This is a genomic window from Salinarimonas rosea DSM 21201 (genome assembly GCF_000429045.1).
GTDB classification, from domain to species: Bacteria; Pseudomonadota; Alphaproteobacteria; order Rhizobiales; family Beijerinckiaceae; genus Salinarimonas; species Salinarimonas rosea.
The window spans coordinates 55,654-279,434 of sequence record NZ_AUBC01000004.1 but is presented as its reverse complement, the minus strand read 5'-3'; the positions used below and the strand labels follow the sequence as shown (position 1 = coordinate 279,434).

The following is a 223,781-nucleotide window of genomic DNA, read 5'->3' as shown; positions in this document are numbered from 1 at the left end:
GTGTCGTGGTAGGGGTGCTCCTCGTCGAGCATGCGCTCGAAGTTGAACACCACCGCTTCCGCATCGAGCGCCGTGCCGTCGTGGAAGGTCACGCCCTCGCGCAGGGTGAAGGCGTAGACCGTGCCGTCCTCGGACACGTCCCAGCTCTCGGCCAGCGCCGGCTCGATCTCGAACGAGCCGTCGGCGTAGCGCACGAGGCCGTCGTACAGGTTCACGACGATGCGGAAGTCGTTGGCGGCGGTGACGGCGGCGGGGTCGAGCGACTTGGGCTCGGCGATCTGGCCGACGGCGAGGACGCCGGGCGGCGTCTGCGCCAGAGCCGGCGGCGCGGCGGGCGCCAGGATGAGGGTCGCGGCGATGGCCGCGCTCGCGAGAAGGCCCGTGCGGCGAAGATGCATGGTCGTCGTTCCCTTTCGAATGCGGCCTCGCTCCGGCCGTGTGACGTCCCCCGACGGCGCGCCGCGTCCCGGGATTGCCGGGCGCGCGCATTGATCGATGAATTTATGCTGATAAATTCCCCCCGATCAAGCATGCATCATGATCGTCTCGCGGGCACCGCCGGGGAGGCGATCGAAGGGAGGCCGGCCGCATGACCTACGCGATCCTCGTCCGCGATCCGCAGACCGGCGACCTGGGCGGCGCGGTCGCCACCGGCACGCCCGTCGTCGGCGGGTTCGTGCTCCATGCGGAGCCCGCGGTCGGGATCGTGGCGACGCAGGGCCTGAGCACTTCCACGCTCTGGGGCGCATCCGCGCTCCGGCGCCTCGTGCTCGGCGAGACGCCGCGGGAGGTCGTCGCCGGGCTCGTCGCGGACGACGAAGGCCGCGAGGCGCGCCAGCTCGCGGTCCTCGACATCCGGGGGGCGTGTGCCGCCTTCACCGGCGCGGACAACCTCCCGGCCCGCGGCACGCACGAGGAGCCGGGCCTCGTCGTGGCGGCGAACTGGGTCGCGGGCGCGGATCTGCCGGAGCGGGTCGCCGCCGCCTTCCGCGCGGCGCGCGGCGATTTCGCCGATCGGCTGCTCGCGGCGCTCGCCGCCGGGGCCGCGGCCGGGGGCGACGTGCGCGGGGACCGCTCGGCGGCGCTGCGCATCGTCTCCGCCGAGCGCCCGCCGGTCGACCTGCGCGCGGACGACGATGCGGACCCGATCGGGCGCCTGCGCACGATCCTCGCCGCGACCCGCGAGCCGGCGTTCCAGCGCTTCCTGTCCAACATCCCGACGCTGCTCGAGCCCGAGAAGCGCGCGCCGTCACCACCGCGCGAGGAGTGACCCGCGTCCTATCCCGCTGCTGTCTCGGACGAGACCGAGAGCCACCACGCCTCCAGCGCGGCATCCTCGCAGGAAAGCGGCGTGTCGAGCCCGCCCGCGAACGCGTCCCAGGCCGCACGGAACCGCTGCGGGACGCCGACGACGAGGGGGATCCCGGCGGCGACACAGGCGCCGATCTCGGCGGCGAGCCCGGCGCCTTCCGCTTCGAGCTTGCCGAACTTGTTGACGATCACGCAATCGGGCGCATCGGCGAGCGCCGCCGCGAGCCGCGCGCCGGCGGCCGCGAGCCCGCGCGGGTCGACGCGGCAGCCCCTGGCGCCGGGCCCGAGATCCTGGCAGATCGAGACGACGTCGCCGCTCGAGAGGTCGCGCAGCGCCATGTCGCCGCGCATGCAGGCATCGGCCTCGAGCTCCGCTTCGACCAGGCCCGCGACCCGGTGCCCGCGGGCGCGAAGCCGCGCAGCGAAATCCGAGACGAGTGCCGAGACCGGCTCCTCGGGCGTGTAGACGATAGCGGCGATGCGAGGCGCGTCGGTGCTCATGGGGCGCCGGCCTTGCGGATGCGGAAGACGAGCACCTCGGCCCCGCCCTCGACCGGCCGGGTCTCGCGGTCGACGAGCGCGTCACCGGTCTCGTTCACGAGATGCGGGATGTCGATCACCGCCATCGGGTCCGTGCAGGTCACGACGAGGAGCGCGCCCGGCGCCGCCTTCGAGAGCGCCTTGCGCGTCTTGAGAGCGGGGAGGGGGCACTTGAGGCCGCGCAGGTCGAGGTCGATCTCGCTCATCGTGCCGATGGCGTAGTCCCCCGCGCGGGCGCACGCAAGGGCGTCGACGTCGCGGGGGAGACCCGGGAGGCGGGAAGCCTCAGGCCACGGCCGCCATCAGCTGCGCCTTCGACATCTTCGAGCGACCCGGCACGTCCTGCGTCTTCGCCTTCTCGTAGAGCTCGGCCTTGCTCGGCTCGCGGCCCGAGCGGCCGCTGGCCGATGCGCGGGAGGAGCCGCCGGTGTCGCGGTGGCGGGCGGTCTTCCTCGCCACGTCCTTCGGCTGGCTGGAATGCTGCTTGCCGCGCCGGGTGTCGGCGCGCTTCTTGCGCGTCGTCCGCTCGTATTCCTCCTCGGAGAGGGTCTCCCGCGCCGTCTTCGGCAGGTAGCGCTCGCCCGTGTCCTCGCTCTTCCTGCCGGACTCCGTGCCCCACTCCTCGTCCGTCCACTGCTTCAGGTGATTGTCGGAGGACTTCTTCCCCGCGTAGCCGCCGCCGCGGGACTTGTATTCCTGCGTGGCCATCTGCGCCTTGCGCGCCGACCATTGGCCCGGGCGCCCGCCCTTGTCCGACCGGGTCACGTCAGTCTTCACCTTTTCCCAGAGCTTCGGGTCGGTCTTTTTCGCGGTCCCGGACATGCGGGGCCTCCTTTCGCCGTTCTTTCTCGGCGAACGGAACGGAGGCTCTCGGGCCGGGTTCCGCCACGGTTGACAGGCGCGACGTCGCGGCGCATGAAAACGGTATGATCACGAGCCGCGCCCGCGCCCGACGTCCGCTCACCGCCTCGCTGCGGCGATAGGCGCGCGCATCCGCCGTGCCGACGCCCGCGAGGCCGCGCCCGATGCGCGGCCTTTTTCGTGTCTCCATCCCTCACCGACGATCATCACGGGACCTCCTGCCATGCCCGCTTCCTCGCCCGCACCCACGCTCTTCATCGACGGCGAAGCCGGAACGACCGGGCTCGAGATCCGCGAGAAGCTCGCGCGTGTGCCCGGCATCGAGGTCCGCTCCATCGACCCCGCGCTGCGCAAGGATCCCGCCGCGCGGCGCGACATGATGGCGTCGGTCGATCTCGTCGTGCTGTGCCTGCCCGACGCGGCGGCGAAGGAGTCCGTCGCGCTCGCGGCCGAGCTCGGGGCGGATGCGCCGAAGATCCTCGATGCCTCGACGGCGTTTCGCGTCGATCCCGCCTGGACCTACGGCTTCGCGGAGATGGCGCCCGGGCAGGCGGAGGCGATCGCGTCCGCGCGCCGGGTCTCCAACCCGGGCTGCTACCCCACCGGCGCGATCGCGCTGCTGCGCCCCCTCGTCGAGGCCGGGCTCGTGCCGCGGGACTTCCCCGTGACGATCAACGCCGTCTCCGGCTATTCCGGTGGCGGCCGCCAGATGATCGAGGCCTACGAGGCCGGCACGGCCCCCGCCTTCGAGCTGTACGGGCTGACGCTCGAGCACAAGCACGTGCCGGAGGTGCAGGGCTACTCGGGCCTCGCGCGCCGGCCGATCTTCGTGCCGTCCGTCGGCAATTTCCGCCAAGGCATGCTGGTCTCGATCCCGCTCCATCTCGACGCGCTCCCCGGCGCGCCGAAGGCGGCCGACCTCGAGGCGGCGCTCGCCGGCTACTACCCGCAGGGCGGCCTCGTCGGCGTCGTCCCGACCGCCGGAGAGACGCGTCTCGAGCCGGAGGCGCTCAACGGCAGCGATGCGCTGGAGCTGCGCGTCTTCGCCAACGAGGCGATGCGCCATGCGCTGCTCGTCGCGCGCCTCGACAACCTCGGCAAGGGCGCGTCCGGCGCCGCGGTGCAGAACATCGCGCTGATGCTCGGGCTCGGCTGAGGGCGACGGCTCGCCTGCTCTACCGCTTCTCGTGGGCCGCGCGCAGACGCCGGCCTTTTCCTTCCCCTACAGGGAAGGAAAAGGATGGGCGCATCCCGCCGAGTAAGAACCGTCGCCGGCCTGCATCGAGGGTGCGCCCGCCGCCTCACCCCGGCTCCCGCAGGGCGGCGAGCAGGCGCTCGCATTCCATCAGCTCGTCGAGGGCGCCGCGCAAGGTGCGGGCCGCCTCGTCGGAGAGGAAGGTGTCGCGCTCGCGGGTGGCGAAGGCGGCCTCCTCGGCGGTGTCGGCGCCGCGCTCCGCCTCGGCGCCCTCGCCGGTGAGGGAGGGCTCGACCTTGGCCTCGCCCCGGCCGACGGCGGCCACGAAGCGCACGCCCTCGCTCTTGAGGATCCGCTGCACGCCCTTGATCGTGTAGCCTTCCCCGTAGAGCAGGTGGCGGATGCCGCGCAGGAGGTCGACGTCCTCGGGCCGGTAGAAGCGCCGGCCGCCGCCGCGCTTGAGCGGCTTGATCTGGGCGAACTTGGTCTCCCAGAAACGCAGGACGTGCTGGGGAACGTCGAGGTCCTCGGCGACCTCGCTGATCGTCCGGAAGGCCTCGGGTCCCTTGTCCATGCCGCCCTCCGCTCGGTGTCCTCGTGGCCGGCTCAGTCCTCGCCGTCCGCCGCGCTCTCGCCGTTGATACGGGCCTTGAGCACGTTGGACGGCTTGAAGACCATGACGCGCCTGGGCTCGATCGGTACCTCGACCCCGGTCTTCGGGTTGCGGCCGATCCGCTCGCCCTTCTCGCGCACGACGAAGGAACCGAAGGAGGAGAGCTTCACCGTCTCCCCGCGCTCCAGGCAATCGCAGATCTCCGACAGGACCGATTCCACCAGCGCCGCCGACTCGGTGCGCGACAGTCCCACGCGCTGGTAGACCGCCTCGCACAGATCAGCGCGTGTCACCGTCCGTCCCGCCATCAGATGAGCCCCCTCGTCCGCCGCTCACGCCCGGAAACGCTAGGCCGTGGCGCGGTGTGAATCAACAGCCCGCGCGACGGCGATCGACATTCACTACCACCGGATGAGAGCGCTGCCCCAGGTGAAGCCGCCGCCGATCGCCTCCAGCATCACGAGGTCCCCCTGCTTCAGCCGTCCGTCCTTCGCCGCCACGTCGAGGGCCAGCGGGATCGAGGCCGCCGAGGTGTTGCCGTGGCGATCGACCGTGATCACCACCTTCTCGCGGGCGATGCCGAGCTTGTCGGCGGAGGCGTCGATGATGCGCTTGTTCGCCTGGTGCGGCACGAACCAGTCGAGCTCCTCGGCGCTCGTGCCGGTCGCCTCGAAGGCCGCCTCGACCACGTCGGTGACCATGCCCACCGCGAATCGGAAGACCTCGCGGCCCTCCATGCGCAGGTGACCGGTGGTGCCCGTGGAGCCCGGGCCGCCGTCGACATAGAGCTTGTCGCGGTAGCGCCCGTCCGAGCGCAGCTGCGTCGTCAGCACGCCGCGGTCGGCGCTCGTGCCCGCGCTCTCCTGCGCCTCGAGCACGATCGCGCCCGCGCCGTCGCCGAAGAGCACGCAGGTGGTGCGGTCGGTCCAGTCGAGCAGGCGCGAGAAGGTCTCGGCCCCGATCACGAGCGCGCGCCGCGCCGAGCCGGAGGCGAGGAACTTGTCCGCCACCGCCACCGCGTAGACGAAGCCGGTGCACACGGCCTGGACGTCGAAGGCCGCGCCGTGATGCATGCCGAGCCCGGCCTGGATCATCGTCGCGGTGGAGGGGAAGGTGTGGTCTGGCGTCGAGGTGGCGACGACGATCAGGTCGATGTCGTCGGGCGTCATCCCGGCGTCCGCCAGCGCCGCCTTCGCCGCGGCGAGGCCGAGCGTCGAGGTGGTCTCGCCCTCGGCGGCGATGTGGCGGTTGCGGATCCCCGTGCGCTGGACGATCCACTCGTCCGAGGTCGCGACGATACCCTCGAGATCCGCGTTCGGGACCACCTTCGGGGGCAGGTAGGAGCCGCAGCCCCTGACGACGGAACGCACCTTCATCTGGGTCTCTTCCTCACGCCGGCGGGACGGCCGGCGTCTCCTCGAGCATGTCCCTGATGGTCCGCATCAGGTCGAAATGCGCCATGTCGTAGGCGATGTCGATCGCCGCCGCGACACCCTTGGCGTCCGCCCCGCCGTGGCTCTTGATGACCACGCCCTCCAGCCCGAGGAAGACGCCGCCGTTCGAGCGGCTCGGGTCCATCTTGGCCTTGAGCGCGTCGAAGGCGCGCTTGGCGAACAGGTAGCCGATCTTGGACATCAGCGAGCGGCTCATGGCGCCGCGCAGGTACTCGCCGAGCTGCTTGGCCGTGCCCTCGGCGGTCTTGAGCGCGATGTTGCCGGTGAAGCCCTCGGTCACGACGACGTCGACCGTGCCCTTGCCGATGTCGTCGCCCTCGACGAAGCCGCGATAGGCGAGGTGCGGGAACGCCCCCTCGCGCAGCATGCGCGAGGCCTCCTTCACCGCCTCGATCCCCTTGATCTCCTCGCGCCCGACGTTGAGCAGGCCCACAAGCGGGCGCTCGAGGTCGAAGACGATGCGCGCCATCGCCGCGCCGAGCACCGCGAGGTTGACGTAGTGGCTGGCGTCCGCGCCGATTGAGGCGCCGACGTCGAGCACGATCGACTCGCCCTTGACCGTCGGCCAGATCGCGGCGATGGCCGGGCGGTCCACCTGCGGCATGGTCTTGAGGCAGAACATCGCCATCGCCATCAGGGCGCCGGTGTTGCCGGCCGAGACGCAGACCTGCGCGTCCCCGTCGCGCACCGCCTGGAGGGCGAGCCACATGGAGGATTTGTAGCGCCCGACCCGCAGCGCCTGGCTCGGCTTGTCGTCCATCTTCACCGAGACGGCGGCGTGGCGCAGCTCCGTCGCTTCCTTGAGCTTGGGATGGGCATCGAGGATCGGTGCGACGACGGCCTCGTCGCCGTACATGACGAAGCGCATGCCCGGATGGCGCTCCAGCGCGAGCGCGGCGCCCGGCACCACCACGGACGGGCCGTGGTCGCCGCCCATGGCGTCGAGCGAGATCCGGATCGTCTTCGTCATCGTCAGCGCGCGCGTGCCTTCGCAGGGTGGATCGGGGCCGATGGACCGTGGGCGAAAGAGCCCGGAACATAGCGACCCGTTCCGGCGCCGCAACCGAAATCTCCCGCCGCGCTCGGGAAGGGCGGACGTTCACCCGACGAAGATCAGCTGTACTGCCGCACGGCCACGCGGTCCTGCCAATCGGCTCCGCCGTAGGAGACGAGGTGGATGAAGACCTCGCGTCGGTCGTCGATCACGGAGAACGCGATCACCCCCTTCTTGGAAGCCGGTATCGCCCGCAGCCCGGGCATGACCTCGGACCGAAGGGAGCCGCGGTGCGGCGCATGTCGAAGTGCCCGCGCCGCAGCGCGCAACTCCGTGACGATGCGATATGCCGAGGCTGGACCCGCATATGCGATCAGCCTCATCGAAATGCCGGTGAGATCGTCCGCTACGTCCGCGTGGTAGCGCACACGGAACGGCGTCACTCGTCGGCAGCCTCGATCGCGGCGAAAGCCGGTCCGAAAACGTCGTCTTCGTCGACGTACTCCTCCAGAGGCGTCGCCATCCGCTCGCGGATGACGTCCGCGAGCGCGCCGAGCATGAGCCGGCGTTCCTCCTCGGCCCGCATCATGTCCTCGATCGCTGCCGCCACGCCGGCGCTCGCGGTCGCGAAGACGCCGTTCTCCACCTGCTCCATGAGGAACCGGTGGTGGCGGTCGGTGAAGCTCAACGTCGTTTTGATCGTCATGTCGCGCTCCAGCAGTATGACTATATCATACCCCGAGCGGTCGGCAGTGGCAAGGTGGTGCGCGTCTCACATCACCGCTCCGCCGGCCCGGGCGGCTCCCCCCTGGTCCTTCGTGCCCTCGTCCATCGCCCCGTCGTCCATCGCGCCCTTGGCCCAGCCCTCCTTCGTCTCGGCGACGAAGTCCTCCAGCCGCTTCTCGCGGATGGCCTTGCGCAGGCCCGCCATCAGGTCCTGGTAGTAGGCGAGGTTGTTCCAGGTCAGCAGCATCATGCCCAGGATCTCGCTGGAGCGCACGAGATGGTGCAGGTAGGCTCGCGAGTAGGCGGTCGCCGCCTCGCACTTGGAGCCGGCGTCGAGGGGACGGGTGTCCTCGGCGTACTTGGCGTTCTTCAGGTTGAGCCGGCCCGAGCGGGTGAAGGCCATGCCGTGGCGGCCGGCGCGGGTCGGCATCACGCAGTCGAACATGTCGACGCCCCGGCGGACGGCCTCGACGATGTCGTCCGGCGTCCCGACCCCCATCAGGTAGCGCGGCCTCGCGGGCGGCAGATGCGGCTCCACCGTCTCGATCATGGCGAGCATCACGTCCTGCGGCTCGCCGACCGCGAGCCCGCCGATCGCGTAGCCTTTCAGGTCGAGCCCGACGAGCTCGCGGGCGCTCTCGACGCGAAGACGCGCGTTCGCCCCGCCCTGGACGATGCCGAACATCGCCCGCCCGGGCTGCTCGCCGAAGGCGATGCGGCAGCGCTCGGCCCAGCGCAGGGAGAGGCGCATCGCCTTCTCCACCGCCTCGTCGGTGTTCGGCAGCTTCACGCACTCGTCGAGCTGCATCTGGATGTCGGAGCCGAGCAGTCCCTGGATCTCGATCGAGCGCTCCGGCGTGAGCCGGTGCATCGAGCCGTCGACGTGGGACTGGAAGGTGACGCCGTCCTCGTCGAGCTTGCGCAGCCCTGCGAGCGACATGACCTGGAAGCCCCCGGAATCGGTGAGGATCGGGTAGGGCCAGTTCATGAAGGCGTGCAGCCCGCCGAGCCGGGCGATGCGCTCCGCCCCCGGGCGCAGCATCAGGTGGTAGACGTTGCCGAGCACGACGTCGGCGCCGAGCGCCTTGACCTGGTCGGGATACATCGCCTTGACGGTCGCGGCCGTGCCCACCGGCATGAAGGCCGGCGTGCGGATGACGCCGCGAGGCATGCGCACCTCGCCGGTGCGGGCCGCGCCGTCCTGCGCCGCGACGTTGAAGAGGAATTCCTCGCTCATGCGCTTCCTTTCGCCACCCGCATCAGATGAGCGGGCAAACGCGTCATCACGAAGATCGCCGCCGACGCGGCCTCGCGTGCGTCGAGCGCGAGCCGGTCCTCCCAGCCGATCGGCGTACCGTCCTCGGCGAGCGCCGCGGGTCGCGGCTGCGCCTCGACGCCCAGCGCGCGGGCCGCGCCGACGAGGGCGCGCAGCTTCGGGCGCAGGAAGCTCACCGGCGTGTCGAGATCGCGCAGCCGCTCGACCTTCTCGTCGAGCGACCCCCGCCAGCGCTGCCCGAGCACGCGGTACATCCAGCTCAGATGCCGGTCGAGCACGCGAGCCGAGAGGGCGATACAGCTCATGTGCCGCCCGGAGACGTAGGCCGAGACGAGCTCGCGATAGGCGGCGCGATCGAAGCTCCCCATCTCCGGCGGCGGCGGGCCGATGAAGCGCTCGACCCATTCCGCGCGCCGCAGCACGGCGTCCTCGTCCTCGGGAGCGGTGACGATGGCGTAGTGCAGGTCGACGTCGCGGGCCCGCACGGGTGCGACGCAATGGCCGAACAGGTCGGGACCGACGTCGACGATCATCGCCCGGCTCCGGCATCCGCCCGGTGCAGGAGGCTCGAATCGCCGAAGGAGTAGAAGCGGTAGCCGCTCGCGATCGCATGCGCGTAGGCCGCGCGCATCGTCTCGAGGCCGCAGAAGGCCGAGACGAGCATCATCAGGGTCGAGCGCGGCAGGTGGAAGTTCGTCATCAGCATGTCGACGGCGCGGAAGCGGAAGCCCGGCGTGATGAAGATGGACGTGTCGCCCGAGAAGGGCGGGATCGTGCCGTCGTCGCGCACCGCGCTCTCGAGCAGCCGCAGCGACGTGGTGCCCACCGCCACGAGACGCCCGCCCCGCGCGCGCGCCGCGTTCAGCGCGGTCGCGGTCTCCTCGGTGATCGTGCCCCATTCCGCGTGCATGCGGTGGTCGGCGGTGTCCTCCGCCTTCACCGGCAGGAACGTGCCGGCGCCCACGTGGAGCGTGACGAAGTGCCGGGCGATTCCCCGCGCGTCGAGCCTCGCGAAGAGCTCGTCGGTAAAGTGGAGACCCGCCGTCGGCGCGGCGACGGCACCGGCCTCGCAGGCATAGATCGTCTGGTAGTCCCGCGCGTCGCGCGCGTCGGCCGCGCGCTTGCCGGCGATGTACGGCGGCAGCGGCATCTCGCCGATGCGCGCGATGGCGAGGTCGAGATCGGGGCCGGACGCCGCGAAGTCGAGCACGACCTCGCCGGCCTCGCCCTTCTCGGCGACGATCGCCGCGAGCGCACCGAACGCCGAGCCCGCGTCTCCGAAGACGAGCGGGTCGCCGGCCGCGAGCTTCTTCGCGGGCCGGGCGAAGGCGCGCCAGCGGCTGCCGCCCTCGCGCTTGTGCAGCAGGATCTCGATGCCGGCGACGGCCTCGCCGCGGGTGCGCCGCGCGTGCAGGCGGGCGGGGATGACCCGGGTATCGTTGAGGACGAGGACGTCGCCGGGCGCCAGCAGATCCGGCAGGTCGCGCACGATCCGGTCCTCGAGACGGAGATCGGAGCTGGCGTCGGGCCGTACGACGAGGAGCCGCGCGGCGTCGCGCGGCTCGGCGGGGCGCAGGGCGATGCGCTCGTCCGGCAGGTCGAAGTCGAAGTCGTCGACGCGCATGGTCCTCCCCGCGACAGGCGGCGTCTTGTGACGCCGCCCGCCCGCGCGGTCAAGCCGCGCTGCCGGGGCGCGGCCCGGTCAGGGCTTGTAGACGCCGGCCGGGACCGCGGGCGCCGCCTGCGGGCGGTCCCAGCGATAGGTCAGCGACACCGAGACGATGTCGATGGAGGGTTCGGCCACGGCGCGATAGGTCACCGGCGCGACGTAGGACGGGTTGCCCGAGGTCGGCGACAGGTCGATCGGCGCCTCCTTCACGAAGAGATGGGAGTAGGAGGCGTCGATCCGAAGCTGCGGCGTGGCCTGGTAGCCGATGCCCGCGGAAAGCCAGAGACGATCGTTGTCCGAGATGATGACGTTGCGCACGCGGTCGGACACGGCCGACCACTCGTAGGCGACACCTCCCCGCAGCGTCAGCCTGTCGTTCCAGGCGTACTCGGCGCCGGCAGAAACGTAGACGCTGTCGTCGTACTCGAAGTTCAGCGTCGTCGCCGTGATCGGCGTTCCCGTGACGTTGACCGGGATGTTGTCGAACACGCTCCAGTTCGTCCACTCGCCCCCGAGATGGACCGTCCAGCGATCGTTCAGGACCTGCGAATAGCCGACCGTGATCGAGTCGGGCAGGTGCAGGCGCGCATTGATGGGCAGGGTCGGCAGCCCGGGCCGGGCGAGCGAGCCCTCGAGGTCGTGCTCGACGACCGAGCGGTAGCCGACGCCGATGGTGGCTCCCTGCCAAGGGGTCAGCACGGCGCCCACGCGGAAGCCGAAGGCGAGATCGTCGCCCTCGAGGATGACCGGCGGCGCGCCCACCGCCAGGCTGGAGGCGCGCTTGAGCGTGATGTCGAGGTACTGGACCTGCATGGCGGCGCCGAGCGCCAGCCAATCGTTCACGCGCCAGCCGATCGTCGGCGCGAAGTTGAGCGTGCGCACGGTGGCCGAGCGGTTGTAGACCTGCCCGAGAAAGTTCTGGTTCTCGGGCTTGGAGGACAGCCCGTAGGGCGCGCCGGTGGTCCAGCCGATGTGCAGGTCGCCGACCTGGAAGTTGGTGTACGACGCCGGCACGAAGGCGCCGTTGCCGCCGATCTCGCCGCTGCCCGCCTGCAGGCCGAGCGCCCGGGCCGTGCCCAGCGTCACCGGATCCGTCACCTCGTACGCGGCGCGCGGCAGGATGTAGGTGGCGTTCAGCTGCGAGTTGCGGCCGGGGAAGAGGACGATCGTGGCCGGGTTCCAGGCCATGGCGCCGAGCCCGATGCCGCCGGACGCGGCGCCGGCGAAGGAGAGGCCCAGCCCCTCGGCGCTCTGCCCGGAGCGCAGCGAGAAGGAGCTCGCGCCCGCGCTCCCGGCAGCGGTGATGGCGGTCGCCGAGACGGCGGCGAGGACGAGTGCCTTGCGGATGGATGCCATGGTCGTTTCCTGCGGTTCTTGTGGGGACACGCCCGATTCGTTCATAGGTGAACTATCATCACCGGCCGCCGCGCCGCGCGCAACCTCTGGGCAGAGGCCTTGTTGGGGTCATGTTCCCATCGCCCGCTCGCCCGCGCAACCGAGCAAGACAGAATAGTATCGGCTGGACAAAGATTTGCTGAGTGTTCTTATGAAGTCGTCCGAGCCGTCGTGGATGGGACGATGGTCCTTCCCGCGTTCTCGAGCCGCCGAAATTCCGCCGCTCGTTGCGCCGGAGCCACACCGGCGGGCCCCGGCGCGTTCCTGCCGAGCCCGTCCGCGCGCCGCGCGTGGTTGCCAGGGACCGCCCGCCCGGCCATTCTCCGCGCCGACCAGGAGGACGACATGAAGCTCGTACGCTACGGCGCCCCCGGAGAGGAGCGCCCCGGCCTGATCGATGCGGAGGGCGCGATCCGCGACCTCTCCGGCGAGATCCCCGACATTTCCGGCCCGGTGCTCGCGCCGCAGGCGCTCACGCGCATCGCCGCGCTCGACCAGGCCGCGCTGCCGAAGGTTCCCGAGGGCACGCGGCTCGGCGCCTGCATCGGCGACGTGGGCCATTTCATCGCCGTCGGCCTCAACTACGCCGACCACGCCGCCGAGACCGGCTCCCCCATCCCCGCCGAGCCGATCCTGTTCTCGAAGGCGCCGTCGTGCATCGTCGGGCCGAACGACGGGATCGCGCTGCCCAAGGGCTCCCAGAAGACGGACTGGGAGGTCGAGCTCGCGATCGTGATCGGGAGGCGCGCGAGCTACGTCGCCGCCAACGAGGCGCTCGAATACGTCGCGGGCTATTGCGTGTGCAACGACGTCTCCGAGCGCGAATTCCAGATGGAGCGCGGCGGGCAGTGGATGAAGGGCAAGTCCGCCCCGACCTTCGGCCCGCTCGGCCCCTGGCTCGTCACCGCCGACGAGGTCGGCGACCCGCAGGATCTCGCCCTGTTCCTGGACGTGAACGGCGAGCGCATGCAGACGGGCACGACGCGCACGATGATCTTCTCCTGCGCGCAGCTCGTCTCGTACATCTCGCATTTCATGGTGCTCGAGCCCGGCGACGTGATCACCACGGGCACGCCGCCCGGCGTGGGGCTCGGCATGAAGCCGCCGCGCTTCCTGAAGGACGGCGACGTGGTGCGGCTCGGAATCGAGAAGCTCGGCGAGCAGGAGCAGCGGGTGCGCGCCTATCCGGGCTGAGCCGTCCGACGGGGAGGGCGCCGGCATCCGGGCTCGCGCATCCGGGCTTGCGCGCGCCGCCCGAACCGGCTATCCCCCCCTCACGTCGGAGCGTAGCGCAGCCCGGTTAGCGCACTTGTCTGGGGGACAAGGGGTCGTGGGTTCAAATCCCGCCGCTCCGACCATTTCTCGCGAAGCTGAGCCTGCCGAGGCAAGCCGTTACGGCGGCGGCGTCCCAGTCGGGTTCGCTGCCGCAGGCGGGATCGCTGGATCGGCGCCGCCCAGCCGGCCCCTCCCCGCGTGATCCACCCTTGCCGCCAACCTTGCCGCCACGCTTCCCGCCGCGCTAGAACCCGGCTGCATGCAGGCCGTCGGCCTGCCGCCGTGACCGTGCCGGGGACCGCATGCCGTCGATCGACATCACCGCGCTCGTGCAGGAATTCGCGGTCCTGTTCGCCGTCATCGATCCCGTGGGCACGATTCCCGTCTTCCTCGCCGCGACGGCCGGGATCGCCGCCGAGCGGCGGGCGGGAGTGGCCGTGCGGGCGGTCCTGATCGCGGCGCTCGTGCTCGTCGGCTTCATCGCGGTCGGTCAGATCTTCCTCGAGGCGGTGGGCGTGAGCCTCGTCTCGTTCCAGATCGCCGGCGGCATCGTGCTCTTCCTGTTCGCGCTCGGCATGATCTTCGGCGAGGCGAAGCCCGATCAGGAGCGCGCCCTCGTCGAGAAGTCCGACGCCGAGCTCGCGGTCTACCCGCTCGCCATTCCCTCGATCGCCGGCCCCGGCGCCATGCTGAGCGTCGTCCTCCTCACGGACAATCGCGCGCATCCGGTGATCGAGCAGGTGCTGACCGCGGCGATGATGCTGGTCGTCCTCGCAATCGTGCTCGCGCTGATGCTCGCCGCCTCGTGGCTGCACAGGTATCTCGGCAATGCCGGCGCGGCGATCATCAGTCGCGTCATGGGCCTCGTCCTCGCCGCGCTCGCGGTCGAGACGATCCTCAACGCCGTCCTGGGCCTGCTGGCGACCCGCTGACGGCGCTCAGGCCGCGGCGCGGGCGCGCGAGGCGGGCTTGACGGCGTCGGGGTAGCGCCGGCCGATCTCCAGGAAGCGCTCCAGGTTGTCGAGGAACAGGCGGGTCAGGTCGGGGTCGAACTGCGCGCCGGCCTCGCGCTCGAAATGCGCGACGATGCGCTCGAGCGGCCAGGGGTCCTTGTAGCAGCGCTTGGCGCCCAGCGCGTCGAAGACGTCGACGATGGCGGTGATGCGCCCGTAGAGATGGATCGCCTCGCCCGAGAGGCCGCGGGGATAGCCGCCGCCGTCGAAGCGCTCGTGGTGCTGGCCCGCGACGATGGCGCCGGCGCGGATCACGGGCCGGCTCGAATCGGCGAGCAGCGCCTCGCCCACCAGCGTGTGGCGCTTCATCACCTCCCATTCGTCGGGATCGAGCTTGCCGGGCTTGTTGAGCACCGCGTCGGGCACGCCGACCTTGCCGACGTCGTGGAGCGCGGAGGCGAGGCGCAGCGTCTCGAGGTCGGCGGGCGCGAGCCCGGCGAGCCGGCCGAGCTCCTCGGCCATGGCGGAGACGCGCGTGACGTGGTGCGCCGTCTCCTGGGAGCGGGTCTCGACCGCGCCGCCGAGGATCGCGGTGATCTCGGCCTGGGTCGCCTCGAGCTCGCCGCGCAGCGAGAGGTTCTCGAAGGCGATCGTGATGTTGCGCGCGAACAGCCGCACGAGCTCCTCGTCGCAGATCGGGCGCCGGTCGGGGTTGGCGAGGTAGAGGAGCGTGCGCGAATCGACGCTGCGGCGCGTGCACACGGCGATGTGGTCGGCGGCGACGACGACGCGCCCGTCGAGCGCGCCCGAGATCCAGCGCTCGAGGAGGTCCGCCGGGACGATCTCCTCCAACACGATCGGCGGCTCGCGCTCCAGCCCGCCGATCGCCGCCAGCACGTGCGGGGACCCGGATTCGACCGCGGCCGCGACGCTGCGCGTGCTCATCAGGGCCGCATCCGGCTCGAGGTCGAGCAGCGAGGTGAGCTGCTCCAGCGCGCCGCGCGCGAACTGCTCGAGATAGCGCGCCTCGTAGAGCCGTGCGGAGGCTTCGATCACCGTCCGCAGCCCCTGCCGGTTGCGCTCCAGCGCGAGGATGTCGCGGTGCCCGCGGATGGCCGACACGACGGCGGAGAAGAGCTTCTGCGCGGTCAGCTCCGCCTTCTCCTTGTAGTCGTTGATGTCGTAGTCGAGGATCACGCTGCGCTCGGGCGCCTGGCCCGGCTCGCCGGTGCGCAGGATGATGCGCACGGCCCCGTCGCCGCGCTCGCGGCGGATCCAGCGCACCAGGTCGAGCCCCGCCCGGTCGGTCTCCATCACCACGTCGAGGAGCACGACGGCGAGCGCCGGCAGCGTCGGGATCAGCGCACGGGCTTCCCTAGCGGAATGCGCGGAGTGGAAGACCACGCCGCGCCCGGCCAGCGCGAGATCGGCGAGCGCGAGCCGCGTGACGTCGTGCACGCCCGGCTCGTCGTCGACGATGAGCACGTGCCAAGCGTCCTCCCGTGCGCCCTCCCGTGCGCCCTCGCGGGCGTCCGCAGCGGGGGAGGCGGTCGCGGCCGTGTCGGTGTCGTCGACGAGGAAGTCCATCATGCCTCGGCTCCTCGGAAGGGCAGGGTGAGAACGAATGTGGTGCCGGCTCCGGGCACGCTCTCGACGGAGACGTCTCCGCCGAGCCGGGCCGTGACGAGGTTGTGGAGGATGTGCAGGCCGAGCCCCGTGCCGCCGCGCGCACGCGCCGTGGTGAAGAACGGATCGAAGATGCGTGCGGCGACCGCCGGCTCCATCCCGACGCCGTTGTCGCGGAAGCGGATCTCCAGGGTCCGCGCGCCGATCGCGGCCTCGAGGGCGACACGGCGGTCGTCGCGGCCCTCGAAGGCGTGGATCGCGGCGTTCGAGACGAGGTTCGTGATAACCTGCGCGAGCGCTCCGGGATCGGTGACCACCTCGCCGTCGGGCTCGACCGAGAGGGAGACGGACAATCGCGCGCGCTTCGTCGTCGGCTCCAGGCTGACGAGGAGGCTGCGCAGCCAGTCTCCGAGCGCGATCGCGCGAACCGCCTGGCTCGTCTGATCGACGGAAATCTGCTTGAAGCTGCGCACGAGGTCGGCGGCGCGCGCGAGGTTGGCATGCGTGATCTCCAGCGAGCGGGTCGCCTCGGCGAGCCCCTGCTCGAGCTGCCGGCGGCCCAGCGTTCCCTCCGCCAACGCCCGGGCGAGCGTCGCGATCTGCGCCTGGAGGTGGGTGACGGCCGTGACGCCGATGCCGACGGGCGTGTTGATCTCGTGCGCGACGCCGGCGACGAGGTCGCCGAGCGAGGCGAGCTTCTCGCGGCGGATGAGCGTCTCCTGGGTGGCCTCGAGGTCGGCGAGCGCATGCCGAAGCTCGGCGGTGCGCAGGGAGACCTGCCGCTCGAGCTCGGCGGTGGCCTGCGAGCGCAGCCGCTCGGCCTCGCGGCGCTCGGAAATGTCGCGCACGGACAGCTGGAAGGAATCCTCCTCCTCGTCGATGAGCGTGATCGTTCCCTCTCCGGGGAAGATGGTCCCGTCGAAACGCCTGAACACGCGCTCGGTCTCGAACCAGCCCTGCGCCCGAGCGATGCCGAGCGCCTCCTCGACCTGGACCCGCGTGACGTCGAACGCGCCCGGCGAGAGCGCGCCGATGGGCAGGTCGACGATCGCCGCGGATCCGGCCCGGAACAGCTCGTGGGCGCGCTTGTTGGCGGCCACGTAGCGGCCGCGGCGCGCGATCAGGATCGCATCGCCGGAATGCTCGAACAGGCGGCGCCATTGCTGCTCGCTCTGCGCCACGCGCTGTTCGGCGCGCCGGCGGTTCGTGACGTCGCGCACGAACACGGCCGCCTCGCCGGGCGCGGAGGAGAAGGCGGTGATCTCGACGACGCCGCCGTCCGGCGTGCCGTCGTAGGCGAGCTCCATCGTCGCCAGCGGCTCGCCGAGGCGCGCCGTGCGCCGCAGCCGTGCGGGCACGTCGGTCCCGGCGATGCGGGGGAACGCCTCCTCCAGCGCACGGCCGATCAGCGGCGCCGGATCGACGCCGAGCGTGCGCGCCGCCGCGGCGTTGATGCGGCGGATGCGCAGCGCGCCGTCCGAGGCGGTCGCGAGCGTGACGACGCCGAAGGGGATCCCATCGAGGATGGCGTGCAGGCGCGCCACGGCGGGGCGGTTCGTCTCCGGATCGTCGGGGAGGAGCGTGGCGGCGTCGGTCATGCATCACGTAACGTCAGGCAGTGCCGCACCCTGACATGTAGGAGATTAATTTTCCCTGTCGCGGACCTTGCTCGGAATGGCCGATGAGAACTCCAGCTTGTCGTTGAGTTCTGTTTCTTTCAACTCCAAGTAAAGTGCCGTCCTGGCGGCGCTCGCCCCATGGGTGCCCGGTGGTACACTTATTACGATTATCAGTCGTGTACTCAAACAGGAGTAGATACTATTGCGTTTTCATAGCGCGAATGCACGTTTTCGTTTGACACGTGAAGATTGCCGCGCCAGAAATGCCGGAACAAAGAGTGTTCGTGAGGCGTATGGGGCGCGGTTCCGCCCGTCCGGGGCGGGACTGATCCTCCGAAACTCGGCGTTGTCAGTTCGACGCATGCGGGGTCCTCCCGCGGTGTCATTCATGCGCGTGCAGTCGTCGTGCCGGCCGGCACGAGGGCACAACGTGGAGGCAAACGTATGTCGGGTGATGAGCCGAAGATGGACATGAAGAAGCATCCGAACGAGATCGACCGCGAGATCGGGCGTCGAATCAAGCAGCGCCGCACCGACCTGGGGCTCAACCAGCAGAGCCTCGCGCAGCAGATCGGCGTCTCGTACCAGCAGGTGCAGAAGTACGAGAACGGGACCGATCGCGTCGGAGCCAGCCGTCTCTTCGCCGTCGCGAATGCGCTGCATTGCCCGGTGGCGGACTTCTACGAGCGGGGCGGGGAGTTCCGGGAGACGGGTCCCGTCTACGAATCCTCGATGGACGCGCAGCGCGTGCTCTCCACCGAGGACGGGCGACTCCTGATCCACGCCTTTCTCACGATCGAGGACACGGCCGTGCGCCAGAAGCTCGTCGAGTTCGCCACCACTCTCTCCACCGCCCTGCGGCGACCGCCGAACGGGCGCCGGGTGCGGCGCAGGCCGCGGCTGTGAACGCACGGCCGCGGCGGTCGCGCCGTCGGCCCGTCGGGTGTGGATGGAAACTAACAAAAGAGAAGATTCCCGTTGCCGCACATCGCGCGTTACCCTAGTGTGCCACGTGCGCCTGTGGGGGCGTACATCGAGAGCACCTCGAAGGCCCGTCGACCCCGTGTCGGCGGGTCTCTTTTCGTGCGCCGGAGCCGTCCCCGCGCGCGGCGTGCCGGCGTCGCAACGCTTTCTCAAGCGGGGAGGGGGTAATCGGGAGGACCGGCGCGCCGCGCCACGACCGATCGAGCCGCCCCGTGTTCGTGCGCACCTTCATCCCCGTCTACGGTGCCCAGCTCGCGCGGCTGGTGATTCCGGTGCTCGTCCTGCCGATCGTGGCGCGCCGCCTCGAGGTCGATGCCTTCGCCGCGCTGATGAGCGCGCAGGCGCTCGCCTACCTCGTCATGCTCGCGCCCGAGTACGGCTTCGCCACCTACGGCGCGCGGGCGATGGCGCAGGCGCGGGGGGACGACGCCCGGCTCGGGCGGGCGGCGCGGGAGATCGTCGCGGCGAAGCTCGTCCTGTGCCTGCCGGCCGCCGCCGCGGGGGCGCTCGCGGCCCTGCTCCTGCCGACGCTCGGGGGCGACCTCCCCCTCGTCGCGCTGACCGTGGCGCTGGGCCTGGCGCTGGGCCTCGCGCCCGGCTGGTTCTTCCAGGGCGTCGGCCGCGCGCAGGTCTACGCCTTCCTGGAGATCGGCGCGCTCGCGGCCTTCCTTCTCCTCGTCTTCCTGGTGCCCTACGGCCCCCGCGATGCGGCACTCGTGCTCGCGCTCCAGGCCGGCCCGCTCGCCCTCGCCGTCGCCATCGGCCACGGGATGATGGCGCGGCGCGTGGGCGTCGCGCGCCCGCCCGTCGCGGCGGTCGCGGTGCATCTGCGGGGGGGCGCCTCGCTCTTTGTCGCCAAGGCGGCGAGCGCGGCGCCGGGCCTCGGGCTGGTCTATCTCGCCGGCTTCCTGATGTCGCCCCAGCTCGTCGCGGTGTACGCTGCGGCGGAGCGCGTGGCGATGGGCTCGGCGAACGTGCTCTGGCCGGTCATGCAGGTCGTCATGCCCGAGATCGCGAGCCGGCGCGCGCACGATCCGGACGGTGCGGCGCGGGTCTTCCGGCGCGGCGCCGGCGCGCTCGTCGCTCTCGGGGTCGCGCTCGGCGCATTCCTCTTCCTCGCCGCCGATCCGATCGTGCGCATCCTGTTCGGCGCGGGATACGGCGAGGCGGCGGAGGTGCTGCGCGTCGCCGCCTTCATCCTCCCGCTCGTCGCGGTCAATGCCGCCTGCAACAACGGCGTCCTCGTCGTGCACGGGCGCGATCGGCAGATCATGGCCATCCAGGTGACGACGGCGGTGCTCGTCTTCGCGGGTGCGGCGCTGTTCGCCGGAGGCGAGGACCCGGCGCGGCTCGCCTGGGTGCGGCTCGCGGCCGAGACCTTCGCCGCCGCGGCGATGGTGGTCGCGAGCCTCGCGGCGGTGCGCGCGGCGTCGCCCGCCTATCCGCGCAGCGCCTCGTAGAGCGCGAGGTGGCCGCGCGCCGCCTCGTCCCACAACGACGCGAGGTCCACCGCGACCGCGTCCCCGCGCCGCTCGTGCGCCGCGACGAGCGCGTCGGCGAACGCGTCCGCCGGGGCGTCGACGGGCACGAGCCGGGTCGCCTGGCTCGCGATCTTGTCGGCGAGCGCGGGGAAGAGGGCGAATTCGTCCGCCCGCGCGGGCTCCGTGGTGACGAGGGGGCGAGCGACCTGCGCGAGCGCGTGGAACGTGCCGCGCCGGGCGCTCACCCCGTCGGTGTAGGGCAGGAGGAACGCGTCACAGGCGGCGAGCACCGTCATCAGCTCGGTCTCGTCTTCGATGCGCCCGCGAAAGTCGAGCGCGTCCGACACGCCGAGCGCCTTCGCCCGGGCGAGGAAGGCGGGGCGGTCGTCGGGCTTGTCGTGCAGGAAGTCGCCGCACACGACGAGCCGCGCGTCGAGCCCCTTCGTGCGCAGGGCGGCGAGGGTCTCGAGCAGCAGCTCGGGTCGCTTGGAGGCGTAGAGCACGCCGAAGAAGCCGACGACGAGCTGCGGGCGCCCGTCGCCGCTCGCGCGGATGCGGGCGCCCTCGGCGGCGACCGCGGTGTCGTCGCCCGGGCGCGCCATGATGTTGGGGCCGATCGGGATCATCGCCGCCGCATCGCGCTTCGCCCGGGCGACGACCGGCGAGCGCCGGAACGCGGCGCGCTGCTGCTCGGAGACGAAGACGAAGGCGTCGGTCGCCCACACGTCCGGCAGGAGCGAGAGGTAGCGCAGGCGGTTGAGCGACATCCACTCGTGCAGCGTCACGACGATACGCCCGCGCCGCGTCGCGAGCCGCGCCAGGAACAGCGCGACGCCCGGCAGGAGCGAGTTGCCCCAGCCCTCGATGGGGAGCTGCAGGTGCACGGTCTCGCCGCGGCGCAGCCGCGAGACGATGGCGCGCAGGAACGCGAGCGGGCGGCGGGTCTCGACCGCCTCGATCCGCACGAGGCTCGGCGCGAGGACGTCGATCGCCTCGACCAGGCGGTGCGCGTAGTCCATCACCCCGCAGGTCACCGGCGCGTCCGAGCCGATGATCGTCACCGGTGCGATCCCGTCGAGAGAGCGCGTGTCGCGGGAGTGCGTGTCGAGGGGGAGCGTACCGAGGGGGCGCATCTCGTTCATGACGGGTGTCCTCCGTAGGGTCCGCCGGCCGGGACCCGGGCGCGAGCGGCCGCCTCGATCCGCGCGAGCGCGAACAGGCCCCAGATCAGGCCGAGCAGCAGGTAGTAGTGCCGCCAGTGGTCGGTATCGATCAGGAAGCCCTGGAGCATCTGCACGAACAGCGTCGACCAGACCGCGATCGCCAGCGGCTGCAGCGAGGAGCGCATCGCCACCGTCGCGAATCCGACGGCGATCGTCGCGAGCGTCAGCGCGAGGTAGGCGACCCCGCCGAGCCAGCCGTAGGAGGCGAAGGCGTTGATGTAGACGTTGTGCGGGTCCTCGGGCCAATGGTAGCGGAATTGGCGCGGACCGTAGCCGTTGGGCATCGCGAACAGGGTCGGCAGCGCGCGGGCGTGGTTGCCGAACCGGCCCGTGGGGCCGACGTCGTAGTACTGGTTCAGGCTCGCGCGCACCTCGAACATCTCCCGCACCGGCTCGATCGAGAGCGCGGCGCCGAGCGCGCCGACGCCGACGACCGGCGCCAGCGCCACGAGGCCGAGGATGCGCATGCGGATCCTCGGCGTCGCGGCGAACAGGAAGGTGAGCCCGGTCACCACGAGGAGCGAGGCGCCCGCGTGTCCCCAGGCGCCGCGGGAGAAGGAGAGGAACACGCCGCCCACGAGGATCAGCGAGAAGAGCGCGGCGTCGCGCCAGAAGCGCCCGCGGCCGGTCAGCATGTCCTGCGCGAGCAGCACGAGCGGGAAGATCACGAAGGTGCCGAGGACGTTGGGGTCCTTGAACGTGCCCGACGCGCGGTCGTTGACTGTGAAGATCGCCCCGAGCCCCGCCACGTCGAAATAGCCGAGGATGCCCGCGGTGCTCGCCGTCGCCGCGCCCCAGGTCAGCCCGGAGCGCAGCGCCGCGAAGCGCTCGGCACCGCGGTCGAGCATCATCGCGGCGAAGAGCACGCTCGTCGCCATCAGGTAGATCGACACGGCGATGAACATCACGGAGTCGCCGTCGTGCAGGAAGGGCGCGAGGCTGAAGACGCCGCCGATGTTGAACAGCGCGAGCAGCGCGACCATCGGCAGCGTCGAGCGGTGGAGCCGAAGCCCGCCGACGCCGAGCACGAACAGGACGAGGAAGAACGCGATCTCCCAAGGCGAGGGCTCGATGAAGGCGAAGCCGCCGCCGTAGCCCAGCAGCCACAGCGCGCCCCGCTCGACGCGGGGCGAGAACCCGCGGCGGGCCAGAGGCGCGGCGCCCGCGCCGCCGAGGGCGAGCCCCGCGCTCAATACGCGTTCTCGTTCTTGGAGACGAGGGAGATCGGCGTCATCGCCAGGATCTGCAGGTCGAAGAACACCGACCAGTGCTCGATGTAGTAGAGGTCGTGCTCGACGCGCCGCTGGATCTTCTCCTGCGTGTCGGTCTCGCCGCGCCAGCCGTTGATCTGCGCCCAGCCGGTGATGCCCGGCTTGACCTTGTGGCGGGCGAAGTAGCCGTCGACGACCTGGTCGTAGAGCCGGTCGGCGGCCTTGGCGTGCAGCGCGTGCGGGCGCGGGCCGACGAGGGAGAGATTGCCGAAGAAGACGACGTTGATGAGCTGCGGCAGCTCGTCGATCGAGCTCTTGCGGATGAAGCGGCCGACGGGGGTGACGCGCGGGTCGTCCTTGGTGACGAGCTTCGTCGCGGTCGCGTCCGACATGTCGGTGTACATCGAGCGGAACTTGAACACCTCGATCAGCTCGTTGTTGAAGCCGTAGCGCTTCTGCTTGAAGAACACCGGCCCCTTCGAATCGAGCTTGACGGCGATCGCGGTCGCGAGCAGCACCGGCGAGAGCAGGACGAGGAGGAGGCTGCCGACGACCTTGTCGAACAGCCACTTCAGCACGAGGTCCCAGTCCGCGATCGGGCGGTCGAAGACGTCGAGCACCGGCACCGAGCCGATGTACGAGTACGAGCGCGGGCGAAGCCGCAGCTTCGACGTATGCGCCGCGAGGCGGATGTCGATCGGCAGGATCCAGAGCTTGGAGAGCATCTGCAGGATGCGCTCCTCGGCCGAGATCGGCACCGTGAAGATGACGAGGTCGAGCTGCGTGTGCCGCGCGAAGTCGACGAGGTCGTCCACGCGCCCGAGCTTCGGGTAGCCGGCGACGACGTCGGCGGAGCGCTCGTCCGAGCGGTCGTCGAAGACGCCGACGATCTTCACCCCGGTGTCGGGCTGCGCGTCGAGCGCCTTGATCATGCTCTCCGCCGCCGGTCCGCCGCCGACGATCGCCGTGCGGCGATCGAAGCGGCCGGCGCGCGTCATCGAGGTGAAGACCAGCGCCGTGACGAGACGCGCGATCGTGAGCACGGCGAGCCCGGCCACGAACCAGCTCACCAGCCACACGCGCGAGAAGGTCGCGCCGGCCTTGAGCAGGAACACGGCGGCGAGCGCCACGAGGAACACCAGCGACCAGCCGACCGCGATCTTGAAGCCGAAGCGGAAGAACGCGCGGAAGGCGCCGATCGAGTAGACGCCGAGCGCCTGGAAGGCGAGGATGGCGAGCGCGCCGATGGAGAGCAGCGCGACCCAGTACTCGAACGAGACGACGCCACCGAGATAGGCCGCGTGCGCGACGAGGCCGCTGCCGACGACGAGGACCGCCTCGAGCGCGCGCACCGACCCGACCAGAACGACCGGGGACCAGCTGCGCGCGACGGGCAGGCCGCTCGCGCTCTCGGCGAGCGGGGCGCCGGCGAGGCGCGGGGCCGGACGTGCCGGCGCGGGGCCCTCCACCGCCGCCGCGCCGGCCGCTGCCGCCATCAGGTCGCGAATGTTCAAGCCACTCATCGTCTGGTCCCTCGCAGGGCCCGTCGTGGTTCGGCCCTGTTCTCCTCGGCCTTGTAGGGAACGGGCGTGAGAGAAGGCTTAAGCCGCCCGGATTTCTGCTGCGGATGCCGGGCCCGGCGCGTCGGCGTCGAGCGCAGCGGCATAGGCGGCGAGCACGCCCTCGGCCATCGTGTCGAGCGCGAAGCGGGCGCGGACGTGCGCGGCGAGCGCCTCGGCCTCGGCACGGCGCGAGGCCTCGCCCTCGTCCAGCTTCGCCGCGATCGCGGCGGCGAGCCGCTCCGGATCGTCGGGCGGGATCAGGCGCGCGTGCTGCGGCCCGAAGATCTCGGGAATGCCGCCGACGTCGGTCGAGACCATCGGCTGGGAGGCGGCTGCGGCTTCCAGCACGACGTAGGGCAGGGACTCCGCGCGCGACGGCACGACCATGATCCGCGCACGCCCGAGCGCCTGGCGAATGGGGCAGGGGCCCTCGAAGGCGATCGCGTCGGTGAGCCCGAGCTCGGCGGCGCGGGCGACCAGCGCGTCGCGGTCTGGCCCCGATCCCACCGCGAGGAGCGTGAACGGCCGGCCGGCGGCGTGCAGCCGCGCGAGGGCGTCGAGCAGCGTGTCGATGCCCTTCGCCGCGCGCAGCTCGCCGATGTAGAGGAGGTCGAAGGTGGCGGCTGATGTGTCGACCGGCTCGAACTCGGCGTCCGAGATGCCGTTGTAGATCACCCGCACCCGGTCCTCGAAGCCGCCGACGTTCGCCGCGAAGCGGCCCGCGATGAAGGCGCTCTCGAAGGTGAAGACCTCGGTGCGGCGGGCGAGCAGCGCCTCGACCGCCATGTACACGCGATGCGCCGCGCTACCCGGACGATAGTTGAAGCTGCCGCCGTGGGGCGTGTAGAGGCGCGCCGCGCGCGTGCCCGGGGGCAGCGGCAGGAGGCGGGCGTAGGCGCCGCCCTTGGCGCCGTGGGCGTGGAGGATGTTCGCGCCCGTCTCGCGCCGCACGCGCCCGAGCGCGCGAATCGCCGCGATGTCGCCGAGCCCCGGGTTGCGCGCGATCGGCACGCGGTGGAGGCCGAGCGACAGGCGCGGGGCGAGCTCCGCCAGCGCGCTCTCGGTGACGGCGTTACCCGTCGTCGAATCGCAGAAGATCCCGACGTCGTAGCCGCGGGCGAGCTGGGCGCGCGTGAGGTCGAGCACGTGCCGGAACAAGCCGCCGAGCGGCGCACGGAATACGTGCAGGATGCGCAGGTGCTGGGTCTTCGTCGACATGTCGCCTCCGGTGCCGTCGCCGGCGCGGGGGCGGCGGTGCGCGCTCAGAGCCAGCGCTCCGCGACGACGATCGTGTCTCCCGGCCGTACCGGAAACGTCATTGGCACGGCTTCCGTTACGATTGCGTCACCGACCTCGCGGGTGATCTCCGCGTTCGTTCGGGCCGCACGCGGCGTGAAGCCGCCGGCGATCGCGACGGCGGTCTGCACGGTGAGCCCGTCGACATAGGGGAACTGCCCCGGGCTCGCGACCTCGCCCAGGATGAAGAACGGCCGGTAGGTATCGACCTCGACCGCGACCTGCGGGTCGCGCAGGAAGCCTCCGCGCAGCCGCTCGGCGACCCGCGCCTCCACCGTGCGCGTCGTCGCGCCCGCCACGGGCACCGCTCCGATCAAGGGCATGGCGATCGTGCCGCCGGGCTCGACCGTATAGAGGTTGGAGAGATCGTCCTGGCCGAAGACGATGATGCGCAGGCGATCGCCGGCGGCGAGGCGGTACTCGCCCCCGGGGCCGGGCTCGAGCCAGCGCGGCTGCGCGGTGACGCATCCCGCGAGCAGCGGCGCGCCGAGGAGGAGGGCGAGGGCGTTTCGACGGTGAATCATGCGCTGGAACCATCCCGTGTCCGGCACGAGGTTTACGCGCGCATGGTTAACCGACCGTCACTCCCATCGAGGGCACGCCGGCAGTCCCGACGTGCCCTCAGTCCGGCGCGCCCGCGTCGCCGCGCAGGAGGGCGGCGACGGTGCGGAAGGAGGCGACGAGACCCTCCCGCTCCCGCGGGGCGAGGCGGGCGAGCGCGTCGAGGGCGGTGGGCGGGAGCAGCGTCGGCGCCGCCGCCAGCGCGGCGTCCCCGGCCGCGGTGAGCCGCGTGTGCACGATGCGCCGGTCGGCGGCATTGCGGTAGCGCTCGACGAAGCCGCGCTCCTCGAGCTTGTCGAGGATCGAGACCACGGTGCCGGCGGACAGGTGGCAATGGCGCGAGAGCAGGCTCGTCGTCACCTCGCCGCGCACGCGCACCGCCTGCAGGACCACGATCTGCGGGATCGTCAGCCCCGAGGCCCGCGAGATCGCCTTCGAGCGCGTGTCGATCGCCTGCGCGATGACGCGAATCGCCTTGGTGAGCGCCTCGATGTCCGCCTCGACCGGCTCCGGGCCGGGCGGAGGCGCGACCCCGCTCGCGATGCCGCCCACGAGCGGTGCCGCCGGGCACGGATTCTCGGCGTAGGCACCCTCGGGAACGAAGCGCAGCCGTTCGTCGTTCGACATTCATGAACCTCCGGAGATCATTTGACATCAAAACATTCGACCTGTAAACATCTGATCTCAAACGAACAGACGAAACGCCTCGCGGCATGGGCGGGGCCCAGGAGAAGGCGAAATCACGACATGTGCGGAATCTGCGGCGAGCTCACCTTCGACGGCTCTCCGGCCTCGGCCGACGCCATCATCCGGATGACGGGCGCGATGGCGCGCCGCGGGCCGGACTCGGAGGGGGTGGTCGCCCGCGGCCGCGTCGCCTTCGGGCATAGGCGCCTGCAGATCATCGACCTGTCGTCGAAGGGCGAGCAGCCGATGGTGGACGCCGAGCTCGGCCTGACGCTCGCCTTCAACGGCTGCATCTACAACTATCCGGAGCTGCGCGCCGAGCTGGAGGGGAAGGGCTACCGCTTCTTCTCGACGAGCGACACCGAGGTGATCGTCAAGGCCTACCACGCCTGGGGGCCGGACTGCGTGACGCGCTTCAACGGCATGTTCGCCTTCGCCATCCACGAGCGCGAGAGCGGGCGCGTGGTGATGGCGCGCGACCGCTTCGGCATCAAGCCGCTCTACCTGGCGCAGACGCCGCACGGCCTGCGCTTCGCCTCGTCGCTGCCGGCGCTCGTGGCGGCGGGCGACGTCGATCGCACGATCGATCCGGTCGCGCTGCAGTTCTACATGAGCTTCCACGCCGTCGTGCCGGCGCCGTGGACGATCCTCAAGGGCGTGCGCAAGCTGCCGCCGGCGACGATCCGGATCATCGAGGCGGACGGCGCCACCACCGAGAAGCACTTCTGGACGCTCGACTTCTCGCGCTCGTCCGAGGACGAGGAGCGCTCCTTCGACGAGTGGCGCGACCTCACGCTGGAGGAGCTGCGCAAGGCGGTCGCCCGGCGCATGGTGGCGGACGTGCCGGTGGGCGTGCTGCTCTCGGGCGGCGTCGATTCGAGCCTGATCGTCGGGCTCCTCGCGGAGGCCGGGCAGTCGGGCCTGCGCACCTACTCGATCGGCTTCGAGGAGGCGAACGGGGAGAAGGGCGACGAGTTCGTCTACTCCGACCTCATCGCGAAGCACTACGGCACGGATCACACCAAGATCTTCATCCCTTCGACCGACATGCTCGCGGCGCTGCCGGACACGATCCGCGCCATGTCCGAGCCGATGGTCTCCTACGACAATGTCGGCTTCTACCTGCTCTCCCGCGAGGTCGCGAAGCACGTCAAGGTCGTGCAGTCCGGCCAGGGGGCCGACGAGGTCTTCGCCGGCTACCACTGGTACCCGAAGGTGGCGGGCTCGAACGATCCCGTGGGGGACTACGCCGAGGCCTTCTTCGACCGCTCGCATGCGCGGCTGAACGAGCATCTCGGACCGCAATGGCGGCTCGACCGCGACGAGGCCCGCGCCTTCGTGGAGGCGCATTTCGCGCAGGCCGGGGCCACCGATCCCGTCGACAAGGCGCTGCGCCTCGACTCGACGATCATGCTCGTCGACGACCCGGTGAAGCGCGTCGACAACATGACCATGGCCTGGGGCCTCGAGGCGCGCGTGCCCTTCCTCGACTACGAGCTCGCGGAGCTCGCCGCGCGCATCCCCTCGCGCCACAAGCTCGCCCACGGCGGCAAGGGCGTCCTCAAGGAGGCCGCGCGCAAGGTGATCCCCGCGGAGGTGATCGACCGGCCGAAGGGCTACTTCCCCGTCCCCGCGCTCAAGTATATCGAGGGCCCCACCCTCGACATGGTGCGCGACACGCTCGGCTCCCGGAAGGCGCGCGAGCGCGGGCTGTTCTCGGAGGCCTACCTCCAGCGCCTCTACGACGATCCGCGCTCGGCGATCACGCCGCTCAGGGGCTCGGAGCTCTGGCAGGTGGCGCTGCTCGAGACCTGGCTGCAGAGCCAGGGCGTGTGAGCCGCACGCCGCCAGAGACCGACCCGACCACCCGAGACGGAAGAACCCGGGGGCAGACCATGACCGATCTCCATCGCACCGACGCCGAGGGGCCGCGCGTCGACGCGGCGCCCGTCGAGCCCGCCGCCGTGCTCGCCCGGCCCAACGCCGCGATCGATTGCGGCTGGGGCCGGCTGCTGTTCGGCCAGACCTTCGAGGACATGCGCGAGCTCGCCGAGGCGATGCGCGGCGAGCGGCCGGACCGGCGCGACATCGCCGTCTACATCCGCGACCCGCACGTGGCGCTCGCGGCCGCGCCGCAGGAGATGTTCCTCGATCCTTCCCATACTTATCGGCTCGACCTCGCACGCTACGCGAAGAGCGAGCGGGCCTATCACGGCTTCGACGTGCGCCGGCTCGACTCGCGGTCGGATGCGGATGCGGTGAACCGGATCTACGCCGCCCGGGGGATGGTGCCGGTGCCGCCGGAATTCTTCTGGGCGCGGCGGGATTCGCGCGCGATCATCCACCTCGTCGCCGAGGACGACGTGTCGGGCGCCATCGTCGGCACGGTGACGGGCGTCGACCACGCCCGTGCCTTCAACGATCCCGAGAAGGGCTCCTCGCTCTGGTGCCTCGCCGTCGACCCGCAGGCCACCCAGCCCGGCGTGGGGGAGGCGCTGGTGCGCGCGCTCGCCGAGCTGTTCAAGGCGCGGGGCGCGGCGTTCATGGACCTCTCGGTTATGCACGACAACGAGCACGCGATCTCGCTCTACGAGAAGCTCGGCTTCGAGCGGCTGCACGTCTTCACCCTGAAGCGCAAGAACCCCATCAACGAGAAGCTCTTCGCGGGCCCCGGCCCGGAGGAGGAGCTCAACCCATACGCGCGCATCATCACCAACGAGGCGCGCCGGCGCGGCATCGACGTGGAGGTCACCGACGCCGAAGGCGGCTTCTTCCGGCTGACCTACGGCGGGCGCTCGGTGCATTGCCGGGAGGCCTTGTGCGAGCTCACCAGCGGCGTCGCGGTGTCGATCTGCGACGACAAGGCGGTGACCCGCCGCATCGTCGCGCGCGCCGGCGTCGTCGTGCCCGAGCAGGTCGAGACGGGCGCGCCCGGGGAGGACGAGGCGGCGCTCGCCGCGTTCCTGGAGAAGCACGGCTCCGTCGTCGTCAAGCCCGCGCGAGGCGAGCAGGGCAGGGGCGTCGCCGTCGGCGTCGAGACGATGGAGGACCTGCGCGCGGCGATCGAGGTCGCCCGCGAGCAGTGCGAGCGGGTGCTCGTCGAGCAGAAGGTGGCGGGCGAGGACCTGCGCCTCGTCGTCATCGACTACCGCCTCGTCGCCGCCGCCGTGCGCCGGCCGGCGCGGGTCGTCGGCGACGGCGAGCGCACGATCCGCGAGCTGATCGAGCGCCAGAGCCGCCGGCGCATGGCGGCGACGGGCGGCGAGAGTCGCATCCCGCTCGACGGCGAGACCGAGCGCTGCGTGACGAAGGCGGGCTTCTCGCTCGACGACGTCGTCCCCGACGGCAGCGAGATCGTGGTGCGCCGCACGGCGAACCTGCACACGGGCGGCACGATCCACGACGTCACCGCCCACGTGCATCCGCGCCTCGTCGAGGCGGCGGTGAGGGCGGCGCGCGCCATCGACATCCCGGTCGTGGGGATCGACTTCATGGTCCCCTCGCCCTATGAGCCGACCTACGCCTTCATCGAGGCGAACGAGCGGCCCGGCCTCGCCAACCACGAGCCGCAGCCGACGGCGGAGCGGTTCGTGGACCTGCTCTTCCCCCTCTCCATCCCGGCCGCCGTGCGGCAGGCCCACAGCTTCGAGCGACGCGACTGATGCAGCGGCTGACGATCGACACGGCGTATCTCCGGGACAGGCTCGCCGAGCTCCTCGGCATTCCCTCGCCCACGGGCTACACCGACTCGGTCGTGCGCCACACCTCCCGCGAGCTCGAGCGGCTCGGCCTCGCCTACGAGATCACGCGCCGCGGCGTCGTGCGTACGAAGCTCATCGGCCGGCGGGGCAAGCCGGCGCGCGCGCTCGTCGGCCATCTCGACACGCTGGGTGCGCAGGTGAAGCAGCTCAAGGAGAACGGCCGCCTCGAGCTCGTGCCGATCGGCAACTGGTCGGCGCGCTTCGCGGAGGGCGCGCGCGCGACGATCTTCTCCGAGAAGGGCACCTATCGCGGCACGATCCTGCCGCCCAAGGCGTCGGGCCACGCCTTCAACGACGAGGTCGACACCGCGCCCGTCGGCTGGCAGCACGTGGAGCTGCGCGTCGACGCCATGGGCCGCTCCCGCGGCGACCTGGTCAAGCTCGGCATCGACGTCGGCGACATCGTCGCCATCGACCCGCAGCCGGAATTCCTGGAGAACGGCTTCATCGTCTCGCGCCACCTCGACAACAAGGCGGGCACGGCGGCGATGCTGGCGGCGCTGAAGGCCCTCGTCGACGCGCAGCTCGAGCCCGAGGTCGACACCTACTGGCTGTTCACCATCGCCGAGGAGGTGGGGGTCGGCGCCTCCTCCGCCTTCGGCGAGGACGTGGCGGCGGTGGTCTCCGTCGACAACGGCGTGACGGCGCCCGGCCAGAACTCCGACGAGTTCGGCGTCACCATCGCCATGGCCGACCAGACCGGCCCCTTCGATTTCCATCTGACCCGCAAGCTGGTTCGCCTCGCGCGCGAGAACGACATCCGCTTCCAGAAGGACGTGTTCCGCTACTACCGCTCGGATTCCGCGGCGGCGCTGGTGGCCGGCCACGACGTGCGCACGGCGCTGATCACCTTCGGCATCGACGCCTCCCACGGCTACGAGCGCATCCACATGCACGCCCTGCGCTCGCTGGCCGAGCTGATGACCGCCTACGTCGCCTCGCCGGTGGAGATCACCCGCGACGTGAACGAGATCACGACGGGGCTGCGCGGCTTCACGCACCAGCCGATGAGCCGGGCGGAGCAGCGGGCCGCGGTGCCGCCGGCGGAGGACGAGGGGGTTTGAGGAGGGATGTCCCTCGTTCGGGTCCGTCGTGGGAGGGCGGCGGCGCGGCCCGCCGGGACGTCGTGACGGCCCCACCGCCCGCGCGTGCCGCGGCGCGGACTCCTCCCCTTCGGTGATGACGCAGGGCGGCCGGGCATGGCCGCCCGATCACCGCCCGATCACCGCCCCGTCACCGCCCCTGGAACCGCGGCGCGCGCTTCTCGCGGAAGGCGGCGATGCCCTCGGCGAAGTCCGCCGAGAACCCCGCCTCGCGCTGCAGGGCGGCCTCGAGCGCGAGCTGGGCGTCGAGGTCGTTCTCCAGGCTCCGCGCCAGCGCCTGCTTGGTGAGGCGCTGGGCGAGCGCCGGCCCGGCGGCGAGGCGCGCCGCGAAGGCGCGGGTCTCCTCGGCGAAGACGGCGTCGTCCCAGACCGCGTGGACGAGGCCGAGCGTCCTCGCGTCCTCCGCCCCCACCGGCTCGGCGGTCAGCATCAGCGCGAGCGCCCGCTTGGGGCCGACGATCCGCGGCAGCAGCCAGGTGCCGCCGGCGTCCGGGACGAGCGCGATTCGCGCGAAGGCCTCCTGCAGATAGGCGGAGCGCGCGGCCACCACGATGTCGCAGGCGAGCGCGATGTTCATCGAGGCGCCCACCGCCGGGCCGTTCAGCGCGGCGATCGTTACCTTGGGATAGTCGACGAGCGTGCGGATCAGCGGGTTGTAGTCGCGCGCCAGCGGCGGGCCGAGATCGATGCGGCCCTCCGCGTCCCGGGGCAGCTCCTCGGTCAGGTCCTGGCCCGAGGAGAAGGCGCGGCCCTCGCCGGTGAGCACGACGACCGACACGCTCTCGTCCTGCGCGCAAGCCGCGAGCGCGTCCCGCAGCGCGGCGTGGAGCTGGGCGGTGAGCGCGTTGAGCTTGTCGGGGCGTGCGATGGTCAGGGTGGCGACCCCGCCTTCGCGGGTGGATTTCAGGACCTCGGTCATGCGGCGTCTTCCTCCGGGCGACGATCTGCGACGAGAGCCTGCACCCGCGCCCGCAGGACGGGCAAGAGGTCCGTCTCGAACCAGCCGTGCTTCTTCAGCCAGGCGTTGTTGCGCCAGGACGGATGCGGCAGCGGCAGGACGGTCGGCGTGCGCGGCGCGTCCAGGATCGCGCGCCAGTTCCGGACGGTCTCGGTGAGCCCCGCCTTGGCGTGGTCCGGCAGGTGCCAGCGCTGCGCATAGCCGCCGATGACGAGGATCAGGTCCAGGTTCGGCAGCCCGGCGAACACCCGCGTGCGCCAGGCCGGCGCGCATTCGCGCCGCGGCGGCAGGTCGCCGCCCTTGGCGTCCCAGCCGGGAAAGCAATGGCCCATCGGCACGATGGCGACGCGATGCGGATCGTAGAACGTCGCCTCGTCGAGCCCGAGCCAGGCCCGCAGCCGCACGCCCGACGGATCGAGGAAGGGCACGCCCGCGACATGCGCGCGGTTCCCCGGCGCCTGGCTCGCGATGCACAGCCGCGCGGCCGGATGCGCCTGGACGATCGGCCGCGGCTCGTGGGGGAGGGCGGCGCCGCGGGACGGGGCGTCGCGGCACAGGCGGCAGGCGCGCAGGGCAGTGAGGGTATCGGCGAGTGTGCCGGGGGAGGGCTTTTCGGAGGAGGGCGGTTCGGGCAGGCTCATGCCGGGTCATGTAGCGATCCGGTGCGGCGAAGGCGAGGCGGCGAAAAAAAGCCCGGCGCTGAGGCCGGGCTGGAGGAGGGTCTTCCTGGAGGTCACCCTGAAGAGTCGTACTCGGGACGATCGGCAACGCCGGCGGAGGGTCCGGGTTCCGGCCTCCATGCCGAATCTCAGGCGCCCTCGCCGGCGAGGTCGAGCGGCAGCGAGCGCAGCCGCCGGCCGGTGGCGGCGAAGACGGCGTTCGCCACCGCCGGCGCCAGCGTCGGCACGCCCGGCTCGCCGATGCCCGAGGGCGGGTTCTCGGAGGGCAGGATGTGCACCTCGACCCGCGGCATCTCGGAGAATCGGGTGGGCCGGTAGGCGTGGAAGTTCGTCTCCTGCACGGCGCCGTCCAGGAGCGTCACCCGCTCGCGCAGGACGCTGGCGAGCGCGAAGCCCACCGCGCCCTCGATCTGGGCGCGGATCACGTCCGGGTTGATGGCGACGCCGCATTCCACCGCGGCGACGACGCGCTCGACGCGGATCTCCGCGCCGGAGACCGCGACGTCCGCCACCATCGCCACGGCCGTCCCGAACGAGGTGTGGACCGACACGCCGCGCCCCGTGCCGTCCCCGCCGTCGGGCCCGGCCCAGCCGGCCTCGGCGGCGGCGCGGCGCAGCACGGCGGCCTCCCGCGAGCCCTCGGCGAGCAGCGAGAGCCGGTAGTCGACCGGGTCGCGCCCGGCGGCGTGCGCGAGCTCGTCGATCATGGTCTCGATCGCGTGCGCGGTGTGGGTGTGGCCCACCGCGCGCCACCAGAGCACGGGCACGAGCTCGCGGGTCTCGTGCACCGTGAGCCGGCGGGCGCCGACCGCGTAGGGCAGGGCGCGCGCGCCCTCGACGCTGGTAGCGTCGACGCCGTCGGCCACGATCAGCGCCTCGAAGGGCGTGCCCTTGAGGATGGACTTGCCGGCGATGCGGTGCTCCCAGCCGACGATGCGGCCGTCCGCGTCGAGCCCGGCGCGCAGGCGATGGACGACGAGCGGGCGGTAGTGCCCCGCCCCCATGTCGTCCTCGCGAGTCCAGACGAGGTGGATCGGCGCGCGCTCGCCGGTCGCCTTCAGGACGTGGGCGGCTTCCGACACCCAGTCCGCGCCGGGCACCGCGCGCCGCCCGAAGGAGCCGCCGGCGAAGAGCGTGTTCAGCCGCACCCGATCGGGCGTCACGCCGAAGATGGCGGCGATGCTCGCCTGGTCGATCGTCTGGATCTGGAAGCCGCCCCAGGCCTCGTAGGTGCCGTCCTCCCGGCGCGCGATGGTGCCGTTCATCGGCTCCATGGCGGCGTGCGCCAGGTAGGGGAAGACGTGCTCGGCCTCGATCACGGTCGCGGCGCCGGCGAGCGCACCGGCGGCGTCGCCCTCGCCGGCCGCGCGGATGCCGGGGCAGTCGAGGACGGCGCGGGCGTCGGCGATCAGCTCTGCGGTGGAGCGCGCCTCGGCGCGGCGCTCGTCCCATTCCACCGTGAGCGCATCGCGCCCGCGCAGGGCCGACCAGGTGTCGCGGGCGACGACGGCGACGCCCGTGGGGATCTCCACGACGTCCACGACACCCGGGACCGCCCGCGCCGCCTCGGCGTCGAAGCCCGCGACCCGTGCCCCGAAGAGCGGCGGATGGGCGACGACGGCGGTGAGCATGCCGGGCAGGCGCACGTCGAGCGAATAGGTGGCGCTGCCGTCGGTCTTCGCCGCGCTGTCGAGCCGCGGCAGGTCCTCGCGGCCGACGAGCGTCCAGGCATCGGGGCGCTTCAGCGGCGGCTCGGCGGGGACCGGCAGCGCCGCCGCGGCCGCCGCGAGGGCGCCGAAGCCGGCCTCTCGCCCGGAGGCCTCGTGCCGGATTCGCCCGCGCGCCACAGCGATCTCGCCCTCCGGCACGCCCCAGTCGGCGGCCGCCGCGGAGACGAGCATCGCGCGCATGGCCGCCCCGGCCTTGCGCAGCTGCATCCAGGAATTGGCGGTCGCCGTCGAGCCGCCGGTGCCCTGGACCGGGCCCCAGGCGAGGTTCGCGTAGGTGCGGGCGTCCGCGGGCGCGAAGGCGAAGCGCATCTGCGCCCAGTCGGCGTCGAGCTCCTCGGCGACGATCGTCGGCAGGCCGGTCGACACGCCCTGGCCCATGTCGAGATGCTTGACGGTGACGGTGACCGTGTCGTCGGGCGCAATGGTCACGAAGGCGTTCGGCGCGGCCGGCGCGTCGACCCCGACGCCGGGCGCGGCGGCGCGCACGCGCCGCCCGCCGAGCGCAAGCGCGAGGCCGAGCGTCAAGCCGCCCGCCACGAAGCCGCGGCGGGTGACCGGGGGGAGCGTCGGCGTGAACAGCATCGGGCGCTCCCTCAGAGACCGCGAAGGGAGGGGCGGATCCGGCGCGGGATCCCGGGTGCCGCGGCGAGGCCGGCCGCCGGGCCCCTTCCGCCGCGCATTCGCTTCGCGCAGGGGCGCATACGGCCCCGTAGCTCGCCACTCATCGTCCGACCCCATATCCAGGTCAGCACAATCTAGTGGGGTCCGGGACGATTGACAGGCCCTCAGCTGAAGCGGGCGAGCTTCTCGCGCGTGCCGAGGCCGTCGATCTCGGCGAAAGCGTCGGCGGAGAAGGCTTCCCCGGACAAGGCTCGGGCGGAAAGATCCGGACGCACCGGCGTGTCGCCCGGCTCGTCGGCGCCCCGGTCGTCGGTCGCGCCTTCCGCCGCCCCGTCGAGGGCGAACCCCGCCGGCGCGGGATCGAGCGCGAGCGGGTCGGTCACCTCGATCGCGTCCTCGATCTCGAACGCGTCCGCCGCTTCCATCGAGGTCTCGGCGCTCTCGGCCCCGGCGAACTCCGCCTCGGCCTCGTCCCAGGCGACGTCGTCGGCGACGGCCTCCACGCCGGCCCGAACCGCCTCGACGGCGGGCTCGAGTGCGGTGACGACCTCGCCCTCGACGATCACGTCGTCGATCTCGGTCTGGCCGAGCCCGTGGAAGACATCGAGCTTCGAGCCCAGGTCCTGGTGGCGCGCCTGCTCGTGCCCATCCTGCGCGGCGGCCGGCTCCTCGTCGTCGAGGCTCGCGCCCCAGATGTCCATCATCGCGTTGATGCGCCCCTCGAGGAAGCGCAGCGTCTCGATGATGCGCTTCGTGCGCTGGGCGGTCAGGTCCTGGAAGGAGCAGTGGGTGTAGATGTCGGTGGCGCGCCGATCGAGCTCGTCGCACAGGTCCTCGCGCGCGCCGTCCTCGCGCAGCGTCCAGGCGGCCTCCTGCACGTGCTCGGCGGCATCGAGGATGTCGGAGGTCGCGCGCTCGGTGGTGCGCACGATGCCGTCGAGCGCCTCCGAGGCGACCTCGAGGTCGGAGGGCGTGCCCTCGCCGGGGCGGATCGCCGCAATCTCGCGCTTGGTGGACGTGATCGCGCGGGCCATCTCGACGAGATCGAAGCGCAGGCGGTCCATCCGCTGCGTCTCGCGTTCGGCGGCGACGACGCTCTCGAGCCGGTTGATGGCCTCGAGCAGCACGTTGGTGTCCGCGTTGCGGTTGCGCCGGGCGTACTCCGCCAGGAACCAGCGCCCGCGCTGGGTCTCCATGACTGCCGATTCGATCGCCTCGTAGTCGGTCTCGGCGATCGGCGCGAGGGCGTTCGAGGAGCCCGCGCGCGCGGTGACGATATCGGAGCGGTTCATGCCGGAGGGGCTCGTGCGGGAGGAGCTCATGCAGGAGTGACCTCGAGGGCTCGAATCGTCTGGACCAGCATGCCCGCGGGATCGTCCCGTCGGCAAGCGCGCGTATGGATGATCGATCCTGGCGCGCGAGGGGTTAGGACGGGGTTACCGCCGGGCCGAGAACCCCGCTCCCGCCGCCGCTCGGTGAACGAACCCTCATCCGCACCTGTCGAATGGGAGCGAATGCGCACGAGCGGGTCGTGCTAAGAGGCTTTCGACTCCCCCCGACGCCTCTCGACGCCCGACACGCCGTTCCCCCATGCCGCGATCCCTCTCCGTCCGCCTGGGTGCGCTGAGCGCCGTCGCCTTCGTCGGCGTCGGCGTGCAGGCGCCGTTCCTGCCGGTCTGGCTGGAAGGGCGTGGGCTCGACGCGACGACGATCGGCCTCGTCGTGGCGCTGCCGGTGTGCGTGCGCATGCTCGCGAGCACGCCGCTGGTGGCGACGACGGATCGCGGCGTCTCGCCGAGGACGCTGCTCACGCTCGCCCACCTCGCGCTCGGCCTCGCCTTCGTCTTCCTGCTGCCGGCGCCGGGCGCCTGGGCGATTGCCCTCGTCGTCGCGCTCGCCGCCCTCGCGCAGGCGCCGATCGTCCCGGCGACCGATCTCGTGCTGACCGACGCCGTGCGCGAGAACCCCCGCCTCGACTACGGGCGCCTGCGCGTCTTCGGCTCGCTCGCCTTCCTCGCCAGCTCGGTCGCGATGGGCTACGTGCTGGAGATCGCCCCGCTCGACGCGGTCGTCTGGGCCCTCGTCGCGGCGGGCGTCCTCGGCGGGCTCGTCGCGATGTCGACCCCGCCGCTCGCCGCCGAGCGGGAGCCGCCGCCCGTCGGCGGGCGGCGGCCGAAGCTGCCGGCGGCGCTCTTCCTCGCCATCGCCGGCGCGGCCTGCGTCCAGGCGAGCCACGCCGGCGTCTACGCTTTCGGCTCGATCCACTGGCGCGCGCTCGGCTTTCCCGGCTCGATCGTGGGCTGGCTGTGGGCGATCGGCGTCGTCACCGAGGTCGCGCTCTTCGTCGTCGCCGGCCGCCTCGTCGGGCGTGGCAGCGGCCTGCCGCTGATCGCGCTCGGCGCCGGTGCGGCGGTGGTGCGCTTCACGGGGCTCGCGCTCGAGCCCGGGCCGCTCGCGACCTTCGCGCTCCAGAGCCTGCACGGTCTCTCCTTCGGGGCGACGCACCTCGGCGCCATGGCGGTCCTCACCGCGCTGGCGCCGCCCGGCGCGCGGGGGCGGGCGCAGGGGCTCTTCGCGGCGGCGCAGGCGGTGGGCATGGCCTCGGCGACGGTGCTCGGCGGCGTCGTCTACCAGCACGCGGGCGGGCTCGTCTTCCTGGCGATGGTGCCGCTGCCGCTCGCCGGTCTCGCCTGCCTCGTCCTCGCGCGCAGGGCGCGCATTCGGCACGGCTTAGGGGAATCGTAAGCGCGCCGCGCTAGCCTCGTCGGCAATGACAGGAGTGCCCCCATGCCCGGATCCCTGCCCGGTTCACTGCCCGGCTCCGCGGACGGCGTCGCCACCCTCGACCACCTTCCGCTCACCCCCGAGGGCGTGCGCACCCTGCGCCGGCGCGTATACGGCGACGACGACGCGATCTCGCTCGTCGAGGGCGAGATGCTGTTCACCCTGGCGCGGACGGTCGGCGAGCGCGGCTGCCGCGAGTGGCGCGACTTCTTCTGCGAGTCGATCGCCGACCTCCTGGTCCACCAGGTCCAGCCCCGCGGCTACCTGGGCGAAGCCGAGGCCGCCTGGCTGATGGCGCGGCTCGACGGCCACGCCGTGCTATCGACCGAGTTCGCCGCGCTCCTGAAGGTGATGGAGCTGTCGCGCAGCGTGCCGGACCGGCTCGCCGCCTTCGCGCTCGGGCTCGTCGAGCAGGTCGTGCTCACGGGCGAGGGCGAGGCGATCACCGGCCACCGCCACGAGCCGGGGCGCGTCACCCACGCCGACGTCGACGCGATGCGCCGCGTGCTCTTCGTCGCCTCCAGCGAGGGCTTCGGCCACGTGACGCGCGCGGAGGCGAACGTCCTGTTCGACATCGCCGACGCCACCGCGGACGCCGAGAACGACCCGAGCTTCGCCGACCTCTTCGCCCGCGCGGTCGGCAACCATGTCCTCGCCGGCCCCGGCCGCCACGCGCCGACGCGGCTCCAGGTGATGCGCCGCGAGGAATGGCTCGACCAGCGCCGCACGCTGGGCTCGGGCATCGCCGCCACCTTCAAGACCATGGCGGCCAGCGCCTTCGGCGTGCGCACGCGCGACGTCGAGCCGGACGCGGACGCGCTCGCCGGCGACCCGGTTCCCGCGCGGGTCGAGGACGAGGAACTCGCCTGGCTCGTCGCCCGCATCGGGGCCCGCCCGGGCCTCTCCGCGGCCGAGCGCGCGCTCCTGCGCTTCCTCGGGCGCGAATGCGACGACCTCGCGCCGTCCCTGCGGGAGCTCGTCCGGCGCGCCGCGTGATCCGCCGCCGCTTGCCCCGCGGCTCGCACGGCTTTATCTCCGGGGCATGACCCCCGAAACCATCCGCTTCAGCGTCGCGCCGATGATGGACTGGACGACCCGCGATTGCCGGGCGTTCCATCGCGTGATGTCCCGACGTGCGCGGCTCTATACCGAGATGGTGACCACCGGCGCGGTGATCCACGGCGACCGTGCGCGGCTCCTCGGCTTCTCGCGCGAGGAGCATCCCGTCGCCGTGCAGCTCGGCGGATCGGACCCCGTGGATCTGGCGGAGGCGGCGCGGATCTGCGCCGATCTCGGCTACGACGAGGTGAACCTCAACGTCGGCTGCCCCTCCGACCGCGTGCAGGACGGGCGTTTCGGCGCCTGCCTGATGCGCGAGCCGGCGCTCGTGGGGGCGTGCGTCGCGGCGATGAAGGCCGCCGTCCGCATTCCGGTGACGGTGAAGTGCCGCATCGGCGTCGACGACCAGGACCCGGAAGCGGCGCTGGACGCCCTCGCGGACGCGGCCGTCGCCGCCGGCGCCGACGCGCTCGTCGTCCACGCGCGAAAAGCCTGGCTGCAGGGGCTCTCGCCCAAGGAGAACCGCGACGTGCCGCCGCTCGACTACGGCCGCGTGCATCGCCTCAAGGCGCGGCTCCCCGCGCTGCCGATCGCGCTCAACGGCGGGCTCGTCTCGCTGGAGGCCTGCCGGGCGCAGCTCGCGCAGGTCGACGGCGTCATGCTCGGGCGCGCCGCCTACCACGATCCCGAGCTCCTGCTGCGCGTCGATCCGGAGCTGTTCGGCGAGGCGCCGCCCGTCGCCGACCCGTTCGAGGCGGTGGAGGCGTTCGAGCCCTACGTCGCCCGCCGGCTCGCGGAGGGAGCGCGGCTCTCGACCGTCACCCGCCACATGCTGGGCCTCTTCGCCGGGCGCCCCGGCGCGCGCGCCTGGCGGCGCCACCTCGCGATGGAGGCGGTGAAGCCGGGCGCGGGGCTCGAGACCCTACGTGCCGCGCTGGAGCACGTGCGCGCCGGCCGGGCGAGCGCCGACGAGACCCGGGAGTGCGCGGCGTGAGCGACGCGGCCGCCGATCTCGCCGCGATCGTGCGGCGCATCGAGGCGAGCTTCGCCAAGCAGGCGATCATGGACACGATCGGGGCCGAGCTCCTGCGCGTGGAGCCGGGCCGGGTGGAGATCGCGCTCGCGGTGACGCCGCGCGTCGCGCAGCAGCACGGCTTCGTGCATGCCGGCGCCGTGGCCACGATCGCCGACTCGGCCGCCGGCTACGCGGCGCTGACCCGCATGCCCGAGGGGCGGGGCGTGCTCACGGCGGAGTTCAAGATCGACCTGATGGCGCCCGCCACGGGCGCGCGGCTCGTCGCCGTCGGCAGCGTGGTCAAGGCCGGGCGACTGCTCACGGTGGCGCAGGCGCAGGTCTTCGCGGAGCGGGTCGGAGGCGATGCGGACACGCGCAAGCTGTGCGCGCAGCTCTCCGCCACCCTCGTCGCGGTGGAGAATCGCCAAGGCGTTGTGGACTGAAGCGCGGGCGCTCCCGGCTTGCCGGCAACGGGGGGAGCTTCTAACCCGAAAGCCGGCTCATCTCGAGCGAACCACGGGCGATCCACTCCATGATCATGGGCATTCCCACAGGCGATCTCGCCATGCTCGCCGCGGGCCTCCTGGCGGCGGGCGCGCTCGCCGGCGTTCTGGCCGGGCTGTTCGGCGTCGGCGGCGGCGCGATCATCGTGCCGATCCTGTTCGAGGCCTTCCGGCTGCTGGGGGTCGACGAGGAGGTGCGCATGCCGCTGGCGGTGGGCACCTCGCTCGCGATCATCATCCCGACGTCGATCCGCTCCTTCCGCGGCCACTACAAGAAGGGCGCCGTGGACATGGCGCTGCTGAAGTCCTGGGCCGTGCCGGTGATCGTCGGCGTGCTCGTCGGCTCGGCGGTGGCGCGCTTCGCCGACCCGTGGGTGTTCAAGCTCGTCTTCATCCTGGTCGCCGGATTCAACGCCATCAAGCTGCTCTTCGGGAACGACACCTGGCGTCTCGCGACCGACCTGCCGAAGGGCTGGCTGCTGCGCGCCTACGGCTCCTTCATCGGGCTCGCCTCGGCGCTGATGGGCATCGGCGGCGGGCAGATCTCGAACATGCTGATGACGCTGCACGGGCGCGGCATCCACCAGGCGGTGGCGACCTCGGCGGGGCTCGGCCTCATCATCTCGATCCCAGGCGCCATCGGCTACGTGCTCGCCGGCTGGGGCAAGGAGGGCCTGCCGCCGGACGCGATCGGCTTCGTCTCGGTGCTGGGCTTCCTGCTCGTCGTGCCCACGACGCTGATCACGGCCCAGATCGGCGTGAACCTCGCCCACGCCTGGCCCAAGCGCAAGCTCGAGGTCGCCTTCGGCATCTTCCTCGCCCTCGTCTGCCTCAGGTTCGTCGTGTCGATCTTCGAGTGACGCGCTCGGGTCCCTCCCGGTGGCGGAGGGCGACGGCGGAGCGGACGAGCGGGCGAGTTCGCGGGCGGCATCGCCCGATCGACGGTCTCTCTCTCGGAGCGAAAGCCGCGTATTTTCAGGTTGCGATATTGGTCCGTAAATATCGGAGATAGGCGGGAACTACGATCCTCGGGTCCGGTTGCGATGTCCAGACACTACATCTGGAGGAGGCGACCCGATGGAAGCAACCAGGTTCACGGCGCTCGCGCGCGAGGCGTGGGACGAGGCGGCCCCGATCCACTGGCGGCACACGCAACGGCTGGTCACGGCATTCGAGGACCCGCAGACGAGCTTCGTCACGGCGACCCACGCGGCCGAGCTCGCCCGGGCGGGGCTCGAGGGCGCCGAGGTGGCGCAGCTCAACTGCAACAACGGCCGCGAGCTGATCTCGATGACGCGGCTCGGGGCGCGGCGCGGCGTCGGCTTCGACATATCGGCCGCGTTCGTCGACCAGGCGAGGCGCCTCGCCGAGGCTGCGGACGCCCCCTGCACGTTCGAGGCCACCGACGTCTACGAGATCCCCGCACGGCACGACGGGCGCTTCGACCTCGTGGTCGTCACCTCCGGCGCGCTGTGCTTCATGCCGGACCTCGACGCCTACGTCCGTGTGGCCACCCGCCTGCTGAAGCCGGAAGGTCGGCTGAATATCTACGATTGCCACCCGATCGTCGACATGCTCGAGCTCGATCGCGATCGCGATCGCGGCGACCGGCCCGTCGCCTTCGTCCGGTCCTACTTCGACAAGAGCCCGCTGCCTCATCGCTCCGGCCTCGACTACGTCGGCGGATCGACCTACGACGCCAAGGAGATCTACTACTTTCACTACACGCTCGAGGACATAATGACGGCCGTGCTCGGCGCGGGCCTCCGGCTCGAGACCTTCAAGGAGACGGGAGAGGATCCCTCCCACGCCTATCCGTCCATCGAGGCGAGCGAGATCAAGCCGCCGCTGAGCTTCATGCTCACCGCGCGGGCGGCCTGATGGGAACGCGCCGATCCGGCGCGGCGCTGATCGCGTGCGTCGCGTTGTACTCGATCGTCCTGGGCGGCGCGTACGCCGCCCTGGCGGTCGACCTCGCCGCGCGCGGCTTCGGTGCGCGGGACGTCGCGATCAACGCCGCAATGACGCCGCTCGGCCTCTTCGTGGCCGCGCTGGTGCTTCCGCGCCTGATCCGGGGGGCGGTGTTCCCCTGGCTCGTCGCGGCCGTCGCCGCGACGGTGCTCGTCATGCTCGGCCTCGCGTTCACGCGCTCCTACGCGGCGTGGCTCGTCCTGCGCTTCGTGCTCGGGCTGTCGGCCAACGCCTTGTTCGTGGTGGCGGAGAGCGCGCTCATGATCGCGATCCCGGAACGCAGCAGCGGGAGCTTCCTGAGCATGTACAACGGCGTCGTGACGGGCGGCTACGCCCTCGGCCCGCTGATCCTCGCGCTCGCCCCGATGAGCACGCCCGCCGCGCTCGCGGCCGGCGGCGCGGTCGTCGCGCTCTCCGCGGTCCCCCTGGCCATGGGGGTCCCGCGGCGCGCGCTCGCCCTGCCGCCGCTCGAGGTCGGCTCGGGACTCGTCGCTTTCGCGCTCGCGGCGCCGGCGCTCGTCGTCGGCTCCGCGGCGGTGGCGATCTTCGACAACGCGGCGCTCGCCTTGTTCCCCGTCTCGGTCATGGAGACCGGGCACGGCCGCGACGTCGCCCTCGTGCTGCTCGCAGCGCTCCTCGCCGGGGCGACGCTGCTGCAATGGCCGATCGGTGCGATCGCCGATCGGTGGAGCAGCCTGGGCATGCTGCGCGCCTGCGCCGCCGCCACGGTGGCCTGCTGCACGGCGCTGCCGGTGGTCGCCCACGCACCCGCGGCGCTGGGCGTCCTCGGGTTCGTCGCCGGCGGGACCGCCTTCGGCACCTACTCGATGGTCCTGGCGCTCGTGAAGGAGCGCTTCGCGTCGAGCGCCCTCGTGACGGCGAACGCCGCGCTCGGCGTCACCTGGGGCCTCGGCGCGCTGGTCGGCGTGCCCGCGGTCGGCACGGGCATGGACGCAGCCGGCCCGCTGCTCTTCGGCCCCCTGGCGGCGCTTCCCTTCCTCGTCCTGCTCGCCGCGAGCCTCGCCCCGATCGCAGGTCGGGCCGCCGAGGCCCGCGGAGGGCGATCGCACTGAACAGAGGTGACCCATGCGCAACACACCCGCCGTCCGGAGCCTCGTCTCGATCGAGCAGCTCGGCCGCAGTGACTTCGAGGCGATCTTCTCCGCCGCGCGCTCCTATCGGGCGAAGCTCGCCCAAGGCGGGCGGCTCCGCGAGATCTCCGGCAAGATCGTGGCCACGGTGTTCCTACAGCCCAGCACGCGCACGCGCCTGAGCTTCGAGGCCGCCGCGCTGCGGCTCGGAGGCGAGGTCCTGAGCCTGTCCGATCCGTCGGCGTCCCGCGCCGGCTCGGAGTGGCGCGAGAGCCTCGCCGACACGGCGCGCGTCCTCGACGGCTATGCCGACGTGGTCGTCGTGCGCCATCCCGCGGTCGGTGCCGCCACGTACTTCGCCGAGGCGAGCGGAATACCCGTCGTCAACGCCGGGGACGGCGCGGGACCCGGCTCGGAGCACCCGACCCAGACCCTGATCGACCTGTTCACCATCGACGACCTGTGCGGCAGCCCCGACGGAGCGACCATCTGCCTCGTCGGCGACCTGAGCCAGCGTTGCGTGCACTCGCTGCTGACGGGCCTTTGCGCGTTCTCCGACGTCTCGGTCCTCGCCAGGACCGAGGACGAGACCCGCCTGACCGGCGAAGAGCACGACCGCCTGGCGGCGCGCGGGCTGCGCTTGCGGTATATCGACGACGTCCGCGAGGCTCTGCGGGAGAGCGACATCGTCTACGCCTGCGGCCACGAGGACCCGGCGCACGAGGTCCCCGAGGGCATGCGAATCGGCCCGGAGGTGCTGCGCAGCGCCAATCCCGGCATCCGCGTCCTGCACCCGCTCCCGCGCGGGCCGGAGCTACCGCCGAGCGTCGACGCCTCGCCCGCGGCCGCCTACTTCGAGCAGGCGGGCAACGGCGTTCCGGTCCGCATGGCGGTTCTGGAGCGCATTCTGGCGCCGGGCGCACGCGACGCACCGGTGCCGTGCGGGCCGGCGGCGGCCGTCCCTCCCGCGTGAGGGACGCGCGCGCGGCTCAGCCGGGGCCCGGCACGCTCCAGTCAACCCCGCCGACCCCGTGCTCCTCGAGCCAGGCGTTCGCCGTCGCGAAATGCCCGCAGCCGGGAAAGTCGCGGCGGCGGTTGAGGGGCGAGGGGTGGCCGGTCTCGAGGACGAGGTGCTTCGTGCGGTCCACGAGGGCGGCGCGGGCGCGGGCCTTGTCGCCCCACAGGAGGAACGCGACCCGCGGCCGCTGCGCCGAGACCGCGGCGACCGCGTCGTCGGCGAGGCGCGCCCAGCCTAGGCGCAGGTGCGCCCCCGCCTGTCCCGCTTCCGCCGTCAGCGCGGTGTTGAGCAGGAGCACGCCCTGACGCGCCCAGCCGGTGAGATCGCCGCAGCCCGGCGTGACGGATGCGCCGCCGGCGACGCATTCGGCGAGGATCGTCTTGAGCGAGGGAGGGAGCCGCCGGCCTCCGACGTAGGAGAAGGCGAGACCGTGGGCGTCCCCCGCGGTGGGGTAGGGGTCCTGGCCCAGCACGACGACGCGCACGCGCGCGAGCGGCGTCAGCGTCAGCGCCGCGAACACGTCGTCGGGCGGCGGCACCAGCGCCGCGCCCCCGGCGAGGCGGGCGTCGATCGCATCGCACACGCCCTCGGCGGCGCCGTCGCGGAAGAGGGGCGGGGCGGCCCAGCCGGCACCCCTCGCCCCCTGCCGCGGGCGCTCGCGAAAGGCCGCGAGCGCCCGTCGCATCGGTCCCGTCATGCGGACGCGGTCACTCCTGGACCACGATCCGCTCGCCGACGGTCGCCTCGCCGATGCCGTCGTTGGCCGCGATGTAGTCGATCACCTGGCTCGCCATCAGCTGGCCCGCCGCGGCATCGACCAGCGTCTCGCCGTTGGCGAGCATGCCGTAGCCGTCGCCGCCCCGCAGGAGGAAGTCGTTGGTGGCGAGCCGGTAGGTCGCGTTCGGGTCGAGCGGCTCGCCGCCGATCGTCACCTCCTGGACCCGCGACCCCGGCGCCTCGGACGGATCGACCACGACCGACATGCCGGAGATCTGCGCGAAGGAGCCGGCGGGCTCGGGAAGGCGGGCGTAGCCGTGCTCGAGCGCGAGCTTCAGGTCCTCGCCGGAGATCGTGACGAGCACCGTCGTGTTGCCGAAGGGCAGCTCCGAGAAGACGTCGCGGCGGGTCAGCGTCGTGCCCGGATCGTAGGTCCGGTCGGCGCGGATGCCGCCGCCGTTCGTCAGCGCGACGTCGGCGTCGGTCGCCGCCCGCATGGCGTCGGTGATGACGTTGCCGATGGCGGTCTCCATCGAGCGCACGCTGGCGCGGCGGGAATCGAGCGCGATCGCCGTGTCGCCGATGGCGACGTCGAGCGCCTCCGACAGCTCGGCCTCGTAGCCCTCGACGATCGCCGCGATCTCGGCGTTCGGCTCGACGGTGGCGCTGTCGACGATCTCGAAGCGCGGGCGCCAGGAGACGTCGCGCTCGGCACCGTCGACCTCGACCGTGACGTCGAGATGGGTGACGACGACGTAGTCGGCCTGCGAGGAGCTCTCCACCATGGCCGTGCGGCCATTGTAGACGACGCGCAGGTCGTGGTCGTGGCCGGTGAGGATCACGTCCGCGACGCGGGTGTTGTACATCTCGAAGTCGACGTCCATGCCCGAGTGCGCGACCGCGACGACGATGTCCGCGCCCGCCTCGCGCAGGGCCTCGCCCTGGGCCGCGGCGGTCTCGAGCTCGTCGGCGAACTGCAGGTCGCCGGGGCTCGACACCTGCGTCGTGGTGGCGGTGACGAGGCCGAAGAAGCCGATCTTGACGCCCTCGACCTCGACGAGCCGCCCGTCCTCGTGGCCCGCCAGCGGCTGGCCGTCGGCGCCGCGCAGGTTCGCGGCGAGGATCGGGAAGGTCGCCTCGCCGGCGCGCTCGAGATAGACCTCGGGGCCGAAGTCGAACTCGTGATTGCCGGGCACGAAGACCGCCGGATCGAGCTCGTTGAACAGCGCGATCATGTGCGCGCCGTTGTCGAAGCCGCACAGCAGGCAGGGCGAGATCGTGTCGCCGGCGTGGATCAGGAACGTGTTGGGATTCTCGGCACGCTCGCCCTCGAGCACCGCGGCGAGGCGGGCGACGCCGCCCCGGCCGTCGCGGCTCTCGCCCATCCGGTCGATGTCGTTCACCGAGACGAAGCTGATCGTGACGTTCGTCTCCTGGGCCGCCGCGACGCCGTAGGTCGCGAGGATCGCGGCGCCGGCGAGGAACCCGCGCATGGAAGCGTTGAACATGTCTGATTGCCCCTTGGAAAGGATCGCGGGCGCGACAATAGCGCCCGAGATGCGCTTTGTCTTGTCGCGTAGTCATCTCCGCTCTCGAATCGTGCGTATGCGTTTGAGATGCGCGCGCAGGCCCTCTATCTAGGGGGCAGCGCGGGCGTCGCGTTCGTGCGGACGCGACGCCCCTGCGCCGGACCCGACGAGACCCGAGGACCGCTACTCGATGAACGAGATCGTCCAGCCCGCCTCCTTCGACCTCCAGGCCACCCGCCGGCCGGCGGGCGAGCGACCGGAGCCGGTGCGCCACGAGCATGCCGGCGCCGACGCCGCCCGCGAGGCGCAGTTCCGCTCGGTGCGGCTGCCCACGGACCATCCGCAGGTGAAGGCCGGCCGGCTCGGCGTGCTGATCATGAACCTCGGCACGCCGGAGGCGACGTCCTATTGGCCGATGCGCGCCTACCTGAAGGAGTTCCTCTCCGACAAGCGGGTGATCGAGACGCCGCGCTGGCTGTGGTGGCCGATCCTCAACCTGATCATCCTCCAGACGCGCCCGAAGAAGAAGGGCCGCGACTACGACCTGATCTGGAACAAGGAGCGCAACGAGGGTCCGCTCAAGACCATCACCCGCTCGCAGGCCGAGCAGGCGCAGGCGCGCCTCGCGGCGATCGCCGGCGACCGCGTCGTCGTCGACTGGGCGATGCGCTACGGCCAGCCCGCGGTGAAGCCGGCGCTCGAGAACCTGCTCGCGCAAGGGTGCGACCGCGTCCTGCTGGTGCCCATGTACCCGCAATACTCCGCCGCCACCTCGGCGACCGCCTGCGACAAGGCGTTCGAGGCCCTGATGGGGATGCGCTGGCAGCCGAGCGTGCGCGTCGCGCCGCCCTACCACGACGACCCGGTCTACATCGACGCGCTGGCGGATTCGATGAGGAAGGAGCTGGCGAAGCTCGACTTCGAGCCGGAGATGATCCTCACCTCCTTCCACGGCGTGCCGCGCAAGTACCTGCTCCAGGGCGACCCCTACCACTGCCACTGCGCCAAGACCTCGCGCCTCCTGCGCGAGACGCTCGGATGGCCGAAGGAGCGCTGGATGCTGACCTTCCAGTCCCGCTTCGGGCCCGACGAGTGGCTCCAGCCCTATACCGACGAGACCGTGAAGGGCCTCGCCGAGAGGGGTGTCAAGCGCCTCGCCATCGTCGCCCCGGGCTTCTCGGCGGACTGCCTGGAGACGCTGGAGGAGCTCGACGGCGAGAACCGCGAGATCTTCGAGCACAATGGCGGCGAGCAGTTCGCCTACCTGCCCTGCCTCAACGACTCGGAGGAGGGCATGCGGGTGATCGATCACGTCATCGCCCGCGAGCTGCAGGGCTGGCTGTGACGATCGTCCCTGATGCGCCCGCCGCCGGGGCGGCGGGCGCGTCTTTCAGGTGGGCCAGGTGGGCATTGGCGCGTCAGCGATTGTCGAGCTGGGCGCGCACCGCGGCGAGGCCGCGCTGCGAGATGCGGTAGGGTGCGCCGTCGCGCGAGGCGACGAGGCCGCGCTTGCGCAGCCGCTCGAAGAGCTCGAGCGGGAAGCCGGCGAGGCGGTGGCCCTCTCTCGTGAAGCAAGCGGCGCCGACGATGCGGCGGCCGTCGCGGACGTGGCGGATGAATCCGCCCTGCGCGAGTGCGTGGAGCACGCGCTGCTCGTGCTTGGAGACGTTCATGGATGTGCGGAAGCCCGTGTCGCGTGGACGAGCGCCCGCCCTCCCGGACGGCCGTCGCGCGGCGCGGGTCCGGGGGCTTCGGGCGGGCGTGCCGAGGGGCCGCGACGATCGCGGCCCGGTCAGCGCGTGGCGACAAGCTCTCGCATCAAAGCTCCATGAGCGTACGGCCGGCAGCTAAGCCACCCGGCCGGCCGAGGTCAAGCCGTCACACCTCGGCGCGCGCCAGCGGGTCCGGCCCGAAGCGGTTGTCGCCCGGCGTGCCCTCGAGCAGGCCCAGATCGATCAGCGCCCACAGAAAGCCGACGAACGGGATCAGCAGCAGCAGGCACCACCAGCCGGACTTGTCGCGGTCGTGGCAGCGCTTGATGTGCAGCATCAGGCCCGCGAGCTGGAGGGCGATCGCGATGATGAAGGCCACGAGCCCGTCGGTGCCGAAGACGACGGTGGAGATCGCCGCGACGACGAGCAGGGCGATGACGCCGATCCACCAGCGTCCGCGCTCGATGCGGCCCTGCGGCGAGGTGAACATCCACGTCCAGTCGAGATTGGTCGCCATTCCGGATCCTTCCCTGTTCTCCGATCGCAGCCTGCGGCATCACGCGCTCACGAGCTTTGCCGTAGGTCAACGCGCGCGACCGGCTCCCTGTTTCTTCGCCGGATGTGGCGGATGACGCGCGGGCGGGCGCGGGCTACATCCGGAGCGTCGGGATCGCGGAAGGACGGGCGATGAGCGGGACGCGAGTCGAGGGAGCCGGCGAGGGCCGGGTGCGCCACACGATCGAGGACGGCGTCGCGCACGTGGTGTTCGACCGTGCGGCGGCGCGCAACGCCTTCACCTTCGCCATGTACGAGGAGCTGCACGACCTGTGCGGGGCCCTGGAAGCGGACGACGCGGTGCGGGTCGTGGTGCTGTCCGGGGCCGGCGGCAAGGCCTTCGCGGCGGGCACCGACATCGCGGCGTTCCGGGACGTGCGCACCGCCGACGACGCGCTCGCCTACGAGGCGCGCATCGAGCGGGTGCTCGGCCGGCTCGAGAGCCTCGCCAAGCCCACGATAGCGATGATCGCCGGCGCCTGCACCGGCGGCGGCGCGGCGATTGCGGCCTGCTGCGACCTGCGCATCGCCGAGGCCGGGGCACGGATCGGCTTTCCCATCGCCCGCACGCTCGGCAATTGCCTGTCGGTGCGTAATCTCGCGCGGCTCGACGCGCTCGTCGGCGCCGCGACGGTGAAGGAGATGATCTTCACCGCGCGCCTCCTGCCGGCGCCCGAGGCGCTGGCCAAGGGCTTCCTCGGCGAGGTCGCGCCCGACGTGCCGGCGCTGGAGGCCCGGGTCTCGGAGCTCGCCGCGACGATCGCCGATCACGCGCCGCTGACCCTCGCCGCGACGAAGCGCGGCCTCGCGCTGGCGCGCGCGGGCTCGGACGCAGAGCCGGGTGCGGGCGACGATCTCGTCGTGTCCTGCTACACGAGCGCCGATTTCCGCGAGGGGATGGAAGCCTTTCTCGCGAAGCGCCCGCCGCGCTGGCGGGGCCGCTGAGCCGCGCGCTCCCGATTGCACGCCGCCGCGCCGCCGAGCCGTGCTTTACGCGACCCCCGATCCTGTGGCCTGATCCACACCCGGACAGGCTGCGGGGGGACAGGCGATGGCAGACGAGGCGCCCGCGCGGGCATGCGACGTGATCATGAAGGGCGGCGTCACCTCGGGCGTGGTCTACCCGGGGGCGGTGCTCGAGCTGGCGAAGCGCTACCGCTTCCGCTCGATCGGCGGCACGTCGGTCGGGGCCATCGCCGCCGCGATCACCGCTGCCGCCGAGCTCGACCGGGCGGGCGGCGGGTTCGACGTGGTCGCGGGGCTGCCGAAAGAGATCACGCAGCGCCTGCCGCAGCTCTTCCAGCCGGCGCCCGAGGCGCGCGCGCTCTACGCGATCGTGCGCCACGGGCTGATCGACCGCCGGCTCGGGCGCGCGGCCTGGGCGCTGCTCGTCCATCACGGCCAGTTCGTGCTCGTGGGCGCGATGATCGCCTTGGTGCTCGGGCTGTTCTCGACGGCGATCGGCGGCAGCCTGTTCGCTGTCCTCTTCGCGCTCCTCGTCTTCGCGCTCGTCACCGTCGGGCTCACCGCCTGGAGCGTGATCGCCGGTGCGACGCGGGTCCTGCGCGAGAACTTCTGTGGCCTGTGCCCGGGTCCGACCCAGCCCGACACCGAGGGCGTGGGCCTCGCCGACTGGCTCGCCGAGGCGATCGAGGCCGCGGCGGGGCGTCCGGCGCCGGAGGACCGGGAGGCGCTGCGCACGCCGCTCACCTTCGGGGACCTCGCGGCGAACGGCCCCGCCGACGCGCCGGAGGACGCGCCCGGCCGCATCACCCTCGCGATGATGACGACCAACCTCGCGATGCGCCGGCCCCACCGCCTGCCCGAGCTGGCGCGGACCGGTCCGCACGAGGCGTTCTCCGCGCTCTACTTCCGCGAGGACGAGTTCCGGCGCGTGATGCCGGGCTGGATCGTCGACTGGATGACCCGCGGCCCGAAGTCCGAACCGGGTCCGCAGGAGGGGCTCTGGCGGCTTCCCGGACCGGACGACCTGCCGGTCGCGGTCGCGACGCGCATGAGCCTGTCCTTCCCGATCCTGATCTCGGCCGTGCCGCTGCACGCGCCCGACCGTGGGGGCACCATCCGCCGCGTCCTGTTCAGCGACGGCGGGCTGTCCAGCAACTTCCCGATCCACTTCTTCGACGCGCTGCTGCCGCGCCGGCCCACCTTCGGCATCTCGCTCGAGCCCGCCGGCACGCTGCACACGAAGCCGCGGGTCGTGCTGCCGACCGAGCCCGATCCCGATCCCTGGCGCAGCTACCTCGAGCCGGAGGGGCCGATCGCCTTCCTCTCGGTGGCGCTCGACGCCATGCAGGAGTGGCAGGACCGGCTGCAGACGGCGCTGCCGGGCTATCGCGAGCGCGTCGCCGACGTCTACCTCGAGGAAAACGAAGGCGGCTTCGACGTCGACATGCCGCAGCCGGTGATCGACGATCTCACGAAGCTCGGAGCCCAGGCCGGGGCGCTGCTGGCGAGCGGCGCCTTCGACTTCGACGACCACCGCTGGCGCCGGTTCCTCGTCGCCTACGCCCGGCTGGAGGAGACGCTCGCGACGAGCGCCGAGCGCTGGGGCGCGGTCGCCGGGCCGAACGGGCGCACGCTCGCGCAGGAACTCGCGGCGATCTCCAAGGCGCCGAAGAGCTTCGGCGGCACGCCCGCCCAGACGATGACGGCGATGCTCGCGCGCTTCGACGCGCTGATGGCGCACGTCTCGGCCTGGAACGGCCCGCTCGCGCCGCACGCCGACATCCCGCAGCCGGAAAGCGCGCTGCGGATCACGCCGCGGCCCTGACGGCCCGTCAGCGCTCCGTGATGCCGAGCTGCGCGGGGATCAGCCGACCGCCTTCGTAGTGCCCGACCCACACGTCGTACTGGCCCGACAAGGGGCTGTTGAACTTCAGCAGCGGGTCGAGATTGCCGCCACTGTCGTCGTCGCAATGCCAGGCACCGCTCGGATCGTTGATGACGAGGATCGTGTCGGAGTTGGATCGCACGAAGAAGGTGAGCGCGAATCCCGGGGCCGCGACGTAGTTGACGCGCACGTCCGGTGCGTCCGCCATGGATCCCTGGCACGACGTCACCGAGGAGGCGCTGCGCGTGCCCCCCGCACGGACGTTCACCCAACGGGGATCGTTGGGAAAGTTGGCGTTGAGGTTGATCGTCCCGAAAGCCGGATTGCGGCCGACGTTCTGCCCGACCGACGGCGATCCTGCGAGCGTCGCGAGTGCGAGCGCGGCAATGAAGACCCGAAACATGGCACCCCCCATTTCTGCGGCACACCGCACCTCGCGGGCGGTCTGCACGAGCGCGATATTATACCCACACGCAGTTCGTTGAATAGGACTCTCGCTCGTGCTTCCTGACCTCGGGCATGCCGCTCCGCCGTCCGGATATGGCGCGACGCATCCCGGAACGACGGATCGCCGGGGTGCGGGGGTACGGTCCCGTTCCATCCGGTGGTACGACGCAGTACCGCCTCGTCGCGCGGTTGCCGGAGGACGCACCGATGAACGACCCGAAAATCGACAGGAAGAACGACCCGAAGAACCTGCACTTCACGAAGGCCGAGCTCGAGGCGCGCGTCGGCGCGACGATCGCCGCCATGGAGCGCGAGGGTCTGTCGGCGCTCGTGATGTTCCGCCAGGAGAGCATGTACTGGCTCACGGGCTACGACACGTTCGGCTACGTGCACTTCCAGGCGATGGTGCTGACCGCGGACGGCCGCCTCGTTCTCCTCACCCGCTCCGCGGACCGGCTGCAGGCGGCGTTCACCTCGACCGTCGAGGACGTGCGGATCTGGCGCGACCGCGAGGGGGCGATGCCGGAGGCGGAGCTCGTGGAGATCCTCGGCGAGCTCGGCCTCTCGGGGAAGCGCCTGGGCCTCGAGTACGAGGCCTACGGGCTGACGGCCGCCAAGGGCAAGCGGCTCGAGGCGGCGCTCGGGGACGCCTTCTCGCTCGAGGACGCCTCCCACCTCGTCTCGCGGCTGCGCGCGGTGAAGAGCGCGGCCGAGATCGCCTACGTACGCCGGGCGGCGGAGCTCGCGGACGCGGCGCTGGCGGCGGCGCAGGCGCGGGCGGCGGCGGGCGTGTTCGAAGGCGACATCCTCGCCGACATGCATGGGGCGATCGCACGCGGCGGCGGCGACGATCCGGCGAACGAGTTCATCATCGGCTCGGGGCCGGGCGCCCTGATGTGCCGCTACTACACCGGCCGGCGCACGCTGTCCGCCGACGACATGCTCACGCTCGAGCATGCGGGCGTCTACCGGCACTACCACGCGGCGCTGATGCGCACCTTCGTCGTCGGCCGCCTCGACCCGCGTCTGACCGCGATGCACGCCGCGGCGCACGAGGCGCTGCTCGCGACCGAGGAGGCGCTGCGCCCCGGACGGCCGATCGGCGAGGCCTTCGACGCGCACGCCCGCGTCCTCGATGCCGCCGGCTGGGGGCACGCCCGGCTCAACGCCTGCGGCTACTCGCTGGGCACGACCTTCGCGCCGAACTGGATGGACTGGCCGATGCTCTACGCGGGCCAATCCTACGAGGCCCGGCCCGGCAACGTGTTCTTCGCCCACATGATCCTGTTCGACGAGGCGGCGGGGCTGGCGATGACGCTCGGCCGCACCTCGCTCGTCGGCGAGCGCGGCGCCGAGCCGCTGTCCGCCGCCTCGCTCGCGCTCGTGCGCGTCTGATCGCCGCTCAGGCGCTCACGCCGGGAAGGCGCAGGAGCTGGCAGCCGGAGATCTTCCAGCTGCCGTCGGGCTGCTGCTCCAGCGCGTAGATCGCCCGCCAGGCGACGCCCGTATGGTCGATGATCGTCACCTCCTGGATCGGGCCGGCGGGCGTCTCGCGATAGGTGTCGAAGCTGAAGTCGCGCGGGCGGTAGACCGGCGGGTAGCCCTGGCGCACCATGGCCATGAACCGGTCCTGGCTCGGGAAGATGCGCTTGATGCCCGGCGCGGCGTAGGAATAGGCCCGCGCGCCGTCGTCGGCGAGGAAGGCGCGCAGCTGCGCCTCGATGACCGAGCGAGCCGCCGCCTCGTCGGCCCGCGCTCCGGCGACGGGGAGGACGGCGGCGGCGAGGAGCAGCGTCAGGGCGGCGAGGAGGGCGCGCATGGGAGGGCTCCGGATGGCGAATCGCACCATTTGGGAGCTAGGCGCCGTGCGGCGTCCGGCAAGCGCCGGTGCGGCGATCGGTCACCAGGGCAGCGGCTCGCCGCGATAGTCGTAGAACCCGCCCGTCGCGTCTGCCGGCAGCCCGTCCAGCACCGCGAGCAGCCGCGCCGCGGCGACGTCCGGCGTCGCGACCGCGAGGCCGGCCTTGGCGAACGGCGCGGTCAGCCGCGTGTCGACGGTGCCCGGATGAAGCGCCACGCACAAGGCCCGTGGCCGACGCCGGGCGAGCTCGACCGCAGCCGTGCGGACGATCTGGTTGAGCGCCGCCTTCGAGGCCCGGTAGGCGTACCAGCCGCCCAGGCGATTGTCCCCGATCGAGCCCACCTTGGCGGACAGGGTCGCGAACGTCGCCTTGCCCCCGTCCGCGAGCCGCGGGGCGAGGTGCTTGAGGAGGAGCGCCGGACCGATCGCGTTGACGGCGAAGCTGCGCGCCATCGTCTCGGGCGTGATGTCCCGCCAGGAGCGCTCCGGTCGCATGTCGGCATCGTGGAGCAGGCCGGTCGCATCGATCACGAGCGTCAGCGGCGCGCCCGCGAGCCGCGCCTCGAGGCCCTCGGCGAAGGCGGCGACCGTCGCCTCGTCGGCGACGTCGAGGGGCGGGCCGCCGGCGCGGGAGGCACGCAGCACGGGCGCGAAGCGACCGTCCGCTGCGAGCACGTCCGCGAGCGCGGCGCCGATGCCGCCGGAGGCGCCGACGACGATCGCCGCACCGGCGGGGACGGACGAGGCGGGGGAGGGGGCGTTCATCGCTGTGAAAGAAGGGTCGAAAGCGGGTCCGGCAAGGCGGCATTGCCTTCGATCCACCACATTCGCTCGGCCGAATGTCCCGAGCATGCGCCATCGGCGCGCCAGACGGCGAGGCACATGCGCGACGGGGGCCAATTCCGAAGAAGGGAAGGACGCTCCGCCATGCCGCATTCGTTCGCCGCCCGCAGGCACAACCAAGCCGCCCGCGCCTACCCGTACGACCTGCTCCCCGCCGTCCAGGAGACGCTCGCGATCCTGGCGGACCTCGCCTTCGCGCACGCCTCCGCTCGCGAGCGCCTCGCGCTGTGGGACGGCCCGGAGGCGGTGAAGGCCGAGATCGCCCGCGACCTCGACGCCCGCCACCTCGCCGCGGCGGCACCCTACGAGCGCCGCCTCGCCGCCCTGCAGGAGAGCGCCGAAGGCGTATCCCATCTCGCCGCCGCCGGCTGAGGCGGCGAACGCGCTCGCCGCTGCCCCGTCGAGAGGGGCTCGGGAGAGGAGCGGCCGATCGCGCCTCAGGCGGCGCGCTCGGGGAACCGCGTCATCGCCGCTTCCACGTCCGACCGCGTCGGCAGGCTCGCCTCGTTGCCGAGGCGCTGGATCGCGTGGGTGGAGGCGCCCCGCGCGAAGGCGAAATGGTCGGCCCACGAGCCGCCCGGGTTCGCGAGGTGGGCGTAGACGTAGGCGCCGTGGAAGATGTCGCCTGCGCCGTTGGTGTCGACCACCATCTCCCCGGGAATGGCGAGCGAGGGCAGGTGGCGGGTCTCGCCGGTCTCACCGTACCAGACCATGCCGCGCTCGCCCATCGTGACGCCGCCGACGCGCACGCCGCGGCTCTTGAGGTATTCCAGCATCTCGTGCGGCGAGAGGCTCATCTGCTCGCACAGACGCTCGGCCACGACGGCGACGTCGATGAAGCCGAGGAGCTCGTGCGTGTTGCTGCGCAGGCCCCCGCCGTCGAGCGAGGTGAGGATGCCCGCCTCGCGGCAGGTGCGCGCATAGTGCAGCGCGGCGTCGGGCTGGTGGCCGTCCAGATGCAGCGCGCGGCAGCCGGCGAGGTTCAGCGGCGGGAACGGGTGCAGGAAATCGTCGTCGCGGCAGCGCACGATGGCGCGCTTGCCGCCCTTGGGCATGATGAAGGACAGCGAGCTCTCGCGCACCTTGCGGTGATGGACGCTGATGCCGTAGCGCGCGGCCATGTCGATGAACATCCGCCCCAGCCAGTCGTCGGCGACGGTGGCCAGGAGGTCGGGCGCGATGCCGAGCTTGGCGCAGCAGAAGGCGGCGGAGACCGCGTTTCCGCCGAAGGAGATGGCGTAGTCCTCCGCGACGGTCTTCTCGTCGCCCGTCGGCAGGTGGTCCGTGACGAAGGTGACGTCGATGTAGGCCTGCCCGATGAACAAAGCTTCCAACGGCCGCTCTCCCGAGATGATCTTCCGCGTCGGTGCGAGCGGAAGGGATCACGGCCCGCGCGCCCGCGCAAGGGGGCGCACGCAGGTTTCGGACCCGCGCGGGCGGGGAGGTTGAAACGCTTCAGGCGCGGCCTCGGTCCGTGATGCGCGCGCACGGGTACGGGACGCCGGCGCGGGCGCGTCGGCGTCCCGGAGCGTCGGGGCGCATGGCCGGCTCAGCCGACGAGCATCGCCATGGCCGGCACCGCGAGCACCAGGCCGGTGGTGATGCCCAGCGCCAGCAGCCGCTGGCCGCGCTGGTCGACCGAGGCGCGCACGCGCCGGGCGGCGGTGGAGGCCTCCATCGTACGGCCGTTGAGGCACGAGCACAGGATGCGGTGCGCATCGCCCTCGGACAGGCCGAAGAAGGCGACGCCGTCGCCGAGGCGATCGCTCTCGAGCCCCTGGCCGCGCAGGACCGGGTCGTTGTAGGCGACCGTCAGGGGAGACTCGTCGGCGCGCATCAGGTGGCGCGTCTCGCGGGGCTGGAACTCGATATCGCCCAGCGAGTAGAGCCGGCGGCGGGGATCCGCCTCCAGCAGCTCGACCCAGCGCTCGAGACGCTCGCGGCGGGTCAGGACCTCCTTGGGAGGCTGGTACGCAACATCGGCAACGCTACGGAGCTGTTCAACACGCTTGTGTTCCATCGAACTCTCCTCTGGCGACGGTACGGTCCTGTGTCGGACGCCGACCTCCGATGATGGGGCGCTCATTCCGCCTGTGCCGTTTGGCGAAAGTTCGGCGCTTGGGTTAAACGGTGTACATCCTCGAAAGATCCGGTATTCGGCCGCCCGTTCTCTGGGCAATTTCGTGGCGTGGAACCGGGCGCCGGCGACGCGTCAGGGCGCGTCGAGCGCGATCGTCGCGGCCGCGACGAGGAAGACCTCGCCGGCGAGGACGCCCGCGACGAGGGAGCGCCGCGCGAGATAGAACGCGCCGAGCCCGAAGGCGACCGCGCCCAGGCGTGCGGCGAGCGGCACCAGCGCGAGCGCGCCGCTCGGGAAGACGAGGAGCTTCGCCACGACGGCGGCGAGCAGCGTCGTCGCCACCGCGCGCACGAAAACGAGGATCTCCGAGCGCTCGTCGAGGCCCCGCGAGAGCACGACGCCGAGCACGCGCCAGATCTCGCTCGGCAGGAAGCCGAACAGGATCAGCGCGAGGTACGGGGCGAGCCCGGCACCGACGATCGCCTCGAGCCCGCTCATGCGCCGCGCCTCCGGCGCGCGCGCCCCACGAGGTAGGCGATGGTGCCGCCGACGAGGCCCGTGAGCAGCAGATCGAAGTCGCGCCCCACGAGGTAGCCGAAGGCCGGCGCGAGCGCGAATCCGAGCACGATCGCGGTGACGTCGACCGCCGTGCGCGCCCCGGCGGCGAGGGCGAGGGTGAAATAGACCGGCGTGATGAACAGGAGGCCGGAGGCGAGCGGCGCCGGCAGCGTCCCCGAGAGGAACCAGCCGACGCCGGTGAGCGCCGTCGTCGTCAGCAGGCAGGCGTTGGCGAAGCCGAGATAGTAGGGCAGCCGCTCCTCGGCCGGCATGCGCGGCAGCCGGCGCAGGCTCTCGACCCACACGGTCACCGCGATGTAGTGGGCGATGGCGATCTGGGCCAGCAGGCCCTGGCCGGGACGGCGCAGGAGCGGCATCAGCGCGATCGTCATCGGCAGGAATCGGATCGAGGACAGGCAGATCGCCGCGGCGATGAGCGGCAGCGCGACGCCCGCCGCCAGCGATCCGTAGAACACGACCTGCGCGGGCCCGGCCCAGATCAGCAGCGTCGAGAGCATCGCGGCTCCCAGCGGGTGCCCCACGTCCTGCGCGAGACTGCCGACGCCGACGAGCGCGAAGCCGACGACCCAGGCGGGGAGGACGAGCGCGTCGCGCACGCCGCGCAGCACGAGACGATGCGTGGCGGCCTGCGCGGGCGTCTCGCCCTCAGCCATCGGGACGCGCCTCGTCCCGGCGCCCGGCGAGGCGGCGGCGCTCGATGTGCTTGGCGATGCGCAGGTGGCGGGCGATGGCGTAGTTCATCGCCGTGAGGAAGCCGTAGACCCCGCGCACGGCGTGGCGCCGCACGACATAGGCCTTGAGGAAGGCGGCCGGGAACTCGACGAAGACGCGCCAGGTCGGGATCGTGGCGCCGCGCGCCTCGAGATCGTCCGCCTGCCGGTCGGAATAGGCGTTGAGCTTGGCGATCTGGTCGCCGAGCGACCGCACCGAGCGATGCCGGATCGTGCCGTGCAACGCCCCGACCCGTGCGCCCGGCGCGAGATCGACCCGGTCGTGCACGATCGAGGCCGAGTAGCGGCCCTTGTCGCGCCGGTAGAGCCGCACGGGCGCGAGCGCATAGGCGAGGGGGTGCACGTCCTCCTCGCCTGGAAAGACCTCGGCGATGCGCGTCGTGTAGGCGTCCTTGTCCGGCTCTCCGGCGGCGAACAATGCGCGGATGTGCGCGACCATCTCCGCCGGCACGACCTCGTCGGCGTCGAGGTTGAGGAGCCAGGGATGGCTGCACTGCTCCTCGGCGAAGCGCTTCTGCGGCCCGTAGCCGGCGAAGTCGTGGTGGACGACGCGTGCGCCCTTGGCCTCGGCGATCGCCCGGGTGCCGTCGGTCGAGCCCGAATCGACCACGACCACCTCGGCCGCGAGGCCCGCGACGGCGTCGAGCGTGGCGCCGATCCGGTCGGCCTCGTCCTTGACGATGAGGAAGATCGAGAGGGGAAGCGGGGGCACCGGACCGTCCACGGGAAGGAGCGCCGCGACGGGAGCGGCGCTCCTAGCTAGACGCTGCGGCGGGTGGGCTCAAGCGGGAGAGCCGTTCGCATCTCGCAATGTGGGGCGCCGGACCCTCCACCGGCCCGGGGGCGATGCGTCAGCCGCGCAGGACGGTCGTGATCGTGCGCCCGTCGCGATGGATCGTCAGCTCCCAGGCGCCGCGGCCGCGGGCGAGCGCGCGCTCCACGTCGCGGCTCGACTCGATGCGCACCCGGTTGATCTCGAGGAGCGCGTCGCCGGGACGGAAGCCGTAGCGGGCGGCGAGCGAGCGGGGAGGCACCTCCTCGACCACCACCGCGCCGACCACCTGCAGGATACGCATCGCGTCGGCGACGGCGGGCGAGAGGTTGACGACCACCGCGCCGTCCAGCGGCGAGCGGGCCTCGATGCGCACGGGATCGCGCGGCGGGTCCTCCGGCGGCGGGATCAGGCGCACCCGCAGCTCCGTCTCGCCGCTCCGGCGCAGGACGCGCAGCACGCTCTCGCCCCCGACCCCGGCGAGGGCGAAACGGTAGCCGAAGGCCTCCGTGTCGGCGATGTCCCGGCCGTCGACCCCGAGGATCACGTCGCCGCGGGCGAGGCCCGCCTCGGCGGCGGGGCCGCGCGGGTCGACGTCCGTGACCAGCGCACCGGCGGGGCGCAGCAGGCCCACGCTCTCGGCGAGGTCGGGCGTCAGCGCCTGGAGGCTCGCGCCCAGCCAGGGCCGCTGCACCCGATCCGCCCCGTCCTCGGCGCTGGCCACGACGGCGCGCACCATGCTCGCGGGGATCGCGAAGCCGATGCCGTGCGAGCCGCCCGAGCGCGAGAAGATCGCGGTGTTGATGCCGACCAGCCGCCCCGACATGTCGAGCAGCGCGCCGCCCGAGTTGCCGGGATTGATGGCGGCGTCGGTCTGGATGAAGAACTGGTAGTCGGTAATGCCGACCTGCGTGCGTGCGAGCGCCGAGACGATCCCCTGCGTCACGGTCTGGCCGACGCCGAAGGGGTTGCCGATCGCGAGGACGAGGTCGCCGACCTCGAGCGTCGCGTCGTCCCCGAGCGGGATCACGGGGAAGCGTTCGTCGCTTGCGATGCGCAGCACGGCGAGGTCCGTGCGCGGGTCGCGCAGCACGATCTCGGCGTCGAGCTCGCGCCGGTCGACGAGAGCGACGCGCACGGCGTCCATGCCCTCGACGACGTGGTTGTTGGTGACGACGAGCCCGTCCGCGCTCACGATCACCCCAGACCCCAGCGAGCGCTGCACGCGCTCCTGCGGCATGCCGCCGAAGACGTCGTCGCCGAAGAAGCGCCGAAAGAACTCCTCGCGCGGGTCGCTCGGCGCCCGCTCGCGGCTCTCACCGTAGACGTTGACCACGGCGGGCGCGGCGTCGCGGACGAGCGGCGCGAAGGAGAGCTGGATCTGGGCGGGGTTTTCGGGGACGGCGCGGGCGTCCACCGGTGGCGCCGGCGCGCGGTCCTGCGCACGGAGCATGCCGTCCGGCGCCGCGACGAAGCCGATGGCGAGCGCGAGCGCGAGCGCCGCGGCGAGCGCGGTCGTGCCGATCGATCTGCGGTTCATGGCTGGAGCCCCTCGTGCGAGCGCATGCGGACGACGTGTCGAAGATGCGTGGCGCGCGGCTGCGGCGAAAGCGCGGCCGCGTCAGTTCTCCATCGCTTCCGCCCCGCGGCTCATCGCGGCCACGCCGGTGCGGGCGACCTCGACGAGGCCCACCCCCGCCATCAGCTTGACGAAGCGCTCGATGTCCTCCGAGGCGCCGGTCAGCTCGAAGACGAAGGAGGTCAGCGTCGCGTCCAGCGTGCGCGCGCCGAAGGCGGAGGCGAGCCGCAGCGCCTCGACCCGGTGGTCGCCCTCGCCGACGACCTTGACGAGGCACAATTCGCGCTCGAGCGCCTCGCCGCGCACGGTGAGGTCGTCGACCCGGTGCACGGGCACGAGCCGCTCGAGGTGCGCCTTGATCTGCTCGATCACGCCCGCCGTGCCGGCGGTGACGATGGTGATGCGCGAGACGTGCGTCTCGTGGTGCGTCTCCGATACGGTCAGGCTCTCGATATTGTAGCCGCGGCCCGAGAACAGACCGGCGATGCGGGCGAGCACGCCGGGCTCGTTGTCGACGATGACGGCGAGCGTGTGCCGGTTGACGGCCTCGACGACGGGGGCGGCGGGGTAGTGGGTCTGGTTCATCTCGTGCGTTCCTGTCAGGCGCCGTTCCTGCGATAGACGGCGATCGCGGGCTCGTCCACCTCGTCGTGGGCGAGCACCCACGCCTCGTCGAGCGCCGCCTCGCGCCACTCGACGAAGGCCGGGAGGGTGAGCACCGCCTCCATGTAGGCGCGGGTATCGGCGTCGATCGGCCAGGAATAGGTGTCGAGCCGCGTCACCACGGGGGCGTACATCGCATCCGCCGCGCCGAACTGCTTCCCGAACAGGAACGGCCCGCCGGCGCCGAAGCGGTCGCGCGCCTCGCGCCAGAGGGCGACGACCCGCGCCACGTCGGCGGCGACACCCTCGCCGCGGTCCTTGTGGGCGTAGCGTCGGCCGAGGTTCATCGGCAGCGCGGCGCGCAGCTTCTGGAAGCCGGCGTGCATCTCCGCCGCGATCGAGCGGGCGTAGGCGCGCGCGACGTCCTCGCGCGGCCAGATCTCGCTCTCCGGGTGGAGGTCGGCGAGGTAGTCGAGGATCGCGAGCGATTCCCACACCGTCACCTCGCCGTCGACGAGGACGGGGACCTTGCCGGCCGGGGAGTGCGCGAGGATCTTCGCCTTGGTGTCCGGCTGGTCGAGGGGCACGAGCGCCTCCTCGAAGTCGAGCCCGAGGTGGCGCATCAGGATCCACGGCCGCAGGGACCAGGAGGAGTAGAGCTTGTTGCCGATGACGAGCTTCATGGGTCTCTCGACGTGCCTCCCCTCTCCCGGATGGGAGAGGGGCGGGGGGTGAGGGGATATGGTGCCGGGTTTGGGCGAAACGCCGATGAAGGCTGTCGCTCACGCGGCGCGAGCCCGCAGGCCGTTCACCCTCACCCCTGCCCCTCTCCCCTCCGGGAGAGGGGTTCACGTCACACCAGCATCTTGCCCTTCTCGTCGATGACCGAGCCGATGTCGGCGCCGGTCTCGCCGAGGTAGTCGTTGAGCAGCATCTCGTTGTGGGCCTTGCCCGAGGGGATCATCGGGAAGCAGTTCTCGGCCTTGTCGACCACGCAGTCGAAGATCACCGGGCGGTCGATCGCGAGCATCTCGGCGATGGCCCCATCGAGCTTGCCGGGGTCGTCGCAGCGCATGCCCACGGCGCCGTAGGCCTCGGCGAGCTTGACGAAGTCGGGCAGGGACTCGGAGTAGGACTGGGAGTAGCGCCCGCCGTGCAGCAGCTCCTGCCACTGGCGCACCATGCCCATGTACTCGTTGTTGAGGATGAAGATCTTCACCGGCAGGCGGTACTGCACCGCGGTGGACATCTCCTGGATGTTCATCAGGATCGAGGCCTCGCCGGCGATGTCGATCACGAGCCCGTCGCGGTGGGCGAGCTGGGTGCCGATCGCCGCGGGCAGGCCGTAGCCCATCGTGCCCAGCCCGCCCGAGGTCATCCAGCGGTTGGGCGCGTCGAAGCCGAAATACTGCGCCGCCCACATCTGGTGCTGGCCGACCTCGGTCGTCACGAACGTGTCGCGGCCGGACGCCTTCGTCGCCTCGTAGAGGCGCTGGATGGCGTATTGCGGCTTGATCACGCTGTCGGAATTGCGGAAGGCGAGGCACTTGCGCGCACGCCACTCGCCGATCTGGCCCCACCAGGACTTCAGCGCGCCCTTGTCGACGGTCGGCGACGTCGAGCGCCACAGGCGCACCATGTCCTCGAGCACGTGGCCGCAATCGCCGATGATGCCGAGATCGACCTTGACGTTCTTGTTGATCGAGGAGGGATCGATGTCGACGTGGATCTTGCGCGAGTGCGGCGAGAACGCGTCGAGGCGCCCGGTGATGCGGTCGTCGAAGCGCGCCCCGATGTTGATCAGCAGGTCGCACCCGTGCATGGCGAGGTTCGCCTCGTAGGTGCCGTGCATGCCGAGCATGCCGAGGAACTGGTCGTCGGACGCCGGGTAGGCGCCGAGCCCCATCAGGGTCGAGGTGATGGGAAAGCCCGTGAGCCGCACCAGCTCGCGCAGCAGCTCGGAGGCGTGCGGGCCGGCGTTGACGACGCCGCCGCCGGTGTAGAACACCGGCTTCTTCGCCGCCGCCATCAGCTCGATCGCCTGGCGGATCTTGTCCATGTCGCCCTTCACCTTCGGGCGGTAGGTCTTGTGCTGGTTGTCGCGCGGGCGGGCGTAGAGGCCGGTCTTGAACTGGATGTCCTTGGGCAGGTCGATCACGACCGGTCCGGGCCGTCCGTTCGCCGCGACGTAGAAGGCCTCGTGCAGGATGCGCGGCAGGTCGGCGATGTCCTTCACGAGGTAGTTGTGCTTCGTGCAGTGCCGGGTGATGCCGACCGTGTCGCATTCCTGGAACGCGTCAGAGCCGATGAGGTGGGTGGGCACCTGGCCGGTGATGCAGACGAGCGGGATCGAGTCCATCAGCGCGTCGGTCAGGCCCGTCACGGCATTGGTCGCGCCGGGGCCCGAGGTGACGAGCACGACGCCGACCTTGCCGGACGAGCGGGCGTAGCCCTCGGCCGCGTGCACCGCGCCCTGCTCGTGGCGCACGAGCACGTGCTGGATCGTCTCCTGATGGAAGAGCGCATCGTAGATCGGCAGCACGGCGCCGCCGGGATATCCGAAGATATGCTCGACGCCCTGGTCCTGCAGGGCGCGGACGACCATCTCGGCTCCGGTCATCATCTCGCTCATCGCACTCGTCCTTCGTGTCGTCGTCTGGATCGCGGTCTTTGCGGTTCGTCGGTGTCGGTGGTGTCGGCTCGGTGTGGTGGAGGCAATAAAAAAGGGCCCGTCGGGGGGCCCTCGTGCGCCATCGCCGGATCGTGCGGGGCTCAGCCCCGCTCCGTCGATGGCGTTCCGATTACGAGAATGATCTTGCGCATGGGATGCGGGTCTCGGCTCAAATCGTGCGCGAGACGCTACGGGAAGGCGCGGGCGGGGTCAACCGGGAAAACGGCCGGAGTGCGTGGGGCGGCTGTCATCCCGGATGCCGAAGACGGTCCGGGACCCAGAACCACGGGTGCTCGTCGAGCGGCGCGCCAGCGCCGCGGCGGGGGACGGCGTCCGGCGGCGTTCGTGGACGCGCGCGTTTCGCGCACGCTGAGAGGCTCGTCGGCGGATCCGGGCCCGGGCCCACTTCGCGTCCCGGGGTGACAACCCCGTCATCCCGGATGCCGAAGGCAGTCCGGGACCCAGAACCACAGGTGCTCGTCGAGCGGCGCGCCAGCGCCGCGGCGGGGACGGCTGCCGGCGGCGTTCGTGGACGCGCGCGTTTCGCGCACGCCGAGCAGAACACCTGTGGGTCTGGGCCCCGGCCCGCTTCGCGACCCGGGGTGACGGCCGGCGTGGCGTCACGTGCCGAACGGGTCACCTGCCGCGCCCGCCTCCACCCACCGCCATCCCGGCATCGAGTTCCGGAACCACGTCATCTGCCGCTTGGCGTAGGCCCGCGTGTCCGCCTGCCCGCGCTCGATCGCCTCGGCGAGCGAGATCCGCCCCTCCAGCGCCGCGATCAGCCCCGGCACACCGTGGGCGCGCATCACCGGCAGCATCGGGTCGAGGCGCCGCGCGGCGAGCGCCGCGACCTCGTCCATGGCCCCCGCTTCCATCATCGCGAGGAAGCGCGCGTCGATGCGCGCGCGGATCTCGGTGCGGTCGGGTGCGAGGAAGAGCTTCTCGACGTCGGCCCCCGCCAGCGGGCCCGGCGCTCGCGCGTCCCAGAAATCGCCGATCGAGCGCCCCGTCGCCGCGTGCACCTCGAGCGCCCGCATGATGCGCAGGCGGTCGGAGGGGCGCAGCCGCGCGGCGCTGGTGGGGTCGCGCTCGCGCAGCATCAGATGCAGCTCGGCCGTGTCCCGTCCCTCGCAGGCGGCGCGCACCTCGGCGCGAACGGCGTCGGGCACCGGGGGGATGTCGGACAGCCCTTCCGTCAGCGCCTTGAAATAGAGCCCGGTGCCCCCGCAGACGATCGGCAGCCGCCCCGATGCCGCGACCTCCGCCAGCGTCGCCGTGGCGTCCGCCAGCCACCGCGCCACGGAATAGTTCACCGCCCCGTCGACGTGCCCGTAGAGCCGGTGCGGCACGGCCGCCTCCTCCTCGGGCGTCGGCCGCGCGGTCAGCACCCGCAGGTCGCGGTAGACCTGCATGGAATCGGCGTTGATCACGACGCCGTCCCGGCGCCGCGCCACGTCGAGCGCCAGCGCCGACTTGCCGGACGCGGTCGGGCCTGCGATGAGAAGGGCCCTCACGGCACCTCGTCCTCCCTTTCGAATTCCCGCGGATCGCACGCCATGACCCACGTCGCAACCCTGATCGCAGGCCCCGCCGCGCGCATCGAGGCGTCGCACCTCGACCGCGCGAGCGCCGTCCTGCCGGACGCCGTGATCCGCACGCTGTCCGACGGCGTCGCCGTCGACATCGCCTTCACGCCGGGCGCGCTCGAGGACCCGAACGTCGCCCCGCTGGGGGAGGCGGTGCTCGTCTCCGACTACCGCAACGCCGTCGCCGACGCGATCGGCGCGGACGCGGCGGGCATCGACGTGGTGGTCCAGTCCGCGGCGGGGCGGCGCAAGCGGCTGTTCCTGGCCGACATGGATTCCACCATGATCGGGCAGGAATGCATCGACGAGCTCGCCGATTACGTCGGCCTGAAGGCCCAGGTCTCGGCGATAACCGAGCGCGCCATGCGCGGCGAGCTGCCCTTCGAGCCGGCGCTGCGCGAGCGCGTGGCGCTGCTCGCCGGCCTCTCCGAGACGATCGTGCCCGAGATCATCGCCGAGCGCATCGTGCTGACGCCCGGCGGGCGGGCGCTGGTGCGCACCATGCGGGCGAACGGCGCCCACACCTGCCTCGTCTCGGGCGGCTTCACCCTGTTCACCGGGCCGATCTCGGAGATGATCGGCTTCCACGAGCACCGCTCCAACACGCTGCTGGTGGAGGACGGACGGCTGGTCGGGCGCGTGGCCGAGCCAATCGTGGGGCGTGCGGCCAAGTACGCGGCGCTGGTCGAGCTGCGCGAGCGCCTCGGGCTGACCGAGGACCAGACGCTGGCGGTGGGCGACGGGGCGAACGACCTCGCCATGCTCGGCGAGGCCGGGCTCGGCGTCGCCTACCACGCCAAGCCCGCGGTGGCGGAAGCCGCCGCCGCGCGGATCGACCACGCGGACCTGCACGCGCTGCTCTACCTGCAGGGCTACGCCGACGACGAGATCGTGCGCGACTGACGCGGTCTCGCGTCAGCCGTCGTCGGTCTCCACCGGGCAATCCGCCCGACTGCCCCATTCCGCCCAGGAGCCGTCGTAGAGCGCGCGGGCCGGGCGGCCGATCTCGGCCAGCGCGAGCGAGAGGATCGCGGCGGAGACGCCCGAGCCGCAGCTCGTGATCACCGGCTTGGCGGGGTCGACGCCCGCCCGCTCGAGCGCGCCGCGGATCGTGTCGGCGTCCGCCAGCCGGCCGTCGCGGACGATCTCGGCGAAGGGCACGTTGAAGGCGCCCGGCATCCGGCCCGTTCGCACGCCCGGCCGCGGCTCGGGCGCGCGGCCGGCGAAGCGGTCGGCGGGACGCGCGTCGACCACCTGGGCCGAGCCGGTGTCGAGCGCCCGGCGCACGTCGGCGAGGTCGGCCACGGCGGAATGGTCGAGCCGCGGCGTGAAGGTCGCCTTGCTTCGCGGCCGCGGCGGCCCGTCCTCCACCGGGAGCCCCGCCGCCCGCCAGGCCGGGAAGCCGCCTTCCAGGATCGAGACGTCGGCGGCGCCGAAGGTCTTGAAGGTCCACCACACCCGCGGCGCCGCGAACAGGCCGGCGCCGTCGTAGACGACGATGTGCATGCCGTCGCCGATGCCCATGGCGCCCACCGCCGCGGCGAAGGCCTGCGGCGCGGGCAGCATGTGCGGCAGGTCGGACCCCTCGTCGCGCACCGAGTCGATGTCGAAGCGCACGGCGCCGGGGACGTGGGCCTCGCGATACTCCGCCTCGGGATCGCGGTTCATGGTCGGCAGGTACCAGGAGGCGTCCACGACGACGAGGCCTGGGGCGCCGAGGCGCTCGGCGAGCCAGGCGGGCGTGACGAAGGGCGTGTCTGTCATCGGGCGCTCCTGTGATCCGGGGCGATCTTAGCCGGCATCGTCGGCGAGGGCGATGCGCACGCGGCGGTTCTGCTTGCCCTTCTTCTGGATGTCGGTGACGAGCACGCGCCCGATCTCGCTCGTGCGCTTCACGTGCGTGCCGCCGCAGGGCTGGAGGTCGATGTCGCCGATGGCGACGAGGCGCACGCGGCCCGCGCCGCGCGGCGGCTGCACCGACATCGTCTTGACGAGGCCGGGGTTGGCGTCGAGCTCGGCGTCGGAGATCCAGCGCTCGGAGACCGGCGCGTCCCGCGCGATCAGCGCGTTGAGCTCGTCGGCGATCTCCTCCTTGTCGAGCCCGGCCTCCGGGAGGTCGAAGTCGAGCCGCCCGTCGCCGTCGCCGATGGCGCCGCCGGTGACGGGGTAGGGGAGCACGACGGAGAGGAGGTGCAGCGCGGTGTGGATACGCATGCGCTTGTGGCGGGTCTCCCAGTCGATCTCGGCGACGACGTCCTCGCCGATCAGATCGTCGCCGAATCCCGGCGCGTCGGGCGCGGGAACGTGGGCGATGGCGCTGCGGTCCTCGCCCCAGACGGCGTTGGCGACGGGAATCGCCGTGCCGTCCTGCCGGCGCAGCAGGCCGACGTCGCCGGGCTGGCCGCCGCCCTGGGCGTAGAAGATCGTCCGATCGAGCACGATGCCCTTCTCCGTCACCGCCACGACTCGGGCGTTGGTTCGGGTGAGGTAGGCGTCGTCGCGGAACATCGGCTCGGTCACGGTGTCGTCCTCCTGGCTGGAGCGCCGCACGCTAGAAGCGGTCCGGCGGGGTGGCAAGCGCCGGGCTGCGGACGGCGACGGGATCGTCGCCGCGCGGGCACCCGCGTCCGCAAGCGAGGGGTGACGCCGTCGCCCCCGGTCGTGCTAAGGAGACGCGACGCCACCAACGCCCGCCGAGCCCGATGAACGCCGCTGCACCCGACGCCGAAGCCGCCCTCGTCGCCAGCCTCGTCGAGCGGCTCGGCGCCGCCGACGTGGTCTCGACCCTCGCCGACATCGAGCCGCATCTCCTCGAGAGCCGCGGGCTCTACCGCGGCCGCGCGCTCGCCGTCGTGCGCCCGAAGGACGTGCACGAGGTCTCCTTCGTGCTGGCGCGGTGCGCGGCCGCGGGGGTGCCGGTGGTGCCGCAGGGCGGCAATACCGGGCTCGTCGGCGGGGGCGTGCCGCATGGCGGGGTCGTGCTGTCGCTCGCGCGGCTCGACGCCATCCGCGCCCTCGATCCGCTCAACGCCACGATCACCGTCGAGGCCGGCGTGACGCTGAAGTCCATCCAGGACGCGGCGGACGAGGCGGACCGGCTGTTCCCGCTCTCGCTCGCCTCGGAGGGCACCTGCCAGATCGGCGGCAACCTCGCCACCAACGCCGGCGGCACCGGCGTGCTGCGCTACGGCAACGCCCGCGATCTCGTGCTCGGCCTCGAGGTCGTGCTCGCCGACGGGCGGATCTGGAACGGCATGAAGGGCCTGCGCAAGGACAACACGGGCTACGACCTCAAGCACCTGTTCATCGGCTCCGAGGGCACGCTCGGCGTCATCACGGCCGCCGTGCTCAAGCTCTACCCGAAGCCCAAGGCGAAGGTGACGGCCTTCCTCGGCTGCGACGGCCCGCACGCGGCGCTGAAGGTGTTCGAGCGCCTGCGCGAGGAGGCGGGCGACCAACTCACCGCCTTCGAGTACATTCCCCGCTTCGGGCTCGAGCTCGTCCTGAAGCACGCCGACGGCGTCACCCGGCCGCTCGCCGGCGACCACGCGGCCTACGCCCTCGTCGAGCTGACCTCGCCGCGGGCGGACGCGCAGCTCGAGAGCGTGATCGAGACGGTGCTCGGCGCCGCCATCGAGGACGGGCTCGTCGAGGACGCGACGATCGGCGCCAGCGAGGCGCAGAACGCCGCGCTCTGGAAGCTGCGCGAGATGCTCTCCGAGGTGCAGGGCCGCGAGGGCGGCTCGATCAAGCACGACGTCTCGGTGCCGGTCTCGCGGGTGGCCGACTTCATCGTCGAGGCCTCCGCCGCCTGCGAGGCGGCGATGGCAGGCATCCGCGTGTGCGCCTTCGGCCATTTCGGCGACGGCAACATCCACTTCAACCTGTCCCAGCCGGTCGGCATGGAGAAGGCCGCCTATCTCGGCGAGTGGGAGCGCTTCAACCGAATCGTCCACGACATCGTCCACGCCTACGACGGCTCGATCGCCGCCGAGCACGGCGTGGGGCTGATCAAGCGCGACGAGCTCCTGCTCTACAAGGACCCCGTCGCACTCGAGGCGATGCGCGCGATCAAGGCCGCGCTCGACCCGCGCGACATCCTCAACCCCGGCAAGGTCGTGGCGCTCTCCCCCGAGGCGCCGGCCGCCCTGCCGGGACGCTGACCGGAACGCGAGACCATGGCCGAGAAGACCATCGACATCCTCTCCATCGGCGAGCCGCTGATGGAGCTCGCGCAGACCGAGCGCGCCGGCGAGCGGCTCTACGCGCCGGGCTTCGGCGGGGACTGCTCCAACGTCGCCGTCGCCGCCGCGCGGCTCGGCGCCCGCACCGCGATGGCGACTGCGGTGGGGGAGGACACGTTCGGGCAGGCCTTCCTCGACCTGTGGGCGCGCGAAGGCGTCGACACCTCCGCCGTGATCCGCCGGCGGGGCGAGCGGACCGGTGTCTACTTCATCAGCTACGGCCCGGACGGGCACGACTTCAGCTACTACCGCCAGGGTTCGGCGGCGAGCCTGACGACGCCCGCGGAGCTCCCGGTCGCGGAGATCGCCCGCGCGCGGATCGTGCACGCGTCCGGAATCAGCCAGGCGATCTCGCCGTCGTGCACCGACATGATCTTCGCGGCGATCGGCGCAGCGCGGACGGAGGGTGCGCTCGTCTCCTACGACACGAACCTGCGCCTGCGGCTGTGGCCCCTCGACCGCGCCCGCGCGATCGTCCAGGCGGCCGCGGCCATGGCCGACATCGTGTTGCCGGGCCACGACGACGCGCGCCTCCTGACCGGGCTCGACCGCCCGGAGGACATCTGCGACGCCTACCTGCGGCTGGGCGCCTCCATCGTGGCCCTGACGCTCGGCAAGGACGGCGCGATGATCGCGACGCGCGACGGCACGACGGTGGTCCCCGCCCGCCGCGTCGCCGCCATCGACGCCACCGGGGCGGGGGACGCATTCGACGGCGCGTTCCTGGCCGACTACCTGCGCCACGGCGACCCGGTGCGCGCCGGCGCCTTCGCCAATGCCGCCGCCGCGCTCTCGACGCGCGGATACGGGGCGGTCGGCCCGCTGCCGACGCGGGCGGAGGTGGAGGCGTTCGTCGCGCAGGGCTGACGATGCGCCGGACCGCCGGACTCGCTGCGAGCCGGTGCGGATCGCGAGACCTGCCGACGCGGGGACCATGCCCGGTGAGGCGCAATCGAGCGACCGGAGCGTGCATCCGTAAAAACGCCGACGACGGCCGCGCTTAACGAAGTTTAGAGGGTGAACGCGCCAGAACGGACGGGAAGCTGGCAACCCGGTGGACCGCCGAGACATGGCAACGCAGATCAAGCCCACTCAACGCGAAATCCTGTTCGACGCCGCAGATCTGATCGTTTCGAAAACGGATCTGAAGGGGCGCATTACATATGCGAATCGCACATTCTGTGACATCTCTGGTTATGGCGAGGCGGAGGTCATCGGCCAGCCCCACGCGATGATTCGTCATCCCGACATGCCGCGGGCGGTCTTCAAGATCCTCTGGGACGCGATCCTCGCCGGCCGCGAGGTCTTCGCCTACGTCAAGAACATGACCAAGGCCGGCGACCATTATTGGGTCTTCGCCCACGTCACGCCGTCCTTCGACGGCGCGCGCGGGGTCACCGGCTTCCACTCGAACCGGCGGTTGCCGCGCCGCGACGCGCTCGCGGCGGTCGAACCCCTCTACCGCGAGCTCGCGCGGCTCGAGGCGTCGCATAGGAACGGGAAGGACGCGGTCGCCGCGTCGAGCGCCCATCTCCAATCCCTCATTGCCGGCAAGGGCCAGGACTATGACCGCTTCGTCTTCTCTCTCTAAGGCCGCGATCGGGCTCGCGCTCGCGGGCATCGGCGGTGCGGGCCTCGCGGTCACGGGGCCGGTCCTCGGCTCGACGACGGCGCTGGGATTCGGCGTGCTGACGCTCGCCGGGCTGGGGCTGTCCGGCTTCATGCTCGGCCGGGTTCATGCCGCCCTCTCGCGCACGACGGACGTCGTGCGCCGGATCGGGCGGGGCGACTTCGAGGCACGCCTCGTCGGCATCCGCGAGGGCGGTGGGCTGGGCGCGCTGATGCACCAGGTCAACGACAGCACCGACCGGATCGACGCCTTCGTGCGCGAGGCGGCGGCGTCGATGGCCGCGGTCAGGGACAACAAGTACTACCGCCGGATTCTTCCCGACGGGCTCGAAGGCGCGCTCGGCGGGGCGGCGACGACGATCAACGAGGCGACGGAGGTGATCGAGGGTCGCGTCGCGGCGTTCAACGCCTCGACCGCCTCGTTCGAGGAGGCGATCGAGGCGATCGTGCGCACGCTCGGCGACGCCTCGCGCACGATGGGCGAGATGGCGGCCAGCATGGAGACCGGCGCCGCGACGACGAACGAGCGCGCGAGCGCCGTCGCGGCCGCCTCCGAGGAGATGTCGATCTCGGTCGAGACGGTGGCCTCGGCGGCGACGGAGCTCTCGGCTTCCGCCCAGGAGGTCGTCGACGAGGCCGAGCGCTCCGCCGGCCGCGCCCGCCAGGCGGTCGCCCGCGCCGCCGAGACGCAGGCGATCGTCAACGGGCTCTCCGGCGCGGCGGAGCGGATCGGCAAGGTGGTCGAGCTGATCAACGCCATCGCCGACCAGACGAACCTCCTCGCGCTCAACGCGACGATCGAGGCCGCCCGCGCCGGCGAGGCGGGCCGTGGCTTCGCGGTCGTGGCCGCCGAGGTGAAGACGCTCGCCGGGCAGACCGCCAAGGCGACCGAGGAGATCGCCTCGCAGGTCGGGGAGCTTCAGTCGGCGACGTCCGGCGCGGTGTCGGCGATCACCGAGATCGCACGGCTGATCGAGGACATCGACGCGGCGTCCTCCCAGATCGCCAACGCCATCGCCTCGCAGACGGCGGCGACCGCGGAGATCGCGCGCAATACCGAGCAGGCGTCCGAAGGCACCCGGAACGTCACCGAGAACATCCACGGCGTGTCGCAGAACGTGCAGGGCTCACGCCAGACGGCGAGCGCCGTGCTCGCGGCGGCCGGCGAGGTCGAGGCGCAGGGGCGGCGCCTCGGCGAGGAGGTTCGCGCCTTTCTCGTCGCGCTTCGGCGCGGGCCGCTCGACCGCCGCAAGGAGGAGGACGAGCGCTACCGGGGTCCGGAGCGGCGCAGCGAGCGCGGCGAAGGCGGCGCGCGCCGGGCGGCCTGAGCGGAATCGTGCGAAAGGTGCGGGAGGTACGGACGCTCGCGCCTCCTCACTCCATCACGGCGGCCTTGAGGATGCACACCATCGTGGCGCGGCCGGGCTCTCCTGCGACGCAGCGCACCGTGTGCGGGCGGTCGCAGCGGTAGCGCAGGGTCTCGCCGGCCCGGGCGCGCTGGACGACGCCGGCGACCTCGACCTCGAACTCGCCCTCCAGCACCGAGAGGTGCTCCACCGAGCCGCGCTGGTGCGCGTCCGAATCGAGCACGCCGCCGGGTTCGGAGGCGATGTCGTACCATTGCAGCCACTCGACCGTCTTGATCCAGCCGATGATGGCGAGCCGCATCTTGCCGTCGTCGGAGACGAGGATCGGCGTGTCCGGGCGCGAGGACTTCTGGATGAAGGGCTCGTCGTCCACCGTCGCGAGCACGCGCTCGATCGAGACGTCGAGCGCCTGCGACAGGCGCCAGATCGTCGCCAGCGTCGGGTTCGTCTCGTTGCGCTCGATCTGGCTGATGATCGACTTCGCGACGCCGGACTGCTCCGCCAGCTCCGACAGTGACAGGTTGTAGGCCTTGCGCAGACGCTGGATCGTCTTGCCGAGCTGGCCCGACAGGACCTGGGCTCCCGCCTCCAGCTCCCGCGTGCGCTCCTTGCCCTCGACGCCCATCAGTTCTTCCCGCTCGCCGGGGCGTTCCTTTGGCCGAACGCCCGTTTGTCACTTCAAACGCACCATGCCGAACGGCGCAATGCGACGCAAGGGATTCGCGCGCCGCGAACGGGGCGTGCAGCCCCGCTCAACCGGCCTCCAGGCCGAACCGCGCGACCACCGCCGGCTGGATCGCCCCCGCCGTCATCGTCAGCAGCACGAGGCGCGCGTCGATGCTCTCCTCGTCCTCCAGCGCGCGCTCGATGCGCGACTCGACGCGGGCGAGCGCGGCCTCGCCGTTGGCGTGGACGAAGGCGTCGGGGCCGACGATGCAATAGGCGAGGATCTCCGCCGCCGGTGCATAGGCGAGGGGCGGGGGCTCGGCGCCGCCGGCCTCGTCCTTCATCAGCGAGACGGCGGCGAGCTTGATCGGCTCGCGCACCATGGCCGGATGCACGTCGCAGCGGCGCAGCGCCTCGTCGAGACGCCGCATGTCTTCCGAGCGGCCGAAGCGGCCGAACATCCCGATGGACGAGCCGCGCTTCACCGGCTCACAGCGCGCGCTCGAGCACGAGCTCGCCGCGCGGCCCCTTGATCGTCAGGCGCGGGCCCTCGGTGTCCCAGCTCTGCGCGGCGCGCAGCGCCTCGAGGAACGTGCGCTCCTTCTGCATTGTGGCGTTGTCGCACTCGCGCCGCGTGAGCGCGAAGGGGCCGACGGCGAAGCCCTGGTCGCGCAGCGGGTAGGCGGTGGCGGAATAGTTGTTGCAGCCCGAGAAGCCGCGCAGGCGCAGGGTCTCGTCGAGCGTCAGCGCCGGGCGCTCGCCGTCGAAGGCGCGCCCGTTGAGCGACGCCGCCTCGAACGTCACGCCGAGCGGGAACTGCTTGGGCATCATCGGCGGCGGCACCGCCGGCGCCTGCTGCTCGGACGGGTCGGGCATGCCGAACCCCTGTGCCAGCGCCTGCGGTGCGCCCGCGAGGGCTGCGAGGAGCGCGAGGGCCGCGACGCGCGACACTGTCATGGGTGGAGGACTCCGGTCTCGACAGAATGCGCGGGACCATAGAGAGCCGGATCGGGCCGCGCAAGAAATTGCGCGGGCGGCGTGATCCGCGGCGGCGGGGACAGCGTACGCGTCAATGAAGTTCGGTCATGAGCTTCCTTCCCGCGGCGCTCCCCTTCCCGCGCGCGCCGCAGACTTCGAGCCGCCCCTCACGGGGCGGCTCTTTTTTTGCTCACCCGCCGTCCCGGCGCGCGCCGATCCGGCCCTCGAGGCGGGCCAGCAGCGGGTTCTCGGAGCGGAAGACGTAGTCGAGGCTGCGCACCGTGATGTCCGCCGCACCGGCGGCCGCAAGCGCGTCGACGAGCGCGAAGACGCTCTCCTTGGGGCAGTGCAGCACGAGCTCGGGCGCCGTGACGCCGTAGGGCGCGCGCGCGCCGTGGCGCTCGCCTTCCGCGATTGCGGCCTCGGCCGCGCCGGACGCGATCCGCGCGCGGATCTCGCGGGTGGTGCGCGCCGCCTCCTCCGCGGCGATCCGCCCCAGGATGGCGCGCGCGGCCGCCCGGGCCTCGTCCGTCCAGGGCGCGTTCAGCGAGGCGACGAGGTTCGCCTCCGAGCGCAGCATCACGCCGTCGTCGAGCACCTTGAGGGCGTTGGCGGCGAGGGTGGCGCCGGTCGTGGTGATGTCGACGATGATCTCCGCCGCGCCGGAGGCGGGCGCGCCCTCGGTGGCGCCGAGCGATTCGACGATGCGGTAGTCCGCGACGCCGTGGCCGGCGAAGAAGCGGCGCGTCAGGTTCACGTACTTCGTCGCGACCCGCATCTTGCGTCCGTGGCGCACGCGCAGGTCGACCGCGACCTCCTCGAGGTCGCCCATCGTGCGCACGTCGATCCACGCCTGCGGCACGGCGACGACGACGTTCGCCTGCCCGAAGCCGAGCGGGGTGAGGAGCGTGACCGCCGCGTCGGCGTCGGGCATCTGCTCGCGCACGAGATCCTCGCCGGTGACGCCGAGATGCGCCTGGCCCCCGGCGAGCTGGGTCGTGATCTCGCTGGCGGAGAGGAACTTCACCAGGACGCCGGGCAGGCCGGCGATGGCGCCGTGATAGTCGCGCGCGCCGCGGCTCTGCTGGAAGCCGAGGCCGGCGCGGGCGAAGAAGGCGCTGGCGTTCTCCTGGAGCCGGCCCTTCGAGGGCACGGCGATGACGAGGGGGGCGCTCATGCCGTCTCTCCGCTCTCGGCCTTCGCCAGCGCGGAGGCGATCCGGTCGATCCAGAAGGAGCAGCCGACCGCCGGCACGGGCTCGGGCGCGCCGAGCCGCGTCAGCAGCCGGTCGTAGCGCCCGCCGCCGACGAGCGGCCGGCCCTCGGCGTCGTCGCGTGCCGTCGCCTCGAAGATGAAGCCGGTATAATAGTCGAGGTTGCGGGCGAAGTCCGCGTGGAACGCGAGCGCGCCGACGTCGACGCCCCGCGCGGCGAGAAAGCCGGTGCGCTCCTCGAACAGGCTGATCGCCGGCTCGATGGCGAGGCCCGCGTCCCCCGCCAGCGCGCGGACCCGCGCCGCCGCCGTGTCCGGATCGCCGCGGATGGCGAGGTAGGCGCTGAGCACCTCGCGGGTGCGGGCATCGAGGCCGTTGCCGCGTCGTCCGGCGCGGGCGAGGAAGCGCTCGGCGATCTCCCCGGCGCTGCGCCCGCCGACCGTGCTGATGCCGGCGATGGCGAGCACGTCCTCGACGAAGGCGTGGGCGGCCTGCGGGTCCTGGCCGTCGAGCGCGGCGAGCAGCCCCGCGTGCTCGACGAGGTCCGGCTGCGGCTCCGCGTCGAGGATGGTCGCGGCGCGGCCCGACACGATGGCGCGGATCAGCCGGCTCTTGGCGGCGGGCGCGACGCCGAGCGCGTCGAGGATCGCGTCCAGCAGGCCGACGTCCCCGAGCCTGACGCCGTGCGCGACGCCGAGCGCATCGAGCGCCTCGAGCGCGAGGGCGAGCGCCTCGGCGTCGGCGGCGGCGACATCGCCGCGGCCGATCGACTCGATTCCGGCCTGGCGGAACTCGCCGGTCTCGCCCGTGCGCAGGCGGAAGACGGGGCCGCTGTAGCAATGGGCGGCGGCGCCCGTCCCGTGGGCCGCGAGATGCGCGCGGCAGACGGGGATCGTGTAGTCCGGCCGCAGGCACAGCTCGGCGCCGCTCGCGTCGGTCGTCACGAACAAGCGCCGGCGGATGTCCTCGCCGGAAAGATCGAGGAAGACCTCCGCCGGCTGCAGCACCGGCGGCTCGAGCGGCACGTAGCCCTCGCGGCCGAAGAGGCCGAGGAGAATCCCCTCGGCGCGTGTCTCGTATGCGTTCATGGTCCCGCTCCCGCCGCGACCTCTAGCAGGGCCGGCGCCGCTGGGGAACGGGGTTCTCCGCGCAGGGTGAATGCTCCTGGTCATCCCGGATTGCGAAGCAAGTCCGGGAGCCAGATCCTCGGGTGTTCTGCTCAGCGTGCGCGGAAGCGCGCGCGTCCACCAACGCCCTTGGCGGCGTGTCACGCCGCGGCGTTTGCACGCCGCTCATCGACGCTCCGGAGGTTCTGGGTCCCGGGCCCGCTTCGCGACCCGGGATGACAGCCGCTCACGCCGCCGTCATGGGCGTCGGCGCTTCGCGGAAGACCGGCTCGACCGCCTCCAGCTCCGGGAGCGGGATGTGGCAGGCGATGCGGTGGCCGTCCGCACGCACGTGCTCGGGCGGGAGCGTCTCGTCGCAGATCGGCCCGAGCTTGCGCGGGCAGCGCGTGGCGAAGGGGCAGCCCGCGGGCGGGTCGAGCGGGCTCGGCAACGCGCCTTCGAGCACGATCTTCGTCTTCTCGATCGAGGGATCCGCCACGGGCACGGCCGAGAGCAGCGCCTCGGTATAGGGATGGTAGGGCGGCTCGAACACGTCCGCCGTGCGGCCCTGCTCCATGATCCGGCCGAGATACATCACCACCACCCGGTCGGCGAGGTAGCGCACGAGGGAGAGGTCGTGGCTGATGAACAGCAGCGTCGTGTCGTTGTCGCGCTGGATGTCCATCAGGAGCTGCGTCACGGCCGCCTGGACGGACACGTCGAGCGCCGAGAGCGGCTCGTCCGCCACAACGACGGAGGGGTTGCCGGCGAAGGCGCGGGCGATGCCGATGCGCTGCTTCTGCCCGCCCGAGAGCTGGCGCGGCATGCGTCGGGCGAAGTCGCGCGGCAGCTTGACGAGGTCGAGCAGCTCGTAGACCCGCGCCCAGATCCTCGCCTTTTCGCTCTCGACGCCGAACTTCTCGATCACCCGCGCGATCTGCCCGCCGACGGTCTGGCTCGGGTTCAGCGTGTCGTTGGGGTTCTGGAAGATCATCTGCAGGTTCGCGACCTGCTGCTTCGGCCGCCCGGTGACCGGCGACCCGGCGATATCGTCACCCTCGAAGCGGATGGCGCCGTCCGTCGCCGTCTCGAGCCCCATCAGCACCCTGGCGAAGGTGGACTTGCCGCAACCCGATTCGCCGACGATCGCCACCGTCTGGCCGCGCCGCGCCTCGAAGCTGAGCGCCTCGTTGGCCTTCACCCAGCGCACGGAGCGGCCTTCGAGCATGGCGAGGATCGAGCGGTCGAAGACGGGGTAGTGCTTCTGCATCTCGGCGACCTCGAGCACGACCTCGCCGACCGGCGCGCCGGCATGCGGCCCAGCCGCCCCGTGCGGACGCGACACCGGGTCGATCGCGTCGAGCCTGAGGCACCGGGCGCGATGGGACGATCCGGCGGCGCCGTCGCGATCGCTCGCGTCGCGCATCGGCACGGGGCCGGCGTCGCACAGGCCGTCGCGGAAGAGGTCGCAGCGCGGGCCGAAATTGCAGCCCCGCGGGCGCTCGTGCGGCAGCGGCAGCGTGCCGCGGATGGCGGTGAGCGGGCGCGCGTGCTTGTCCGCCGCGGGCACGGGGATGCAGCCGAACAGCCCGCGGGTGTAGGGGTGGCGCATGGCGGTGAAGACGTCCTCCACCGCGCCTTCCTCCACCACCTCGCCGGAATACATCACCGCGACCCGGTCGCAGACCTCGCGCACGAGGCCGAGGTTGTGGCTGATGAACAGGATCGCGGTGCCGAACTTGCGCTTGATCTCGCCGATCAGCTCGACGATTCCCGCCTCGACGGTGACGTCGAGCGCCGTGGTCGGCTCGTCGAGGAGGAGCAGCGAGGGGTTCGCGAGGAGCGCCATGGCGATGACGACCCGCTGCTGCTGCCCGCCGGAGAGCTGGTGCGGGTAGGCGGCGAGGATGCGGTCGGGATCGGCCAGGCGCACGTCCGCCAGGATCTCGGCGGCCTTGGCGCGCGCCTCGGCCTCCGAGAGCCCGTGATGGACGGTCGATACCTCGGCGAGCTGGCGGCCCACCGTGAGCGACGGGTTCAGGGCCGCGAAGGGCTCCTGGTAGACCATCGCGATCTCGTTGCCGCGGATCGTCCGCAGCTCCTCCTCCGACATGGCGAGCATGTCGCGGCCCTTGAACCGCATGCTCCCTGCCGCGATCCGGCCGTTGCGGCCCATGTAGCGCATGATCGCGTTGGCGACGGTGGACTTGCCGCAGCCGCTCTCGCCGACGAGCGCGACCGATTCCCCGGCGCGAATCGTCAGGTCGAAATCGGCCACCGCGGGGATCTCGCCGGCCCGGGTGACGTAGGAGATCGCGAGGTCGCGGATCTCGAGCACCGGCTCCGGATCGGGGACGGCCCGGAGCCCCGGGCCGGCGCTTCGCGCGGTGTCTGCGTGCATCGCCTCAATCCTTCAGGGAGATCTCGCGGATGCCGTCGGCCAGCAGGTTGAAGCCGAGCACGAGCGAGGAGATCGCGATCACGGGAAAGATCGTCATGTGCGGCGCGAAGGTCGCCATGGAGCGGGTCTGGTTGACCATGCCGCCCCAGTCCGGGTCCGGCGGCGGCAGGCCGAGCCCGAGGAAGCCCAGCACCCCGATCGTGATGATGGTGTAGCCGAGCCGCAGGCAGGCATCGACGATGAGCGGCCCGCGGGCGTTGGGCAGGATCTCGACGAACATGATCCAGGCCGTGCTCTCGCCCCGCGTCTGCGCGGCGGCGACGTAGTCGCGGTTCCTCAGGTCCAGCACGAGGCCGCGCACGATGCGCATGATGCCGGGCGCGCTGGCGAAGGTGACGGCCAGCACGATGTTGATCCCCGACGCGCCGAAGGTCGAGATGATGACGACGTAGAGCACGAGGATGGGGAAGGAGAGGATGATGTCCGACAGGCGCGAGAGCACGTCGTCCACCCAGCCGCGCTTGTAGCCGGCCAGCAGCCCCATCACGATCCCCACCGCAAAGGCGCAGCCGGTGGCCACGGGGGCGTAGAACAGCACCGCGCGCGAGCCCCAGATCACCCGGCTGAGGATGTCGCGTCCCAGGTGATCCGCCCCGAGCAGGAAGGTGCCGCCGTCCGGATGCGGCGCGCCCGGCGGCGCGAAGGGGACGAACTGCGCGTTCGGGTCGAACGGCGCGAGCCAGGGGGCCAGCAGCGCGACGACGACCCAGAAACCGACGAGGCCCGCACCGATCATCGCGACCGTGCTCTCGCGCAGGAGCGCGAGCGCGCCGCCGATCGGCCGCAGCGGCCCGGTGAGCCGCGCGCGCAGGGCCCGCGGCGCGGCGGGCTCGGGAAGCGGCGGTCGCGGCGCGATGTCGGGGTGCACGGCAGAGGTGTCGCTCATCGTGCGGGCCTCCTCACGCGAACCGGATGCGCGGGTTGAGATAGGTGTAGCCGATGTCCGCGATGGTCTGCGTGGTGACGGCGACGAACACGGCGACCATGGCGCAGGCCTGGATCAGGTAGATGTCCTGGTTCAGCGACGCCTCGAGAAGAAGCGCGCCGAAGCCCTTGTAGGCGAAGAAGAACTCCACCACGATCACGCCCGAGAGCAGCCAGTTGATCTGCAGCATGATGACCGTGAACGGCGCGATCAGCGCGTTGCGCAAAGCGTGGCGCAGGATCACCTGGCGGTAGGGCAGGCCCTTGAGCACGGCGGTGCGGATGTAGGGCGTCTGCATCACCTCGGCCATCGAGGCGCGGGTCATGCGCGCGATGTAGCCGAAGCCGTAGAGCACGAGCACCGTCACCGGCAGGACCAGCTCGCGCCAGGCGAAGCCGTCGTTCATCGCGCTCGTGCCGGGCAGCCAGCCGAGCCAGAACACGAAGAGGAAGGTGAGCAGTACCGCGCTCGCGAACTCCGGGATCGAGGTCGTGACGATCGAGCCGACGGAGATCGAGCGGTCGAGCCGCGAGCCCTCGCGCATCCCGGCGAGGACGCCGAGGACGAGCGCCAACGGGATCATCACGCCGAAGGTGACGGCGCCGAGGATCGCCGTGTTGGCGAGCCGCGGCCAGAGCACCTCCGAGACGGGCACCCGGAAGCGGATCGATTGGCCGAAGTCGCCGCGGAGGATGTTCCCGAGCCACTCGAAGTAGCGCACGTAGAGCGGCCGGTCGTAGCCGTTGGCCACGAGCCAGAGGGCGCGCTGCTCGTCCGTCGTGTAGGGGCCGAGCACCTTCACGGCGACGGCGTCGCCGTTCACCTCGAGCAGGAGGAAGAGGAGGATGGAGACCGCCAGCATGGTCAACGCCATGAAGGCCAGTCGCTTGCCGAGGAAGACCAGCATGGCGCCAATGCCCGCGTCGGCCCCGCCGGTGCGGCGGGGCCGGGAAGCGGATCAGCCCTGCGACAGCCAGACCTGCTCGAAGTGGTGCTCCTCGGCAGGGTGGTGGGCGTAGCCCTGGACGGCCTGGCTCGAGGCCGTGGCGATGGAGCGCCAGTAGGGCTGCACGATCACGGCGTCGCCCTGGAGCATGCGCTGGAGCTCCTCCATGATCGCGCGCCGCTCCTCGACGTCGAGCGTCGCCTCCGCCTTGTCGAGCAGCGCGTCGAAGTCGGGGTTGGAATAGGAGGACTCGTTCCACGGTACGCCCGAACGGTAGGCGAGCGACAGCACCTGCGTGCCGATCGGCCGGTGCGTCCAGGAGGTGAAGCCGAAGGGCGTCGTGGTCCAGCGGTCCCAGTAGGTGCCGCCCGGCATGATGTTGACGGCGAGGTTGATGCCCGCCGGCCGCAGCATCTCGACGAGCGCCTGCGAGGTGTTGGGCTCCCAGGTCGGCTGCGCGACGCAATCGATCTGGATGTCGAGCCCGTCCGCGTAGCCCGCCTCCGCGAGGAGGGCGCGGGCGCGGTCGTAGTCCTGCGTCGGCTTCGGCAGCTCGGCGTACTCCGGATGCACCGGAGCGACGTGGTGGTCCTCGCCCGGGATGCCGAGGTTCTGGTAGGCGAGCGTCAGCAGGCGGCCGTGGTCGATGCAGGCCTGGATCGCCTGGCGCACGCGGACGTCGTCGAACGGCGCCTGGTCCACCTTCATCCGGGCGACGCCGGTCTGGGCCGTATCGGCCTGGTAGAGCACGAGGCTCGGGATCGCGCGGGCGGCCGGCACCTGCTCGACGTTGAGACGGTAGAGCATGTCGACCTGACCCGACGCGAGCGCCGCCAGCGGGGCGGCCGGATCGTCGCCGTGGTCGACGTAGTCGATCCCCTCCAGGTAGACCTCGCCGCCCCACCAGCCGCTCTCCCTGCGGCGGTAGCGCGCCCGGGAGCCGACGGTGAGCTCCACGAGCTCGAACGGGCCGGTGCCGATCGGGTTCTCGACCCAGTTGCCGCCCTGGAAGGAGCGGTGCGCGATCAGGCAGGGATAGTCGCCCATCGATTCCGGCAGGGCGAGGAAGGGGACGCGCAGGTTGAACTCGACCGTGTGGTCGTCGATCTTGACGACGCCGTTCTCGAGCATCGACGAGCCGTCGTCGTTGGAGGTGCGCAGGGCCGAGAAGCGGCCGTAGTTCGACGAGCCCACCGCCGGGTCCATCCAGCGCACGAAGTTCGCGACGACGTCGTCGGCCCCGAACTCGTCCCCGTTCGACCACGTGACGCCCCGGCGCAGCTTGAACGTCCAGGTGCGCAGGTCCTCCGACGCCGTCCAGCTCTCGGCGAGATGCGGCACGGCGACGTTGTCCGACGAGATGCGCACCAGCGGCTCGATGACGTGGCGCAGCTCGTTGCCCTTCTCGGACCAGTCGACGGTGGCGGGATCGGAGATCTCCTTGATGTTCATCGACACGCGCAGCGTCCCGCCCGCGACGGGGGTGCCGGCCTGCGCCCGCGCCGCCGGCGCGAAGGGCTCGCCCGTCAGGCGCCCGGCCATCGCGTAGGCCGCGCCGGCGGAGAGGCCGAGCAGGGTCGCCGTGCGCAGGAACTCGCGACGCGAGACCGTCCCCCTCTCGACGCCCGCCGCCACCCGCGGCAGCTTCGGATGGACCCGCTCCAGGGTCCCGACCGCCTCGGCGTCGAGGCGCGTGCCGTCGTTCTTCTCGGTCATCGTCTCCAGTCCTCTCGCCCGTTGCCGCGGGCTTCTCGATTCTCGCTGCGAAAGCCGCGCGGTGCGGCCGTGACGCTGCTCGCGACCGGGTTGCCCCCAATGGCCACGCTTGCCCGCAAGTTATCGCGCGGGGCACGGGGGGTGTCAAACGTATATCCGCGCCGCTGCGGCGACGAGGCCGCACCGCGCCGCACAAGATCCGCGCGGAGCCGATCGTCGTTCGTCCCCACGCCGGATCTCGCACGATGCGAGATCGGGCCTAATTGCCCGGTGCGAGCGCGGTCGTTCAGGGCGGGAATTCCACGGGCTGTGGCTAGACTGCGCGCCGTCGAGGCGAGTCTGGCGTTCGCTCGCGGCTCGACTGCGGACCGGGCCCGGGAGCCGGCGAGCGCGCGCGTGCCGGGCGACCGGCGTTGCGCGCCGGCGCGGGGCGTGGGACAAGCTCCACGCGCGCCGTCACGAGGCCCGGACGGACGCGATTGGACGCGCGAGACGAGGACGAAGGCCCCATGCGCTTTGCCGGAACCGCCGACTACGTCGCCACCGAGGATCTCTCGGTCGCCGTCAACGCCGCGATCGCGCTCGAGCGCCCGCTCCTCGTCAAGGGCGAGCCCGGCACGGGCAAGACGGTGCTCGCCGAGGAGATCGCCAAGGCCGTCGGCGCGCCGCTGCTGACCTGGTCGATCAAGTCCACGACGAAGGCGCAGCAGGGCCTCTACGAGTACGACGCGGTCTCGCGCCTGCGCGACTCGCAGCTCGGCGACCCGCGCGTCTCCGACATCGGCAACTACATCCGCCGCGGCAAGCTCTGGGACGCCTTCACGGCGGACGAGCGCCCCGTGCTGCTGATCGACGAGATCGACAAGGCGGACATCGAGTTCCCCAACGACCTGCTGCAGGAGCTCGATCGCATGGAGTTCCACGTCTACGAGACGGGGGAGACCGTGCGCGCCGCGCGCCGGCCGATCGTGGTGATCACCTCCAACAACGAGAAGGAGCTACCCGACGCCTTCCTGCGCCGCTGCTTCTTCCACTACATCAAGTTTCCCGACCCGGACACGATGGCGGCCATCGTCGAGGTGCACTACCCGGGCATCAAGCAGAGGCTCGTGAAGGAGGCGCTCGACGTCTTCTTCGCCGTGCGCGAGGCCCCGGGCCTGAAGAAGAAGCCCTCGACCTCCGAGCTGCTCGACTGGCTGAAGCTGCTGCTGAACGAGGACGTGGCGCCGGAGGTGCTCCGCGAGACCAGCGCGCGCAAGCTGATCCCGCCGCTGCACGGGGCGCTGCTCAAGAACGAGCAGGACGTCTCGCTGTTCGAGAAGATCGCGTTCATGACGCGGCGGGGTGGGTGAGGGGCGGCGCCTCGACGACGTCCGACACAGTCGAGGCGCATCGGAAGAGAAGGCGCCGGTGCGCCCCGGCCGGACGCGATCCGCTCGTCTCCTTCCCTGTAGGGGAAGGTGGATCGGCGCGCAGCGCCGAGACGGATGGGGCGCGCGGGACGCGCGTTCGGCAAAGCCGAAATCGACGGCAGTAACCGCATACCGGGGCTTCCGCTTCGCGGAACGCGTCGCTGCGCGCCGCGCCCCATCCGTCACGCCGCCTTCGGCGCCGCGCCACCTTCCCCTACAGGGAAGGAGAATGCCGGCATCGGCACTCGGCGCACACGCGGCGTCGACGTGGTGCTGCAGGAGATGTGTGCATATTTGCCACCAGGGAGAGGGGAGCGCGTCGGCGTCTCGCGTACAGCGCCTCCGCCCGATTGGAAGCCGAGGGGAGCCCTAATGCTCACCGCCATCGCCGTCTCCGGCTACCGCTCCCTGCGCGAGATCGTCGTCCCGCTCGGGCGGGTCACCGTGATCACCGGGCCGAACGGGGCGGGGAAGTCGAGCCTGTATCGGGCGCTGCGGCTGCTCGCGGATGCGGCGCAGGGGCGGCTCGTGGCCTCGCTGGCGGGGGAGGGCGGGCTCGCCTCGACGCTCTGGGCGGGACCGGAGCGGATCTCGCGGGAGATGCGGGAGGGCACCGTGCCCGTGCAGGGCACCGTGCGGCGCGAGCGGGTGGCGCTCAAGCTCGGCTTCTGCGGCGAGGGTGACGGGGATGCGCTCGGCTACGCGGTCGATCTCGGCCTGCCGGTGACGACGACATCCGCCTTCGGCCTCGACCCGGAATACAAGGTCGAGACCGTCTTCTCCGGGCCCATGCGGGCGCGGCCGGTCGTCCTCGCCGAGCGGCGCGGGCCGATGGTGCGGGTCGCGGACGACGAGGGCCGGCTGCGGGTCGTCGCGCAGCACCTCGCACCGTTCGACGGCATGCTCACCCACGCCGCCGATCCGCGCGGCGCGCCCGAGCTCCTCGCCCTGCGCGAGCGGCTGCGGGCGTTCCGCTTCTACGACCACCTGCGCACCGACCCCGACGCGCCCATGCGTCAGCGCCGCGTGGGCACCCGCACGCCCGTCCTGTCGGGCGACGGCGGCGACCTCGCCGCCGCGCTGCAGACGATCCGCGAGATCGGCGACCCGCGGGCGCTCGACGACGCGATCGCCGACGCGTTCGACGGTGCGCGCGTCGCGATCGACGTCGAGGCGGGCCTGTTCGAGACGGTGATGCACCAGCCGGGCCTGCTGCGCCCGCTCGGGGCGCGGGAGCTCTCCGACGGCACGATGCGCTATCTCGCGCTCGTCGCCGCGCTGCTCTCGCCGCGCCCGCCGGCGCTCCTCGTGCTCAACGAGCCGGAGACGAGCCTGCACCCGGACCTGATCGCGCCGCTGGCGCGGCTCGTGCACGCCGCGAGCGATCGGGCGCAGATCGTCGTCGTCACCCACAGCGCGGCGCTGGCACGGGCGCTCGCGCCCGACGCCGTGGTGCATCGTCTGGAGAAGTCGCTCGGCGAGACGCGGATCGCGGACGATGCGGACGCGCCGGGATGGGTCTGGCCCAAGCGCTGAGGCGACCGCACCTGCGGCGCGTCGTCCGCCCCGGCATCCTCTCGACGCTCCGCGCGTTCGCCCGCATGATCTCGGGCCGAACCAGGGAGGCGCAGGTGGCCGACAGCGCTGTTCGTATCGTCGTGACCGGACGTGTCCAGGGCGTGGGCTACCGCGCCTTCGCCGCAGCGCGCGCGGGGGAGCTCGCCCTGCGCGGCTTCGTGCGCAACCGCGAGGACGGCTCGGTCGAGAGCGTCGCTTCGGGTGATCCCGCGGCGATCGAGGCCTACCTCGCCGCCCTGCGCGGCGGCCCGCCGGGCGCGTCGGTCGCGGATCTCTCGGTCGACTACCTGGACGTGAGCGAGGTGCCGGAGAGCACGTTCGCAGTGCGCTGATCGGCAGCGACGCGTCGCTCCGTCGCCGCGTGTTGCCGGCAAGCAACAACATCATGGCTGTCGTCGTGTTAACCGGTCGCCCTCGCGTACGGAGGCGATTCCATGAACGACGACGATCTCGACCGCCGAGACGATTTCCGCGCCGACGCGGACGGGGAGCGCCCGGCCGTCGTCGCCTACGACCCGTATTTCCCCGCGTCGCGGACCGCGTCCGAGGACGCGCGCATCGCGCCGTACGACCCGCACTTCCCGCAGGACGGCGCCAGCGACTTCGAGTGAGCGCTCGCTCCTGCGCGACGAATGCGTCTAATCCCGTCGAACGCGGAAAGCCCTCGGTAGAGCGAACGCCTTAGAGCCTAGGACCTCGCTGGAGGTCCACATGCGTTCGCGTCTTCCCGCTCTCGTCGTTTCGGGTGTGCTGCTCACTGCCGGCTCCGCCGCCGCCCAGGACAGCGCCATCTCGTTCTTCCTCATGGACCGCAACGCGACCGAGTCGGCGGTCGCGCCGACCGACGCCGAGACCGGCACCGCCGGCGGGTCGCTCCTCGAGGCGCTCTCGCGTGCGTCCGACGGGCGCGACTTCGGCGAGGCCGTGTCCGCCGCCGCGCCGGGGCGTTCGGGCCCGAGCGGCCGCGACTTCGGCGCGGCCGTGTCGCAGGCTGCCTCCGGCCGAGGCTCGGACGGATCCGACGTCGGCGGCACGTCCAGCGAAGACGCCGGTTCCGGCAGCGGCAGCGGCGATAACGGCGGCGGTGGCGGTTCCGGTGGCAGCGGCAACGGTGGCGGCAACGGCAACGGCAACGGCAACGGCAACGGAGGCGGCAACGGCCGCTCCTGATCCGATGCTCGCATCGGCGTGATCCGCGCTCACGGAACCGGTCACGCCGATGTGCGTGTGCCGCACGGCCCCGTGACGACGCTTCGCCGACTGTCGGGTGTAACAGGGAGACCTCTCGTCACGAAGAGGGGTCTGCCATGACGAACCCGGTCGAGACACACTGGTCCAGCCTGATGCGCGCCGCCAGCCGCGGCGACGAGGGCGCGTATCGCAGGCTCCTGACGGAGCTCGCACCCGCCGTCCGCGCGAAGGCCGCGCGCTACGGCCTCTCCGGCGCGGACGTCGAGGACGCCGTGCAGGAGACGCTCCTCGCCATCCACGTCAAGCGCGGGACGTGGCGCGAGGACGAGCCGATCCGCCCCTGGGTGTTCGCGATCGCCGGCTACAAGATCGTCGACCAGATGCGCCGCCGCTACCGCCACGCCGCGGTCGACATCTCCGACTTCACCGAGATCCTGCCGGCAGAAGCCGAGGCGGATCCCACCACGACCTCCGACATGGACCGCGTCGTCGCGCGCCTCACCGGTCGCGCCGGCGAGATCGTGCGCGCGATCGGCATGGAGGGGGTGAGCGTGACGGAGGCCTCCCAGCGCTTCGGCATGTCCGAGGGCGCGGTGCGGGTGGCGCTCCACCGGGGCCTGCGCAAGCTGGCCGATCTTAGAGCGAGCATGGTGACATGAGGACGATCGCGATGAGAACCGACGACCTGATCGACACGCTCGCGGCAGACCTGGCGCCGCGCCGTCCAGTCGTTTCCGCCCTCGGCACCGCCGGTGCCGTGGGGCTCGCGGCCACGGTCGCGCTCTTCCTCGTCGGCTGGGGGCTGCGACCGGACATCGTCGCGATGACGGACAGCCCGCGCTTCCTCGCCAAGCCGCTGCTGGGCGCGATGCTCGCGATCGGCGCGCTCGGGCTCTGCGTTCGCCTCGCGCATCCCGGGGCGCCGGTGCGGGGCTGGGTGGTCGTGCTCGCCGCCGCGCCGGTGGCGGCGCTGAGCTTCGTCGCGCTCGAGCTCGCCGCGCTCCCCGCGGAGGCGTGGGCGCCCGCGCTGCTGGGCGACAACTCCCTCCTCTGCCTCGTCTCGATCCCGGCGCTGGCGCTGCCGATGCTGCTGGCGCTCCTCTCCGGCATGCGGCGCGGCGCGCCGGTGCGGCCCGCCCTCGCCGGTGCGGTCGCGGGTCTCGCCGCCGCGGGCGTGGCGGCCGCGCTCTACGCGCTCTGCTGCACGGACGACAGCCCGCTGTTCGTGGCGACCTGGTACACGCTCGCGGCGGGGATCGTCTCGGCGGTGGGCGCGATCGCGGGGCGGCGCTACCTGCGCTGGTGAGCGGATCACGTCGCCGCGCGGATGTCTCGCCCTCAGGCCAGCACCCGCGGCGTCAGCGGCAGGGTCAAGGCGCACAGGACGGCGTCCTCGCCGATCTCGTACTGCACCGTCGCGTCGAGCTCGTAGGGCAGGGTGCGGCGCAGGAGCTCGGTGCCGAAGCCCTCGCGCTCGGGCCGCTCCGGATCGGGCACGACCCCGTCCTCGCGCCAGGTGAGCCGCAGGAACGGCGTCGCGCCGCCCCGATCGATTTCCCACGTCACGGAGATGGTCCCCGTCTCGCCCGCGAGCGCGCCGAACTTCACGGCGTTCGTCGCGAGCTCGTGGATCGCGAGCGTCAGCGTCTGCGCCGCGTGGCTCTTGAGCAGGACCTTCGGCCCGCCGATCGTCACCCGCGCGCCCTCGCGCGCCGCGCAGGCGGTCAGCTCCTCGGCGACGAGGTACTCGAGGTCGATACCCGCGCGCGGGTCGCGCGTGACGTGGGCCTGGGTGCGGGCGATCGCGTTGAGGCGCCCCTCGAAATGCGAGGCGAAGTCGCCGACGCTCTGGGCCGTGTCGCCGGTGCGTCGGGCGATCGAGCGCACGATGGCGAGCGTGTTGCGCACGCGGTGCTGCAGCTCGCCGAGAAGCACCTTCTGCTGGTCCTGGAGCCGGCGGATGTCGTCGATGTCGCTCGACGTGCCGAACCATTCCCGCGGCACGCCCTCGCGGCGCGGCGAGGGATGGGCGCGGGTCTGGTACCAGCGCGATCCGCCGCCGGCGAGGAGCAGCCTGTGGACGACGTCGAGCCGGCCGCTCTCGGGTAACGCCGCCCAGGCCGCGCGCACGCGGTCCCGGTCGTCCGGGTGAACGGCGTCGAGCCAGCCGAGCCCGAGGCTCGCCTCCGTCGAGAGCCCCGTCGTCGCGATCCATTGCGGGCTCGCCCAGGTCCACTCGCCGCCGTCGCGGGATTGCCAGACGAGCTGGGGCAGGTTCTCCACGAGCGCGCGCAGCCGCTCCGTGCTGGTGCGCGCCTCCTCGCGCGCGACGACGCGCTGCGTCACGTCGGTGGCGACGACGAGGATGCCGCCGACGCCGTTCGGCGCGTCGGGATCGGGGAGCGGCGTGTAGACGTAGCTCCACCATAGATCGTGCGTGCGGCCGTCGCGGGTGATGGGCAGCACCACCTCGTCGCGCCGCACGGCGCCGCCGCCCGCGCGGACGCCGGCGAGATCCTCCTCGATGAGGGGCCAGATCTCCGTCCACACCGCCGCGGCGGGCCGCCCGATCGACGGATGCCGCTCGGGGCCCATCAGCGCCGCCTGGGCGTCGTTGTAGATCTGGATCAGGTCCGGCCCCCACAGGACGGCCATGGCGATCGGCACGGGCAGGATCGTCTCGACCGCGGCGCGCAGGCTCCCGGGCCAGGTCTCGACCGGGCCGAGCGGTGTCGCCGCCCAGTCGCGGGCGCGGATGAGCCGCGCCGCCTCGCTCTCGCCCGTGGGCCAGGATCCGCCCGGAGATGCGTGGTTCATGCGCCGCCCTCCGTCACGCTTCGGTCGCGATGCTGCGCAGGACGAGCACGGGCGCGCGGCCGTCCGGCGCCGTTGCGGTGGGGCTCGCGGCCTGGTCGAGATGGAGGTAGGACGGGCTGAACAGGCCCGCGGCCTCCAGCGCCTCCAGGTCGTGGATCGTCATGTGACGGCCCCGCAGGGTGATCAGCTCGGCGGCGCGAAGCTCCTGGAGGGTGCGGTTGACGTGGACAGCGGAGATGCCGGTCGCGTCCGCCAGCATCGCCTGCGTCGCCGGCAGCTCGTAAGAGAGGCCGTGCGTCAGGCCCACGGCGCGCAGGCGGTGGAACAGCTCGCAGATCAGATGCGCCATGCGCTCGAGCGCCGACCGCTGGCCGAGATTGACCGTCCACTCGCGCTGGAGCGTGTGGGCGCACAGGTCCGACCAGGCCAGCGCCGTCGACAGGCGTGGGCTCGCGGCGGCGATGTCCGCGACGCGGGCGGCCGGGATCTCGGCCACGGTGACCGAGGTGATGGCCCCGAGGCTGTGGTCCGCCCGCGGCAGCAGGAGCACGTGCTGCTCGCACAGGTCGCCGGGCAGGACGAAGGAGAGGACCTGCCGCCGGCCGTCCTCGAGCGACTTGTAGCGCGCCGCCCAGCCGTCGAGCAGGACGTACAGCGCATGCGGGCGCTCGCCCTCGCGCACGATATCCTCGCGCGGGCCGACGCGGCGGACGCGCTCGCGGCACAGGTCCTCGAGCAGGCGCGCGTCCTCGTCCGTCAGCGCGACGTAGGAGGACAGGCGTCGGACGATCGGCTCGGCGCTCATCGGCACGCCGCTCGCCTCGGGCTCGGTTGGATCATCGACCTCGTCCTCGCGAGGGCCGCATGCCGGCTTCCGCTCGCGCGGGCATGCTCGCGGGATTTCGCGCCCACCGCAAGGGCCGTTCCACGTCGATCACGCGCGATCGCCCTCCAGATGGGCGTGCGCGGCGTGGGCGGGGCCCCACCGATCCGCGAGGAAGAGGTAGTACCCCGTCAGCGCGACACCGTGGCGGGCCGCGTCCGCATCGAAGCCCAGCGGGGCCGCCGTGGCGTTGTCCAGACGCCCGCCGAAATCCCAGGCCTCCCCGATGATGAAGGAGGGGACCGGGTAATGCTCCGGCACTGCGCAATAGAGCTGCGGCTCCTCGCGCCGCCTGAACAGGTTATACGCGGGATCGCCCTCGGACCTCGGCCCGTTCCGTTTTGTTAATGCTAGTGAAATGATGTTCATGGCGATCACCGACATCGGCCTCGAGCCAACCGCGCCGACTCTCGGGGAGCGGCACGGCCGCGTCTACAACATTGGTTAGCTCACGCAGGCTCTAGGTACATGCACGGGTGGTCGGTCGTTCGCCGGGGTCCGGTCGCGCGGGCGCGGGCGTACCGTAGACCCGGACGCACGGCATTTCGGCTTCACCTGGGGCGCCGCCGTTGCTAAGCAGCGGGCGAGCCATCCGCCGGAGCCCGCGCCGCCATGACCACCCTCGCCGATCTCGCCTCGACCATCGACGCCGCCTTCGAGGACCGTGCGAACGTGGGCCCCGCCACCACCGGCGCCGTCCGCGACGCCGTCGAGGAGGCGCTCGCCGCGCTCGATTCCGGCCGCGCCCGCGTCGCCGAGAAGGTCGACGGCGAATGGGTCGTCCACCAATGGCTGAAGAAGGCGGTGCTCCTCTCGTTTCGCCTCAACGACATGAGCGTGATCGAGGGCGGTCCCGGCGGAGCCGTGTGGTGGGACAAGGTCGCCTCGAAGTTCGCGGGCTGGGACGCCGGGCGCTTCAAGGAGGCGGGCTTCCGCGCCGTGCCGAGCTGCGTCGTGCGCCGCGGCGCGTTCGTCGCGCGGAACGTCGTGCTGATGCCCTCCTTCGTGAACCTCGGCGCCTACGTCGACGAGGGCACGATGGTCGACACCTGGGCGACCGTCGGCTCCTGTGCCCAGATCGGCCGGAACGTGCACCTCTCCGGCGGCGTCGGCATCGGCGGCGTGCTGGAGCCGCTCCAGGCCGGACCGACGATCATCGAGGACGATTGCTTCATCGGCGCCCGCTCGGAGGTGGTCGAGGGGGTCGTGGTGGGGCAGGGGTCCGTGCTCTCCATGGGCGTCTTCATCTCGGCGTCCACCAAGATCGTCGATCGCGAGACCGGCGAGGTCTTCCGTGGCAAGGTCCCGCCCTATTCCGTGGTGGTGCCGGGCGCGCTCCCCGGCAAGCCGCTGCCGGACGGCTCGCCCGGCCCGTCCCTCGCCTGCGCGGTCATCGTCAAGCGCGTCGACGCCCAGACCCGCGCCAAGACCGCGATCAACGACCTCCTGCGCGATTGAGCTTCCGATGAACCCCCGCTCGGCCGTCGACCTCGCCCAGGCCTTGATCCGCTGCCCCTCCGTGACGCCGGCGGAGGGCGGCGCGCTGGCGCTCCTCGCGCACGTGCTCGAGACGGCGGGCTTCGCGGTCGAGCGGCCGACCTTTTCGGCGCCCGGCACGCCCGACGTCGAGAACCTCTACGCGCGGATCGGCACCGGCGCCCCGGCCCTCGTGCTCGCCGGCCATACCGACGTCGTCCCGCCGGGCGACGAGGGCCGCTGGACGCACCCGCCGTTCTCCGGCGAGATCGTCGACGGCGTGCTCTACGGGCGCGGCGCGGTGGACATGAAGGGCGGCATCGCCGCCATGCTCGCCGCGGCGCTGGACTTCGTGGCGACGCGCCCGGACTTCCCCGGCTCGATCGCCGTGCTGGTCACGGGGGACGAGGAGGGGCCGGCGATCAACGGCACGGTCAAGCTGCTCGAATGGGCGAAGGCCAGGGGCGAGCGCTTCGACGCCTGCATCCTCGGCGAGCCGACCAACCCCGAGCGGCTGGGCGACATGATCAAGATCGGCCGGCGCGGCTCGCTCTCCGGCAGGCTCGTCGTCCACGGCAAGCAGGGCCACGTCGCCTACCCGCATCTCGCGCAGAACCCGATCGAGGGCATGGTCCGGCTGCTGGCGGGGCTGAAGGCGACGCCGCTCGACGCGGGCACCGACCACTTCTCCGCCTCGAACCTCGAGGTGACGACGGTCGACGTCGGCAACCCGGCCACCAACGTCGTCCCGAGCGAGGCGCGCGCGGCCTTCAACATCCGCTTCAACGATCTCTGGACGCCCGCGACGCTGGAAGCGGAGATCCGCCGCCGGCTCGAGGATGCCGCCGGCAACGCCGTGCGCTGGGAGGCCGAGTTCGAGGACACGAACGCCGTCGCCTTCCTCACCGAGCCGAGCGAGTTCGTCCGCCGGGTCCAGGACGCCGTCGAGGCGGAGACCGGCATCCGCCCGGCGCTCTCCACGACGGGCGGCACCTCGGATGCGCGCTTCATCAAGGACTACTGCCCTGTGCTGGAGTTCGGCCTCGTCGGGCAGACCATGCACCAGGTCGACGAGCGCGTGCCCGTCGCGGAGCTGGAGCGTCTGCAGGCGATCTACGGGCGGGTGCTCGAGGCGTATTTCGCCGGCTGATATCCGCCGAGTTCCTTGCGGGGCCGCAATCTCGACCTTTCCACGCTCGCAATTTTCTTTCCCTGTCGCACATTCTCCGGCAAGACGGGCGTGCACCGCGCGCCACCTTCCTTCGGAGATGCGCCATGAGCCGTTCCACGAGCGAGACCACGAGCACCGGTCTCCACCACGTCACCGCGATCTCGGGCGAGGCCCGCCGCAATCGTGACTTCTACACCCGCGTCCTCGGGCTGCGGCTGGTGAAGAAGACCGTCAACTTCGACGATCCCGGCACCTACCACCTCTATTTCGGCGATGCGGCGGGATCGCCCGGCACGATCCTCACCTTCTTTCCCTGGGCGAACGCGGCGCCGGGCAGGGCGGGCGCGGGCGAGACCGGCGAGACGGCGTTGCGCGTGCCGAAAGCGGCGATCGGCTCTTGGCTCGCGCGCTTCGTGCAGGTGTCGGTCGACCACGAGGGGCCGACGACCCGCTTTGGCCGGCCGGTCGTGACCTTCCGCGACCCGGACGGCATGCGCCTCGCGCTCGTCGGCGTCGAGGGCGCCGAGGACGAGCCCGCCTGGGCGGTGGAGGGGATCGACCCGGCGCACGCCATCCGCGGCTTCGAGAGCGTGACGCTCGAGGTCGGCGCGATCGCGGGCACCGCGGCGGTCCTGACCGAGGTGTTCGGCCTGCGCGAGACCGCGCGGGAGGCGGGGCGCGTGCGCTTCGAGGGGACGGCGCGGCTCGGCGCCGCGGTCGAGCTCGTCGAGAGCGCGGCCGGGCGTCCGCGGCTCGGCGCCGGCTCCGTCCACCACGTCGCCTTCCGTGCGGCGTCCGACGCGGCGCAGGCCGCGATGGCCGACAGGCTCGCCGCCATGGGCCTGCCGGCGACCGAGCAGAAGGACCGCAACTACTTCCGCTCGATCTACTTCCGCGAGCCCGGCGGCGTGCTTTTCGAGATCGCCACCGACGAGCCCGGTTTCGCCGCCGACGAGCCGGCGGAGAGCCTGGGCGAGGCCTTGAAGCTCCCCGCCTTCCTCGAGCCGCAGCGCGCGCGCATCGAGTCCGTCCTGCCGCCCCTGTGAGGAGTGCCCGCACCATGGCCGACCTCTCCTTCGTCCACACGCACGCGCCGGGCGATCCGGCGCGTGCGCCCCTTCTCCTCCTGCACGGGACCGGCGGGAACGAGCACGACCTCGTTCCCCTCGTGCCCGAGATCGCGCCGGGGCGCGCCTTCGTCTCGCCGCGGGGGAAGGTCCTCGAGAACGGCATGCCGCGCTTCTTCCGGCGCCTCTCGGAAGGCGTCTTCGACGAGGCGGACGTGCGCGCCCGCGCCGACGAGCTCGCCGGCTTCGTCTCCGAGATGCGCGCGGCCTACGGGCTCGCCGCGCCGGTGGCGGTCGGATTCTCCAACGGCGCGAACATCGCGGCGGCATTGATGTGGCGTCATCCGGGCGTGCTCGCCGGCGCCGTCCTGTGGCGGGCGATGACGCCGCTGCGCGAGGCGCCGGCAGGTGGGCTCGACGGCACGCCGGTGCTGATCGTCAGCGGCGCGATGGACCCGATCGTCCCCGCCGCCGACGTCGGCGACCTCGCGGCCAGGCTGCGCGAGGCGGGTGCGTCCGTGACGCACGAGACGCTTCCCGTCGGCCACGGGCTGACGCGCCCGGACCTGGATCTCGCCCGCCAGTTCCTCGCGACCGCGGGGTGAACTCGCGGGCCCGTCAGCCGGAAACGCGCTCGACGAGCACGAAACCCGTGTCGACGGCGCGCTCCAGCACCGGCTCGCCGCGCATGCGCGCCAGCACCAGCCGCGCGACCTCGCGGCCCACGAGGTCGCCCGCCGGGCGGATCGTCGTCAGCGGCGGCACGCAGGCGGCGGCGAAGGGGAGGTCCCCGAAGCCCACGAGGGCGAGGCGGTCCGGCACCGGCAGCGAACGGCGCTGCGCCTCGAACAGCGCGCCCATCGCGACGAGGTCGTTCGACGCGGCGATGCCGTCGACGTCGGGCAGCTCGCGCAGCGCGCGATCGAGGAGCAGGGCGCCGGCCTGGGGGTCGGCGGGGCCGGGGTGGTTGAGGATCGCCGCCTCGATCCCCTCCGCCCGCGCCGCCGCGGCGAAGCCGCTCGCGCGCTGCGCCGCCCGGCGGTCCTCCTGCATGCGCGCGCCGCAGAAGGCGAGGCGGCGGCGCCCGCGCGCCATCAGCCGCCGCGCGACGGTGGCGCCGACCGCGCCGTGATCGAAGCCGACGCCCATGTCGACCGGCGGCGCGCCGCGTTCCCACATCTCGACCACCGGCACCCGCGCCTTCTTCAGCAGCGCGCGGGTGTCCGGGCTGTGCTCGAGCCCCGTGAGCACGACGGCCGCCGGCGCCCAGGCGAGCGCCGTGCGCACGAGCGCCTCCTCGCGGGCGAGATCGTACTCGGTGTGGCCGAGCAGCACCTGCAGCCCGTGCGGCGCGAGCGCCGCCTCGAGCGCCGAGACGGTCTCGGCGAAGAAGGCGTTGCGCACGGAGGGGACGATGAGGCTCACCACCCGCGAGGATGCCGCCGCGAGCCCGCCCGCGACGAGGTTCGGCACGTAGCCGAGCTCCGCCACGGCGCGCGCGATCGCCTCGCGGGCCGGCGGCGAGACGCTCTTCGGGCGACGGAAATAGAGCGAGACGGTGGAGGCGGACACGTCCGCGGCGGCGGCGACCTCCGACATGGTCACCGCCTGCATCTTGCGCCGCCCCCGCCGCCGCATCGGCCCCGCGTCGTCCATGCTCGGTCCCCGATCGTAGCGCTGTGATGATGCGACGTTGGCGGATGCGGGATGCAGTGTCAAACGGGCCGCCGGCCGGGGCGACAGCGGATGTCGTCCCGGATTGCGGAGCACGTCCGGGATCCGGATCCTCCGGAGCCATGATGAGCGGCGGGCGCACGCCGCGTCGGAAGACGCCTCCATCGGCGTCGAAGGGCGCGCGCGCGTTCACGGACGCACGACCGCGCGGTGCGCGCGCACCCGCTCCCGCTCCTCATCGCCCACCTTGCGCCCGAATTTCGCAGCGCTAAGATGCGTGATCGGAGCGACCCCCAGAGAGGCTCGATGACCACCCGCCGCACCCTCGACAGCCTGCGATCCCAGCGCTGGTACGCCGCCGACGACATGCGCGCCTTCGCGCATCGCCAGCGCACCCAGCAGATGGGCATGCGGCGCGAGGAGTTCATGGGCAAGCCGGTGGTGGCGATCCTCAATACCTGGTCCGACATGAGCCCCTGCCATGCGCATCTGCGCGAGCGCGCGCAGGCGGTGAAGCGCGGCGTCTGGCAGGCGGGAGGGTATCCGGTCGAGCTGCCGGCGCTCTCGGTGGGCGAGGTGATGGTGAAGCCCACCACCATGCTCTACCGCAACTTCCTCGCCATGGAGGCGGAGGAGCTCCTGCGCTCCCACCCGGTCGACGGGGCGGTGCTGCTCGGCGGCTGCGACAAGTCCACGCCGGGACTGCTGATGGGCGCGATCTCGATGGACGTGCCGGTGATCTTCTGCCCGGCGGGGCCGATGTCGAACGGGCAATGGCGCGGCGTGAAGACGGGCGCGGGTACGCACACCAAGAAATACTGGGACGAGTACCGCGCCGGACGCCTCTCGGCGCAGGACTGGGTCGACCTCGAGAGCCGGATGACGCGCTCGGCCGGCACCTGCAACACGATGGGCACCGCCTCCACCATGACCTCGATCGTCGACGCGATGGGCCTCACGCTGTTCGGCGCGTCCTCGATCCCCGCCGTCGACTCCGGCCACGCCCGTATGGCCTCGGCCTGCGGCGAGCGGATCGTCGCGATGATCTGGGACGACGTGAAGCCCTCGACCATCCTCTCGCGCGAGACGTTCACGAACGGGCTCGTCGCTTACATGGCCATGGGCGGCTCGACCAACGCCGCGGTCCATCTCGTCGCCATGGCGCGGCGCGCGGGCGTGGATCTCACCCTCGACGACATGGCGGCGGTGTCCGCGCGCATCCCGGTCCTGGCGAACCTGTTCCCCTCGGGCGACTACCTGATGGAGGACTTCTGGTTCGCGGGCGGCCTGCCGGCGCTGCTGAAGAAGCTCGAGGCGCATCTCGATCTCTCCCGCCCGACGGTGGAGGGCCGCACGCTCGGCGAGGCGCTCGAAGGCGCCGCGTGCTGGAACGACGACGTCGTCCGCGATCTCGACAACCCCGCCGTCCCGCTGGAGCAGGGCCGCACGCTCGCGGTGCTGCGCGGCAACCTCGCCCCCGACGGCGCAGTGATGAAGACCTCCGCCGCGAGCCCGAAATTCCTGCGCCACGAGGGCCGCGCCCTCGTCTTCGACGATCCCGGCGCGATGAAGGCCGCGATCGACGACCCCGATCTCGATGTCGACGAGAACACCGTCCTCGTCCTGCGCAACGCCGGCCCCGTCGGCGCGCCGGGCATGCCGGAATGGGGCAACCTGCCGATCCCCAAGAAGCTGCTCGTGGCCGGCGTGCGCGACATGGTGCGCATCTGCGACGGGCGCATGAGCGGCACGCACTACGGCACCTGCATCCTCCACGTCTCGCCGGAGGCCGCCATCGGCGGGCCGCTCGGGCTGCTGCGCACCGGCGATAGCGTCGTGCTCGACGTCGCCGCGGGGCGCCTCGACATGAAGGTCGACGAGGCCGAGCTCGCGCGCCGCCGCGCGGAATGGACGCCGACCGCCTACCGCTACGACCGATCCTTCGCCGCCCTCTACCAGCGCCACGTCTCCCAGGCGCACGAGGGCTGCGACTTCGACTTCCTGGCCGCGGGACCCGCCGTTCCCGAGCCGCCGATCTATTGAGGCCGCGATGATCGACGTCACCAACCGCTTCAAGCGCCGTCTCGCGGCGGGCCCCTCCGCGCCGCTCGGCTCGTGGCTGATGGCGGCGGCGCCCTCGACCGCCGAGGCGATGGGGCACGTCGGCTTCGACTTCCTCGTGGTCGACATGGAGCACGTGCCGATCGACCTCGGCGACCTCGCCCACATCCTGCGCGCCATCGGCTGCACGGGCGCGGCGCCTGTGGTGCGCCTGCCCTGGAACGACCAGGTCATGGTCAAGCGCGTGCTGGATCTCGGCGCCGAGACCGTGATGGTGCCCTTCGTGGAGAGCGCCGAGGAGGCCCGCGCGGCGGTCTCCTTCGCCCGCTATCCGCCCACCGGCGTGCGCGGCGTCGCCGCCGTGCACCGCGCGTCGCGCTTCGGGCGGGCGAGCGACTATCTCGGCCGCGCCGACGCCGAGACCTTCGTGATCGTCCAGCTGGAGACGCCCCGCGCCATCGCGCGGCTCGCCGAGATCGCGGCGGTGCCGGGCGTGGACGCGCTCTTCGTCGGCCCGGGCGACCTCTCCGCCGCCATGGGGCGGATGGGGCAGGTGGGGCACGCGGAGGTTCAGGCGCTGATCGCCCAGGCGGCGCAGGGCGCGAAGGCGGTGGGCAAGCCCATCGGCATCGTCGGGCCGAATCCGGACATGGTCGCGCGCTTCCTCGACTACGGCTATTCCTTCGCCGCGGTCGCCTCGGACGTGGCGATGATGACGGGCCGGGCCGCGGATTGGCTCGGAACGCTGCGCGGCGCCGGCGCGTCCCCGCAGGGCGGCCCCACGGCCGCCTACTGAACGCGGCGGAGAGGATCCCGGCCATGACCGAAATCGTGACCCTGACGAACGGCGAGCTCGCCCTCGACCTCGCGCCGGCCCTCGGCGGCGCGATCGCGGGGTTTCGCGTCGGCGACGTGCCGATCCTGCGCGAGACGACGCCCGAGATGCTCGCGAGCGGCGACGCGACGCTCACATCCTCCTTCCCCCTCGTCCCGGTCTCCGGGCGCATCGACCGGGGGCGCTTCGCCTTCTGCGGCGAGGAGCACCGGCTCGTGCCGAACTTCGGCGACAGCCCGCACTACCTCCACGGCATCGGCTGGCGCAGCGCCTGGGACGTCGGCGTGCGCGGCGGGAGCGCGGCGACGCTCGTCCTCGATCACGATCCCGCCGGAGACGGCGCGGGCCTCTGGCCCTACCGCATGCGCGCCGAGCTGACCTACGCGCTCGAGACCACCTCGCTCGTGATGACGCTCGCCGTCGAGAACCGCGACGCGCGCCCCATGCCCTGCGGCCTCGGCTTCCACCCCTACTTCCCCCGTCGTCCCGGCGCGACCCTGCGCTTTCGCGCGACCAGCGTCTGGATCGCCGACGAGCGCGAGATCCCCGTGCGCCGCGAGGCGCCGACCGGCGACTTCGACTTCTCCGCCCCGCGGGAGGTCGAGACCGCCGCGCTCGACAACGCCTTCTCCGGCTTCGGCGGCGAGGCGCAGATCGTCTATCCGGACCGCAGGCTCGCGCTCGCCGTGACGGCGGACGCGCTGTTCGGGCATTGCGTCGTCTTCGTGCCGCCGGGCAAGGACTTCTTCTGTGTCGAGCCGGTGTCGCACATGCCAGACGCGATCAACCGCATGCCGGAGGTGAAGGACCACGGCCTGCGCATCCTCGCGCCGAACGAGCGCCTCGTCGCCAGCGCCCGCATCGCCGTGGAACGCCTGCCATGACCCGCGCCCCGCACGAGGTCCGCCTCGTCCTCGACTGCGCCGCCGCGCTCGGCGAGAGCCCCTTGTGGGACGCACAGGAGCAGGCGCTCTGGTTCGTCGACATCGGGGGCCGCGCCATCCACCGCTACCACCCGGAGAGCGGTGCGCACGCGGTCGCCGCGGTCGGCGAGGACATCGGCTGCATCGGCCTCACCCGCGGCCGCGCGCTGATCGCCGGCATGCGCTCGGGCGTCTTCCTCGTCGGGCGCGACGGGGCGATCCTGCGGAAGCTCGCCGACAACCCGGAAGACCAGGCCTGGTCGCGCTTCAACGACGGGCGCGTCGATCCCGCCGGACGCTTCCTCGTCGGCACGATCGACCAGGAGCGCGGCGGGCGCGCGGGGCTCTACCGGCTCGACCGCTCGGGGCTGACGAAGCTCCTCGACGGCCTGATGACCTCGAACGGCCTCGCCTTCTCCGCCGACGGCCGCAGGCTCTGGCACGCGGACACGCCGCGCTTCACCGTCACCCGCTACGCCTACGATCCCGCCACCGGCGCGCTCGGCGGGGGCGAGGTCTTCTGCCGGCTCGATCGCGACGCGGCGGACCGGGCGCGGCCGGACGGCGCGGCGCCCGACGTCGACGGCTGCTACTGGACGGCGCTCTACGAGGGCTCCCGGATCCAGCGCTGGGCGCCGGACGGCGCGCTGCTGGCCGAGATCCCGATCCCCGCCCGCTGCCCGACCATGGTCGCCTTCGGCGGGCGCGACCTGAAGACCCTCTATGTCACCACGGCGCGCGCCGGGCGGCCCGAGGCGGAGCTCGCCGAGACGCCGCACGCCGGCGGCCTGTTCGCGCTGGACGTCGACGTGCCCGGGCGGCTCGAGCCGCTCTTCGATCCGGATCTGTGACATGGCCAGCGACGCGCGAACGGGTCTCCACGATTACGGGTCGGTCCGCTACCGCTCCCTCAAGGGCCGCGCCGTGGTGATCACCGGCGGTGCCTCGGGCATCGGCGCCGAGATGGTCCGTGCCTTCGCCGCCCAGGAGGCGCAGGTCGCCTTCTTGGACATCGACGAAACGGCCGGCCGTGCGCTCGCCGAGGAGACCGGCGCGGCGTTCGACGCCTGCGACATCACCGACATCCCGGCCCTGCGCGAGACGCTCGCGCGCGTCGAGGCGCGCTACGAAGGCGTCGCGGCGCTCGTCAACAACGCGGGGCGCGACGACCGCCACGCCATGGAGAGCGTGGAGCCGGAGGCGTGGCGCCGCACGCTCGCGCTCAACCTCGACCACCACTTCTTCGCGACGCAGGCGCTCGCGCCCGGCATGGCGGCGCGGGGCGGGGGCGCGGTGATCATGCTCGGCTCCATTTCCTGGATGCGCGGGCGCCCGGGCATGGTTGGCTACACGACGGCGAAGGCCGCCATCAACGGCCTGACCAGGACGCTCGCGCGCGAGCTCGGCGCTTCGGGCATCCGCGTCAACTGCCTCGTGCCCGGCGCCATCCTCACGGAGCGCCAGGAGACGCTCTGGCTCACGCCCGAGCTGAACCGCCAGTTCATCGATCTCCAGGCGCTCAAGTTCCGGCTCGACGCGAGCCACGTCGCGCGCATGGCGCTCTTCCTCGCCTCCGAGGAGAGCGCCGGGTGCACCGGCGCGAACTTCGTCGTCGACGCCGGCCTCACCCAGAACTGAAGGCACCATCCCATGCACCTCGTCGCTGTCGACGACGGCTTCGACCTGTACCTCGGCGCGCGTCTCGTGCTGCGGCACCGGCCCGACCGGCCCTGCCTCTTCGTCGGGCGCGGCGAGCCGCGGATCGCGATGTACCGCGGCAATTTCGAGATCGAGGACCACGTCGAGGAGCGCGTCGGCCTGCGGCACGCGGCTGTCGCGGGGCGGCTCGTCGCCTTCTCGACGAGCCCGGAGGCGAAGCCGCGCCTCGTCGCGGCGATCGAGGGCGACGAGGAGGCCGGCGCGCTCGTGTTCGTGGAGGCGGACGCGGCGATCGACCGGTTCTGGCTGCGCGTCGAGGCGGAGCCGGGCGAGCGGGTCTACGGCGGCGGCGAGCAAATGTCGTATTTCGATCTCTCCGGCCGCAAGTTCCCGCTGTGGACCTCCGAGCCCGGCGTCGGGCGCGACAAGAAAAGCGAGATCACGTTCCAGGCCGACAAGACCGGCGGCGCCGGCGGCGACTACTGGCATACCAACTACCCGCAGCCGACCTTCCTCTCGACGCGCCGCTACGCGCTCCATGTCGAGACGACGGCCTATTCCGCCTTCGACTTCCGCCGCCGCTCCTTCCACGAGATCGAGGTCTGGGCGGTGCCCGAGCGCATCGAGATGTTCGGCGCGCCCCGCCTGGAGGCGCTGGTGTCGCGCCTCTCCGAGCGCTTCGGCCGCCAGCCGCCGCTGCCGGACTGGGTGATGAACGGCGCGATCATCGGGCTGAAGGACGGCGCCAACTCGCTCCCGCGCCTGGAGAAGTTCCTCGAGGCCGGCTGCGCGGTCTCGGCACTGTGGTGCGAGGACTGGGTCGGCATCCGCGACACCTCCTTCGGCCGGCGGCTGTTCTGGGACTGGCGGGCGAACGAGCGCTGGTACCCGGGCCTTCGCGACGCGATCGCGGCGCTGAACGCGCGCGGCATCCGCTTCATGGGCTACGTGAACCCCTATCTCGCGGTCGACGGCACGCTCTTCCCCGAGGCCGAGGCGGCGGGGCACCTCGCGCGCAACCGGGCCGGCGAGACCTACCGCGTCGATTTCGGCGAGTTCGACTGCGGCATCGTCGACTTCACCGCGCCGGCCGCCTGCGCCTGGTTCGAGGAGCGGGTGATCGGCCGGGAGATGATCGATGCCGGGCTGTCCGGCTGGATGGCCGACTTCGGCGAGTACCTGCCCATCGACGTCGTCCTCTCGGACGGCTCGGACCCGATGATGATGCACAATGCCTGGCCGGTCCTCTGGGCGGAGGTGAACGCCCGGGCGGTCGAGAACCGGGGCATGACGGGGGAGGCGCTGTTCTTCATGCGCGCGGGCTTCACCGGCGTGCAGCGGCGCTGCCCGCTGCTCTGGGCCGGTGACCAGTCGGTCGACTTCTCGCGCCACGACGGGCTCGTCACGGTGATCTGCGGGGCGCTGTCGGCGGGGCTCGTCGGCAACGCCTATCACCACTCCGACATCGGCGGCTACACGAGCCTGTTCGGCAACGTGCGCACCGCCGAGCTGATGATCCGCTGGGCGGAGATGGCCGCCTTCACGCCGGTGATGCGCACGCACGAGGGCAACCGCCCGCGCGAGAACATCCAGTTCGACGACAGCCCCGAGCTGCTCGCCCACTTCGCCCGCGCGACGCGGATCTGGAAGGCGCTCGTGCCCTACCTGCGCGGGCTCGTCGCGGACGCCGTCGAGACCGGGCTGCCCTGCCAGCGGCCGCTCTTCCTCCACTTCGAGGAGGACGAGCGGACCTTCGACGTGCAGGACGCCTATCTCTACGGCCGCGACCTCCTCGTCGCGCCGGTCTGGCGGGCGGGCGAGCGGGAGTGGACGACCTGGCTCCCTGCCGGCGCACGCTGGGTGCACCTGTGGTCCGGCGCGCGCTTCGATGGCGGACGCGACGCCACGGTCGCGGCACCGTTCGGCGAGCCGCCGGTGTTCTGGCGCGAGGGCAGCGCCTTCGCCGAGCTGTTCGAGGGCGTGCGGCGGGAGTTCGCGACGGGCTGATCCGCGTCCTCCCCGGAGGGGAGGAGGCGCCCGTCACGGCCAGCGAACCGTCGGGGGCATGGACGACAGGATCGAGGCGACGTTGCCGCCGGTCTTGAGGCCGAAGATCGTGCCGCGATCGTAGAGCAGGTTGTACTCGACGTAGCGGCCGCGGCGGATCTGCTGCTCGCGCCGGTCCTCCGCCGTCCAGGGCGTCGCCATGTCGGCGCGCAGGATCCGCGGGTAGATCTCGAGGAAGGCGAGCCCCACGGCCTTGGTGAAGGCGAGGTCGCGGTCCGGGTCGCCCGACCAATGATAGTCGTAGAAGATGCCGCCGATGCCGCGCGGCTCGTTGCGGTGCTTGAGCCAGAAATACTCGTCGCACCAGGCCTTGTAGCGGTCGTAGTCGGCGATGTCGCGATAAGCCTCGCAGGCGCCGCGCATGGCGGCGTGGAAGGCCGCGCTGTCGGGGTCGTCCTGCGTGCGCCTGCGCTCGAGCACCGGCGTCAGGTCCGCGCCGCCGCCGAACCACGGCTTCGTCGTCTTCACGAAGCGCGTGTTCATGTGCACGGTCGGCGCGTGCGGGTTCCAGGGGTGGGCGATGAGCGAGATGCCCGCCGCCCAGAAGCGCGGATCGGCGTCCGAGCCGGGGATCTGGCCGCGGAACTCGGGCGCGAACTCGCCGTGCACCGTCGAGACGTGGACGCCCACCTTCTCGAACACGCGCCCGCGCATCATCGCCATGGTGCCGCCGCCGCCGTCGGCGCCGGTGTGGTCCTTGCGCGACCAGGGCGCTCGTTCGAAGCGCCCGGGCTCGCCGGGCGCTTCCGCATCGAAGGGGCCCGTCGCCTCGTCCTCGATCGCCTCGAAGGCGGCGGTGATCCGGCCCTGCAGCTCGGCGCACCAGGCGGGCATCGCCGCCTGGAGCCGCTCGACGTCGGCCGGGTCCCAGGGCGCCGGGTCGGGCGTCGCGTCGGTCATCCCCGCTCCTCCGTCACGCCAGGCGCCCGCTCGCGTGGGCGAGCATCGTGTAGACCTTGCCGGTCTCGGAGGTCAGGTAGGTGCGGGTCAGCACCTGGTCCCGGTCGTCGCGGGCGACCTCGGTGAGAAGCCGCTCGAACTCCTCGACGTAACGGTCGACCGTCTGGCGGAATTCCGCGTCGCGGCGGTACTTGCGGCGGATCTCCTCGAAGGTCTGGCGTCCCTGCTGGGTGTAGAGCCGCGGCTCGAACTCGGCCATGACGCCGGGCTCGTAGCGGTTCCAGAAGTCCACCGCGGCCTCGTGCACGATCATCCGGGCGATGTCGACGGAGATCGAGTTGAGGCTGTCGAGCGCGTTGCCGCCCCGGGTGCGCTGCGCAACCGGCTCGGGCCGCGCCTGGGGTGCGGGCTCCCGGGCACGCTCGGGCTGAGGCTGGCTCTGGGGCGCCCGCACGGGCGCCTCGTCCTCGGAGGCGCGCACGAGGAGATCCGACAGCCAGCCGGCGCGGCCGGCGTCGCGCGGGGCGGGCTCGTCGCGCTTGAGCGACATCTTCTCGCCGCGCGGCATGCCGTTCCCGTTGCCGCCGTTGCCGCCGTTGGCTGCGCCGGCCGGGCCGGCGGCGCCGCGCAGGCCCGGCGCCGTGGCGTAGGGCTCGGCGGGGCGTGCCGGCGCAGGGCTCGAGGCGGGGACGCTCACCGCGGCCGTCTGGTAGGTCGCCTGCGCCGCGGTCACCCCGCCGCCGGCCGCGCCGGCGACCGCACGATGCGTCCCGGCCTGGGCCGCCTCGGCCGAGATCGTGTCCACCGCCTTGTTCGAGCGGCTGACGAGGGAGGCGAGCTCGTTGAGAGCCTTGATCTGGTCGGAGACGACGCGGCGCATGGCGGCGGCGTTCTCCTCCGTCTCCTTGGGCAGCTCGAGCACCCCGCGGCGCAGCTCGGCGCGGGTGCTCTCGAGCTCCTCGTGGATGCGCGCGGTCATGGCGCGCAGCTCGTCGGCGGCGTCGCGGAAGCGCCCGGCCGCGCCCTCGAGCGCCGCGTTCATGTCCGCGGCGACCTCGCCGTAGGCGTCGCGGATGGCGAGCGCGGTGCGGGTGCGCTGGTCCCCGGTCGCGGCGCGGATCTTCTCGAACTCGCCGTCGATCGCCTTCGTCGTGCTCTCCGCGGTGGCGGCGAGGACCTGGCCGATGTCGCGCGCGCGGGTCTCCGCCTGCGCGAGCGAGCCCTCGATCAGGCCGGAGAAGGCGCGCGTCGCCCGCTCGATCTCGTCCGAGCGCTCCTCGATGCGTCCGAGCAGTGCCTCCAGCGTCTGCGAGCGCTCGCCGAGCGAGCCGTCGAGGCGGCTCTCGAGTCGCTCGAGGGCGGTCGTCGCCTCGGTGAGCGCGGCGAGCTGGTCGCGGGTGGAATCCGAGACGCTGCGGCCGCGCTCGTCGAGCAGCACGGCGAGCTCGCCCGCCTCGCGGATCGCGCCGCCGGAGACCGCGCCCAGCGCGGCGACCTGGTGCTCGACGCGCTCGGCCGCGTCGCGGGTCTGGCGCGCGACGTCCTCGATGAGGCGCGCGATCTCCTGCGCGCGCCCGCCGAGCGCCTGCTCGACCTCGCCGAGGCTGCCCGCCGTGGCGCCGGCGACGTCGCGCAGGGCGCGGTTGGCGTCGTGGAGGCGCAACAGCACGCCGCCGAGCTCGGTGCGGATGCGCTCGTTGGTGGAGACGAGCGTCGTCACCGCCTCGCGCGTGCCCTCGTCGAGGCTCGTGCGCAGCGTCTGGTTCGACCGGCTCCACGCCTCCTCCAGCGCGGCGCCCTGGCTGCGCAGGCCGTCGAGCAGGTCGCGGCTCTGTGAGCCGAGCGACTCCGTCAGCTGGCGCGACAGCGCCTCGACGTCGCGGCCGATGGCGTCGGCGCGGGCGCCGAGCGCCGCGACGAGCGCGCCGCCGCGGCCGTCGATCAGGCCCTCGAGGTCGCCGAGGCGATGCCCGAGCGCGCCCACGAGCGCGTCGCCGCGCTCCTCGATCAGGTGCGCCACGGCGCCGGTGCGCTCGTCGAGCGACTGCGTCAGGGCGCTGGTGCGCCCGTCGAGCACGCCGGTCATGCGGTCGATGTTCTCGCCCATGGAGACGATGATCGCGTCCGAGCGCTTGTCGAGGATCTCGGCGATGGTCGCGCCGCCGCGGTCGAACAGCGCCGAGACGCGGCCGACCTTGGTCTCGAGCTGGCCGAGCAGGGCCTCGCCGCGCTGGTCGAGCGTGGTGCCCAGCCGCGCCTCGCCGTCCACGAAGAGAGCCTCGACGCGCCCGATGCGCGCCTCGAGGCCGCCGACGAGCGCCTCGCCGGTCTTGGCCAGCGAGACGCCCAGCGCCGCGCCGCGCTCGTCGAAGAGCGTGCCCATTCGGTCGATCCGGCTCTCCAGGCCGCCGACGAGGGCGTCGCCGCTGCGCTCGAGCGCCTCGCCGAGACGCGCGCCGCGCTCGTCGAACAGGGCCTCGACGCGGCCGATCCGCTCCTCGAGGCTGCCGATGAGGGCCTCGCCGCGCTGGTCGAGGCCGGCGCCGAGGCGCTCACCGCCGGTCGCCAGCAGGTCCTCGATCTCGCCGACGCGGGCGCCGAGCGTCGCCACGAGCCGCTCGCCGCGCTCGTCGAGCAGGCTGGCGAACAGCTTGGAGCGGGCGTCGAGGAGCGTCGCGGTCTCGCCGAGCTTCGCGCCGAGCGCATCGACGAGCCCCTGGCCGCGGTCGTCGACGAGGCCGGCGAAGGTCGCGGTGCGGTCGTCGAGCAGGCCGGCGAGCGTGCCGGTGCGGTCGTCGAGGAGGGTGGTGACCTCCTCCATCCGGGCGCCGAGCGTGTCGAGCACGCGCCGGCCCTGCTCGTCGAGGAGCGTGGCGAAGGCACCCGTGCGATCGTCGAAGAGCGCGCGGATCTCGCCCATGCGGGCGCTGAGCGTGCCCACCACGGCCTCGCCGCGCTCATCGATGACGGAGGCGAGCGAGCGGCTCGACTCGGAGAGCAGCGAGGCGATCTCGCCCATGCGATTGCCCAGCGAGGCCGCGACCTCGCGGGTGCGGGCGTCGAGCGCGTCCGCCGCCTCGCGGCCGCGGGCCTCGAGCGTGCTGGCGATGAGCGCACCCTTCTCGTCGAAGACGCGCGCGAGCCCGTCGGTGCGGGCATCGAGCGTCTGCGCGACCTCGCGGGCGCGGGCGTCGAAGAGGGTCGCGAGCGCCTCGCCGCGGGCGGCCAGCGTCTCGTCGATCGCCTTGCCGCTGGCGTCGTAGATCGCGGCGAGCGAGTCGGCGCGGGCCTCGAGCGTCTCGTCGATGGCGCGGCCGCGGGCGTCGAGCGTCTCGGCGACGGTCTCGAGCCGGCCGACGACGCGGGTCTCGAGATCGGCGACGCGGCTGTCGAGCGTCTGCGCGATCTCCTCCGCGCGCCCGCCGAGCACCGCGTTGATCTCCGCGGCCTTGCCGGAGAGCGTCTCGGACAGCGCCGCGGAGCGGGCGGCGACGATGTCGCCGATCTCGGCGGCGCGCGTCTCCAGCGAGCGGGCGACCTCGCGCCCGCCCTCGGCGAGGACGCGAGCCATCTCGCCGGTGCGCACCACGAGCGCCTCGTTGAGCGCGCTCGAGCGCGCGCCCAGGCTCTGGTCGACCTTGGCGACGAGCTCGTCGAAGGTCGCGGTGATCTCGAGCGCCCGCGTCTCGGAGCGGGCCTCGAGCGAGGCGAGCTGCTGCTCGATCGTCTCGGTCGCCGCCCGGGCGCTCTGCGCCAGCGTCTCCGCCAGCGCCGCGCCCTGGACGTTGATGACGCGGTCGATCTCGCCGAAGCGGTCGACGACGACGCTCGCGAAGGTCTCGACGTCGCGCCCGAAGCGGTCGGCGAGATCGCCGCCGCGCTCGACGATCGTCGCCTCGAGGCGGCTCAGCTTGTCGGCGATGGACCCGTCGATCTCCTGCGCGGTGGCGCCGAGCCGCTCGGCCAGCGAGCCGCCGCGCTCGACGATGACGCTCTCGAAGCCGGCGAGGCGCTCCGCCAGGAGCGCGTCGAGCGCGCCGCCGCGGGCGCCGACGGTCTCGTCGAGGCTCGCCCCGGTCTTCTGCAGGGCCTCGTTGATGCGCAGGCCCTGCGTGGTGATGGCGCGCACCACCTCGCGCCCGGTATCGGCCAGGTCCTCGCGGGTGCGGCTCGCGCCCTCCTCGAGGGCGCGCGCGAGCGCCTGCTCGTGCTCGGCGACGCTGCGGACGAAGGCGTCCTGATGGCCGCCGAGCGCCGCGGAGAGCGCCGCGGCCGCCTCGTCGAAGGTGACGCGGAACGCGTCCGTGCGGCTCGCGAGCGTGCCGGCGACGTCCTCGGACGCGCGCTCGATGGCGCTCGTCGCGGCCCCGGCGCGCTCGTCGATGATCCCGGCGAGGCGCTCGCCGGTGGCGCCGAGGCGCTCCTCCAGCATCGCGCCGCTCTGCGCGATCGACGCCTCGAGCCGCTCGGACGTCGCCTCCAGGCGCCCCGCCAGCGCGTCGCCGCGCTCGGCGAGGGAGGTGACGAGCGCGCCCGCCGCATCCTCGATGCGCTCGCGGGCGGCGTCGCCGCCGGCCGCGATGCTCGCGCCGGCGCTCTCGAGCCGTGCGCCGATCTCGTCGCCGCGCGCCGCGATGTCGGCGGAGACGATCTCTCCGGTCTTGGCGAGGCGCGCGTCGAGCTCGGCGCCGCGCGCGACGAAGCTCTCCTCCAGCGTCTGCGCGGTGCGCTCGAAGGCGTAGCGCATCTCCTCGCCCTGGCGCGTCAGGGAGGCGACGACGGTCTCGCCGGTCACCGACAGGCTCTGCGTGACGGCGTCCGCGCTCTCGCCGAGCCCGGCGGTCAGCGCGCGGGCGCGCTCGTCGAGGGCGCGGGTGAGGTCGTCGCCGGTCGCGGCGACGCCGGCCTTGATGTCGTCGGCCGCGCCCGCGAGGCGGGCGACGAGCTCGTCCCCACGCAGGCCGATGTCCTCCACGACCCGCTCGCCGGCGCGGCCGAGCGCGACGGTGATCGAGGCGCCCTGCGCGTCGAGCGAGCCGGAGACCCGCTCGCCGGTGACGCCGATCGCCTCGACGATGCGCTGGCTCGCGCTCTCGAGATCGGCGGCGAAGGCCTGATGCGAGCCGGTGATGGCGCCGCGCACGCGCTCGGCGTTGGTGACGATCGATTCGCGCTGGGCGACGAGCTCGTCCACCAGCGAGCGGATGCGGATCTCGTTGTCGGAATACGCGCGCTCGAGCGTCGCGATCTCGGAGCGCACCAGCGTCTCCAGCTCGCCCGCGCGGGCCAGCGCGCGCTCGATGCCGTCGCCGACGGCGGCGACCTCGCGGCGCACCGCCTGCGAGACGGTCTGCACGGCGTCGGTCGAGAAGGTCTCGGGCTGGCCGAGGCGCATCGCCACCTCGCGGATCGAGCGGGCGACGAGCTTCATCTCCTGCGAGCGGACCGTCAGGATCGCGGCTGTGAACAGGAAGGTGACCGGCGCAAGCACGAGGACGAGCGCGACCGCGAGCTCGCCCGGCGTCCACGGGCCGACGAGCGCGTCGAGGCCGGCCTCTGCGGCGGCGATCGCGACGAGCCCGAGCATCCACGCCAGCGAGGCCGCCGCCGCCCAGGCGTAGGGCTTGCGGGAGGGCCGCGCCTGGAGCGCCTGCATCAGCGCCCCGACATGGGCACGGTCGTCGTTGGCGACCCGGGACGTGTCGGGGCCGAAGGCGAGGGGCTCGCCCGTCGGCGCGACGGGCTCGGCGACCGCGGTGCTGCCGCGCTCCTGCGCCGCGTTGGCGGAGCCGGAGGTCCGCATCAGCTCGTCCTCGCGGATCTCGGGGAGGCGCAGCTCCTCGGCGAAGCTGGCACGGACCTCGGCGATTCGCGCCTCGTCCGGGGAGGGCGCCCGCTCGACGGACGCCGTCTCGGGAGCCCGTGCGTCCGCCCCGGCCGGAGCGCTCTCGGCGCGCGCGGGATCGCTCCCGGCCTTTTCCAGGTTCAGGGCCTGCTCGATCGCCGAAAACGCGGCCTCGGTCCGATCCTGGAGCTTTTTCTCAGTCGCCATGTCGCCGCCTCGATAACGCAACTCCGCGGCGGAGGACGCACGCGCTCGTCGGCGCTCGCCCGCCTCGCGCGACCTCCGGCCCGCCTCCTGGCCATCGACGCACTACCGCGATCTTGCGGGCGACTGTAGACAGCCGCGGGGCTCTAGGAAACCCGGCCACACAGGCGTTTTTAGGTTTTCGTTAACGCTATGGTTACCGGCCCTCGCGAGTCTTCGCCCCACACCGCGCGCAGGAGCTCGCCGAACCTGTGGACACGCCTCTTCTCGACCGCGCGCATCTCGATGCGCAGACCTTCGGCGACGCCGACCTCGCCCGCGAGGTGCTCGGCCTGTTCGAGGGTCAGCTCGACCGGCTGCCGCCGCTCATCGCCGAGGCGCGCGAGCCGGGCGCGCGGATCGATGCCGCGCACACGCTGAAGGGCTCCGCGCGCGGCGTCGGCGCCTTCCGGGTCGCCGCCTGCGCCGAGGCCTGCGAGCACGGATTGCGCGCCGGCCACGAGATCGACGGCGAGCGCGCGCGGCTCGCCGAGGCGGTCGCGCTGACCCGCGGGGTGATCGGGGCGACGGTCGTGGACCTGGCGGACGGTGCCGGCTGAGCTGCCGAGCTCGTGCTTGACAGCGCGCGCGCCAGCGCACACTTCCCCCGCGAGGCGCCGCAGCCGTATCCGGGAGACCCCATGGCCAAGATCACCTTCATCGACGTCGAGGGCGAAGCGCGCACTGTCGAGGCCGAGCCGGGCTCCACCGTGATGGAGGCCGCGGTGCGCAACGGCGTGCCGGGCATCGAGGCCGAATGCGGCGGGGCCTGCGCCTGCGCCACCTGCCACGTCTACGTGGAGGACGCCTGGCGCGAGAAGGTCGGCGAGCCCGAGCCGATGGAGGAGGACATGCTCGACTTCGCCTTCGACGTGAAGCCGAGCTCGCGACTCTCCTGCCAAATCCGCGTCCGCGAGGACCTCGACGGGCTGACCGTGCGCACTCCCGCCCGCCAGGGCTGAGACACGGCCTCAGGCCGCGGAGCGCCGCGCGATCAGCCGGTCGAGCGAGAGCGCGCCGGGTCCCCGGGCGATCAGCGCCAGGAAGCAGGCCGCCCACAGTCCGTGCGTCACCCAGGCGCCGGGATAGACGAAGACCTGGATGACGAGCGTCATCAGGAGGAGCGCCAGCGCGGAGAAGCGCGTGGCCAGCCCCAGCACGAGCAGCACGGGGAAGACATGCTCCGCCGCGGTCGCCAGGTAGGCGGCGAGCGCCGGGTCGATCACGGGAAGCGCGTATTCGTGCTCGAACAGGAAGAACGTCGAATCCGCGAGCCCGAAGCCGTCGACCTTCGTGCGGCCGGACTGCCAGAACACGGCGGCGGGGAAGATCCTCAGCGCCAGCGCCGGGACCGACCAGGGCAGGCGCTCCATCGCGCCGGTCGCGCGGGAGACGAGGCTCGCGAGGCCGGTGGGGGCGGGGGAGGCGGCGGGCTGCGATGAGACGGTCATGACGGCTCTTCCGTTTCGGTCTCGGGGAGGGTGACGCCGGCGCAGAGGCCGTGCGCGAGGATGCGGGCGAGCGCCCGGGCGGGATCGAAGGCGGCGGCGGTCGCGAGCGCGGCCTCGACGGCGTCGGCGAAGCTCGCCCCGCGCCCGCAGGCGGCGAGGAACTCGGCCTCGCCGGGCTCGGCCGGGACGACGCGGACGTCGAGACCCGGGCGCGCGACGAGCGCCGTCTCCGCGTCCCGCGAGGCGAGGGGACCCGGCGTCGCGCCGGGCTGGTTCATCGCCCAGATCGCGACGATCGGATGCGCCGAGGCGACGACGCGCAGAGCCGGATGGAGCGCGAGGCCCCACCGCTCCGGGTCGCGCTCGGCCACCGCGGCGAGGTCCGCGGGCGAGAGCGGGCCCGCGTCGGCGGCGTGGTAGGCGTGGGTGCGCGCCGCCTCCAGCCGGGCGACGTCGGCGAGCCAGGGCAGGGCGGCAGCGGGCGGGAAGCCGCCCAGGAAGTCCGGGAACGCGTCGCCGTAGAAGGTCATGACCGGCGAGCGCGGCGGGCTGCGCGCCAGGAAGACTCGCGCGGCACCCTGGAAGAAGGCGTCTCCGACGAGACGATGCACCACGGGAAAGCGCGTCGCCAGCGCGTCGACGAGGCCCACCGTGACGTTGTTGCGGTAGACCGCGAAGCGCCGCGCCACCTGTCCCGGGTCGCGCGCGCCGAGGCCGTCCGGAACGGCGGCGCCGTCGAGGATCGCGGCACGGGCCTGCGCGGCGAAGCGGGCCATCTCACCCGGCATGGGCATGGGCGGCCTCCTCGCGGGGCGCATGACGGCGCAGAACGCTGCGCGCCCGCGCGGCCTCGGCATAGAGGACCGGGAAGTCGGGCACGTCGTTGTCCCATTCGACGAGCGTGGGCAGGGGGCCGGTGCGGGCGATCACATGCTCGAACAGCGCCCAGACGGGGTCCGCGACCGGCGTGCCGTGGGCGTCGATGAGGAAGGGTGCGCCGTCGATCTCCTCCTGCGCATGGCCGCCGAGATGGATCTCGCCGACGGCGTGGAGCGGGAAGGCGTCGATGTAGCCCCGTGGCGTCGTCCCGTGGTTCGTCGCCGAGACGAAGACGTTGTTGACGTCGAGGAGGAGCCCGCAGCCGGTGCGCCGGGCGATCTCGGCGAGAAAGGCGGTCTCCTCGAAGGTCGAGGCCGCGAAGGCGAGGTAGGTCGACGGGTTCTCGAGCAGCATCCGCCGCCCGAGCCGCTCCTGCACCCGGTCGACGTGATCGCAGACGATGCGCAGCGTCTCGTCCGTGTAGGGCAGGGGGAGGAGGTCGTCGAGATAGGCACCCTCGTGGCTCGACCAGGCGAGGTGCTCGGAGAAGCTCTCGGGCTCGTAACGGTCGCACACCGCCTTCACCCGGGCGAGATGCGCCTCGTCGAGCGGGTCCGGCCCGCCGATCGACAGGCCGACGCCGTGGACCGAGAGCGCGTAGTCGGCGCGAAGCCGCGCGAGCCGCGCGTGGGCCGGCCCGCCCGCGCCCATGTAGTTCTCGGCGTGCACCTCGAGGAAGCCGAACGCGGGGCGCTCCTCGAGGATCGCCTCGTAGTGCAGGGCCTTGAAGCCGATGCCGGCATCCCGCGGCAGAGTGGGCATGACGAAGCTCCCTGTCGTCTCATCCCCTCGGGGAGGTGGGTCGCGAAGCGGACCGGTGGGGCGAGCCGGTCGAGGTCCGACCGCTCCCGTCCCGCCCGCCCGTCACGCTGCGCGCGTCGACCGCCCCGAGGGGCGATATCAGGCCGGACGCTGGATCTCGCTCAGCGAGCCCTTGCCGTGGGGGGTCTCGATGCTCTCGCAGGTGCCGGCCGGCACGAGCGACCAGGCATTGCCCTGGTAGTCGACGGTGGAGGTGCCTGCGCAGGTCGTGCCGGGTCCGGCGGCGCAGTCGTTCTCGCCGGCGAGGGCGACGCCGAAGCACTTCTCCATGTCGCTCGACTGCGCGAAGGACGGCGCGGCGGCGAGGGAGAGGGCGGCGGCGACGGTGCCGGCGAGGGCGAGCTTGGTCTTCGGGGACATGTGGTTTTCCCTCCGGTCTGATGCTGGTTCGTCTACGGATCGGGTCTCGACGCGGCCCGTTGTGGGTGCCGCAACCCAGCTTCGCGCTCTGTGCATGGCTCGTTACGCGTCTCGCGCATCCGTGATCGGCGCGGAAACCTCTCCTGTGCTCGGGCGTTCGTCCCGCGACCCCGCCGCGTGTTCGGCGCGGCGTCCTGAGAGTAGGAGATTTTTCATGACCATGTCCCGCACCATTCTCGGCACCGCCATGGCGCTCGCCGCGGCGACGGCACTCGTCACCCTCCCGGCCAGCGCCCAGACGGCGGTCGAGACCGCTCCCGGGGCGGCCACCGGCGGGCTCGGCATCTCGTCGGTCTTCGCCACCGCCGACGATCTCGACGACGTCGAGGTCTGGGGCGCCAACGGCGAGGAGATCGGCGAGGTCGAGGAGGTCGTCGTCGGCGCCGACGGCACCCACTACATCGTGCTCGAGGTCGGCGGCTTCCTCGGCATCGGCGACGACGACGTCGCGATCCCGATGGACCGTTTCGCTGCCCGCGGCGACGAGGGCCTCGTGCTCGTGTCGATGACCGAGGACGAGCTCGAGCAGATGGCGGAGTACGAGGAGGGCGACGCCGGCTACACGGTGCTCGGCGGCGCCGACCCGATCGAGATCCGCATGATGGAGTGACGCATCGTCACCCGCGACGAACGGCGCATGGCGCCTGCGGCGGCCGCCCGGAACCCCGGGCGGCCGTTCGCGATTCGGATACATGACCCATCGCACCAGACACACGGCGCCCCTCGCGGGCGCGCTCGCCGCCCTCCTCCTCGCCGCACCGGCCTCGGCGCAGGGCGACATCGGAAACCCACCGGACCGGCCGCCGCCCCGCGAGCAAGGCTTCACCGAGCGCGGCGGCTATTCGGACGCGCTGCGGCTGCTCGGCGACGACATCCGCCTGCCGCCGCCCTCCAACGAGAGCCGCGGCCCGCTGACCATCGTCGACTTCGAAGGCAAGCCGCTGCGCGCCCCGTCCGGCGACATCATCGGGAAGGTCGACAAGATCGTGCTCGGCCCCGATCGCGAACGCTGGGTGGTGTTCGACCACGGCGGCTTCCTCGGCTTCGACGAGCGCAAGGTGGCGCTGCCGCTTTCGCGCGTCACGCGGCGCGGCGACGACTTCTTCGTCCACGGCGTGACGGAGGAGGATGTGCGCAACCTGCCGGGCGTCGTCGAGCGCTGGGACGACTATCCGCGGCTCAAGGTCCAGGGGCCGCTCGGCCTCGACTTCGACGAGACGGAGGTCGGCGGATGAGGCGGCTCGTTCCAGGAACGGCGCTCGCGGTCGCCTCCGGCGCGGCGATGCTCGCCGCCGCAGGCGCGCTCGCGCAGACCGTCACGCCGGAGGTCGAGCCGCCCGTCGGCGTCGACGCCGTCAACCCGATCCAGAACATGCCCGGCAGCCCCGCGACTCCGAGGGGAATCGGCGACGAGGCCCCCCGGGTGCCGACCGGCGCGCCCGCCGGCCCCGAGAACGCGCTGCCCTTCGCCCCGCCGACCCCGCTCACCGAGGAGAGCCTCTACGCGGGGTTTCGCGTCGAGGACCTGATCGGCGAGCCCGTGCTCGGGCGCGACGGCGGGATCGTCGGCACCACGCGCGACCTCGTCTTCGGGCCGGACGGGCGCGTGCGTGCCCTCGTGGCGGAGAGCGGCGGCTTCCTCGACATCGGCAACTCGTACTTCCGCGTGCCGTGGGAGGACGTGTCGGTCACGCCCGGCGAGCCGGGCGTCGCGGTGCCCGTGACGGAGGAGAACGCCGAGATCTACGATCCCTTCGACGAGCGCGATTTCGTCGTCACCGGCCCGAGGGCCTTTCGCGCAACCGAGGTGATCGGCGATTACGTCCAGCTGCGCGACCAGACGGGCTTCGGCATCGTCGTCGATCTCGTCGTGGCGCCGGAAGGCCGCCTGCGTGCGGCGCTCGTCACGCGCCGCGGCGCCTTCGGCGGCGGCCTCTACGCCTATCCCTACACGGGAACGGGAGAAGGCGGCGCGATGCCCGGCGAGAACGGGCGCGTCGCGCTGCCCTACGACACGCCGGAGGACGCCGCACGCGCCATTCCCGCCGACCCGGAGCGCTTCGGCGACCCGTTCTGAGCCGCGCGCGCCCGCCAGATGCGAAGAGCCCCCGGTCGCAGCACGGCGACCGGGGGCTTTCTCGTGCCTTTCTCGTGCCACGCCGGGCGCCTCAGCGTGGCTTCGTCCTGTCTTCGAGGCCGGCGAAGTCCGGCTCGTTCGAGAGGACCAGGGCGATGCGGCGCAGGCCCGGGACGTGGGCGAAGACGACCGTGATCAGCACGGTGAGCGGCACCGCGAGCAGCGCGCCGGGTATGCCCCAGATCCAGCCCCAGGCGAGGACGGAGAACAGCACCACCAGCGGCGAAAGCGAGAGCTCGCGCCCCTGCAGCCGCGGATCGACGAAGTTGCCCATGACCTGCTCGATGACGAGGAGGCCGGCGGCGATGATCAGGGCGGTGCCGATGTCCATCGTGAACAGGGCGAACAGCACCGGCAGCGCGCCGGCGACGAGGGAGCCGACGGTGGGGACGTAGTTGAGGAGGAAACCGAGCAGCCCCCAGACCAGGGCGAACTCGAGCCCGAAAGCCCAGGTCCAGAGACCGTAGAGGGTGCCGGTGATGGCGCCGAGGACGGTGCGCACCACGAGATACCAGCGGAAGCGTTGCGCGATGGCGTCGACGGACCGCGCCCAGCCGTGCTCGTGGTCGTCCCGCGAGAGGGCGTGGAGCTTGCCGCGCCAGGTCGGCGCCTCGATCAGCATGAGCAGCGTGAAGAACAGGATCGCCACGATCCCCGCGGCGACCGTGGCCGCCGACGACAGGATCGTGTCGGCGTAGGACGCGACGCGATCGAGCACGTTGTCGGCGGTGCCGCCGCCGACCCGCCCCGCGAGCGCGCTCTCGACCGGCCCGCCGTTCGCGGAGCCGTCGCCCTCCGCACCGTCGCTGGCCGAGCCGTTCCCCGACGCCGCCTGGGTGCCCCCGCCGCTGCCCTGCGTTTGCCCGGACGCCTCGCCCTCGCCGCTGCCGGAGACCGTGCCCCACCATTCGCCGACGTCGTCCGCGTAGGCGGGGAGGCGGTCCGCCACCTGGCCCGCGGCGACCCAGAGCCCCGCGACGAAGACGCCGAGAACGAGGAGGATCACGAGGAGCCCCGCCGCCGGGCCGAGCCATCCGAGCTTGCGCGGCGTGCGTGCGCTCACCGCCGCGCTCACGGGCCACACCGCGATCGCGAGGAAGAAGGCGAAGGCGATGGGCATCGTCACCATCCGCGTCTCGCGCAGGGCGAACGCGATGGCGAGGGCCGCGAGGATGCCGACGAGCCAGGCCGTCGTCTTCAGCCGGGACGCCGTCCGCAGGCGCTCGGCGGCACCGGCGAGGACGCGGGCGGGAGCCTGCGCCGGACGGCCGCTGCTCGGCTGCCGCGGGGGGCGATCGGGGGCGCGCGTGTCCGGCATGGCGTCGGGTGCTCCTGACGGTGTGACGAGAACGGGCTCGTCTCGCCAACAGGAGAGCGCCGGCTCGGTTCCGAAGGCCGGGCGTTCAGCCTTCGTTCGCAATCGCCGCGTAGGCTCCCGCGCCATGACCGACGCGCCCGGAACCCTCCTCGCCCGCCTCGCGGCCCTCGATCCCGCGGCGCTCGCCGCGGCGGCGGGGGCGTTCGCGCTCGCCTGCCTCCTCTACCTCGTGCTGGCGACCCGCCGGCTGCGGCGCGAGCGCGAGGCGCTCGCCGGCACCATGGCCGAGATCGCAAGGCGCCAGGCGGAGATGACCGGGCGCATGACCTCGTTCACGGAGGTGTTCGGCTCGCGCCAGGGCGACTTCGCCCGCATGCTCGCCGAGCGCATCGAGCGCGGCTCGGCCGCACAGGCCGAGAGCCTGTCGAGGCTCAATGCCCGCCTCGCGGTGATCGACGCCGCGCAGAAGAACCTCGGCGCCCTGACGGCGCAGGTCGGCAGCCTGGAGAAGGTTCTCGCCAGCAAGCAGGCCCGCGGCGCCTGGGGGCAGGGGCGGATGGAGGCGATCGTGCGCGACGGCCTGCCCGCCGGCGCCTTCGCCTTCCAGGCGACGCTCTCCACCGGCGCGCGGCCCGATTGCCTCGTGCGCCTGCCGGGAGACGCCCGCGGGCTCGTGATCGACGCCAAGTTCCCGCTCGAGGGCTTCACCGCCTTCCGCGACGCGGCCTCGCCCGAGGCCCGCGCGCGGGCCGCCCAGCGGGTGCGCGCGGACGTCGGCCGCCACGTGCAGGACATCGCGGGCAAGTACCTCGTCCCCGGCGAGACGCAGGACGTCGCCTTGATGTTCGTCCCCGCCGAGAGCCTCTACGCCGACCTCCAGGAGCATTTCCCCGAGGTGGTCGAGCGCGCCCACCGCGCCCGTGTGGTGATCGTCTCCCCGGCGCTGCTCGCGCTCGCGATCCAGGTCGTGCAGTCGCTGGCCCGGGATGCCCGGGTGCGCGAGGAGGCCCGCGTCATCCAGACCGAGGTCGCCCGCCTCGTCGCCGACGTGGTGCGCCTCGACGAGCGCGTGGCGAAGCTCGACCAGCACTTCCGCCAGGCCCAGGACGACGTCGCGGGCATCCGCACCTCGACGGAGAAGATCAGGCGGCGGGGGCGGCGGATCGAGGCGCTGGACTTCGAGGACGGGGAAGGTGAGCGGGATCTGTTCGCGGCGGGTTAGGGGCTCGGCCGGCCGCGCCCCTCATTCCGCGGCGCCGCCGACCGCTTCCCGGCGCGTCCGGCGGCGTTCCCTCCACCTGCGCCACCGCTCCCCGGACCGCGCGCCCATCACCAGCATCGCCGGCGTCAGGATCAGCGTGAGCACCGTCGCGAAGGTGAGCCCGCCGGCGATGGCGCTCGCGAGCTCGGTCCACCATTGCGTCGAGGGTGCGCCGACGAGGACCTGCCGGCCGACGAGGTCGATGTTGACGCCGAGCACCATCGGCATCAGGCCGAGCACCGTCGTCGCCGAGGTCAGCACGACCGGGCGCAGGCGCTGCGCGCCGGTGCGCAGCACGGCGTCGAGCGGGTCGAGGCCGCGCTTCAGGAGATCGTTGTAGGTGTCGATGAGCACGATGTTGTTGTTCACGACGATGCCGGCGAGCGCGATCACGCCGATGCCGCCCATCACCACGCCGAAAGGCCGGCCGGTCACGAGGAGGCCGATGAGCACGCCCGCCGTCGAGAAGACGATGGCCGAGAGCACGAGGCCCGCCTGGTAGAGGCTGTCGAACTGCGTGACGAGGATGATCAGCATCAGGAACACGGCCGCGGCGAAGGCCTGGGCCAGGAAGAGCCCCGCCTCGCGCTGCTCCTCGTCCTGCCCCGCGAAGACGATCTGCACGCCGTCGGGCAGCTGCGCGGGATCGAGCGCGGCGCGCAGCGCCTCGATCCGCTCGCTGGCGAGCAGGCCCTCGGCCACGTCCGCGCTCACCGTCACGACCCGCCGGCCGTCGACGCGCTGGAGCGTGCCGGTCCGTGGCGCCGGGCGGAACTCGACGAAGTTGCGGATCGGCACGAGCCCCTGCGAGGTCGGGATGCGGAACTGCTCGAGCTGGGCGAGGCTGCGGTCCGTCGTCGGGAAACGCACGCGGATGTCGACCTCCCCGTCCGCCGTCTCGGGCCGGTATTCCGCCACCTTCAGGCCGGCGGTGAAGAGCTGCACCGCCTGGCCGAGCAGCGTCACGTCCGCGCCGTAGCGCGCGGCCTGGGTGCGGTCGACGGCGAGCTCCCACTCCACGCCCGGCAGCGGCCGCGTGTCCGCCACGTCGACGAAGCCGCCGAGCCGCTCCATCGTCGCGCGCACGGTCTCGACGGCTGCGGCGAGCGCGCCGTCGCCGTCGCGCCCGGTGACGCGCAGCTCGACGGGCTTGCCCTGCGCGGGGCCGCCCTCCTGCTCGCGCACCTCGAGCCGGATGCCGGGGATGTCGGCGGTGCGCGCGCGGATGTCGGCCAGGATCTCGACGGCGGGCGGGCGAACGTCCCAGTCGTGCAGGTCGAGCTGGATCACGCCGATCACGTCCTCCGCGAGCTGGCGCCCGCCGGCGCCGACGGTGCGGGCGTAGACGTGCTCGAGCGCCGGCAGCTCCAGCACGCGCTCCTCGACCCGGCGCACGAGCGCGTCCTTCTCCCAGATCGAGAGGTTGCCGCGGGCCTGGACCTGGATCTGCGCGAAGTCGGGCTCGACGGAGGGGAAGAACTCGACGCCGCGGCCGAACGACCCGTAGGCGGCGATGGCGCCCGCGAGGAGCGCGAAGGCGGCGAGGAGGGTCAGCGCCGGACGGCGCACGGCGGCGCGCAGGGTGCGCAGGTAGGCGCCCGTCGCCCCGCCGATCGTGGCGAGGTCCCCGCTCTCGGCCGCGTGCAGCGCCGCGAGCTGGCGCTCGCTCTGCGCGCCCGGGCGGCCGAAGACGCCGCCGAGCACGGGGATGAACACGAGCGCCATGGCGAGGGAGGCGGCGAGCGTCAGGATCACCGTGATCGGGAGGAACTTCATGAACTCCCCGACGACCCCGCCCCAGAACAGGAGCGGCACGAACACCGCCAGCGTCGTGGCGGTGGACGAGACGATCGGCCAGGCCATGCGCTTGGCGGCCGCCGCGTAGGCCTCCCGCGGCGACGCTCCCTCCGCCATGTGCCGGTCCGCGAGCTCCGTCGTGACGATCGCGCCGTCGACGAGCATGCCGACGACGAGGATGAGCGAGAACAGCACCACGATGTTGAGCGTGTAGCCGAGGAAGTAGATCGCCACGATGCCGGCGAGGAAGGCGCCGGGAATCGACAGCCCGACCAGGAAGGCCGTGCGCAGGCCCAGCGTCGCGATGATCACGATCATGACGATGACGATCGCCGAGAGAACGTTGTTCTGCAGGTCGCCGAGCATGGTGCGGATATGCTCGCTCTCGTCCTGCAGGTAGGAGACCGAGAGCGCCGCGGGCCACCCCTCCCGGCGCTCGGCGACGAGCGCGCGCACGTCCTCCACCGTCTCGATGATGTTGGCGCCGATGCGCTTCTTGACCTCGAGCGCCACCGCGGCCTGCCCGTCGATGCGCGCGAAGCCCTGCGGGTCCCGGAAGGTGCGCCGCGGCACGGCGACGTCGGCGAAGGTCACGACCGTGTCGCCGACCACCTTCACCGGCAGCGAGAGCACGTCCTCGATGTCCTCGATGACGCCGGGCACCTTGAGCACGATCCGCCCGGCGCTCGTCTCGAGCGCACCCGCCGCGATCAGGCGGTTGTTGCGCTGGATCTGCTGGACGAGCCCCTCGAAGGAGAGGCCGTAGGTCTCGAGCGTCACAGGGTCGATCAGGATCTCGAGCAGCTCCTCGCGATCGCCGCCGATGTCGACCTCGAGCACGCCGGCGAGGCCCTCGATCCGGTCCTGGAGGTCGTTTGCGATGGAGACGAGCGTGCGCTCCGGCAGCGGGCCGGACAGCACGATCGTCAGGATCGGGAACAGCGCGACGTTGACCTCCTGCACGACCGGCTCCTCGGCGCCGGCGGGCAGCTCGGGCCGGGCGCGGTCCACCGCCTCGCGCACGGCGTCGAGCGCCTCGTCGGGGTCGCCGCCCGCCTCGAACTCGAGCTGGACGGAGGCGTAGCCCTCCGCCGCGGTGGCGCTCATCTCGTCGAGGCCCTCGATCGACTGCAGCTCGCTCTCGAGCGGGCGCAGGAGCAGCCTCTCGGCGTCCTCCGGCGCGATGCCCTCGTACGGCACCGAGACGTAGACGATGGGGATCGGCACGTCGGGCGAGCTCTCCTTGGGGATCGCCACGTAGGAGACCGCACCCAGGACGAGGACGAGGACGAGGAGCATCACCACGGTGCGGGTGCGCGAGAAGGCGGCGTGGACGAGCCCGTTCATCGCGCGTCCTCCGCGGCGGGCGCCGGCGGCGGTGCGAGGGGCGGCGCCTGCGGCGCCGGCACGTCGCCGAGCGGCAGCGCGTCCCGCGGAAGGGAGGCACCGGGCTGCTCGACCACGTCGACCGATTGCGCCTCGACGGCGCGCACGCGCTCGCCCTCGGCGACGAAGCCCTGGCCGACCGTGATCAGCGCGATCTCCTCGGGCAGCCCCGAGACGTAGACGCCCTGCGCCCGGGCCTGGACGATGTCGACCGCGTGGAAGGCGACGACGCCCTCCTCGGTCACGGTCTTCACGCCGAGCTGCCCCTCGCTCGACAGCGACAGCAGCGCCGGCGAGAAGAAGTGCGCCGGCACCTGCTCGATCGGGATGCGCGTCTCGGCGCTGATCCCGGAGGGCACCGAGCCGTCCGGGTTCGGCACGCGAATCTCGACGCGGAAGGTGCGCGTCTCGCGCTCGGCGGCGGCGGACACGTAGGAGACGTCGCCTTCCGCGGTCTCGCCGGTGACGAAGCGCACCTGCGCCGGCCGTCCGACCGCGACGTCCCCGATGCTCTGCTGGGGCACGTCGATGGCGACGACGAGCGGGTCGTTGTCGATCAGCGTCGCGACGGGCGCGTTCACGGTGACGAACTCGCCCTCGTCGAGCGCGACCTCGTTGACGATGCCGGCGAAGGGTGCCTCGATCGTCAGGTTCTCGATCTCGCGCGCGATGCGCTCGAGCGCGGCGCGGGCGGATTGCAGCGCCGTGAAGCGCTCGCGCAGCCGCGCCTGCGTGGTGACGCCGCGGTCCTGGAGCTCGAGGGCGGCGTCGTAGTCCGCCTGCGCCTGGTCGACGAGCGCCTGCGCCTCGTCGCGGCGCGCGTCCAGGTCGCCCGCATCGATGCGCGCGACGACCTCACCTGCCTCCACCCGCGTACCTTCCGGCGTCGCGATCTCCGCGAGCCGCCCGGCGACCTCGGCGCGCAGCGTCACCGTCCGGTCGGGCAGGACCTCGCCCTGGTTCAGGAGCGCGCGGGTCACGGGCTCCGCCCGCGAGCGGCGCACCTCGACCGGGAAGGGCTGGCGCTCGGCTCCGGGGCCGACCGGCGCGGGCCTCGGCTCGGCTCCGCCGAGCAGCCAGCCGGAGGCGATCCAGGCGACGAGGGCGACGGCGACGGCCGCCGCGATGAGGGTCGATTTGCTCATGAACGGGTCCGGAACGAGCGCCGAGGAGCGGCACGGCAGGGTCGCGGCTGGCGCATGCCGCGGTCCAGTCCGTGCGGTCCCCGATGGGGCGCGGGCTGGGGAGACGACGATGCGCGCCCGCCGGCGGTTCCATCGCGACCCGCCGCCGGCGGCGGGCGGAACCGCGCGCGGCCTCGCCGATTGCCCATCCGAGCCGCCGGCCCGCGCATGCGGCGCGGAGGCGAAGAACGAGGGAGGCTCGCATGGCACAGGCCACGACCGACCACGAGACGATCCGGAAGTGGGCGGAAGGGAAGGGCGGCAAGCCCGCCGCCGTCGCCCGCACCCACGACGACGACAGCGTCGGCATCGTGCGGATCATGTTCCCCGACGCGAAGAACTCGCGGCACGACGCGCTGACGGAGATCTCCTGGGAGGAGTTCTTCCGGCAGTTCGAGGACGCCGAGCTGGCGCTCCTCTACGAGCCCGACAGCATGTTCTCGAAGATCGTCGGGCGCGACACGCTGGAGAAGCGCCAGCACGGCGACCGCGCCGCCTCGCGCTGACGGCGGGCGCCGGACGAGACACCGAGGCACCAGACATCGAACGGAGAGAACGCATGAAGAGCAGCGTTTCCACCGCCGCGCTCCTCGCGGCCATCCTCGTCGCTCCCCCTGCCTTCGCGCAGGACAAGACGAGCGGCACCGACGCCGCCGCGACCACCGGCGCGATCGGCGACTACGGGCAGCTCGACGCCGATGCGAGCGGCGACGTCGGCGCCGCCGAGTTCCAGCCCTACATCGACCAGACCTACGACGCCTGGGACACGAACCGGGACGACCTCCTCGGCGAGGAGGAGTTCTGGGCGGGCCTGTTCGGCACCTGGGACCAGGACCGCAACGCGATCCTGACCGAGGAGGAGTACGACCGCGGCTACGCCTCGTGGTTCGCCGACATCGATCTCGACGAGGACGTCGGCTACGCCACCACGCTCGGCGGCACCGAGGAGGGGCTGACGCAGGAGGCCTTCGTCGAGGGCGCGTCGGGGACCGAGATCTGGCCGGACTGGAGCATCGGCGAGGCCGAGATGAGCCGCGAGAGCTTCTCCCAGCGGACCTTCGAGCGCATGGCGGGGGAGGACGACACGCTCTCGCGGAGCGAGTTCGAGAGCTTCCACGCCGGCGGCTGACGCCGGACCCGGGCACCTCTTCCGGGGAGGTCTACCGGGGACGCCCGACTGGTCGGAGCGAGCGGAGCGGCCTCCCGCCGCATCGCTCGTCTCCACCCGTCGCCGGGCGACCACCTCCCGGCGGGGCGGCGGCAGAGGCGGCGCGCTCGCATCCGCCCACCTCACGAAATGTTGCCGCCTCGCAACACTCGCCCTCGAACGCACACCGCGGCCACCCCCGCGCGTCCCCGCGCCGCGATCCCGCCACTTTCCGGGAGCATCGTCCCCCCTGTCACAAACGCACGTCTTCTCAAGGATTTAGCTGCTTTCCCGCGCGGCTCGGCCTCCGCGCGGTAACCGTCCGGTGACGCCTCCTGCGGCATTGGACGAGCGTGGCGGTTCTTGGCGGGCGCGGCCGGCCTTGCGTATGAGGGGCGGGCCGCCGTCCCTCGCGCCCACGAAGGCCGTCGAGCGGGCGGAAGACGCGTTTGGGGGAAGGAACGAGGGCGATGAGCGAGCGGGTGTACGACAAGTCGAAGCTGCCGAGCCGTCACGTCACGGAGGGGCCCGCGCGGGCGCCCCACCGGTCGTACTACTACGCCATGGGCCTCACCGAGAAGCAGATCCATCAGCCCTTCGTCGGCGTCGCCAGCTGCTGGAACGAGGCCGCCCCCTGTAACATCGCCCTGATGCGCCAGGCGCAGGCGGTGAAGAAGGGCGTCGCCGCCCAGGGCGGTACGCCGCGCGAGTTCTGCACCATCACCGTCACCGACGGCATCGCCATGGGCCACGAGGGCATGCGCTCGTCGCTCCCGTCCCGCGACGTGATCGCGGATTCGGTCGAGCTGACCATGCGTGGCCACGGCTACGACGCGCTCGTGGGGCTGGCGGGCTGCGACAAGTCGCTGCCGGGCATGATGATGGCCATGGTGCGCCTCAACGTGCCCTCGGTCTTCATCTACGGCGGCTCGATCCTCCCGGGCTCCTTCCGCGGCCAGCCGGTGACCGTGCAGGACGTGTTCGAGGCGGTGGGCAAGCACTCCGTCGGCGCCATGTCGGACGCCGACCTCGCCGAGCTCGAGAAGGTCGCCTGCCCCTCGGCCGGCGCATGCGGCGCGCAGTTCACGGCCAACACGATGGCGACGGTCTCCGAGGCGATCGGCCTCGCGCTGCCGTATTCCGCCGGCGCGCCCGCGCCCTACGAGATCCGCGACCAGTTCTGCATGACCGCGGGCGAGATGGTGATGGAGCTCGTGGCGCGGAACATCCGCCCGCGCGACATCGTCACCCGCAAGGCGCTGGAGAACGCCGCCGTGGTCGTCGCCGCCTCGGGCGGCTCGACCAACGCCGCGCTCCACCTGCCGGCGATCGCGCACGAGTGCGGCATCGAGTTCGACCTGTTCGACGTGGCCGAGATCTTCAAGCGCACGCCCTACATCGCCGACCTGAAGCCCGGCGGGCGCTACGTCGCCAAGGACCTGTTCGAGGTCGGCGGCATCCCGCTGCTGATGAAGACGCTGCTCGACCACGGCTACATGCACGGCGACTGCCTCACCGTCACGGGCCGCACCATGGCCGAGAACATGGCCTCGGTGAAGTGGAACCCGGACCAGGACGTGGTGCGCCCCGCCGACAAGCCGATCACCGTCACCGGCGGTGTCGTGGGCCTGAAGGGCAACCTCGCCCCGGAGGGCGCCATCGTGAAGGTCGCCGGCATGCCGCCGGAGAAGCAGGTGTTCAAGGGCCCCGCCCGCGTGTTCGACGGCGAGGAGGCCTGCTTCGCCGCCGTGCGCGACCGGAAGTACGAGGAGGGCGAGGTGCTCGTCATCCGCTACGAGGGCCCCAAGGGTGGCCCCGGGATGCGCGAGATGCTCTCCACCACCGCCGCGCTCTACGGCCAGGGCATGGGCGACAAGGTGGCGCTGATCACCGACGGGCGCTTCTCGGGCGCGACGCGCGGCTTCTGCATCGGCCACGTCGGCCCGGAGGCCGCTGTCGGCGGGCCGATCGGCCTCCTGCAGGACGGCGACATCATCGAGATGGACGCGATCAACGGCGTGCTGGCGGTACACCTCTCCGACGAGGAGCTCGACCGTCGCCGGCAGGCCTGGCAGCCGCGCGAGACGGGCTACGGCTCCGGCGTGGTGTGGAAATTCGCCCAGACGGTCGGCCCCGCCCGCTACGGCGCGGTGACCCATCCGGGCGGCAAGGGCGAAAAGCAGTGCTATGCGGATCTCTAGCGCGACATCCCTGGCCGCGGCGGCGGTGCTCGGCCTGACCCTGCTCGCGGCCCCCGCCTGGGCCGTCGACGCGCCCGGGCCCGACCCGGCGTCGCCGTGGGACTCCGTCCACGACGCGCTGCGCTCGGGCATGCGCGACTACAATGCCGGCGACAAGCTCGCCGCCGTGCGCGCGCTCGAATACGCCGCCGTGCAGGGAGACGCGCTCGCCCGCTGGAAGCTCGGGCGCATGTACGCGGCCGGGGACGGCGTCCCGCACGACGACCTCAAGGCCTTCGAGTACTTCTCGAAGATCGTCGACCATCACGCCGACCAGGCGCAGGACGCGATGGCCGCCGGCGTCGTGGCGAACGCGTTCGTCTCGCTCGGCGCCTACTTCCTCGAGGGCATCCCCGGCAGCTACGTGCGCCAGAACCCGGCGCGCGCGCACGAGATGTTCTTCTACGCCGCCTCCTGGTTCGGCGACGCGGACGCGCAGTACAACCTCGCGCGGCTCTACCTCGACGGCAACGGCGTGCCGGTCGATGCCCGCATGGCCGCGCGCTGGCTCAACAGCGCCGCCGAGAAGGGCCACGTCGCCGCCCAGGCGGTGCTCGGCCACATGCTGGTCACGGGAGACGGCGTGCCCCGCCAGCGCCCGCTCGGCCTGATGTGGCTGACGCTGGCCCGCGACGCCGCCGACCCCGCCCGCGACACCTGGATCACCGACCTCTACGACGGCGCCGTCGCCGGCGCGAGCGCCAGCGACCGCCAGGGTGCGCTGGCCTACCTCGAGCGCCACCTCCAGACGGACCGCTGAGGCCGAGACCCCCGACCCGCCTCCTCCCCGCAGGGGAGGACGGAGGCTCGACGAGCCGGAGGGTGGGGAGGGCGGCGATACGGCTCGCCAGGATACCCGAACGGCCCCACCGCCCGTCCTGCGCACGGACTCCCCCCTTCGGGGAGGACGCGCGCGCGATCAATCTCTCGCCGGCGGGCCCATGTAGGGCACCGCGAGGTCGTCGAAGGGGCCGGCGGTGGCCGAGATCACCACGGCGTCGACCTCGCCCTCCATGGCGAAGAGGAGGTCGTGGACGTAGCCGTAGAGCTCCCCGTCCCCCAGCGGCGCGTACTCGCCGAGCAGCGCGTCCTCGAAGAGGAACAGCCCCTCGCCGGTGACGATGTCGTCGAGGTCGTCGTCGGCGATGGCCGCGACCTGGTCGGAGACGATGCGCGCCGTGAGCGTGCGCACGTCGAAGGCCGAGTAGAGCTGCATTGCGTCGAGCTCGATCGGGGCGCGCACGGCCCCCGCCTCCGGCAGGATCTCCAGCAGCGAGAGCGGGATCGAGAGCATCGGCTCGTCGAACTCCAGGAACTCGTCCAGCTCAACCACGACCGCGACGGCCCAGCCGTCGGTGGTGACGAGGATGTCCTCGACGTCGCCGATGTCCTCGCCCCCCGGGCCGAGGAGGTCGGCCCCGAGCAGGTCGAGGCCGCTCCACAGGCCGAAGGCCGCGGGCTCGAAGTCGAGCTCGCCCAGCGGGATGATCCGCGCGTCCGCGAAGGCCTCGGCGGCCTGCGTGTTCGGCGCGACGGTGGATTGGGCCTGCGCTCCGCCGGCGGCCAGGCCGGCCATCAGCGAAAGCGCGGCGAGGCTGGGCGCGAGGCGCGTCGAACGGCTCGTGAGGAGGCGGCGCATCGGGTCTCTCCGGGCGAGGTGGCTGCCGGGAGGAACCGGGCGGGCGCCGCGACGGTTCCGCCGCGCCCCGCTCGGCCCGGCCCTCAGCCCGCCGGCGCGAGGCCGGACATGCGCAGGTAGCCGCGCTTGATGCGCCCGAGATCCTGCGCGACGCCGAGCAGCGCGGGGACGACGAAGAGGATGATCAAGGCCGCGACCATCAGGCCGAAGGAGAGCGTGATCGCGATCGGGATCAGGAACTGTGCCTGCAGGCTCTTCTCGGCGATGAGCGGCGCCATGCCGCCCGACGTGGTGAGCGTGGTGAGCAGCACCGCGCGGAAGCGGTCGACGGAGGAGGCGACCGCGGCTTCGGCCGGCGCCTCGCCGTCGCGGACGCGCTCGTTGTAGCGGTCGACCAGCACGATCGAGCCGTTGACGAGGATGCCCGACAGCCCGAGCAGCCCCACCATCGACAGGAAGGCGAATTGGAAGCCGAGCAGCCAATGGCCGATCACCGCGCCGATGAAGCCGAAGGGGATCACCAGCATGACGAGGATGGGCTGGGACCAGTTCTGGAAGACGAGGGCGAGGATCACGTAGATCGTCGCCAGCGCGATGAGCGCGCCGAAGCCGAGATCGCCGAACGCCTGCTGCTGCGTCTCCGCGCGCCCGCGGACGGCGGTTTCGACGCCGTATTGCGCCCGCAGCGCGGGCAGGATCGTGTCGACGACGTCGGCGCGGATCTCGCCCTCGGGGGTGACGTCGGCGTTGACGTCGGCGGTGACGGTGACGGTGACCCGCCCGTCGCGGCGCTGGATCAGCGCGAAGGCGGCGCGCTCGTCGATCTCGACGACGTCCCCGAGCCGCACCTGCGCGCCCGACGGCGTGCGCAGCGTCATGTCGAGGAGGCCCGCGACGGAGAGGTCGGCGCCCTCCTGCTTGACCCGGATCGTCACCTCCTCCTCGCCGGCGGCGAAGCGCATGGCGACCGTGCCCTGGTAGACCGCGCGCACCTGCGACACGATCGTGTCGGCGGTCAGCCCCAGCGCCTCGCCCCGCGGGGTCGTGGCGAGCACGATCTCGTTCTTGCCGAAGGGCGTATCGTCGGCAATGCCGTAGACGCCGGGATAGTCGCGCAGCCGGAGCTTCAGGTTCTCGGCGGCGGCCTTCAGGGTCGGCAGGTCGGCGCCGGTGAAGGAGACGTCGATGTCCGAGCCCGGCGGGCCCGAGCGTCGGCCGGTGATGGAGATCTCGTCGAGGCCAGGGATCGCCGGCACCGCGGCCTCGAAGGCGGCGACCACCTCCGGCGTGCGGATGGTGCGCTCCTCGCCCGGCGTCAGCTCGACCTCGACGGTCGCCATGTTGTCCCCGCGCTTCTGGCCGGCGACGCCGAGCCGCGAGAAGGCGAAGCGCACGACGCGCTCCCCGGTCTGCGCGGCGACGTCGGCGTCCGCCGCCTCGATCGCGTCCTCCACCCGGGCGAGCGCCGCGATCATCGCGTCCTCGGACATGCCCGGCGCGAACATGATCTCGGCCGTGACGTATTCGGGCTCGGGCGTGGGGAAGAAGGTGAACTGCACCCGCCCGCCGGCGATGAGGCCGACCGACAGGATCAGCGCCGCCACCGCGAGCGCGATCGTGGAATAGCGCCAGGCGTAGGCGACCTGCGCCAGCCTGCGGACGGGGCCGTTGCGGAAGCGGTCGATGCCGCGCTCCAGGCCCGCCCGCACGCGGGCCATCGCGGAGGGCCGCGGCCGGCGGGCGGCGCGGGCCTTGGCGCGCTCCTGCGCGGCGAGCGCGTGGCGCAGGTGGGTGGGCAGGACGAGGAAGCTCTCGAACAGCGACGCGGCGAGCGCCACCACGACGACGAGGGGGATCGCCACGATGATCTGCCCGACCACGCCCGAGATCATGAACACCGGCAGGAAGGCCGCCTGGGTCGTCGTCGTCGCCGCGATCACGGGCACCAGCATGCGCATTGCGGCGCCGTGCGCGGCCTGCGTCGGCGACTTGCCCTCCTCGGTGAGCGTCACCGCGTGCTCGCCGACGATGATCGCATCGTCGACGAGGATGCCGAGCACGAGGATGAGGCCGAGCAGCGAGATCGCGTTGATGGTCTGCCCCGTCGCCCACATCAGCGCGAAGGTCGCGAGCAGCGAGATCGGCACGCCCATCGCCACCCAGAAGGCGACGCGGGTGTTGAGGAAGAACAGCAGCACGACCACGATGATCGCCATGCCCGAGAGCGCGTTGAGCGAGAGCGTCTCGATGCGGTCGGAAACGACGCTCGCGCGCACGTCGAAGAGCTGCGCCTCGACGGTGGGCGGCAGGCGAGCCCGGAGCGCCTCCACGTAGTCGAGCGCGGCCGCCATGCTCTGGAGCGTGTCGGCGCTCTCCGCACGCTGGATGTCGAGGAGGATCATCGGCGCGCCGTCGCGCAGGAGGCGCACGCCGCCGTCGCGCAGCGCCTCGCGCACGGAGGCCACGTCGCGCACGAAGATGCGCTCGCCCTCGGCCGTGGAGACGACCTCGATCGCGCCGATGCCGGAGGGACGGTCCGTCCGCGAGAGGGTACGCAGCGTGCGCTCGCTCGCCCCCTCGAGCGTGCCCAGCGGCTCGGAGAGGTTCGCGGCCGCGATGGCGCGCGACACGTCCGCGGCGGTCAGACCGAGCCGTCGCATGGCGGCGGCGTCGACCTCGACCCACAGCTCGCGCGCCCGCGAGCCGGTGAAGGTCACCCGGTCGATGCCCCGGTCGAGGAGCCCGTCGCGCGCCTCGCGGGCGAGCGCCTTCAGCGCATCCTCGGAGACGGTGCCCGAGAGCGCGAGGAGCGCCACGGTCTCGTAGAACTCGACCCGCGTGACGACCGGGCGCTCCGCATCGACCGGCAGGGTCGTGATCGAGGCGATCGCCTGCTCGACGTCGGAGAGCGCCTTGTCCATGTCGGCGCCCTCGACGAACTCGGCGACGATGCGCGCCGAGCCCTCGACGGCGTAGGAGGTGATGTCCTCCACGCCGTCGAGGAAGCGCATTTCCGGCTCGACGACGTCGAGGACGGCGGTCGAGACGTCCTCCGGGCTCGCGCCCTGCCAGGCCACGGTGACGAAGATCGTGGGGATCTGGACCGTGGGGAAGAACTGCGTGTTCAGCCGCGTCACCGCCACCAGCCCCAGCAGCGCCACGCCGAGCACGAGCAGGTTCGCGGCGATGCGGTGGCGCAGGAAGCCGTTGATGATCCCGACGATCCCGCCGCCGCCCTCGGGGACCGCGTCGCGATCGGTCGTGGTCGTCGTCTCGGGCGTCGTCTCGGGCGTGCTCATTCGCGAATCTCGACGAGCTGCCCGGCGCTCGCCGCCGTCAGGCGCGAGGACAGGATGCGGGCGCCCGGCGCGATCCCGTCGGCGCGCACGACGACGCCCTCGTCGCCCCAGGTGAGGATGTCGACCTCGGCGCGGGCCAGGCGGCTGTCGTCGTCGACCACGAACACGCCGCCGTCGTAGAGCGCCGAGACCGGCAGCACGAGCGCGTCCGTCCAGACGCGGTCGGCGAGGCGCGCCTCGACGAAGGCGCCCGGGCGCAGCACGTCGCTCGCGACAGGCTCGTCGAAGGCGGCGTAGACCGCGAAGGACGCATCGGCCGCCTCGGAGGCGACACGGGCGACACGGGCCTCGCGGGCGATCTCGGTGTCGCCGGCGCGCCAGATCACGCTCACCGGCCTGCCCACGAGGCCGCCGTCCGGCGCGAGCCGGGCGTATTGGGCGTCCGACAGGAGGAAGCGCGCCTCGAGCCGATCCGTGGCGACAAGGGTGGCGACACGGTCGTTCTGCCCGACGATCTTGCCGATCTCGGCGCCGGCGTTGGAGACGAGCGCGTCGAAGGGCGCGCGCAGGACCGTGTCGTCGAGGTTGCGCTCGGCCTGCGAGAGCGCGAAGCGCAGGCGCTCCAGCGAGGCGTCGAGCGCGGCGCGCTGCGCCGCCAGCACGGCGATCTGGTTCTCGCGTGTCTCCAGCGCGGAACGCGCCTGCGAGACGCGCAGCTCGACGTCGTCCAGCGCGCGGGCGGAGGCCGTGCCGCTCTCGCGCAGCTGGGTGAGGCGGGCGAGGTCGCGCTCGGCGATCGCGAGCTGCTCCTGCCCGCGGGCGATGCCGGCCTCCTCCTGGCGGGTGCGGGCCTCGAGCTCGGCGATCCGCGCCTGCGCCTCGGCGAGGTCCGCCCGGGCGCGGACGAGCGCGCCCTCGTAGGCGAAGGGATCGATGGTCACGAGCGGATCGCCCGCCGACACCCGGCCGCCGTCGACGAGCGCGTCCGAGACCGCGATCACCGGCCCGGAGACGAGCGCCCTGAGGTCGACCGAGCGGCCGGCGACGATGCGGCCGTAGGCGGTGAGCGTCGGCTGCACGGCGGTCGGCGTCGCGACGAGGGCCGAGATCGCCCGGGCCCGCTCGCCCTGGCGCTCGACGGGAACGGTGGGCTTGGTGTCGCGCAGCCAGCCGAAGCCGCCGAGCGCGCCGAAGATCAGCACCGGGGGCAGGAGAACCATGAAGAAGAGCCGCACCGCGCGGCCGAGACGCGCCTCGAGGGTCGGAGCGCGGCGCGGCGCCGGGTCCTCGCGCAGCGGATCCCGCTCGTGAGCGTACGGGGGGGCGTCGTCGACGCGCGCATCCATCGTCTGGGTCATCCTCGTGGTCCGCCGGCGTGGACCCTGCTCCCGTCTCCCATATCGCCGTTTCGCAGGTGCGAACAGCACGTGAAGAAACGTAAAGCCGCGCTCGCGCCCGCCTTCGAGGTCTACGTGTCGACGACGTCGCGCGGATCGATCCCGAGCTTGCTCTCCGCCTGCTCGAGCAGGCCGAGGTCGAGAGGCCGCGGGGAAAGATCGACGCCGTGCGAGAGGGTGTCCACGATCGTCTGCAAGGCCTTGATGCGACCGGACTTCTTCTGCTCGGAGGAGATCACCGCCCAGGGCGCGCGGGCGGTCGAGGTGCTCCGGACCATGTCCTCGACGGCGGTCTCGTAGTGCGGCCATTTCTCGCGGTTTCGCAGGTCCTCGTAGGAGAGCTTCCAGCGCTTGAGCGGATCGCGCAGGCGCTCGATGAAGCGCTTGCGCTGCTCCTTCTGCGAGATGTGGAGGAAGATCTTCACGAAGCGCGCGCCGTCGTCCCGCAGCATCCGCTCGAAGGCGACGATCTCGCCGTAGGCCCGGCGCCATTCCGCCTCGGTGGCGAGGTCCTCCACGCGCTCGACGAGGACCCGCCCGTACCAGGAGCGGTCGAACACCACGATCTCGCCCGCCGCCGGCAGCCGCGACCAGAACCGGTGGAGGTAGTGGTGGCGCTGCTCGGCGGGGGAGGGGGCGCCGATCGGCCAGACCTTGAAGCCACGCGGGTCCATGGCGCCCGCCATGCGCCGGATCGTCCCGCCCTTGCCGGCCGCGTCGCAGCCCTCGAAGACGACGAGCGCCCGCTCGCCGGTATGGAGGTAGGCCTGCTGAATCCGCTTGAGCTCGGTCTGCAGCCGCGCCTCCTCGGCGGCGTAGGTGTCCTCCTCGATCCGCTCGCTCAAGTCCACGGCGGCGAGGGAGAAATCCTCGTTCACGAGGCGGTTGTCGTCCGATTTCATGGTATGCTCCCCTGGAACGTCGTTCAGGGAAGCCTCGTTTCGCTTCCGCCGCAAGGGCGCTGCGATCGGTACGCGCGCCGCGAGGAGCGATCGAGGAGGAGCGCGCATGACCGAGGATCGTTCCCCCGTCCGGTACGTGCCGCCGGCGCGCGTGAAGTGGGACTACAGCCGCGCCGAGCTGATCGCGGACGGGATCGTGCACGCGCTCGGCGTCAAGCTCGCCCTCGTGGGGGTCGTGCTGATCACGCTCTTCGCCGCGGACCGCGCCGGTGCGCTGGAGATGACCGGGATCGCGATCTACTGTTTCGGGCTCGTCACGGTGCTCAGCGTCTCGGCTTTGTACAACCTCTATCCCGCCTCGCGCACGAAATGGATCCTGCGCCGCTTCGACCACGCGGCGATCTACGTCCTCATCGCCGGCACCTACACGCCCTTCCTGACGCAGATCGATGCCGCGCACGCGGCGCCGCTCCTCGTCATCCTGTGGGGCGCGGCGGCGATCGGGGTGACGCTGAAGCTGGTCTTCCCCGGGCGCTGGGACCGTGCGGCGATCCTGCTCTACCTCGGCATGGGCTGGAGCGGCGTGCTCGGCGGGGAGGCGCTGCTCGAGGCGCTGACCCCGACCACGCTGTGGCTCATCGCCATCGGCGGGGCGACCTACACGGCGGGGATCGTCTTCCACCTGTGGGAGTCGCTGCGCTTCCACAACGCGGTCTGGCACGCCTTCGTGCTGGCGGCCTCGACGTTCATGTACTTCGCGGTGTTCGACGCGATGGTGCTCGCCAAGGGTTGAGGCTGCAATCGTTGCGATAGCCCTCCGAGCACAGGAACGATCCCATCGGCTCCCTGTTGACCGGCCGAGGCGGTGCGTGCGCCGCCGCCGTGCCTGCAGCAGAGGAGACGATCCCATGGCATCAAAGACCGCCGCCGACGTCCTCGTCGACACGCTGATCGAGTGGGGTGTCGACACGATCTTCGGCCTTCCCGGCGACGGGATCAACGGGATCATCGAGAGCCTGCGCAAGCGCGCCGACGAGATTCGCTTCGTGCAGGTGCGCCACGAGGAGGGCGCGGCCTTCATGGCCTGCGGCTACGCCAAGTTCACCGGCAAGCTCGGCGTCTGCCTCGCCACCTCCGGCCCCGGCGGGATCCACCTGCTCAACGGCCTCTACGACGCCAAGCTCGACGGGCAGCCGGTCCTCGCCATCACCGGCCTCCAGTTCCACGACCTGATCCAGACACACACGCAGCAGGACGTCGAGCTCGACAAGGTCTTCCAGGACGTCTCCGTCTACAACGCGCGCGTCATGGGCCCCGCCCACACCCGCAACGTGGTGGAGCTCGCCTGCCGCTCGGCGCTGGCGTATCGCGGCGTCGCGCACGTGACGATGCCGGTGGACACCCAGTCCCAGCCGGTGAAGGCGGACTACCGCTCGAAGCGCAACATCGCCGGCCACGTCTCCGACCGCATGGCCGAGAGCGCCCACATCCCCACCGAGCACCAGATCGCCGAGGCGGCGTCGATCCTCAACGAGGGCAAGCGCACCGTCATCCTCGCCGGCCGCGGCGCGCTCGGCGCCCGCGACCAGGTGATCGCGCTCGCCGAGCGTCTCGGCGCACCCATCGTCAAGCCGCTGCTCGGCAAGGGCGTCGTGCCCGACGACCATCCGCTCACCACGGGCGGCACCGGGCTCCTGGGCACGCGCCCCTCGCAGGAGGCGCTCGAGAGCTGCGACACGCTGCTGATCGTCGGCTCGTCCTATCCCTACATCGAGTTCTACCCGACGCCGGGCCAGGCGAAGGCGGTCCAGATCGACATCGACCCGCAGCGGATCGGGCTGCGCTACGACGTCGACGCCGCCCTCGTCGGCGATTCCGTGCGCGTGCTCGAGATGCTGATGCCGCGCCTGGACTACCGCCAGGACCGCTCGTTCCTCGAAGAGGCACAGGCGGGCATGCGCGACTGGCGTGCGCTGATGGACGAGCGCGGCACGCGGCAGGACATGCCGATGAAGCCGCAGGTGGTGGCGCACGAGCTCAACAAGCTCATCCCGGAGAACGCCATCCTCACCACGGATTCCGGCACGATCACCACCTGGATCGCGCGCCACGTCGACATTCGCGGGGACATGATGTTCTCGTGCTCGGGCAACCTCGCCACCATGGCCTGCGGCCTGCCCTACGCCAACGCCGCCGCGATCGCCTACCCGGGCCGTCCGGTGATCGCCTTCGTCGGCGACGGCGGGCTGTCGATGCTGATGAGCGAGCTGATCACGGCGAAAAAGTACGACCTCGACGTGAAGGTCATCGTGATCAAGAACAACACGCTCGGCCAGATCAAGTGGGAGCAGATGGTCTTCCTGGGCAACCCGGAATACGGCTGCGAGCTCGAGCCGGTCGATTTCGCCACGATCGCGCGGGGCTGCGGCTTCGTCTCCTTCACGATCACGGACCCGGCAGAATGTGCGCAGACGCTGCGCCAGGCGCTCGCGACGCCGGGGCCGGTGCTGGTCGAGGCCGTCGTCGACCCGCACGAGCCGCCGATGCCGCCGAAGATCAAGCCGAGCCAGGCGGCGAAGTTCGCCGAGAGCCTCGCCCGCGGCACGCCGAACGCCGGCAAGATCGCGCTGACGGCGGCCTCCGACACGGTCCGCGAGATCATCTGAGGCACGCGCCGTGGTCGCTGCCGTCCCCATCGACGCGCTCGAGGCGCGCGCCTACCGCATCCCGACCGACGCGCCGGAGGCGGACGGCACCCTCGAATGGGACGCGACCACGCTCGTCGTCGTGACGGTGGTCGCCGGCCGGGTGCGGGGCATGGGCTACGCATACGGCGACGCCGCCGCGGCTGGGATCGCGTCTCGCACCCTCGCCGCGGTGGTCCTCGGCGAGAGCGCCATGGACGTTCCTCGGCTGTGGGACCGTATGCGGCGGCGGGTGCGCAACATGGGCGCGTCCGGCGTCGCCGCCGCGGCGATCTCCGCCGTGGACACGGCGCTGTGGGACCTGAAGGCGGGTCTCGTCGGCCTGCCGCTCGCCGAGCTGTGGGGCGCGCGGCGCGAGCGGGTCGCGATCTACGGCTCGGGCGGCTTCACCAGCTACGACGATGCCCGCCTCGCCGATCAGCTCGGCCGCTGGGTCCGCGAGGACGGCTGTGGGCGCGTGAAGATGAAGATCGGCGCGGACCGGGACGTCGAGGAGCGGCGCATGCGCGTCGCCCGCGAGGCGATCGGGGAGGCGGTCCTGATGATCGACTCGAACGGCGCCTGCACCCCGCGCGAGGCGCTCGCCATGGCCGAGCTCGCCGACGCGTTCGGCGTCGACTGGTACGAGGAGCCCGTCACGTCCGACGATCTCGACGGGCTCGCCTTCGTGCGCGCCGGGCTCCCGGGCGCCATCGACTGCGCGGCCGGAGAATACGTCTGGGGGCCGCACGACGCGCGGCGGCTGCTGGAGGCGCGCGCCGTCGACTGCCTGCAGATCGATGCGACCCGCGCCCTGGGCTACACGGGCTTTCTCCAGGCCGCGGCGCTCGCGGAGGCCTTCGCGGTGCCGATCTCGGCCCACACGGCGCCGGCGCTGCACCTGCCCGCATGCCTCGCCGCCCCGGGGTGCCGTCACCTCGAGTGGTTCCACGACCACGTGCGCATCGAGGCCATGCTCCTCGACGGCGCGCCCGTGCCGCGCGACGGCGCGATCGCGCCGAACGACAGGCCCGGCCACGGCCTGACCTTCAAGGCGAAGGACGCCGAGCGCTTCGCCGTCTGACCGACCACGCGAGGAGACCTCCATGAACGCACCCGCCCGGATCGTCGAGCGCACCGCCTCCGGCCGCATCGCCACCGAGGCCGCGCGCTTCGACGGGGACGCGGATGCGCTCGCGCGCGACCTCGCCGCGCATGTCGACGGCGAGGTGCGCTTCTCCGATGGCGACCGGGCGCTCTACGCCACCGACTCGTCGAATTACCGCCAGGTGCCGATCGGCGTCGTCGTGCCGCGCTCCGTCGAGGCCGCCGCCGAGGCGGTGCGCATCGCGGCCCGCCACAAGGCGCCGATCCTCTCGCGCGGCGGCGGCACCTCGCTCGCGGGGCAGTGCACCAACACGGCCGTCGTGATCGACTGGTCGAAGCATTGCGGGCGCGTGCTCGAGATCGACCCCGCCCGACGGCTCGCCCGGGTCGAGCCCGGCTGCGTGCTCGACGTCCTGCGGGCGCAGGCCGAGCGCCATCACCTCACCTTCGGCCCCGATCCGGCGACCCACAGCCACAACACGCTGGGGGGCATGATCGGCAACAATTCCTGCGGCGTGCATTCGGTGATCGGCAAGCGGACGGCGGACAACGTCGAGGCGCTCGACCTCGTGACGCCGCAGGGCCTGCGGCTCACCGTCGGCAAGACTTCCGACGCCGATCTCGCGGCGATCCGCGCCGAGGGCGGCCCCCGCGCGGAGCTCTACGACAAGCTCGACGCCTTCCGGAAGACGCACGCCCGCCTGCTGCGCGAGGGCTATCCCGACATCCCCCGCCGCGTCTCCGGTTTCGCCGATCTCGACAAGCTCCTGCCGGAGCACGGTTTCGACGTCGCGAAGGCGCTCGTCGGCACCGAGGGCACCTGCGTCGCGATCCTCGGCGCCACGCTCGACCTGATCGAGAGCCCGCCCGAGCGGGTGCTGTGCGTGCTCTCCTTCGCCTCGATCTACGAGGCCGCCGACGAGGTGGTCGCCGTCCGGGAGCATGGCCCGATCGCCATCGAGGGGGTCGACGGCTTCCTCGTCGACGCCATGCAGCGCAAGCACCTGCACGAGGAGGACATGACGGTCCTCCCCGAGGGTGACAGCTGGCTCGTGGTCGAGTTCGGCGCCTTCGACCGCGCCGAGGCCGAGGAGAAGGCGCACGCGCTCCGCCGCGCCTACGAGGCGAAGGGCGTGCCCGCGCGCGTCCTCGCCGCGCCGGAGAAGGCGGCGAAGGTCTGGAGCGTGCGCGAGGCGGGCCTGCCCGGCTCGGCCTACATTCCCGACCGCCCCGAGACCTGGGAGGGCTGGGAGGACACGGCGGTGCCCCCCGAGAAGCTCGGCGCCTACACCCGCGACCTCCAGGCGCTCTACGAGAAATACGGCTACGTCTCGCCGATGTACGGCCATTTCGGCGACGGCCTGGTGCATTGCCGCGTCTCGTTCGACCTGAAGCACGAGGACGGCGTGGCCGAGTGGTCACGCTTCCTTTCGGAGGCGGCCGATCTCGTGGTGCGCTACGGCGGATCGCTGTCGGGCGAGCACGGCGACGGGCAGGCGCGCGGCGAGCTGCTCGAGCGCATGTACGGCCCGGAGATGCTCGCCGCGTTCCGCGAGTTCAAGCAGATCTGGGACCCCGACGGCCTCATGAACCCGGGCAAGATCCTCGACCCGTACCCGGCGACCTCGAACCTGCGGCTCGGCCCGCGCTACGCGCCCGAGGAGCCCAGGACCTTCTTCTCCTTCCACGAGGAGGGCGGCTTCGTCGCCGCCGCCGAGCGCTGCGTCGGTGTGGGCAAGTGCCGGCGGCTTGATTCCGAGGGCGGCGTGATGTGCCCGAGCTACATGGTCACGCGGGAGGAGGAGCATTCCACCCGCGGGCGCGCCCGGCTCCTGTTCGAGATGCTGCACGGCGGCGCCATGGAAGGCGGGTTCGAGGCGCAGAAGGTCGAGGAGGCGCTGTCCTTGTGCCTCGCCTGCAAGGGCTGCAAGAGCGACTGCCCGGTCAACGTCGACATGGCGACCTACAAGGCGGAATTCCGGGCGCACCACTACAAGGGCAAGCTGCGCCCGAGAGCGGCCTATTCCATGGGGCTCATCCACCTGTGGGCGAAGCTCGGCTCGCGGATGCCGCGGCTCGTCAACCTCGCCATGCGGCTGCCGGGCCTGTCCGGGCTGGCGAAGAGCATCGGCGGCATCGCGCGGGAGCGCACCATCCCCGCCTTCGCGCCGCAGACCTTCCGCGCCTGGTTCGAGGCCCGCGAGGACCGGCCGCGCGGAGGCGAGCGCGTGCTGATCTGGCCCGACACGTTCAACGACCATTTCCGGCCGGACACGCTGATCGCGGCGACGAAGGTGCTGGAGCGCGCCGGCTACCGCGTCGAGATCCCGCCGCGGCGCCTGTGCTGCGGGCGCGCGCTCTACGCCGAGGGCTTCCTGCGCACGGCGCAGAACCTCTGGTTCGAGACGCTGACGTCGCTGAAGGACGAGATCGCCGCCGGCACGCCGATCATCGGGCTCGAGCCCGCCTGCACCACCGCCTTCAAGGACGAGCTCGTCAATCTCTTCCCGGACGATTCGCGGGCGCGGGCGCTGTCGGGCCAGGTGTCGTACTTCTCGGATTTCGTGATGGCGAACGACGCCCGTTTCGACCTGCCGCGGATCGAGGACGAGGCGCTCGTCCAGATCCACTGTCACCACCATGCGGTGCTGAAGGACACGGCCGAACGGGCGCTGCTCGAGAAGCTCGGCCTCGACGCCCGCATCGCGCCGTCCGGCTGCTGCGGCATGGCCGGCTCCTTCGGCTTCGCGAAGGAGAGCTACGAGACGGCGCAGGCCTGCGGCGAGCGGGTGATCCTGCCGATGGTGCGGGAGGCGGGCGACGAGACCGTGATCCTCGCCGACGGCTTCTCGTGCCGCGAGCAGATCGAGCAGGGCGCCGGGCGCGAGACGCGCCACGTCGCCGAGCTGCTGGCGGAACGGATGGGACTGTGAGCCTCGTGCGCGCCGTGCGCTCGCGTCAGGCCCGCCGCGCGGCCTCGAGCGCGGCCTCGGCGGTTTCCGCGAAGGCGGAGGCGGAGAGGCCCGGGGCGATCGGCGCGGCGTAGGTGACGCGGATCGTGCCCGCGCGGCGCGGGGAGCGGCTGCGCCAGTACAGCCCCGAATCGACGGCCATCGGCAGGGCCGGGACGCCGAGCGCCTTGTAGAGCAGCTCCGCCCCGCGCTTGAACACGATCGGGTCGGACGGCGCGCGGCGCGTGCCTTCCGGGAAGATGAGCACGGAGCGGCCCTCGGCCAGCGTGGCGCGGCTCTGCTCGATCATCTCGCGCAGCGCCTTGCCGCCGCTGGCGCGGTCGATCACGATCATGCCGGAGCGACGCAGGTACCAGCCGAAGACCGGGATCTGCAGGAGCTCCTGCTTGGCGACGATCGCGACGTCCGGGAACAGCACGAGGGCCGCGAAGGTCTCCCAGGTCGACTGGTGGTTCGCCACGACGAGGCAGGGCCCGGCCGGTACGTTCTCGCGCCCGCGCTCGACATGGCCGAGCCCGACGATGGCGCGCAGGCCGAGGAACGCGCCGCGCACCCACACCCGGGTCGCCGCCCGGATCGCCGGCCTCGGCGAGCCGAGGAGGGCGAAGATCGGGATCGCGAGGCCGAACAGGCCCGTCCACAGCGCGAGGTAGAGGTCGAAGGCGCGCGACCGCGCCGCGACGGCGAGACGGCGCGGCGAGAGCCGCGAGGCGGGGAGCGCCGGGGGAAACGCGCTGGTTGGCGTCACGCGGTGTCCTTCGGGTTACTTGCGGGCCTTGCGGGCCGCGTAGCGGGCATCGCGGGCGGCCTTCTGCTGCGCGAGCAGGTCGGCCTCGCGCTGCGCGGCGTCCGCTTCCTCGGTCGCGGCGCGCTCGCGCGCCTCGGCCTCGCGGGCGACGCGCTCGGCCTCGAGCCGCTCGGCCTCGGCCGCACGGGTCGCCGCACGCTCTGCGCGGCGGGCGTCGCGCTCGCGGGTGGCGGCCTCGCGCTCGGCACGGCGCTGCGCGGCCGCGGGGTCGTTCGACGGCGACTTCGCCTTGGCGCGCTCCAGCATGGCGCGCTTGGCGCTCGCGGCGTCGCTCTGGCGGTCGGTGAAGCTCTTCTCGCGATACGCGCTCATGACTGGATCTCGCTCTCTCGCACGGCGAGCTCGGACGTTCCGGCCTTCACCCGGTAGGAGGCTTCGCCGGTCTGGTCCGCCGGCATCAGGCGCACGATCTCGTAGCTCTCGGCGCCGCCGAAACGTCCGTCGGGGACGGGGGCGCGCAGGAGCCGGACGCGCTGCCCGACCTTGTAGAGATGGGACATGTGTCTCCTTTCGGCGGCCGGCCTGCGGCGCGGCGCCAGCTGTCGATCGAGTAAGCCTCGATCAGGAGCGATCAAACACGAGAGCCGCCCCCGATGGGGGGCGGCTCGAATCGCATGCGCCGGGGCGCCAGAGGCCTCACGCGGCCTGGATGTTGTCCACGGCGATCTTGCCGGTGCGGCGATCCTGAGCCGTGTCGAAGGCCACCTTCTGGCCCTCGACGAGGCCGCGCATGCCGGCGCGCTCGAGCGCGGTCGCGTGCACGAACACGTCCTTGGAGCCGTCGTCGGGCTGGATGAATCCGTAGCCCTTCTGGTCGTTGTAGAACTTCACGGTGCCGTTCGTCATGAGTCGTATCCAGTCAGATAGGTGCGCAGGCGCCGGTGCCCGAGGCCCGCGCGGTCAGGGTCGTCGAAATTTCGGAAGAGAAGTCGAACGCTCGTGCGGCTGCGCCGGCACGATACGGCACGTCAAGTCGGCCAAAAGATCGTACGCCTTACATAGACGATCGGGCGCCCCGGCACAAGGGCCGGAAACGCCCGCGAACGAATTCGTCGTCGTTCGGCACGATCCGCGCAGCGGTTCAGCGCGTCGGGATCGGCTGCTCGCCGCGATAGTCGTAGAAGCCACGCTTCGTCTTGCGGCCGAGCCAGCCGGCTTCCACGTACTTCACCAGAAGCGGGCAGGGCCGATACTTGGTGTCGGCCAGGCCGTCGTGGAGCACCTGCATCACCGACAGGCACGTATCGAGGCCGATGAAGTCCGCGAGCTGGAGCGGGCCCATCGGGTGGTTCGCGCCGAGCCGCATGGCGGTGTCGATGGCGTCCACGGACCCGACGCCCTCGTAGAGCGTGTAGATCGCCTCGTTGATCATCGGCAGCAGGATGCGGTTGACGATGAAGGCGGGGAAGTCCTCCGCCACCGTCGTCACCTTGCCGAGCTTGTCGATGAGAGCCTTCGAGGCCTCGAACGTGGGGTCCTCGGTGGCGATGCCGCGGATCAGCTCGACGAGCTGCATCAGCGGCACCGGATTCATGAAGTGGATTCCGATGAACCGCTCCGGCCGGTCGGTCGAGGCCGCGAGGCGGGTGATCGAGATCGACGACGTGTTGGAGGCGATGATCGTCTCGGGCCGCAGCACGGGGCAGAGCGCCGTGAAGATCGAGCGCTTGACCTGCTCGTTCTCGGTCGCCGCCTCGATGACGATGTCCGACGGCCGCAGCGCCTCGAGCCCCACCGCGGGGCGGATGCGCTCCAGCGCCGCCTTGCGGTCGGCTTCGGAGATCAGCTCCTTCGCCACCTGGCGCATCATGTTGCCGTTGATCGTCGCGAGGCCCGCGGTGACGCGGCCCTCGTCGAGATCGTTGAGGAGGACGTCGAGCCCCGCGAGCGCGCAGACATGGGCGATGCCGTTGCCCATCTGACCCGCGCCGATGACGCCGACCGTCTTGATCTCCATCAGAGCTTCCTCGTTCCTCGATGCGCGCCGCGGCGCCGGTCTCCGGTGGCCGCGCGATACCGGCCGGGCCCGGCCGTCAGACTGACACGAACCGACGCGGATGCCCACGGCCTTCGCCGCGGGCGATCCGCGCCCGTCATTCCCGATTCGGCCCGCGATTGCGAGCCGTGTTCACTTGCCCAGCGCGCCGTCGAGCTCCGGCAGGATCTGGAACAGGTCGCCGACCAGGCCGTAGTCCGCGACCTGGAAGATCGGCGCCTCCTCGTCCTTGTTGATTGCGACGATGACGCGCGAATCCTTCATGCCCGCCAGATGCTGAATGGCGCCTGAAATGCCGACCGCGATGTAGAGGTCGGGCGCCACCACCTTGCCGGTCTGGCCGACCTGCCAGTCGTTCGGCGCGTATCCCGCGTCGACCGCCGCGCGCGAGGCGCCCATCGCCGCGCCGAGCTTGTCGGCGATCGGCTCGACGTAGGTCTCGAAATTCTCCCGCGACCCCAGGGACCTGCCCCCGGAGATGATGATCTTCGCGGACGTCAGCTCCGGGCGGTCGGAATGCGCGATCTCCTCGCCCTTGAAGGACGAGAGGCCCGGATCCTCGACGGCGCCCACGGTCTCGATCGCCGCCGAGCCGCCGGTGCCGACGGCCTGGAAGGAGGCGGTGCGCACCGTGATCACCTTCTTCGGCTCGGCGCAGGTCACCGTCTGGATCGCGTTGCCGGCGTAGATCGGCCGCGCGAACGTGTCGGGCGCGACGACCTCGATGATGTCGGAGACCTGCATCACGTCGAGCAGCGCCGCGACGCGGGGCATCACGTTCTTGCCCGTGGTCGAGGCCGGCGCGACGAGCGCGTCGTAGCCGTCCGCGAGCGAGACGATCAGCGCTGCGATCGGCTCGGCGAGGAAGTGCTCGTAGGCCGGCGAGTCGGCGTGGAGGACCTTCTCGACGCCGTCGAGCGTCGCGGCGGCCTGCGCGACCGCACCCGCACCGGAGCCGGCGACGAGGACGTGCACCGGCGAGCCGATCGCGGCGGCGGCCGCGAGCGTCTTGTGCGTCGCGTCCTTGAGCGCCGCGTTGTCGTGTTCCGCGAGGACGAGGATCGCCATGATCAGAGCACTCCCGCTTCGTTCTTGAGCTTCTGCACCAGCTCCTCGACGGAGCCTACCTTGACGCCGGCCTGGCGCTTGGGCGGCTCGGCCGTGCTCACCACGGTCAGGCGCGGCGCGACGTCGACGCCGAGCGCCTCCGGCGAGGTCTCCTCGAGCGGCTTCTTCTTCGCCTTCATGATGTTGGGCAGGCTGGCGTAGCGCGGCTCGTTGAGGCGCAGGTCCGTCGTGACGATGGCCGGCAGCTTCAGCGACACAGTCTGCAGGCCGCCGTCGACCTCGCGTGTCACGTCGACCGTGCCCTCGCCGGGCTCGACCTTGGAGGCGAAGGTGCCCTGCGCCCAGCCGAGGAGAGCCGCCAGCATCTGGCCGGTCTGGTTGCAGTCGTCGTCGATCGCCTGCTTGCCCATGATGACCAGATCCGGGCTCTCGTTCGCCACGATCGCCTTGAGCATCTTCGCCACGGCGAGCGGCTCGACGACGCCGTCGGTCTTCACCAGGATGCCGCGATCGGCGCCCATGGCGAGAGCGGTGCGAATCGTTTCCTGCGCCTGCTGGGGGCCGATCGAGACGGCCACGATTTCCGTCGCCTTGCCCTTCTCCTTGAGCCGGATCGCCTCCTCGACGGCGATCTCGTCGAAGGGGTTCATCGACATCTTGACGTTGGCGAGGTCGACGCCGGAGCCGTCCGGCTTGACCCGGATCTTCACGTTGTAGTCGACGACCCGCTTCACAGGCACGAGGATCTTCATGTGTTGACCGTCCTTGTCGTGGTGCGCTGCGCCGCGCGCCCCGCCGGCCGCCCGCGGGCGTGGCCTCGCGAGGCGTGAATACGAAGGCGTGCGGACCGTACAGAGGCGCGTTCTTCCTTGTCAACGCGCGAAAAAGGCCAATCGCTCCCCGTCGCGCGAGATCGCGCGCGGCGGGTCGTCGCCGCTCTGCGCACCGTCCCGGGCGGGCTCGAGGCCGATCAGGAGGCGGGCCTCGAGGGCCTCGGCGGCTCGTGCGAGCAGGGCGATCGGCGTGCCGGCCTTGGCGGAGAGGAGACCGTGCACGTCCCCAGGCGCGACGCCGAGGATCTCGGGACGCCGCGGACGACGACGCCGTCATCGCCGCCGATGAGTTGGATCGCAACAAGGTAGCGCATCCGCACGGGAGGGCCGCAGCCCGTCAGGAGTGGCGGGGGCGCATCACCGCGTCTTCCCCGGCACCCACAGCACGTCGCCGTCGCCCTGCGCGTTCACCCAGCGGCTCGCGACGAACAGGAAATCGGAGAGGCGGTTGAGGTATTTCACGGCGGCGGCGGAGACGGGCTCGTCGGGCTTCCCGGCGAGCGCCGTGCACAGCCGCTCGGCGCGCCGGCAGACGGTGCGGGCGAGGTGCAGCGCCGCGGCCGCGGGCGCGCCGCCGGGCAGGACGAAGGAGCGCAGGGGCGAGAGCGCCGCGTTCAGCTGGTCGATCTCGCGCTCCAGCCGCTCGACCTGGCCCTCGACGATGCGCAGCGGCTCGTAGGGCAGGGGCTCGCCGGTGTCCGGCGTGGCGAGGTCGGCGCCGAGATCGAACAGGTCGTTCTGGATGCGCGCGAGCATGCCGTCCACCTCCGGCAGCCCGGAGGTGTGCAGGCGCGCCATGCCGATGCAGGCGTTCGTCTCGTCGACGGTGCCGTAGGTCTCGATGCGCAGGTCGTGCTTGGGGCGGCGCTCGCCGCTGGCCAGCGCGGTTGTGCCCTGGTCGCCGGTTCTCGTGTAGATGCGGTTGAGGACGACCACGTCCGCCTCCCTGCTCGTGTGGACCCAGCGCCCGAGATAGGGCGGCGGGTCAGAAGGAGTAGCCGAGCCGGGCGCCGAAATTCGTCATGCTCGTCGGCTCGTCGCACAGGCCGTTGTTCGACAGGTGCTCGACGGAGGCGACGACGCTCCAGGTCTCGTTGAAGCGGTAGCCCAGCGACGCGCTCTCGCGCAGGCTCGGGCCGCAGCCGGCGGCGACGCCGTCGGCCAGCGCGGAGCTGGTGTAGGCGGACGCGCGCGTCTCCTGCAGCGCCCCGCCGATCGACGCCTCGAGGAAGACCCGGGGGCCGAGATCAACGTTCCAGCTCAGCCCCGCGAAGGCGAAGCTGACGCCGCCGTCGAGATCGAGGCTCGCGCCCAGATGCGGGCGGGGCACGAAGTAGCTGGCGAAGAGGTCGGACGGGGTCAACGGCTTCTGGAACAGGAGCTCCGCGTGGACGGCGCCGCCGCTCTCCTCGCTGAATGGGTCGACGGAGAAGACCCCGAAGCGTGCCTCCGACAGGAAGCCGCCGCGCATGCCGGGCGGCGTCTGCGGTCCGCCGTTGCTCGAGCCGTGGACGTCCGCCGCAGCAGCCGTACCCGCGGCCAGGAGGCCGACGAGGGCGGTAGCGGTGGCGATGGCGACTCGCATGGGATGCGGTACTCCTCGACGAGCGTCCTAGCGCCGAATGGCGACGATGGAAAGGCGCATCGACCCGCGTCGGGCGACGCGCCGGCCCACACCCTTCGCTTCAAGCCCCATTGTGGCGACAATCGGGCGAATGGTGTCCGACGGCACGGCGGCGGTCAGACCGCGCGCCACCAGATCACGCCCATGATCACGACGATCGCCACGAACTGCAGCAGGACGCGCAGGCGCATCAGCTGCTGCGACCGGTTGGCGCTGCCGCCACGCAGCATGTTGGCGAGCCCGAGCAGCAGGACGACGAGCACGAGCCCGATCGCGACAGCGACGATGACGTCGTCGAAACCCATGGATTGCCCCCTCGTCGGCGCCGGCGGCACGCGCTCGCCGCCGGTCGCCCGCTCTTCGTTGACGAACGCCTCGACTTAGGGCGCCGAGCGCCGTGGGGCGAGGCCCGGCCGCGTGCGCCCGTGCGACTCAGGCGTCGGGCAAGGCGCGGGGGGCGGGGCTCACCACGCTGGCGCCGCCGCCACGGACTTCGTAGACCGCCAGCGCCCGATCGTTGAGGCCGTTCGAGCCGAATCGGAAGACGCCGTCGACGCCCGCGAAGCCGGAGCGATTCGTCAGCACCGCCTCCGAGAAGCGCTGGGTACCCTGCGTGCGGTTGAGCGCCGCGGCGAGCGAGACCGCGTCGTAGGCGAGTGAGGCGATGCGGATCGGCTGCTCGTTGAAGGCCTGCGCGTAGCGGTTCGCGAAGTTCTGGAATCCGCTCTGCTCGGGCGCGGCGTACCAGCCGCCCTGGAGCGCGGCGAGGCTCATCACCGAGGGCTCGTTCCAGAGCCCGGTGCCGAGGGGCTTCACCCGGCTCGGGTCGAAGCCCGCGGCCTGGAGCGCGGCGCTCACCGCGACGAGCCCCTGCGGCGATTCGGGGATGAACAGCGCGTCCACCTGTGGTGCCGCGCCGGCGGCGACGCCGGCGATGCGCGTCACGGCTTGCTGCGGCTGGCCGGCGGGATAGCGCTCCACCTGCACCACGCGCACCCCCCGGCGCGCCGCCGTCTCGCGGAACTGCGCCTCGACGACGTTGCCGTAGGTGGTCTGCGGGATCAGCGCGGCGACGGCGCGGCGGCCGTTCTGGGCGGCGTAGTCGACGACGCGCTCGACCTCGGGCTGGGGCAGGAAGCCCATCAGGTAGACGCCGCGGCTCGCGACCGTCGCGTCCGTGGAGAAGGCGAGGACGGGCACGTTCGCCGCCTGGGCGACCTGGCCAGCGGACTGGACCGAGCCCGCGAAGAGCGGTCCGATCATCAGCTCCGCGCCCTGGGCGAGGGCGGCCTGCGCCGCCGCGCGCGCGCCTTCCGGCGTGCCGGCGGTGTCGTAGACGGTGAGCTGGATGTCCGGGGTATTGAATTCCGACAGCGCGAGCCGGGCTGCGTTACGCATGTCCTCGGCGGCCGCCTGGCCCTGGCCCGCTCCCGTGAGCGGCAGCAGCATCGCCACCGGCACGCTGCCCTCGCCGATCCGCTCGCCCGCCGGCGCGCTCGGCGCCGCCGCGAAGGGGCTGTCTCCCCCCGCGAAGGGCGTGGTGCAGGCGGCCAGCGCGAGCGTCGCGAGCCCCGCGAGGACCCCGCGTGCCGCCCGGCCGAAGCCTCCGTCGCGCGGCGCCGCGACGGCGCGGCGCGCTGCGATCTCCCCGTTCGCGTCCATACGCTACCCTTTCCTCGTCTCCCGCGGTCGGCCTAGGATGGCGCCCGCGCGTCGCGTCGTTCCCGTTCCGCCGTTTCGTGACACGAGAGCGGCGACAACGCAATTTTAACTTAGATTCGCCGGGCCGCGACAGCCGATGCGTCGCCCGGCCCGTCTCCAGCATCCGGACGGATCGTTTCATGCCGCGTCCCATCGACAACCGCACCCGCCGCGCCGCCAAGCCCGGACGCGGGGAGGGCGGCGTCTTCACCGCCTTCGGCCTCGCCGCCGAGGCCGAGCCGATCGCGCCCGGCCTCTACGTGGTGGCGACGCCCATCGGCAATCTCGCCGACGTGAGCTTCCGCGCGCTGGCGACCCTCGCCGCGGCGGACGCCGTGCTCGCCGAGGACACGCGGGTGACACGCCATCTCCTCGCGCATTACGGCATCGCGACGCCGCTCGTCTCCTATCACGAGCATTCCGGCGAGGGCGTGCGCGAGCGGATGCTCGCGCGGGTGCGCGAGGGCCAGGCGCTGGCGCTCGTCTCGGACGCGGGCACGCCGCTCGTGTCGGACCCCGGCTACAAGCTCGTCCAGGAGGCGATCGCGGAGGGGCTGACCGTCGTGCCCATCCCCGGCCCCTCGGCGATCCTCTCCGCGCTCGTCGTCTCGGGCCTGCCGTCGGATCGCTTCTTCTTCGAGGGGTTCCTGCCCGCCAAGAGCGGCGCGCGCCGGGCGCGGCTGGAGGCTCTCGCCGGGATCCCCGGCACGCTGCTCCTGTTCGAATCGCCCCACCGCCTGCCGGAGATGCTCGCGGACGCTGCCGCCGTCCTCGGGCCGCGGCCCGCCGTGATGGCGCGGGAGCTGACCAAGATGTTCGAGACGGTGCGCCGTGGGACGCTGGAGACGCTGGCGCAGGAGTTCGCCGAGGCCGGGCCGCCCAAGGGCGAGATCGTGGTGCTGATCGGCGAGGCGTCGTCCGAGAGCCGGCGCGAGGAAGCGGAGAGCGGGCTCGACGCGGCGCTCGCCCGCGCGCTCGCGAGCCACTCGATCAAGGACGCGGCGGCGCTCGTCGCGGCCGAGACCGGCCTGCCGAAGCGCGAGGTCTACGCGCGGGCTCTGGTGCTGGCGAAGGGGAGCTGAGGGCCGCCGCTCGATGTCGTGCCCCCGCGCGGCGGCCGCGCGGGGGCACGAGTCGTGCGTCAGTCCTCGCCGCCGGACAGGACCGACTTCGCCTTCGACCACCAGCCGGCGCGCTTGGGCCGGTTCGGGTCGGGAGGGGTCAGCACGACGGTCACAGGCTCCGTGCGAGCCTCGTCCTCGGCCGGGGCCGCCTCGACGGCGCCGTCCGCCCGAGCGGGTGCCTCGGCGACGGGCGCCTCGGCCGCCGGCTCCGCGACGGCCTCGGCCTCCGCCTCGCCCTTGCGCGGACGGCGCTTGCGCGGGGCACGCGCCTTCTTCGGCTTCTCCTCGGCCGGCGCTTCGGCGACCTCCGGTGCGGCCGGGGCCTCCTCGGCGACGGTCGCGGCGCTCACGGTCTCCTCCGCGGCGACGGCGGCGGCGAAGGCCGGCTCGGTGACGGCGGGCTCGGTGACGGCCACCGGCGCCTCGCTCGCCTCCTCCGCATCGGCCTCTGCGCCCTCGGCCTCGTCGCCGCCCGGGAGCACGTCGCGGCGATCGCGACGGCCGCCGCGACGGCCACGACGGCGGCGTCCGTCACGCCGGGCCTCGCCCTCGGCGCTCTCCTCGCGCTCGGGGGCGGCGGCCTCGACGCCCTGCGCCTCCTCCGTCTCCTCGCCCTCGTCCGTGTCGTCGTCGCGACCCTCGTCCTCGCGGCGGTCGCCGGCCTCCCAGCCCTCGCGCGCCTCGCCGTTGCCGCGCCCGCGGCGGCGGCGCCGGCGGCGGCGCTTGCGGCCGTCGCCCGATGCCTCGCGCTCCTCGCGCTCGGGCTTCTCCTCCGGCTCCTCGGCCTCCTCGGCCTCGGCCTCGGCTTCCACCTCGGCCTCGGACTCCTCGATCTCGATCGTGCGCACGGCCTCGGCCTTGACGCCGGTGGCGCGAGCGGGGGTGCCCACGGCGGGCTCGCCCTTGTCGATGGCGTAGGCGGTCGCGCTCTCCAGCGTCTCGTCGACGACGATGGTGATCGTCACGCCGAAGCGCTCCTCGAGCTCGCGGAGGTGCACGCGCTTCTGGTTCAGGACGTAGAAGGCGACCGCGAAGTGGGTGCGGACGTCGAGGTTGTGCGTCGCGCCCTTGAGCAGCGTCTCCTCGATGCCGCGCACCAGCGACAGCGCCACCGACGGCGTGGCGCGCACGAAGCCGGAGCCCGCGCAGGTGGGGCAGATCACCGAGGAGGATTCGAGCACGCCCGTGCGCATGCGCTGGCGCGACATCTCGAGCAGGCCGAAGGACGAGATCCGGCCGATCTGGATGCGCGCCCGGTCGGTCTTGAGCGCATCCTTGAGCCGCTTCTCGACCGCGCGGTTGTTGCGCTTCTCCTCCATGTCGATGAAGTCGATGACGATCAGGCCCGCGAGGTCGCGCAGCCTGAGCTGGCGCGCCACCTCGTCGGCGGCCTCGAGGTTCGTCTTGAGCGCGGTGTCCTCGATGTTGTGCTCGCGCGTGGAGCGGCCCGAGTTCACGTCGATCGAGACCAGCGCCTCGGTCGGGTTGATCACCAGGTAGCCGCCGGACTTGAGCGAGACCTGGTTGGAGAACATCGCGTCGAGCTGCGCCTCGACCCCGAAGGCCGCGAACAGCGGCGTCGGGTCCTTGTAGGCCTTCACTGCCTTGGCATGGCTCGGCATGAGCATGCGCATGAAGTCCTTGGCCTCGCGGTAGCCGTCGTCGCCCGCGACGATGACCTCGTCGATGTCCTTGTTGTAGAGGTCGCGGATGGCGCGCTTGATCAGCGAGCCCTCCTCGTAGACCAGCGAGGGCGCCGTCGAGGTGAGCGTCTGCTCGCGCACGCTCTCCCAGGCGCGCATCAGGTACTCGAAGTCGCGCTTGATCTCGACCTTGGTGCGCGAGGCGCCGGCCGTGCGCAGGATGACGCCCATGCCCTCCGGCACCTCGAGATCCTGGGCGATCGTCTTGAGGCGCTTGCGGTCGTCGGCGCTCGTGATCTTGCGCGAGATGCCGCCGCCGCGGGCGGTGTTGGGCATCAGCACCGAGTAGCGGCCGGCGAGGGAGAGATAGGTGGTGAGCGCCGCGCCCTTGGTGCCGCGCTCCTCCTTGACGACCTGGACGAGCAGGATCTGGCGGCGCTTGATCACCTCCTGGATCTTGTACTGCCGACGCGGGGCGCGCGAGCGCTCGGGCATCTCCTCGAGCGCGTCGCCGCCGAGCTGCTCGACGTTGTCCTCGTCCTCGCCGCCTTCCTCGTTCTCGTCGGAGGCGTCCTCGGACGTGCTCTCGTCGCCCTTGGCCTTGCGGGAGCGCGAGCGACGCTTGGAGCGCTTCTCCTCCTCGCTCTCGCGCTCGCGCTCGGCCTTGGCCTCGTCCTCGATCAGCGCCTGCCGGTCGGCGACGGGGATCTGGTAGTAGTCCGGGTGGATCTCGCTGAAGGCGAGGAAGCCGTGCCGGTTGCCGCCGTACTCGACGAAGGCGGCCTGGAGGGACGGCTCGACCCGGGTGACCTTCGCCAGGTAGATGTTACCGCGCAGCTGCCTGCGGTTGGCGGACTCGTAGTCGAACTCCTCGACCTTCGATCCGCGGACGACCACGACCCGGGTCTCTTCCGGGTGCGAGGCGTCGATCAGCATCTTGTTCGCCATGGAAAACTCTCGACATGGCGCCGGCCGCCGCGTCGCCTCCCCGCGATCGCGCCGCCGGGCGCGCGCGGAGGCGCGGCATCCGGAGGGTCGGGGCGGGGGAGGGGGACGTCGGGCCGTGCGCCGCTGGGCGCCCCGACGGGGCGCGCGTGGGTTGGGATGTTCGGGTGGATCTGGAATCGAGCGTCGCGTGCGCCGAGCCGGCCTCGCCCATCGCGGGGAGCGACGCGTCGGCGGCAGTGCGCGCGGGGATGAGCACGACGACGAGAGGGAGATCCGTCCTCGCGCGTGCGTCCATGCCCGATGTTCCTCTTCGAATTCGATGGGCCGGACCATGCCGGTCATCGCGCTGGCGGCGCGGCTCGCGCCGCGCCCTTGCGACCGCCGTCCGGATCTCGGTTTCCCGGATCTCGGTGTCTGGCGCTCCGCTCCGCGAAGGGCCTCGGCGCGCCGGCGGAGGGCGACGAGGCCGGCTCCGCGCGACGCCGCCGGATTCGGCAAAGCCGGACGGGGTCTCTTCCATTACCGAGAAGGCGCCGCCTTTGGCAAGACGGCAGACACCTGTTGCACGAAAATCACGCGGGAGACGCGCGCAACCGCGCTGCGCAAGGAACCGTTAACCACGGAGCGCCTATCGGGTAGGACGGCGTGGCCGCCGCCGACGACGACTCGGCGGCGCGTCCAATCCTGGGAGAAGGCGATGCGCGTGGCGCGGCCGGGAGCACGGGTCTGCACGAGCGCCGGGGCTTTCCGCGAGCCGCGGGCCTCCGGCGTGCGCGCGGCGGCCTGCGTCCCCGCGATCCTCCCCATGGTCGTCCTCGCCGTCCTCGCGTTCTGTGCCGCCGTCCTCGCGCCCGTCTCCGCCCGCGCGGCGGACGTCGTCGCCATCGCCGCCGCGATCGAGGACGCCGGTGCCGAGACCCTCCTCGTCTTCACGCTGAGCGCCCCCGTCGAGCCGCGGGTCTTCGCCATCGACCGGCCCGAGCGCATCGTCGTCGACCTGCCGAGGGTGAACTTCCAGATCCCGGCGGAGGAGGGCGCGCGCGCCGGCGGGCTCGTCGCATCCATGCGCTGGGGCCTCTTCGCGCCGGACCGCGCGCGGGTGGTGATCGCGCTCGCCGGCCCCGCGACGGTCACGGACGTAACGGTGTCGGCGCGTGACGACGGCGCCCACCTCCTCACCCTCACCCTCGCCGCGGTCCGTACGGACGCCTTCGCGGCGCGCGTCGCCACCGACGCGGACGCGTTCCGCATGGCGTCGCTGCGCCCCGCCATCGCGCCGGAGCCGGCGCCCGCCGACGCGCGCCCCACGATCGTGATCGACCCCGGGCACGGCGGCATCGATCCGGGCGCGATCGCCGCCGGCGGCGTCGAGGAGGCGGACATCGTGCTCGCCTTCGCCATCCGCCTGCGCGAGCGCCTCGCCGAGAGCGGGCGCTTCCGCGTGCTGATGACCCGCGAGACGGACGTGTTCGTGCCGCTGACCGAGCGCGTCGGCTTCGCCCGGCGCGCGCAGGCCGACCTGTTCGTCTCGATCCACGCCGATTCGATCTCGTCTGCCCCGCAGGTCAGCGGGCTCACCGTCTACACCAATTCCGACGAGGCCTCCGACCGCGAATCGGCGACCCTGGCCGCTCGCGAGAACAGCGCCGACGCGCTGGCGGGGTTCGAGACGCAGGAGGCGCGCGACGAGGTCGCCGACATCCTGCGCGATCTCGCCGCGCGCGAGACGCGGGGCTACTCGCACGTCTTCGCGACGACGCTCGTCGACGGTATGGACGGCGTGGCGCGCCTCAACAAGAACCCGCACCGGCAGGCGGGCTTCGTCGTGCTGCGCGCCCACGACGTGCCGTCCGTCCTCGTCGAGCTCGGCTATCTGTCGAGCCGGAGCGACATCGCGCTGCTCACCTCGCAGGAGTGGAAGGATCGCGCCACGGCCGCGATGACCGCGTCGATCGACCGGTTCTTCGCGCCGCGACTGGGCGACAGGGCCGATGCCGCCGCAGTTTCACCATAGATCGCTGGTCTTTCGGGCCGCGATCGAAGGCGCGTGGCCGCGGCGATTCCGCCGCGCGGCCCGATGGGGTAGTCTTCGCGAGATCGGCCGGCGCGTCCTGCGGCGCGGGCCCTGACGGATCGGATCCTGCATGCGCATCGTCCTGCGATTCTTCGGCGTCCTGTTCAGCGCGGGCTTCGTCGCGTTCCTGGTCGGCGCGGCCGCGCTCGCCGTCGGCTACCTGCACTTCTCGAGCGACCTGCCGGACCACGCCCAGCTCGCGCAGTACGAGCCCGCCGTCATGAGCCGCGTCCACGCCGCGGACGGCACGCTCGTCGCGGAATACGCCAACGAGCGCCGGCTCTACCTGCCGATCGGCACGATCCCGCGCCAGCTGATCAACGCCTTCCTGTCGGCCGAGGACAAGAATTTCTACACGCATCTGGGCATCGACCCGGAGGGCATCGCCCGCGCCGTGGTGACGAACCTCAGCACCGGCACGACCCAGGGCGCCTCGACCATCACCCAGCAGGTGGCCAAGAACTTCCTGCTCTCGAGCGAGCAGACCTACGAGCGCAAGATCCGCGAGGCGCTGATCGCGCTCAGGATGGAGGCGGCGTTCACCAAGGACCAGATCCTCGAGCTCTACCTCAACGAGATCTTCCTCGGCACCATCGTCCCGGGGCGCAACCTGCACGGCGTCGCGGCGGCCGCGCTCGACTATTTCGACAAGTCCGTGCACGAGCTCACGCTCGCCGAATCGGCCTACCTCGCGGCGCTGCCGAAGGCGCCCAACAACTACCACCCGTTCCGCCAGCGCGACGCCGCGATCGGCCGGCGCAACTGGGTGATCGACCGCATGCTCGACAACGGCTTCGTCACGCAGGCCGAGGCCGATGCGGCGAAGGCCGAGCCGCTCGAGGTGACGACGCGCCGGATCTCGCCGAACCTGCTCGGCGCGGGCTATTTCGTCGAGGAGGCGCGGCGCCAGATCGCCTCGCGCTACGGCGACGAGGCGCTCTACGAGGGCGGCCTGTCGATCCGTACCACCCTCGACCCGCAGATGCAGGCGATGGCGCGCAAGGCGCTCATCGACGGCCTCGTGCGCTACGACGAGGAGCGCGGTGGCTGGCGCGGGCCGGTCGAGACGCTCGATCTCGCGGCGGCGGCGGACTGGGGCGTGGCGCTCGCCGGCGTGCGCCCGCTCGCCGACGTGCAGCCCTGGGAGCTCGCCGTCGTGCTGGAGATCGGCGACGGCCGCGCCACGGTCGGCCTGCGGCCGGAGGTCGACATCGCCGGCGCTGTCGACCCCGCGCGGACCACGGGGACGCTGAATGCCGAGGGGGCGCGCTGGACCGGGCAATCGGTGGACGGCGCGCTCGACGTCGGCGACGTCGTCTACGTGGAGCGCCAGGGGGCGGGCGACTACCGCCTGCGCCAGGTGCCCCAGGTCTCCGGCGCGATCGTCGCGATGGACCCGCACACCGGGCGCGTGAAGGCGATGGTCGGCGGCTTCTCCTACGACCAGAGCGAGTTCAACCGCGCGACCCAGGCGCTGCGCCAGCCGGGCTCCTCGTTCAAGCCCTTCGTCTACGCGGCGGCGCTCGACAACGGCTACACGCCGTCCTCGATCGTGCTCGACGAGCCCATCACGATCCAGGCCGCCGGCGCCGAGGTGTGGTCCCCGACGAACTACGACGGCCGCCCCGCCGGCCCGCGCACCCTGCGCTACGGCATCGAGCGCTCGAAGAACCTGATGACGGTGCGGCTCGCGCAGGACGTGGGCATGCCCCTCGTCGTCGAGTACGCGCGCCGCTTCGGCGTCGTCGACGACATGCTGCCCGTGCTCTCGATGTCGCTCGGCGCCGGCGAGACCACGGTGCTGCGCATGGTCACCGGCTACTCGATGTTCGTGAACGGCGGCAAGCGCATCCGCCCGACGCTGATCGACCGCATCCAGGACCGGCAGGGCGAGACGATCTTCCGTCACGACACGCGCGACTGCGTCGGCTGTGAGGCGCAGGGCTGGCAGGGCCAGGACGAGCCGCAGCTCGTCGACGATCGCGAGCAGGTGCTCGACCCGCTCACCGCCTACCAGATCACCTCGATGCTGGAGGGCGTGGTGGAACGCGGCACGGCGACCTCGCTGAGGCGCGTCGGCAAGCCGCTCGCGGGCAAGACCGGGACGACGAACGAGGCGAAGGACGTGTGGTTCGTCGGCTTCTCCCCGGATCTCGCCGTGGGCGTCTACATCGGCTTCGATCAGCCGCGCCCGCTCGGCCGCGGCGTGACCGGCGGCGGATACGCGGCGCCGATCTTCGGCGACTTCATGGAGATGGCGCTCGCCGACGAGCCGGCGACGCCGTTCCGTGTGCCGCCCGGCATCAAGCTCATCCCGGTGAATGCCGGAAGCGGGCTGCGCGCCGGCGCGGGCGAGGGCAACGTCATCCTCGAGGCCTTCAAGCCGGGTACCGCGCCGCCGGACAACTACGCCATCGTCGGCTACGGCCCGGACGGCGGCGACGGCACGCTCGTGCCGCCGGACGCGCTCCAGGCGATCGGCGGGGGGACCGGCGGGCTCTACTGACGCCCGCCGATCGGCGGGCTCAGCCCAGCACCTCGCGTACGGCGCCCGCCGTCGCCGCCACGATCGTGTCGGCCTCCTCGCGAGTGAGGCACAGCGGCGGGGCGAAGCCGAGGATGTCGCCCTGCGGCATGGCGCGGGCGATCACGCCGCGCGCCGCGAGGGCGGCGGCGACCTGGGCACCGACCTTCGCCTGCGGGTCGAAGAAGGCGCGGCGCTCCTTGTCCGCGACGAATTCCACCGCTGCCAGCAGCCCGTCGCCGCGCACCTCGCCCACCTTGGCGTGCCCCGAGAGCGCCTCGGCGAGCGCGCCGCGGAAATGCGCGCCCACGGTGCGCGCGTTCTCGACGAGGCCGAGCTCGTCGATGAGCGCGAGGTTCGCCACGCCCGCGGCGGCGCAGAGCGGATGGGCGGAATAGGTCCAGCCGTGGCCGATCGGCCCCATCGCGTCCGAGCCCTGCACGAGGACGTCCCACATCTCCTGCCCGACGATCGAGCCCGAGAGCGGCGCGTAGGCGGAGGTGAGGCCCTTGGCGATGGTGATCAGGTCCGGCCGCATGCCGTAGTGCTCGGAGCCGAACATCGTCCCGAGCCGCCCGAACCCGGTCACCACCTCGTCCGCGATGAGCAGGATGTCGTGACGCTGGAGGATCGGCCCGATCTTCTCCCAGTAGCCCTTCGGCGGGGGCACGATGCCGCCGGTGCCGAGCAGCGGCTCGCCGATGAAGGCGGCGATCGTCTCGGGCCCCTCGCGCTCGATCAGCGCCTCGAGCTCGGCGGCGCAGAAGTCGGAGAAGTCCTCCTCGGTCATCGCGAGGTCCGGCCGCCGGAAGAAGTAGGGGGCCTGCGTGTGCAGGATCGGCGCCATCGGCAGGTCGAAGGCCTTGTGGAAGAGATCGAGGCCCGTCAGCGAGCCGGTCATCACCCCCGAGCCGTGGTAGCCGCGCCAGCGCGAGACGATCTTCTTCTTCTGCGGCCGGCCGCGGACGTTGTTGTAGTACCAGACGAGCTTGATGTTGGTCTCGTTCGCGTCGGAGCCCGACAGGCCGAAATAGACCCGGCTCATGTGCGCCGGCGCGCGCTCGACGATCATCTTGGCGAGCCGGATCGCGGCTTCCGAGCCGTGGCCGACATAGGCGTGGTAGTAGGCGAGCTCGTGCGCCTGGCGGGAGATCGCCTCGGCGATCTCGGTGCGGCCGTAGCCGACGTTGACGCAATAGAGGCCGGCGAAGGCGTCGAGCGAGCGCCTGCCGTCGCGGTCGACGATGGTGCAGCCCTCGCCGCCCACGACGATGCGGTTCGGGCTCTCGCCGCGGGCGTGCTGGCCCATGTGCGTCGAGGGATGGAAGAAGTGGTCGCGGTCCCAGGCGGCGAGCTGGTTGTCGTGGGCGTTCATGGGGGGTCTCCTGAAGCGATGATCGTCGTGCGCGCGGCGGCTCGTCAGCCGAGGTCGATGCAGGCGTATTTCAGCTCGGTGAAGGCCTCGAGCCCCGCTCGGGCGCCCTCGCGGCCGAGCCCGGACTGCCTGACGCCGCCGAAGGGGATCGGCGCGCCGGTGATCGAGACGCGGTTGACCGCGACCATGCCGGCCCGCAGCGCCCGCGTCACCCGCAGCGCCCGGCCGACGTCACGGGTGACGACGTAGGCGACGAGGCCGTACTCGGACGCGTTCGCCCGGGCGACGACCTCCGCCTCGTCGCGGAAGGAGGTCACGGCGGCGACCGGCCCGAACGTCTCCTCGCGCATGATCAGCGCGTCGTCGGGGACGTCCGCGACGAGGGTCGGCGCGACGAAGCAGCCGCCGCGCGGGTGCGGCGTCCCTCCGACGAGGACGCGCGCGCCGTGGGCGCGGGCGTCGGCGACCTGGGCGGCGATCTTCTCGACGGCGCGGGCGTGCATCATCGGGCCGATCTCGACGCCCGGCTCGAGCCCCGGGCCGACGACGAGCGCGGCGATCCGCTCGGCGAAGCGGGCGAGGAAGCGCGCCTCGAGCGTCTCGTGCACGTAGATCCGGTTGGCGGCGAGGCAGTCCTGGCCGGACGTCGCGAACTTCGCGTCCATCGCGATCGCGACCGCGCGCTCGACGTCGGCGTCCTCGAAGACGATCAGCGGCGCGTGGCCGCCGAGCTCCATCACGAGGCACTTCATCGTCGGCGCGCAGCGCGCGGCGATGCGCCGGCCGATCTCGGTCGAGCCCGTGAAGCTCAGCGCGTCGACGCGCACGTCGTCCGAGAGCCGGCCGACGATGGTCTCGGCGTCGCCCGTGACCACGTTGAGGACGCCGGCGGGAAGCCCCGCGCGCTCGGCGAGCTCCGCCAGCGCCAGCGCGGAGAAGGGCGCGTGGTGCGAGGGATGGGCCACGATCGTGCAGCCGGCGGCGAGGGCGGCGGCGGCCTTGCGGGTGAGCATGGCCGCCGGGAAGTTCCAGGGTGTCACCACCGCGACGACGCCGACCGGCTCGCGCGTGACGATCGTGTGCGCGTCGGGCTTGTGGCTCGCGAGCGTCTCCGCGCCCATGCGCTCGCCCTCCGCCGCGTACCAGTCGACGAAGGAGGCGGCGTAGTCGATCTCGCCGCGCGCCTCGGCCAGCGGCTTGCCCTGCTCGAGCGTCATCAGGAGGGCGAGGTCCTCCTTCGCTTCGAGGATCAGGCGGTGCCAGGCGCGCAGGCGATCGCCGCGCTCGCGGGGCAGGAGGGCGGCCCAGGCCGGCTGCGCGGCGTTTGCCGCCGCGACGGCGGAGCCGGTCTCCTCGGCATCCAGGGCGGTCACCCAGCCGAGCCAGGCGCCGCCTGCGGGATCCGTGACGGCGAAGCCCTCCCCGGCCGCGCCGGCGACCCAGCGGCCGTTCACGTAGGAGAGCTCGCGCACGAGGCGCTTGTCGGCGAGCGTGGCGAGCGCGGGATGACGGTCCGGGCGCGAGACGTGCGCGGTCATGGGAGCCTCCTCGTCGGGTCGTGCGGCATGGCGCTGGAGATGGCCCCATGCTAGCCGCGCGACCGGGAGAGGGAGGCCGTTCGCGGCCCGGGCACGAGAGGGATGGTCTCGCGTTCACGGCCGCCGGAGAGAGAGTCTCTCCCGCGCGCCTCAGCGCCCGCCGCGCGGCACGAGCGGCTTGCCGACCTGGGCTGCGGACCCGGCGGCATCGGCCGAATCGTGCACGATCTCCGCGCCGGTCGGCGTCCCGCGCCCGGTGCGCGCCTCCTCGCCGGTCGCGCCCGGCTCCCGGTGGTCGGGCATCGACTGCGCGTGGGCGACGGCCTCGTCGCCGAGGCTCGTCTCGCCGTCCGCCTCGCGCCGCGCGCGGGCGCGGTCGAGCCGGCTCGTGTCGCGGTCCTGCTCCGGGACGGGGCGGTCTCGGTCGTGCTCGCTGTCGGGCATGTCGGGGTCCTCTCGTGAGCTCTCGTCCGGGCCGAGATCCACGGGACCAAGAGGCACCGCCCGGCTAATGTTCCGCGGCCGCGCCGTCAGGCGCGCGCCATGATCACGGCCGAGACGGCGTAGAGGACGAGGATCGTCGCCGATTCGAAGCCGATGCCGCCCGGGCCGGTCTTCTCACGGCGCACGAGCCCCATCAGCAGCACGCCGACCATGACGATCGTCGCGGCGATCACGAACGTGTCGGCGGGCGCCATCCGGTGGTAGAGCGAGCCGTCGCGATGGGCGACGTCGGCGAAGGCGAGGAAGATCGTGTCGAAGGCGTTGCCGCCGATGATGCCGCCGACGGCGAGCGTCAGCGCGCCCCGGCGCACGGCGGCAACCGAGGTGACGAGCTCGGGCAGCGACGTCGCGACCGCCGTCATCAGGCCGCCGACCGCCGTCTCGGCGAGGCCGGTGCGCTCCGCGATGGCGATGCCGGTCTGGCTGACGCCGAAGCCGGCCGCCGCGACGAAGGCGACGAGGACGCCGAACTCCGCCCACAGCCGCCCGAGCGGACGCTGCCCCTCCTGGGACTGCGCGCTCTGTTCCGCTTCCTCGTCGAGGTTCTGGGTCTCGCGCGTCATGCGCGGGAACCACATCGGCTCCTCCTTGGCGAGCTTCACGAGGCGGATGCCGTAGGCGTAGCCGAACAGGATGACGAGCGTCGCGGGGTGGATGCCGAGCAAGGTCCAGTCCGGTCCCGCGGCGGCCGCGATCGGCACGGCGAGGAGCGTGACGAGGAGCGCGCCCTGCGAGAGGTTCGCGGCGGAGGCGGCGGCGTGCTCGAGGTTAGCCCGCCGATAGAACAGGTCGGCCACAGCCAGGAACGCCGTCTGCACCGCGATCCCGCCCACCGCGTTGGCGATGGCGAGGCTCGGGTAGCCCTCCCATGCCGCCACGACCGAGGTGAGGATGCCCGGCAGCGAGGTCGAGCCGCCGAGCAGCACGGCGCCGACGAGGGCCTCCCCCCAGCCGATTCGGTCGGCCAGGACGTCCGCGCGCGCGGCGAGCAGCGTGCCGGCGACAGCGATGACGGCGGCGCTGGCGAGAAAGCCGCCGATGATCCAGGCGAGGGAGACATCGGTCAGATCGAGCACGGGTCCTCCTGAGGGGCGGCCGCGCCCGTGTGCCGTGCCGCGGCGGCCTGTGCGCCAACAGGCCCGCCACGGCGACGGTTCCGGCGCCCGTCTCGGATACGCACATCGGCGCGTGCGACGGCACGCTTGACACGCGTGCGTTCGCGGCCCGACACAGCCGAGCACCCGCCCGCGGCCGCACGCCGCCCGAGCCTCTCCGATGTCCAGCGTTCTCGCCTCGCTCGTCCCCGTCTTCCTGGTCATCGCTGCCGGCTGGCTCGCGCGGGTCACGGGGTTCGTCGAGGAGAAGCACTGGCCCGGCCTCGAGAAGGTGACCTACGTCGTCTTCTTCCCGGCGATCATCATCGCCACGCTCGCGCAGGCGGAGCTGGCGACGGTGCCCGTGGGCGGCGTCGGCGCCGCGCTCGTCGTGGCGATCTTCGTCAATGCCGGCGGGCTCCTCGCCGCGCGTCGGACGCTGGAGCGGCGCGCGGGGATCTCCGGGCCGAGCTTCACCTCCGTGTTCCAGGGCTCGACGCGCTGGAACACCTTCGTGGCGCTGGCGGTCGGGGGCAGCCTCTACGGCGAGCGCGGCCTCGCGCTGATGGCGGTCGCCATCGCCGTGATGATCCCGCTCCTCAACCTCATGGCGATCGGCATACTCGTGCGGTTCGCCGGCGGCCCTCCGCAGAGCGCCCGGCAGATCCTGCTCGCCATCGTGACGAACCCCTTCATCTGGTCCTCGGCCATCGGGGTCGCGATCAACGCGAGCGGCCTCGTCGTGCCCGCGCCGGCGCTGGACTTCGTCGAGATCCTCGGGGCGGCGGCGCTGGCGGCGGGGCTCCTCGTCGTGGGAGCGGGGCTCGACATGCGCCGCCTCGCGCGGCCGGGACGGGCGCATTGGCTCGCGATCGCGGTGAAGATGCTGCTTTTGCCGGTCGTCGCGGTCACCCTCGCGCGTCTTTTCGGCGTCTTCGGCGACGACCTCGTCGTCGTGGCGATCGCGTCGAGCGTGCCGACCGCGAGCGGCGGCTACATCCTGGCCAAGCAGATGGGCGGCGACGCGCCGTTGATGGCGGAGATCATCACGCTCCAGACGCTCGCGGCCATGTTGACGATGCCCGTCATGATCACACTGCTCGCATTGTGAGATGCGAGAAAAACGTCCTGGAGATGATCGGCTTTTTGCTGTAGCGAATAGATCGGCTCGAACAGGTTGCACGAACGCTCTGCACCTGCGTCCGTCAGCCCGGGATTGGGAATGAGCTCGGCCGATCACCACGACCACACATCCGGGACGGGCCGAGGCAGCCGAGGCGCGTCGCCGCTCTCGCGCGACGAAGCCGCGCGCTACATCGGCGCGATCACCGCCGAGCTGGGCGAGATCGCGCGCCGCTCCGACCTCGATCTCCTGGCCTACTTCCTCGAGATGGCGCGGATGGAGGCGCAGGAGCTCGTGAAGGCGGAGCGTGCAGCCGAGGCCGAGGCGCGCAGGCGCCTCTGACCGGCACTCCTGCCGGCACTCCTGCCAGGATCCCCGCCAGGGCTCCCGCCGCAGCGGCGGCTCACGGTGCGAGCGAGACGCCGTTGCCGCCGTGGCGCTCGAGCCGCCCGGACAGCTCGAGCTCGGTCAGCACCCGGTTCACCGCCCCGATCGGCAGGCCGGACTGCCGGGCGAGGTCGTCGATGCCGACGGGTGCGGGCCCCAGGAGCGCGAGGAGCCGGGTCTCGGGGTCGGCTGCACCCCCGCCGGCGGTCGGCCCCTCCGGCGGCGGCTCCTCGAGATCGCTTCCGACGAGGGGCGCGCTCGGGGGAGGGGGCAGCGGAACGCCGAAATCGAGCCAGTCGAGCTCGTCCCACAGCGCCTCCGCGGCGATCGCCCCGGAGACCTCCTGCGCCTCCAGGCTCTCGATCCAGCTCGCGTCGATCAGCGGCATCAGCGCCGAGACGACGTGGTCGGCGGCGGCGCACAGGGTCGCGCCCTCGCGGATCAGCTCGTTGGCGCCCTCCGCCCGCGGATCGAGCGGCGAGCCGGGGACGGCGAAGACGAGGCGGCCTTGCTCGTTGGCGAAACGCGCCGTGATCAGCGATCCCGACCGGCGCGCCGCCTCCACGACGACGGTCCCGAGCGACAGGCCCGACACGATGCGGTTGCGGCGCGGGAAGTCGCGTGCCTTCGGCTCCCAGGCGAACGGCATCTCGGAGAGGACCGCGCCGCCCTCGTCGAGGATCCGCGCCAGCAGCGGCTCGTTCTCGGCCGGGTAGACGCGGCCGAGCCCGCCGGCGAGGACAGCGACCGTCGCTGCCGGCGCCGCGCCATGGGCGGCGGTGTCGATGCCGCGGGCGAGCCCCGAGACGATGCCGAAACCGGCGTCGGCCAGCTCGCGGGCGAGGCGTCCCGCGAAGGTGCGGCCCGCCGCGGACGCGTTGCGCGACCCGACGATCGCGACGCAGGGCGCGGCGAGCGCCTCGACGTCCCCGCGCACGCAGATCACCGGCGGGGCGGTGTCGATCGCGCGGAGCGCCTTCGGGTAGCTCGGCGCGGCGGAGGCGAGGAAGCGCGCGCCCACCGCGCGGGCCGCCTGCATCTCCCGCTCGACCTCGGCGGTGCCGGCGATCCGCAGGCGCGCGCGGCCGGACTTGCGGGCGAGGTCGGGCAGCGCCTCGAGCGCCGCCCGTGCGCCGCCGAACTGGTTGACGAGCGCGCGGAAGGTGCGCGGGCCGACGTTCTCGCTGCGGATCAGGCGCAGCCAGTCGAACAGCTGGTCGTCGCTGAAAGGTGGCGTCATTTCCCCCCGATCCTGCTCTCGGAGCCGGCGAGCAACCGTCTCAGGTTCTCGCGATGCTTCCACCAGAGCAGGATTGTGAGCAGGATTGCAAGCTGCGCCATCTGTCCCTCGCCGACGTACCACAGCGCGAGTGGTGCCGTCAGGCTGCCGACCAAGGCGGAGAGCGACGAGTACCGGGTGGTGAAGGCGACGAGAAGCCAGGCTGCGCAGAACAGGAGCCCCACCCGCCAGTCGAGCCCGAACAACACGCCGATGTAGGTCGCGACCCCCTTGCCGCCCTTGAACCCGAGCCAGACCGGGTAGCAATGGCCGAGAAAGGCGGCGAAGGCCGCGATCACGGCGGTGTTGGGCCCCCATTGCCACGCGATCAGCACGGCCACCGTGCCCTTGAGCGCATCGCCGACGAGCGTCGCCGCGGCGAGGTCCTTGCGGCCCGTGCGCAGCACGTTCGTCGTGCCGATGTTGCCCGAGCCGATGTTGCGCACGTCGCCGAGGCCCGCGGCCTTGGTGAGCAGGAGCCCGAAGGGGATCGAGCCGGCGAGGTAGCCCAGCACGAGGGCGCCGAGATAGTAGGGCCAGGCGAGGCCCCAGTTCATCGAATCGACGATCATGGGCGATCGCTCTCCGTCAAGCCGAATACGCCACGCGCCCCGCGACGAGCGTCAGGTGCACGCGTCCTTCCATGCGGGCCTCGTCGAAGGGCGAGTTCTTCGAGCGGGACCGGAGCTCGGCCTTGTCGAGCACCCAGGGCTCGTCGGGATCGAACAGGATGAGGTCGGCCGGCGCGCCGCGGGAGAGGCGGCCCTGCTCGAGGCCGAGGATCTCGGCGGGACGCGACGTCATCGCGGCGACGAGCGCCGGAAGGGAGATGCGGTCGGCATGGACGAGGCGCAGGCCCGCGGCGAGCAGGGTCTCGAGCCCGAGCGCGCCGTTCGCGGCCTCCGCGAAGGGCAGGCGCTTGGTCTCGACGTCCTGCGGGTCGTGGTCGGAGACGATCACGTCGATCGTGCCCTCGACCAGCGCCTCGATCAGCGCCTGGCGATCGTCCTCGCCACGCAAGGGTGGGGAGAGCTTGAAGAAGGTGCGGTAGCCGCCGATGTCGTTCTCGTTGAACGTCAGCGAGTTGATCGAGACGCCGCAGCTGAGGCCGATGCCCGCGTCCTTCGCGCGGCGCGCGATCTCGAGCGAATCGGGGCACGAGAGCATCGGCGCGTGCAGGCGCGAGCCCGCGAGCCGGGCGAGGCGCACGTCGCGCTCGAGCACGATCGTCTCGGCCTCCTTGGGGATGCCGAGCAGCCCGAGACGCGCGGACAGCTCGCCCTCGTTCATCACCCCGTCGCCGACGAGATCGGGGTCCTCGCAATGGTTCATGACGAGTGCGCCGACGTCGCGGGCGTAGAGCAGGGCGCGGCGCATCACGCGCGCGTTGGTCACGCAGCGCGCCCCGTCGGTGAAGGCGACGGCGCCGGCCTCGCCGAGGAGGCCGAACTCGGTCATCTCCTTGCCCTCGCGGCCCTTGGTCAGCGCGGCGGCGGGGAGGACGCGCACCACGGCCGTGTCGCGGGCGCGGCGCAGCATGTAGTCGACGATCGCCGGCTCGTCGACGGCGGGGTCGGTGTCGGGCATCGTCACGACGGTGGTCACGCCACCCGCGGCCGCGGCCTCGCTCGCCGTGGCCAGCGTCTCGCGATGCTCGGCGCCCGGCTCGCCGACGAAGGCGCGCATGTCGATGAGGCCGGGCGCCAGCACGCGCCCCTCGCAGGCGATCACCCGCGCGCCCTCCGGCGCCGGCGGCGCGGCGCCCCAGGCGACATCGGCGATGACGCCGTTCTCGACGAGGACGGAGCCGCGACCCTCCCGCAGGCGCTCGGGATCGACGAGGTGGGCGTCTTGGAGGACGAGGCTCGTCATGCGGCGCTCGGGATCTCGTCGAGGGCGTGGAAGACCCGCTTGCCGTGCGCCCGCGCGGTCGCGACCATGTCGTCGGCTCCCGCCGACCGCCCGCCGATCCGCAGCACGCCGTCGCACTTGGCGACGAGGCGGCGCGCGATCGGATGGAAGATCTCGTCGAAGACCGCGTCCCCGATGCCGGTCGAGCCCGCCCGCTCGACGAGCGGGAGCGCGTACCACTCTCCGAGCACCGGCAGGTGGCCGGCGCGGAACAGCGCCAGCGCCGTGTCGGTCATGGCGTCGACGTTCGCCTGGATCCTCGCCGGGTCGTCGCCCGTGCCGGATCGGTAGGGGCCGGCGACGAGGATCATCAGTGCAGCCATGGTCTCACCCGTTCGGCAGATGCGAGGCCAGCGCCTCGAGGACGGCCATGCGGACCGCGACGCCCATCTCCACCTGCTCGCGGATGAGCGACTGCGCGCCGTCGGCCACATCCGAGGCGATCTCGACGCCCCGGTTCATCGGGCCGGGATGCATCACGAGCGCGTCGGGGGCGGCGTGGGAGAGCTTCTCGGCGTCGAGGCCGTGGTAGCGGAAATACTCCTTCACCGAGGGCACGAAGGAGCCGTGCATGCGCTCGCGCTGGAGCCGCAGCATCATGACGATGTCGGCGCCCGCGATGCCCCGGCGCAGGTCCGAGAAGCACGGGAAGCCCAGCGCCTCGATGCCGACGGGGAGCAGCGTCGAGGGCGCGACGAGGCGCACCTTGGCGCCGAGCGCCGCGAGCAGGATCATGTTCGAGCGCGCGACCCGCGAATGCAGGATGTCCCCGCAGATCGCCACGGTGAGCCCCTGGATGCGCCCCTTGTTGCAACGGATCGTCAGCGCGTCGAGCAGCGCCTGCGTCGGGTGCTCGTGCGCGCCGTCGCCGGCGTTGACGACCGCGCAGTCGACCTTGCGGGCGAGGAGATGCACCGCGCCGGCGGAATGATGGCGCACGACGATGATGTCGGGGTGCATCGCGTTGAGCGTCGCCGCGGTGTCGACGAGCGTCTCGCCCTTCTTCACCGAGGAGGAGGCCACCGCCATGTTCATGACGTCGGCGCCCAGCCGTTTGCCGGCGAGCTCGAAGGAGGCCTGGGTGCGCGTCGAGGGCTCGAAGAACAGGTTGATCTGCGTGCGCCCCCGCAGCGTGGACTTCTTCTTCTCCACCCGCCGCGAGACCTCCACGGCCTCCTCCGCCGCGTCCAGCAACGCCTCGATGTCGAGAGGCGAGAGGCCCTCGATGCCGAGGAGATGGCGGTGCGGATAGCGGGGGCGGGCGTCGGGCATGAGAGGACGGTATAGACGCTCCGGAGGCGGGGGCAAGCGGTCGTGTGGGGCGGTGCCCTTGGAGAAGAGCACCGGGATCGCGAGCCGAGACGTCGCCGAGCCGCGGCGCGCCGGAAGGCCGGCCTCCTGTGCTGCGGGCCGCCGGAGGAACGAGAAGCCGCCTTCGCGCGTATCGCCAGACGCCTCGCTCGCGCGCTTCGAGCGGGCGCGAATCGGATCCGGCCATGCCCTGCGCGCACGTGCGACATGCACGCCAGCGCTGCGCGGCGTCATCCACTTGTCAAACATGACGGGCAGGAGTCACGATCAGGATGGCCGGGCGAGCCCGGTGCCGAGCGCGAGGGGGGCGATCCGACGATGAAGCTCATGTCCCGCACGCAGGCGCGCCTCCAGGCTCTCGTGGGCCGCGTCGACACGCGCTCGGACGCGCAGAAGATCGTCGACGCGCTCATCGCCGAGCGCGGCCAGAAGATCATGGAGGCGTGGTGGTGGCCGGCGGCGAAGCCGCTCGTCGAGGGCGTGCTGCGCTACCCCGAGGCGGTGCGCATGGCCGAGACGATCGCGCCGTTGCAGGCCGACGCCGTGTTCGAGCATCTCTCCCAGCGCCTGAAGCTCGACGTGCGCACGGCGAATGCCGACCGGCTGCCTGCCACGGGCAAGGTCGTCATCGTCTCGAATCACCCCACCGGCATCGCCGACGGCGTCGCGCTCTGGGACGCGGTGAAGAGCCGCCGGCGGGACCTGTCGATCTTCGCCAACCGCGACGCGATCCGCCTCAACCCGCGGCTCGCCGACATCATCGTGCCGGTCGAGTGGCGCTCCGCCTTCAAGACGCGGGAGAAGACCCGCGAGACGATCCGCCTCTCCACCCGCGCCTTCGACGACGAGCGCGCCGTGGTGCTGTTCCCGTCCGGACGGCTCGCCTACTGGAACGACGACGAGAAGCGGCTGTGCGAGCGCCCCTGGATGTCCTCGGCGCTGGCGCTGGCGCGCCGCTACGACGCGCCGATCGTGCCGATCCACATGGGGGCGCGCAATTCCGGCCTGTTCCACTTCCTCGCGCGCGTCTCCACCGAGCTGCGCGACATGACCGTGTTCTACGAGCTGCTCAACAAGACCGGGCGGCGCTTCGACATCCATTTCGGCAAGCCGATCGCGCCCGAGACGCTCGAGGGTCGCGACGTCCAGGTGCTCACCGAGCGGATGCGCGCGCATTGCTTCGAGACGCTGGCGCGCGACCCGGACGCGGACTTCGCGCCCTGATCCGGGTGCGTGGGCGTCAGAGCCCCCGCTTCGCCCGCGCCAGCGCGTCCCCGAACGCGTCGGCGAAGTCCGCGCGCTCGGGCGGCGAGAGCTCGCGGGCGATGACGACGCGCTCGCCGCGGGAGACGAGAGCGAGCGCCATCAGGCCGTAGTCCTCGTCGTGCTCCCGGTCGAGCCGCGTCCAGAGCGGGTTGAAGCGCCGCTCGGAATGCTCCCCGCGATGCGTCACCTTGCGGAAGAGAAGCTCGAGCGGCGTGAGAACCACCTCCTCGAAGCCCTTGGCCGAGCGGAAGCTCGCCTTGAAGGCGATGGCCAGCGCGACGAGGTCGAGGCCGAGGAAGCCGGCGACGGGCCAGGCGCCGAGGACGATGAAGGGGATGCTCGATCCCACCGCCGCGAGGCAGCACAGCACGAGCACCAGCCGCGCGCCCGAAGGCGCGAGCGAGCGGTGCGGAGTGATCCGCGCCGCGAACAGCGGCGCGGGATCGTCTGCAGGGTCTCGTCGGGTCTCGGTGTCGGCCATCGGGGGAACGCCTTGCCGTCGTCGCGGGGGAGAGTATAACGCGCGGGTCGCCGCTTGGGAGTGTGCCGTGCGCCCGAAATCGCCGGAGGAGACGGTCGCCGACGCCGCACCCGCCGACGGGAGCGGGGAGGGGCGGCCCGTTCGCGGACGGAGCGCGACGACGGCGACGGCGAAGAAGGCCTCTAAGCCGAAGCCGAAGCCGAGGACGAGCAAGCCCGCGGCCAAGTTCGCGGGCGCCATCGGCCGCAAGCCGCCCAGGCCCGTCGACGCGGAGACGCGCCGCGAGATCTTCCGCCGCCTCGCCGCCGCCGATCCCGACCCGCGCTCGGACCTCGAGTACACCAACCCCTTCACGCTCCTCGTCGCCGTCGTGCTCTCGGCCCAGGCGACGGACGCGGGCGTCAACAAGGCGACGCGCGTCCTCTTCCCGGTGGCGGACACCCCGGCCGCGATGCTGGCGCTCGGCGAGGAGGGCGTGCGCGAGCGCATCAAGACGATCGGGCTGTTCAACGCCAAGGCGAAGAACGTGATCGCGCTCTCGCGCATCCTCGTCGAGGAGCACGGCGGCGCCGTGCCGGCCGACCGGTCGGTGCTCGAGACGCTGCCCGGTGTCGGGCGCAAGACGGCGGCCGTCGTCGTGAACGTGGCCTTCGGCGAGCCGACGCTCGCCGTCGACACGCACATCTTCCGCGTCTCCCACCGCATCCCGCTCGCCTACGGGCGCGACACGGACGCGATCGAGGCCGCGCTGACCCCGCTCGTGCCGGAACCCTACCGGCGCAACGCGCATCACTGGCTGATCCTGCACGGCCGCTACGTCTGCAAGGCCAGGAAGCCCGAGTGCTGGCGCTGCGTCGTCGCCGATCTCTGCCGCTTCCCGGACAAGACGCCCGCGCCGAAGCCCGGCAAGAGCAAGCCCGGCGCCACGCCGACCATCGAGCCCGAGGAGGACCCGATCCCGTGACCCGTCCCACGATCCCGCTCGAGGAGCGCCTGATCATCGGCCTCGACGTCCCCTCCGTCGAGGAGGCCCGCGCCCTCGTGGCCCGCATCGGCGAGGCGGGGCGGTTCTACAAGATCGGCTATCGTCTCGGCTTCTCGGGCGGGCTCGGCTTCGCACGCGAGCTGGTCGACGCGGGCAAGAAGGTGTTCCTCGACTTCAAGCTCCACGACATCGCCAATACGGTCGAGGAGGGCGTCGCCGCCGTGGCGGCGATGGGAGTCGACTTCCTCACGGTGCACGCCTACCCGCAGACCATGCGCGCGGCGGTCGCCGGGCGCGGGGACGGCGGCCTGCGGATCCTCGCCGTCACCGTGCTGACCTCCTGGGACGACGCCGACCTCGCCGAGGCGGGGTTCTCCGGCGATGTCGCGAGCCTCGTTTCGCGCCGCGCCGCGCAGGCCCGGGACATCGGCATCGACGGCATCGTCGCCTCGGCGGCGGAGGCGGCGCGCCTGCGCGGCGTCGTCGGCGCGGAGATCGCGATCGTCACGCCGGGCATCCGCCCCGCGGGCGCGGAGGCGGGCGACCAGAAGCGCGTCGTGACCCCGGCGGCCGCGCTCGCCGCGGGGGCGGACCACCTCGTCGTCGCCCGCCCGATCATCCGCGCGGAGGACCCGCGTGCCGCCGCGGAAGCCGTGCTGGCGGAGATGGCGCAGGCGGTGTGAGCGTCGCCGCGGCTTGCCTTCGCGCGCCGGTCATCGGCTAGGATGCCGTATCGCGCATCGCGCCGGCATCCTAGCCCGAAACCAGGGGAGACATCATGCCCAAGGCCTATTTCATCGCCCGCGTCACCGTCACCGACCCGGAGCGTTACGCCGAGTACGCGAAGGGCGCCACCGAGGCGATCCGCAAGTATGGCGGGCGGCCGATCGTGCGCGGGGGCGCGATGAAGGTGATGGAGGGCGAGGGCCGCCCGCGCAACGTCGTCATCGAGTTCGAATCGATGGAGCAGGCCGAGCGCTACTATCACTCGCCGGAATACCAGGCGGCCAAGGCCAAGCGCGAGGGCGCCGGCATCGCCGACATGGTGATCGTCGAGGGAGCGGAGTAATGCCCAAGGGCTACTGGATCGGGCGCGTCGACGTGCGTGACGCCGACGCCTACAAGAACTACGTCGCCAAGAACGGCATCGCCTTCGCCGAGTACGGCGGGCGATTCCTCGTGCGCGGCGGCGCCTTCGAGGCCGTGAAGGGCGCGGCGCGGGCGCGCAACGTCGTCATCGAGTTCCCGAGCTACCAGGCGGCCCTCGACTGCTGGAACTCGCCCGCGTACCAGGAGGCGCTGGCCGCGCAGAAGGGCGGCGCGGACGTCGATCTCATCGTGATCGAGGGCTACGACGGGCCGCAGCCCGGTGAGGGCTGACCCCGCGCCCGGCTACCGCATCCGCCCGGCGGCGGAGCCCGACGTGCCGCTCCTGCCGGCCATCGAGGCCTCAGCCGCCACGCTGTTCGCGGAGGCCGGCGCGCCCCTGCCGGAGCCGACGGCGACGATGCCGCCGGAGGCGCTCGACCTGTGCCGGGCGTCCGGCACGCTCTGGATCGCGGCGGATGCGGCGGACACGCCCGTCGGCTTCCTCGCCGCCGGCGAGCTCGACGGCTTCCTGCACGTGCACGAGCTCTCGGTCGCCCGCGCGCACCAGCGCCGCCGGCTCGGCACGGCGTTGATGGCGGCGGCGATCGATTTCGGGCGCTGGGCCTTCGTCCCGGCGATGACGCTCACCACGGATCGCGTCCTGGCGTGGAACAAGCCGTTCTACGCCAAGCTCGGCTTTGTCGAGCTGACGATCGCCGGCCTGCCGCCGGGCCACGCCGCCAGGCATGCGAACGAGATCGCCGCGGGGCTCGATCCGGCGCGGCGCTGCGTCATGGCGAAGGTCCTCTGACGCGCGCCGGCTCCGCCCTGCGCATCGCGCGGAGCGATCCGCCGGCCTCGTGCGTTCCTCTCGCGGGGGCGTACCGGACGAGGTGGAGCGCAGGTGGTCGACGAGATCCTCTATTCGGGCGAGATTCCGCTCTGGGACGTGACGGTCCGGCTTCTGGCGGCGGCCGTCGGGGGCATGCTGCTCGGGCTCGACCGGGAGCTTCGTGGGCGCGCGACGGGGCTGCGCACGCACGGCATGGTCAGCCTTTCCTCCTGCGTCATCACGATCTCGGCCTTCCTCGTCTACGAGCAGGCGCTCGCGACGGGGGACCAGGTGACGGTCGACCCGTTGCGTGCGATCCAGGGCCTCGCCCAGGCGATCGGATTCATCGCGGCGGGCGCGATCTTCGTCTCGAAGGGCGACGTGCGCAACCTCACCTCGGCGGCGAACCTCTGGCTCGCGGCCGCCTTCGGCATCGCGCTCGGCTCGGGGCAGTACACGCTCGCGGCGGTCGCGGTCGTGTTCGGCATGATCATGATGTCGCTCGTGCGGATGATCGAGCTGAAGCTCCACCTCAAGCGGGAGCGCGACGCCGACTGAGGCGCCGCCCCGCGGATCATTCGCAGAGGCGGTAATCGTTCTTCCGCTCGCGCTGGTCGAAGTGCAGGTGGTCGTCGTGGTAGGCGTCCGCGCCGGGCCCGAGCACCGTTCGGAAATGCGCGCACGCGGCCCGGCGGATCTCGCGCTGGAAGGCGGCCTCCGGGTCCTCCTCGGCAGGGTCCTCCTCGGCGCCGCGCGGCTCCACGGGAACGGCGGTGCGTGTCTCGAAGCCGATGCCGGTGAGGTCGAGCGCGTTGGCGAAGGCGTGCTCGGAGAGCCGCGCATTCTCCGCGCGGTTTCGCCCGCGGCAGGCGTAGGAGCCCGACGTGAACAGCGTCGTCGGCCGCGTCCCGAGATGCTCGCGCGCGGCCGGCACCAGCGCCTCCTCGCTCCACCCGGCGAGCGCGCGGGCGACGGGGCACTGGACCGTCACGGCGGGCGAGAGCGCGACGGCGCCCACGGCCTCCACCAGCAGCGGGTAGGCCGCGCCGCAGCGCCCCTCGCCGTCGATCGCCGGCACCTCCTCGTAGACGACGCCGAGATCGTCGAGCTCGGCGAGGCAGGCCTCGTAGTCGGCCCGCTCGGCCGGGTCGGTATCGAGCGGCGCGCGCGGCGCGTCGGGCAGCACAGCCTCGGGCTCCTCCATCGGCGGGCGGCGCGGCGGGAGCGGCGAATCGTCGGTGCGCGCATCGAGGGCGGGGCTTTCGGCCTCGTCGTCCTCGGCGACCGCACCGGGCTCGGGCGCATCCGCCTCACCCTCCGGCGCCTCACCGTCGCGCGTCTCACCGTCCTGCGCCTCGTCCCCCGGCGCGTCGTCCTCGACGGCGGGACGCGCGATGGGAAGCGGCGGGTCCAAGTCGAGCCGTCCCAGGTTCGGCGGGCGCTCGGGCGGGCGCGGGGGCGCCTCCTGCGCGGCGACGGGCACGGCGGCGATGGTGGTCGAGAGCGCCGTCGCCAGCACGGCTCGGCGCAAGCGGCCTGCGAGGGGGCTGCTCGCGAGACGAACGACGCGGCTCATTCGACGAACGCCACCGTCGTGCCGGTCTCGACGAGGTCGGCCAGCTCCTCGGCGTCCCAGTTGGTGAGCCGCACGCAGCCGTGGCTGTACACCTTGTCGATCTCCGCCGGCGTCGGCGTCCCGTGGATGCCGTAGGTCGGCTCGCTCAGGTCGATCCACACGGACCCGACGGGGTTGTTGGGCCCGGGCGGGATCTCGAGGGGCTCGTCGTGATCGCCCTGCTGGAAGTTGACGTCGGGCCGGTAGTAGTAGACCGGATCCGTCGCCACAGCCGTGACCTCGTGCGTGCCGGAGGGGGAGGGCGTCTGCGCACTCCCGACCGTCGCGGGATGGAACAGGACGAGGTTGCCGTCCGAATCGAGCGCCCGCAGTGCGCCGTCGGAGCGGGATACCTCGATGCGCGCGATCGACGCCTCCTGCATGGGCGCGCCCGGCTGCGCGACGAGGATCTCGGTCCCCGCCCGCGAGAAGTCGGCGTCGGGGTTCATCGCGGCGAGGAGGTCCTGGTCCATGTGGAATCGCTCGGCGAGCATCTCCTGCGGGCCGCGATAGGCAAGGTGCTCCATCTCGGCGAGCTCCGCGTAGTCGTCGGGGATCTCGTCGACGAAGGGGCCTGCGACGTCCTCCTCGGTGATCGCGTAGGTCGACAGGACGGGCTCCCCGTCGCCGGCGATCAGCGCCTCGACGACCCGGGGGGCGAGCGGCGCGTCCGCGGCGAGCCCTTCACGGCGCGCGTAGGCCTCGAGCGCCTTGCTCACGTTCTCGCCGAGATAGCCGTCGATGACCCCCGGGGAGACGTCCGCGCGATCGAGCAGGACCTGGAGGCGCAGGATCAGCGGGCTGCGCTCGCCCTCCACCGGCTCGTGGCCGTCGAGACGCGCGGTCTCGACGGCGATCGGGTCGAGAGCCGGCTGGGCGGCGGCGGGCGAGACCGCGGCGGTGGCGAGCCCGATGCCCAGGGCGGCGGCGAAGCTGAGGCGGCGCATGGAAGACGCTCCCGTCGATCGTGTCGATCGTGTCGGCGAGAGCAACGCGCGGGCGCCCGGTAAGCTCCCTCGGGGCGGGGCAGCCCGCATGCGGCCCTCCGAGGCGGGACGAATCGCCGAGCTTCGCACCGGGCGCGACGTGTGATAGATGCGCCTCGCACCGCCCACGCGGCCCCGTGGCGAAACTGGTAGACGCACCGAACTTAAAATTCGGAGCCCTCGTGGCGTGCCGGTTCGAGCCCGGCCGGGGCCACCATCGCGCCGCCGCGCGTATACCTGCAATACAGGCGCGTGTCTCGCATCGTGCGCGGTGCGGCTCGATGACCGAGATCGAATAGAAATAGAACTTTCCTAAAATGCGCCGCTCTTCATACCGTAAAATTGCCCGGTACGATCCTCGCACAGTCTCTGGCCAGCGTCTTGTTCGGTTCCGTTCAGGAACAGCGAGCAAGGGACATTGACACGAGTTGACGAGGAGGCGTTTCGATATGGCGAGCTTCGAATTCGAGCGTTTAACACCGGGAGAACCATTCTCCGCCAGAGTGTCATATCGAGGCGAATGCACCGGGGGCGCATCGGTCGCGCGCAATCGGGCGCGGCGTATTCTCGCGAGGAGATCGGCAGGCGTGCGCCATAATCAGACCATTGTTCAGCTCTTTCTCGAAGGCCACGGTTCGGGAACGGCGGCGTGCGCGCGGTCGGCCGGAGCCGGCACGGACCGCCCGAACGTCCCGCCCCGCGGCGCGCCGGCCGCGGTCACCCTCCCGACCTCGCGAGGATCCGCGTAATGCAGGGACGCTCGAACGCCCCCGGAACGTCGGCCAAGCCGGCGAAGGAGCGGACGCTCCCAATAGACAAGGACGCCTTCTCGCAGCGCCTCTGGCAGGCGATCAAGCGCAGCGGCCTCACCTACAAGGAAACCGCCCGCCGGGCCCAGGAGCACCTGCCGCCGGGCATGCGCATCTCCGACGTCAGCGTCTGGTCCTACGCCAAGGGACGCAGCCTGCCGCGGCGGATGACTCACGTGGAGGCCCTCGGGCGCGTGCTCGGCGTCGAGACGCAGGACCTGCTCGGCTCCGTCGACCTGCAGGGCCCCGCAGCCTCCGCCGCCGAGGAGGCGACCGTCTCGGGCGTGCACGTCGAGGATCTCGGCGACGGGCGCGCCAGGCTCAAGATCGCCATGGCGGCGCCCTGGCCCGTCGCGCTCGAGGTCCTGCGCCTGCTCAAGGGCGAGGACAGCGATGGCGATGACGGCGACCCGAGCGACGGGGACGGGCTCGAGGGCGACGACGAGGAGGCCGGCGACGTTTGCGTCGAAAACGGCGACGAGCCTAACCGACTTTAACGACCCGGGCGCAAATCCGACGCATTCTGCCCCGACCGTCCGGCCCGCTCGTGCCGGACGGTCCGAGCGGAGACAACGAGAGCGTGGCGACGGATCTTGCGGGACACGCCCGCCGGCTGCCGAAGCGACACGCCCCGCCCCCACAGCGTCGAGACACCGGAATGAAGCAGCAACGCCGCTACGCCATCGCGCCGTCCCTGGTGCGCCTGATCCGCCGCGAGCGGCCGGGCGTGCGGGTGCTGGAGGGCCACTTCCCCGACCAGCCGGATCGCCGCTCGCACGTGCGCCTCGAGGGCGATCGCTGCGAGCTCGTCCTGGAGACGCTCCAGGACGGCGCCGTGTCGGGCGAGGAGCGCACCGAGGTCTCGCGCGCGCAGGGCGAGATCCTGCTCGACGTCTGCGCCGGCAAGGTGAGCTACGAGCGCATCCGGATGGATTCGGGCGAGGGGCCGATCGTCGTGGTCGACCGCTATCTCGCGCCCTCGACGGCCGCCGTCGTGCGCGTCGCCTTCGACGGCGAGGGGGAGGCGAGGGCGTTCGGGGCGCCCCCCTGGTTCGGTCCCGAGCTCGTCGGCGAGGAGGCGGTCGAGCCGCGCGCGCTGGCGCTCGGCGCCCGCCCGCCGCTCTGGGAGGGGCCGATCGCGGATGCGGCGCTCGATTCGCTGCTCGACCACCTCGACACGCGCGCCCCGCGATTCGCCGGCCGCGGGCGCGACGACGCGGTGCTGAGCGCCCTCAAGCGCCTCGCCCGCACCGATTCGCCGGCGGGGCAAGCCGCCTCCGCGCCGGCCCCCGCGGCCGCGCATCCGGCGCCGAAGGCGCCGCCGGCCCAGCCCGCGGCTGCGGCACCGGCACCGGCCGGGAACGGCGCCAAGGCCGCCGCCCCGCGCCCGGCGCCGGCCGCTCCGCCGCCCGCCTCGGACTCCGGCGACGGCGCCGCCGAGGACGCCTTGTTCGAGCCCGTCGAGCCGGCGCGGCCGGCCAAGCCGCCGAACGGCGCGGCCGAGCGGCCGTCCTGATCGGCGCGCCGCGCGACGCGGCATAGGTGTACCTCACGACGCGCCATACCCTTGCCTCGCGCGCCCGAGCGGGTCATGTCTGACCCGCGCGCCGCGTGCGCGCTCCCGCGCGCCACACATCTGCGAGAGGCCCCGCATGATCCGCTTCCAGACGCCCGCGCGCCCGGCTCCGGTCGCGCCCGTGCGCGAGCACGTCGTCTGCCTCCACGGCCGGGAGGTGCGCGACCCCTATGCCTGGATCAAGGCGGAGAACTGGCGTGCGGTCCTCGACGACCCGAAGGCGCTCCCGGACGAGATCCGCGCCTATCTCGAGGCCGAGAACGCCTGGGGCGAGGAGGTCCTCTCCGGCACCGCGGGGCTGCGCGCGACGCTCGTCGAGGAGATGCGCGGGCGTATCAAGGAGGACGATTCCTCCGTGCCCGAGCCCGACGGGCCCTTCGCCTACTACACGCGCTTCCGCCAGGGCGGCGAGCATCCGCTCGTGTGCCGGCAGCCGCGGGACGGCGGGGAGGGCACGATCCTGCTCGACGGCGACGCGCTGGCGCAGGACCACGGCTACTTCGCCTTCGGCAGCATCGCGCACACCCGCGACCACGCCCGCCTCGCCTGGGCGAGCGACACGGAGGGGTCCGAAAGCTACGTCGTGCGCGTGCGCGAGCTCGCCACGGGCGGCGACCTTCCCGACCGCCTCGAGCGCGTCGCCGGCGGCCTCGCCTGGAGCGCCGACGGGCGCGCGCTCTACTACGTCGAGCGCGACGAGAACCACCGGCCGGCCCGCGTGCGCCGGCACCTTCTCGGCACGCCCCAGGCGGACGACGTCCTCGTCTACGCCGAGGGCGACCCCGGCTGGTTCGTCAACCTCGGCGAGACCCGCTCGCGCGACTTCGCCGTGATCTCGCTCGGTGACCACGAGACCTCCGAGGCCTGGCTCCTCGATCTCGCCGACCCCGAGGCGACGCCGCGCCTCGTGGCCAAGCGCGAGCGCGAGGTCCGCTACGACATCGAGCAGCGCGGGGACGCGCTCGTGATCCTCACCAACGCGGACGGCGCGGAGGACTTCAAGCTCGTCACCGCGCCCCTGTCCAACCCGTCCCGCGCCAACTGGCGGGACCTCGTCCCGCATCGGCCGGGCACGATGATCCTCGACCACGCCGCCTTCTCGGCCCACGTGGTGCGGCTCGAGCGCGAGGACGCGCGCCCGCGCATCGTGATCCTCGCGCTCGCGACGGGGGAGGAGCACGCGATCCGCTTCGAGGAGGAGACGTATTCTCTCGGCATGCGCGCCGGCGAGGAATACGACTCGACGCGGCTTCGCTTCGTCTATTCCTCGCTGACGACACCCGGCGAGACCTACGACTACGACATGGCCAGCCGCGAGCGAATCCTGCGCAAGCGCCAGGAGGTGCCGAGCGGTCACGACCCGGCGGCCTACGTGACGAGGCGCCTGTTCGCCACCGCCGCCGACGGCGCGCGCGTGCCGATCTCGCTGCTCCACCGGGCGGTCACCCCGCTCGACGGGAGCGCGCCGGCCCTGCTCTACGGCTACGGGTCCTACGGCATCGCCATGCCGGCGTCGTTCCGCACCAACATCCTCTCGCTCGTCGACCGCGGCTTCGTCTTCGCCATCGCCCACGTGCGCGGCGGCACGGAGAAGGGCTGGCGCTGGTACACGGACGGCAAGCGCGAGAAGAAGACCAACACGTTCGCCGACTTCGTCGCCTGCGCAGAGGCGCTGTGCGAAGCGGGCTACACCGCGCGCGGACGCGTCGTGGCGCAGGGCGGCAGCGCCGGCGGCATGCTGATGGGGGCGGTCGCCAACATGGCGCCGGAGCTCTTCGCCGGCATCGTCGCGGAGGTGCCCTTCGTCGACGTTCTCAACACGATGCTCGACGCCGAGCTTCCGCTCACCCCGCCGGAATGGCCCGAATGGGGCAACCCGATCGAGAGCGCGGAGGCGTTCGACCAGATCCTCGCCTACTCGCCCTACGACAACGTGCGCCCCCGGGCCTACCCGGCGATCCTCGCCATGGGCGGGCTCACCGATCCGCGGGTGACCTACTGGGAGCCGACGAAGTGGGTCGCGCGGCTGCGCGCCACGACGACCGGCGGCGGGCCGGTCGTGCTGCACATGAACATGGGCGCGGGCCACGGCGGCGCGTCGGGGCGGTTCAAGCACCTCGAGGAGGTCGCGCTCGCCTACGCCTTCGCGCTCGCGAGCGTGGAGGGGCGGGCGTGATCATCGGCATCGGCTCGGACCTGTGCGACATCCGCCGCATCGAGAAGAGCCTCGCGCGCTTCGGCGAGCGGTTCACCCGGCGCGTCTTCACCGAGGGCGAGCGGCGCCGGAGCGACCGCCGCGCGGCGCGCGCGCCGTCCTACGCGCGGCGCTTCGCGGCGAAGGAGGCCTGCGCCAAGGCGCTCGGCACGGGGCTCTCCGAGGGGGTCTTCTGGCGCGACATGGAGGTGGTGAACCTGCCCTCCGGCGCGCCGACGATGGCGCTCGCGAACGGCGCAGCGTCGCGCCTCGCCGCGATCACGCCGGCGGGACACCGTGCGGTGATCCACGTCAGCCTCACCGACGACCCGCCGCTCGCCCAGGCCTTCGTCGTCATCGAGGCGCTTCCGGCCCCGCCCGGCTGAGCCGGCCCTCGGCGCACCCTGCGGCGACGACGATCTTTTCCCGGGGCGCGCCGCGATTGCGGCCCGTGCGCCTTTCGGATAGACCCGCGCGAGGGGACTGGCATCCCGCGCGCCCGCACCGCGGGGCTCCTCGAGGACGAGCGACTTGACGAACGACGTGAAGGACGACGCGCAGGCCCCAGGGACGAAAGGGCGCCCGGTGACAGCGAAGCAGAAGAGCGACGGCGGCATCCTGGAAACCGTCAAGGTCATCGTCCAGGCGCTGCTGATCGCGCTCGTGGTGCGCACGCTCCTGTTCCAGCCCTTCAACATTCCCTCGGGCTCGCTCGTGCCGACGCTGCTCGTCGGCGACTACCTGTTCGTCTCGAAGTATTCCTACGGCTACTCCCGCTACTCGATCCCCTACGGCCCGCCGGTCTTCGACGGGCGAATCTGGGGCTCGGAGCCCGAGCGCGGCGACATCGCCGTGTTCAAGCTGCCGGCCGACAACGCGACCGACTACATCAAGCGTGTCGTCGGCCTGCCCGGCGACCGCGTGCAGATGATCGACGGCCGGCTCTACATCGACGGCGAGCTCGTCGAGCGCGAGGAGGTCGAGCCCTACGTCACGACGGACCCGTTCGGCCGCACCGTCTCCGTGCCGCGCTATCGCGAGACGCTGCCGGACGGCACCGAGCACTTCATCATCGAGCGCGACGGCGATCGCGGCTTCTGGGACAACACCGAGGTCTACACGGTGCCCGAGGGCCACTACTTCATGATGGGCGACAACCGCGACAACTCGACGGATTCGCGCGACCTCTCGTCGGTGGGCTTCGTTCCCTACGAGAACTTCGTCGGCCGCGCGGAGATCATCTTCTTCTCGATCGACGAGGACGCCTCCGCCTGGCGCGTCTGGGAATGGCCGTGGACGGTGCGCTGGGAGCGCCTCCTCGACCAGATCCGCTGACCGCTCCGATGGCGGCCGCCCGCACGAGCAAGGACCCGCTCGGCCCGCTCGAGGCGCGCGTCGGCCACGTCTTCGCCAACCGCGGCCTGCTCGAGGAGGCGCTCACGCACATGAGCGCCAGCAAGGAGGGCAAGGGCGCGCATTACCAGCGGCTCGAGTTCCTCGGCGACCGGGCGCTCGGCATCGTGGTCGCCGCGCTCCTGTTCGAGACCTTCCCGGACGCCAACGAGGGCGAGCTCTCCAAGCGCTTCTCCGAGATCGTACGCAAGGAGACCTGCGCGGAGGTGGCGCTCGGCTGGGACGTGGCGCCCCACATCGTCTTCGGCCACGGCATCGGCCGCACGGCGGCGCGCGCCAACAAGTCGATCCTCGGCGACGTCTGCGAGGCGATCATCGGCGCGGTCTACGTCGACGGCGGTCACGAGGCGGCGCGCCGGGTGGTGGAGGCGGGTTTCGGGGATATGATCCGCGCGACGCGGCCCGTGCCGCGCGACCCGAAGACGGTGCTCCAGGAGTACCTGCAGGGCCGCGGCGAGCAGCCGCCGCGCTACGCGCTCGTCGATCGCTCCGGGCCGGAGCACGCGCCGTCCTTCCGGGTGGGCGTGGTGATCGCGGGCATGGAGACGATCACGGGCGAGGGCCCGAGCAAGCGCGCCGCCGAGCAGGACGGCGCCCGGGCGGTTCTCGTCGAGCTGGGATTGTGGAAGGACGCCGATGGCGGACGCTGACGACGACAGGCCCGACGACGGGCGGGGCGAGGACGCGCAGGACGCGGAGACGGGCACGGCCGCGGGTCCGACCGCGGCGGGCTTCGTCGCGCTGATCGGGGCGCCCAACGCCGGCAAGTCGACGCTGCTCAACCAGCTCGTCGGCACCAAGATCTCGATCGTCTCGCGCAAGGTGCAGACGACGCGCGCGCTCGTGCGCGGCATCGCCATTCACGGTCGCGCGCAGATCGTCTTCGTCGACACGCCCGGCATCTTCAAGCCCAAGCGCCGGCTCGACCGGGCGATGGTGACCTCGGCCTGGGGCGGCGCGGCGGACGCCGACGCCGTGTGCCTGCTCGTCGATGCCCGCAAGGGAAGCGACGAGGAGGTCGAGGCCATCGTCGAGAAGCTCGCCGACGTGCGGCGCCCGAAGATCCTCGTCCTCAACAAGATCGATCTGATCGAGCGCTCGAAGCTCCTCGCGCTGGCCGCCGCGCTGAACGAGAAGGGCTCCTTCGACCACACGTTCATGATCTCGGCGCTGAAGGGCGACGGCGTCGACCGGCTCATGGAGACGCTGGCCGGCATGATGCCGGAGGGACCCTGGCTCTACCCGGAGGACCAGATCTCCGACGCGCCGCTGCGCATGCTCGCCGCCGAGATCACCCGCGAGAAGATCTACGAGCGCCTCCACGAGGAGCTGCCCTACGAGAGCCACGTCGAGACCGAGAGCTGGGAGATGCGCAAGGACGGCTCCGCGCGCGTCGAGCAGACGATCTACGTGGCCCGCGAGAGCCAGCGCAAGATCGTGCTGGGCGAGGGCGGGCGCACCATCCGCTCGATCGGCCAGGCGGCCCGCAAGGACATCGCCGAGGCGGCCGAGCACCCGGTCCACCTGTTCCTGTTCGTGAAGGTGCGCGAGCGCTGGATCGACGATCCCGAGCGCTACCGGGCGATGGGGCTCGAGTTCCCGCGCGGGTGAGGGAGGGCCCGCCGTGGAGTGGACCGACCAGGGCATCGTGCTCGGCGCCCGCTCCCACGGCGAGAGCGCAGCCATCGTCGAGCTGCTGACGCGCGAGCACGGCCGGCATCTCGGCTACGTCAACGGCGCGCGCGGCAAGCGGCTCGCCGCCGTCGTCCAGCCCGGCAACACGGTGGCGGCGACATGGCGGGCGCGCACCGACGAGCAGATGGGGACCTTCGGGCTCGAGGGCGTCGCGCTGCGCTCGGGCGCGCTGATGGCCTCGCGCCTCGCGCTCTACGGGCTCGCCACGATGAGCGCGCACCTGCGCCACCTGCCCGAGCGCGACCCCCATCCCGCCCTCTACGTCGCGGCCGAGGCGCTCGTCTCCCACCTCGACGACCCCGACCTCGCCCCGCGCCTGTTCGTCGCCTTCGAGCTGGCGCTCCTCGCCGAGCTCGGCTTCGGGCTGGATCTCGGGCGCTGCGCGCTGACGGGCGCAGAGGACGACCTCGCGTGGGTCTCGCCGAGATCGGGGCGGGCGGTCTCGCGCGACGCCGGCGCGCCCTGGGCCGACAAGCTGCTGCCGCTGCCGCCCTTCCTGACGGCTCGGGGCAGGACCGGCGAGGGCGCGCAGGACCCGACACCGGAGGAGATCGCACTCGGGATCGCGCTCACGAGCCACTTTCTCGAGCGCGCCGTGTTCGCGCCGAGCGGCGCGCAGGCGCCGCCGGAGCGCCTGCGGCTGGTCGGCCTGGCGGTGGCGACCGCGGCGTCCCGGTCCGAGGCGTGACGAGCGTGGACAACTCGCGTCGGGCCCGTTGCGCCCTCTTGCCCACGTACCCGATCCGTTCTAGCACACGCAATCGCACCATCCCGCGAGGAGCCGCATGGGCAAGCCCGTCGATCCGCCGTCCGGCCCCGACGCCGAGAGCATCAACCTGAAGGACGCGCTCGAGGAGCGCTACCTCGCCTACGCGCTCTCGACGATCATGCACCGCGCGCTCCCCGACGCGCGCGACGGGCTCAAGCCCGTGCACCGGCGCATCCTCTACGGCATGCGGCTGCTTCGGCTCGATCCCGGCACCGCGTTCAAGAAGTCGGCCAAGGTCGTCGGCGACGTGATGGGCTCGTTCCATCCCCACGGCGACCAGGCGATCTACGATGCGCTGGTGCGCCTCGCGCAGGACTTCGCCTCGCGCTACCCGCTCGTCGACGGCCAGGGCAATTTCGGCAACATCGACGGGGACGCGGCGGCCGCCTACCGCTACACCGAGGCGCGCATGACCGAGGTCGCGCGCCTGCTGCTGGACGGGATCGACGAGGACACGGTCGACTTCCGGCCGAACTACGACGGCTCGACGGAGGAGCCCGTCGTCCTGCCGGCGGCCTTCCCGAACCTGCTCGCCAACGGCTCGCAGGGCATCGCGGTGGGCATGGCGACGTCGATCCCGCCGCACAACGCGGCCGAGCTGTGCGACGCGGCGCTCTACCTGATCGACCATCCGCAGACGACGTCCGAGCAGCTCCTCGCCTTCGTGCCGGGCCCGGACTTCCCGACCGGCGGCATCATCGTCGAGAAGCGCGAGCAGATCGTCGAGGCCTACAATACCGGCCGCGGCGGCTTTCGCGTGCGTGCGCGCTGGCACAAGGAGGACGGCGGGCGCGGGCAATGGGCGGTGGTGGTCACCGAGATTCCCTACGGCATCGGCAAGTCCCGCATGATCGAGAAGATCGCGGAGCTGATGGCCGAGCGCAAGCTCCCGCTCGTGGCGGACGTGCGCGACGAGTCGGCCGAGGACGTGCGCATCGTGTTCGAGCCGCGCGCGCGCACGGTCGACGCCGCGCTGATGATGGAATCGCTCTTCCGGCTCACGGACCTGGAGGCGCGCATCCCGCTCAACATGAACGTGCTGGTCGGAGGCACGGTGCCCCGCGTCATCGGGCTCGCCGAGGCGCTCCGGGCCTGGCTCGACCATCGCCGCGACGTGCTCCAGCGCCGTTCGCGCCACCGCATGGCGGCGATCGACCGCAGGCTGGAGATCCTGCGCGGCCTGCTCGTCATCTATCTCGATCTCGACGAGGTCATCCGCATCATCCGCGAGGAGGACGAGCCGAAGGCGGAGCTGATGCGCACCTTCGAGCTCACCGAGATCCAGGCGAACGCCATCCTCGATACGCGCCTGCGGAGCTTGCGCAAGCTCGAGGAGATGGAGCTCAAGCGCGAGCTCGACGCGCTGACCGAGGAGCGCGGCGGGCTGGAGGCGCTGCTCGCCAGCGAGCAGAAGCAGTGGAAGACGGTGGCCAAGCAGATCCGCGAGGTGCGCAAGAGCTTCTCCGGCGAGACCGCTGTGGGGCGCCGGCGAACCAGCTTCGAGGACATGCCCGACACGGCGGGTATCGACATCACCGAGGCGATGGTCGAGCGCGAGCCGATCACCGTCATCGTCTCGACGAAGGGCTGGATCCGCGCGCTCAAGGGCCACGTTCAGGACGTCTCCTCCGTCGCCTTCAAGGGTGACGACGCGCTCGCCTTCTCCTTCCACACGGAGACGACGGCGAAGGTCCTGGCGCTCGCGACGAACGGCAAGGCCTTCACCCTCGATGCGTCGAAGCTGCCGGGCGGGCGCGGCTTCGGCGACCCGATCCGGCTCATGGTGGACTTCGACGACGACGCCGAGATCGCCGCGATCTTCCCCTTCGTCGCGGGCCAGAAGCGGCTCCTCGTGTCGTCGGACGGGCGCGGCTTCGTCGCGCCGACGGACTCGCTCGTCGCCAACACCCGCAAGGGCAAGCTCGCGCTCAACGTCGACGCGGGGGCGAAGGCCGTCCTCGCCGTGCCGGCGGAGGGCGATCACGTCGCGATCGTCGGCGAGAACCGCAAGCTCCTCGTCTTCCCCCTGGCACAGGTGCCCGAGATGACCCGCGGCAAGGGCGTTCGGCTCCAGCGCTACCGCGACGGCGGCGTGTCGGACGCCAAGATCTTCCCGCTCGCCGACGGCCTCACCTGGGTCGACACGTCCGGCCGCACCTGGACCGTCAAGGGCGAGGACCTGCGCGACTGGATCGCCAACCGCGCCGACGCCGGTCGCCTGCCGCCGAAGGGCTTCCCGAAGACGAACCGGTTTTCGTAATCGTGCGAAGCGGCACGCCAGTATTTCACATAAATGCGTTGCGCATCGTTAACCCCGCTGCGTGCACGGTCCCGGCTGTGCAGAAGACAGACGAGCGCGCCGCTCGAACGGCGCGCCTCCGGGAGAGTGCGATGACGACGTTGGCCCGCCTCGTCTATGTCAGCCGCCCCCGCATGGCGGGCCGGCGCGGGGGATTCCTGGCGATGTGCGACGAGATCCTGGTCGAGGCACGGCGGAGCAACGCCGACGCCGCGATCACCGGGGTGCTCGTCGCCGGCCCGGGCCTGTTCGCGCAAGTGCTCGAAGGCGGCCGCGCCGCCGTGTCCGAGACCTTCGCACGCATCTGCCGCGACCCGCGCCACGAGGCGATCGAGATCCTCGAGATGCGCGCCGTCGACGAGCGGCGCTTCGCCAAATGGAGCATGGCATTCAGCGACATCGATGGCGCGCCCGCCGCGCTCGTCGCGCGGTTCCGGCAAGGGCGCGACCTCGACGTGCGGGCGATGACGCCCACCGCCGTTCTCGCCTTCATGGAGGCCGCCGCGCAGGCGCAGGCGCAGGACAACGCGCTTCTCGGCGCGCCCCGCCCGAGCGCCGGATACGTCGACGACATCGTGTTCGTCCGCGCCGCGGAGTAGGCGAGGGGCCGCCTCAGGAGCGGCCGAGGCGGTCGAGAACCCCCTCCGCCGCGGCACGACCGGTGGCGAGGCAGCCCTGCAGGAGGTAGCCGCCCGTCGGCGCGTGCCAGTCGAGCATCTCGCCGGCGACGAAGGTGCCCGGGCGCGCCCGCAGCATGAAGCGGTCGTCGATCGCCTCGGCGCGGACGCCGCCGCGGGTGGAGATGGCGCGCTCGAGCGGGCGCATGGCCGCGACGTCGAGGGCGCAGTCCTTCGCGCGGGCGGCGAGCGCCGCCGGCTCCGCGGGCAGGGGACCCGCCTCCCGCATCAGCCCGATCGCCGCAGGCGCGAGCCCGGCGCGGCGCAGCCGCTCGGTGAGCGTGCGCCCCTTCAGCGCCGCCGCGACGCGCGCGGCGAGGGCGTCGGCCGCGAGGTCGGGACGCAGGTCGAGACGCAGCGCCACCGTGCCGGCGGCGTCGAGGGCTTCGCCGATCTCCGCCGAGCGGGCGTAGACGCCGGTGCCCTCCAGGCCGTGCGCGGTGATCATCGCCTCGCTCGTGCCCGCGCCGTCGGCCGGTGCTCCGACGCCGATGGCGATCCGCTTGAGCGGCGTGCCGGCGAAGCGCTCGCGGAAGATCGCGCTCCAGGCGATCTCGACGCCCGCGTTCATCGCCGCGAGCGGCGCGACCGGCACGCACGCTTCGGCGAGGATCGGCGCCCACGCGCCGTCCGAGCCCAGCCGCGACCAGGAGGCGCCGCCGAGCGCCAGGATTGTCGCATCCGCCGCGAGCGTGCGCGCCTCGCCGCCGCTCTCGACCCGCAGACCGCCATCGGCGGCGAACCCGATCCACCGCGTGCGGGTCTCGAGCCGCACGCCCGCCGCCCCGAGCCGCGCGAGCCAGGCACGGGCGAGGGGGCTCGCCTTGAAGCTCTTCGGGAAGACGCGGCCCGACGACCCGACGAAGGTCGCCTCGCCGAGCCCGTCGGCCCAGGCGCGCAGGTCCTGCGGCGGGAAGCGTGCGATCGCCTCCCGCACCGCCGGCGCGACGCTGCCGCCGAACTGCGCGAGGAAGCGTTCGAGCGGCTCGGAATGGGTCAGGTTGAGGCCGCCGCGACCCGCGAGCAGGAATTTTCGCGCGGGGCTCGGCATGCGCTCGAGCACCGTGACCGTGACGCCGCCCGCCTCCACGAGCCGCTCGGCGGCGGCGAGGCCGGCAGGGCCGGCGCCGACGATGACGACGTGGGGGAGGCTCACCTGCGGGCTCCTTCTCTCGTTCTCCCGCGTGCGGGGCGGGGACCATCGTCCCGCGGCGCGGGCTTGTCCAGTGGGGGAGCCGGGCACGGCCACGATCCGGCCGCCTTGATTTCGCCCGTGGCCGGGGGCAGGGGAGGCGGGCCATGAAGATCCTGCTCGCCGCCGCCCTCGCCGTCCTCCTGTCCGCCTGCGCGCTCCTGCCGGAGCGCGCCGGCCCGATCACGATCGAGCGGGAGCACGCGGAGGCGATGGCGCGGATGCTGTCGGACTACCGGCGGGCGAACGGCCTCGGGTCGGTTCGAGTCGATCCCACGCTGATGGCAGCGGCGGAGCAGCAGGCCCGCACCGTCGCGGCGCGCGATCGGCTCGACCACGGCAACTTCGCCGCCCGCATCCACCGCCACCGCGTCGACACCGATCGCGCCTTCGAGAACCTCGCCGCGGGAGACCCGACGCCGCAGGCCGCGCTCGCGACCTGGAAGGCCTCTCGCGATCACCAGCGTGCGCTGGTCAGCCCCGAATCGACACGGATCGGCTACGTGCGCGCGCTCGCACCGGAAACGCGCCACCGCACCTTCGACGTGCTCGTCCTCGCGTCCGACTGAGCCTGCCCGCGCGCGTTCATCGGCGCGACGCGACCGCGACGATGTCGGCGAGGAGGGCGTGCAGCCGGTCCCGGTAGCCGGTGCGGGCGGAGGGGCGCGTCTCGTCGGACGTCATCACAACGACGAGGCCGAGCTCCGGCACGATGTAGAGCATCTGGCCGCCGTAGCCCCAGGCGTAGCGCACGTCGCGACCGCCGATCTCCCGGGCGAACCAGGCATAGCCGTAGCCGTCCCCGGTGAAGCGGGAGCGGGTACGAGGCGTCCAGCTCTCCTCGACCCAGCCCTCGGGGATCACCTGCGTGCCGTCGGTGGCCCGCCCGCCCCCGGCGTAGGTCTCGCCGAAGGCCAGCAGCGAGCGCGGCGTCATCGCCATCTGGTTGCCGCCGAGGTGAATCCCCCGCGGGCTCGTCTCCCAGCCGGTGATCCCGAACCCGTCGATCGCGCCGAGCCAGTCGTCGGCGAGCGCGCGCGTCGAGCGGCCGCTCTCGCGGGCGAGAATCGCCGAGAGGAGATGCGTCGAGCCGGTGGAGTAGAGCATCGCGCCGCCGGGCTCCTCGACGAAGGGCCGCGCCAACGCGTCGCGCACCCAGTCGCGGCTCGCCACCCACGATCCGTAGTTCGCCCCGGACGTCCGTTCCAGACCCGCGCGCATGGTCAGCAGATGGCCGATCGTGATCCGGTAGAGACGCGGGTCCGGGTCGGCGGGCAGCTTGTCGCGCAGGAGCGGCGCGATCGGCTGGTCGACGCCCTCCAGGAGCCCGCGCTCGATGGCGATGCCGACCAGCGCCGAGACGATCGCCTTCGAGGCGGACTTGATGTTGGTCGGCCGGTCGGGCGACGCGCCGCCGTAGCCGCGCTCCGCGAGCAGCGTCCGGTCGCGGGAGACGAGCACGGTCTCCAGCGCGTCGAGCTCCGCCGCATCCTCGAGGAGCGCGTCGAGCGTCTGCGCCGGCGCGGCCTCGTCCTGCGCGCGGGCGAATGCCGGCGCGAGGGCCGCGGCGGCGGCGAGGGCGAGGGCGGACCGGCGGGTGAGGGATGCGGGCATGGGATGGAAGCTAGGGGCGGGGAGGGCGTCGGCCAAGCCGCACCTGCGCGGCGTGCGCGACTTCTCCTTGCTTTCGGCTCGCGCTCGGCTATCAGGGCGCTCCGCCGCATCGAGGAGCCGCGCCATGAGGCCCGAGGACGTCGCCGCCTGCTGGGAAGGGAACGCCGAGGCCTGGACGCGGCTCGTCCGTGCCGGGCACGACCGCTATCGCGACACGCTGAACACGCCCGCCTTCCTGGCGATGCTCCCGCCGGTCGCCGGCCTCGCGGGGCTCGATCTCGGCTGCGGCGAGGGCGCCAACACCCGCGCGTTGGCGCGGCTCGGCGCGCGCATGACCGGCATCGACGTCGCGCCCACCTTCGTGCGCCACGCCGAGGAGGCGGAGGCGGCCGAGCCGCTGGGCATCCCCTACCGCGTCGCCGACGCCGCGGCGCTGCCGTTCCCGGACGGGAGCTTCGCCTTCGCCACCGCCTTCATGTCCCTTATGGACATGCCGGATCAGGCGGCGGCGCTGGCCGAGGCGCGGCGCGTCCTGGCGCCCGGCGGCTTCCTGCAGTTCTCGATCCTGCATCCCTGCTTCGTGCCCCCGCACCACCGCAACATCCGCGACGCGGAGGGCCGGGTGGTCGCGCTCGAGGTCGGCCGCTACTTCGAGGAGCTGGACGGCGACATCGAGACCTGGATCTTCTCGACCGTCCCGCCCGAGGAGCGCGCGACGACCCCGCCCTTCCGCACGCCGCGCTTCCACCGCACGCTGTCGCGCTGGGTCGAGATGGTGGTCGCGGCCGGCTTCCTGATCGAGGCGATGGGCGAGCCGCGCGCCACCGAGGCGGAGGCCGCGGCCGAGCCCGTCGTCGCGGACACGCGCAACGCGCCGATCTTCCTGCACGTGCGCTGCCGGAAGCCGGGGTAGCCCTACTCCGCCGCCTCCCGCGCTCCCACCTCGGGCGCCCTCGGCCGCTGGCGCGTGTCCCAGTGCGGGTCCTCGTGCCAGGGCGCGTTCGACGGCGCCAGCGGCTCGCGGCCGCGGATGATGTCGGCGGCCTTCTCGGCGAGCATGACGGTGGGGGCGTTGAGGTTGCCCGAGACGATCGAGGGCATGATCGCCGAATCGACCACCCGGAGCCCCCGGATGCCGTGCACCCGGCAGTCCCCGTCGACCACCGCCATCGGGTCCGAGCCCATCTTGCAGGCGCCGGAGGGGTGGTAGGCGCTCTCGCAGTTCTGCGCGACCCAGGCGTCGATCTCGGCATCGGTGCGCACGTCCGGCCCCGGCGCGAGCTCGGCGCCGCGGAAGCGGTCGAAGGCCGGCTGCGCGAAGATCTCGCGGGTGAGCCGCACGGCCGCCCGCATCTCCTCCCAGTCCTCGGGGTGGGACATGTAGCGCGGGTCGATGATCGGGTGCGCCGCCGGGTCCGCGTTCGCGAGCCGCATCTTGCCGCGGCTCTTCGAGCGCATCGGCCCGACATGGGCCTGGTAGCCGTGCCGGTCGGACGGGTTGCGGCCGTCGTAGCGCACGGCCATGGGCAGGAAGTGGTACTGCAGGTCCGGGTGGCGCACGCCGGGGCGCGAGCGGATGAAGCCGCCGGTCTCGAAATGGTTGGTCGCGCCGAGCCCGGTCTTCCGGAGGTACCATTCGAGCCCGATCTTCACCTTGGCGACGGGGTTCAGCGCCGAGTAGAGCGTGATCGGCTCGCGGCTCTCCTGCTGGACGTAGATCTCGAGATGGTCCTGCAGGTTCTCGCCCACGCCCGGCAGGTCGTGGCGCGGCGTCACGCCCGCCGCCTTCAGCTCGTCCGCATTGCCGATGCCCGACAGCATCAGCAGGTGCGGGGAGCCGATGGCGCCGGCGGAGAGGATCACCTCGCGCTCGGCATAGAGACGCTCCAGCCCGTCCGCGGCGTCCGCCACGACGACGCCGCGGGCGCGATCGCCCTCCAGGATGATCTCCAGCGTCGAGACCCCGGTGCGCACGGTGAGGTTCGGCCGGCTCATGGCCGGGCGCAGGTAGCCCATGGCGGTGGACCAGCGCCGGCCCTCGTGGACCGTCATGTCCATCGTGCCGACGCCTTCCTGCTGGTAGCCGTTCTGGTCCTCGGTGCGGTCGTAGCCCGCCTGCACCCCGGCTTCGACCCAGGCGCGGTAGAGCGGGTTCTGCGCGATCCCGGTGGACACGCGAAGCGGCCCCTCGCCGCCGTGATAGGCGTCCGGCCCCTTGCCGCGCGCCTCGGCCTTGCGGAAGTAGGGCAGCACATTGGGGTAGGACCAGTGCGCGAGCGCCGGATCCTCCTGCGCCCAGCGTTCGTAGTCGAGCGCGTGGCCGCGGACATAGGCCATGCCGTTGATGGTGGACGAGCCGCCGAGCACCTTGCCGCGCGGCCAGTGCATCCGCCGCCCCGCGAGGGTCGGCTGCGGCTCGGTCCAGTAGTCCCAATTGTAGGTCTTGCCCTGCATCGGGTAGGACAGCGCGCTCGGCATGTGCAGGCGCCAGTCCCACCAATGGTCCTTCGGCCCGGCCTCGAGCAGGAGCACCGAGACGTCCGGGTCCTCGGAGAGCCGGTTCGCCAGCACGCACCCCGCGGAGCCGGCACCGACGATGATGTAGTCGTGGGATTTGCTCATGATGCTGCTCAATACGGCGCGTCGACGTCGCCCAGGGCGACGTACACGCTCTTCTCCTGGGTGTAGTGCTGGATGGCGGCGTGGCCGTTCTCGCGGCCGAGACCGGACTGCTTGACGCCGCCGAAGGGCATCTCGATGGGCGTGAGGTTGTAGGCGTTGATCCAAACGGTCCCCGCCTCCAGCGCCGCCGCGACGCGGTGGGCGCGGGCGAGGTCGTTGGTGAAGACGCCCGCCGCGAGCCCGTAGGGCGTGGCGTTGGCGCGGGCGACGACCTCCTCCTCGTCGTCGAAGGCGAGCACGGTCATCACGGGGCCGAAGATCTCCTCGCGCACCACGTCCATCTCGTCCGTGCACTCGGCGAAGACCGTCGGCGCCACGTAGAAGCCCTTGTCGAGGCCGTTCGCGGTGACGCGATCGCCGCCGGTGAGAACCCGCGCGCCGGACGCCCGCCCGCGCTCGATGGCGGCCAGCACCTTGCCCATGTGCTCGTGCGAGATCAGCGGGCCGACATGCGTCGCCGGGTCCATCGGGTCCCCGATCACCATGGCCTTCGTGCGCGCCACGAGCTTGTCGAGGAAGGCGTCCATCGCCTTGCGCTGGACGAAGACGCGGGTGCCGTTCGAGCAGATCTCGCCCTGGGAGTAGAAGTTGCCCAGCAGCGCACCGCCGACCGCGTTGTCGAGCTTCGCGTCGTCGAAGACCACGAGCGGCGACTTCCCGCCGAGCTCCATCGTCACGTGCTTCAGGGTCGAGGCCGCGTCCGCCATCACCGCCTTGCCGGTGCCGACCTCGCCGGTGAGCGAGACCTTGGCGATGCCGGGATGGCGCGTGAGCAGCCGGCCGGTGTCGGCGAAGCCCTGGACGACGTTGAACACGCCCGCCGGCAGCCCGGCCTCGGCGTAGATCTCGGCGAGCGCCATGGCGGTGAGCGGGGTCAGCTCGGCGGGCTTGAAGATCATTGCGTTGCCGCAGGCGAGCGCGGGTGCCGACTTCCAGCACGCGATCTGGATCGGATAGTTCCAGGCGCCGATCCCGGCGCAGACGCCCAGCGGCTCGCGGCGGGTGTAGGCGAAGGCCTCCGGCCCGAGCGGGATGTGCTGGCCGGTGAGGGTCGGCGCCATGCCGGCGTAGTACTCGAGGCAATCCGCGCCCGAGATCACGTCGACGACCGAGGTCTCCGAGATCGGGCGGCCGGTATCCTGCGTCTCGAGCCTCGCGAGATCGTCGTTGCGCTCGCGCAGGATCGCGGCGGTGCGCATCAGGACGCGCCCGCGCTCGATGCCGGTCATGCGCGACCAGACCCGGAAGCCCTCGCGGGCGGCCGCGACGGCCGCCTCGACATCCGCCTCGCCGGCGACGTCGACGGTCGCGAGCACGGCGCCGTCGGCCGGGTTGCGGGTCTCGAAGCGCTCGCCGGAGGCGGCGGGGCGGCGCTCGCCGCCGATGAACAGGGGGAGGTGGGTGGTCACGCCGTCTTCCTCTTCTTCTCTCGGGCGGCTTCGTGCGCGGGCGCAGAATTGCGCGCCGGCTCGCGGCCGACGCCGCGGGCGGCGAGGTGCAGGTCGATCGTCTCGCCGACGAGCCGCCGGGCCGCGATGATGTCGAGCCCGCCGCCGTCGAGCCCGGCGCGGACCCAGACGCCGTCGATCAGGCTCGCCGCCACCTCCGCGAGGTGGGCGGCCTCGCCGGCCGGCAGCCCGAGCCGGCAGAACTCGCGCTTGAGGTTCGAGTGCAGCCGTCGGCGGTAGATCCGCTGGAGGCGGCCCAGCTCCGGCACGTGCGGCACCTGGCCCCAGAAGGCGAGCCAGGCGGAGACCGTCTCGCGGGCGCACTGGCTCTCGTCGAAGTTCGCCGCGACGATCGCCGAAAGCCGCGCCCGCGGCGCCTCGCCGGCCTCGACGAGCCGGCGCGCGACGAGCGTCTGCAGGTCGGTGAGGAGCGAGCGCATGGTCGCTTCCAGGAGCTCGTCCTTCGAGCCGAAGTAATGTGCGATCAGCCCGGCAGACATGCCCGCGCCCTTGGCGATCCGCGCCATGGTCGTCGCGTCGTATCCATGCGCGTGAATCGCCGCGATCGTCGCGTCGATCAATTGCTTGCGTCTGATCTTCGATACGCCGACACGCGGCATCCGGGACACCTTCGAGGGAAATCTTCGCGGTGGGTTGACATCCGCACCGTGCCCGATCTTAATTGAACGGTCAATCAATTTTGGCCCAGACGAGAAGCCGCATCCGCCGAGGCGCATTCCCGCGCACCGGCCGCGGCGGTGTATCCGCGAGCCGCCGGGCGGCGTGCGGATACGCCCGGAACGGGCCCGACGAGGAGAGACGACCCGATGACGATCCGCCTTCCCGCACTGGCCGCCGCGAGCGTCCTCGCCCTGTCGACCGCGCCGGCCCTGGCGCAGGTCCCCGACGCCTGCCGCGCCCCGGTCTTCGCCGATGTCGGCTGGACGGACATCACGGCGACCACCGCCGCCGTCTCGGTCGTGCTCGAGGCGCTGGGCTACGCGCCCGAGGCGGAGCTGCTCTCCGTGCCGGTGACCTACGCCTCGCTCGCCAACGGCGACGTCGACGTCTTCCTCGGCAACTGGATGCCGACCATGGCCGCCGACATCGCGCCCTACCGGGAGGCCGGCACGGTCGTCTCGCTGGAGAAGCCGAACCTCGTCGGCGCCAAGTACACGCTCGCGGTGCCGGCCTATCTCGCCGAGCAGGGCCTCACCGACTTCGCCGACATCGCCGAGTTCCGGGAGCAGCTCGACGGCGAGATCTACGGGATCGAGCCCGGCAACGACGGCAATCGGCTGATCCAGTCGATGATCGACGAGGACATGTTCGATCTGGGCTCCTTCGAGGTGGTCGAGAGCTCCGAGCAGGGCATGCTCGCCCAGGTGCGCCGTGCGGAGGCGCGCCAGGAGCCGATCGTCTTCCTCGGCTGGGAGCCGCACCCGATGAACGCCAACTTCGACCTCGTCTACCTCTCGGGCGGCGACGACGTGTTCGGCCCGAACTTCGGCGGTGCCGAGGTCTACACCAACGTGCGCGCCGGGCTGATGGAGGAGTGCGAGAACCTCGCCACGCTCCTGACGAACCTCGAGTTCTCGCTCGCCATGGAGAACGAGATCATGGGTGCGATCCTCGACGAGAACGCGGTCCCCGAAGACGCGGCCCGCGCCTGGCTCTCGCAGAACGTCGACACGGCGCTCGCCTGGGTCGAGGGCGTCACCACCGTCGAGGGCGCCGACGGCGCCGAGGCCGTGCGCGCCGCGCTCGCGCAGTAAGGGCACCGACCACGGGTCCTCCCCGGAGGGGAGGAGTCCGCGCGAAGCGCGGGCGGTGGGGCCGTTCGATGCATCGAGTGGCCGGCCCGCCGCCCGCCCCACCCTCGGGCCTTCGGCCTCCGTCCTCCCCTGCGGGGAGGTGGCGGCTGCGGCGAGCGAAGGAGACTAGCCATGGACCCCGTCGCCTGGCTCACCGACAACAAGATCCCGCTCGGCGGGCTCATCCGCGACGGCGTGGACTGGCTCAACGACCACGCCGCCTTCGTCTTCTACGCGATCTCGGACGGGCTCGGCTTCGTCATCGACGGGGTCACCGAGGCGCTCCTGTGGGCGCATCCCCTCGCGATCGTGGCGATCTTCGGCGCGCTCGCGTGGATCATCCACCGCGAGTGGAAGCTGCTCGCGCTCGTCGTCGTCTCCTTCCTGCTCGTGATCAACCTGGGCTATTGGGAGGAGACGATGGAGACGCTCTCCCTCGTTGTCTTCGCCACCGCGCTGTGCATGCTCATCGGCGTGCCGCTCGGGGTCGCGGCGGCGCATCGCGCCTGGCTCTACCAGGTCCTGCGCCCGATGCTCGACCTCACCCAGACGATCCCCACCTTCGTCTACCTGATCCCGACGCTGATCCTGTTCGGGCTCGGCGTCGTGCCCGGCCTGATCTCGACGGTGATCTTCGCAGTCGCCGCCCCGGTGCGCCTCACCTATCTCGGCGTCACCTCGACGCCCAAGGCGCTGATCGAGGCGGGCGAGAGCTTCGGCGCGTCGAGGCGCCAGATCCTGTGGAAGGTGGAGCTGCCGCACGCGCTCCCCACCATCATGGCGGGGCTGACGCAGTGCATCATGCTCTCGCTCTCCATGGTGGTGATCGCCGCCCTGGTCGGCGCCGGCGGGCTCGGCCAGCCGGTCGTGCGGGCGCTCAACACCGTCAACATCGCCATGGGCTTCGAGGCCGGGCTCGCCATCGTGCTGCTCGCCGTCGTGCTCGACCGCCTGTGCAAGCAACCCGAGAGGTCCACCCGATGACGGGCCAGCCGACGACCCGCGACATCGCCGTGCGCTTCGAGCACGTCGACGTCGTCTTCGGCGGGCGCGAGCGCGAGGCGCTCGCCCGCCTCGACCGCGGCGAGGACCGCGAGACGATCCAGCGCGAGACCGGCGCCATCGTCGGCGTCGCCGACGCGAACCTCGCGGTCGCCGAGGGCGAGATCTCGGTGCTGATGGGGCTCTCGGGCTCGGGCAAGTCGAGCCTGCTGCGCTGCGTGAACGGTCTCAACCGGGTCTCGCGCGGGCGCGTCCTCGTCTCGCTCGACGGCGAGGAGATCGACGTCGCCTCCTGCCGGCCCGCCGACCTCAAGCGCCTGCGCGGCAGCGGCGTCGCCATGGTGTTCCAGCAGTTCGCGCTGCTGCCCTGGCGCACGGTGGCGCAGAACGTCGGCTTCGGGCTCGAGGTGAACGGGCGCTCCAAGGCGGAGATCGATCGCGTCGTCGCCGAGAAGCTCGCGCTGGTCGGCCTCTCCGACTGGGCCGGCGCCTACGGGCACGAGCTGTCGGGCGGCATGCAGCAGCGCGTCGGCCTCGCCCGCGCCTTCGCCATGGACGCACCGATCCTGCTCATGGACGAGCCGTTCTCGGCGCTCGACCCCTTGATCCGCTCCAAGCTGCAGGACGAGCTCGTGCAGCTGCAGAAGGAGCTGAAGAAGACGATCCTCTTCGTCTCCCACGACCTCGACGAGGCGATGAAGATCGGCGACCGCATCTCCATCATGGAGAGCGGTCGCATCGTCCAGACCGGCACGCCCGAGGACATCGCGCTCGCCCCGGCCAACGCCTACGTGGCGGAGTTCGTGGCGCACATGAACCCGGTCAACGTCCTGCGGGGGCAGAGCCTGATGACGCCGCTCGAGGCGTTGACGCGGCTGCGCGACGGGCGCCTCGTCGCCGAGCCGGGCTCGGGCGTGACGCTCGAGATCGCCGAGGACGGCGCCGTCGCCGGGGCGCGGATCGACGGGCGCGGCCCTGCGCCGGTGCGGATCTGGGAGGGCGAGGCGAGCCACGCCGTCGCCAGCCCGGCGGACGCCGTCGTCGTCGTCTCGCCCGACGTCACCCTGCGCGAGGCGATGGAGATCCGCCGCCTCACCGGTGCGATCCTCGTCGTCGCCAAGGACGGGCGGGCGCTCGGCGTGCTCGGCGAGAAGGAGCTCTACGACGGCGTGCTCGGCGCGACCGAGCGGCCCGAGCCGGCGGCGGACCCGCGTGAGGGCACGTCGTCCGCGGCATGACGCCGGAGCGCGACGCGGGCCCGCCGCGGAAAGCCTCGGGCTTGCCCGAGCGGGCGGGGAGGGGGCATGCTCGCGGCCGAGCCGGCGACGCCCGTCCTTCCTCCCGCCCGCAGGAGCCTTCGCGATGAGACCACAGCGCCCGCGCCGACCGCTCCCGCCCCGCCGCGCACCATCGCCGATGGCGCGGCTCGCGCTCGGGATCGTCGGGCTCGTCGCGATCCTGACGCTGATCTTCTACGGCTGAGAGACCAAAAAAGGCGGCCCGCCGGCGCCGGCAGGGCGCGCAGGCGGGCCGCAGTCGAGGCGGGAGCCGCTCCGTGCGCTCCCGGGAACGACCCTACGCGGCCCACCTGAACCGCGCCTGAACCGGCCCCGAATCACAGGGCTCAGCGGTAGAGATCCGCCCGCGTCGGCGGCAGGCCGGAGGGGCCGCGGATGCGTTTCGACGCGAGCGTCTGGTTGATGTAGGCCCCGCCGCGGGCGAAGGCCATCGAGCAGCCGGCGAGGTAGAGCAGCCACATCCGCACCTTCTGCGGCCCGACCAGCGCTTCCGCCTCGGCGCGACGCTCGAGCAACCGCTTCCACCAGAGATAGGTCGTCTTCTGGTAGTGCTCGCGCCAGCCCTCGACGTCGTGGATCTCGAACCCGGCGCGCTCGAGATTGGCGATCGACATGCCCAGATGGTCGAGCTCGCCGCCGGGAAAGATGTAGCGCACGAGCGCCCGGTACTCGGACGTCATCCGGGCGAAACGCTTGTCGCTCTTCTTGGCGCGCCGCGCGATCGTGTGGTGCAGGTAGAGCCCCTGCGGGCGCAGCAGGCGGTTCACGGTGGCGAAGTAGGTCGGATGGTTGGCGATGCCGACCTGCTCGAACATGCCGATGGAGGCGATCTTGTCGAAGGTGCCCTCCATCTGGACGTAGTCCTTGAAGTGGAAGGTCACCCGGTCGGCGATGCCGAGGCGCTCGGCCTTCTCCTTCGCCAGCGCGAGCTGCTCGGCGGCGAGCGTCACGCCGTGCGCCTCGACCCCGTAGTGCCGCGCCGCGTGGCAGACGAGCGCGCCCCAGCCGCAGCCGATGTCGAGGAAGCGGTCGCCGGGACGGAGGCGCAGCTTGCGGCAGATCATGTCGAGCTTGTCGCGCTGCGCGCGGTCGATGTCGTCGTGGTCCTCGACGAAGTAGCCGCAGGTATAGACCATCTCCGCGTCGAGGAAGAGGCGGTAGAACTCGTTCGAGACGTCGTAGTGGTAGGCGACGTTGGCGCGGTTCGTCTCCGGCCGCCCGTCGCGGTCGATCTCGTCGCCCCGCACGGCGTCGAGCACGCTCGGCGGCCCACGGTCGACGCGCCAGAACAGGCCCGCCACGCGCAGCGCCTTGCCCTTCGAGATCCCCCGCGCGAGCCGCCCGATCTTGCCCTGCGGTCGCGCCGCCGCCAGATCGAAGAAGGTGCCGTTGTCGAGGTCGATGCGCCCGTCGACGTGCAGCTTGATCAGCGTGTCGAGGCGCGGGCGGCGCACCAGCGCGGCGACGACGCCCTCGTCGGCGAGCGTCACCGCGAGCGCGTCCTCCGGCCAATCGGCGGGCACGCGGCTGCCGTCCCACAGCCGGAAGCCGAAGCCGGGCGCCAGCACCCGGTGCGCCTCCGCGAGCAGGTCCGCCAGCGCCTCGCGCCGGGTCCCGGCGGCTCGATCCTGTCCCATGAGTACTCCGCGAACGTGGCGGCGCACGCTAGTGCATCGGCGCCCAGGCGGAAAGAGCGTCTCGTCGGATCATCGGATCCGGCGCGTGTGGAACACGGATCGCTCTCGGTGGTTCGGGCCGGCAGCTACAACGCCGGAGAGGTTTTCGACATGTTCTTCCACAACAGCAAGCTCCAGTACGAGGTCCGCTGCGAGAAGCCGAACCCGATCTTCGCCAAGATGCTCCAGCAGGCGATCGGCGGCATCGAGGGCGAGATTCGCGTGGCGATGCAGTACTTCTTCCAGGCCATGGGCGCGCGCGGTAACCCGAAGTACCGCGACCTGCTCATCGCCACGGCGACCGAGGAGCTCTCCCACATCGAGTTCCTCGGCCACGCGGTCGCGCTCAACCTGGAGAAGGCGCCGGCGCACATGAAGGACGAGGCGGCGAAGGACCCCGTCGTCGCCGCGATCCTCGGCGGCATGAACCCGCGCCACCTGCTCTCGTCGGGCCTCTCGGCGATGCCGGTCAACTCGAACGGCGTGCCCTTCGACATGAGCCACGTCTACGCCACGGGCAACCTGGCCGCCGACATGCTGGCCAACGCCACCGCCGAGGCCGGCGGGCGCGTTCTGGCCTCGCGGCTCTACGAGCTCACCGACGATCCCGGCATGAAGGACATGCTCTCCTTCCTGATCGCCCGCGACACGATGCACCAGCAGCAGTGGCTCGCGGTGATCGAGGAGCTCGGCGGCTTCGCGGGCACGCTCCCCATCCCGAACTCGACGCCGACGAGCCACGAGGCGACGGAGCATTCCTACGTCTTCCTCAACACCTCGCTCGACAAGGAGGCCCCGCAGGGCCGCTGGACGTCCGGCCCCTCGCTCGACGGCCGCGGCCAGTTCGGCATGCGCCCGGCCGAGCCGATGGGCCAGGAGCCCTCGCTCGGGAAGGCCCGGCCCGACAGCGGCGCGCAGAAGGAGCAGATGTGAGGCGTTGAACGGCGGCGCGCCGGGTGCCGGCGCGCCGCTACTCTACGCGGCGCAGCGTGGCATCCCGCGCGGGCGCCGGCATCGGCGCGACGCCGGCGGGCTCGACCCCACGTTCGCGCCGCCCCGCGTCGGGGATGCGCACGAGGCGGGGGCGCCAGATGCCGAGCACCACGTTGGCCACGGCGATCGCGCCGACAACGGCGAGCGTGCCCCATTCGAGCCGGACCATGTCGGCGAGCGCGTCGGGCGGCGCGTCTCCCGCGGCCATGCGCGCGGCCATTGTCGCGGCGTAGTCCGCCTTGGCGCTGACGATCGTCAGCGTGCCCTTGAACATCAGGATGCCGAGCCCTGCCTTGATCCAGACCCAGCCCGTGTCGAGAAAGGGCCGGTGGACGATCATCGAGAGGAGCCCGGAGACCAGCGCGACCGCCAGCGAGGGAAGCAGCACCCAATCGCTGATCACCGTGATCGACACGCGCAGGTCCGCGTAGGCCTGCGACGTCTCCTGCGGTGCCAGGGCGAGCAGAGCCGCGTAGCAGGCCAGGCCGCCGAGGAGCCCGCCGGCGGCCACGCTGTGGAGGATCTTGACGAGCTTGCGCATGCGACCTTCCGGTGACCTTCGCTCCGGTGACCTTCGCTCCGGTGACGTTCGCTCGGGAACGATAGGGCGGCCGGACCTCGGCGGGAAGGGAGGCGGCCCCTGCGAGCGCCTCCCCGAGCCTCAGCCGGCGACCTCGACCGTCTCCACCGAGAGGATCGTCGGCAGGTGGCGCGCGATCTCCTCCCAGCTGTCGCCCTCGTCGCGGCTGGCGAACACCGAGCCGGAATTCGTGCCGAAATAGATGCCGGCGGGTTCGCGCGCGTCGCCGGCCATCGCCTGGCGCAGGACGGTGAAGTAGCAGGACGTCTGCGGAAGGCCCGCGCGCAGGTCCGCCCATGTCTCGCCGCCGTCCCGCGAGCGCCAGACCGCCGCCGCCGCATCCGGCGGGAAGCGCCCGGCGCTGTCGCCGTTCAGGGGAAACGTCCAGAGCGTGCGTGGGTCGCGCGGGTGCACGCGGAGGGGAAAGCCGAAGGTCGAGGGCAGGCCCGCCGTCACGTCGTCCCAGCTCCGCCCGCCGTCGGCGGAGCGCCAGACGCCGTGGTGGTTCTGCTGGTAGAGCACGTCGGCCTCGCCGGGCGCGCGCATCATGTTGTGGACGCAGTGCCCGATCTCACCGTCGCGCGGCGCCGCCGGATGGGTGTGTCCGTGGCAGGCCTCGGCGTTGGAGACCCGGTTGCGCCGTTCCCACGTCGCCCCGCCGTCCTCGGTGGCGAAGACGCCCGCCGCCGAGATGCCGATCCACAGCTTCGCGGCATCGGTCGGATGCGGCACGATCGTGTGGAGCACGAGGCCGGCGGCGCCGGGGTTCCAGCTCTCTGCGGACGGATGGTCGTTCAGGCTCTCGACCCGCGCCCAGGTCTCGCCGCGGTCGCGGCTGACGAGGAGGCCCGCCGGCTTCGTGCCCGCCCACAGCACCCCGTGGGCGAAGCTCAGGCTCCAGACCTGCGCGAAGGCGTCGCCGAAGGGCAGGGGCCCACCGGTCCAGCCGATCATCGCGGCGAAGTCCGCGTCGCCCGCCGCCCAGGCGTCCATCTGCCCGGCGGTGAGCCGCACGACCTCCCAGCTGCCGCCACCGTCGCGCGAGCGCCACACGCCCGCGCCGTGGAAGGCGCCGCCGCCGCCGGCCCAGAGCCAGCCGGTCTCGGGATCGCCGACGACGTGGTTGATGGGCCAGCCGTTGCAGAACGGCCCCTCCACGCGCCAGTCGGTGCGTTCGTCGCGTCCCGACACGACGAAGACGCCCTTCGTGGTACCGACGAGAACCCGGATCTCACCTCGCGCCATCGCGCGTCCTCCCCGTTTTGCAGACTGCGGCGCACCGGGTCGCGAGCCGGCGCGGTGCCCGCGCCTCATCCATCGCCCCCCGTCGCGGCCGCCTGCGGAACCTCGCGCAAGCCGTCCCGCAGCCGGTCCGACATGCCTTCCCCGAGCGTGGCGTCGAGCCGCGCATGGGTCTCGCGCCAGATCGGCAGCGCATCGCGCAGCAGGGCGACGCCCTCGGGCGTGATCACCACGACGCGGCTGCGCCGATCCCGCGCTCCGGCCTCGACCCGCACCAGCCCACGGCGTTCGAGCGGCTTGAGCGCAGCCGTCAGCGACGTGCGGTCCATCGCGAGGAACGGCGCGAGCGCGCCGATCGTCGGCGGGTCGGGGCGGTTGAGCGCCATCAGGAGCGAGAACTGCCCGTTCGTCAGCCCGAGCGGCCGCAGCGCGTTGTCGAAGAGCCGCGCCAGCGCTCGCGCCGCGCGCTGCGCGTGCAGGCACAGGCACGTCGTCGCCACGTGTTGAACGGTGCCCGGCTCCAGGCGATCGGGGCTCTGCTTCGGCATAAATGAGTTGATATCAACCCGTCGAGCCGAATGCAAGGCGCGCCGCTTACACGTCCCGCTCTGCGCCGGGCCGACGGGCCTCGGTCAGGACTTCTGGAGCACGTAGGTCCCCGGCGCGTCCCCGAGCGCGGGGAGCTTCCCGGCGCCGGGCTCGCGGGCCGGTACGCGCTCGGGGGCCTGGGCCTCGATCCAGGAGAACCAGTAGGGCCACCAGGTGCCGGGGTGCTCCTCGGCGTGCGCGATCCAGTCCTCCAGCTCGCCCTGCGGCTTGCCGCCGGTCCAGTACTGGTACTTCGGCTTCGCGGGCGGATTGACCACGCCGGCGATGTGGCCCGAGCCCGCGAGCACGTAATCGACCGGGCCGCCGAAGGCCGAGCAGCCGAGGAAGACCGATTTCGCCGGCGCGATGTGGTCCTCCCGGGTGGCGAGGTTGAAGATGGGGATCTTCACCTTCTTCAGGTCGATCTTCTTGCCGCCGATCGTCACCTTGCCGCGGCTGAGGTTGTTCTCGAGGTAGCAGTTGCGCAGGTAGAACGAATGGTTCGCCGCGGGCATGCGCGTCGAGTCCGAGTTCCAGTAGAGCAGGTCGAAGGGGAAGGGCGCCTGGCCCTTGAGGTAGACGTTGACGATGTAGGGCCAGATCAGGTCGTTGGGCCGCAGCATGTTGAAGGCCGACGCCATGCGCGAGCCCTCGAGGTAGCCGCGCGCCTTCATCGTCTCCTCGATCGCCTTGATCCCCACCTCGTCGGCGAAGACCTTGAGGTCGCCGGCGTGGGTGAAGTCCACCTGCGTCGTGAACAGCGTCGCCGAGGCGATGCGGTCGTCCTTCGTCGCGGCCATGTACCCGAGCGCGGTCGACAGGAGCGTCCCGCCGACGCAATAGCCGATCGCCGTGACCTTCTTCTCGCCCGTCGCCTGCTCGATCGCGTCGAGCGCCGCGAAGACGCCCTCGCGCATGTAGTGCTCGAAGCTCTTCTCCGCGAGGCGCGCATCCGGGTTGACCCAGGAGATGCAGAACACGGTCAGCCCCTGCGAGACCGCCCAGCGGACGAAGCTCTTCTGCTCGTTGAGATCGAGGATGTAGAACTTGTTGATCCACGGCGGCACGATGAGCAGCGGCCGCTTCAGCACCGTCTCCGTCGTCGGCGCGTATTGCAGGAGCTCGATCAGCTCGTTGCGGAAGACCACCTTGCCCGGCGTCGTGGCGAGGTTGACGCCGACCTGGAAGCGGCCCGGGTCGGACTGGCGGATCTTCAGCTCGCCCCCGCCGGCCTCGATGTCCTCGGCGAGCATCTGCATGCCGCGCACGAGGTTCGCGCCCGACTCGCGCAGCGTCTCGCGGATCAGCTCGGGGTTCGTCGTCAGGAAGTTCGAGGGCGAGAGCGCGCTCGACATCTGGCGCACGTAGAAGCGCGCCTTGTGGCGCGTCGCGTCGTCGATGCCCTCCGCGTCCTCGACCATGCTCTCCGCCCAGCGGGAGGTCGCGAGGTAGGCCTGCTTGAGGAAGTCGAAATAGGCGTTGTCGGACCACTCCGCGTCCTTGAAGCGCGCGTCCTTCGGGTCCGGCACGGCGGCGGGGGCGACGTCCTCGCCCTGCATCCGGCGCAGGGAGGAGGACCAGATGTCGAAGAACGAGGCGCCGAGCCGCGCCTGCGCCTCGATCGCCTTCTGCGGGTCGATCAGCCAGCGCTCCGTCACATGGACGAGCGTCTTGACCATGTCCGACATCTCGTCGGCCATCCCGGTCTTGGCCCGGCGCTCCTCGATCGGCTTGAGGTAGGCGGCTGTGGCCTTGCCGTACTCCTCGACGAGGCGCGCCATGTTGTGCGACATCGCCTCGAGATCGGGCTGCGGATGATCGTTGGGCGTTGCGCGGGGTCCCTCGGACCTTCTGTTGTCGCTCACGGACGCTCCCCTTCCCGACGGCACGCGCGGGCCTCCCTGCCCACGCCGTCCTTTCGACACTCTACCGAACGCGGTATGGTCGTCGCTAGACCGGAAGACGCCCGATGCGTCGGCGTTCCCCGGCGGCCTCGTCAGCGGAGAGTTCATGGCACGCGAAACGCGCAATTCGATGACGCTCGCCGCCGCGGTGGCGGCGGCGCTGGCGCTCGGCGGCTGTGCAGGGGATCTCAACCCCGTGCGCGACGTCTTCGTCGCCGTGGGCGCTGGCGCCGCGCCGCAGCAGGCGCCGACCTTCGTCGAGGAGACCCGCGCCGGTGCGCCGTCGGGCTACGTCCCGGTGCGCCCGACGCCACGGCGCGCGACGGACCCGAAGACGCCCGAGGAGGTCGCGCAGGCGCGCGCCGCGCTCGAGGCCGACCTGGAGGCCGTCGCCCAGCGCGGGGAGCAGGCCCGCGGCCTCGCCATCGGGCCGGACCCGGCCCCGGTCGTCGTCCCGCCGCTGCCGCCGCTGTCGGAGGATCCCGCCCCGCCGCCGGTCTCGCGCTGACCGCGCCTGCGACATTCGGCTGATGCCTCGTTAACCACGCCGTGCTAGAGAGACCGACCACGCCTCCTCGGCAATCCTGGACCTCGCCATGACCGAATTTCACCGCATCAAGCGCCTGCCGACCTACGTCTTCGAGCATGTGAACCGGATCAAGGCCGCCGCCCGCGCCGAGGGCGCCGACATCATCGACCTCGGCATGGGCAACCCGGACCTGCCGGCGCCCGCGCACATCGTGGCGAAGCTCGCGGAGACCGCCGGGCGCCCGCGCACGGACCGCTACTCGGCCTCCAAGGGCATCGCCGGCCTGCGCCGCGCCCAGGCTGGCTACTACGATCGGCGCTTCGGCGTGAAGCTGAATCCCGACAGCCAGGTGGTCGTGACGCTCGGCTCGAAGGAGGGCTTCGCCAACATGGCGCAGGCCATCACGGCGCCGGGCGACGTGGTGCTGGTGCCCAACCCCAGCTACCCGCTGCACGCCTTCGGCTTCCTGATGGCGGGCGGGGCGATCCGCTCCGTGCCCGCGGACGCCACGCCGGCGTTCTTCCACGCGCTCGAGCGCGCGGTGGTCCACTCGATCCCCAAGCCGCTGGCGCTCGTCGTGTGCTACCCGTCGAACCCGACGGGCTTCACGGCGGATCTCGACTTCTACAAGGACGTGATCGCCTTCGCCAAGAAGCACGAGCTGATCGTGCTCTCCGATCTCGCCTACGCGGAGATCTACTTCGACGGCGTGCCGCCGCCCTCGATCCTGCAGGTGCCGGGCGCGGTCGACGTCGCCGTCGAGTTCACCTCGATGTCGAAGACGTTCTCGATGGCGGGCTGGCGCATCGGCTTCGCCGTGGGCAACGAGCGGCTGCTCGCGGCGCTGGCCCGCGTGAAGTCCTATCTCGACTACGGCGCCTTCACGCCGGTCCAGGTGGCCGCGACCGCGGCGCTCAACGGGCCGGAGGACTGCATCGCCGAGACGCGGGCGATCTACCAGCGCCGGCGCGACGCGCTCGTGGAGAGCTTCGCCAAGGCCGGCTGGGAGATCCCGCCGCCGGCCGCCTCCATGTTCGCCTGGGTGCCGATCCCCGAGCGCTACCGCCATCTCGGCTCGCTCGAGTTCTCGAAGCTGCTCGTCGAGAAGGCGGAGGTCGCGGTGGCGCCGGGCATCGGCTTCGGCGAGCACGGGGACGACTACGTGCGCATCGCGCTCGTGGAGAACGAGCAGCGCATCCGCCAGGCCGCACGCAACATCCGTCGCTTCTTCGAGCAGGACCGCACGGGCCACAACGTCGTGCCGCTGGTGCGGGCCGGCTCGGCCTGAGCGCCGCCGGCCGAGCGCTCGTCACGCCGGATCGGGCGCGTCGCGCGGGACCATCACCGTCACCGCCTTCGCGAGCACGCGGAAGCGGGCGGGCGTCCTCGTGATCAGCTCGCCGTCGGCATTGACCGGGCGGGGCTTGCGCGTCGTCACGTCGAAGGACGCGGCCGCACGCGATCGCACGTCCTCGAAGGCGACGTGCCGGCCGGAGCGGAAGGAGCCCGCGAGCCGCAGCAGCTCCCACGGCCGGCGCATCTCGAGGCTGTAGAGGTGGAGCGTCGCGTCGTCGATCTGCGCGTCCTCGTCCACCGTCATGCCGCCGCCGTAGTGGCGGCCGTTGCCCACGGCGATCTGGAACGTCGACACACGGGCGCGCTCGCCGGCGCTCTCGATGGTGGCGCGAAACGGCCGTGCCCGGGCGAGGACCTGAACGGCGGCAACGGCGTATCCCAGCTTCCCGAAGCGGCGCTTGAGGTCGCGGGTGAGCCCGCGCGCGAGCTCGGCCGAGAGGCCGATGGAGGCGACGTTGAAGAAGGGCCGGCCGTTCACCTCGCCACAGTCGATCCGGCGTACGTGCCCGGCCAGGATCACGTCGGCCGCGGCCTCGAGGTCCTCGGGAATGCCGAGCGTGCGGGCGAGATCGTTGGCGGTGCCGAGCGGCAGGATGCCGAGCGGGAGGCCGGTATCGATCAGGCCGCGCGCGGCGGCGTTCAAGGTGCCGTCGCCGCCGCCGACGACGACCATGTCGACGTCGTCGCGGTGGGCGCGGATGATGTCGGCGAGATCGTCCGGGTCGCGGCAGTCCTCGAGCACGACCTCGAGGTCCTCGTAGGCCCGGAGGCGGGCGACGGCGGTCTCCATCAGCTCCGGAGCGCGGCGGCTGTTGGCGTTGACGAGGAGGAGCGCGCGCTTGGCGACGCCGCGGGCGGGCGGGGGAGGCGGCTTCGTCGCCTCGTCCTGGCCCTGCGCCTCGGCACCGAGGGCCACCACCGGCTCGCTCGCCATCCCCGTCGTCTCCCGTGAACCGAACGGGAGCGGGAACCGACGAACCGGGCGAAGGTTCCGGTCGCGGGCCGTGGCCGTCGGAGAGGGCCGCCGACCCCGCGCAGGGTCGTTCTACTACGAATCGCGGAACCGCCGACTTCGTGCGACGTTAACGCGCCGTTAACACTTCGTGATCTCGCCGAGGAGGCCGAGCCCGTGCCGATCCTGGACCACGAATCGCATGCCGCCCGCGAGGACCTCCACGTCCTGCGGGACGTGCTCGGACCCGCGAAGGGCGGGCCGCGCCACGCGGACGCGATGCGTGCGGCCGCCGCGGAGGCGCGCCGTCGGCGGCGGGTCGAGCGGGACGCGTCTCCCCGACGCCTGCGCGATCCGGCCCATCAACCCGTCGAGGGCTGATCGGGAGGGCCGACCGGTCTGTCCGACGAGGAGGACGCCGCTCGATCCCCGCTCCTCAGTTCGCGAGGCTGTCGATATAGGCGACGAGGTCGGCGATCTCCTCGCGCGTGAGCGCCATGTCCGGCATCAGCGGATGGGGATCGGCGAGGAAGGCCTCGAGCGCGCTCACGGCGAGCGGACCGCGCGCGGCGACCTCCCGGAAGCTCGCCACACCGTCCATGGCGGTTTCCTGGTCCGGCGAGACGAGGTGGCAGGACGCGCACCATCGCTCGGCGATGGCGCGGCCGTCGGCGGCGTCCTGGGCGGACGCGGGGCCGCTCGCCGCGAGCGCGACGAGCGCCGACGCGAGGGCCGGAAGGGCGAGAGCCCGAAAGCGCGAACGCATCACCATCTCTTCATCACCATCTTTCGCCGGGCGCGGGCGCGGCAGGGAGCCGCGATCCGTCAACGTTAGCGAAGCCGAAAAGGTTGTCGGACCAAACTCCGCGCGAACACGGATGCGTCCTCGAGCATGATCGCCACACCGAACTTCCCCGACCTCGCCGCTCTCGTCGTCGACGAGAGCCTCTACGTGCGGCGAATCCTGCGCGACATGCTGACCCGCGTGGGCATCAAGCGTGTGCTGGAGGCGCCCGACGGCGCGGAGGCGCTCGGCGTCCTGTCCGAATCGAAGCCCGACCTCGTCATCCTCGACTGGGACCTCGCCATCCTCTCGGGCGAGGAGTTCATCCGGCTCACACGCACGCCGACGACGTCGCCGGCGCCGACCGTTCCGATCATCGTCATGATGTCGAAGCCGCGCCGCTACATCGTGGATCGCGCGGTGGGGCTCGGCGTCAACGAGATCATCGCCAAGCCGTTCTCGCCCAAGGTTCTGTGGTCGCGCCTCGACGAGGTGATCAACCGGCCGCGGCCCTATCTCCAGGTCAAGAGCCTGCTGCGCCCCGTGGCGCGCACGGCGCCGGCGCAGATCGCCCCGAAGGCGGCGGCGTGACCCCGCGGAGGCGCGCGGAGCGGACCGCGAGGCGGTCCATCCGCGCCCGTCCAATTACGCCCTTGGCATGATGGGGGCGCGGCGCTTACATTGAGAGCAAGTAGCCAGGCGAACCTCCCCGGAGGCGACGCCGCAAACGGATGATGGACTTGCTCGTCAATGTTGGAGATCAGCCGAAGGTCGTGGATTCCGGGTCGGGCCCGGCTCTGACACCTCTGGCAGCGGCGACCCCGCCGACGCCGGCCCTGCCCTGTGCGGCGGGCGCCTACGCCGGTCCGCGCCGCACGAGACCGGTGGACGGCAGCGCCTACGCCGCGCTCGACCTCGGCACGAACAATTGCCGCCTCCTGATCGCCGAGCCCTCACGCCACGGCTTTCGCGTCGTCGACGCGTTCTCGCGCATCGTCCGGCTCGGGGAGGGGCTCGCCGCGAGCGAGCAGCTGAGCTCCCACGCCATCGACCGCACGCTCGAGGCGCTGCGGGTGTGCCGCGACAAGATGATGACGAAGGGTGTGCGCCGCGCGCGCCTCATCGCCACCGAGGCCTGCCGCTCGGCGCGCAACGGCGAGAGCTTCGTCGAGCAGGTGCAGGAGGAGGTCGGCCTCGATCTCGAGATCGTCGACCGCCGCACCGAGGCCTACCTCGCCGTCACCGGATGCGCCGCGCTCGCCGACCCCAACGCTCATTCCGTGGTGATCTTCGACATCGGCGGCGGCTCGACGGAGATCGCCTGGCTCGACGGGCGGGCGACGAGCCCGATGTCGGACCCCTGCAAGCGCATCCGCGCCTGGGATTCGCTGCCCGTGGGCGTCGTCACCGTCGCCGAGCGGCACGGCGGCGTGCACGTGACGCACGAGAGCTTCGAGCGGATGGTCGGCGAGGTGCAGACCCTGCTCGAGCCCTTCCAGATCGCGGCGAGCGCGGCCAGCAACGCGCCCGGCTTCCACCTCCTCGGCACGTCCGGAACGGTGACGACCCTCGGCGGGATCTTCCTCGACCTGCCGCGCTACGACCGCCGGCGCGTCGACGGGCTGTGGATGGCGGACCGGGACCTCGACCGCGTGATCGACGAGCTGATCGTCTCGAACTACGACGAGCGCGCTACGCACCCGTGCATCGGCCGCGACCGGGCGGACCTCGTGCTCGCCGGCTGCGCGATCCTGGAGGCGATCCGCCGCGCCTTCCCCTCGCCGCGCCTGCGCATCGCCGACCGCGGCCTGCGCGAGGGCATCCTCATGAACCTGATGCGCGAGGACGGGGTCTGGCGCCGTCGGCGGCGCTGAGCGCAGGCCGCTTCGTCCTCCCCCACACCGACGAGCCCGAGAGCCTTGAGCGACAAGAAGAAGACCGGCGCCCCGCGCGCGATGAAGGTCCGCGTGAAGAGCGCGCGCGGGCGCACGACCTCGTCGCAGCGCTGGCTCGAGCGCCAGCTCAACGACCCCTACGTGGTGCGCGCCAAGGCGGAGGGCCTGCGCTCGCGCGCGGCCTTCAAGCTGCTCGAGATCGACGAGAAGCACAAGTTCCTGAAGCCCGGCCAGCGCATCGTCGACCTCGGGGCGGCGCCGGGCGGCTGGTCGCAGATGGCCGCGCGCAAGATCGGGCTCGAGCGCTCGGATCGCGCGACCATCGTCGGCATCGACCTCCTGCCCGTGGAGCCGATGCCCGGCGCCACCTTCCTCACGATGGACTTCCTGGAGGAGGAGGCGCCGGCGCGCCTGAAGGCGCTCATCGGCGGCGAGGCGGACGTCGTCATGTCCGACATGGCGGCCAACGCCACCGGCCACAAGAAGACCGATCACCTGCGCATCATGGGCCTCGCGGAGGCGGGGGCGGAGTTCGCCCGCGAGGTGCTCGCGCCGGGCGGGACGTTCCTCTGCAAGGTCCTGCGCGGCGGCACGGAGCACACGCTGCTCGCGGACCTCAAGCGGGATTTCGCCCGGGTGCAGCACGTCAAGCCGGCGGCGAGCCGGGCCGATTCGGCGGAGCTGTTCGTTCTGGCGACGGGCTTTCGCGGGCGCCCCGGCAGCGCCGAAGAGAGCTGAGCGGGCGCCGCACCGCGCCTGCGCACCTTCGCGGCGCTGTTCCTTCCCGATCGCTACTGTATTAGTTTCGCCACACTGTTGTGTGAACGCATCAGCGCGCGTCGGCGAATCGGCGGCGCAAGCCCGAGGGCGACGTGAAGGACAAGCGACGCACGATCAACCCGGACGAGGAGATCGCCGCGACCGGACCGGGCTGGATCGGGCTCGTCCTCGTGGTCTCGGCCCTCGTCTCGGCGCTGGCCAGCTTCCTGATCCTGTCGGGGCTCACCCCGATCCAGCCGACCGAGGCCGTCACCCTCAACGCGCTGTTCATCAACATCGGCTTCATCCTCGCGCTCGCCGTGATGATGGCCGTGCAGGGCCGGCGCCTGCTGCGGGCCCGGCGCGCGGGGGCGGCGGGCGCGCGGCTGCACCTGCGCTTCGTCGTCCTGTTCAGCGGGATCGCGACGGTGCCGGTCGTGGTGGTCGCCGTCGTCGCCTCGATCGCGCTGGCGCGCGGGCTCGAGCCCTGGTTCTCGGGCTGGATCGACACGCTGCTCCAGAACACCGTCGAGATCGCCCACGAGTACCGCGAGCTGCAATGCCGCACGCTGGCGCGCGAGACGACGCTGATGGCGGCCGATCTCGACCGCGCCAAGGTTCTCTACGACGCCGATCCCGACCTTTTCCGCGAGTTCATGCGCTCGCGGGCCGTCTTCCTCGGCTTTCCCGTGGCGATGATGGTCGAGGCCGACGGCACGATCGTCGAGGAGATCGTCAACGTCCCGATCCCCGGCCTCGAGGTGCCCGGCCCGGCGGATCTCGCCGATGCCGAGGTCGAGGAGGCGCTGTGCCTCGTGCCGCGCGAGGACTCGGTGCTGCGCTCGATCCTGAGGCTCGAGGAGCACGACGGGCGCATCCTCTTCGTCACCCGCTTCGTCGACCGCCGCGCGCTCGACTTCCCCAACGAGGCGGAAGCGGGAATGAGCTATTACAGGCTCCTGGAGCAGCTCTCGTCGGGCATCCAGGTCGCCTTCGCCTCGATGCTGGCGGTGATCACGCTGATCATCCTGCTGTCGGCGATCTGGTTCGGGCTCGGCTCGGCCGACAACCTCGTCTCGCCGATCAGGCGGCTGATCCGGGCGACGCAGCAGGTGGCCGAGGGGAATTTCTACGTCCAGGTCCCCGTGCGCCGGGCGGAGGGCGACCTCGCCTTCCTCGGGCAGACCTTCAACGCGATGACCTCGGAGCTGCGCCGCCAGCACGACGGGCTCACCGCCGCGAGCCACGTCATCGACCAGCGCCGGCGCTTCACCGAGGCCGTGCTCTCGGGCGTCTCGGCGGGCGTGATCGGGCTCGACGCGCACGGGGTCGTGACGATCATGAACCCCTCGGCCGAGCGCCTGTTCGGCGTCGGCGAGGCCGACGTCGTGGGGCGCCCGGCGCCACAGGCGCTCCCCGAGCTCGCCGCGCTGGTCGAGACCGCCCGCGCCTCGCGCGCCCGGCTCACCCAGGAGCAGATCGCGATCCAGCGCGGCGGGCGAGAGCGCACGGTCGACGTGCGCGTCACCTCCGAGCAGGCGCGCGGCGACGAGAAGGGCTTCGTCGTCACCCTCGACGACATCACCGACCTGGTCGCCGCCCAGCGCACATCGGCGTGGGCGGACGTGGCGCGGCGCATCGCCCACGAGATCAAGAACCCGCTCACCCCGATCCAGCTCTCGGCGGAGCGCATCCGCCGCAAGTACGGCAAGGTGATCACCGAGGACCGCGCGGTGTTCGACCAGTGCACCGACACGATCGTGCGCCAGGTGGACGACATCAAGCGCATGGTCGACGAGTTCTCCTCCTTCGCGCGGATGCCCAAGCCCACCCTCGTGGGCGACGAGGATCTCTGCGACACGGTGCGCCAGGCGGTGTTCATGCTGCGCATCGCCCACCCGGACATCGCCTTCGTCGACGAGCTGCCCGAGGGCCCGATCCCGGCGCGCTTCGACCGCCGGCTCGTGTCGCAGGCCGTGGGCAACATCCTCAAGAACGCGGCCGAGGCGCTCGCCGAGTCGCCGGACGTGCCGACGGGGGAGGGGCGCATCGTCGTGCGCGTGCAGCAGCCGGACGGCATCGTCGCGATCGACGTCATCGACAACGGCCGCGGCTTCCCGGTGGAGAACCGGCACCGGTTGCTCGAGCCCTACATGACCACCCGCGAGAAGGGCACCGGCCTCGGCCTGCCCATCGTCGCCAAGATCTTCGAGGAGCACGGCGGCGGCGTCGAGCTCCGCGACAACCCGGAGGGCCGGGGCGCTTGGGTGCGCCTCTGGTTCCCGGCCGATCCCGCGCCCGGCGCGGGCACAGACACGACCAGCGCCGAGGCGGCGCAGATTTCGGGGGCGACATCGCCATGAGCGCCGACATCCTCATCGTCGACGACGAGACCGACATCCGCGAGCTCGTCGCGGGCATCCTGGAGGACGAGGGCCACCGCTGCCGTACGGCGGGCTCGTCCGACGACGCGCTCGCGGCCATCGAGAGCCGGCGCCCGCACCTCGTCTTTCTCGACATCTGGCTCCAGGGCTCGCGGCTCGACGGGCTGCAGGTGCTCGAGCAGGCCAAGGCCAGCCATCCCGAGCTGCCGATCGTGATGATCTCGGGCCACGGCAACATCGAGACCGCCGTCTCGGCGATCAAGCTCGGCGCCTACGACTTCATCGAGAAGCCGTTCAAGGCCGATCGGCTGGTGCTCGTCGCCGAGCGCGCCCTCGAGGCCTCCCGGCTCAAGCGCGAGGTGCGCGAGCTCAAGGCGCGCTCCGCCCAGGCGAGCCGGATCTGCGGCCGGTCGCCCGTCATGAACCAGCTGCGCCAGACGGTGGAGCGGGTCGCGCCGACCAACGCGCGCGTCCTCGTGACCGGCGCGCCGGGCTCGGGCAAGGAGCTCGTGGCGCGCACGCTCCACGGACTCTCGGCCCGCGCCAACGGCCCCTTCGTCGTCATCAACGCGGCGACGATCACGCCGGAGACGATGGAGGCCGAGCTCTTCGGCATCGAATCGGGGGAGGCGCGCGATCGCCGCGTCGGTGCGCTGGAGGAGGCGCACGGCGGCACGCTCTACATCGACGAGATCGCCGACTTTCCCAGGGAGACCCAGGCGCGGATCCTGCGTGTGCTCGTCGAGCAGAACTTCCAGCGCGTGGGCGGCTCGACGCGCGTGCACGTCGACGTGCGCATCGTCTCCTCCTCGAGCCGCGACCTCGCCGCCGAGATCGCCTCGGGTCGCCTGCGCGAGGACCTGTTCCACAGGCTGTCGGTCGTGCCGATCCGGGTGCCCTCGCTCGCCGAGCGGCGGGAGGACGTGCCGGAGCTGATCGCCTTCTTCATGGAGCAGATCTCCCGTGCCACCGGCCTCGCGCCGCGGCGGATCGGGCACGACGCGCTCGCCGTGCTCCAGTCGCACGACTGGCCGGGCAACGTCCGCCAGCTGCGCAACAACGTCGAGCGGCTGATGATTCTCGCCGCCGGCGACGCCGAGACCGAGATCTCCGCCGACATGCTCCCCGCGGAGGTCGGCGCGCTCGTGCCGGCGACGCCGAGCGGGGCGGGAGGCGAGAAGCTGATGAGCCTGCCGCTGCGCGAGGCGCGGGAGATCTTCGAGCGCGAGTACCTCATGGCGCAGATCGCGCGGTTCTCCGGCAACATCTCCCGCACGGCGGAGTTCATCGGGATGGAGCGCTCGGCGCTCCACCGGAAGCTGAAGTCGCTCGGCGTTCATGCCTGAGGCGGAGGGCCTTCGTGCGGGTTATCCGTGCTAAAATGCGTTCCGGAACCTTCGGGGGGCTTGCCTTGTGCCGACCTCCCATCTGTAATGGGCGGTGCCGGTTCAGGGCCGCCGACAGGCGGCCGATCTAACCTCCATGGCTCCTGGCCTCCAAGACCGGCGGCGGCAGGGTGGCGAGGCAAACTCATGGCGGGCGAGCGCGCGCAAAATCTCCAGGACACGTTCCTCAACCACGTGCGGAAGAACAAGGTCCCCTTGACCATCTTCCTCGTGAACGGCGTGAAGCTCCAAGGCGTTGTGACATGGTTCGACAATTTCTGCGTCCTGCTGCGCCGCGACGGTCATTCACAGCTCGTCTACAAGCACGCGATCTCCACGATCATGCCGGGTCAGCCGATCCAGCTGTTCGAGCAGAACGACGAGGGCGCCGAGAAGGGTTGACGAGAGAGGTTGATCCGTGAGCGAGGCGAACCCGCCCGTCGAGGAGCGGCTCCGGCGTCTCGCCGAGCCCGAGAAGGAAGTCGCCTCGGGGACGCCGACGCTCGTCGTCGGCCCGTACCCGACACGCCGCCGATCGGGCGGCGAGGCCGACGGCCCGCCGACGAACCCCCGCGCCTTCGAGTCGCGCCTGGAGGAGGCTGTCGGCCTCGCCGGGGCGATCGACCTGAGCGTCGTCGAGGCGCTGGTCACGCCCCTCGCGGCGCCGCGGCCGGCGACCTATCTCGGCAAGGGGAAGGTCGAGGAGCTGAAGGGCATCGTCACCGCGCACGAGATCCGTCTCGTGGTGATGGACTGCGCTCTCTCGCCGGTGCAGCAGCGCAACCTCGAGAAGGAGTGGGGCGCCAAGGTCATCGACCGCACGGGGCTCATCCTCGAGATCTTCGGGCGCCGGGCGCGTACCAAGGAGGGCACGCTCCAGGTCGAGCTCGCGCACCTCAACTACCAGAAGAGCCGTCTCGTCCGCTCCTGGACCCACCTCGAGCGCCAGCGCGGCGGCTACGGCTTCCTCGGCGGGCCGGGCGAGACGCAGATCGAGGCGGACCGCCGGCAGATCCAGGAGCGCATGACGCGCATCGAGCGCGACCTCGAGACGGTGACGCGCACCCGCGCGCTCCACCGCACCTCGCGTCGGCGCGTGCCGTACCCGGTCATCGCGCTCGTCGGCTACACCAACGCGGGCAAGTCGACGCTCTTCAACCGCATGACCCGTGCCGAGGTGATGGCGGAGAACATGCTCTTCGCGACGCTGGACCCGACCTCGCGGGCGATCGCGCTGCCGCACGGCGAGAAGGCGATCCTCTCGGACACGGTGGGCTTCATCTCCGACCTGCCGACCATGCTCGTCGCCGCCTTCCGCGCCACGCTCGAGGACGTGATCGAGGCCGACGTGCTGCTGCACGTGCGCGACGTCTCGCACGGGGAGACGCTGGCGCAGGCCGAGGACGTGCGCCGGGTCCTGCGCGATCTCGACATCGACCCGGAGGATCGCGCGCGCCTCGTCGAGGTCTGGAACAAGGCGGACCTGATCGACGCCGAGGAGCGGGCCCGGCTCGAGGCGGTCATCGCCCGCATGGACCCGCACGAGCGCCCCGCGCTCGTCTCCGCCGTGACGGGGGAGGGGATCGAGGAGCTGCTGCGCGTCGTCGAGGACCGCATCGCCCGCGACCGCCCGACCTACGCGGTGACGCTCGACCCCGGCGACGGCGCGAGCGTCAACTGGCTCTACGAGCAGGCGGAGATCTTCGAGCGGCACGACCGCGAGGACCGGCTCGACTTCGTCGTGCGCATCGCCGCCGAGAAGGAGCCGCGCTTCCTCCAGCGCTTCCCGAAGGCGCGGCGCGCGGCGGCCGCTTAACCGATCCTTCACCATCGCCGCCGACGATCTCGTCATGGTCGTCAAGAAACGCCTCCGCGCCGTCCTGATTCCCCTCGCGCTCTACGGAGTGTCGGGGCTCGCGGTCGGCTATTTCGTGCACCACGCCCAGTCGGGCCAGCGTGGGCTCGAGGCCAAGCGCGAGCTGCAGATCGAGCGCGAGCGCATCGCCGCGACGCTGGACGCGCTCACCCGCGAGCGGGAGGACTGGGAGCACCGCATCGCCCTCGTGCGCGCCGAGCAGATCGATCGCGACCTGCTCGAGGAGCAAGCGCGGCTGATGCTCGGGCGCGTCCACGCCAACGACGTGGTGATCATGCTGGGGCCGGCCGCCGACGCGCCGGCGGCACGCGCCGAAACTTCGATCAACTGAAAAGAAGTTGATTCTGGAACTTCCTTTATTCCGAGGGACATGAGGGGGGCCCGCGGCGTCTGTGCACGCACTCTTGCGCTCTCGCTTTCCGACTTTAGTTGGGCTAAGACTTGGCGCGAGGAAAACGTCTCGGAGGTGTGCATGGCCACGGCTGCACGTCGGACGCAAGGCGCGTCCGCATCCAGCAAGTCCGCTTCCGCCAAGTCCGCTGCGATCAAGTCCCCGGCCAAGGGGCGCGCTGCGAAGGGCTCGGCGACCAACGCTCCCACCCTCGACAAGGAGGAGGAGCTCCACGCCTATCGCGAGATGCTGCTGATCCGCCGCTTCGAGGAGAAGGCGGGACAGATGTACGGCATGGGGCTGATCGGCGGCTTCTGCCACCTCTACATCGGCCAGGAGGCCGTGGTGGTGGGCATGCAGATGGCCTCGGCGGACGGTGACCAGGTGATCACCGGCTACCGCGACCACGGCCACATGCTGGTCACGGGCATGGACCCCAAGGGGGTGCTCGCCGAGCTCACGGGTCGCCGCGGCGGCTACTCGAAGGGCAAGGGCGGTTCCATGCACATGTTCTCCAAGGAGAAGCACTTCTACGGAGGGCACGGCATCGTGGGCGCCCAGGTGCCGCTCGGCACCGGCATCGCCTTCGCCAACCGCTATCGCGGCGAGGACCGCGTCAGCATGGTCTATTTCGGCGACGGCGCGGCCAACCAGGGCCAGGTCTACGAGAGCTTCAACATGGCGGCGCTCTGGAAGCTGCCCGTCGTCTACGTGATCGAGAACAACCGCTACGCCATGGGCACGTCGGTGACGCGCTCGGCCGCGCAGTCGGACTTCTCCAAGCGCGGGCTCTCGTTCGGCATCCCCGGCGAGCAGGTCGACGGGATGGACATCCGCGCGGTGAGGGCCGCCGGCGCGCGCGCCATCGAGCACGCCCGCTCCGGCGAGGGGCCCTACATCCTCGAGATGCTCACCTACCGCTACCGCGGGCACTCGATGTCGGACCCGGCCAAGTACCGCACCAAGGACGAGGTCTCGCGCATGCGCGAGGAGCACGATCCGATCGAGCAGGTGCGCCGGCGCCTGATCGGCGAGTTCGGCGTGCCGGAGGACGAGCTCAAGGGCATCGACGGCCAGATCCGCAAGATCGTCAACGAGGCGGCGGACTTCGCGACGAGCGATCCGGAGCCCGACGCGTCCGAGCTGTTCACGGACATTCTCCACTGATCTCCCCTCCCTCCGGCAGCGCGCCCCCGCCCGGCGGGGCGCGCGGCTGTCGTCGACCGAAGAGCGCAGGTCCATGCCCATCGACGTCCTGATGCCCGCCCTCTCCCCGACCATGGAGCAGGGGAAGCTCGCCAAGTGGCTGAAGAAGGAAGGCGACACGGTCAAATCCGGCGACATCCTCGCCGAGATCGAGACCGACAAGGCGACCATGGAGGTCGAGGCGGTGGACGAAGGCGTCCTCGCCAAGATCCTGGTCGCGGAGGACACCGACAACGTCGCCGTCAACACGCCGATCGCGATCATCGCGGAGGAGGGCGAGGACGTCTCGGCGGCGGCCTCCGCCGGCGCATCGGCTCCTGCTCCGGCTGCCGCGCCGTCCCCCGCGCCCGAGCCCGCCGGCGGCGCGCCCGCGCAGATGGCCGCCGAGGGCATGGCGGCGCAGCCGGCCGGTGCGGGTCCCACGGACGCGACCGCCCCGGTCGCCCGCCCGGCCGCGCCCGCCGTGATCCGCCCCGAGGGCGTCTACGACGCGACGCAGGAGATCCCCGCCGGCACCGAGATGGTCAACACCACGGTGCGCGAGGCGCTGCGCGACGCCATGGCCGAGGAGATGCGCCGCGACGAGAGCGTCTTCGTCATGGGCGAGGAGGTGGCCGAGTACCAGGGCGCCTACAAGGTGACCCAGGGCCTGCTCCAGGAGTTCGGCGGCCGCCGCGTGATCGACACGCCGATCACGGAGCACGGCTTCGCGGGGCTCGGCGTCGGCGCGGCCTTCTCCGGCCTGCGGCCGATCGTCGAGTTCATGACCTTCAACTTCGCCATGCAGGCGATCGACCAGATCATCAATTCCGCGGCGAAGACGCTCTACATGTCCGGCGGCCAGCTCGGCGCGCCGATCGTCTTCCGCGGCCCCAACGGCGCCGCCGCGCGCGTCGCGGCCCAGCACAGCCACGACTACGCCGCCTGGTACTCGAACGTGCCCGGCCTCAAGGTCGTGATGCCCTACACCGCGGCGGACGCGAAGGGGCTCCTCAAGAGCGCCATCCGCGACCCGAACCCGGTGATCTTCCTCGAGAACGAGATCCTCTACGGCCAGTCCTTCCCGGTGCCGAAGCTCGACGACTTCACGGTCCCGATCGGCAAGGCCAAGGTCCACCGCCAGGGCACGGACTGCACCATCGTCTCCTTCGGCATCGGCATGACCTACGCGCTCAAGGCCGCGCACGAGCTGGAGGGCGAGGGGATCTCCTGCGAGGTCGTCGACCTGCGCACCATCCGCCCGATGGACTCGGAGACGGTGGTCGCCTCGGTGATGAAGACCGGGCGCTGCGTCTGCGTCGAGGAGGGCTTCCCGCAGTCGGGCGTCTCCGCCGAGATCGCGACGCGCGTCCAGGCCGACGCCTTCGACTATCTCGACGCGCCGGTCGCCCGCGTCACCGGCAAGGACGTGCCGATGCCCTACGCGGCCAACCTCGAGAAGCTCGCGCTGCCGTCGGTGGCGGAGGTGGTGCAGGCGGTCAAGGCCGTCTGCTACCGCTGAGCGGGGAGGGCGCGGCATGGACGGAGAGGACGACACCCCGCTCTTCCACGAGCTCGAGGCGCCGCCGGACGTCCGCGAGCGAGGCGGGCACGAGATCCTGCGCGCGAGCGTCGTGGAGGGTGCGGTGTCCGTCTCGCTGCGGCGCTCCTTCGACGACCCCTTCACCTGGGGCGTGCTCTTCGTCGATCTCGCCCGCCACGCCGCACGCGTCTACGCCCTCGAGACCGGCATGAGCGAGGACGAGGCCCTCGCCCAGATCCGCGCCGGCATCGAGAGCGCCCTCGACGATCCCACCGATCCCGGCTCGACCAGCGCCGTGAACTGACCTTTCCCGTTCAAGCTCAGGATCCAGCGACGATGCCCATCAACATCCTGATGCCCGCCCTGTCCCCCACGATGGAGAAGGGCAACCTCGCCAAGTGGCTCAAGAAGGAAGGCGACTCGGTCAAGTCCGGCGACATCCTCGCCGAGATCGAGACCGACAAGGCCACGATGGAGGTCGAGGCCGTCGACGAGGGCGTGCTCGCGAAGATCGTGGTGCCCGAGGGCACGGCGGACGTGCCGGTGAACGACGTCATCGCGGTGATCGCCGAGGAAGGCGAGGACCCGAAGAGCGTCCAGGCGCCCGCTTCCGGCGGCGCGCCGGCGGCTCCCGAGCCGAAGCCCGAGACCGAGCCGGTCGCGCCGCAGGCGAACACGACGACGGCGGGCGGCGGCGAGGCCGGGCACATGTCCTACGCCCGTGTCGACGAGGCGCCCGGCGGCACGCCGGCTCCCGCCCCGGCTCCGGCTTCCGCCCCCGCGGCCGCGCCGTCCGGCGGGCGGATCTTCGCCTCGCCGCTGGCCAAGCGCATCGCCAAGGAAGGCGGGCTCGATCTCTCCGGCGTGCAGGGCTCGGGCCCGCACGGGCGTATCATCGAGCGCGACGTCAAGGCGGCGCTCGCCGGCGGCACGGCGAAGGCGGCTCCCGCCGCCGCGGCACCCGCCGCCGACGCGATGCCGCAGAAGGCGGTGCCGACTCCCCCCGCCGCCACCGCCGGCGCGACCATGGCGCAGGGTCTCAAGCTCGATCAGGTCAAGGCCATGTTCGAGAAGGGCTCCTACGAGGAGGTCCAGCTCGACGGCATGCGCAAGACCATCGCCAAGCGCCTGCTCGAGTCCAAGCAGACCATCCCGCACTTCTACCTGACGATCGACGTCGAGCTCGATGCGGCGCTGGCGATGCGCGGGCAGCTCAACGCCGCCGCCCCGGTGAAGGACGGCAAGCCCGCCTACAAGCTCTCCGTCAACGACTTCGTGATCAAGGCGCTGGCGCTCGCGCTCCAGCGCGTGCCGAACGCCAACGCGGTCTGGGCCGAGGACCGGATCCTCAAGCTGAAGCACTCCGACGTCGGCGTCGCGGTGGCGATCGAGGGCGGGCTGTTCACGCCGGTGATCCGCAAGGCGGAGACGAAGACGCTGTCGGCCATCTCCGCCGAGATGAAGGACCTCGCCGGCCGCGCCCGCAACAAGCGCCTCAAGCCGGAGGAATACACCGGCGGCACCACCGCCGTGTCGAACCTCGGCATGTTCGGCATCCGCGAGTTCGCCGCCGTCATCAACCCGCCCCACGCCTCGATCCTCGCCGTCGGCGCGGGCCAGCAGCGGGTCGTCGTGAAGGACAACGCGCCGGCCGTGGTCCAGGCGATGAGCGTGACGCTGTCCTGCGACCACCGCGTGGTCGACGGCGCGCTGGGGGCCGAGCTGCTCGCGGCGTTCAAGGAGCTGATCGAGAACCCCATGGGGATGCTGGTTTGAGGTGAGGCTCGTCCTCCCGGGCGGGTCTCGCGGGGTGCGAGGCGGTGGAGCGGGGCGTGCAGGGGCCGCATAGAGAGCGAGCTGGTCCTGCGGCACCCACACCCCCGGCCCCTCTCCGCAAGGGAGAGGGGAGACCCTCGGCGGGTGTCGTCCAGGTCGGCGGCTCGGTCTCCGGCGTGGATGCAGGTACTTTCTCCTCCCTTGCGGAGGAGGTGGCCGCGAAGCGGACGGAGGAGGGTCGTCGGGCGGGTCTCGCCGGGTGCGAGGCGGTGGAGTGGGGCGTGCAGGGGCTACATCGAGGGCGAGCTGGTCCTGCGGCACCCACGCCCTCTGCCACTCTCCGCGCGGGAGAGGGGGGAGATCGTCGGCGGGTGTCGTCCACGTTGGGACATGTTCTCGAAGGGGGATCTTCGATGCCGTGGAATCAACCTCCGAAGAGCTCGACCACGCCCGCGGCTCGGCGGGCGGCACGGTCGCTGCGCCGGAACACGACCTTCGCGGAGAAGCGCCTCTGGTGGCATTTGCGCAAGCGCGTGCCACTCGAAGGCACATCCTGGCGCCGGCAGTACCCTCTCGGCTCCTACGTCGTCGATTTCTGCTGCTTGAAGCACAAGCTGATCATCGAGGTCGACGGAGCGAGCCACTCCTACGACGCGCAGCAGGCGCGCGATGTCGAGCGCGATACGGCGCTCGCGCGGCAAGGTTTCCGCGTCCTGCGCTTCACCAACGACACCGTCCTGCGCGACATGGATGTCGTCATGGACACGGTCCACGCCCACTTGGCCGAGATCGTTCCCACCCATGCCTGACGCCGCGACCCTCGCCGCCGCCACCCTGCGCCCCGCAACGCCCGCGGACGCGCGCGACGTCGCGGTCCTGTGGGACGTCGCCAATGCGGGCCACGTGGCGAGCGTGTTCGCGCGTGACGTGCGGGGCGGGCGCTCCTGGCTCGATGCCGCCGCGGCGGAGATCGCGCGGCCCTCGGGCGAGATGTCGTGGAAGAACGCCGTCGTCGCCGAGGCGGACGGCGCCGTCGTCGGCGCCCTCGTCGCCCTGAAGCTGACGCGCCGGATGGGCAGGCTCGCCCTCCTGCGGCTGCCGCCGGACCAGCGCTCGCACTACGAGCTCCTGGCGACGGTGCACGGCGCCTATCTGCTGCGCGACCTCGCCGTCCTGCCGGAGCGTCGCGGGCGCGGCATCGGCGCGGCGCTGATCGATGCCGGCATCGCGCGCGCCCGCGCCGCCGGCTGCGACCGGCTCGCCATCACCACCCACGAGACCAACGCCGCCTTCCGCGCCCACCTGGCGCGCCGGGGCTTCTCCGAGATCGATGCCCGGCCGGTGCGCCAGCATGCCCGCTACACCCCGCACAGCCGCTGGATCCTCCTGACCCGCCCCGTCGAGGGCGCCCGACCCTAGACGAGAGGGACCTCACCATGGCCGATACCTACGACGTGATCATCATCGGCGCCGGTCCCGGCGGCTACGTCGCCGCGATCCGCGCGGCGCAGCTCGGGATGAAGACCGCCGTCGTCGACCGCGAGCATCTGGGCGGCATCTGCCTGAACTGGGGCTGCATCCCGACGAAGGCGCTGCTGCGCTCGGCCGAGATCTTCCACTACATGTCGCATGCCGGCGACTACGGGCTCTCCGCCCAGGGCGTCTCGTTCGACATCGGCGCCGTGGTGAAGCGCTCGCGCGGCGTCTCCGGCCGGCTCAACGGCGGCGTCGGCATGCTGCTGAAGAAGAACAAGGTCGACGTGATCTGGGGCGAGGGCTCGATCGCCAAGGCCGGCGAGGTGACCGTGAAGCCCGCCACCAAGTCCGTCGAGGGCCCGCCGGTGCCGGCGCCGAAGGGCGCGCTCGGTCCGGGGAGCTACAAGGCCAAGCACATCGTCGTCGCCACCGGCGCGCGCCCGCGCGTGCTGCCGGGCATCGAGCCCGACAAGACGCTGATCTGGACCTATTTCGAGGCCATGGTCCCCAAGGAGATGCCGAAGTCGCTCCTCGTCATGGGCTCGGGCGCCATCGGCATCGAGTTCGCTTCGTTCTATCGCACGATGGGCGCGGAGGTCACCGTCGTCGAGGTGATGCCGCAAATCCTGCCCGTCGAGGACGCCGAGATCGCCGCGATGGCGCGCAAGCGCTTCGAGAAGCAGGGCATCAAGATCCTCACCTCCGCCAAGGTGGCCAAGGTCGAGAAGGGGTCCAGCTCGGTCACGGCGACGATCGAGACCGACAAGGGCTCGCAGCAGATCACGGCCGACAGGCTGATCTCGGCGGTGGGCGTCGTCGGCAACGTCGAGGGCCTCGGGCTCGAGGCGCTCGGCGTCAAGATCGAGCGCGGGGTGATCGCCACAGA

211 protein-coding genes and 2 tRNA genes (2 of these 213 only partly in view) are annotated in these 223,781 nt (G+C 72.1%); 106 read left to right on the top strand and 107 right to left on the bottom strand.

Annotated elements, in window-relative coordinates; all coding sequences use genetic code 11:
* On the bottom strand, window positions 1–398 hold the start of the coding sequence (locus G407_RS0103635) for an ABC transporter substrate-binding protein (RefSeq protein ID WP_029029721.1). Its footprint begins 1,180 nt before the window's first position; 398 of the gene's 1,578 nt are visible here — the first part of the coding sequence; it begins with the start codon at window positions 396–398; the stop codon falls past the left edge of the window.
* A gap of 191 nt (window positions 399–589) precedes the next feature.
* Here G407_RS0103635 and G407_RS0103630 point away from each other — a divergent pair, with 191 nt between their 5' ends.
* Window positions 590–1,270: a DUF1028 domain-containing protein gene (locus G407_RS0103630; protein ID WP_029029720.1), complete on the top strand. Its 681-nt coding sequence runs from the start codon at window positions 590–592 to the stop codon at window positions 1,268–1,270.
* 8 nt (window positions 1,271–1,278) lie between these two features.
* On the opposite strand, the gene G407_RS0103625 is transcribed toward G407_RS0103630, so the two are convergent.
* The 3 genes from G407_RS0103625 to G407_RS0103615 all read right to left on the bottom strand — a co-directional run bounded on the left by G407_RS0103625 (window position 1,279) and on the right by G407_RS0103615 (window position 2,673).
* Entirely contained in the window at window positions 1,279–1,812 is a 534-nt protein-coding gene (locus G407_RS0103625; protein WP_029029719.1) for a DUF2478 domain-containing protein, read from the bottom strand.
* A complete protein-coding gene (locus tag G407_RS0103620; RefSeq protein ID WP_029029718.1) occupies window positions 1,809–2,057 on the bottom strand; it encodes a sulfurtransferase TusA family protein in 249 nt (82 codons plus the stop codon). The genes G407_RS0103625 and G407_RS0103620 overlap by 4 nt, the downstream gene beginning before the upstream one ends.
* 79 nt (window positions 2,058–2,136) lie before the next feature.
* Window positions 2,137–2,673: a DUF5872 domain-containing protein gene (locus tag G407_RS0103615; RefSeq protein ID WP_029029717.1), complete on the bottom strand. Its 537-nt coding sequence runs from the start codon at window positions 2,671–2,673 to the stop codon at window positions 2,137–2,139.
* A 262-nt stretch (window positions 2,674–2,935) separates the two neighbouring features.
* On the opposite strand from G407_RS0103615, the gene argC reads away from it, so the two are divergent.
* The gene (gene argC / locus G407_RS0103610) at window positions 2,936–3,868 is read left to right on the top strand and encodes an N-acetyl-gamma-glutamyl-phosphate reductase (RefSeq protein ID WP_029029716.1); all 933 of its coding nucleotides are present in this window, start codon (window positions 2,936–2,938) and stop codon (window positions 3,866–3,868) included.
* A 145-nt stretch (window positions 3,869–4,013) separates the two neighbouring features.
* Here argC and G407_RS0103605 read toward each other — a convergent pair whose 3' ends face one another.
* The 9 genes from G407_RS0103605 to G407_RS0103560 all read right to left on the bottom strand — a co-directional run bounded on the left by G407_RS0103605 (window position 4,014) and on the right by G407_RS0103560 (window position 11,995).
* Complete coding sequence (locus tag G407_RS0103605; protein ID WP_043538807.1) at window positions 4,014–4,481, bottom strand: MerR family transcriptional regulator; 468 nt, start codon at window positions 4,479–4,481, stop codon at window positions 4,014–4,016.
* Between the two features lie 32 nt (window positions 4,482–4,513).
* A complete protein-coding gene (locus G407_RS0103600; protein ID WP_029029714.1) occupies window positions 4,514–4,828 on the bottom strand; it encodes an integration host factor subunit alpha in 315 nt (104 codons plus the stop codon).
* Window positions 4,829–4,921: 93 nt separating this feature from the next.
* Entirely contained in the window at window positions 4,922–5,896 is a 975-nt protein-coding gene (locus G407_RS0103595; protein ID WP_029029713.1) for a beta-ketoacyl-ACP synthase III, read from the bottom strand.
* Between the two features lie 13 nt (window positions 5,897–5,909).
* Window positions 5,910–6,944, bottom strand: a complete 1,035-nt coding sequence (gene plsX, locus G407_RS0103590) for a phosphate acyltransferase PlsX (protein WP_029029712.1) — start codon at window positions 6,942–6,944, stop codon at window positions 5,910–5,912.
* Between the two features lie 463 nt (window positions 6,945–7,407).
* The gene (locus tag G407_RS0103580; RefSeq protein WP_084327269.1) at window positions 7,408–7,674 is read right to left on the bottom strand and encodes a hypothetical protein; all 267 of its coding nucleotides are present in this window, start codon (window positions 7,672–7,674) and stop codon (window positions 7,408–7,410) included.
* Window positions 7,675–7,740: 66 nt separating this feature from the next.
* Window positions 7,741–8,931, bottom strand: a complete 1,191-nt coding sequence (gene tgt, locus G407_RS25505) for a tRNA guanosine(34) transglycosylase Tgt (RefSeq protein WP_052340903.1) — start codon at window positions 8,929–8,931, stop codon at window positions 7,741–7,743.
* Window positions 8,928–9,503, bottom strand: a complete 576-nt coding sequence (locus tag G407_RS0103570; RefSeq protein ID WP_029029710.1) for a hypothetical protein — start codon at window positions 9,501–9,503, stop codon at window positions 8,928–8,930. Before G407_RS0103570 ends, tgt begins: the two co-directional genes overlap by 4 nt.
* Complete coding sequence (queA, locus tag G407_RS0103565) at window positions 9,500–10,594, bottom strand: tRNA preQ1(34) S-adenosylmethionine ribosyltransferase-isomerase QueA (RefSeq protein ID WP_029029709.1); 1,095 nt, start codon at window positions 10,592–10,594, stop codon at window positions 9,500–9,502. The genes G407_RS0103570 and queA overlap by 4 nt, the downstream gene beginning before the upstream one ends.
* Before the next feature lie 78 nt (window positions 10,595–10,672).
* Window positions 10,673–11,995, bottom strand: a complete 1,323-nt coding sequence (locus G407_RS0103560; protein WP_029029708.1) for an OmpP1/FadL family transporter — start codon at window positions 11,993–11,995, stop codon at window positions 10,673–10,675.
* Window positions 11,996–12,379: 384 nt separating this feature from the next.
* Here G407_RS0103560 and G407_RS0103555 point away from each other — a divergent pair, with 384 nt between their 5' ends.
* From G407_RS0103555 to G407_RS0103545, 3 genes are all read left to right on the top strand, one after another.
* A complete protein-coding gene (locus tag G407_RS0103555; RefSeq protein ID WP_029029707.1) occupies window positions 12,380–13,228 on the top strand; it encodes a fumarylacetoacetate hydrolase family protein in 849 nt (282 codons plus the stop codon).
* Window positions 13,229–13,314: 86 nt separating this feature from the next.
* Window positions 13,315–13,392: transfer RNA gene (locus tag G407_RS0103550), tRNA-Pro, on the top strand.
* A 219-nt stretch (window positions 13,393–13,611) separates the two neighbouring features.
* Window positions 13,612–14,241, top strand: a complete 630-nt coding sequence (locus tag G407_RS0103545; protein WP_029029706.1) for a MarC family protein — start codon at window positions 13,612–13,614, stop codon at window positions 14,239–14,241.
* 6 nt (window positions 14,242–14,247) lie between these two features.
* Here the strand turns inward: G407_RS0103545 and G407_RS25500 are convergent, their stop codons facing one another.
* Both G407_RS25500 and G407_RS30150 read right to left on the bottom strand, forming a co-directional pair.
* Entirely contained in the window at window positions 14,248–15,852 is a 1,605-nt protein-coding gene (locus G407_RS25500) for a DUF3369 domain-containing protein (protein WP_084327266.1), read from the bottom strand.
* Window positions 15,849–17,486 (bottom strand): PAS domain-containing sensor histidine kinase, encoded by a 1,638-nt coding sequence (locus G407_RS30150; RefSeq protein ID WP_052340901.1) that lies wholly within the window; start codon window positions 17,484–17,486, stop codon window positions 15,849–15,851. Before G407_RS30150 ends, G407_RS25500 begins: the two co-directional genes overlap by 4 nt.
* A 492-nt stretch (window positions 17,487–17,978) precedes the next feature.
* On the opposite strand from G407_RS30150, the gene G407_RS25490 reads away from it, so the two are divergent.
* Together G407_RS25490 and G407_RS0103525 are read left to right on the top strand one after the other, a co-directional pair.
* Window positions 17,979–18,413 carry a helix-turn-helix domain-containing protein gene (locus G407_RS25490; protein ID WP_169728758.1) on the top strand — a complete coding sequence of 145 codons (435 nt, stop codon included), beginning with the start codon at window positions 17,979–17,981 and terminating at the stop codon, window positions 18,411–18,413.
* A 290-nt stretch (window positions 18,414–18,703) separates the two neighbouring features.
* A complete protein-coding gene (locus tag G407_RS0103525) occupies window positions 18,704–19,951 on the top strand; it encodes a lipopolysaccharide biosynthesis protein (RefSeq protein ID WP_029029705.1) in 1,248 nt (415 codons plus the stop codon).
* On the opposite strand, the gene G407_RS0103520 is transcribed toward G407_RS0103525, so the two are convergent.
* The 6 genes from G407_RS0103520 to G407_RS0103495 all read right to left on the bottom strand — a co-directional run bounded on the left by G407_RS0103520 (window position 19,930) and on the right by G407_RS0103495 (window position 26,452).
* A complete protein-coding gene (locus tag G407_RS0103520) occupies window positions 19,930–21,114 on the bottom strand; it encodes a glycosyltransferase (protein WP_029029704.1) in 1,185 nt (394 codons plus the stop codon). The genes G407_RS0103525 and G407_RS0103520 overlap by 22 nt on opposite strands.
* A complete protein-coding gene (locus G407_RS25485) occupies window positions 21,111–22,388 on the bottom strand; it encodes an O-antigen ligase family protein (RefSeq protein ID WP_052340899.1) in 1,278 nt (425 codons plus the stop codon). The genes G407_RS0103520 and G407_RS25485 overlap by 4 nt, the downstream gene beginning before the upstream one ends.
* Window positions 22,385–23,929 carry an undecaprenyl-phosphate glucose phosphotransferase gene (locus G407_RS0103510; RefSeq protein WP_029029703.1) on the bottom strand — a complete coding sequence of 515 codons (1,545 nt, stop codon included), beginning with the start codon at window positions 23,927–23,929 and terminating at the stop codon, window positions 22,385–22,387. Before G407_RS0103510 ends, G407_RS25485 begins: the two co-directional genes overlap by 4 nt.
* Window positions 23,930–24,007: 78 nt before the next feature.
* Complete coding sequence (locus G407_RS25480) at window positions 24,008–25,186, bottom strand: glycosyltransferase family 4 protein (RefSeq protein ID WP_052340898.1); 1,179 nt, start codon at window positions 25,184–25,186, stop codon at window positions 24,008–24,010.
* Window positions 25,187–25,230: 44 nt separating this feature from the next.
* On the bottom strand, window positions 25,231–25,788 hold the full coding sequence (locus G407_RS0103500; RefSeq protein ID WP_084327262.1) for a polysaccharide biosynthesis/export family protein: 558 nt from the start codon (window positions 25,786–25,788) through the stop codon (window positions 25,231–25,233).
* Between the two features lie 97 nt (window positions 25,789–25,885).
* On the bottom strand, window positions 25,886–26,452 hold the full coding sequence (locus G407_RS0103495; protein ID WP_084327260.1) for a MarR family winged helix-turn-helix transcriptional regulator: 567 nt from the start codon (window positions 26,450–26,452) through the stop codon (window positions 25,886–25,888).
* 120 nt (window positions 26,453–26,572) lie between these two features.
* On the opposite strand from G407_RS0103495, the gene G407_RS0103490 reads away from it, so the two are divergent.
* Genes G407_RS0103490 through G407_RS0103480 form a run of 3 tightly spaced genes read left to right on the top strand, consistent with a single transcriptional unit; the run spans window position 26,573 to window position 31,337 of the window.
* Window positions 26,573–28,348, top strand: a complete 1,776-nt coding sequence (locus G407_RS0103490; protein WP_029029700.1) for an N-acetylglutaminylglutamine amidotransferase — start codon at window positions 26,573–26,575, stop codon at window positions 28,346–28,348.
* A gap of 59 nt (window positions 28,349–28,407) precedes the next feature.
* Entirely contained in the window at window positions 28,408–30,174 is a 1,767-nt protein-coding gene (ngg, locus tag G407_RS0103485; protein ID WP_084327258.1) for an N-acetylglutaminylglutamine synthetase, read from the top strand.
* On the top strand, window positions 30,174–31,337 hold the full coding sequence (locus G407_RS0103480; RefSeq protein ID WP_029029698.1) for an osmoprotectant NAGGN system M42 family peptidase: 1,164 nt from the start codon (window positions 30,174–30,176) through the stop codon (window positions 31,335–31,337). The genes ngg and G407_RS0103480 overlap by 1 nt, the downstream gene beginning before the upstream one ends.
* A gap of 169 nt (window positions 31,338–31,506) precedes the next feature.
* Here G407_RS0103480 and G407_RS0103475 read toward each other — a convergent pair whose 3' ends face one another.
* The 4 genes from G407_RS0103475 to G407_RS0103460 all read right to left on the bottom strand — a co-directional run bounded on the left by G407_RS0103475 (window position 31,507) and on the right by G407_RS0103460 (window position 36,657).
* Window positions 31,507–32,295: an enoyl-CoA hydratase-related protein gene (locus G407_RS0103475; protein ID WP_029029697.1), complete on the bottom strand. Its 789-nt coding sequence runs from the start codon at window positions 32,293–32,295 to the stop codon at window positions 31,507–31,509.
* Window positions 32,292–32,975 (bottom strand): uracil-DNA glycosylase family protein, encoded by a 684-nt coding sequence (locus G407_RS0103470; RefSeq protein ID WP_084327256.1) that lies wholly within the window; start codon window positions 32,973–32,975, stop codon window positions 32,292–32,294. The genes G407_RS0103475 and G407_RS0103470 overlap by 4 nt, the downstream gene beginning before the upstream one ends.
* Before the next feature lie 167 nt (window positions 32,976–33,142).
* Complete coding sequence (locus tag G407_RS0103465; RefSeq protein WP_029029695.1) at window positions 33,143–35,326, bottom strand: xanthine dehydrogenase family protein molybdopterin-binding subunit; 2,184 nt, start codon at window positions 35,324–35,326, stop codon at window positions 33,143–33,145.
* A gap of 203 nt (window positions 35,327–35,529) precedes the next feature.
* Complete coding sequence (locus G407_RS0103460) at window positions 35,530–36,657, bottom strand: hypothetical protein (protein WP_043538805.1); 1,128 nt, start codon at window positions 36,655–36,657, stop codon at window positions 35,530–35,532.
* Window positions 36,658–36,955: 298 nt separating this feature from the next.
* Between G407_RS0103460 and G407_RS0103455 the strand changes: the two genes are divergently transcribed.
* From G407_RS0103455 to pyrB, 8 genes are all read left to right on the top strand, one after another.
* Window positions 36,956–38,110: an MFS transporter gene (locus tag G407_RS0103455; RefSeq protein ID WP_029029693.1), complete on the top strand. Its 1,155-nt coding sequence runs from the start codon at window positions 36,956–36,958 to the stop codon at window positions 38,108–38,110.
* Between the two features lie 42 nt (window positions 38,111–38,152).
* The gene (locus tag G407_RS25475; RefSeq protein WP_052340897.1) at window positions 38,153–39,145 is read left to right on the top strand and encodes a hypothetical protein; all 993 of its coding nucleotides are present in this window, start codon (window positions 38,153–38,155) and stop codon (window positions 39,143–39,145) included.
* A 46-nt stretch (window positions 39,146–39,191) separates the two neighbouring features.
* The gene (gene dusA, locus G407_RS0103445; protein ID WP_084327254.1) at window positions 39,192–40,202 is read left to right on the top strand and encodes a tRNA dihydrouridine(20/20a) synthase DusA; all 1,011 of its coding nucleotides are present in this window, start codon (window positions 39,192–39,194) and stop codon (window positions 40,200–40,202) included.
* Complete coding sequence (locus G407_RS0103440; protein ID WP_029029691.1) at window positions 40,199–40,666, top strand: PaaI family thioesterase; 468 nt, start codon at window positions 40,199–40,201, stop codon at window positions 40,664–40,666. The genes dusA and G407_RS0103440 overlap by 4 nt, the downstream gene beginning before the upstream one ends.
* Before the next feature lie 89 nt (window positions 40,667–40,755).
* On the top strand, window positions 40,756–41,586 hold the full coding sequence (locus tag G407_RS0103435) for a sulfite exporter TauE/SafE family protein (protein ID WP_029029690.1): 831 nt from the start codon (window positions 40,756–40,758) through the stop codon (window positions 41,584–41,586).
* 217 nt (window positions 41,587–41,803) lie between these two features.
* Window positions 41,804–42,607, top strand: coding sequence for a class I SAM-dependent methyltransferase (locus G407_RS0103430; RefSeq protein WP_029029689.1), 804 nt, complete (start codon window positions 41,804–41,806; stop codon window positions 42,605–42,607).
* Window positions 42,607–43,770 carry an MFS transporter gene (locus tag G407_RS25470; protein ID WP_052340896.1) on the top strand — a complete coding sequence of 388 codons (1,164 nt, stop codon included), beginning with the start codon at window positions 42,607–42,609 and terminating at the stop codon, window positions 43,768–43,770. The genes G407_RS0103430 and G407_RS25470 overlap by 1 nt, the downstream gene beginning before the upstream one ends.
* Before the next feature lie 13 nt (window positions 43,771–43,783).
* Complete coding sequence (pyrB, locus tag G407_RS25465; RefSeq protein ID WP_052340895.1) at window positions 43,784–44,761, top strand: aspartate carbamoyltransferase; 978 nt, start codon at window positions 43,784–43,786, stop codon at window positions 44,759–44,761.
* 16 nt (window positions 44,762–44,777) lie between these two features.
* Here the strand turns inward: pyrB and ung are convergent, their stop codons facing one another.
* Window positions 44,778–45,503 carry a uracil-DNA glycosylase gene (gene ung, locus G407_RS0103415; protein ID WP_029029688.1) on the bottom strand — a complete coding sequence of 242 codons (726 nt, stop codon included), beginning with the start codon at window positions 45,501–45,503 and terminating at the stop codon, window positions 44,778–44,780.
* 10 nt (window positions 45,504–45,513) lie between these two features.
* Complete coding sequence (locus G407_RS0103410; RefSeq protein ID WP_029029687.1) at window positions 45,514–47,031, bottom strand: bifunctional metallophosphatase/5'-nucleotidase; 1,518 nt, start codon at window positions 47,029–47,031, stop codon at window positions 45,514–45,516.
* A 211-nt stretch (window positions 47,032–47,242) separates the two neighbouring features.
* On the opposite strand from G407_RS0103410, the gene hemH reads away from it, so the two are divergent.
* Complete coding sequence (hemH, locus tag G407_RS0103405) at window positions 47,243–48,397, top strand: ferrochelatase (RefSeq protein ID WP_029029686.1); 1,155 nt, start codon at window positions 47,243–47,245, stop codon at window positions 48,395–48,397.
* A gap of 73 nt (window positions 48,398–48,470) precedes the next feature.
* Here the strand turns inward: hemH and G407_RS0103400 are convergent, their stop codons facing one another.
* Window positions 48,471–48,725 (bottom strand): YjhX family toxin, encoded by a 255-nt coding sequence (locus tag G407_RS0103400; RefSeq protein ID WP_029029685.1) that lies wholly within the window; start codon window positions 48,723–48,725, stop codon window positions 48,471–48,473.
* A gap of 205 nt (window positions 48,726–48,930) precedes the next feature.
* Window positions 48,931–49,281 (bottom strand): DUF805 domain-containing protein, encoded by a 351-nt coding sequence (locus tag G407_RS0103395; protein WP_043538803.1) that lies wholly within the window; start codon window positions 49,279–49,281, stop codon window positions 48,931–48,933.
* Between the two features lie 170 nt (window positions 49,282–49,451).
* Here G407_RS0103395 and G407_RS0103390 point away from each other — a divergent pair, with 170 nt between their 5' ends.
* Together G407_RS0103390 and G407_RS32245 are read left to right on the top strand one after the other, a co-directional pair.
* A complete protein-coding gene (locus G407_RS0103390) occupies window positions 49,452–50,264 on the top strand; it encodes an enoyl-CoA hydratase (protein WP_052340894.1) in 813 nt (270 codons plus the stop codon).
* Between the two features lie 106 nt (window positions 50,265–50,370).
* Complete coding sequence (locus tag G407_RS32245; protein WP_052340893.1) at window positions 50,371–52,110, top strand: patatin-like phospholipase family protein; 1,740 nt, start codon at window positions 50,371–50,373, stop codon at window positions 52,108–52,110.
* Window positions 52,111–52,117: 7 nt separating this feature from the next.
* Here G407_RS32245 and G407_RS0103380 read toward each other — a convergent pair whose 3' ends face one another.
* Window positions 52,118–52,573 (bottom strand): hypothetical protein, encoded by a 456-nt coding sequence (locus tag G407_RS0103380; RefSeq protein WP_029029682.1) that lies wholly within the window; start codon window positions 52,571–52,573, stop codon window positions 52,118–52,120.
* 251 nt (window positions 52,574–52,824) lie between these two features.
* On the opposite strand from G407_RS0103380, the gene G407_RS0103375 reads away from it, so the two are divergent.
* A complete protein-coding gene (locus tag G407_RS0103375) occupies window positions 52,825–54,012 on the top strand; it encodes a M24 family metallopeptidase (RefSeq protein WP_052340892.1) in 1,188 nt (395 codons plus the stop codon).
* Between the two features lie 7 nt (window positions 54,013–54,019).
* On the opposite strand, the gene G407_RS0103370 is transcribed toward G407_RS0103375, so the two are convergent.
* Both G407_RS0103370 and G407_RS0103365 read right to left on the bottom strand, forming a co-directional pair.
* The gene (locus G407_RS0103370; protein ID WP_029029680.1) at window positions 54,020–54,436 is read right to left on the bottom strand and encodes a DUF4864 domain-containing protein; all 417 of its coding nucleotides are present in this window, start codon (window positions 54,434–54,436) and stop codon (window positions 54,020–54,022) included.
* 81 nt (window positions 54,437–54,517) lie between these two features.
* Window positions 54,518–55,243 (bottom strand): SDR family NAD(P)-dependent oxidoreductase, encoded by a 726-nt coding sequence (locus G407_RS0103365; RefSeq protein WP_029029679.1) that lies wholly within the window; start codon window positions 55,241–55,243, stop codon window positions 54,518–54,520.
* 162 nt (window positions 55,244–55,405) lie between these two features.
* Here G407_RS0103365 and G407_RS0103360 point away from each other — a divergent pair, with 162 nt between their 5' ends.
* Window positions 55,406–55,693, top strand: coding sequence for a hypothetical protein (locus G407_RS0103360; protein ID WP_029029678.1), 288 nt, complete (start codon window positions 55,406–55,408; stop codon window positions 55,691–55,693).
* 65 nt (window positions 55,694–55,758) lie between these two features.
* Here the strand turns inward: G407_RS0103360 and G407_RS0103355 are convergent, their stop codons facing one another.
* From G407_RS0103355 to miaA, 10 genes are all read right to left on the bottom strand, one after another.
* Window positions 55,759–56,655, bottom strand: coding sequence for a sugar kinase (locus G407_RS0103355; protein ID WP_029029677.1), 897 nt, complete (start codon window positions 56,653–56,655; stop codon window positions 55,759–55,761).
* Between the two features lie 215 nt (window positions 56,656–56,870).
* On the bottom strand, window positions 56,871–57,341 hold the full coding sequence (locus G407_RS0103350; protein WP_029029676.1) for a hypothetical protein: 471 nt from the start codon (window positions 57,339–57,341) through the stop codon (window positions 56,871–56,873).
* 192 nt (window positions 57,342–57,533) lie between these two features.
* Window positions 57,534–57,899, bottom strand: a complete 366-nt coding sequence (locus G407_RS0103345) for an AzlD domain-containing protein (protein ID WP_043538802.1) — start codon at window positions 57,897–57,899, stop codon at window positions 57,534–57,536.
* A complete protein-coding gene (locus G407_RS0103340) occupies window positions 57,896–58,633 on the bottom strand; it encodes an AzlC family ABC transporter permease (RefSeq protein WP_052340891.1) in 738 nt (245 codons plus the stop codon). The genes G407_RS0103345 and G407_RS0103340 overlap by 4 nt, the downstream gene beginning before the upstream one ends.
* Window positions 58,626–59,423 (bottom strand): glycosyltransferase family 2 protein, encoded by a 798-nt coding sequence (locus G407_RS0103335; RefSeq protein ID WP_029029673.1) that lies wholly within the window; start codon window positions 59,421–59,423, stop codon window positions 58,626–58,628. Before G407_RS0103335 ends, G407_RS0103340 begins: the two co-directional genes overlap by 8 nt.
* Before the next feature lie 139 nt (window positions 59,424–59,562).
* Window positions 59,563–61,023, bottom strand: a complete 1,461-nt coding sequence (locus G407_RS0103330) for a Do family serine endopeptidase (protein WP_043538800.1) — start codon at window positions 61,021–61,023, stop codon at window positions 59,563–59,565.
* Between the two features lie 81 nt (window positions 61,024–61,104).
* The gene (gene ilvN, locus G407_RS0103325) at window positions 61,105–61,647 is read right to left on the bottom strand and encodes an acetolactate synthase small subunit (RefSeq protein WP_029029671.1); all 543 of its coding nucleotides are present in this window, start codon (window positions 61,645–61,647) and stop codon (window positions 61,105–61,107) included.
* A 14-nt stretch (window positions 61,648–61,661) separates the two neighbouring features.
* Window positions 61,662–62,348, bottom strand: coding sequence for a glutathione S-transferase family protein (locus G407_RS0103320; RefSeq protein ID WP_029029670.1), 687 nt, complete (start codon window positions 62,346–62,348; stop codon window positions 61,662–61,664).
* 170 nt (window positions 62,349–62,518) lie between these two features.
* A complete protein-coding gene (locus G407_RS0103315; RefSeq protein WP_029029669.1) occupies window positions 62,519–64,297 on the bottom strand; it encodes an acetolactate synthase 3 large subunit in 1,779 nt (592 codons plus the stop codon).
* A gap of 659 nt (window positions 64,298–64,956) precedes the next feature.
* Complete coding sequence (gene miaA, locus G407_RS0103310; protein ID WP_043538799.1) at window positions 64,957–65,892, bottom strand: tRNA (adenosine(37)-N6)-dimethylallyltransferase MiaA; 936 nt, start codon at window positions 65,890–65,892, stop codon at window positions 64,957–64,959.
* Between the two features lie 3 nt (window positions 65,893–65,895).
* On the opposite strand from miaA, the gene serB reads away from it, so the two are divergent.
* Window positions 65,896–66,828, top strand: coding sequence for a phosphoserine phosphatase SerB (gene serB / locus G407_RS0103305; protein WP_029029667.1), 933 nt, complete (start codon window positions 65,896–65,898; stop codon window positions 66,826–66,828).
* Window positions 66,829–66,840: 12 nt separating this feature from the next.
* Here serB and sseA read toward each other — a convergent pair whose 3' ends face one another.
* Both sseA and G407_RS0103295 read right to left on the bottom strand, forming a co-directional pair.
* Window positions 66,841–67,689 carry a 3-mercaptopyruvate sulfurtransferase gene (gene sseA / locus G407_RS0103300; protein ID WP_029029666.1) on the bottom strand — a complete coding sequence of 283 codons (849 nt, stop codon included), beginning with the start codon at window positions 67,687–67,689 and terminating at the stop codon, window positions 66,841–66,843.
* A gap of 27 nt (window positions 67,690–67,716) precedes the next feature.
* The gene (locus G407_RS0103295) at window positions 67,717–68,445 is read right to left on the bottom strand and encodes an alanyl-tRNA editing protein (RefSeq protein ID WP_029029665.1); all 729 of its coding nucleotides are present in this window, start codon (window positions 68,443–68,445) and stop codon (window positions 67,717–67,719) included.
* 182 nt (window positions 68,446–68,627) lie between these two features.
* On the opposite strand from G407_RS0103295, the gene G407_RS0103290 reads away from it, so the two are divergent.
* The 4 genes from G407_RS0103290 (at window position 68,628) to G407_RS25455 (ending at window position 73,126) form a co-directional block, all read left to right on the top strand.
* A complete protein-coding gene (locus tag G407_RS0103290; protein WP_029029664.1) occupies window positions 68,628–70,088 on the top strand; it encodes an FAD-binding oxidoreductase in 1,461 nt (486 codons plus the stop codon).
* Between the two features lie 15 nt (window positions 70,089–70,103).
* Complete coding sequence (locus tag G407_RS0103285) at window positions 70,104–71,036, top strand: sugar kinase (RefSeq protein ID WP_029029663.1); 933 nt, start codon at window positions 70,104–70,106, stop codon at window positions 71,034–71,036.
* Between the two features lie 202 nt (window positions 71,037–71,238).
* Window positions 71,239–71,760, top strand: a complete 522-nt coding sequence (locus G407_RS0103280; protein ID WP_029029662.1) for a PAS domain-containing protein — start codon at window positions 71,239–71,241, stop codon at window positions 71,758–71,760.
* Window positions 71,735–73,126, top strand: coding sequence for a methyl-accepting chemotaxis protein (locus G407_RS25455; protein WP_084327253.1), 1,392 nt, complete (start codon window positions 71,735–71,737; stop codon window positions 73,124–73,126). The genes G407_RS0103280 and G407_RS25455 overlap by 26 nt, the downstream gene beginning before the upstream one ends.
* Before the next feature lie 46 nt (window positions 73,127–73,172).
* Here G407_RS25455 and G407_RS0103270 read toward each other — a convergent pair whose 3' ends face one another.
* The 9 genes from G407_RS0103270 to G407_RS0103230 all read right to left on the bottom strand — a co-directional run bounded on the left by G407_RS0103270 (window position 73,173) and on the right by G407_RS0103230 (window position 83,176).
* The gene (locus G407_RS0103270) at window positions 73,173–73,790 is read right to left on the bottom strand and encodes a helix-turn-helix domain-containing protein (protein WP_029029661.1); all 618 of its coding nucleotides are present in this window, start codon (window positions 73,788–73,790) and stop codon (window positions 73,173–73,175) included.
* 127 nt (window positions 73,791–73,917) lie between these two features.
* The gene (locus G407_RS0103265) at window positions 73,918–74,262 is read right to left on the bottom strand and encodes a hypothetical protein (RefSeq protein WP_245259012.1); all 345 of its coding nucleotides are present in this window, start codon (window positions 74,260–74,262) and stop codon (window positions 73,918–73,920) included.
* Between the two features lie 58 nt (window positions 74,263–74,320).
* Window positions 74,321–74,788 (bottom strand): META domain-containing protein, encoded by a 468-nt coding sequence (locus tag G407_RS0103260; RefSeq protein WP_043538798.1) that lies wholly within the window; start codon window positions 74,786–74,788, stop codon window positions 74,321–74,323.
* A gap of 211 nt (window positions 74,789–74,999) precedes the next feature.
* Window positions 75,000–75,986, bottom strand: a complete 987-nt coding sequence (hisG, locus tag G407_RS0103255) for an ATP phosphoribosyltransferase (RefSeq protein WP_029029658.1) — start codon at window positions 75,984–75,986, stop codon at window positions 75,000–75,002.
* Window positions 75,983–77,110, bottom strand: a complete 1,128-nt coding sequence (locus tag G407_RS0103250) for an ATP phosphoribosyltransferase regulatory subunit (RefSeq protein WP_029029657.1) — start codon at window positions 77,108–77,110, stop codon at window positions 75,983–75,985. Before G407_RS0103250 ends, hisG begins: the two co-directional genes overlap by 4 nt.
* 265 nt (window positions 77,111–77,375) lie before the next feature.
* Window positions 77,376–79,529: an ABC transporter ATP-binding protein gene (locus G407_RS0103245; RefSeq protein ID WP_052340890.1), complete on the bottom strand. Its 2,154-nt coding sequence runs from the start codon at window positions 79,527–79,529 to the stop codon at window positions 77,376–77,378.
* Window positions 79,530–79,533: 4 nt separating this feature from the next.
* Window positions 79,534–80,475: an ABC transporter permease gene (locus G407_RS0103240; protein WP_084327251.1), complete on the bottom strand. Its 942-nt coding sequence runs from the start codon at window positions 80,473–80,475 to the stop codon at window positions 79,534–79,536.
* A 13-nt stretch (window positions 80,476–80,488) separates the two neighbouring features.
* On the bottom strand, window positions 80,489–81,421 hold the full coding sequence (locus tag G407_RS0103235) for an ABC transporter permease (protein ID WP_029029654.1): 933 nt from the start codon (window positions 81,419–81,421) through the stop codon (window positions 80,489–80,491).
* Window positions 81,422–81,472: 51 nt separating this feature from the next.
* A complete protein-coding gene (locus tag G407_RS0103230; RefSeq protein ID WP_029029653.1) occupies window positions 81,473–83,176 on the bottom strand; it encodes an ABC transporter substrate-binding protein in 1,704 nt (567 codons plus the stop codon).
* Window positions 83,177–83,685: 509 nt separating this feature from the next.
* Here G407_RS0103230 and G407_RS0103225 point away from each other — a divergent pair.
* From G407_RS0103225 to G407_RS0103195, 7 genes are all read left to right on the top strand, one after another.
* Window positions 83,686–84,528, top strand: coding sequence for an AAA family ATPase (locus G407_RS0103225; RefSeq protein ID WP_029029652.1), 843 nt, complete (start codon window positions 83,686–83,688; stop codon window positions 84,526–84,528).
* Between the two features lie 432 nt (window positions 84,529–84,960).
* Window positions 84,961–86,124, top strand: a complete 1,164-nt coding sequence (locus G407_RS0103220) for an AAA family ATPase (protein WP_029029651.1) — start codon at window positions 84,961–84,963, stop codon at window positions 86,122–86,124.
* Window positions 86,103–86,498, top strand: a complete 396-nt coding sequence (locus G407_RS0103215; protein WP_245259011.1) for an acylphosphatase — start codon at window positions 86,103–86,105, stop codon at window positions 86,496–86,498. Before G407_RS0103220 ends, G407_RS0103215 begins: the two co-directional genes overlap by 22 nt.
* 102 nt (window positions 86,499–86,600) lie before the next feature.
* The gene (locus G407_RS31520) at window positions 86,601–86,777 is read left to right on the top strand and encodes a hypothetical protein (protein WP_156917455.1); all 177 of its coding nucleotides are present in this window, start codon (window positions 86,601–86,603) and stop codon (window positions 86,775–86,777) included.
* Between the two features lie 100 nt (window positions 86,778–86,877).
* Window positions 86,878–87,336, top strand: coding sequence for a hypothetical protein (locus G407_RS30145; protein ID WP_029029649.1), 459 nt, complete (start codon window positions 86,878–86,880; stop codon window positions 87,334–87,336).
* Window positions 87,337–87,473: 137 nt separating this feature from the next.
* Window positions 87,474–88,016, top strand: coding sequence for a sigma-70 family RNA polymerase sigma factor (locus tag G407_RS0103200; RefSeq protein WP_029029648.1), 543 nt, complete (start codon window positions 87,474–87,476; stop codon window positions 88,014–88,016).
* Window positions 88,017–88,027: 11 nt separating this feature from the next.
* Window positions 88,028–88,663 carry an NrsF family protein gene (locus G407_RS0103195; RefSeq protein ID WP_029029647.1) on the top strand — a complete coding sequence of 212 codons (636 nt, stop codon included), beginning with the start codon at window positions 88,028–88,030 and terminating at the stop codon, window positions 88,661–88,663.
* Window positions 88,664–88,695: 32 nt separating this feature from the next.
* Here the strand turns inward: G407_RS0103195 and G407_RS0103190 are convergent, their stop codons facing one another.
* The 3 genes from G407_RS0103190 to G407_RS25440 form a co-directional block, all read right to left on the bottom strand.
* The gene (locus G407_RS0103190) at window positions 88,696–90,174 is read right to left on the bottom strand and encodes a sensor histidine kinase (RefSeq protein WP_029029646.1); all 1,479 of its coding nucleotides are present in this window, start codon (window positions 90,172–90,174) and stop codon (window positions 88,696–88,698) included.
* Between the two features lie 13 nt (window positions 90,175–90,187).
* The gene (locus G407_RS25445) at window positions 90,188–90,979 is read right to left on the bottom strand and encodes a Crp/Fnr family transcriptional regulator (RefSeq protein ID WP_052340889.1); all 792 of its coding nucleotides are present in this window, start codon (window positions 90,977–90,979) and stop codon (window positions 90,188–90,190) included.
* Between the two features lie 129 nt (window positions 90,980–91,108).
* Window positions 91,109–91,441, bottom strand: a complete 333-nt coding sequence (locus G407_RS25440) for a hypothetical protein (protein WP_342418126.1) — start codon at window positions 91,439–91,441, stop codon at window positions 91,109–91,111.
* A gap of 228 nt (window positions 91,442–91,669) precedes the next feature.
* On the opposite strand from G407_RS25440, the gene dapD reads away from it, so the two are divergent.
* The 4 genes from dapD to G407_RS0103160 all read left to right on the top strand — a co-directional run bounded on the left by dapD (window position 91,670) and on the right by G407_RS0103160 (window position 95,376).
* Window positions 91,670–92,515 (top strand): 2,3,4,5-tetrahydropyridine-2,6-dicarboxylate N-succinyltransferase, encoded by an 846-nt coding sequence (gene dapD / locus G407_RS0103175; RefSeq protein ID WP_029029645.1) that lies wholly within the window; start codon window positions 91,670–91,672, stop codon window positions 92,513–92,515.
* Between the two features lie 7 nt (window positions 92,516–92,522).
* The gene (gene dapE / locus G407_RS0103170; protein ID WP_029029644.1) at window positions 92,523–93,683 is read left to right on the top strand and encodes a succinyl-diaminopimelate desuccinylase; all 1,161 of its coding nucleotides are present in this window, start codon (window positions 92,523–92,525) and stop codon (window positions 93,681–93,683) included.
* A gap of 125 nt (window positions 93,684–93,808) precedes the next feature.
* A complete protein-coding gene (locus tag G407_RS0103165; protein WP_043538796.1) occupies window positions 93,809–94,750 on the top strand; it encodes a ring-cleaving dioxygenase in 942 nt (313 codons plus the stop codon).
* A gap of 14 nt (window positions 94,751–94,764) precedes the next feature.
* On the top strand, window positions 94,765–95,376 hold the full coding sequence (locus G407_RS0103160) for an alpha/beta hydrolase (protein WP_029029642.1): 612 nt from the start codon (window positions 94,765–94,767) through the stop codon (window positions 95,374–95,376).
* Window positions 95,377–95,389: 13 nt separating this feature from the next.
* On the opposite strand, the gene G407_RS0103155 is transcribed toward G407_RS0103160, so the two are convergent.
* A complete protein-coding gene (locus G407_RS0103155; protein WP_029029641.1) occupies window positions 95,390–96,427 on the bottom strand; it encodes a LacI family DNA-binding transcriptional regulator in 1,038 nt (345 codons plus the stop codon).
* A gap of 324 nt (window positions 96,428–96,751) precedes the next feature.
* Between G407_RS0103155 and araD the strand changes: the two genes are divergently transcribed.
* Genes araD through G407_RS0103125 form a run of 6 tightly spaced genes read left to right on the top strand, consistent with a single transcriptional unit; the run spans window position 96,752 to window position 103,930 of the window.
* Window positions 96,752–98,488 carry an L-arabinonate dehydratase gene (gene araD, locus G407_RS0103150; protein ID WP_029029640.1) on the top strand — a complete coding sequence of 579 codons (1,737 nt, stop codon included), beginning with the start codon at window positions 96,752–96,754 and terminating at the stop codon, window positions 98,486–98,488.
* 7 nt (window positions 98,489–98,495) lie between these two features.
* The gene (locus tag G407_RS0103145; RefSeq protein WP_029029639.1) at window positions 98,496–99,302 is read left to right on the top strand and encodes an HpcH/HpaI aldolase family protein; all 807 of its coding nucleotides are present in this window, start codon (window positions 98,496–98,498) and stop codon (window positions 99,300–99,302) included.
* 23 nt (window positions 99,303–99,325) lie between these two features.
* Entirely contained in the window at window positions 99,326–100,225 is a 900-nt protein-coding gene (locus G407_RS0103140) for an aldose 1-epimerase (protein WP_052340888.1), read from the top strand.
* Window positions 100,222–101,115: an SMP-30/gluconolactonase/LRE family protein gene (locus tag G407_RS0103135; protein ID WP_029029637.1), complete on the top strand. Its 894-nt coding sequence runs from the start codon at window positions 100,222–100,224 to the stop codon at window positions 101,113–101,115. Before G407_RS0103140 ends, G407_RS0103135 begins: the two co-directional genes overlap by 4 nt.
* A 1-nt stretch (window position 101,116) precedes the next feature.
* A complete protein-coding gene (locus G407_RS0103130) occupies window positions 101,117–101,902 on the top strand; it encodes an SDR family NAD(P)-dependent oxidoreductase (protein WP_029029636.1) in 786 nt (261 codons plus the stop codon).
* 12 nt (window positions 101,903–101,914) lie between these two features.
* Complete coding sequence (locus G407_RS0103125) at window positions 101,915–103,930, top strand: alpha-glucosidase (RefSeq protein ID WP_029029635.1); 2,016 nt, start codon at window positions 101,915–101,917, stop codon at window positions 103,928–103,930.
* 33 nt (window positions 103,931–103,963) lie between these two features.
* On the opposite strand, the gene hemF is transcribed toward G407_RS0103125, so the two are convergent.
* Both hemF and G407_RS0103115 read right to left on the bottom strand, forming a co-directional pair.
* Complete coding sequence (hemF, locus tag G407_RS0103120; protein ID WP_029029634.1) at window positions 103,964–104,890, bottom strand: oxygen-dependent coproporphyrinogen oxidase; 927 nt, start codon at window positions 104,888–104,890, stop codon at window positions 103,964–103,966.
* A 13-nt stretch (window positions 104,891–104,903) separates the two neighbouring features.
* The gene (locus tag G407_RS0103115; protein WP_029029633.1) at window positions 104,904–110,942 is read right to left on the bottom strand and encodes an apolipoprotein A-IV repeat region-like domain-containing protein; all 6,039 of its coding nucleotides are present in this window, start codon (window positions 110,940–110,942) and stop codon (window positions 104,904–104,906) included.
* Between the two features lie 248 nt (window positions 110,943–111,190).
* On the opposite strand from G407_RS0103115, the gene G407_RS0103110 reads away from it, so the two are divergent.
* Both G407_RS0103110 and G407_RS0103105 read left to right on the top strand, forming a co-directional pair.
* Window positions 111,191–111,538, top strand: coding sequence for an Hpt domain-containing protein (locus G407_RS0103110; RefSeq protein ID WP_029029632.1), 348 nt, complete (start codon window positions 111,191–111,193; stop codon window positions 111,536–111,538).
* Between the two features lie 81 nt (window positions 111,539–111,619).
* Entirely contained in the window at window positions 111,620–111,940 is a 321-nt protein-coding gene (locus G407_RS0103105; RefSeq protein WP_029029631.1) for a 2Fe-2S iron-sulfur cluster-binding protein, read from the top strand.
* Between the two features lie 9 nt (window positions 111,941–111,949).
* On the opposite strand, the gene G407_RS0103100 is transcribed toward G407_RS0103105, so the two are convergent.
* The 4 genes from G407_RS0103100 to G407_RS0103085 form a co-directional block, all read right to left on the bottom strand.
* Entirely contained in the window at window positions 111,950–112,429 is a 480-nt protein-coding gene (locus G407_RS0103100) for a DoxX family protein (RefSeq protein ID WP_029029630.1), read from the bottom strand.
* The gene (locus tag G407_RS0103095; RefSeq protein ID WP_052340887.1) at window positions 112,426–113,223 is read right to left on the bottom strand and encodes an HvfC/BufC N-terminal domain-containing protein; all 798 of its coding nucleotides are present in this window, start codon (window positions 113,221–113,223) and stop codon (window positions 112,426–112,428) included. Before G407_RS0103095 ends, G407_RS0103100 begins: the two co-directional genes overlap by 4 nt.
* Window positions 113,207–114,070 (bottom strand): MNIO family bufferin maturase, encoded by an 864-nt coding sequence (bufB, locus tag G407_RS0103090; protein WP_029029628.1) that lies wholly within the window; start codon window positions 114,068–114,070, stop codon window positions 113,207–113,209. The genes G407_RS0103095 and bufB overlap by 17 nt, the downstream gene beginning before the upstream one ends.
* Window positions 114,071–114,208: 138 nt before the next feature.
* The gene (locus tag G407_RS0103085) at window positions 114,209–114,490 is read right to left on the bottom strand and encodes a BufA1 family periplasmic bufferin-type metallophore (RefSeq protein WP_029029627.1); all 282 of its coding nucleotides are present in this window, start codon (window positions 114,488–114,490) and stop codon (window positions 114,209–114,211) included.
* Window positions 114,491–114,704: 214 nt separating this feature from the next.
* Here G407_RS0103085 and G407_RS31990 point away from each other — a divergent pair, with 214 nt between their 5' ends.
* From G407_RS31990 to G407_RS0103070, 3 genes are all read left to right on the top strand, one after another.
* The gene (locus tag G407_RS31990; protein ID WP_029029626.1) at window positions 114,705–115,160 is read left to right on the top strand and encodes a PRC-barrel domain-containing protein; all 456 of its coding nucleotides are present in this window, start codon (window positions 114,705–114,707) and stop codon (window positions 115,158–115,160) included.
* Window positions 115,161–115,242: 82 nt separating this feature from the next.
* On the top strand, window positions 115,243–115,785 hold the full coding sequence (locus G407_RS0103075; RefSeq protein WP_029029625.1) for a PRC-barrel domain-containing protein: 543 nt from the start codon (window positions 115,243–115,245) through the stop codon (window positions 115,783–115,785).
* On the top strand, window positions 115,782–116,627 hold the full coding sequence (locus G407_RS0103070) for a PRC-barrel domain-containing protein (RefSeq protein ID WP_029029624.1): 846 nt from the start codon (window positions 115,782–115,784) through the stop codon (window positions 116,625–116,627). The genes G407_RS0103075 and G407_RS0103070 overlap by 4 nt, the downstream gene beginning before the upstream one ends.
* A 91-nt stretch (window positions 116,628–116,718) precedes the next feature.
* Here G407_RS0103070 and G407_RS25430 read toward each other — a convergent pair whose 3' ends face one another.
* The gene (locus G407_RS25430; RefSeq protein WP_052340886.1) at window positions 116,719–118,005 is read right to left on the bottom strand and encodes an AI-2E family transporter; all 1,287 of its coding nucleotides are present in this window, start codon (window positions 118,003–118,005) and stop codon (window positions 116,719–116,721) included.
* 124 nt (window positions 118,006–118,129) lie between these two features.
* Here G407_RS25430 and G407_RS25425 point away from each other — a divergent pair, with 124 nt between their 5' ends.
* Window positions 118,130–119,227 (top strand): DNA recombination protein RmuC, encoded by a 1,098-nt coding sequence (locus G407_RS25425; RefSeq protein WP_052340885.1) that lies wholly within the window; start codon window positions 118,130–118,132, stop codon window positions 119,225–119,227.
* Between the two features lie 21 nt (window positions 119,228–119,248).
* Here G407_RS25425 and G407_RS0103055 read toward each other — a convergent pair whose 3' ends face one another.
* Window positions 119,249–122,410 (bottom strand): efflux RND transporter permease subunit, encoded by a 3,162-nt coding sequence (locus G407_RS0103055; RefSeq protein ID WP_029029623.1) that lies wholly within the window; start codon window positions 122,408–122,410, stop codon window positions 119,249–119,251.
* The gene (locus G407_RS25420) at window positions 122,407–123,594 is read right to left on the bottom strand and encodes an efflux RND transporter periplasmic adaptor subunit (protein ID WP_052340884.1); all 1,188 of its coding nucleotides are present in this window, start codon (window positions 123,592–123,594) and stop codon (window positions 122,407–122,409) included. Before G407_RS25420 ends, G407_RS0103055 begins: the two co-directional genes overlap by 4 nt.
* 242 nt (window positions 123,595–123,836) lie before the next feature.
* Here G407_RS25420 and G407_RS0103045 point away from each other — a divergent pair, with 242 nt between their 5' ends.
* The 4 genes from G407_RS0103045 to G407_RS0103030 all read left to right on the top strand — a co-directional run bounded on the left by G407_RS0103045 (window position 123,837) and on the right by G407_RS0103030 (window position 127,780).
* Entirely contained in the window at window positions 123,837–124,139 is a 303-nt protein-coding gene (locus G407_RS0103045; protein ID WP_029029622.1) for a hypothetical protein, read from the top strand.
* A gap of 53 nt (window positions 124,140–124,192) precedes the next feature.
* Complete coding sequence (locus G407_RS0103040) at window positions 124,193–124,762, top strand: hypothetical protein (RefSeq protein ID WP_029029621.1); 570 nt, start codon at window positions 124,193–124,195, stop codon at window positions 124,760–124,762.
* A gap of 488 nt (window positions 124,763–125,250) precedes the next feature.
* A complete protein-coding gene (gene ilvD / locus G407_RS0103035; RefSeq protein WP_029029620.1) occupies window positions 125,251–126,981 on the top strand; it encodes a dihydroxy-acid dehydratase in 1,731 nt (576 codons plus the stop codon).
* Window positions 126,968–127,780: a tetratricopeptide repeat protein gene (locus G407_RS0103030; RefSeq protein ID WP_043538795.1), complete on the top strand. Its 813-nt coding sequence runs from the start codon at window positions 126,968–126,970 to the stop codon at window positions 127,778–127,780. Before ilvD ends, G407_RS0103030 begins: the two co-directional genes overlap by 14 nt.
* 159 nt (window positions 127,781–127,939) lie before the next feature.
* Here the strand turns inward: G407_RS0103030 and G407_RS0103025 are convergent, their stop codons facing one another.
* From G407_RS0103025 to G407_RS0103010, 4 genes are all read right to left on the bottom strand, one after another.
* Window positions 127,940–128,659 (bottom strand): hypothetical protein, encoded by a 720-nt coding sequence (locus G407_RS0103025; RefSeq protein ID WP_029029618.1) that lies wholly within the window; start codon window positions 128,657–128,659, stop codon window positions 127,940–127,942.
* A gap of 83 nt (window positions 128,660–128,742) precedes the next feature.
* On the bottom strand, window positions 128,743–131,958 hold the full coding sequence (locus G407_RS25415; protein ID WP_043538794.1) for an efflux RND transporter permease subunit: 3,216 nt from the start codon (window positions 131,956–131,958) through the stop codon (window positions 128,743–128,745).
* Window positions 131,955–133,316: an efflux RND transporter periplasmic adaptor subunit gene (locus tag G407_RS0103015; protein ID WP_029029617.1), complete on the bottom strand. Its 1,362-nt coding sequence runs from the start codon at window positions 133,314–133,316 to the stop codon at window positions 131,955–131,957. Before G407_RS0103015 ends, G407_RS25415 begins: the two co-directional genes overlap by 4 nt.
* A 110-nt stretch (window positions 133,317–133,426) precedes the next feature.
* Window positions 133,427–134,257 (bottom strand): polyphosphate kinase 2 family protein, encoded by an 831-nt coding sequence (locus tag G407_RS0103010; RefSeq protein WP_043538793.1) that lies wholly within the window; start codon window positions 134,255–134,257, stop codon window positions 133,427–133,429.
* Window positions 134,258–134,363: 106 nt separating this feature from the next.
* Here G407_RS0103010 and trhA point away from each other — a divergent pair, with 106 nt between their 5' ends.
* The 4 genes from trhA to G407_RS25410 all read left to right on the top strand — a co-directional run bounded on the left by trhA (window position 134,364) and on the right by G407_RS25410 (window position 140,981).
* On the top strand, window positions 134,364–135,050 hold the full coding sequence (trhA, locus tag G407_RS0103005; protein WP_052340883.1) for a PAQR family membrane homeostasis protein TrhA: 687 nt from the start codon (window positions 134,364–134,366) through the stop codon (window positions 135,048–135,050).
* Between the two features lie 115 nt (window positions 135,051–135,165).
* Window positions 135,166–136,923, top strand: coding sequence for a thiamine pyrophosphate-dependent enzyme (locus G407_RS0103000; protein ID WP_029029614.1), 1,758 nt, complete (start codon window positions 135,166–135,168; stop codon window positions 136,921–136,923).
* Between the two features lie 10 nt (window positions 136,924–136,933).
* Window positions 136,934–138,025, top strand: a complete 1,092-nt coding sequence (locus tag G407_RS0102995; protein ID WP_029029613.1) for an enolase C-terminal domain-like protein — start codon at window positions 136,934–136,936, stop codon at window positions 138,023–138,025.
* 22 nt (window positions 138,026–138,047) lie between these two features.
* Window positions 138,048–140,981, top strand: a complete 2,934-nt coding sequence (locus G407_RS25410; RefSeq protein WP_084327243.1) for an FAD-binding and (Fe-S)-binding domain-containing protein — start codon at window positions 138,048–138,050, stop codon at window positions 140,979–140,981.
* 25 nt (window positions 140,982–141,006) lie between these two features.
* Here G407_RS25410 and G407_RS25405 read toward each other — a convergent pair whose 3' ends face one another.
* From G407_RS25405 to G407_RS0102930, 12 genes are all read right to left on the bottom strand, one after another.
* Complete coding sequence (locus G407_RS25405; RefSeq protein WP_084327241.1) at window positions 141,007–141,768, bottom strand: lysophospholipid acyltransferase family protein; 762 nt, start codon at window positions 141,766–141,768, stop codon at window positions 141,007–141,009.
* Between the two features lie 15 nt (window positions 141,769–141,783).
* Window positions 141,784–142,140 (bottom strand): DUF6481 family protein, encoded by a 357-nt coding sequence (locus tag G407_RS0102980; protein WP_029029612.1) that lies wholly within the window; start codon window positions 142,138–142,140, stop codon window positions 141,784–141,786.
* Window positions 142,137–142,328, bottom strand: coding sequence for a hypothetical protein (locus G407_RS0102975; RefSeq protein ID WP_029029611.1), 192 nt, complete (start codon window positions 142,326–142,328; stop codon window positions 142,137–142,139). The genes G407_RS0102980 and G407_RS0102975 overlap by 4 nt, the downstream gene beginning before the upstream one ends.
* Window positions 142,329–142,464: 136 nt before the next feature.
* Entirely contained in the window at window positions 142,465–142,674 is a 210-nt protein-coding gene (locus G407_RS0102970; RefSeq protein WP_029029610.1) for a cold-shock protein, read from the bottom strand.
* Between the two features lie 235 nt (window positions 142,675–142,909).
* A complete protein-coding gene (locus G407_RS0102965) occupies window positions 142,910–143,785 on the bottom strand; it encodes a 3-hydroxybutyryl-CoA dehydrogenase (RefSeq protein ID WP_043538790.1) in 876 nt (291 codons plus the stop codon).
* 171 nt (window positions 143,786–143,956) lie between these two features.
* Window positions 143,957–144,892 carry an electron transfer flavoprotein subunit alpha/FixB family protein gene (locus G407_RS0102960; RefSeq protein ID WP_029029608.1) on the bottom strand — a complete coding sequence of 312 codons (936 nt, stop codon included), beginning with the start codon at window positions 144,890–144,892 and terminating at the stop codon, window positions 143,957–143,959.
* A 2-nt stretch (window positions 144,893–144,894) separates the two neighbouring features.
* Window positions 144,895–145,644, bottom strand: a complete 750-nt coding sequence (locus tag G407_RS0102955) for an electron transfer flavoprotein subunit beta/FixA family protein (RefSeq protein WP_029029607.1) — start codon at window positions 145,642–145,644, stop codon at window positions 144,895–144,897.
* Between the two features lie 120 nt (window positions 145,645–145,764).
* Window positions 145,765–145,947, bottom strand: coding sequence for a hypothetical protein (locus tag G407_RS0102950; protein WP_029029606.1), 183 nt, complete (start codon window positions 145,945–145,947; stop codon window positions 145,765–145,767).
* A 135-nt stretch (window positions 145,948–146,082) separates the two neighbouring features.
* Complete coding sequence (locus tag G407_RS0102945; RefSeq protein WP_029029605.1) at window positions 146,083–146,661, bottom strand: cob(I)yrinic acid a,c-diamide adenosyltransferase; 579 nt, start codon at window positions 146,659–146,661, stop codon at window positions 146,083–146,085.
* A gap of 49 nt (window positions 146,662–146,710) precedes the next feature.
* On the bottom strand, window positions 146,711–147,310 hold the full coding sequence (locus G407_RS25400) for an acyloxyacyl hydrolase (RefSeq protein ID WP_052340882.1): 600 nt from the start codon (window positions 147,308–147,310) through the stop codon (window positions 146,711–146,713).
* Window positions 147,311–147,465: 155 nt separating this feature from the next.
* Entirely contained in the window at window positions 147,466–147,654 is a 189-nt protein-coding gene (locus G407_RS0102935; protein WP_029029604.1) for a twin transmembrane helix small protein, read from the bottom strand.
* A 127-nt stretch (window positions 147,655–147,781) separates the two neighbouring features.
* Window positions 147,782–149,011: a penicillin-binding protein activator gene (locus tag G407_RS0102930; RefSeq protein ID WP_052340881.1), complete on the bottom strand. Its 1,230-nt coding sequence runs from the start codon at window positions 149,009–149,011 to the stop codon at window positions 147,782–147,784.
* A gap of 179 nt (window positions 149,012–149,190) precedes the next feature.
* Between G407_RS0102930 and rsmI the strand changes: the two genes are divergently transcribed.
* A complete protein-coding gene (gene rsmI, locus G407_RS0102925; protein ID WP_029029602.1) occupies window positions 149,191–150,132 on the top strand; it encodes a 16S rRNA (cytidine(1402)-2'-O)-methyltransferase in 942 nt (313 codons plus the stop codon).
* Window positions 150,133–150,191: 59 nt separating this feature from the next.
* On the opposite strand, the gene G407_RS0102920 is transcribed toward rsmI, so the two are convergent.
* Window positions 150,192–152,765, bottom strand: coding sequence for an Rne/Rng family ribonuclease (locus G407_RS0102920; RefSeq protein WP_029029601.1), 2,574 nt, complete (start codon window positions 152,763–152,765; stop codon window positions 150,192–150,194).
* Between the two features lie 697 nt (window positions 152,766–153,462).
* Here G407_RS0102920 and G407_RS31515 point away from each other — a divergent pair.
* Both G407_RS31515 and G407_RS25390 read left to right on the top strand, forming a co-directional pair.
* A complete protein-coding gene (locus tag G407_RS31515; RefSeq protein WP_169728757.1) occupies window positions 153,463–154,779 on the top strand; it encodes an N-acetylmuramoyl-L-alanine amidase in 1,317 nt (438 codons plus the stop codon).
* Window positions 154,780–154,909: 130 nt separating this feature from the next.
* Window positions 154,910–157,345 (top strand): penicillin-binding protein 1A, encoded by a 2,436-nt coding sequence (locus G407_RS25390; RefSeq protein WP_043538787.1) that lies wholly within the window; start codon window positions 154,910–154,912, stop codon window positions 157,343–157,345.
* Between the two features lie 19 nt (window positions 157,346–157,364).
* Here G407_RS25390 and G407_RS0102905 read toward each other — a convergent pair whose 3' ends face one another.
* From G407_RS0102905 to G407_RS0102890, 4 genes are all read right to left on the bottom strand, one after another.
* Window positions 157,365–158,738, bottom strand: a complete 1,374-nt coding sequence (locus tag G407_RS0102905) for an aspartate aminotransferase family protein (protein ID WP_029029600.1) — start codon at window positions 158,736–158,738, stop codon at window positions 157,365–157,367.
* A 44-nt stretch (window positions 158,739–158,782) separates the two neighbouring features.
* Window positions 158,783–160,276: an NAD-dependent succinate-semialdehyde dehydrogenase gene (locus G407_RS0102900; protein WP_029029599.1), complete on the bottom strand. Its 1,494-nt coding sequence runs from the start codon at window positions 160,274–160,276 to the stop codon at window positions 158,783–158,785.
* A gap of 150 nt (window positions 160,277–160,426) precedes the next feature.
* On the bottom strand, window positions 160,427–160,720 hold the full coding sequence (locus G407_RS0102895; RefSeq protein WP_029029598.1) for a hypothetical protein: 294 nt from the start codon (window positions 160,718–160,720) through the stop codon (window positions 160,427–160,429).
* 86 nt (window positions 160,721–160,806) lie between these two features.
* The gene (locus G407_RS0102890) at window positions 160,807–161,856 is read right to left on the bottom strand and encodes a sodium:calcium antiporter (RefSeq protein ID WP_029029597.1); all 1,050 of its coding nucleotides are present in this window, start codon (window positions 161,854–161,856) and stop codon (window positions 160,807–160,809) included.
* A gap of 199 nt (window positions 161,857–162,055) precedes the next feature.
* Here G407_RS0102890 and G407_RS0102885 point away from each other — a divergent pair, with 199 nt between their 5' ends.
* Window positions 162,056–162,985 carry an AEC family transporter gene (locus G407_RS0102885; protein ID WP_029029596.1) on the top strand — a complete coding sequence of 310 codons (930 nt, stop codon included), beginning with the start codon at window positions 162,056–162,058 and terminating at the stop codon, window positions 162,983–162,985.
* A 111-nt stretch (window positions 162,986–163,096) separates the two neighbouring features.
* A complete protein-coding gene (locus G407_RS25385) occupies window positions 163,097–163,339 on the top strand; it encodes a hypothetical protein (protein WP_043538785.1) in 243 nt (80 codons plus the stop codon).
* Window positions 163,340–163,400: 61 nt separating this feature from the next.
* Here G407_RS25385 and dprA read toward each other — a convergent pair whose 3' ends face one another.
* From dprA to G407_RS0102855, 5 genes are read right to left on the bottom strand one after another with little or no spacing between them, the layout of a single operon-like run.
* Window positions 163,401–164,624, bottom strand: coding sequence for a DNA-processing protein DprA (gene dprA / locus G407_RS0102875; RefSeq protein ID WP_029029595.1), 1,224 nt, complete (start codon window positions 164,622–164,624; stop codon window positions 163,401–163,403).
* Entirely contained in the window at window positions 164,621–165,235 is a 615-nt protein-coding gene (gene plsY / locus G407_RS0102870) for a glycerol-3-phosphate 1-O-acyltransferase PlsY (protein WP_210163065.1), read from the bottom strand. The genes dprA and plsY overlap by 4 nt, the downstream gene beginning before the upstream one ends.
* A 16-nt stretch (window positions 165,236–165,251) precedes the next feature.
* Window positions 165,252–166,535, bottom strand: a complete 1,284-nt coding sequence (locus tag G407_RS0102865; protein ID WP_029029593.1) for a dihydroorotase — start codon at window positions 166,533–166,535, stop codon at window positions 165,252–165,254.
* A complete protein-coding gene (locus G407_RS0102860) occupies window positions 166,532–166,888 on the bottom strand; it encodes a DUF4406 domain-containing protein (RefSeq protein WP_210163066.1) in 357 nt (118 codons plus the stop codon). Before G407_RS0102860 ends, G407_RS0102865 begins: the two co-directional genes overlap by 4 nt.
* 13 nt (window positions 166,889–166,901) lie before the next feature.
* Window positions 166,902–167,846 (bottom strand): aspartate carbamoyltransferase catalytic subunit, encoded by a 945-nt coding sequence (locus G407_RS0102855; protein WP_029029591.1) that lies wholly within the window; start codon window positions 167,844–167,846, stop codon window positions 166,902–166,904.
* Between the two features lie 357 nt (window positions 167,847–168,203).
* On the opposite strand from G407_RS0102855, the gene G407_RS25380 reads away from it, so the two are divergent.
* Window positions 168,204–169,109 carry a 1-acyl-sn-glycerol-3-phosphate acyltransferase gene (locus G407_RS25380; protein ID WP_156917453.1) on the top strand — a complete coding sequence of 302 codons (906 nt, stop codon included), beginning with the start codon at window positions 168,204–168,206 and terminating at the stop codon, window positions 169,107–169,109.
* A gap of 16 nt (window positions 169,110–169,125) precedes the next feature.
* Here the strand turns inward: G407_RS25380 and G407_RS0102845 are convergent, their stop codons facing one another.
* Window positions 169,126–169,632 carry a DUF2244 domain-containing protein gene (locus G407_RS0102845; RefSeq protein ID WP_029029590.1) on the bottom strand — a complete coding sequence of 169 codons (507 nt, stop codon included), beginning with the start codon at window positions 169,630–169,632 and terminating at the stop codon, window positions 169,126–169,128.
* 67 nt (window positions 169,633–169,699) lie between these two features.
* Between G407_RS0102845 and nth the strand changes: the two genes are divergently transcribed.
* From nth to G407_RS0102815, 6 genes are all read left to right on the top strand, one after another.
* A complete protein-coding gene (gene nth / locus G407_RS25375; RefSeq protein ID WP_084327237.1) occupies window positions 169,700–170,596 on the top strand; it encodes an endonuclease III in 897 nt (298 codons plus the stop codon).
* On the top strand, window positions 170,593–171,300 hold the full coding sequence (gene pyrF, locus G407_RS0102835; RefSeq protein WP_029029589.1) for an orotidine-5'-phosphate decarboxylase: 708 nt from the start codon (window positions 170,593–170,595) through the stop codon (window positions 171,298–171,300). The genes nth and pyrF overlap by 4 nt, the downstream gene beginning before the upstream one ends.
* Window positions 171,301–171,395: 95 nt before the next feature.
* The gene (locus tag G407_RS0102830) at window positions 171,396–171,686 is read left to right on the top strand and encodes a DUF1330 domain-containing protein (protein WP_029029588.1); all 291 of its coding nucleotides are present in this window, start codon (window positions 171,396–171,398) and stop codon (window positions 171,684–171,686) included.
* A complete protein-coding gene (locus G407_RS0102825) occupies window positions 171,686–171,997 on the top strand; it encodes a DUF1330 domain-containing protein (RefSeq protein ID WP_029029587.1) in 312 nt (103 codons plus the stop codon). The genes G407_RS0102830 and G407_RS0102825 overlap by 1 nt, the downstream gene beginning before the upstream one ends.
* Entirely contained in the window at window positions 171,987–172,517 is a 531-nt protein-coding gene (locus G407_RS0102820) for a GNAT family N-acetyltransferase (protein ID WP_084327235.1), read from the top strand. Before G407_RS0102825 ends, G407_RS0102820 begins: the two co-directional genes overlap by 11 nt.
* Before the next feature lie 93 nt (window positions 172,518–172,610).
* Window positions 172,611–173,096, top strand: a complete 486-nt coding sequence (locus G407_RS0102815; protein WP_245259010.1) for an MgtC/SapB family protein — start codon at window positions 172,611–172,613, stop codon at window positions 173,094–173,096.
* Window positions 173,097–173,112: 16 nt separating this feature from the next.
* On the opposite strand, the gene G407_RS0102810 is transcribed toward G407_RS0102815, so the two are convergent.
* Both G407_RS0102810 and G407_RS0102805 read right to left on the bottom strand, forming a co-directional pair.
* On the bottom strand, window positions 173,113–174,114 hold the full coding sequence (locus G407_RS0102810; RefSeq protein ID WP_084327233.1) for an extensin family protein: 1,002 nt from the start codon (window positions 174,112–174,114) through the stop codon (window positions 173,113–173,115).
* A complete protein-coding gene (locus G407_RS0102805) occupies window positions 174,111–175,100 on the bottom strand; it encodes a L,D-transpeptidase family protein (RefSeq protein ID WP_029029583.1) in 990 nt (329 codons plus the stop codon). The genes G407_RS0102810 and G407_RS0102805 overlap by 4 nt, the downstream gene beginning before the upstream one ends.
* Before the next feature lie 170 nt (window positions 175,101–175,270).
* Here G407_RS0102805 and G407_RS0102800 point away from each other — a divergent pair.
* From G407_RS0102800 to G407_RS30135, 11 genes are all read left to right on the top strand, one after another.
* A tRNA-Leu gene (locus G407_RS0102800) sits at window positions 175,271–175,356 on the top strand.
* Window positions 175,357–175,887: 531 nt separating this feature from the next.
* A complete protein-coding gene (locus tag G407_RS0102795; RefSeq protein ID WP_029029582.1) occupies window positions 175,888–176,445 on the top strand; it encodes a hypothetical protein in 558 nt (185 codons plus the stop codon).
* Window positions 176,446–176,606: 161 nt separating this feature from the next.
* On the top strand, window positions 176,607–177,464 hold the full coding sequence (locus G407_RS25370) for a hypothetical protein (protein ID WP_052340880.1): 858 nt from the start codon (window positions 176,607–176,609) through the stop codon (window positions 177,462–177,464).
* Window positions 177,465–177,600: 136 nt separating this feature from the next.
* Window positions 177,601–179,700, top strand: coding sequence for a S9 family peptidase (locus G407_RS0102785; protein WP_156917451.1), 2,100 nt, complete (start codon window positions 177,601–177,603; stop codon window positions 179,698–179,700).
* Entirely contained in the window at window positions 179,697–180,104 is a 408-nt protein-coding gene (gene acpS / locus G407_RS0102780; RefSeq protein ID WP_029029580.1) for a holo-ACP synthase, read from the top strand. Before G407_RS0102785 ends, acpS begins: the two co-directional genes overlap by 4 nt.
* Window positions 180,105–180,303: 199 nt before the next feature.
* Window positions 180,304–181,053: a signal peptidase I gene (gene lepB / locus G407_RS0102775; protein ID WP_043538783.1), complete on the top strand. Its 750-nt coding sequence runs from the start codon at window positions 180,304–180,306 to the stop codon at window positions 181,051–181,053.
* A gap of 8 nt (window positions 181,054–181,061) precedes the next feature.
* On the top strand, window positions 181,062–181,781 hold the full coding sequence (gene rnc / locus G407_RS0102770) for a ribonuclease III (protein ID WP_029029578.1): 720 nt from the start codon (window positions 181,062–181,064) through the stop codon (window positions 181,779–181,781).
* A complete protein-coding gene (era, locus tag G407_RS0102765; RefSeq protein WP_029029577.1) occupies window positions 181,768–182,742 on the top strand; it encodes a GTPase Era in 975 nt (324 codons plus the stop codon). The genes rnc and era overlap by 14 nt, the downstream gene beginning before the upstream one ends.
* Before the next feature lie 13 nt (window positions 182,743–182,755).
* Window positions 182,756–183,514 carry a DNA repair protein RecO gene (gene recO, locus G407_RS0102760; protein WP_029029576.1) on the top strand — a complete coding sequence of 253 codons (759 nt, stop codon included), beginning with the start codon at window positions 182,756–182,758 and terminating at the stop codon, window positions 183,512–183,514.
* Window positions 183,515–183,611: 97 nt separating this feature from the next.
* Window positions 183,612–185,855 carry a DNA topoisomerase IV subunit A gene (parC, locus tag G407_RS0102755; protein ID WP_029029575.1) on the top strand — a complete coding sequence of 748 codons (2,244 nt, stop codon included), beginning with the start codon at window positions 183,612–183,614 and terminating at the stop codon, window positions 185,853–185,855.
* 131 nt (window positions 185,856–185,986) lie between these two features.
* On the top strand, window positions 185,987–186,493 hold the full coding sequence (locus G407_RS30135) for a BLUF domain-containing protein (protein WP_052340879.1): 507 nt from the start codon (window positions 185,987–185,989) through the stop codon (window positions 186,491–186,493).
* 13 nt (window positions 186,494–186,506) lie between these two features.
* On the opposite strand, the gene G407_RS0102745 is transcribed toward G407_RS30135, so the two are convergent.
* On the bottom strand, window positions 186,507–187,727 hold the full coding sequence (locus G407_RS0102745; RefSeq protein ID WP_029029574.1) for a TIGR03862 family flavoprotein: 1,221 nt from the start codon (window positions 187,725–187,727) through the stop codon (window positions 186,507–186,509).
* 143 nt (window positions 187,728–187,870) lie between these two features.
* On the opposite strand from G407_RS0102745, the gene G407_RS25360 reads away from it, so the two are divergent.
* On the top strand, window positions 187,871–188,332 hold the full coding sequence (locus G407_RS25360) for a CAP domain-containing protein (RefSeq protein ID WP_052340878.1): 462 nt from the start codon (window positions 187,871–187,873) through the stop codon (window positions 188,330–188,332).
* A 16-nt stretch (window positions 188,333–188,348) separates the two neighbouring features.
* Here the strand turns inward: G407_RS25360 and G407_RS0102735 are convergent, their stop codons facing one another.
* Complete coding sequence (locus tag G407_RS0102735; RefSeq protein WP_029029573.1) at window positions 188,349–189,377, bottom strand: serine hydrolase domain-containing protein; 1,029 nt, start codon at window positions 189,375–189,377, stop codon at window positions 188,349–188,351.
* Window positions 189,378–189,501: 124 nt separating this feature from the next.
* Here G407_RS0102735 and G407_RS0102730 point away from each other — a divergent pair, with 124 nt between their 5' ends.
* Window positions 189,502–190,290: a class I SAM-dependent methyltransferase gene (locus G407_RS0102730; protein WP_029029572.1), complete on the top strand. Its 789-nt coding sequence runs from the start codon at window positions 189,502–189,504 to the stop codon at window positions 190,288–190,290.
* A gap of 2 nt (window positions 190,291–190,292) precedes the next feature.
* Here the strand turns inward: G407_RS0102730 and betA are convergent, their stop codons facing one another.
* The 3 genes from betA to betI are packed head-to-tail and all read right to left on the bottom strand — an operon-like array spanning window position 190,293 to window position 194,088.
* Complete coding sequence (gene betA / locus G407_RS25355) at window positions 190,293–191,999, bottom strand: choline dehydrogenase (protein WP_052340877.1); 1,707 nt, start codon at window positions 191,997–191,999, stop codon at window positions 190,293–190,295.
* Window positions 192,000–192,007: 8 nt separating this feature from the next.
* On the bottom strand, window positions 192,008–193,468 hold the full coding sequence (gene betB / locus G407_RS0102720) for a betaine-aldehyde dehydrogenase (protein ID WP_029029571.1): 1,461 nt from the start codon (window positions 193,466–193,468) through the stop codon (window positions 192,008–192,010).
* Complete coding sequence (gene betI, locus G407_RS31985) at window positions 193,465–194,088, bottom strand: choline-binding transcriptional repressor BetI (protein ID WP_210163064.1); 624 nt, start codon at window positions 194,086–194,088, stop codon at window positions 193,465–193,467. The genes betB and betI overlap by 4 nt, the downstream gene beginning before the upstream one ends.
* A 246-nt stretch (window positions 194,089–194,334) precedes the next feature.
* On the opposite strand from betI, the gene G407_RS0102710 reads away from it, so the two are divergent.
* The 3 genes from G407_RS0102710 to choV all read left to right on the top strand — a co-directional run bounded on the left by G407_RS0102710 (window position 194,335) and on the right by choV (window position 197,561).
* The gene (locus tag G407_RS0102710; protein WP_029029570.1) at window positions 194,335–195,282 is read left to right on the top strand and encodes a choline ABC transporter substrate-binding protein; all 948 of its coding nucleotides are present in this window, start codon (window positions 194,335–194,337) and stop codon (window positions 195,280–195,282) included.
* 171 nt (window positions 195,283–195,453) lie between these two features.
* Window positions 195,454–196,305, top strand: a complete 852-nt coding sequence (gene choW, locus G407_RS0102705) for a choline ABC transporter permease subunit (RefSeq protein WP_029029569.1) — start codon at window positions 195,454–195,456, stop codon at window positions 196,303–196,305.
* A complete protein-coding gene (gene choV / locus G407_RS0102700; protein WP_029029568.1) occupies window positions 196,302–197,561 on the top strand; it encodes a choline ABC transporter ATP-binding protein in 1,260 nt (419 codons plus the stop codon). The genes choW and choV overlap by 4 nt, the downstream gene beginning before the upstream one ends.
* Window positions 197,562–197,947: 386 nt before the next feature.
* Here the strand turns inward: choV and G407_RS0102690 are convergent, their stop codons facing one another.
* Window positions 197,948–199,258 (bottom strand): class I SAM-dependent methyltransferase, encoded by a 1,311-nt coding sequence (locus G407_RS0102690; protein WP_029029567.1) that lies wholly within the window; start codon window positions 199,256–199,258, stop codon window positions 197,948–197,950.
* 150 nt (window positions 199,259–199,408) lie between these two features.
* Here G407_RS0102690 and G407_RS0102685 point away from each other — a divergent pair, with 150 nt between their 5' ends.
* On the top strand, window positions 199,409–200,230 hold the full coding sequence (locus G407_RS0102685) for a manganese catalase family protein (RefSeq protein ID WP_029029566.1): 822 nt from the start codon (window positions 199,409–199,411) through the stop codon (window positions 200,228–200,230).
* 37 nt (window positions 200,231–200,267) lie between these two features.
* On the opposite strand, the gene G407_RS25345 is transcribed toward G407_RS0102685, so the two are convergent.
* The 4 genes from G407_RS25345 to G407_RS0102665 form a co-directional block, all read right to left on the bottom strand.
* A complete protein-coding gene (locus G407_RS25345) occupies window positions 200,268–200,831 on the bottom strand; it encodes a DUF2269 family protein (RefSeq protein WP_052340876.1) in 564 nt (187 codons plus the stop codon).
* Between the two features lie 120 nt (window positions 200,832–200,951).
* Window positions 200,952–202,115: a WD40/YVTN/BNR-like repeat-containing protein gene (locus G407_RS0102675; protein ID WP_029029565.1), complete on the bottom strand. Its 1,164-nt coding sequence runs from the start codon at window positions 202,113–202,115 to the stop codon at window positions 200,952–200,954.
* Window positions 202,116–202,180: 65 nt separating this feature from the next.
* Window positions 202,181–202,660, bottom strand: coding sequence for a MarR family winged helix-turn-helix transcriptional regulator (locus tag G407_RS0102670; RefSeq protein WP_052340875.1), 480 nt, complete (start codon window positions 202,658–202,660; stop codon window positions 202,181–202,183).
* 84 nt (window positions 202,661–202,744) lie between these two features.
* Window positions 202,745–204,493, bottom strand: a complete 1,749-nt coding sequence (locus tag G407_RS0102665; protein ID WP_052340874.1) for a PHA/PHB synthase family protein — start codon at window positions 204,491–204,493, stop codon at window positions 202,745–202,747.
* 217 nt (window positions 204,494–204,710) lie between these two features.
* Here G407_RS0102665 and G407_RS25340 point away from each other — a divergent pair, with 217 nt between their 5' ends.
* Both G407_RS25340 and G407_RS0102655 read left to right on the top strand, forming a co-directional pair.
* A complete protein-coding gene (locus tag G407_RS25340) occupies window positions 204,711–205,112 on the top strand; it encodes a hypothetical protein (protein WP_052340873.1) in 402 nt (133 codons plus the stop codon).
* Between the two features lie 88 nt (window positions 205,113–205,200).
* Window positions 205,201–206,421, top strand: coding sequence for an LL-diaminopimelate aminotransferase (locus tag G407_RS0102655; RefSeq protein ID WP_029029562.1), 1,221 nt, complete (start codon window positions 205,201–205,203; stop codon window positions 206,419–206,421).
* Window positions 206,422–206,442: 21 nt separating this feature from the next.
* On the opposite strand, the gene G407_RS0102650 is transcribed toward G407_RS0102655, so the two are convergent.
* Window positions 206,443–207,423, bottom strand: coding sequence for a lipid kinase (locus tag G407_RS0102650; RefSeq protein ID WP_052340872.1), 981 nt, complete (start codon window positions 207,421–207,423; stop codon window positions 206,443–206,445).
* Between the two features lie 195 nt (window positions 207,424–207,618).
* Between G407_RS0102650 and G407_RS31510 the strand changes: the two genes are divergently transcribed.
* Window positions 207,619–207,822 carry a hypothetical protein gene (locus G407_RS31510; protein WP_156917450.1) on the top strand — a complete coding sequence of 68 codons (204 nt, stop codon included), beginning with the start codon at window positions 207,619–207,621 and terminating at the stop codon, window positions 207,820–207,822.
* Between the two features lie 55 nt (window positions 207,823–207,877).
* Here G407_RS31510 and G407_RS0102640 read toward each other — a convergent pair whose 3' ends face one another.
* Window positions 207,878–208,207 (bottom strand): c-type cytochrome, encoded by a 330-nt coding sequence (locus G407_RS0102640; protein WP_029029559.1) that lies wholly within the window; start codon window positions 208,205–208,207, stop codon window positions 207,878–207,880.
* Window positions 208,208–208,333: 126 nt separating this feature from the next.
* Between G407_RS0102640 and G407_RS0102635 the strand changes: the two genes are divergently transcribed.
* The 15 genes from G407_RS0102635 to lpdA all read left to right on the top strand — a co-directional run.
* Window positions 208,334–208,816: a response regulator gene (locus G407_RS0102635; protein WP_029029558.1), complete on the top strand. Its 483-nt coding sequence runs from the start codon at window positions 208,334–208,336 to the stop codon at window positions 208,814–208,816.
* A gap of 245 nt (window positions 208,817–209,061) precedes the next feature.
* Window positions 209,062–210,099 carry a Ppx/GppA phosphatase family protein gene (locus G407_RS25335; RefSeq protein ID WP_052340914.1) on the top strand — a complete coding sequence of 346 codons (1,038 nt, stop codon included), beginning with the start codon at window positions 209,062–209,064 and terminating at the stop codon, window positions 210,097–210,099.
* Window positions 210,100–210,144: 45 nt separating this feature from the next.
* Window positions 210,145–210,858 carry an RlmE family RNA methyltransferase gene (locus G407_RS0102625; RefSeq protein ID WP_029029557.1) on the top strand — a complete coding sequence of 238 codons (714 nt, stop codon included), beginning with the start codon at window positions 210,145–210,147 and terminating at the stop codon, window positions 210,856–210,858.
* A 134-nt stretch (window positions 210,859–210,992) separates the two neighbouring features.
* Window positions 210,993–213,242, top strand: a complete 2,250-nt coding sequence (locus G407_RS25330) for a sensor histidine kinase (RefSeq protein ID WP_084327231.1) — start codon at window positions 210,993–210,995, stop codon at window positions 213,240–213,242.
* Window positions 213,239–214,609, top strand: coding sequence for a nitrogen assimilation response regulator NtrX (ntrX, locus tag G407_RS0102615; protein WP_029029556.1), 1,371 nt, complete (start codon window positions 213,239–213,241; stop codon window positions 214,607–214,609). Before G407_RS25330 ends, ntrX begins: the two co-directional genes overlap by 4 nt.
* Before the next feature lie 186 nt (window positions 214,610–214,795).
* The gene (gene hfq, locus G407_RS0102610) at window positions 214,796–215,050 is read left to right on the top strand and encodes an RNA chaperone Hfq (RefSeq protein ID WP_029029555.1); all 255 of its coding nucleotides are present in this window, start codon (window positions 214,796–214,798) and stop codon (window positions 215,048–215,050) included.
* A 16-nt stretch (window positions 215,051–215,066) separates the two neighbouring features.
* Entirely contained in the window at window positions 215,067–216,464 is a 1,398-nt protein-coding gene (gene hflX / locus G407_RS0102605) for a GTPase HflX (RefSeq protein ID WP_029029554.1), read from the top strand.
* 34 nt (window positions 216,465–216,498) lie between these two features.
* Window positions 216,499–216,855, top strand: a complete 357-nt coding sequence (locus G407_RS25325; protein ID WP_052340870.1) for an FtsB family cell division protein — start codon at window positions 216,499–216,501, stop codon at window positions 216,853–216,855.
* Between the two features lie 141 nt (window positions 216,856–216,996).
* The gene (pdhA, locus tag G407_RS0102595) at window positions 216,997–218,082 is read left to right on the top strand and encodes a pyruvate dehydrogenase (acetyl-transferring) E1 component subunit alpha (protein WP_052340869.1); all 1,086 of its coding nucleotides are present in this window, start codon (window positions 216,997–216,999) and stop codon (window positions 218,080–218,082) included.
* Between the two features lie 73 nt (window positions 218,083–218,155).
* A complete protein-coding gene (locus tag G407_RS0102590; protein ID WP_029029552.1) occupies window positions 218,156–219,622 on the top strand; it encodes a pyruvate dehydrogenase complex E1 component subunit beta in 1,467 nt (488 codons plus the stop codon).
* 16 nt (window positions 219,623–219,638) lie between these two features.
* Window positions 219,639–219,947: a DUF5076 domain-containing protein gene (locus tag G407_RS0102585; protein WP_029029551.1), complete on the top strand. Its 309-nt coding sequence runs from the start codon at window positions 219,639–219,641 to the stop codon at window positions 219,945–219,947.
* A gap of 32 nt (window positions 219,948–219,979) precedes the next feature.
* The gene (locus G407_RS0102580) at window positions 219,980–221,419 is read left to right on the top strand and encodes a pyruvate dehydrogenase complex dihydrolipoamide acetyltransferase (RefSeq protein WP_029029550.1); all 1,440 of its coding nucleotides are present in this window, start codon (window positions 219,980–219,982) and stop codon (window positions 221,417–221,419) included.
* Window positions 221,420–221,790: 371 nt separating this feature from the next.
* Window positions 221,791–222,228, top strand: a complete 438-nt coding sequence (locus G407_RS25320; RefSeq protein ID WP_245259009.1) for an endonuclease domain-containing protein — start codon at window positions 221,791–221,793, stop codon at window positions 222,226–222,228.
* Window positions 222,221–222,838, top strand: a complete 618-nt coding sequence (locus G407_RS0102570) for a GNAT family N-acetyltransferase (protein ID WP_029029549.1) — start codon at window positions 222,221–222,223, stop codon at window positions 222,836–222,838. Before G407_RS25320 ends, G407_RS0102570 begins: the two co-directional genes overlap by 8 nt.
* A gap of 17 nt (window positions 222,839–222,855) precedes the next feature.
* On the top strand, window positions 222,856–223,781 hold the 5' portion of the coding sequence (gene lpdA, locus G407_RS0102565) for a dihydrolipoyl dehydrogenase (protein ID WP_029029548.1). The gene runs 511 nt beyond the window's last position; the window shows 926 of its 1,437 coding nt (coding positions 1–926); it begins with the start codon at window positions 222,856–222,858; the stop codon falls past the right edge of the window.

Bases quoted from the DNA above. Each gene is read 5' to 3' on its own strand.
- G407_RS0103630 (WP_029029720.1), top strand. From the start codon at position 590: ATGACCTACGCGATCCTCGTCCGCGATCCGCAGACCGGCGACCTGGGC.
- G407_RS0103625 (WP_029029719.1), bottom strand. From the start codon at position 1,812: ATGAGCACCGACGCGCCTCGCATCGCCGCTATCGTCTACACGCCCGAG.
- G407_RS0103620 (WP_029029718.1), bottom strand. From the start codon at position 2,057: ATGAGCGAGATCGACCTCGACCTGCGCGGCCTCAAGTGCCCCCTCCCC.
- G407_RS0103615 (WP_029029717.1), bottom strand. From the start codon at position 2,673: ATGTCCGGGACCGCGAAAAAGACCGACCCGAAGCTCTGGGAAAAGGTG.
- argC (WP_029029716.1), top strand. From the start codon at position 2,936: ATGCCCGCTTCCTCGCCCGCACCCACGCTCTTCATCGACGGCGAAGCC.
- G407_RS0103605 (WP_043538807.1), bottom strand. From the start codon at position 4,481: ATGGACAAGGGACCCGAGGCCTTCCGGACGATCAGCGAGGTCGCCGAG.
- G407_RS0103600 (WP_029029714.1), bottom strand. From the start codon at position 4,828: ATGGCGGGACGGACGGTGACACGCGCTGATCTGTGCGAGGCGGTCTAC.
- G407_RS0103595 (WP_029029713.1), bottom strand. From the start codon at position 5,896: ATGAAGGTGCGTTCCGTCGTCAGGGGCTGCGGCTCCTACCTGCCCCCG.
- plsX (WP_029029712.1), bottom strand. From the start codon at position 6,944: ATGACGAAGACGATCCGGATCTCGCTCGACGCCATGGGCGGCGACCAC.
- G407_RS0103580 (WP_084327269.1), bottom strand. From the start codon at position 7,674: ATGACGATCAAAACGACGTTGAGCTTCACCGACCGCCACCACCGGTTC.
- tgt (WP_052340903.1), bottom strand. From the start codon at position 8,931: ATGAGCGAGGAATTCCTCTTCAACGTCGCGGCGCAGGACGGCGCGGCC.
- G407_RS0103570 (WP_029029710.1), bottom strand. From the start codon at position 9,503: ATGATCGTCGACGTCGGTCCCGACCTGTTCGGCCATTGCGTCGCACCC.
- queA (WP_029029709.1), bottom strand. From the start codon at position 10,594: ATGCGCGTCGACGACTTCGACTTCGACCTGCCGGACGAGCGCATCGCC.
- G407_RS0103560 (WP_029029708.1), bottom strand. From the start codon at position 11,995: ATGGCATCCATCCGCAAGGCACTCGTCCTCGCCGCCGTCTCGGCGACC.
- G407_RS0103555 (WP_029029707.1), top strand. From the start codon at position 12,380: ATGAAGCTCGTACGCTACGGCGCCCCCGGAGAGGAGCGCCCCGGCCTG.
- G407_RS0103545 (WP_029029706.1), top strand. From the start codon at position 13,612: ATGCCGTCGATCGACATCACCGCGCTCGTGCAGGAATTCGCGGTCCTG.
- G407_RS25500 (WP_084327266.1), bottom strand. From the start codon at position 15,852: ATGATGGACTTCCTCGTCGACGACACCGACACGGCCGCGACCGCCTCC.
- G407_RS30150 (WP_052340901.1), bottom strand. From the start codon at position 17,486: ATGACCGACGCCGCCACGCTCCTCCCCGACGATCCGGAGACGAACCGC.
- G407_RS25490 (WP_169728758.1), top strand. From the start codon at position 17,979: ATGAAGAAGCATCCGAACGAGATCGACCGCGAGATCGGGCGTCGAATC.
- G407_RS0103520 (WP_029029704.1), bottom strand. From the start codon at position 21,114: ATGAACGAGATGCGCCCCCTCGGTACGCTCCCCCTCGACACGCACTCC.
- G407_RS0103510 (WP_029029703.1), bottom strand. From the start codon at position 23,929: ATGAGTGGCTTGAACATTCGCGACCTGATGGCGGCAGCGGCCGGCGCG.
- G407_RS25480 (WP_052340898.1), bottom strand. From the start codon at position 25,186: ATGTCGACGAAGACCCAGCACCTGCGCATCCTGCACGTATTCCGTGCG.
- G407_RS0103500 (WP_084327262.1), bottom strand. From the start codon at position 25,788: ATGATTCACCGTCGAAACGCCCTCGCCCTCCTCCTCGGCGCGCCGCTG.
- G407_RS0103495 (WP_084327260.1), bottom strand. From the start codon at position 26,452: ATGTCGAACGACGAACGGCTGCGCTTCGTTCCCGAGGGTGCCTACGCC.
- G407_RS0103490 (WP_029029700.1), top strand. From the start codon at position 26,573: ATGTGCGGAATCTGCGGCGAGCTCACCTTCGACGGCTCTCCGGCCTCG.
- ngg (WP_084327258.1), top strand. From the start codon at position 28,408: ATGACCGATCTCCATCGCACCGACGCCGAGGGGCCGCGCGTCGACGCG.
- G407_RS0103480 (WP_029029698.1), top strand. From the start codon at position 30,174: ATGCAGCGGCTGACGATCGACACGGCGTATCTCCGGGACAGGCTCGCC.
- G407_RS0103475 (WP_029029697.1), bottom strand. From the start codon at position 32,295: ATGACCGAGGTCCTGAAATCCACCCGCGAAGGCGGGGTCGCCACCCTG.
- G407_RS0103470 (WP_084327256.1), bottom strand. From the start codon at position 32,975: ATGAGCCTGCCCGAACCGCCCTCCTCCGAAAAGCCCTCCCCCGGCACA.
- G407_RS0103465 (WP_029029695.1), bottom strand. From the start codon at position 35,326: ATGCTGTTCACGCCGACGCTCCCCCCGGTCACCCGCCGCGGCTTCGTG.
- G407_RS0103460 (WP_043538805.1), bottom strand. From the start codon at position 36,657: ATGAACCGCTCCGATATCGTCACCGCGCGCGCGGGCTCCTCGAACGCC.
- G407_RS0103455 (WP_029029693.1), top strand. From the start codon at position 36,956: ATGCCGCGATCCCTCTCCGTCCGCCTGGGTGCGCTGAGCGCCGTCGCC.
- G407_RS25475 (WP_052340897.1), top strand. From the start codon at position 38,153: ATGCCCGGATCCCTGCCCGGTTCACTGCCCGGCTCCGCGGACGGCGTC.
- dusA (WP_084327254.1), top strand. From the start codon at position 39,192: ATGACCCCCGAAACCATCCGCTTCAGCGTCGCGCCGATGATGGACTGG.
- G407_RS0103435 (WP_029029690.1), top strand. From the start codon at position 40,756: ATGATCATGGGCATTCCCACAGGCGATCTCGCCATGCTCGCCGCGGGC.
- G407_RS0103430 (WP_029029689.1), top strand. From the start codon at position 41,804: ATGGAAGCAACCAGGTTCACGGCGCTCGCGCGCGAGGCGTGGGACGAG.
- G407_RS25470 (WP_052340896.1), top strand. From the start codon at position 42,607: ATGGGAACGCGCCGATCCGGCGCGGCGCTGATCGCGTGCGTCGCGTTG.
- pyrB (WP_052340895.1), top strand. From the start codon at position 43,784: ATGCGCAACACACCCGCCGTCCGGAGCCTCGTCTCGATCGAGCAGCTC.
- ung (WP_029029688.1), bottom strand. From the start codon at position 45,503: ATGACGGGACCGATGCGACGGGCGCTCGCGGCCTTTCGCGAGCGCCCG.
- G407_RS0103410 (WP_029029687.1), bottom strand. From the start codon at position 47,031: ATGTTCAACGCTTCCATGCGCGGGTTCCTCGCCGGCGCCGCGATCCTC.
- hemH (WP_029029686.1), top strand. From the start codon at position 47,243: ATGAACGAGATCGTCCAGCCCGCCTCCTTCGACCTCCAGGCCACCCGC.
- G407_RS0103400 (WP_029029685.1), bottom strand. From the start codon at position 48,725: ATGAACGTCTCCAAGCACGAGCAGCGCGTGCTCCACGCACTCGCGCAG.
- G407_RS0103395 (WP_043538803.1), bottom strand. From the start codon at position 49,281: ATGGCGACCAATCTCGACTGGACGTGGATGTTCACCTCGCCGCAGGGC.
- G407_RS0103390 (WP_052340894.1), top strand. From the start codon at position 49,452: ATGAGCGGGACGCGAGTCGAGGGAGCCGGCGAGGGCCGGGTGCGCCAC.
- G407_RS32245 (WP_052340893.1), top strand. From the start codon at position 50,371: ATGGCAGACGAGGCGCCCGCGCGGGCATGCGACGTGATCATGAAGGGC.
- G407_RS0103380 (WP_029029682.1), bottom strand. From the start codon at position 52,573: ATGTTTCGGGTCTTCATTGCCGCGCTCGCACTCGCGACGCTCGCAGGA.
- G407_RS0103375 (WP_052340892.1), top strand. From the start codon at position 52,825: ATGAACGACCCGAAAATCGACAGGAAGAACGACCCGAAGAACCTGCAC.
- G407_RS0103370 (WP_029029680.1), bottom strand. From the start codon at position 54,436: ATGCGCGCCCTCCTCGCCGCCCTGACGCTGCTCCTCGCCGCCGCCGTC.
- G407_RS0103365 (WP_029029679.1), bottom strand. From the start codon at position 55,243: ATGAACGCCCCCTCCCCCGCCTCGTCCGTCCCCGCCGGTGCGGCGATC.
- G407_RS0103360 (WP_029029678.1), top strand. From the start codon at position 55,406: ATGCCGCATTCGTTCGCCGCCCGCAGGCACAACCAAGCCGCCCGCGCC.
- G407_RS0103350 (WP_029029676.1), bottom strand. From the start codon at position 57,341: ATGGAACACAAGCGTGTTGAACAGCTCCGTAGCGTTGCCGATGTTGCG.
- G407_RS0103345 (WP_043538802.1), bottom strand. From the start codon at position 57,899: ATGAGCGGGCTCGAGGCGATCGTCGGTGCCGGGCTCGCCCCGTACCTC.
- G407_RS0103340 (WP_052340891.1), bottom strand. From the start codon at position 58,633: ATGGCTGAGGGCGAGACGCCCGCGCAGGCCGCCACGCATCGTCTCGTG.
- G407_RS0103330 (WP_043538800.1), bottom strand. From the start codon at position 61,023: ATGAACCGCAGATCGATCGGCACGACCGCGCTCGCCGCGGCGCTCGCG.
- ilvN (WP_029029671.1), bottom strand. From the start codon at position 61,647: ATGAACCAGACCCACTACCCCGCCGCCCCCGTCGTCGAGGCCGTCAAC.
- G407_RS0103320 (WP_029029670.1), bottom strand. From the start codon at position 62,348: ATGAAGCTCGTCATCGGCAACAAGCTCTACTCCTCCTGGTCCCTGCGG.
- G407_RS0103315 (WP_029029669.1), bottom strand. From the start codon at position 64,297: ATGAGCGAGATGATGACCGGAGCCGAGATGGTCGTCCGCGCCCTGCAG.
- serB (WP_029029667.1), top strand. From the start codon at position 65,896: ATGACCCACGTCGCAACCCTGATCGCAGGCCCCGCCGCGCGCATCGAG.
- sseA (WP_029029666.1), bottom strand. From the start codon at position 67,689: ATGACAGACACGCCCTTCGTCACGCCCGCCTGGCTCGCCGAGCGCCTC.
- G407_RS0103290 (WP_029029664.1), top strand. From the start codon at position 68,628: ATGAACGCCGCTGCACCCGACGCCGAAGCCGCCCTCGTCGCCAGCCTC.
- G407_RS0103285 (WP_029029663.1), top strand. From the start codon at position 70,104: ATGGCCGAGAAGACCATCGACATCCTCTCCATCGGCGAGCCGCTGATG.
- G407_RS0103280 (WP_029029662.1), top strand. From the start codon at position 71,239: ATGGCAACGCAGATCAAGCCCACTCAACGCGAAATCCTGTTCGACGCC.
- G407_RS25455 (WP_084327253.1), top strand. From the start codon at position 71,735: ATGACCGCTTCGTCTTCTCTCTCTAAGGCCGCGATCGGGCTCGCGCTC.
- G407_RS0103270 (WP_029029661.1), bottom strand. From the start codon at position 73,790: ATGGGCGTCGAGGGCAAGGAGCGCACGCGGGAGCTGGAGGCGGGAGCC.
- G407_RS0103265 (WP_245259012.1), bottom strand. From the start codon at position 74,262: ATGCGGCGTCTCGACGAGGCGCTGCGCCGCTGCGACGTGCATCCGGCC.
- G407_RS0103260 (WP_043538798.1), bottom strand. From the start codon at position 74,788: ATGACAGTGTCGCGCGTCGCGGCCCTCGCGCTCCTCGCAGCCCTCGCG.
- hisG (WP_029029658.1), bottom strand. From the start codon at position 75,986: ATGAGCGCCCCCCTCGTCATCGCCGTGCCCTCGAAGGGCCGGCTCCAG.
- G407_RS0103250 (WP_029029657.1), bottom strand. From the start codon at position 77,110: ATGAACGCATACGAGACACGCGCCGAGGGGATTCTCCTCGGCCTCTTC.
- G407_RS0103245 (WP_052340890.1), bottom strand. From the start codon at position 79,529: ATGCACGCAGACACCGCGCGAAGCGCCGGCCCGGGGCTCCGGGCCGTC.
- G407_RS0103240 (WP_084327251.1), bottom strand. From the start codon at position 80,475: ATGAGCGACACCTCTGCCGTGCACCCCGACATCGCGCCGCGACCGCCG.
- G407_RS0103235 (WP_029029654.1), bottom strand. From the start codon at position 81,421: ATGCTGGTCTTCCTCGGCAAGCGACTGGCCTTCATGGCGTTGACCATG.
- G407_RS0103230 (WP_029029653.1), bottom strand. From the start codon at position 83,176: ATGACCGAGAAGAACGACGGCACGCGCCTCGACGCCGAGGCGGTCGGG.
- G407_RS0103225 (WP_029029652.1), top strand. From the start codon at position 83,686: ATGCGCTTTGCCGGAACCGCCGACTACGTCGCCACCGAGGATCTCTCG.
- G407_RS0103220 (WP_029029651.1), top strand. From the start codon at position 84,961: ATGCTCACCGCCATCGCCGTCTCCGGCTACCGCTCCCTGCGCGAGATC.
- G407_RS0103215 (WP_245259011.1), top strand. From the start codon at position 86,103: ATGGGTCTGGCCCAAGCGCTGAGGCGACCGCACCTGCGGCGCGTCGTC.
- G407_RS31520 (WP_156917455.1), top strand. From the start codon at position 86,601: ATGAACGACGACGATCTCGACCGCCGAGACGATTTCCGCGCCGACGCG.
- G407_RS30145 (WP_029029649.1), top strand. From the start codon at position 86,878: ATGCGTTCGCGTCTTCCCGCTCTCGTCGTTTCGGGTGTGCTGCTCACT.
- G407_RS0103200 (WP_029029648.1), top strand. From the start codon at position 87,474: ATGACGAACCCGGTCGAGACACACTGGTCCAGCCTGATGCGCGCCGCC.
- G407_RS0103195 (WP_029029647.1), top strand. From the start codon at position 88,028: ATGAGAACCGACGACCTGATCGACACGCTCGCGGCAGACCTGGCGCCG.
- G407_RS0103190 (WP_029029646.1), bottom strand. From the start codon at position 90,174: ATGAACCACGCATCTCCGGGCGGATCCTGGCCCACGGGCGAGAGCGAG.
- G407_RS25445 (WP_052340889.1), bottom strand. From the start codon at position 90,979: ATGAGCGCCGAGCCGATCGTCCGACGCCTGTCCTCCTACGTCGCGCTG.
- G407_RS25440 (WP_342418126.1), bottom strand. From the start codon at position 91,441: ATGTCGGTGATCGCCATGAACATCATTTCACTAGCATTAACAAAACGG.
- dapD (WP_029029645.1), top strand. From the start codon at position 91,670: ATGACCACCCTCGCCGATCTCGCCTCGACCATCGACGCCGCCTTCGAG.
- dapE (WP_029029644.1), top strand. From the start codon at position 92,523: ATGAACCCCCGCTCGGCCGTCGACCTCGCCCAGGCCTTGATCCGCTGC.
- G407_RS0103165 (WP_043538796.1), top strand. From the start codon at position 93,809: ATGAGCCGTTCCACGAGCGAGACCACGAGCACCGGTCTCCACCACGTC.
- G407_RS0103160 (WP_029029642.1), top strand. From the start codon at position 94,765: ATGGCCGACCTCTCCTTCGTCCACACGCACGCGCCGGGCGATCCGGCG.
- G407_RS0103155 (WP_029029641.1), bottom strand. From the start codon at position 96,427: ATGGACGACGCGGGGCCGATGCGGCGGCGGGGGCGGCGCAAGATGCAG.
- araD (WP_029029640.1), top strand. From the start codon at position 96,752: ATGACCACCCGCCGCACCCTCGACAGCCTGCGATCCCAGCGCTGGTAC.
- G407_RS0103145 (WP_029029639.1), top strand. From the start codon at position 98,496: ATGATCGACGTCACCAACCGCTTCAAGCGCCGTCTCGCGGCGGGCCCC.
- G407_RS0103140 (WP_052340888.1), top strand. From the start codon at position 99,326: ATGACCGAAATCGTGACCCTGACGAACGGCGAGCTCGCCCTCGACCTC.
- G407_RS0103135 (WP_029029637.1), top strand. From the start codon at position 100,222: ATGACCCGCGCCCCGCACGAGGTCCGCCTCGTCCTCGACTGCGCCGCC.
- G407_RS0103130 (WP_029029636.1), top strand. From the start codon at position 101,117: ATGGCCAGCGACGCGCGAACGGGTCTCCACGATTACGGGTCGGTCCGC.
- G407_RS0103125 (WP_029029635.1), top strand. From the start codon at position 101,915: ATGCACCTCGTCGCTGTCGACGACGGCTTCGACCTGTACCTCGGCGCG.
- hemF (WP_029029634.1), bottom strand. From the start codon at position 104,890: ATGACCGACGCGACGCCCGACCCGGCGCCCTGGGACCCGGCCGACGTC.
- G407_RS0103115 (WP_029029633.1), bottom strand. From the start codon at position 110,942: ATGGCGACTGAGAAAAAGCTCCAGGATCGGACCGAGGCCGCGTTTTCG.
- G407_RS0103105 (WP_029029631.1), top strand. From the start codon at position 111,620: ATGGCCAAGATCACCTTCATCGACGTCGAGGGCGAAGCGCGCACTGTC.
- G407_RS0103100 (WP_029029630.1), bottom strand. From the start codon at position 112,429: ATGACCGTCTCATCGCAGCCCGCCGCCTCCCCCGCCCCCACCGGCCTC.
- G407_RS0103095 (WP_052340887.1), bottom strand. From the start codon at position 113,223: ATGCCCATGCCGGGTGAGATGGCCCGCTTCGCCGCGCAGGCCCGTGCC.
- bufB (WP_029029628.1), bottom strand. From the start codon at position 114,070: ATGCCCACTCTGCCGCGGGATGCCGGCATCGGCTTCAAGGCCCTGCAC.
- G407_RS0103085 (WP_029029627.1), bottom strand. From the start codon at position 114,490: ATGTCCCCGAAGACCAAGCTCGCCCTCGCCGGCACCGTCGCCGCCGCC.
- G407_RS31990 (WP_029029626.1), top strand. From the start codon at position 114,705: ATGACCATGTCCCGCACCATTCTCGGCACCGCCATGGCGCTCGCCGCG.
- G407_RS0103075 (WP_029029625.1), top strand. From the start codon at position 115,243: ATGACCCATCGCACCAGACACACGGCGCCCCTCGCGGGCGCGCTCGCC.
- G407_RS0103070 (WP_029029624.1), top strand. From the start codon at position 115,782: ATGAGGCGGCTCGTTCCAGGAACGGCGCTCGCGGTCGCCTCCGGCGCG.
- G407_RS25430 (WP_052340886.1), bottom strand. From the start codon at position 118,005: ATGCCGGACACGCGCGCCCCCGATCGCCCCCCGCGGCAGCCGAGCAGC.
- G407_RS25425 (WP_052340885.1), top strand. From the start codon at position 118,130: ATGACCGACGCGCCCGGAACCCTCCTCGCCCGCCTCGCGGCCCTCGAT.
- G407_RS0103055 (WP_029029623.1), bottom strand. From the start codon at position 122,410: ATGAACGGGCTCGTCCACGCCGCCTTCTCGCGCACCCGCACCGTGGTG.
- G407_RS25420 (WP_052340884.1), bottom strand. From the start codon at position 123,594: ATGAGCAAATCGACCCTCATCGCGGCGGCCGTCGCCGTCGCCCTCGTC.
- G407_RS0103045 (WP_029029622.1), top strand. From the start codon at position 123,837: ATGGCACAGGCCACGACCGACCACGAGACGATCCGGAAGTGGGCGGAA.
- G407_RS0103040 (WP_029029621.1), top strand. From the start codon at position 124,193: ATGAAGAGCAGCGTTTCCACCGCCGCGCTCCTCGCGGCCATCCTCGTC.
- ilvD (WP_029029620.1), top strand. From the start codon at position 125,251: ATGAGCGAGCGGGTGTACGACAAGTCGAAGCTGCCGAGCCGTCACGTC.
- G407_RS0103030 (WP_043538795.1), top strand. From the start codon at position 126,968: ATGCGGATCTCTAGCGCGACATCCCTGGCCGCGGCGGCGGTGCTCGGC.
- G407_RS0103025 (WP_029029618.1), bottom strand. From the start codon at position 128,659: ATGCGCCGCCTCCTCACGAGCCGTTCGACGCGCCTCGCGCCCAGCCTC.
- G407_RS25415 (WP_043538794.1), bottom strand. From the start codon at position 131,958: ATGAGCACGCCCGAGACGACGCCCGAGACGACGACCACGACCGATCGC.
- G407_RS0103015 (WP_029029617.1), bottom strand. From the start codon at position 133,316: ATGACCCAGACGATGGATGCGCGCGTCGACGACGCCCCCCCGTACGCT.
- G407_RS0103010 (WP_043538793.1), bottom strand. From the start codon at position 134,257: ATGAAATCGGACGACAACCGCCTCGTGAACGAGGATTTCTCCCTCGCC.
- trhA (WP_052340883.1), top strand. From the start codon at position 134,364: ATGACCGAGGATCGTTCCCCCGTCCGGTACGTGCCGCCGGCGCGCGTG.
- G407_RS0103000 (WP_029029614.1), top strand. From the start codon at position 135,166: ATGGCATCAAAGACCGCCGCCGACGTCCTCGTCGACACGCTGATCGAG.
- G407_RS25410 (WP_084327243.1), top strand. From the start codon at position 138,048: ATGAACGCACCCGCCCGGATCGTCGAGCGCACCGCCTCCGGCCGCATC.
- G407_RS0102980 (WP_029029612.1), bottom strand. From the start codon at position 142,140: ATGAGCGCGTATCGCGAGAAGAGCTTCACCGACCGCCAGAGCGACGCC.
- G407_RS0102975 (WP_029029611.1), bottom strand. From the start codon at position 142,328: ATGTCCCATCTCTACAAGGTCGGGCAGCGCGTCCGGCTCCTGCGCGCC.
- G407_RS0102970 (WP_029029610.1), bottom strand. From the start codon at position 142,674: ATGACGAACGGCACCGTGAAGTTCTACAACGACCAGAAGGGCTACGGA.
- G407_RS0102965 (WP_043538790.1), bottom strand. From the start codon at position 143,785: ATGGAGATCAAGACGGTCGGCGTCATCGGCGCGGGTCAGATGGGCAAC.
- G407_RS0102960 (WP_029029608.1), bottom strand. From the start codon at position 144,892: ATGGCGATCCTCGTCCTCGCGGAACACGACAACGCGGCGCTCAAGGAC.
- G407_RS0102955 (WP_029029607.1), bottom strand. From the start codon at position 145,644: ATGAAGATCCTCGTGCCTGTGAAGCGGGTCGTCGACTACAACGTGAAG.
- G407_RS25400 (WP_052340882.1), bottom strand. From the start codon at position 147,310: ATGCGAGTCGCCATCGCCACCGCTACCGCCCTCGTCGGCCTCCTGGCC.
- G407_RS0102935 (WP_029029604.1), bottom strand. From the start codon at position 147,654: ATGGGTTTCGACGACGTCATCGTCGCTGTCGCGATCGGGCTCGTGCTC.
- G407_RS0102930 (WP_052340881.1), bottom strand. From the start codon at position 149,011: ATGGACGCGAACGGGGAGATCGCAGCGCGCCGCGCCGTCGCGGCGCCG.
- rsmI (WP_029029602.1), top strand. From the start codon at position 149,191: ATGCCGCGTCCCATCGACAACCGCACCCGCCGCGCCGCCAAGCCCGGA.
- G407_RS0102920 (WP_029029601.1), bottom strand. From the start codon at position 152,765: ATGGCGAACAAGATGCTGATCGACGCCTCGCACCCGGAAGAGACCCGG.
- G407_RS31515 (WP_169728757.1), top strand. From the start codon at position 153,463: ATGCGCGTGGCGCGGCCGGGAGCACGGGTCTGCACGAGCGCCGGGGCT.
- G407_RS25390 (WP_043538787.1), top strand. From the start codon at position 154,910: ATGCGCATCGTCCTGCGATTCTTCGGCGTCCTGTTCAGCGCGGGCTTC.
- G407_RS0102905 (WP_029029600.1), bottom strand. From the start codon at position 158,738: ATGAACGCCCACGACAACCAGCTCGCCGCCTGGGACCGCGACCACTTC.
- G407_RS0102900 (WP_029029599.1), bottom strand. From the start codon at position 160,276: ATGACCGCGCACGTCTCGCGCCCGGACCGTCATCCCGCGCTCGCCACG.
- G407_RS0102895 (WP_029029598.1), bottom strand. From the start codon at position 160,720: ATGCCCGACAGCGAGCACGACCGAGACCGCCCCGTCCCGGAGCAGGAC.
- G407_RS0102885 (WP_029029596.1), top strand. From the start codon at position 162,056: ATGTCCAGCGTTCTCGCCTCGCTCGTCCCCGTCTTCCTGGTCATCGCT.
- G407_RS25385 (WP_043538785.1), top strand. From the start codon at position 163,097: ATGAGCTCGGCCGATCACCACGACCACACATCCGGGACGGGCCGAGGC.
- dprA (WP_029029595.1), bottom strand. From the start codon at position 164,624: ATGACGCCACCTTTCAGCGACGACCAGCTGTTCGACTGGCTGCGCCTG.
- plsY (WP_210163065.1), bottom strand. From the start codon at position 165,235: ATGATCGTCGATTCGATGAACTGGGGCCTCGCCTGGCCCTACTATCTC.
- G407_RS0102865 (WP_029029593.1), bottom strand. From the start codon at position 166,535: ATGACGAGCCTCGTCCTCCAAGACGCCCACCTCGTCGATCCCGAGCGC.
- G407_RS0102855 (WP_029029591.1), bottom strand. From the start codon at position 167,846: ATGCCCGACGCCCGCCCCCGCTATCCGCACCGCCATCTCCTCGGCATC.
- G407_RS25380 (WP_156917453.1), top strand. From the start codon at position 168,204: ATGAAGCTCATGTCCCGCACGCAGGCGCGCCTCCAGGCTCTCGTGGGC.
- G407_RS0102845 (WP_029029590.1), bottom strand. From the start codon at position 169,632: ATGGCCGACACCGAGACCCGACGAGACCCTGCAGACGATCCCGCGCCG.
- G407_RS0102830 (WP_029029588.1), top strand. From the start codon at position 171,396: ATGCCCAAGGCCTATTTCATCGCCCGCGTCACCGTCACCGACCCGGAG.
- G407_RS0102825 (WP_029029587.1), top strand. From the start codon at position 171,686: ATGCCCAAGGGCTACTGGATCGGGCGCGTCGACGTGCGTGACGCCGAC.
- G407_RS0102810 (WP_084327233.1), bottom strand. From the start codon at position 174,114: ATGAGCCGCGTCGTTCGTCTCGCGAGCAGCCCCCTCGCAGGCCGCTTG.
- G407_RS0102805 (WP_029029583.1), bottom strand. From the start codon at position 175,100: ATGCGCCGCCTCAGCTTCGCCGCCGCCCTGGGCATCGGGCTCGCCACC.
- G407_RS0102795 (WP_029029582.1), top strand. From the start codon at position 175,888: ATGCAGGGACGCTCGAACGCCCCCGGAACGTCGGCCAAGCCGGCGAAG.
- G407_RS25370 (WP_052340880.1), top strand. From the start codon at position 176,607: ATGAAGCAGCAACGCCGCTACGCCATCGCGCCGTCCCTGGTGCGCCTG.
- G407_RS0102785 (WP_156917451.1), top strand. From the start codon at position 177,601: ATGATCCGCTTCCAGACGCCCGCGCGCCCGGCTCCGGTCGCGCCCGTG.
- rnc (WP_029029578.1), top strand. From the start codon at position 181,062: ATGGCGGCCGCCCGCACGAGCAAGGACCCGCTCGGCCCGCTCGAGGCG.
- era (WP_029029577.1), top strand. From the start codon at position 181,768: ATGGCGGACGCTGACGACGACAGGCCCGACGACGGGCGGGGCGAGGAC.
- parC (WP_029029575.1), top strand. From the start codon at position 183,612: ATGGGCAAGCCCGTCGATCCGCCGTCCGGCCCCGACGCCGAGAGCATC.
- G407_RS30135 (WP_052340879.1), top strand. From the start codon at position 185,987: ATGACGACGTTGGCCCGCCTCGTCTATGTCAGCCGCCCCCGCATGGCG.
- G407_RS25360 (WP_052340878.1), top strand. From the start codon at position 187,871: ATGAAGATCCTGCTCGCCGCCGCCCTCGCCGTCCTCCTGTCCGCCTGC.
- G407_RS0102735 (WP_029029573.1), bottom strand. From the start codon at position 189,377: ATGCCCGCATCCCTCACCCGCCGGTCCGCCCTCGCCCTCGCCGCCGCC.
- G407_RS0102730 (WP_029029572.1), top strand. From the start codon at position 189,502: ATGAGGCCCGAGGACGTCGCCGCCTGCTGGGAAGGGAACGCCGAGGCC.
- betA (WP_052340877.1), bottom strand. From the start codon at position 191,999: ATGAGCAAATCCCACGACTACATCATCGTCGGTGCCGGCTCCGCGGGG.
- G407_RS0102710 (WP_029029570.1), top strand. From the start codon at position 194,335: ATGACGATCCGCCTTCCCGCACTGGCCGCCGCGAGCGTCCTCGCCCTG.
- choW (WP_029029569.1), top strand. From the start codon at position 195,454: ATGGACCCCGTCGCCTGGCTCACCGACAACAAGATCCCGCTCGGCGGG.
- choV (WP_029029568.1), top strand. From the start codon at position 196,302: ATGACGGGCCAGCCGACGACCCGCGACATCGCCGTGCGCTTCGAGCAC.
- G407_RS0102690 (WP_029029567.1), bottom strand. From the start codon at position 199,258: ATGGGACAGGATCGAGCCGCCGGGACCCGGCGCGAGGCGCTGGCGGAC.
- G407_RS0102685 (WP_029029566.1), top strand. From the start codon at position 199,409: ATGTTCTTCCACAACAGCAAGCTCCAGTACGAGGTCCGCTGCGAGAAG.
- G407_RS25345 (WP_052340876.1), bottom strand. From the start codon at position 200,831: ATGCGCAAGCTCGTCAAGATCCTCCACAGCGTGGCCGCCGGCGGGCTC.
- G407_RS0102675 (WP_029029565.1), bottom strand. From the start codon at position 202,115: ATGGCGCGAGGTGAGATCCGGGTTCTCGTCGGTACCACGAAGGGCGTC.
- G407_RS0102670 (WP_052340875.1), bottom strand. From the start codon at position 202,660: ATGCCGAAGCAGAGCCCCGATCGCCTGGAGCCGGGCACCGTTCAACAC.
- G407_RS0102665 (WP_052340874.1), bottom strand. From the start codon at position 204,493: ATGTCGCACAACATGGCGCGCCTCGTCGAGGAGTACGGCAAGGCCACA.
- G407_RS25340 (WP_052340873.1), top strand. From the start codon at position 204,711: ATGGCACGCGAAACGCGCAATTCGATGACGCTCGCCGCCGCGGTGGCG.
- G407_RS0102655 (WP_029029562.1), top strand. From the start codon at position 205,201: ATGACCGAATTTCACCGCATCAAGCGCCTGCCGACCTACGTCTTCGAG.
- G407_RS0102650 (WP_052340872.1), bottom strand. From the start codon at position 207,423: ATGGCGAGCGAGCCGGTGGTGGCCCTCGGTGCCGAGGCGCAGGGCCAG.
- G407_RS0102640 (WP_029029559.1), bottom strand. From the start codon at position 208,207: ATGCGTTCGCGCTTTCGGGCTCTCGCCCTTCCGGCCCTCGCGTCGGCG.
- G407_RS0102635 (WP_029029558.1), top strand. From the start codon at position 208,334: ATGATCGCCACACCGAACTTCCCCGACCTCGCCGCTCTCGTCGTCGAC.
- ntrX (WP_029029556.1), top strand. From the start codon at position 213,239: ATGAGCGCCGACATCCTCATCGTCGACGACGAGACCGACATCCGCGAG.
- hfq (WP_029029555.1), top strand. From the start codon at position 214,796: ATGGCGGGCGAGCGCGCGCAAAATCTCCAGGACACGTTCCTCAACCAC.
- G407_RS25325 (WP_052340870.1), top strand. From the start codon at position 216,499: ATGGTCGTCAAGAAACGCCTCCGCGCCGTCCTGATTCCCCTCGCGCTC.
- pdhA (WP_052340869.1), top strand. From the start codon at position 216,997: ATGGCCACGGCTGCACGTCGGACGCAAGGCGCGTCCGCATCCAGCAAG.
- G407_RS0102590 (WP_029029552.1), top strand. From the start codon at position 218,156: ATGCCCATCGACGTCCTGATGCCCGCCCTCTCCCCGACCATGGAGCAG.
- G407_RS0102585 (WP_029029551.1), top strand. From the start codon at position 219,639: ATGGACGGAGAGGACGACACCCCGCTCTTCCACGAGCTCGAGGCGCCG.
- G407_RS0102580 (WP_029029550.1), top strand. From the start codon at position 219,980: ATGCCCATCAACATCCTGATGCCCGCCCTGTCCCCCACGATGGAGAAG.
- G407_RS0102570 (WP_029029549.1), top strand. From the start codon at position 222,221: ATGCCTGACGCCGCGACCCTCGCCGCCGCCACCCTGCGCCCCGCAACG.